We start from the raw sequence: 219,976 nt of genomic DNA, 5'->3' as shown, positions 1-219,976 counted from the left end.
GTTTTCGAGCCGTCGTCTTCTTTCTCTGTCGGGTAGTGCTCGACGTTCGCGTCGGGGACCTCCGCGGCTTCCAGGGCTGCACCGAACGCCGGCAACTGGGAGCGACAGTCCTTGCACCAGTCGCCGCCCCAGACTTTGAACACGAGGTCGTCGGCGTGTTCGGCGAGCGTGTCGACCGTGTCCTCGTAGCTCGCTGCGTCCCAGACAGGGTCCGGTTCCATCGTCGTGAGGTGTCCGTCCTCGGTCATGAGCGACCGTTGGCCGGCCACCGGCTTAATCGTCCGGTTTCGGACAGGCGTCGCGGCCCGACGGGCGACGAGTTACGCGTGCAGTCGCGCCCTGAGTTCCTCGATCAGCATGTGGCGGTGACAGCGTTTGTTCTCGCCCTCGAAACAGACGAGGACGACCGTCGTTCCGCCCTCGGCTGCCGTGACGAGGTCGTCGAGAGTTTCCTGGGCCGCAGACGAGTCGGCGAGGTGGTCTCGATACCGCTCGTCGAAGTCACACTCCTCCCAGGCGGCGTTGTGCGCGCCTTCGTCACACATTCCCTGCATCTTGAGGTCCTCGTGGCGCTGTTTGACCTCGTCGAGTAACTGCTCTGGCGGCCCCAGTTCCGGGCGGTTCTCGTCGACCGTCGCCCGGAACCAGCCGGGCGGCCGGCGGACGACGCCGACGACGCTGGCGTCGTCCTCGACCTCTACGAGCTCGTGCTGGAGTGCTGCGGCGTAGGTTTCTCTGATAGCCGCAGAGTTCCGAGCTTCGTCGGTGGTCATAGTCGTCAGTTGCGTCGCACGAGTCAAAAGAACGGGGGCGAACGTGGAACTCATGTCACCGTCGGAGGCACACGCTGCCGGAGACAGGGGGCACTTAACCGGGGCCGCCATATCCCGCCACAATGCACTCGTCTGTTCTCGAAACTATCGGCTCACCGCTGGTGCAGGTGCAGTCGCCGCCCGGCGCGACGGTCGCGGCGAAGATCGAATCGAAGAACCCCGGTGGGTCGGCGAAGGACCGGCCCGCCCTGGCGATGGTCGAAGCCGCAGAGCGCGAGGGACTGATCGAACCCGGCGACCACCTCGTCGAGCCCACGAGCGGGAACACCGGGATCGGGCTCTCGCTCGTCGCCGCGGCCAAAGGGTACGACATCACCATCGTGATGCCCGCCTCGAAGTCGGAGGAACGCCGAAACATCATGCAGGCCTACGGCGCCGACCTGGAACTCGTTGAGGGCGAAATGACGGACGCCCGGGAGCGCGCCGACCGGCTCGAAGCCGAGGAAGGTATGGTCCAGCTCCGTCAGTTCGAGAACGAGGCCAATCCCGAGGCCCACTACCGGACGACGGCCGAGGAGATCATCCAGCAGGTCGGCGACCGCGAACCCGACGCGTTCGTCGCCGGCGTCGGCACCGGCGGCACCATCACCGGCACCGGTCGCCGGCTGAAAGAGGCGTACCCCGACATGGAGGTCGTCGCCGTCGAACCCGAGACGAACGCCGTGCTCTCGACCGGCGAATCCGGCCCGGACGACTTCCAGGGCATGGGACCGGGCTTCGTCAGCGACATTCTCGACGTGGATCTGATCGACTCGGTCGAGACAGTCGGCATCGACGCGGCGGAAGCGGAGTGTCGCCGCCTCGCCCGCGAGGAGGGCATCCTCGTCGGGCAGTCCAGCGGCGGAACGAACCTGGTCGCCCGACGCGTCGCCGAGCGGCTTGCGGACCCCGACGCCGAGTGCCCGCCCTCGCCCACGGAGTCGAGTCCGCCGCCGGGCATCGTCATGGACGGCGCGGACCCGACCGATCCCGCCGGCGAAGCGTTCGCTGACTGCCCGCTCGTCGTGACGTTGTTCTGGGACTCAGGCGAACGCTACATGTCGACCGGGATGTTCGACGCCTGAAGCGCGTTGCCTCGCGTTGCTACCGCTGTTTCTCGCCACCGAACTCGGCTTCGGTGACGCGGACGGTGACAGTGTCTTCGACCTCCCGGAGGTCGTACTCGGGCAGGTCGCGGCCGGTCCGGGTGACGAACATCGGCTCGACCAACCGTGGGGGTTGGTCGGTCGCGGGTTGTGGGTCGTCGTCCTCGCTCGTCGGGTTCTCGGTCTCGTCCGGGTCGGCGACGCCGTAGATCTTGAGGAATCGCTGGGCTTCGTCGTCCTCGACCTCGTTGTCCCGGAGGGCTGCCGCGAGGTCGCGCGAGAGCCACTCCGTGTCGCTGACGCTCGGCTCCATGACGAACACGTCCTGGGCGAACCGAACGAGATACCAGTTCAGGTCGTTCAGAAGTGCGACGGCCGCGCCGAGACTCACCGTCTCGACGGCGACCGTGTTGTCGAACGGTTCACGCAGGTCGTAGGTGGCAAGTGCGTTCCGCGCCGTCTCCCGCGAGAGGAGTTCGTACCGGAGATTGGCCTCCGGCGTCCCGACGATACAGACCCGCGCCATGTGTCATCAGACAGAACGCCCGCGTATAGCGGTTTCGACTACGAGGATCGGCTGTAGTTGTGCCCAGCATCCGGCACGCGAAGCGTGCCGGTTCACTCCGCACGAGGCGAAGCCGAGTGCGGAGCGGTTTTTGTACTAAATTTTTGCAAAGGGGGTTCGCCGGAGGCGAATCCCCCTGCAGTAAAAATTTAGAAGGTCGACAGTTCGCCGTTGATCGCCCGTTCGGTGATGCTCGTCACGTCGGCGAGTTCGCGGTCGATGACGTCCTCGACGTCGTCAGCGATGTCCGAGACGGAGACGCCCTCTTCGGTGACGAGGTCCGCGTCGGCGACGTGGGGCTGATCGATGGGGCGACCGATCTGGCTCAGCAGACGGATCTGGAGCTCGCGGATGCCGTCGACCTCTTCGCCGACGGTCTCGGCGATGTCCGTCGAGAGCAGGTTGTAGATCTTCCCGATGTGGTTGATGGCGTTTTTCCCGCTCGTCGCTTCCATGCTCATCGGTCGGTTCGGGGTGATGAGACCGTTCGCGCGGTTGCCGCGGCCGACGGACCCGTCGTCGCCCTGCTCCGCGGAGGTGCCCGTCGTCGTCAGGTAGATGGCGCCCTCCTCGAAGTCGTCGGCGGTGTTGACGTGCACGTCGACGGACCGGTCGGTGTACTCCGTCGCCAGGTCGCTGACGTACTCGCGGACGCCGTCGACGGCGTCCTGATAGGCCAGCATGTCCGGGATGTGCTCGTCGATCATCGCGACGGCGACCGTCACGTCGATGTGGTCGTTCTCGCGCTTGCCCATCACCTTGATGTCGGGACCGACTTCGGGGTTGTCTTCGGCGTACTCGGTGTTGAGCTTGCGCTCGGTGTTGTAGACGATCTCTTCTGTCTCGGTCAGCGGCGCGTGCCCGACGCCGAAACTCGTGTCGTTGGCCATCGGCACCGCGCCGTCCTCGCCGAACACGTCCCTGAGGTCGCCGCTGCCTTCGCCGAGCTTGACGTCCACGACGATGTCTTTCCCGACGTCGAGCCGCGGCAACTCCTCGTTGATGTACTCGCGTGCGGCGTCGAGCGCGATCGTCTCCGCGGGGATCTTGGTTCCCTCGTACTCTTTCGTGGCGCGGCCGACGATGAGCAGGTAGATCGGTTCGAGCATCTCGCCGCCGCCGAACGCGGGCGCAGCGGTCCCGGCGACGAGTTGCGTCTCGTCGGTGTTGTAGTGGAGGGGCTTGCCGACGCGGTCGAGGTACGTCTGAGCGAGCGCGCGCGCGACGCTCTCGGCGACGCCGTCACAGATCGAGTCGGGATGGCCGATTCCCTTCCGCTCGACGATCTCTACTTCCTGGTCTTCGACTGCCAACCGGTTGGTCGGCTGGACGCGGATGTTCCGCTCGGTCATTATCACTCACCTTGGCAGGTGGGGATTCTATAACTTCCGGAAATTTACTCAGCAGGAGGATTACTCGCAGGCATTTCAGTCGCCGTCGGCCAGGAGCAAGCCGAGATACGAGGTCCGAATCTGCTCGTCCGGGTCGAGGTCGAGGTCCCGCAGGACGTCGAAGGCTCGGTCACGGCTCGCCGCCACTGCGTCGTCGGTCTCCGCGTGCGTTTCGACTTCGACGAACTCGCCCACGTCGTCGACGCGATCGAGGGTAATCGTGAACTCGCCGTGGCTAAAGCGCTCCCGTTCCTTCCGGACCGTCGCCGCGGGCGAGAACCCGAGCGCTTCCAGGATGGCGCGGACGTCGTCGCCGTTCGCGACGGCGGCCTCGACTTCTTCGCGGGTCTTGGATTCGGCGTCTACGAGCGGTCCCTTGTAGGTGAGGCGGGCGTTGGTCTCGTCGTCCTCGGTTTCGCGGCGGATGCGGAGCGCCTCGTCGGTTTCGACGAACTCGCGGTGGGGCGCGTCGAAGTAGGTGTCGACCTGCCTGACCGTGCCGATCGAGTCGGCCCCGAGTGTCGCCAGTTGGGAACGCACCTGCTCGTGGTCGGCCCGAACCTTGACCTCGACCTCGTACATACGGAGTAGATACGCTGGGCCGCACAAAAGCAGTCGGTTTCGTGCTGTTCGGGGCCGATCGCGGCACCTGTGGTCGCGAGGCCGCTGCTGACCTGAAACGTTGACCTTAAGAGTACAAGCCCAGACTGTCTCGGTATGAGTGACGAATCCGAGGCCGACGCGGCCGACCAGGCCGATGACGCCGACGCAGAGGAGACCCAAGAGGGGCTCCAGGAAGGAGACTTCATCGAACTCGACTACACTGCACGGACCGTGGACGAAGGCATGATCGTCGATACGACCGATCCCGAGGTCGCCGAAGAAGAAGGGATCGACGACGACGAGCGCACGTTCGAGCCCCGCACGCTCGTCCTCGGTGAGGGCTTCATCTTCGAGCAGGTCGAAGACGACATCATCGGCGGCGACGTCGGCCAGTCGGGCGACGTTCAGATTCCGGCTGCCGAAGCGTTCGGCGAGTTCGACGAGGACGACGTCCGCACCGTTAGCGCCAACAAGATCCCCGAGGACGACCGCTACCCTGGCGCGCAGGTCCAGATCGACCAGGAGCAGGGTCGCGTCGAAACCATCATCGGCGGCCGCGCACGCGTCGACTTCAACCACCCGCTCGCCGGTGAGGACATCGAGTACGACTACGAGGTCGTCGGCACCGTCGACGACCGCCTCGAGCAGGCACAGAGCCTCTTCGAGATGTACCTCGACATGGAGCTGGAGATGTGGTTCCAGACCGACACCGTCGAGGAAGAGGAAGTCGTCCAGCCCGACGAGGACGACGAGGACGCAGAACCCGAAACCGAGACCGTCGAGGTCGAGAAGGAGACGCTGTACATCGAGGCGAACCCGCAGCTGACGATGAACCAGCAGTGGATGTTCCAGAAACAGCAGATCTGCCAGCAGGTCACCGACCTACTCGGCATCGACCGCGTCATCATCCAGGAGATCATCGACGGCTCCGGGATGGGCATGGGCATGGGCGGCATGATGGGCGGCATGGGCGGCGCCGGCGGCGAGGACATCGAAGAAGCCCTCGAAGACGCCGACGTCGACGCCGACGAGATCGTCGAAGAGATCGAAGAAGCCGCAGACGAGTAACCCACTCCCACCCGTTTTCGACGCGCGTTCTCTCCTCTCAGTCGCATCTGGACGGTCGTTCGGTATCGCGAAGGTGTGGTAAAAGGTGACACAACCGTTATTCGCCTGCAGTCAGTATCTGCACGTATGCCGACGCCGACCGATCCTGCGCCCTGCAGCGGGGACGAGCAACTGTTCGAATGTCTCGCCTGTGGGAAACGACTCTGCAGTGCCGAGAAGATCACCTCGTGTCCCGGGTGCGGGGAGACGATGCAGAACCTCAGCACGCCGCGACCGGAGTAACCTCTCTCGTGGACGCCGAGCCAGCTACGCGATGTCCCGGGAGGTGTCGATCGACACCTCTTCGACGAGTTCGAGTTTGATGACGTCCGCCGGCGCCCGCCCACCGCGGAACTTCGGGATGGCCAGCTTGTTCTCGACGTCGTCGCCAGTCGTCGTGGTCTCCAGTTGGAACACCACGTCCGCGAAGTGCTCGGTCGCGTCCCGGAGGCGGGGAATGTTGTGACCGGTCAGACAGTGGAGGATGGCCAGGCTCCCCGTGTTGAAGATGTGGTTTTGCATGTCGTTCATGAAGTTGCGAAACCGGGACGGCGGCTCCTGGGTTTCGAGCACGTTGACCGGGTCGATGATGAGATTCGACGTTTCCGGGAGCGCGGAGACGAGCTTGCCAGCGTTGTCCAGCGGCGCCTCGCCGGGGATGTGTCGCACCGTCGGGTCGCCCGTCTCGGTCGGCGAGTTCCTGATGCTGTCCGAGACGGCCTCTTCAGAGCGGTCGAGCGAGAGGTACAGCGTTCCGCGCGTCGCGGTGAGTTCGTAGAGAAACAGCTCCGCCTGGCTCGCCGGGGAGGCACACAGCGCGACGATACTGCCGGCCGGAATCCCCCCATTCAGTTTCCGGTCGAGAACGTCGATCCCGGTCCGGAGCCGATTCTCCATGCCACTCGAAACCAAGCATATCCAGCAGATTAAATATTCCGTTTGAATAGTTTTCTTGCGGCCTTGCGGTACGCCGTACGAACGCGGTCCGTTCCCAGCGGACGGTCACTGACTGCCGGAACCCGCGCGATCACCGGGCAACCCAGGAGCGAACGGGCGGTTGGCTGTGAGAGTCGCACCCCGTCTGTAGGTCGCTCGACCGAGCGGTCGATGACCACCACGCCCACGGGGGCTGCGCCGAGCGTGCGCGCCATCGCCGCCGTCTTCGCCGTGTCGCGAAGCGTCTGCGGGTCGGGGCTCGTGACGAGCAGCGTCTCGTCGGCCGCTCGGAGCGGGCGGGCTGCGTCCCGAGCGACGCCAGCGGGACAGTCGATGAGGACTGGCCCGTCCCACTGACCGAGACGATCGAGTGCAGCAGGGACGCGCTCGGCCGAGATCCCTGCCGTCGGGACGACGGCGAGGTCTCGGTCTCCGACGGGAGTGCGTGCCACGGTGGCCGGTCGGTCGCCGTCCGCGAGCGCGGGGAGTCCCGGCGTCCGAGGCACGTCCGCGACGAAGTGGAGGTCGGGCATCTCGTGGTCGGCGTCCGCGACGAGCGGGGCGTGGCCGTCGTGAGCGAGCGCTCGCGCCAGGCCGACGGCCGTCGTCGTCTTTCCGCACCCTCCCTTCCCGCTAGCGATCGCAAGCATACTGTCGGGTGGTCGTCTCTTCGTACATGAACGTCAGCACGGTCGTCATACTGCCGGACAGAAAGTACCCGTCCGGGTTCTCAGGCGACCGGCGTATCGCGTCGCCTCACCCAGTGTACGCATGTCTCTCTTCACGAACTTCTGTCCGACAGTACAGCAGCAGGCACGCACGTGTCGAGAGATTCAAGGGTGTTCGCCTCGCGGTACCGGCTAATGCGGCACGACCACATCATCAGCGCCAAACAGCTCTCCAGGGAGGACATCGAGTCCGTACTGGACCGCGCTGCCGACATCGCCGAGGACCCCTCGGCCGTGGCCGACCGTCACGCCGGGAAACTCCTCGCGACGCTCTTCTTCGAGCCGAGCACGCGCACGAAGATGAGCTTCACCGCGGCCATGAAGCGCCTCGGCGGCGACATCGTCGACATGGGTCCGGTCGATCAGTCCAGCGTCAAGAAAGGCGAGAGCCTCGCCGACACCGTCCGCGTCGTCGAAGGGTACGCCGACGCCCTCGTGATGCGCCACCCCCTCGAAGGCTCGGCCAAGATGGCCAGCGACTTCGTCGACGTCCCGCTCATCAACGCCGGCGACGGCGCGGGTCAGCACCCGACGCAAACGCTGCTCGACCTCTACACCATCCGGGAGTCGGCCGGATTCGACGACCTCACGGTCGGCATCATGGGCGACCTGAAGTACGGCCGGACGGTCCACTCGCTGGCGCACGCCCTGACGACGTTCGACGCCACGCAGCACTTCATCAGTCCCGAGAGCCTCCAGCTCCCGCGGAGCGTCCGCTACGACCTCCACGAAACGGGCGCGTCGATGCGCGAACACACGGAACTCGACGAGGTGTTGCCGAGCCTCGACGTGCTCTACGTGACGCGCATCCAGCGCGAGCGGTTCCCGGACGAGAACGAGTACCGCGAGATCGCCGGCGAGTACCAGATCGACGCGGAGACGCTCGAAGCCGCCGACGACGACCTGGTCGTGATGCACCCGCTCCCGCGGGTCGACGAGATCGCGCCCGAGATCGACGAGACGAGCCACGCCCACTACTTCCAGCAGGCGCACAACGGCGTGCCGGTCCGGATGGCACTGCTCGATCTGATTCTGGAGGAGAACGCATGAGCGACACCGAAGAACTCCGCGTCAGCAAGATCACACAGGGTACCGTCATCGACCACATCACCGGCGGGCAGGCGCTGAACGTCCTCGCGATCCTCGGGATCGACGGCTCCCGCGGCGAGGAAGTCAGCGTCGGAATGAACGTCCCGAGCGACCGGCTCGGCCGGAAGGACATCGTCAAGGTCGAAGGCCGCGAACTGAGCCAGAACGAAGTCGACGTCCTCTCGCTGATCGCACCCGCGGCGACCATCAACATCGTCCGCGACTACGACGTGATCGAGAAGCATCGCGTCGAACGACCGGAGCAGGTCATCGGCGTGCTGGAGTGTCCCAACCGCAACTGCATCACGACGAAAGACGAACCGGTCGATTCGCACTTCGACGTGCTCGACGAGGGCGTCCGGTGTGCGTACTGTGACACCATCATTCGCGAGAACATCGCCGACCACATCCAGGTCGAGTAAGCCGCGACGATTTTTCGCCGCACAGCCCGTCGGCAATGACGCCGCTCACTCCGGCGGGTCGCCGTGTACGAGCCGAAGGGTGACGATCGAGCCGCGAGGCTGATTGCTCTCGATGGTCACGTCGCCGCCGAACGACTCGGTGATCCAGGAGACGACCCACAGACCCAGTCCGCTCCCGTGTTTGAGGGGCGTGATATCCTCGTCACCGTTGATGAGCCGTCGTTCGTAGTCCGGTATCCCCGGACCGTCGTCCGCGACGCGGATGGCGACCCAGTCTGCCGCCTCCGCGTCGTCGCTCGCAGCCGACCGCGGCGGGGCACAGTCCGTCTCGACCGACACCGTGACCGTCGGGTCCGGCCTGTCGCTGTGTTCCAGGGCGTTCTCGATCAGGTCGGCGAGCGCTCGCTGGAGCGTGCTATCACCAGTCACGCGCAGCTCCTCCGGGTGTTCCGCGCGGAGCGTGGCCTGTGGCGCGTCCGCCTGATACCGTTCGACGACGCGGTCGATGATCGGTGCTGCGTCGATCGTCGAGCGCTCCCGGTCGCTCTCCTCGCGCTCGATGGTGTTCTGCAACGTTCGGATCTCGTCGCCGATCCGGATCAGGTCTCTGGCCTTCCGTCTGATGCGCTCGACTGCGGACAGGAGTTCCCGGTCGTCCAGCCGATCGGCGAGCAGTTCGGCGTAGCCGATGATGACGTTCATGTCGTTGCGGAGGTTGTGCCGCAGGACGGTATCGAGGACGTCGAGCCGTCGTTTCCGTCGCTTTTGCTCGCTGATGTCGCGAAGTACGCCCGCCGTTCCCCGGTACCCCTCGTCGTACGGCAACAGTGCCATGTGGTTTTCGACGGGGATGGAGTGGCCGTCTCGCGTGATGACGTCCATCTCCACCATACCCTTCTCTCTGGGGGTGTCGGGAGAGAGGAGTTCCCGAATTAACTCGCGGGACTTCTCCAGATCGCGTTCGGTCATCCCGAGGTACACGCCCTTGTCCTGTGGATCGGGGAACTCGTACCCGACCAGGTCCTCCATCGCGTCGTTGACGAACTCGAACAGCCCGTCAGCGTCGGTCGCGTAGACGGGGTCGGGGATGGCGTTGATGATCGTTTCGTACTGTTCGAGTTCCTCGCGTCGCCGCTCTCGCTCCGTGACGTCCCGGATGACGCCGATCGCACCGCGATACTCCCCGTCGGCGGGTCGCAGCGTGGTACGCACCTCGAACACGCGTTCGTCGTCGGTTCCCGGGAACGCCCTGAACTCGAAGGTAGTCGTCTCCTTGTCTGTCTCCGGAGACAACAGTTCGGGCAATTCGTCGAGGTACGCCTCGACGACTTCTTCGTGGAAGACGCCGTCCGCGACGAGATCCGGGATCGACGTTCCGATCACGTCGGCCTTGCAGTCGTACCCGATCATCTCGGCCCCGGTTTCGTTCCCCCCGACGATTCGCGCGTCCTCGTCGAAGACGAACACCCCTTCGGGGACCGTTTCGACGATCGTCTCGAGTTGCTGGCGACTCCGCCGGGTCTCTCTGTCGGCTTCGAGGATCCCATCGATCCGAGTCACGATCTCCTCGACCGCCGGCGCCGCTGGGTCGACCGGGACGTAATCGTCGGCGTCCGCGGCGAACGCGTCGCTCGCGAGTCGCTCGGACCCGTCCGTGGCGAGCAGCACGAACGGGAGACTCGGATCCGTCTCTCGAACCTGCGCCAAGAGGTCGAGTCCCGCTCCGTCCGGCAGCTCCTGGGCAGCGACCACGCAGTCGATCGTCGAATCGGCGGCAAGGCGCTCCTGTGCCGCTCGTTTCGTGGCGACTACGTCTGCCTCGGCGGCCGCGGTGCCGTCGATCTCGTCGGCCAACTCTCGGAGGCGCGAACTGGCCACGACGAGAACGGTCGCTGCTTGGGGCACGTCCAAGAGAGAAAGAAATTGTGACTCAAATAATAACTGTGGCCGTTTCCAGCCTCGAAACCTGTCGTCAAACCGAACACAGTCGGCCAGCAAAAGTTGACGCCCCGGAACAATTATAGCCTGACGGCCCGATTTTTGGGACGCAATGTCGAAGAAGATCAAACTCGCCGCCGCCCTGGTCGCTATCGTCCTCGTTTACCGCCTGGCGCTCAAACGGTAATCGGGGCCTCCCGGTATCGCTCGTCAATCAGTGGGGTTCTTTCCCAATGCCTTTTCGTCCTGCCCGCGTACCCCGCGGTACATGTACGGCGTCGTCACGCGCAACGAGGAGGAGTTGGCCTGGCCGGAGTTCGAGCGGTCGTTCTACGAGGTCAAAGACGTCACCGGGCGGGCGGCCGAACCGGTGGCCGAGGGAATCAGCATGATCTCCTGTTTCGGTGACAACGCGGCTGCCGGAGCCAATCCCGACCTCATTCCGGTCAGCGACGAGGGCGATCTCGCGACCCGAGAGCGGCGCTACTTCGACTGGGCGTACGTCTGTCCCAATCACGAGGGGTACCGCGAGGGTCTGCTCGAGATCATCGAAGACGTCGCCGAGGTGACCGAGGACGTCCGACTCGACGACGTGGGATTCCCCCGCGAAGAGTACTGCCACTGCGACCGCTGCGAGGAGCGATTCGCCGAGAGCGACTTCGAGGACTGGCAGGAATGGCGCGCCCACGTCATCACCGAGTTCGTTCGCGAGGCTCGCGAGCGCGTGCCCGGCAAACTCTACCTGACGCTGTATCCGGACCCGTACCCCGGCCACGTCTACGAGCGCGCTGGCCTGGACGTCGACGCGCTCTCGGAGTCCGTCGACGAGTTCGTCGTCCCGCTGTACGACATGGCGTACTCGACGACCTACTGGCTCGAAATCCTGGCCAAGGGGTTCCAGTCAGCGCTGGACGACCCGTTCAGCATCGAACTCTACGCGGTGGACGTCGACATCGACAACCTGATCGACGCGGCCGAGGTCGTCGGGGAGTACGCCGAGACGGTGCTGTTCGGATACGACGCGAGCAACGCCCGTGCGACGCTCCGGCGGATGAACGCCGACGCGCGCGAGGGCAAAGAGTTCGGCGCCTGAATTGGACACCGGTCGCGCTCAACTCGACGAGAAGCGTCGTCGCCGCCACTCGCGGAGTTCGTCGCGATCGCGAGTGTCCTCGGGGAGGTCCTCGAACCAGCGAGCCTCTGAAATCTCGTCGTCCGGGTCGCACACTTCCAGGTCTGTCGTCTCGGCGCGTCCTTCGAACACCGGGAGGACGCCCCACGTGTTGTGACCGTCACCGTGGAACGAGACGCGCGCCAGGATCGCGAGTCCGTCGTACTCGACTTCGATGCCTGCTTCTTCCCTGAGCTCGCGGCGGGCGCCCTCCATGAGCGATTCGTCGCTGTGTACCTCCCCGCCGGGGACGACCCACTTGTCGACCCCTTCGTGGCGGACCAGCAACAGCTCGCCGGACGGCTGGTACACCAGCGTGTGTGCACCGTACGGCAACCCGTTTTCGCGGATGCGTTCGGCGAGCGTCCGGAAGCGCGACCGCGAGACGATCTGTGACCGCTCGTACTCGAGATACGTCGTGTACCGGCCCGAGAGCTGGTGATACGTGCGCTCGGCCTGCTGGTCCGCCTCGTCGGCCATGTACCAGAGGTTGTCGACGGCAGTCATCGTGGCCGCGACGTGGAACTGGCAGTCTGCGACCGGTCCCGAGAGCCGGGAAGGAAAGGCGTATAGATGATCATGAACGAATGTATGCGTCGTATCTGCAATAAGTCTTCGACACGGTGACTGGTGCTAACGAACTGCCAAATCGGACGGCAGACGCCCGTCTGACGTGAAATTATGTGGGTGGGGCAGTGAGTAACTGTCACGATGATGGGGGTATCGCGACGGCAGGATCGACGACCAGTCTCGGTGTCCGTTCGGGACGGGCGGTCTCGATGAGCGGCACCAGCAAACCAACGAGGGATGGCGACGCACCGACTGTCCCCGCGGAGGGAACCGTGCTGATACTCGCGCCCTCGATCGGGGGCACTGAGCGTGAGGCCTGTCTCGAGGCGCTCTCGCGACACCGATTCGGGGCGACGCGGGTGGTCCACGTGCTCTACATGGAGTCGGCCGTCGAGCGCTACAGACGCATCGAACGCCACTGCCACGAACACCCCGTTGAATCGGCCGTCATCGCCGTCGGGTCCGGCGGCGTGGTCGGGCAACGCGGTCCCGAACCGGACGGCGACTACTTCGTCGAGGCGCTGACGGACGCGGCAGACCTCACGGGCCTCGGCATGGCGCTCAACCAGGTTCTCTCCGAATGGGACGACCGGGAGACAGGGCTGGCGCTGTGTTTCGACTCGCTGTCGATCCTGTTGCAGTACGCGGAGTTCGAGCGCGTGTTCCGCTTTCTCCACACGCTCACGGGAACGCTCGCGGACGTGGGCGCGTCCGCTCACTTCCACCTGGACCCCGCTGCCCACGACGAGACCGAGATCGCGCAGTTGGCGCCGATATTCGACAGCATCGTCGACGTCGACGAGGACTGGACGCGTACTCGCTGACCGCTCGACGACTGAAGACCGCTCGCGCCGCGAATCAGTCCCTTTTTAGGCAATCGTGGGGTACCAAGGTGGTATGAGTTTCGAGGAAGACGACCGCGTCATTCTGCACGACGAGCACAGCGAGTACGACGGCGAGGAAGGCACCATCACGCAGGTGGTGGAGACGATGTTCGGCGACGAGAACTACATCGTCAACTTCGAGGACGGCCAGGAAGCCGGTCTCTCCGAAGACCAACTCGAAGCCGCCGAGGGCGACGACGAAGACAACGAGGAGTAACGCACGCAGATGCCGTCAGTCCCCTTCCACTACATCGACCTCCGCACGTTCTGCTATGCCACCGAGGACGAGAAGCGCGTCGAAGGGGCACTGCGCACGTTTCTCCCCGAGGACTTCGAGATCCAGCGAGCCACGTCTGAAGGCCACCACGGCGATCGGATCGTCGTCCTCTCGACCCGCGTCGAGCGCGCCGACGAGATGCGCCACGTCCTCGACCGCCTGAGCGACCTCGACACCGCGAGTCAACTCGCCGCCGAACTCGACGACCGGGTCGACGAGAACTGCTCGCTCTTTCTTCGCCTCGACAAACAGGCCGCCTTCAACGGCGACGTCCGCCTCGGTGAGGGACTTACCGTCCGCGCCAAGGTCGAAGCCTACCCCGCGACCAAAGAGGCCGCCGTCGAGAACGCCCGCGAGGCGCTCGAAGAGTTCATCGCCGACGAAGACGAGGCGAGCGACGACTCGGACGGCGACTGAGTCGTCGCGGGCCATTCGAAACGCCAAAGAGGCGGCCGCGGGCACCGATGAGGTATGTACGAGGCGGTTCACGCGCGGCCGGACGGGACGAGCACAGTCTCACGGCTGGCCCGAACCGCCAGCGAGTACGGCTTTTCGGGACTCGTCGTTCGCAACCACGGCGACAGTCGCCACGACGCCGACCTCGACCGCGTCCGCGACGCCTTCGACCTCGACATCGTGGACGCCGTCGAGGTGCGCGCCGAGGACCCGTCGCGAGCGAGCGGCTACGTCGGCAACTACCGGGCGGAGAAAGACCTGGTCTGCGTCCACGGCGGCAGCGAGCGGATCAACCGATTCGCCGTCGAACAGGCGGCGGTCGACGTCCTCGCCCACCCGATGGACGGCGGCGACTTCAATCACGTCCTCGCGAAGGAAGCGGCGCGCAACGGCGTCCGAATCGAGTTCTCGCTCCGGCGCGTCCTCCGCGTCGAGGGCGGTCGCCGTGTCCAGGCCGTCCAGGACCTCCGCAAACTGCGAGAACTCGTCGTTGCTTTCGACGTTCCGTACGTCGTCAGCGTGGACCCGCGCTCGCATCTGCACTTGCGAGCGCCGCGTGAACTCCGGGCTATCGGCGAGGCCATCGGATTCACCGCCGAGCAGATCGACGAGGGGCTCGCGGAGTGGGGGCGACTGGCCGACCGCAACCGCGACCGACAGTCCGACGCCTTCGTCGAACCGGGGGTCTGGCGCGGCGAACACGGCGAGCACGAAGAGCGGGACGACCGGAGCGGCGACTAACGAGCGGCTGTTACTTCTCTCGCCCGGCCTCGAATTCGATGTCGATCTGTTCGTTCCCGTCGCCGACCCGGTGGCTGGGGCTGTAGATGTTCTCCAGGGCCGTCCCAGCGTGGGAAACGAGCATCTCCAGGAGGGCTTTCGTCTCGTCCGTGATCTCCTGGCTGCCGCGGTTGAGCGCGACGATGGTGATCTGGCTGTGTTCCGTTTCGGCGACGCGGATCGTCAGCAGTGACTCGACGCCGTCGAGGGTTGCCGGCACGTCCTCGGTGTGGGTCACCACGGTCGCGAGCTCGGCGTCTCGGCCACGCATCGCCATCTCGGCGATGGTCTCGTCCGGGACGCCGACGATGGTGGCGTCGACGATCGTCGCCATCTCGCCCCGGCGTTCGACGAACGCGGTGTCGGTGATGTCGACGAGGGTCGCGACGGCCTCGATGCAGAGCGCGGACACTTCCTCGACGGTGGCACACTCGTTGAGCGCCCGGCCGTAGTTGTTCATGTCCGCCGCGCGGTTCGCGAACCCTTCGATGCGGTCGCGCTGGCGTTCCAGTTCCGCCAGGCGCGTTCTGCTTCGCGCGTCGTAGACGCCGACGAGGACGCCGGCGAGGATACCGACGGTGATGCTGTCGATTGCGATCGCGGGCGCGGACTCGAACACCGGAAAGGTGTCGAGCGCGACATTCATGCTCGTCAGCAAGAGCGCGGAGATCGCGGCGAATCCCACGGCGCCGCCCAGCGCCCACGCACCCACGATGGTCGTGTGCTCGTCGTCCGTCCCTCGCAGGACCCAGTACCCTGCGTACGTGATGGCCAGGGCCATCAGGACGAACGGGACCCCGTCGATCAGGAATCCGACCGTCGTCTGTGTCCGACTGGTCGCGTGGACCAGCTGTACGCCCGCCAAGAGAAGCCCACTGACCGCGATCGTCGCCCCCTGTGCCTGCCGTTGCATACTCCTGTCTGGTGTGGGTACGTATTTGACTTTGGGGGTGTTTCGCACCCCGGCTGGCCCGTGGTTCCGAGTCTTTCATTGGGGTGGCAGCCCAGCAACAGGGTATGAAACGGAGCCTGGACGAACACGCCGCTCGCTTCGACGAGGTCGCTGCCGACTACGACGAGGACCAGACCGAGGAGTACCGAGCCTGTGCTGGCCTGGTCGTCGACCACGCAGCGCCCGGTCCCGACGACGTGGTGCTCGACCTGGGGACCGGAACCGGGGCGATCGCCCTCGCCCTGGCCCCCGACGCCGGGCGTGTCATCGGCCGCGACATCAGCGAGGGGATGCTCGACCAGGCGCGCGGGAAAGCGGCCGACCAGGACCTCGACAACGTCGAATTCGGCGAGGGTCGGTTCCGCGACCCGAACCTGCCCGACGACGCCGACGTCGACGTCGTCGTCTCGAACTTCGCCATGCACCACCTGAGTGCCGACGAAAAGCGCGAGGCGATCGACGTCATCGCGGCGCTGGAACCGCGGCGATTCGTCCTCGGCGACGTGATGTTCTTCGGCGAGCCCGATCCGGACGAACCGTTCTACACGCCCGAGGTCGACGATCCGTCGACGGTGGGCGTGCTGGCCGACGCACTGACTGACGCCGGGTTCGCCCTGACGGCCGTCGAACGGATCCACGATCAGGTGGGCGTGCTCGTCGCCGAGCGGGCGCCCGGCGCCAATTCCGACGAGGAGCGATGAAGCACCTCCCGAAACACCTGCGGCCGCGCTGGCGGTATCTCGCGGTCGCCATCGAGAGCTGGCCCGACGTGACGCTCCGTCGGGGTGAGTTCCAGCGCCATCTGTGGTACGCCGCCCAGAACCTCTTCGGGGACGCGGTGAGTGCGGATCTGGACCTGACAGTGATCCGATTCGCGCTCAGCGACGGGGCCGGCTACGCCATCGTCCGGACCCGACGGGGCGAGGAGGACCGGGCGCGAGCGGCGGTGGCCTGTCTCCACGAGATCGACGGGCAGGAGCTGGGCGTGAGAGTGCGGGGCGTGAGCGGGACAGTACGTGCCTGTGAGGAAAAGTATATAGGAGCCGACCCGGAAAGCACCGACGAGAGAACAGTCACCTTCGAGGGCGACGAGCGGACTGCCGTCGTTCGGGACGGACGCTACGACGTGCAGGTCGACTCGGCGTTCGCGGGGGCGACGACACTCGATTTCGAGTAACTATGCAGGGACAATCACAACAGCAGGCCTACGACCGGGGGATCACCATCTTCTCCCCGGACGGTCGCCTCTATCAGGTCGAGTACGCCCGGGAGGCCGTCAAGCGCGGCACCGCCTCGATCGGCATCCGCGCCGAAGACGGTGTCGTCCTCGCGGTAGACAAGCGCATCCGGTCGCCGCTGATGGAGCGGTCGAGCGTCGAGAAGATCCACAAGGCCGACGACCACGTCGGCATCGCCAGTGCCGGCCACGTCGCCGACGCCCGCCAGCTCATCGACTTCGCCCGGCGACGCGCACAGGTCAACCAGCTACGCTACGAGGAGCCGATCGACGTCGAGTCGCTGACCAAGGAGATCACCGATCACATCCAGCAGTACACCCAGGTCGGCGGTGCGCGCCCGTTCGGCGTCGCGCTCATCATCGGCGGCATCAACAAGCACGGCGAACCGCGCCTGTTCGAGACCGATCCGTCCGGAACCCCCTACGAGTGGAAGGCGCTCGCCGTCGGTGCCGACCGGGGCGACATCCGGGAGTACCTCGAAGAACACTACCACGAGGACATCGATCTCGACGGGGCCGTGGGACTGGCGCTTCGCTCGCTGGGATCGGTCAACGAGAGCGGACTGCGGCCAGAAGGCGTCGGCCTCGCGACCGTCGACGTCGAGACCGAGCAGTTCCGCATGCTCACCGACGAGGAAGTCGAAGAGTACCTGGTCGACCTCGATCTACTCGCGTCCGAGGACGACGACCCGGACGAAGCCGACGAGACCGACGACGAGGAGTAACCTGCACTCTTCCTTTCTTCGTCCCGCCTTCCCAGCGGCTGCTATCCCCCGGACAGGGCGGGGACGAACGGTTCGGCCGGGAAACACCTTATATGCGTCCCGGTGTAACCCTCATCTATGATATCGCTTGACGAGGCAGTGACGGCCCGATTGGAGTCTCACGGGGAACGATTCGAGGTGTTGGTCGATCCGGACGCAGCGCTCGCGATCAAACGCGGGGAGTTCGACGACGACCTGGAGGACGTCATCGCCGCTGAGGACGTGTTCGAAGACGCGTCCCGGGGAGACCGTCCTGCGGAGACCGCCCTCGAAGAGGTGTTCGAGACGACCGATCCGATGGAGATCATCCCGGAAGTCATCAAGGAGGGTGAGATCCAGATCACGGCCGAGCAGCGCCGCGAGATGCAGGAACAGAAGCACAAGCAGCTCGTCAACCACATCACTCGCAACGCGGTCAACCCGCAGATGGACGACGCGCCACACCCGCCGGACCGCATCGAGTCGGCCCTGGAGGAGGCGGGGTTCAAAGTCGATCCGATGGAACCGGTCGAGAACCAGGTGGACGACGCCCTGGACGACCTGCGACCGATCATTCCGATTCGGTTCGACGAGATCACCGTCGCCGTCCAGGTCCCGCCGGACTACGCCGGGAAAGCCCAGTCGCGCATCCGGCAGTTCGGCGACCTGGAACGCGAAGAGTGGCAGGGAGACGGCTCCTGGGTGGGCGTCATTCGGTTCCCCGCCGGCATGCAAAACGAGTTCTACGACCTCGTCAACGAACACACCAGCGGGGAAGCCGAGACGCGCATCATCTCCGACGAGGACGAACTCTCGACGCGGTGAGTCGGCGCTCCTCTCTGTGGTCTGCTCCACTCCGGGTAGGAGAAATTTCTCGCAACCAGTTGCCTGTTTGAAAACTATTCTACGCTGTCACCGTGAGGATGGGCCTGCAACATGTCACGAAACAGTGGGTCGACCGGGTCGGCCGCGTGGAAGTACGTGGTCGTCGCGGTCGTCGCCGTCCTGGTCGGTGCGGTCGTGGCTCCGTACGCTGCGGGTCTCACCCGTGCTCTGAGCCAGAGTTCGCCGGATTCGGTCGCGGTCGTCTCCGTCGAGGGACCGATCACGACCAGTTCGGTGGATCGGGTCCGCGAGGACCTCCGCGAAGCACGACAGAACGGATCGATCGAGGCAGTCGTTCTCACGGTCAACAGCCCGGGTGGGTCGGTCGCCGCCAGTGAGTCGCTCTACCTGGCGGTCAACCGAACAGCCGCGCAGATGCCGGTCGTCGCCAGCGTCGAGGGGATCGGTGCGTCCGGCGGCTACTTCGGGATGCTGCCGGCAGACCGGATCTACGTCACGCCGGGTTCGATGGTGGGCAGCGTCGGCGTCATCGCCACGGTACCGAGCGGCGCCGGTTCGGCCGGCGCGATCACGTCCGGTCCCGACAAGGGGACCGGGTTCACCAAAGCGGAAGCGCTCGCACAGACCGAGACCCTCAGGAGCGAGTTCGTCGGAACGGTGATGGCTGAACGTGGGAAGAACCTGGAACTGACCCGCGAGGAAGTCTCCTACGCCAAGGTGTACATCGGTTCGCGCGCCGTCGAGAACGGGATCGCCGACCGGATCGGCGATCTGGACACGGCCGTCGCGCACGCGGCCGCCCGCGCGGATCTCGACGACTACGCGGTCGTCGAAAAGGAACCGCCGCAGCAACAGAGCCTCTCGCTGTTCGGACAGGCCCGAACCGACGGCAACACGACGGTCGTCGTCGAGGAAGAGCCGTTCGGCTACCGCGGCGTCGAGACCTACCGGTATCTCGCGCTCTACGGTAGCGTCGAGGGCCGGGAGGTGATCACCGATGAGTAAGTCCCGACTCGCTGGCGTGTTCGTTGCCATCGTCACGGTGATCGTCCTTCTCGGAGCCGTCGCGCCGCTGCTCGCATCGACCTCGGGGTCACAGGGTCGCACGGCGACCAACGCGAGCATCTTGGAGCCGAGTTCTCATCTCGTCGACGTTCCGGACCAGACGGGGAACGTCACCGTCGACGCCGGGGCCGAGTCGAAGGTCGTCGTCATCGATCGATCGCACGCGAACGGCTTCACGCGCGCCCAGATCCAGCCGTTCGTTCGGTCACTGGTCGAGGCGGGCCACGAGGTCCGCTTCCACGGCTCCGGGAAACAACAGCAGTTCCAGTCGAAGGGAATCAACCGCTCGCTCCGCGGTGCTGACGCGCTGGTCGTCATCGCCCCGCAGAAACCCTTCGCGTCCGGCGAGGTCAAGGGCGTCACCGATTTCGCCAATCGAGGGGGCCGGGTCCTCATGCTGGCCGAACCATCGCGGACCGAGGTCTCCGGGGGGCTCATGAGCGGGATCAGCGTCACGCAGGTCTCGACTGAACTCACGTCGATCGCTTCCCAGTTCGACGTGGCTGTCGGCACTGGCTACCTGTACAACATGCACGAGAACGCGAACAACTTCCAGCACGTGTACGCGACGCCTCCGAACGAGTCGCAGTCGATCGAGGGCGTCGAGCGGGCCGTGTTCCAGCGCGCGACGCCGGTCGCAGCGAACGGGTCGTCCGCCGAGGTGTTACTGACTGCGACGAACCGCACGCGTCTCTCGACGACCCGCGCGAACGAGCAGTACGGCGTCGCAGCGCGGAGCGGGAACGCCACCGTCATCGGTGACGCGACGTTCCTGAGTCCGTCAAACTACGCGACCGCGGACAACGAGGTGCTGATCGGACACGCGATCGAGTTCCTCGTCACCGGGAGCAAGACCGCAAAACAAGCGCCGACACAGACCGATAGAGGGCAGAACGTCACGCAGCGCTTCCCGCAACCGGGCAGCCGACAGACGCCGTAGAAACAGTCACTCGAATCGCCGCGTTATCCTTTTTTGAAGCCGACCAGGAAGCCGCCGGTGAACCCGGCGCTGACCGGCAGTGCCGCCAGGAGACTCATGATCCAGCCGGGCGCCTTGGCGGCCGTATCTGCGCTCTCGCTGGCGGCTCCGGTGATCGCACCCCAGTCGACGATCAGAATCCCCTTCGTTTCGAGGAACTTGAACAGCGCGAGCTCGAGACCGACGATGATCGCGATGATCTTGGCGATCTTCTTGGCTGCAAAGCCGATGACCGCGCCGACCACCGCGCCACCGCCGACTTCGAGCCCGATCTGCTGCGGTGTTATATCGACCATGTCACATCAGACATCTGATGACGCTGCGTTAAGGCTTTTGTGCCCGTCTGCCGCCCGTCTGACGGCTGTTCCGGGCGGTTCCGGGCCGTCCCAGGTACTCATCGCTGGTCTGTTGGGTCTCCATGCCGATGCTGGTCGTTCAGTTGCTGCTTCCCTACCAGTCCCGCGGGAATCGCAGGACGGCGGCCGTCCCTGTCTTTAAATAGGTCCGCGTCTTATCACGGACTAAGTGACGGAGACACAACCCCAGACTGAGCGAGCGGTCATCGCAAAGCGGGTGGACTCGGGCACGCCCGACACCGAGGAGGTTCGCGACCTGGCACGGGCGGCCGGGTACGAGATGGCGGGTGAGGTGACACAGACCCGGACAGAGGACCCGGCGCACCACATCGGCGAGGGGAAGGCGGAGACGCTCGCAGCGACGGTCGCTGCGACGGACGCCACGGTGGTCATTTTCGACAACCAGCTCGGTCCGTACCAGACGTACAACCTCGGCAACAAGCTTCCCGAGGACACGCGGATCATCGATCGGTTCCGGCTCATCCTGGAGATCTTCGGCCAGCGTGCCCAGACCCGGAAGGCACAGCTCCAGGTCGAACTCGCCGAACTCCGGTACGAACTCCCGCGGGCCGAAGCCAAGGCGAGTCTCGCCAAGCGCGACGAACGGCCGGGGTTCATGGGGCTCGGTGAGTACGACGAATCGCGCGAGCAGGACATCAAAAAACAGATCTCGAACATCCGGGACGAGCTCGCGAACATCGAGCAGACCGAGCAACACCGCCGCGAACAGCGCCGCGAGTCCGGCTTCGATCTCGTGGCGCTGGCGGGCTATACGAACGCCGGGAAGTCGACGCTCCTGCGCCGACTCGCCGAGGACCTGGACGTCGACGCCAACGAGGAACTCCATCCGGACCTCGATCCGACCGCCGAGAGCGAGGACCGACTGTTCACCACGCTCGGGACGACGACGCGCCGCGCCGAGATGGAGCGTCGCGACGTGCTCGTGACCGACACCGTCGGGTTCATCACGGACCTCCCGCACTGGCTGGTCGAGTCGTTCAAGTCCACGCTCGACGCGGTGTACCGTGCCGATCTGGTCCTGCTCGTCGTGGACGTGAGCGAACCGATCCAGGAGATTCGCGAGAAACTGGTCACCTGTCACGACACGCTCTACGAGCGCAACGAAGCGCCCATCGTCACCGTGTTGAACAAGATCGACACGGTCAGCGACGAGGAACTCCGTGAGAAGCGCGAAGCGCTGTCGGCGCTGGCGCCGAACCCGGTCGCCGTCAGCGCGAAAAGCGGCGCTAACGTCGAGGACCTCTGTTCGCGGATCGACCGCGAACTCCCGGCGCTCGAACGCGAGCGACTCGTCTTGCCGATGACCGACGACACGATGAGCCTCGTCTCCTGGATTCACGACCACGGCCACGTCGAAACTGTCGACTACGGCGACGAGGTCGTCATCGAGTTCGAGGCCCGGCCGGCCGTGGTCGAACGGTCCCGGTCGAAAGCAGGCGAGTTGGTTCCGGCAGAATCAGCGTAGTCGCTGCCCGTTTTCCGCCAGTTAGCGGACGTACTGCTGTGCAGCGATCCACAGGCCGACCACTATTGCGAGTACCCCGATCCCTCGGACGACCAGTTGCCACTTTCGTGGCGGGTCGCCGTCGGTGCCGTACTCACCGTGACGGCCGTCAGGGTATCGGCCCGCCGTGTGAATCTGGATGATCGCCTGTGGGTACGCGACGAAAAACACCCCGAGACCCACGCTCAGGACGGCCGCGAGCAGTTCGCGAAGCGCCATCAGTTACGCAGGCGTTCGATGCGCTTCTCTGTCGGGGGGTGCGTCGAGAACAGTTTGGCGATGCCCATGTCCTGTCCGAAGATACAGAGGGCGTTGACCTGTTCGTCGACGGCCGAATCGCGGGCGCGCTGGTTGCCCTGCGAGATTTTTTCGAGTGCGCGGGCCAGCGGGTCGCCGTTGCCGATGGTCCGACGGGCGTCGGCGTCGGCGACGTACTCGCGGTACCGCGAGATGGCCAGCACGAAGATCATCACGAACATCTGGACGATCTGGCCGACGACGATGGCCAGGATGAAGTCCGCGATGTCGTTGTCGCCGGTCAGCAGGACGACGTACTGAGCGACGATCGCGACGATCGAGGCGATTCCCTGGCCGAGCACCATCATCACCACGTCGCGGTTGGCGATGTGAGCGAGCTCGTGGGCGAGGACGCCGTCGAGTTCGTCTCTGTCGAGCAACTGCATCAGTTCCTCGGAGACGACGACGGTCCCGGCGCCTTTCCGACCGACGGCGAAGGCGTTGGGAACGCCCATCCGGGCGACCATCAGTCGCGGTTTGTCGATGCCCATCTCCTCGGACATACGCTCGACGGACCGGTGGACGTCTTGGAACCGGTCTTCCGGCATGTCTTCGGCACCGACGCTACGGAGGGCTGCCCATTTACCGACTTTGTACTGGAACCCGACGAGGACGACGCTCCCGATCAGGACGAGCGGGAGGACGCCGGTTCCGAACGCAGCCATCGCGACGAGGGCGGCGACGGCGTAGAAGAGGAACAACAGCGATCCGACGATCGCCATGCGGACTTTCAGTCCAATGTGTCGCATACCGAAATCATAGCGTCTCGAAAACTTATGCTTCGTGGTTCCGACACCGCGTACCCGAAACCGGTTACGGTTCCCCGTCACTCAAGCGCCAGTTTTTGCTTCTGGACGACGCGCACGTTGCGGATCGCCGTGTCCGGATACTGGCCGTCGGCGTCTTTTTCCGCTGCTTTCACCATGTCCCAGACCACGTTGAGCCCCGTCGTGACGCCCTCGAGCGCTTCCATCTCGCAGCCGGTCTTGCCGGTGGTCTCGACGGCGACGGTCAGCGTGACGTGGTCGTCGTCGAGTTCGAAGTCGGTGTCGACGTTCGTGATCGGAATCTGGTGACACATCGGAATCGTCTCCCAGGTGTGCTTGACGGCCTGGACCGCCCCGACGCGGGCCGTCGCCAGCACGTCGCCCTTCTCGATGCCGTCCTCGCGGATCGCCTCGATGGTCGATTCCTGGAGGTGGATCTCCCCGCGGGCCTCGGCGCGACGGGCCGTGTCGGGTTTGTCTCCGACGTCGACCATCTGGACGTTTCCGGACTCGTCGGTGTGGGTCAGGTCGTCGCTCGTCCCGTCAGGTCCCTCGTCGTCACCCATCGCTGTCACCCCAGAGCGCGGTCGGGATGGCGTTCAGGAGGTCCGCGGCCGTGAGGCCGAACCCCCTGTCTTCGACGACGAGGTCGCCAGCGCGACCGTTGGCGTACGCAGCGATCGCGCCCGCGTCGACGGGGTCCTGTGTACACAACAGGGCGCCCGCGACGCCCGCGAGCACGTCGCCGGTGCCGCCGACGGTCATTCCGGGGTTCCCCGTGCGGTTGACCCGCGTCGTCTCGCCGTCAGAGATGACGTCGTACGCGCCTTTCACCAGGAGCGTGTGACCGAGGTCGTCGGCGAACCCCGCGACGAGGTCGTCGCGCTCGCGCCAGTCCTCGTGGGTCTCCCCACCCATCTTCTGGAGTTCGCCCTGATGGGGCGTACAGAGCAGCGTCGCGTCGGTGTCCACGTCGGGGACGACCTGGAGCGCGTCTGCGTCGACGACGGCGCGCCCGTCGAACGCTTCGAGGAACTCCCCGACGGCCTCGAGCGTCCCGTTCGCGTTGCCGAGGCCCGGGCCGAACACCACGACGTCGTGTTCGACGGCCCGGTCGAGGAGCTGGTCCACGTGGTGGGGCTGGAGCATCTCCCCGGCGAACGACCGCATGATGATGCCCTCCTCGAAGCTCTGGACCTCCCTGGCGACCGACGCCGGACAGGCCACTCGAACCAGGTCCGCGCCGGCGCGGAACGCCGACTGGGCAGCGAGTGCCGGCGCACCGGTGTAGGGCCCGCCGCCGACGATCAGGACTTCGCCGTGGTCGCCCTTGTGGCTCTGCGGGTCACGCGAGAGCCGCAGGAGGTCGCCGCGTTCGACGAACAGCTCGGCGGCCGCGGGGATGCCGATGTCTGCGACCGTCACCTCGGCGTCGACGTCCTGCAGACCGGGTTTCGTCTCGTGGAACGTGACGACGTGATCGGCGTTGACGGCGACGCCAGCGGCCTCGCCGGTGTCCGCGTTGACGCCGGACGGCACGTCGACGGCGACGACCGTCGCGTCGGCGTCGTTGATTCGCTCGGCGGCCGTCGCCGCCGGTTCACGGAGCGCCCCCGTCACGCCGGTTCCGAGCATCGCGTCGACGACGACGTCCGGCGCCCCGACGTCGAGGTCGGCCGAGTCGCGGACCGCCTGGGCGTCGAGTTCGGCCCGCTGGAGCGCCTCCCAGTTCTCCCGGGCGATGTCGGTCGTGATGGTCTCGGGACGGCCCAGCAGGCGGACGCGCACGTCGTAGTCGGTGAGAAACCGTGCAGTGACGAACGCGTCGCCGCCGTTGTTCCCGCGGCCGGCGACGATCGTCACGTCGCTGCCGGGGTCGGCGACCTCGCGCACGACCTGCGCCACGGCGTTCCCGGACGACTCCATCAGCTGTTTCCGCGGCACCCCCAGCGCCGCGGCGTTCTCGTCGAGGACGGCCTGGTCCTGGATCAACATGCGCGAGCCTTCGACCGGCCGACCGTTAAGCCTGCGGGAGGTCAGTACTGGATCTCGAACCCGTCGATTCCCTCGTCGTCCTGGTACTCGACGTCGACGTCGTCGACGCGGGCTCGCGGACTCCCCTCGTGACACCACTCGACCAGCGCCTCGACGTCGTCCGCTGGCCCCTCGAAGACGGCCTCGACGCGACCGTCGTCCAGGTTGCGGACCCAGCCGTCGACCCCGTGTTCACGGGCGGTATCCCTGGTGTTCGCGCGGTAGTACACGCCCTGGACTTTCCCGGTGACGAACACGTGTGCGCGGACGCGATCTGCCATGCGTGGCGCTTCATCGCCACACCTGAAAAGGGTACGTGACTTCCCAACCGTCCCCGGTTATCCGTCACTCCCCGCCGTTGCGGAGGTAATGGAACACGTAGGTCTGTGCGTAGCCGGCGTATTTCCCGCCGAAGGCCTCTCGGATGGCACGCGAAGTCTCTTCATACGACCCCTGGTCACACTCGGGATAGTACTCCTCGATGGTGGTTCGAATCCAGGTGTCAAGGGGCACGGCTTCGAGGTATTCGAGCGAGAATAACAGGATGCAGTCGGCTACCTTGTCTCCGACGCCGACGAATCCGGTGAGAAACGATCTGGCCTCCTCGTACGGTCGGCCGCGCGCGTCCGCCGGGTCGAGCTCGTCCGTGGCGACGAGTTCGGCACTCCGCTGGACGTACGGCGCACGGTAACCGAGCCCTAACTCTCGGAGCTTTCCCTCCGTGGTCTCCGCCAGCGTCTCCGGCGTCGGGTAGGCGTGGTAACTGTTGCCGTCGAAGGTAATCTCTTGGCCGAACGTCTGACGGAGCGTTTCCTGCATGCGGTGGATGCGGGCGACCCGCATCTGTGCAGAACAGATGAAGGAGACGAGCGTGGGGAACGGCGGGTCCCGAACGAGACGCATTCCACCGTAGGTCTCGTAGGCGTCTCGGAGGAGTCGGTCGTCCGGGGTCTCGGCGACGATCTGCCCGAGGTCGTCGTCGAGGCGGAGGCGGTGCCGGAGACGGTCCGCTGCGTCGACGTGTGATTCCCATTCGAGGCGGCCATCGACTTGCCGGACGCGGAGGACTGCTGGGTCGTCGCGGGCCGGGTGGCGGACGGTCGTCCAGTACCACTCCGAGCCCCCGTAGGCGTCGGCTGTTTCGTAGGTCGTTCCGTCCTCGCGACTCCAGAGGTAGGACTGCCCGCTCTCGACGGTCGACTGGAGGTCGAACCCACCCGGAAGCGATCCGACGTCGATGACTCCCTGTTCCATCACGGGGAGGGATGGGATGGACCGGCTTGGGGGTTACGAGTCGACCTGCGCCGACGCCACCGCCGGCGGGCGATTCGAGACGGGCGAGCAGGCAGTCCGTAACCCGTACAGGCTAGCGATACCGGTTGAACGGACGCTAACCTTCTTACCACTGGCTAGCCAATCCGTGGGCATGAACTGCAGAGTTGTCGTGGAGGCCGCAGTTCCGGTGTACGACGTCGAGACGCCGGACGAAGCCGTCCGTATCGCCATCTCGAAAACGGGCGAGATGCTGAATCCCGACCTCAACTACGTCGAGATCAACATGGGGGAGCGGTCCTGCCCACACTGCGGGGAAGAGTTGGAACCGGCGTTCATCGCAGCCGACGAGAGTCTGGTCGCTCTGGAGCTGGAGATGACCGTGTTCAACGTCGAACGTGAGGAACACGCCGCTCGCATCGCCCGGAAAGAGATCGGCCAGCGCCTCGAAAACATCCCGCTCGACGTCCTCGAAATCGAACAGATCGAAGAGGAAGACGAGGACGCGAACGAGGATTCGACGACCGAGACGGCGGACGACGACGCCGTCAGCGAGGAGTCAGCTGGCGACGAGGTGCTTCCGGAGTTCGAGGAACTGATCGACAAGTAACGACTGGCCGGTTTTCACGACACGACTTTGCGAACTTCCCCCTGTCGGTGGGCTGTTCGTCACGCCCGACGGAGAGCCACCGCTGGCGTGTGAAAGATCGGTGGAGAGAAAGAGAGAGAACTCGAAGAGTGTGAGTGGAAGACAGCGAAAGAGTGCCGTTAGTCGGCGGCAGCAGGAACCTGTTCGGTCTTCTCTTCGGTCATCTCGGAATTGATGCCGTCGGCCAGCGCGAAGACGGCTTCCTTGTGGTCGTCCTTGGATTTGTGAATCGACGTCGGTCGGACGTTGATTCGGGCGTACTCGTCGTGCTCGACGGTGTTGCCTGTCTTCTCTTCGTAGTGGTTCTGTACCTGTGCAAGCAGGCCGTGGAGATGGATGAGTTCCTGCTTCTTCATGGTCATCCGAGCGTAACCACTCAAGGGTTATAGTATTACTCTGAGTCCCGTTAACATGGGTCCCTGCCAGAGAGCCGGCAATAATGGGGTTTTCAAGTGATTCGTGTTTCTCATCCAATAGCATACGAGTTGTTTCGTATCCGGTATAAGTGAAATCACACAGTCCGGCCCGGGACGGCGGCAGTGTGCACCCGCGGTTGAAAGTTTTTTGTCTCGCGCGCGGTTCAGTTACCGGTATGGACTACGAGGATCAACTCGACCGGGCGATGGAACACACCCCCGATATCGAGGGGAGCACGGATCGGTTCGACGTTCCTGACCCCGAAGTCCGTCAGGAAGGGAACGTCACGGTCTACGAGAACTTCCAGTCCACCACGAAACGTCTCGGTCGCGAAGACGATCACGTGATGAAGTTCCTCCAGAGCGAGCTCGGGACGAGCGGGCACATCGACGAGAGCGGTCGTGCGCGACTGACCGGTGAATTCGGCGAACGCCGCGTCCAGGAAGCGCTCGACGAATACGTCGAGGAGTTCGTCATCTGTCCGGAATGCGGACTCCCGGACACCAAGTTCGAGCGCGAACAGGGCGCGTTGTTGCTGCGCTGTGAAGCCTGTGGCGCGCTTTCGCCGACGAGCGGGTAAAAACGGGTTCAGTCCCCGATCACTGAAGGGATTTCAACGTCTCGAGGTCTCGGTCTGTCCGGGTGAACTCGGCGAGGCGGCGACTCGCGTGGCAGTTCGGACAGTGAAACGTTCGTTTGTGCGACGGGAGATCGTTCGGCGTCGACTCCCACCCTTTCGTACATTCCGGACAGAGCAGTCGGACGTATGCCTCCTTCATGCGTGCATTGTTCACAATCGGCAGGTAGAAAAAGCTTGTCAACAGTTCACAACCAACGATCCGGACCGGAGACAGTTCACGCGGAGACCTGTTTCGCTTCCAGGAGCTCCTTGTACCGGTTCCGGATGGTTACCTCGCTGATCGAGGCGACGTCGCTGACCTGGCTCTGGGTGACTTTCTCGTTGGCCAGCAACGCGGCGGCGTAGACGGCTGCGGCGGCGAGCCCGACGGGGCTCTTCCCGCTGAGCAGGCCAGCCTGACGGCCGTCCTCGAGGAGTTCGCGAGCGCCGCGTTCGACTTCGTCGGAGAGGTCCAGGTCCGACACGAACCGAGGGACGTAGCTCTCGGGGTCTGCCGGCTTGATCTCCAGGTTCAGTTCCCGGATGATGTACCGGTAGGTTCGAGTCATCTCCATGTCGTCGACGCGGGAGACGGCGATCATCTCGTCGATGCTGCGGGGGTTCCCCGACTGACGGGCCGCTGCGTACAGGGACGCGGTGGCGACGCCTTCGATGGACCGGCCCGGCAGCAGGTCCTCGTCGAGGGCGCGGCGGTAGATGACGCTCGCGGTCTCACGGACGGTCTCCGGAAGGCCGAGTGCCGAGGCCATGCGGTCGATCTCGCCGAGGGCCTGCTTGAGGTTGCGCTCCTTGGAGTTGCGGGTGCGGAACCGCTCGTTCCACGTACGCAGTCGCTGCATCTTCTGGCGCTGGCTGGAGCTGAGCGACCGTCCGTACGCGTCCTTGTCCTGCCAGCCGATGTTGGTCGAGAGCCCCTTGTCGTGCATCATGTTCGTCGTCGGTGAGCCGACGCGGGACTTCTCGTCTTTCTCGCTGCTGTTGAACGCGCGCCACTCCGGCCCGCGGTCGATCTCGTTTTCTTCGACGACCAGGCCGCACTCGCGGCACACGGTTTCGCCGTGTTCGCTGTCGGTTACGAGGTTCCCACCGCACTCGGGACATACCTGTTCGCTCGTCGATTCTCGCTCGGTCGTGGATTCGGTCGTCTCTCGGTTGCCGGTCTGTTCTGTCTCTGTGGTTCGGATTGTTGTGTCGCTCATGGGGGAATCGTGGCTTGCCGGCGGCGAAAGCGTAAAAAATCTACCGGCGTGCTGCTAACTCATAGTAAGCTCGAAAAGCATATAAACCTTTCGCTGAATGGAGTGGGTGGTAACACGGGCCATAACAGGCGCACAACCGCGCTATCGCCCGTGAGGCGGCCATCCGTGACCTGTCTGCTGAACGGTGAATAGGGGGGCCGAAGGGTGAAGCTACCTGACCCTGGATCGTACTCGCCCAGGCTGTGTCCCCAACGACGGAGAGATCGATCGACGTCGTTGTCCTGCAGGACGATCAGGTGATGGCGGACCTGCGTGGGCGCCAGGTCGAGAGCCTTCGCGAACTGACCGGCGTTCCGCGGACGGGTATCGACCGCCCGATCCTTTCGAGCACGGTATCTTCCGTCCCGCGTGCCCGGCAGCATACGGAATCCCCTCTATCCGCTGCGATAGATGCGACAAGCCAGGCTACGAGCACCGACCGCAGCAGTGCCGTCGGCTCCCTTCGTCGCCTGTTACCGGTTTCGGAGCACCGTCACCGCGATGGCGATGGCGACTGCGAGGACGGCGAGCGCTGACGGCAGCGGGTCCGCACTCCCGCCGAACTCCCAGTCGTACACGATGGAGCCGGCCACTGCGATCACAAAGAAGACTGCTCCGACGAGTTAGACAGTCCGGTTGTCGCTGTAACTGCCGGGCATACTGACGACTTCCCTCTCTGAACGTAAAAACCCGACAACACGGTTTCAGGGTCGGAAAGCACCCAACGCAGCTTGCGTGCGTCTAGACGGTAAAGAGGTGTCCCTCTGCGGGCACGTCGAACAACCCCAGCCGCGCCCCTGCGTCCAGCCACGCGTGTCCGTACGAGAACGAGGCGAGTGCGTTCACGAGATCGTCCTCGTCGCGGAAGTGACGGCCGTCCTCGAGGTAGGAGGCTGCCATTTCCTGATACTCGTCGGCTGCGTCGGCGAGCGGCGTGTCGGCCGGGACGGCAATCTCTGCCTCCGCCAGCGCCTCGGCGAGTAACCCCTCGTAGCGATCGGTCTTCTCTTCGAGATCAGCGGGCATGCTGGGGCATGAGTCCGGCGGGACCATTAGTCTCCCCATGGCGGCCGGGTCCGTTCGGCAACCGCCGAGACTCCCATCCTCTCACCGCCGTGAGTGTCAAGTCTTCCCGAACGGTATTGTGGGGCACGCGTATTTCTACACCGCCATAATGGGTTGTCAACACATGCCGGACTCCGAAAGTCGGGTTTAGTGGGTCCGATAGTAGCTACACCGCCTCGGCAGTTGTGTATTGTTAGGGCAATACTATTGTGCGAACTGCGCACAACAGCGCAGGGTTAATAGCCCGGCCGACAATACGATGAGATATGACTGCCGAGGTCGCCGAACATCGCAAACTCATCATCGCAGGTACAGGGATTTCCGGACTGACCGCAGCTATCTACGCCGCTCGTTCGAACAACGATCCGCTCGTTCTGGAGGGCGACGAACCGGGTGGGCAGCTGACGCTCACCACCGACGTCGCCAACTACCCGGGTTTCCCGGAAGGCATCAGCGGCCCGGACCTGGTCAACAACATGAAAGAGCAGGCCAAGCAGTTCGGGGCCGAGATCGACCACGGCATCATCGTCGACGTGGATGCGAGCGACCGGCCGTTCCGCGTCGAACTCAAGGACGGCACCGTCTACACCGCCGACGCCGTGATCGCCGCCTCTGGCGCCAGCGCACGGACGCTCGGCATTCCCGGCGAGGACGAACTCATGGGGTACGGCGTCTCGACCTGTGCGACCTGTGACGGGGCGTTCTTCCGCGACGAGGACATGCTCGTCGTCGGTGGCGGCGACGCCGCCATGGAGGAAGCGACGTTCCTGACGAAGTTCGCCGACACCGTCTACCTCGCCCACCGTCGCGAGGAGTTCCGCGCCGAGGACTACTGGATCGACCGCGTCCACGAGAAAGTCGAGGAGGGCGACATGGAGATCATGAAAAACACCGAGATGACCGAAATCCACGGGACCCCCGAAGACGGCGTCGATCACGTGACGCTCGTCCAAAACCCCGAGGGCCACCCGACGGAGAAACTCGACGACCCAGAGACCGAAGAGTTCGAGTTCGACGTCGGCGCGGTGTTCCTCGCCATCGGCCACACGCCGAACACGGAGTACCTCGAAGGGACGGGCGTCGAAATGGACGACGCCGGCTACCTCGTCACGCAGGGCGGTCGCGGCGGCGGACAGACGAAAACTGCCGTCGAAGGCATCTTCGGCGCTGGCGACGTGGTCGATCACCACTACCAGCAGGCGATCACGGCTGGCGGCATGGGCTCGAAGGCAGCGATCGACGCCGACGAGTACTTAGAAGAGCACGCGACGGCCGAGGCCGCCGAAGGTGCGACGGCAGACGCGGAAGCCGACGACTAAATTCCCTCCCCTCTGTTCGAGAGACGTTTGAACGGTTCGATCGACTGGTTACACGTCGACGTCTTCGTCAGGGGTCTGGCACGTTTCCACCCGGGTGTGAGTGCGTGCCGATTCGAGAAACAGATCCGTCACCCACAGCAGCGTCAGCGCGACCATCACGACCGTGAGCAGGTCGGTTGGAGACATGTTACGTTACCGTGGGCGAATCGGTAAATAGCTCGCTAGGAGAGCTATAGAGACGTATGGTGTAGAACAGGGCAGTCAATACCACATCATCACTGATTCGCGCCGTCACCGCACGGACGCGGACCCAACAGATGCTTTAGGGTGGTTCCCAAAGGGAGGGACATGGCAGACCAGGAGACGGTGACGCTCACGATCGAGGACGAGGACGGAACGGAAGACGAACTGACGGTCCCGACGGGCCTGCTCGACATGCTCCGCCAGGACGGCGAGACCGATCCCGAGGTCATCGGCGACATCGCGATGATCGGCCTGGCACAGCGCATCCACGGCGCGATCCACCACAGCCAGGGCGAACCCGCACAGGAAGTCAAAGACGCAGAGGAGATCACGCTCGACCTCTTCGAGCAGCGGTTCGGCCAGACCTTCGGCGAGATGACCGGCCACGACCACTAACGTCGACTCGCTGTTCGCCTTTTTCAGGGAACGTCCCACTGCAACAGCACGCCTTCGTCCAGTCGCTCGACCGCCTTCAGCGACAGCGCCGGGAAGTCCTCGGTGAACCCGTCGCCGTCTGCGAGCGTCGGGGCGTCCCGGCCGCCGATGATCTTCGGCCCGACGAACACGGAGCACTCGTCGACCAGGTCCGCGGCGAACAGCGAGAAGATGAGCTCGCCGCCGCCTTCGACCATGAGCTGGTCGATCCCGTCTGCTTCGAGCTGTTCGAAGGCGCTGGGCAGGTCCACCCTGTCGTCGCCGGCGGCGATGACCGTCGCTCCGGCGTCTTCCATCTCCTCCATGAAGTCCGTCGGTGCCGCTTCGCTGACGAGCAGATAGGTGGGGGCGGCGTCGTCGAGGATCGTCGCGTCCGGTGGCGTCCGAATCCGGGAGTCCGCGATCACTCGGGCTGGGTTCGACGGGTCGCCGTTCCCGACGCGGTCGGTTCGACGCTGTTCGCTGTCGAGCGTCAGTGACGGATCGTCTGCGAGGACTGTCCCGACACCGACCATCACGGCGTCGCTCGCGGCCCTGAGTTCGTCGACGCGGTCGAAATCCTCCGGCCCGCTGATCGCTATCTGTGTCCGCTCACGGGAGGAGATCTTCCCGTCCGCACTCATCGCTGCGTTGACGACGACTCGCATGTCGTCCGTGTTACTGGTCCGTCGATAACGCTCTTACGGTGGCATCGTCGTGGCGACGTTCTCTCACCGAGTGTGACTGACTCGCGGCCACGACAACATTTTACCACGGCCCCTCGAAAGCCACGATGATGGAGTTAGACGATCATGCCGAGGAGCTCGCCTCCGACCTCGGCGTAGACAAAGAGGAGGTCAAATCTGACCTGGAGAACCTGGTGTCGTACAGCGTTCCGATCGACGAGGCCAAACAGAGCCTCCGCCGGAAGTACGGCGACGGATCGAGCGGTGGCGGTGGCGCACCCAGCGCCGTCGACGTCGCCGACGTGTCCACCGAGGACTCCTCGGTCACCGTCACGGCGACGATCCTCACCGTCGGGAAGCGGCCGATCCACTACCGCGGCGAGGACCACGTCATCTTCGAGGGGCAACTCGCCGACGAGACCGGCAAAATCTCCTACACGGCCTGGGAGGACTTCGGTCTCCAGCCGGGCGAGACCGTCCAGATCGGGAACGCCAGCGTCCGCGAGTGGGAAGGCAACCCCGAACTGAACCTCGGGGAGAGCACGAACGTCGATCGCGTCGACGACGCCCTCGCCATCGACTACGACGTCGGCGGCGACGCCGCCCTGGCGGAACTCTCGCCGGGCGACCGCGGGGTCACGCTCGACGTCCAGATCGTCGAGTGCGAGTCGAAAGTCATCGACGGCCGCGACGGCGAGACCGAGATCCTCAGCGGGACCTTCGCCGACGAGACGGCGCGGCTCCCCTTTACCGACTGGGAACCGCGCCCCGAGATCGAGACCGGCGCGTCCGTCCACGTCGAGAACGCCTACGTCCGGGAGTTCCGCGGCGTCCCGTCCGTGAACGTCTCGGAGTTCTCGACGGTCTCGACCCTCGATCAGCCGGTCGAGGCGCGGAGCGAGCCCGAACAGCTCCCGATCAGGGACGCCGTCGAGCGCGGCGGCGCGTACGACGTGGCCCTCGTCGGAAACGTCATCTCGATTCGGGACGGGTCCGGGCTCATCGAGCGCTGTCCCCAGTGCGGTCGCGTCATCCAGAAGGGGCAGTGCCGGAGCCACGGCGAGGTCGACGGCGAGGACGACCTCCGCACGAAGGCCATCCTCGACGACGGCACGGGAACCGTGACGGCCGTCCTCGACGACGAACTCACGGCCCAGGTGTACGGCGGTAACCTGGCCGACGCGAAGGAACACGCCCGCGACGCGATGGACCAGTCCGTTGTGGCCGAGACGATCGCCGAGCGCATCGTCGGCCACGAGTACCGCGTCCGCGGCTCGCTGTCGGTCGACGAGTACGGGGCAAACCTCGACGCCACCGAGTTCGCTCGGAGCGAGGACGACCCCGCCGAGCGTGCCCGTGCGCTGCTCGCGGAGGTGGACGCATGAGCCAGTCCGACCAGGGCGGTGCAGGCCGCCGCGAAGTCGCGTACCGCCTGTTCGCCGCCGAGTACGAGGACGCGGACTTCTCCTACTCCGAGAGCGACGAGGAGCGCGCGCCCAACTACGTCGTGACGCCCACGGGCGCGCGCGTCAACCGCCTGTTCGTCGTCGGCGTCCTCACCGAGGTCGAGCAGGTCAACGAGGACGTGCTCCGGGGCCGCATCGTGGACCCGACGGGCGCGTTCGTCGTGTACGCCGGCCAGTACCAGCCCGACGAGATGGCGTTCCTCGAACGCGCCGAGCCGCCGATGTTCGTCTCGATCACCGGCAAGGCCCGGACGTTCCAGCCGGAGGACTCGGACACGGTGTACACCTCTGTGCGACCGGAGAGCATCAACCAGGTCGACGCCGAGACCCGGGACCGCTGGACCGTCACCACGGCCGAGCGGACGCTGGACCGCGTGTCGACGATGGCCGAGGCGCTCGCCCGCGCGGAACGCGGCGACGAACTGCGTGCCAGCCTGGTCGCCGCCGGCGTCGACGAGGGCCTCGCCTCGGGCACGGCGATGGCCATTGAACACTACGAGACGACCCCGAGTTACCTGCAGGCGCTCCAGAACGTGTCGCTCGACGCCGCTCGCGTGGTCGCAGGCGACCGCGACGAGGTCGAGTCCTTGACGATGGCACCGGACGCGAGTGGGAGCGCGACGCTCGCCGATCTGACAGACGTCGACGCCGTGTCGAGCCAGCCCGCGAGCGAAGCCGAGCCCTCGACGACGGACGCCGCTACTGCGACGACGCCGTCGGCCGACCGATCGCCGTCCACCACCGACGACACGAGTGAGCCGACGACGACCGAGCAGTCCACGGAGGAAGCGTCTGAATCGGCTACCGAGCGCAGCGAGCCTGACGCGACCCCGTCCGCTGACACGGGGACGCTCGACGAAAGTACGGGCGCGTCGACCACGGAACCGGAGCCGGCGGAGCCCGAGCCGGTCGAATCGGAGCCCGCCGAGACCGACGCCGTCGCGACCGAGTCCGACGCCGGGAGCGAACCGGAGCCGGCCGTCGAGACAGAGACTCCCGTCGAGACTGGTAGCGACGAGCAGTCCGACCCAGTCACAGAGACCGCGACCACCGACCAGCCGACTGCGAGCACCGGGGACGCAGTCGCGTCCGACGACGAGGACGACATCGGCGACTTCGAACCGGGCGAGTTCGAACTCGAAGACGACGAGCGCGAACGGATCGAAGAGGAGTTCGGCACGGACTTCTCGACCGGCACCGAAGTCGACGAACCGGGTGAAGCGGACATCGAGACGCCTGAACCGGAACCTGAACCCGAACCGGAGCCCGAACCGGAACCGGAGTCCGAACCGGAGCCCGAACCGACCGAGACCACCGAGACGGACGCGGCTGCCGCCGAGGATTCGGCCGGCGAAGCGCCCGCCGAGGACGTCGACCTTTCCGAGGCGGTCATGGACGCGATGCGAGACCTCAACGACGGCGACGGCGCGGACCGCGAGGAACTCGTCGCGAGCGTCGTCGAGCAGTACGGGGCGGACCCCGGCGACGTCGAGGGCGCGATCGAGGACGCGCTGATGGACGGACGCTGCTACGAGCCCGACGACGCGACGCTCAAGCCGATCTGATGGCCGTCGAACCCGTCCCTGGCGAGCCGGCGGCCGTCGCGGACCTGCCCGACGGGCGCGCGCTGGTGCTCGCTGATTTCCACGCCGGGCTAGAGGTCGGCCTTCGCTACGACGGCGTCGAAATCCGGAGTCGCGCCGACGAGCGCCGGGCCAGCGTCCTCGACCTGCTGGACCGAACTGGCGCGGACCGCCTCGTCTTCCTGGGCGATCTCCAACACGCCATCGGGGAACCCGACGCGGAGGAGAGCGACGAACTCCACCAGCTACTGGCGGCGACCACCGAGCGCGTCGACGTGACGATCGTCAAAGGCAACCACGACGGTGACATCGACACCGTGGTCGCGGAGGGGGACTTCGGCGTGGAGGTCACGCCGGGCCACGGCGTTCGACTGGGCGACGTCGGCTTCGCACACGGACACACCTGGCCGTCCCCCGACGTTCTGGCGGCAGAGGTCGTCTGCGTCGGTCACGAACACCCAAAGGTCAGACTCGAAGACGAGGTCGGCGGATCGCGCGCGGAGCGCGCGTGGCTGCGCGGCGGGCTCGATCCGGCCCCGTTCCGAGACCAGTTCGGCGACGACCTCGCGATCGACGGCGAACTCGTGGTGTTCCCCGGCTTCAACGATCTCCTCGGCGGCACGTGGGTCAACGTCGAGGGACAGGGGTTCCTCGCGCCGTTCCTCCCTGCCGGCCTGGCCGACGCACAGGCGTATCTGCTCGACGGGACCCGACTGGGCCCGTATCAGCAGGTCTGAGTCGGTCGCCCCCTCTCTCGATGCCGGTCGCGACCGACCCTGGCTGTGGCGTACAGTGGCACACTGTGGGTTCTGTTCACGATAGATCTGTCTTAGTAAATATGATACGGCGGCAAGGTGTCTGTGTGCGTGAATCCAATGGCTGTCTCCGTTCCCGTGCGCGACATCATGAGCACGACCGTCAGAACGACCGAACCGGGCGCGACCGCCCACGACGCGGCGACCATTCTCCGCGAGGCCGCGGTCGGGTCGGTCGTCGTCGCCGAGGCCAACGAACCGATCGGGATTCTCACCGAAACGGACGTGGTCGACGTGGTGCAGGCGAACGACGACCCCAACGCCGTCACGGTGCAGGCAGTCATGCGACCCGATCCGATTACTGTCGATCCGGACGCGACCGTTCGCGACGTGGCGTCGCTGATGCGCACGGACGGAGTGAAGCGGCTGCCGGTTGTTGAGGACGGCGACCTGGTCGGCGTCGTCACGACCACGGACGTGGCTGCGTTCTACCCACGGACCGCCAGAGCGGTCCAAGCGGACGGCGGCGCGACCGCGACGAGTCCGGGAACTCGTGGGACCGCGTATCACGCCGAAAACTGGGAGTTCTCCGACGACGGTGACCTCCCCGAGACGGTCGAGGTCGGCGAGACCTTCCGGTTCGAGAAGACGCTCTCGGAAGCCGACGTCGAGGCGTTCGCCCAGGCCAGCGGCGACACGAATCGGCTGCACCTCGACGAGGAGTTCGCTGCGAGGAGCCGCTTCGGTCGCCGGATCGCCCACGGCATGCTCGTCGCCGGCGTCATCAGCGCGACGCTCGCCCGACTCCCGGGGACGGTGATCTATCTCTCCCAGACGACGGATTTCGTCGGCCCGGTCGACATCGGGGAGCGGGTTCGGGCAGCCGTGACCGCCGTCGAAGCGCTGCGAAAAGACCGATGGCGCCTGGAGACGACCGTCCTCGATTCGGACGACGAACCCGTCGTCGAGGGTGAAGCCGTCGTCCTGGTCGACGAGTCCGCAAACGAGTAACGAGTGGGTGACACGGGCGGCCGCCCGGCGACTTCGGCTCGCGGGTAGTCCGCCCGAATAGGTGAAAACGGTGTGCTTAATCGGCTCAAACACGTACCCCGGCCGATGACTGACGGCGGGACGGCGGCAGCCTTCGCCGCGTTCGACGACGCGGTCCGCACGGCGCTTTCCGACCGCGGCTTCCAGACGCCCACTGAGCCACAGCGCCGCGCAATCCCGCCGCTCGTCGACGGTCGCGATGCACTCATCGTCGCGCCGACCGGCACCGGCAAGACCGAGACTGCGATGCTGCCCGTGTTCGATGCTCTCGAAGGCAGCGAGCGGTTCGGCATCGGTGCGCTGTACATCACGCCGTTGCGGGCGCTGAATCGGGACATGCGCGACCGGCTGGAGTGGTGGGGCGAGACGCTCGGGCTCGACGTGGACGTGCGCCACGGCGACACGACCGACTACCAGCGCCAGAAGCAGGCCGACGACCCGCCGGACGTGCTGGTCACGACCCCCGAGACGCTGCAGGCGATGCTCACCGGCAAAAAGCTGCGGCGGGCGCTGGAAGACGTCGAGCACGTCGTCGTCGACGAGGTGCACGAACTGGCCGCGTCCAAGCGCGGTGCCCAGTTGACGATCGGCCTCGAACGCCTCAGAGAACTCTCCGGTTCGTTCCAGCGCATCGGCCTCTCGGCGACCGTCGGCGACCCCGGGGAGGTCGGACGATTCCTCACCGGCGGTCGGGACTGCGAGATCGTCGAGGTGGACGTCGGGAGCGACCTCGACGTGACCGTCCGAGAGCCCGAGATCACGGACGCGGACGAGCGACTGGCGAACGAACTGATGACGAACGTGGACGTCGCCAGTCACGTCCGCGCGATCGACGAGATCGTCTCCGACCACGAGTCGACGCTCGTGTTCGTCAACACGCGCCAGACCGCCGAAGCGCTCGGCTCGCGGTTCAAGGAACTGGGCACGGACATCGAGGTCCACCACGGCTCGCTCTCGAAAGAGGCGCGGATCGAAGTCGAAGACCGGTTCAAGACGGGCGACCTCTCGGGGTTGCTGTGTACCTCGTCGATGGAACTGGGAATCGACGTCGGGAGCATCGACCACGTCGTCCAGTACCAGAGTCCGCGGCAGGTCTCGCGGCTCCTCCAGCGCGTCGGTCGCGCCGGCCACCGGCGCGACGAAGTCTCGTCGGGGACGGTCATCACGACCAGACCGGACGACACCTTCGAGGCGCTGGCCATCGCTCGCCAGGCCGTCGCGGGCGGCGTCGAACCGGCGAACATCCACCACGGCAGCCTCGACACCGTCGCCAACCAGATCGCGGGCCTGGTGATGGACTTCGGCGAAGTCGGCGCAATGCGGGCCTACCACATAGTCACCCGGGCCTACCCGTTCCGGAACCTCGACGAAGTGGAGTTCAAGCAGGTCACCCGGGAACTCGCCGACAACCGCGTGGTGTGGCTCAACGAGGACGACGACCTGCTCGAGAAGTGCCGGGGGACCTGGCAGTACTTCTATCACAACCTCTCGATGATCCCAGACGAGGCGACCTACGACGTGAAAGACATGGCCAGCGGTCGCCAGGTCGGGACCTTAGACGAGAAGTTCGTCGTCAACTTCGCCTCGCCCGGCGAAATATTCATCCAGCGCGGGGAGATGTGGCGGATCACCGAAGTCGACGAGGACGACGAGGAGGTGCTGGTCTCTCCCGTCGAGGATCCGGCGGGGGAAGTCCCGTCGTGGGTCGGCCAGGAGATCCCCGTCCCGTACGAGGTCGCACAGGAGGTCGGCGACATCCGAAAGGTCGCCGGCGCTCAGTTGACCGGGACGGGAGATACTGCTCCGGTCGCGCGTGACCTCGCCAAGCGGTATCCCGCGGACGAGCACACGATCAACGAGGCACTCGATCAACTCGACCGGCACGAGGCGGCGATGCCCACCGACGACGCGATCCTCGTCGAGTTCCACGGGCGGGAGGTCGTCCTCACGGCCCACTTCGGCCACACGATCAACGAGACGCTCGGGCGCGTCCTCTCGGCGTTGATCGGCCAGCGAACGGGGTCGTCGGTCGGCATGGAGGTCGATCCCTACCGGATCGAACTCGAAGTTCCCCAGGGAATTACGGTCAACGACGTCCTCGACACCATCCGGGAGACCGAGCCGGGACACATCGCCGGCATCATCGAACTCAGCCTCAAGAACGCCGACGCGCTGAAGTTCAAACTCGCACAGGTCGCCGCGAAGTTCGGCTCGCTCAAGGGCTGGCGGAAGGGGAGTTCCAGACGCTTCGGCCGCGATCGCTTACTGGACGCTCTCGAAGGCACGCCGGTGTACGACGAGGCGCTCCGGGAACTGCTCCACGAAGAACTCGCCGTCGAGGCGGCCAGCGACGTGCTCGCCCGCATCCAGGCCGGGGAAATCGAGATCGAGACGGTGGGCGAACGCACGCCGGTCGGTCTCGGTGGGCGGTCGTCGGGGAAGGAGTTGCTCGCACCGGAGAACGCCGACGCCTCCGTCATCCAGACCGTCCGGGAGCGCATCCAGAACGATCGCGTGATCCTCTTCTGTCTCCACTGTCGGGACTGGGAGCGCAAACAGGCCGTCGAGCGCGTCGCGGACCAACCCGAGTGTCCGCAGTGCGGGTCGACGCGCATCGCGGCGCTCAATCCCTGGGCCGACGAGGTCGTCACGGCCGTCAAGACCGAGGACAAGGACGAGGAACAGGAAAAGCAGACGCGCCGCGCGTACCAGTCGGCGAATCTCGTCCAGAGCCACGGCAAGCGAGCGGTCGTCGCACTGGCGGCGCGGGGCGTCGGCCCGCACAACGCTGCTCGAATCATCAGCAAGCTCAGAGAAGACGAAGACGAGTTCTATCGCGACATCCTGGCACAGGAACGGCAGTACGCGCGAACGCAGTCGTTCTGGGACTGACTCGCTATCCCGCTGTCGTCGTCTCGGTCGACGAACTGTCCTCACCCTCGTCGGTGCTGCCCGTGCCGGCGTCGCCGGTCTCCGCCTCGGCTGCGTACTTCGCACTCCAGCGGGCGTACTTGTCGGCGCGCTGGGCGTTGTAGCGGAACACGACGTCGGACTTGGTCGCGTCTTCGGGCACTTCGTACGGCAACTTCACCCGTTTGATCTCCCCGTCCGCCAGCGTCTGTTTCCCGTAGGCGGCGTCGGTAAACGGCGTTCGCGTGACCCCGTCCACCCGGGCTTTGTAGTTATAGGGATCTGCCATCCAGTCGGCCCCGCCGATACTTCGCAGTTTGACGGTCACGACTGCTAGTTTGCTTCCTCCCGGCGGGGTGTACGTCCGCTCTGAGGAGAATCCGGACACCGAGTAGGTGACTGAGTCTTTGATCTCGATGCTTTCGTACGTGATGTCGAAGCCGTCTGCCCTAAACGTTCCACCGAACGGGAGCTTCGGCCCGATGACGTCCACCTGCCAGCTGTTCTCTGGCGAGTCGAATCGAATGTCGGCTTTCCCCACCGAATTGAATGGTGGAAGCGTGATCTGAGCGGTTTTCGTCTTCCCAGGTTCGACGTACACCAACGCGTTCGTCACCGGCTTGTACTTGACGCTGTCTCCCGTTCTGACTTTGGCGGGTGCCTGATACACGCCCGGCTGGTCGCCGGTGTTCTTGACGGTGATCTCGAACTGGTACTTTTTGCTGACTTCCGCCTTGCTCGAGGCGTTGATCTTCGCGAGTGTGAAACTCGCTTTCTTTCCCTTGGGAGTCGAGACCGAAACTGACGGCGCCTGGTTCTTGTTGGCGCTGGAGCCACCGTCGTTCGAATTGCCACCCAGACAACCGGCCATTCCGGCCATCCCTACCCCCACCGACGTGAGAAGCGCTCGACGCTTCATGTACCACTAGTCAAGTTATGATCAATAATAGATGTTGTGTGTGGCACATATCCTGCGACCACCTGCAGAGCAAGCGGACAACGGCGCGACTGTCGACGCAGCGCCCGTGGCGTCGCCGACGAACTTTTCCTGCTGGTTTCCGACAGTCCCGGTATGGACGTCACTGTCGTCCAGGGGGACATCGCCGCACAGCAAGCCGACGCACTGGTGAACGCTGCGAACACCGGGCTCCGGATGGGATCGGGCGTGGCCGGTGCGCTCAGGAAGGCTGCCGGCGAGCAACTCAATGAAGAGGCGGTCTCGAAGGGACCAGTGGACCTCGGCGGCGTCGCCGTGACTGACGCGTACGACTTAGACGCCGAGTACGTCGTTCACGCCGCGGCGATGCCGCCCGGTGGCAAGGCTAGCGCCGACAGTATCCGCGATGCGACGCGAAACTCCCTGGCACGGGCCGACGATCTGGGCTGTGAGTCGCTGGTCGTCCCGGCCATTGGCACCGGCGTCGCCGGGTTCAGTCTCCGAGCGGGCGCCGAGATCATCTGCGAGGAGATCGCCGCTTTCGAGCCGGCTTCGCTCGACGACGTCCGGGTCATCGCCTACAGCGACGACGCCTACGAGACCATCCGGGACGTGGCCGCGGACGTCTCCGGATAAGCACTCGCCGAAGTTCCGGTCTGAATCCAGCGACGAAATCTGGGGAACGGGCAGGCGGTGGCTACTCGGTCACTCGTGGCCCGACACCGGAACCGGCTCGTAGGGTTCCTCGAGCCACTCGACGTCGCTTTCGGCGAGGTCGATGTCCAGTGCTTCGACGGCTTCCTCCAGGTGTTCGACGCTGGTCGTGCCGATGATGGGCGCGTCGACCCACTCCTTGTCGAGCACCCACGCGAGCGCGATCTGGGCCATCGACGCGTCGTACTCGGCGGCGAGTTCCTGGACGCGCTCGTTGACGGCCGGCCCGCCGCCTTCCATGTATGGGTGTTCGTAGAGGCGCTCTTCACTTTCGCCGCGCGCTGTGCTGTCGACCGCCTCGTGTGGTCGGGTGAGGTAGCCGCGGGCCAGCGGACTCCACGGCATGGTCCCGATCCCCTCTTGCTGGCAGAACGGGTACATCTCGCGTTCTTCCTCGCGGTACACGAGATTGTAGTGGTTCTGCATCGTCGCGAACCGATCGAGGCCGAGGCGGTCGCTGGTGTGGAGCGCGTCGGCGAACTGGTGGGTCCACATCGAACTCGCGCCGATATAACGGGTTTTCCCGCGTCGGACGGCGTCGTCGAGCGCCCGGAGCGTCTGTTCGATGGGCGTGTCGTAATCGTAGCGGTGGATCTGGTAGAGATCGACCGCGTCCATTCCCAGCCGGTCGAGACTGGCGTCCAGTTCCTGCTCGATGGTTTTCCGGGAGAGGCCCCCCGAGTTCGGATCGTCGTCGTCCATCTGGAAGTAGACCTTCGTGGCGACGACGCTCTCATCGCGGCGCCCCTCCAGAGCGTTCCCGATGATCCGCTCGGACTCGCCCTTCGAGTACATGTTGGCGGTGTCGAAGAAGTTGATCCCCAGGTCGATGGCCCGCTCGATGATGGGCTGGGACTCCTCCTCGTCGAGAACCCACTCGCGCCAGTCGGGGTCACCGAAGCTCATGCACCCGAGACAGAGTCTGCTGACCTCCATGCCGGTGTCGCCGAGTGTCGTGTACTCCATACCGGGCCTGTGGCCGGCCGGGAGAAAAAGCTAGCCCGTCGCAGCTACAGCGACTCCACGTCGACGCGCGTGACGAACGCCCGCGCGAGCGCGTAGAGCGCGACCGCGAACACGGCGTAGAGCGCGACGAGGGCGTAGGTCGTGGCAGTCGGGCTGTCGACGGCGAGTTTGGCGACCGTCGTCGCAGGATGCTCGGGGAGGAACACCGCCGAGCCGAACAGCCCGAGCACGCCGACGGAGTAGATCAACTGCGCGCTCTTCCGTTCGCCCATGACCAGCCCGAGCGTCACGCCGATGACCACCACCACGGTCGCGATCGCCGCGACGGTGACCAGGAGCAGCGGCACGTGCGAGACCGAAATGCCGTTCGCTCCGAGCAGGGCGATCCACAGTAGCGCCTGGAGTGGCGCGAGCGACGCCATCGCGACCGACTTCCCGTCGACGATGTCCGTCAACGTCACGGGGGAGACCCGCAGGAGTTCGAGGGTGCCGCGTTCGATCTCCTCGGTGATCGCGTCCACCGCCACGGAGCCGCTGATAAACGGTGGCAAGAACATCAGTAGCGGGATGAGGATCGTGTAGGTGAACCCGAAGTACGGGCTCGCCGGGACGTCGTCGGGGACCGGAACCGGTCGCTGGGTGAGATGAGTCACCCGCTGTTGGCGCTCCGACCGCTCGAACCGTTCGAGCACCTCGCGAATCTGCACGACGATGAGCGTCGTCCGCAGACTCCCCTTCGGTGCCGTCGCTGTCACGTTGATGCGACCGTCGGCCTCCCGATTCGCTACCATGAGGGCGTCGATCCGAGTGTCACGGATACCACCCGCCTCGAAGGCTTCGGCCGCGCGCTGCTGGCTGGGTAACTGCACGACTTCGACGCCGTCCATCTCCTCGGTGACGGCAACCAGGTCGTCGCTCGCGTTCCCGGCCACGCCGACGTTCACTTCGCCCGAAACCGAACTCGGATCGTACAGCGAGGTCAGCCCGACGACCAGGAACGACGAGAACGCCGCCACGAACAGCTGGATGAGCAGTGCGAGCACGATCGTCTTCTCTCGCGACAGCGACGCGAGGTCCCGGCGGGCGATGGCCGTCCGCGGGTCCGAGAGCAGGTCAGAAAGCGCCACTGGCACTCACCACCGTGAAGTTGTACCCGAAGTGAATCGCCATTGCAATCACCAGTGCAACCGCGTACGTCCGTCGGTTCCGACTCGCACCGACCGCCGAGATGGCGGCGGTCACGACGTGTAACAGCAAGGGCGCGAGCAGGAACGCGATGACGACCGGAATCGACGGCGCGCCTGCCCCCGTGCCGGTGGCCAGTGCCGCCTGGCCGACCAGGACCTGATCGGGAAGACTCACCAGCTGGGCCAGCAGCGTGAGCTTCTCCCCGACGAAAAAGCCCAGTCCGCTGAACGCGCCGGCGATCAGGGCCGGCGTCAGGCCCGCCTCGAACCGACTGTGCGCGTAGCCGGCGTAGACGTGGAGGCTCTTCGCGATTTCCTCGACGACGACGACGATGACGAGGATCGCCGGCACGGACAGCGCCTCCGGGATGGCGAACAGCATCGCGACGCCGATCAACTCGGTGACGAACACGAACGGCAGGAGGAGCGCGCTCACCGCCGCGACGCTCCACTTGCCGCGGATGCGGGCCGCCAGTGCGTCCAGCACTTTCAGCGGGATCGACCGCTGGGTGAACATGTCCTCCTCGCGGTAGATGCCCGCGCCGAGCGCGAACAACACGCCTGCGGTGAGCGTCGGCGGCAGCGTCGAGAACGCGAACTCGCTCAGGGTGACCGCCTGGCCCTGCAGGTTCCGGACGACGATGGTCAGCGGCGAGATGAGCGCGACCGCGCCCACGTCCGTGAAGATCGCCGGGACGAACGCGTACGTCGTCAGCGACACTGTGACGGTCACCGTCACGAAGGTGAGTTCCTTGAACGAGCGCGCGAACATCGCGCCGACGAACGTCGCCGCCAGGAACAACAGCGCGATGGGCGTGATCGCGAGCACCGACGTGCCGACCGACAGGGGCGAGACGTCGGGGAACTGCAAGCCCCCGGCGATGAGCGCCGCCATGGTGATCGCGGCCCCGAAGTAGGGCAGCGTCTTCCCCCCGATGATGTCGAACCGCGTAACCGGCGAGACGAGCAGGAGTTCGCCCCGGCGGTTCAGCCGCTCGGACAGCATCGTACTCCCGTAGGCCTGGATGATGAAGTTGAGCGGCAACACGAACAGGAACGCGAGGACGAGCGACTGGAACGGGAAGGGCGGCGAGATGTCCGCGGGGGTTCCCGAGGCGTTCCCGCCTGCCAGCGCGCCGGCGAGGCCGCCCACGTTGCCACCGCCACCGCCGGCGACCGTGTCGCCGTCACTTGCTTGCGGTGACTCGACACTCCCGTCGGCTCCAGCCTCCGTTCCGTCACCGCTCTGCTCGCCGTCTGCGCCACCGGTGTCCGAGCCGGTCTCCTCGTCGGTCTGGTCGGTGTCGTCGCCCGTCTCGGAACTGCCAGTTCTGCCGGGTGCGATGACGTCCTGGACCTGTTCGCGCTCGACGTACTGCAGCGTCACTGCCACCGGGAACGCGGCGGATCTGTTCGGCTCCTGGCGCATCTGCCGGTCGTTGTACTGTTTGACCGTCGATCTGAGTTCGGAAAGTGCGGCTTCTCCCTTGACTGACTCTGCCGGCTCGGGTGGCCCGAACTGCGGGACGAGCACGTCGATCTCCTCGTCTTCGAGCGCGTCTTCGCTCGGCTCGCGCGCGACGAACGTCGGATCGTCCGCGACGACCTGGTGGTAGGGACTCTCCTCCGAGACGCCGACCCGGTAGATGCCCCTGTCGAGGGCGATGCCCTGCGTGGCCGCGTACGGGGCGACGAGACCGGCCGCCAGGAGCGCGATCGCGGCGACGGCGATGGTCTTCCTGTCGACGCCGCCGGCGTTTTTCGTCACTTCCCAGCGGGCGATGCGGAGGACCTTCCGGAGCTTCACGTCTCGGCCTCCGACTCAGCCAGATCGAGAAACACCTCTTCGAGGCTCGATTCTTCGGTCCGGATGTCGACGACCGAGCCGCCCGCCGCCTGGGCAGCGTCGCGCGTCGCGTCCACCTCGTCCATGCTCTCGACGACCCGACGATAGCGGCCGTTGTCCTGGACGCTGTCCTGCACCTCGACCGTCGTGTAGACGTGGTACTCCGTCGTGCCGTGTTCCTCGCGGAGTTCGTCGAGCGCCCCCTGGGCGACGATCTCGCCCTGGTTCATGATTGCGACCCGGTCGCAGATGCTCTCGACGTGATAGAGGTTGTGCGCGCTGAACACGATCGTCTTGCCGTCCTGGCTCAGATCGCTCGTGAAGTCGATGACGTAGTTCGTCGTCAGCGGGTCCAGGCCGCTGGCTGGCTCGTCGTAGATGAGAACGTCCGGGTCGTTGATGAGCGACCGCGAGATGGCGACCTTCCGCTTCATCCCCTTGGACATGTCGCCGAGCTGGCGGTCGCGGTGTTGGAGGTCCAGTTCGTCGAGCGTGTCGTGGATGCGTTCTTCCGCGACGTGGTCCGGGACGTCGTAGAGGTCCGCGAAGAACTGCAGGTACGAGAGTGGCGTCATCTCCTCGTACAGCGGCGACTCTTCGGGGAGAAACCCGAGTCGGCGTCGCATCTCGCTGTCGCCGGCCTCGTAGCCCGCGACCCGTGCCGTGCCGTCGGTCGGCTCCAACAGTCCGGCGAGCATCTTCAGCGTCGTCGTCTTCCCGGCGCCGTTCGGACCGATGATACCGAACACCTCGCCGCTGTCGACGGTGAAACTACTCCCCTCGACCGCTGTGAACCCGCCGTACTCCTTGCGCAGGTCCCGGACCTCGATCATTCGGACCTGGCTTGGCAACCCGCCACCGTATAAGTTAGCACCCGATTATCAACGCTGGAAAGGCCAGCCCGAGCATCGCTCCGGCGTGCGCCGGAAACAGGAACGTGTCTGTGTGATGACGACTACAAAAGCCCTGCAGAAGCTAGGTGGCCGCTGCCCGTTCGTTCGCTTCCCTGGTGTCTCTGTGTTGCCTTCGCGGTTACTGTTTCGCGACGCGGACGTTCTCTACTTGGTGGATGTCGTCGCCGATCCCCTTGCCGTCGCAGTCCTCAGTGGGGCAGCGATAGTGCCACCCGTCCGTCGTAGCCGTTCGCTCTGCAAACCGTTCACCACACTCGTCACAGAACAGCTGCCCCTCCGTGCACGTGTCCTTGTGGAGGTCGAGTTCGAGTTCCGTGGCGAACGTGCGCTTGCAGTTCCTGCAGGTGTGAGCCATATTAGATACAATTCAAATCAACCCTTATATCTGCACCGGAACGTTCACAGGCGCTCTCCGGGGTAATCCGACCTGTTTACCACCCATAATCGGAACAAGTCGTACCGAACCACCAGGAAGCTACAACTTCCGTAGATTTCACGCTCGCGACGAACCCCTCGCCCTCGTCGGGACGGCGACGCCAGTCCCGTCGAACGTTTCATGACGCGAAGGGCTCTCAGAAACTGTCGGCAAAAGAGACGATTATGCCGAGTTATGCAGTTATTTCCTGTCGTATTGCCGTTGATAACGCGGTTTCATCACTCCTGTCGTGCGGGCTCCGCCGCCTGGCACCCGCTCGTGACTCCGCTCACTCGCCACCTGGGTTTCCAGCGGTCCCAGTGACGAAAATATATTCTCGGAATCGGGGGCAGTTACAGGATGTCTTCGATCTCGTCGGCGACTTCCTCGGGGGTGTCGCCGACGGTGACGCCGTTGTCTTCCAGTGCGTTGATCTTCGACTCGGCGGTTCCGGTGCCCGAGCCGGAGACGATCGCACCGGCGTGGCCCATCCGTTTGCCCGGCGGGGCGGTCCGGCCGGCGATGAAGCCGACGACCGGCGTGTCCATGTTCTCGCCGATGTACGCTGCGGCTTCCTCTTCGTCTTCGCCACCGATCTCACCGCACATGACGACGGCGTCGGTGTCGTCGTCGCCCTCGAACAGTTCGAGCGCGTCGATGAAGTCCGTCCCGATGATGGGGTCGCCGCCGATGCCGATGGCGGTGGTCTGGCCGAGACCGCGCTCGGTCAGGTTGTCGACGACCTGGTAGGTGAGCGTTCCCGAGCGGGAGACGAGGCCGACGTTCCCCTCGGAGAAGATGTTTCCGGGGAGGATGCCGAGCTTCGCGACGCCGGGCGTGATGACGCCCGGGCAGTTCGGACCGACGAGGTGCGTGTCGGTCTCGGAGAGACGCTTGTAGACGCGGCTCACGTCCTGCGTGGGAATGCCCTCGGTGATGGCGACGGCGAGGTCGATCGGGGCGTCCAGCGCCTCGAACAGCGCGTCGCCCGCGAACGCGGGCGGGACGAACACGACGGAAGCGTTGGCGTCCTCCTCGCGGACGGCCTGATCGACCGTGTCGTACACCGGGACGCCGGCGACCTCCTGGCCGCCACGACCGGGCACTGCGCCGGCCACGACGTTCGTCCCGTATTCGATCATCTGTTCGGTGTGGAACTTGCCTTCCCCACCGGTGATGCCCTGTACCACCACGCGCGTGTCCTCGTCGACTAGTACGCTCATTGGTTCACCTCCTCGGCGAGTTCGACAGTGTGCTGGACGGCGTCCTCCAGCGTCTTCTCGACCTCGACCAGATCCGTGTTCAGAATGTCCATCCCTTCCGCCGCGTTCGTCCCTGCCAGTCGGACGACGACGGGCTTGGGAATCTCGTCGAACTGCTCGAGTGCCTCGTTGATCCCCTTGGCGACCTCGTCACCGCGGGTGATCCCGCCGAAGATGTTGAAGACGACGGCGTCGACGTTCTCGTCGGAGAACACCATGTCCAGCGCGTTCGTGACGCGCTCTGCCTTCGCGCCGCCACCGATGTCGAGGAAGTTCGCCGGCTCGCCACCGTAGTAGTCCACGAGGTCCAGCGTCGTCATCACGAGCCCTGCACCGTTACCGATGATGCCGACGTTGCCTTCGAGGCGGACGTAGTCGAAGCCGTAGTCGTTGGCCTTGGCCTCGAGTTCGTCCTCCGCGGCCTCGTCCTGCATCTCCGCGAGGTCCGGATGGCGGAACAGTGCGTCCCCGTCGATGTTCATGACGGCGTCGGCTGCGATGACCTCGTCGTCGCTGGTGACCATCAGCGGGTTGATCTCGGCGTCGCTGCCGTCTTTCTCCGTCCACAGCTCGTACAGCGTCTGCAGGACGCTGGCGACGTCGCCAGCGACTTCCTGGTCCACGCCGGCGTTGTAGACCGCTTTGCGGGCCTGGAACGGATGCATGCCGAACGAGGGATCGATGTGCTCGCGTGCGATCGCGTCGGGGTCCTCGGCGGCGACCTCCTCGATGTTGACGCCGCCGCGCGTCGAGACCATTGCGACCGGCTGACCCTCGCCGCGGTCCATCGTCACACCCACGTAGAGTTCGTTCGTGAAGTCGACGGCTCCCTCGACCAGGACCTTGTCGACGTGGTAGCCCTTGAGGTCCATCCCGAGGATCTCGTCGGCTGCCTCTCGCGCTTCGTCTGCGTCGTCGACGAGCTTGATGCCCCCTGCTTTCCCACGGCCCCCGACCTGTACTTGCGCCTTGATTGCGACGGGATACCCGATCTCGTCGGCCGCGTCGACCGCCTCGTCGACGGTTTCGGCGAGTTGCGACGGCGGCGTCGGAATCCCGGCGTCGGCAAAGACCTGCTTGGCCTGATATTCGTGGAGCTTCATACGAGCGGAACCCGCGTCCGGTAAGCGCTTAAATCCCTGCATTCCTCCCCCACGTCGCCGCTATACTCCGCGACGCCGCCACTCTGGCCTTCCGCACGGCTCTTGTCCGTTACGCAGCTTCTATTCCGAGATCGTGTGTGATAATTTGACCCACGCCATCGATTCAAGAATGACATCACGACACATGCTGACATGCAACAATACCGCCTTCTCAGGCTGCCTATCTTCATTTTTGCACACACGTTTGCCGGAGAGTGTTGCGGGTCGATACTGGTTCGTCTCGTGGGTCGCTCGACCTCTCTCAGCTCTCGATCACATCTCGTCTTTCAGTTCCTCGTAGCTCGGGAGCGACCGCACGTCCCCCGACCGGTTGTACGCCGCTATGGCACTGTTGAGATTGGATTGCCGGTCCCCCGAATTGTGGTTTCGCCCGGCTCGACAGCTTTCGATCAGGTCGTCGGTCCCGCGTTTGAGCGCGCCCGCCGCGCCTCTGAGATCGCCGATCTGGTCCCCGAGCGAGTTCGGTTTCTTCACGCTACGGAGGTTCGTGGCCGAAATCTCGAATCCGTTGAGTGACGAGAGCAGTTCCCGCTGGGCATTGCGGAAGCTCTTCCCGACGTACAGGTCGACCCCGCCGGCGAACTGTTCGACGCCTCGCCTGAAGCGGTTCATCGGATCGTGGACCTCCTCGAACCCCGTGATTTCGGCGGAAAACTGCTCGACCTTGCTGCTGTAACTCGCGCTCGAGATTCCTTCCAACCGCGCGAAGTCGGACGCCGCCGTCTCCCTCGTGAACGTCTCTAACGTATCGGACGCCTGCGATCGTTTGAGTTCGAGTTTGCTCAGCGCGCTTCTCGCCGTGTGGAACTCCTCGTCGAAGATGCCGGTGAAGGCCCGGTCGAACTGCTCGTAGGCTTCGATTACGGCGACCTGACAGGCGACGAGTCTGTCGACTGCTTTCCCGGCAGTCCGCAGCGTCGTCACCGTCTGGTCGTCGACGTCGGGCGACTGTTTTGCCTCGTCGAGGGCGGTGTTCGCCTTCGAGATCTTCGCACGAACTTCCTTGGCATCGAACGCGGTCGTCGACGCGTCGACTTCCAGCACCGAACTGGCCCCGTCCACGGTAGCGTACGCGTCGAGGCTTTCGTTCAGGTACTGCGTTGCCGTCTCGAGCCGTTCTGCCCCCGTCGGCGTCGGTTCTGGCGTCTGTGTGCCCTCTGGATCGTCTCTGGGCTGCTCGCGTCGTTCCGTCTTCGTCTCGGTTTCCGTCTCGATGTTGATCTCGACCGAACTGTCCTCGACGGCCGCGTCGTCGCTGGCCGTCTCCGTCGCGACGGATTTTGGCTTGCGGTCGTTCCGGGCGAACCGCGTGCTATTTATGTTCGATCCGCCCTGGCCGCACCCGGCGGTGACGGTTGCTCCCACGAGTGCCAGTAGTCGGCGTCTAGATAGCCTGTGGTCAGTCATACCCCACTCCCCAGTGAGTATCGTATCAGGCTATTTTGATGACGCCCGTCATAATGGTTCCGGCACTGTCACCTCACGGTCCGTGGCGAGTCTGACAGACTGGACACCGTGGAAAGCCGAGTGCACTGTACTCGATCTCCGTCGAGCGTTCGCTCGCGCCGCAGTACGCACACCGGAAGTACGAGATCGAGCCGTCTCCGGTCGGTTCCCCACCACCAACTTGTGTATCGGTCGTTTGCATACTACGTCCCCGTATCCCACGAGAAGGTGCCTATCAGCTTAGTTAATGTGCCGATAAAATATGGTACGCTCACGTGTCCAGATCGTAGTCGGGATCTACTCTGCCGTTTGACCGTTCGGGGACCTGCGGTTAGCGGACCTGCGAGAGCCGTCGCTCGCGGTTCGTCTTGTAAACGAGATACCCCCCGCTGACGATGCCACCGAGGATAGCCAACATGACGAAGATAGACGAGCCGAACACCGTCACCCACCCTGCTACCGTCGGCGTGTAGCGGTACGCGAGGTTCAACACGAGGAAGACGGCCCCGAACCCGCCCAACGCGTATCCCAGCGTGAGTGGCTGGGGCCGCCAGACGAACAGGGCTCCGATCGCGCCGAGGATCAGCCCGAAGACGACGAGCGACTGGGAGCGACGGGTCTCCGACTGCATCACGCGCGGCGGCGTGAACGTCTCGATCGTGTAGTTCGTGCCGTTGTACTCGACCCGGTAGACTGAGCCGACGACGATGCCGCTCGTCGCGTTCGTTCTGGGTGCGACCCTGAACTCCGGCGGACGCTTTTCGTCTCCCTGGAACGTCGTCGTGTTGTTCGACGCAGCGTGCACAGTGCGGAAGAGTTCCTGGGCACGCGGCGAGAGTTGCTCGTACGTGTAGTTGGCGGTCGCTGTCCGGTTCTCGCTCTCGCCGAGGGTCACCGTACTCCGCGTCGCGGAGTAGTCGTAGACCAATCGGAGCGTGTAGTTCGTGCCGTTGTACGCGACTCTGTACCGCGATCGAGCCACGTCCCGGGTGTCGTTCGACGGTCTCGCGAACGTAAACTCCGGCGGGCGCGCCTCGTCGCCGCGGAACCGCGTCGAATTGTCCGGTGATTCGATCGCCTTCCGGACGACGTCCTGTGCGCGGGGCGAGAGTTCCTCGTACGTGTAGTTGGCAGTCGGAGTCCGGTCGTAGTAGTTCCCGACCTGGACCTCGTTGATCTCGTCTGGATGCTGAAAGATGTAGAGTGGATTCGCGACGAGCAGCGCTGCCAGGACGAGCAAGGCTCCCCCCAGAACCCGGTGATCATTCATCTCGTCAGGAAGAATTTCCGGCAAGCAGACGTAAACCTTTCGTGAAAACTACAGGCTTTTCGCTCGTTGCCAGACGACGATTTCTGTCGGGAGAGGCGTCCAAACGCCATTTTTCCAGTAGCAGGTCACCGTCACGTCAATGGCCCTGAGTGTCGATGCAAAGGGTTTAAATATAGCTGTGCTTTTTCTATATAAGAACGATGGTTCGTCCGAGTCGTCAGCGGGAGCGCGAGCAGGAACGAGCTGAAGAAGAAGAGAAAGGGGAGGATCAGGAGGTACGAAACTGTCCCGAATGTAATTCCGATAACCTGGTATCAAGCGCTGACGGTGGTGAAATCGTCTGTGATGACTGTGGCCTCGTCATCGAGGAAGAGAACATCGATCGGGGTCCCGAGTGGCGTGCGTTCAATCACAGCGAGCGTCAGAGCAAGTCGCGCGTCGGCGCACCGACGACACAGACGATGCACGACAAGGGGCTCACGACCCAGATCGACTGGAAGGACAAAGACGCCTACGGCCAGTCCCTGTCGTCGGAAAAGCGCAGTCAGATGCATCGACTCCGGAAGTGGCAGGAGCGGATCCGCACCAAAGACGCCGGCGAGCGCAACCTCCAGTTCGCGCTCTCCGAGATCGACCGGATGGCGTCCGCACTGGGCGTCCCGCGGTCTGTCCGCGAGGTCGCGTCGGTGATCTATCGCCGGGCGCTCAACGAGGACCTCATCCGCGGTCGCTCCATCGAGGGCGTCGCCACGAGCTGTCTGTACGCCGCCTGTCGCCAGGAAGGCATCCCGCGCAGCCTCGAAGAGGTCTCAGACGTCTCGCGCGTCGAGCAAAAGGAGATCGGCCGCACGTACCGCTACGTCGCCCAGGAGCTCAGCCTCAAGATGGAGCCGGTCGACCCCAAGCAGTACGTCCCGCGGTTCGCCTCCGACCTCGGACTCTCGGAAGAAGTCCAGTCGAAGGCGAACGAGATCATCGACGAGACGGCTGAGAAGGGGCTGCTCTCCGGGAAGTCCCCGACGGGCTACGCCGCGGCGGCCATCTACGCCGCCTCGCTGCTCTGCAACGAGAAGAAGACCCAGCGCGAAGTCGCTGACGTCGCGCAGGTGACCGAAGTCACCATTCGGAACCGCTACCAGGAACAGATCGAAGCCATCGGCGTCCGGTAACCCCCGGACTGTTTTCGCGGTCAGTCACCCACGGAAGCGCCAGCTGCCGCGTCGTCGGCCACCGCCAGCGTCGCCGCGATGGCCTGACCGTGCAGCGCGATGAGACCGAAGCCGACCTTGGCGACCACGTCGATGTAGGAGATGACGAGCGACTGGGTCTCCAGGTCCATGAGACCGACACCGCTCGGGGCGAGGACCCAGATGACGGGATACATCATCCACAGCACCGCGATGAAGTTGAGGAGCTTCCGGTAGAGCTCGGAGACGCTATCTGACCGGCGCTCCTGCACGCGTGCGTAGATCGGCCGATAGAGCAGCTGGAGCACTCGCACGAACGCCAGCCCGCCGGCGAGGAACAGCACCCACTTCAACGGCGGTGCCAGGTACGCACCGAGGAGACCCAGTGCGATGGTGAGCCCCTGCCAGACGGCGAGTTCGCCGAGTTGCCGCCGTCCCACCTCGGCCAGCAGTCCGAGGTAGACGACGTGCAGCGGCGTCGTCAGCAGCCAGTCGATGTACCGGGCGAGGTACACCGTGTGACCGTCGACCGCTTTGATCGTCCCGACGCCGACCGACATGAGCGCGTACGCCACTGCCGCGATGACGCCGACGACGATGAGGTGACTGCTCTCGCGATACTTCTCTCGGGGGACGTAGCGCATGGCCCACGCCATCGCCAGCGTCCCGAGGATCATTCCGACCGTGCCCAGTTGGAACCAGGTAGTGATGTTCGTCATTGTTAGTCGTCAGTAGTGGTCGTTCGCGCCTGTTCGGTCCCCGCTGCGTGCATCGCCTCGGCGTCGAACCGTTCGAGCAGGTTGGTGAGCTCTCTCGCACGCGCTCGAAGCGCCTCGGCGTTCTCGGAGACTTCCGTGATGGAGTCGGTCTGTTCGTCGGCGGCGTCCGCGACCGTGTTCGCCTCTGCGGAGGTCTGCTGACTGATCGCCGTCAGGTGGTCGATCACCTCCATCACCTCCTGGGCCGTCCGGGCCTGTTCTGCGGTCGCGTCGTCGATCTCCTGGATGGCCGTGTCCAACTCCTCGGTGTACTCGACGATGGTCTCCAGCGACTCGACCGTGTTCTCGACGGTCGCGACGCCGTCGGTGATGCGTTCCTGGGTCGTCTCCATCGTCGCCACCGTGTCACCGGCTTGGGCCTGCACGCGTTCGATCCGGCTCTCGATGTCGACGGCCGCCTCTTTGGTCTCTTCTGCGAGTTGCTTGACCTCGTCTGCGACGACGGCGAACCCGCTGCCGGCCTCGCCAGCGCGCGCCGCTTCGATGGAGGCGTTCAGCGCGAGCATGTTCGTCTGCTCGACGATGTCGGTGATGACCGAGACGATGTCGCCGATCTCGCTCAACTCCTCGTCGAGGCGGTTGATCTCACGGACCGTCGCGTCGGTTTCTTCCTCGATCGCGTTCATCCCCTCGATGGCGTCCTGGGCGGCCTCACGTCCCGTCTCACCCACCTGTGCTGCCTGGTGGGACGTGTCCGCGACCTCCTGGGCGGAGGAGGCGACTTCCTCGGCCGTCGCGGAGAGGTTCTCCATCTCTCCGGCGGCGTCCTGGAGCTCGTCGCTCTGTTCGGCGGCGCCGTCGTAGATTTCCCGGATCGACTGTCGCACCCGCTGGCTCGCCTCGTCGACCGTCTCGGCGCTGGCGCCGACCGCCTCGCTCGATTCGAGGACGTTCTCGGCGAACTCCTGGGTGTTCGCGATGGTCGCTTCGAGATCGGCGATCGCGTCGTTGATCGCCTGGGCGATGTCGGCCATCGCCTCGTTTTCGACGTTCGGGTCGGCGCGGGCGGTCAGATCGCCGTCTGCGACGGCCCCGAGCACGTCACCGTACTCCTGGGCTTTCTGCTGGAGTTGTTCGTTCATCTCGCGCGCCTCCTCGCGCTCGCGCTCGGCTTCCTGCTGGGCCTGTTCGGCCTCCTCCCGTGCGGACTCGGCGCTCTCGCGGGCGTCCTCTGCCTCCTGGATCTTCGAGCGCAGCGACGTGCGCATCCGGTCGAACGACTCGTAGAGCGAGCCGATCTCGTCGTCACGCGTCGACGTGAGGTCGACGGACAGGTCACCGCTGGCCATCGCCTCGGCGCGGTCCGAGAGGCGGCGCAGCGAGATCGCCGTCCCGCTGCCGATGGTCACGCCGATGAGGCCCAGGTTGATGACCGCGAGCAGGATGAGGCCGATGAGGTCGGAGTTGATCTGCTGACCCAGCGCGAACGCCTGCGCCCGCTCGGTCGTGACGATGACGTGCCAGTCGAGCGCGTCCATGCGGGCGACGCCTTCGACCCGAGCACCCTGCTCGCGGAACTGGCTCTCGCCGGGCGTGACGGACGGAACGTCGCTCCCGTACTGCGTGCCGACGACGCTCTGATTCGGGTGCGTGACGACCGATCCGTCCCCGTCGACGACGACGGTTTCGGCCCCCTCGACGGAACTCTGGAGCCGCTGGGTGTGCGCGGTGAGGTCGATCATGTAGACGATCGCTCGGTTCTCCTGCCCCGGAACCGGACTCAACACGGAGATCACGCGGTGGTCGGCAATGGGCACGCGGAACGGTTCGGTGACGGCCACGTCGGCAGGGCCGTCGAACGTGGGCGGGTTCCTGGCGAACGCCGCGCCCTGTTCTGCGGTGTCGACGTCGACGAAGCGCTCGTTCGAGGACGCCTCGATCGTCATCGACGAGGTGTTGAGGTAGTGGATCGCGACGACGTCCTGTGGCACTCTGTCGGACTCGACCATCGACGACAGTCGGCCACTGATCTCGGTCGGGTCCTCCGTCTGATACACGGAGAGGTCCGAGGTGGACTGCGTTTCCCGTTGGACCGCAGCCATCCACGTGTCCAGCTGCGCTGCACGCGTCTCTGACACCGTCTGGAGTTCCCCCTCGACGTCGTCCTGAAGGCTCGCCTGTGTCTGTTGACTGATGACGACACCGGAGGCGACGACGACGAGTATCGCCAGCGCCAGGGCGAATCCCAACCGTGCGGTGTACCGGCTTCGCACGGATTCTGGCAGCAGAGACAGTCTGTCGCGAGTCATGCGGGAGGGGTAGGACTACCCTTTGTAAAGCGTTCCCCAGCGATTTTCAGGGATGATAAACTTCGTGTCAACGGACTCTAACTCGCTACCGACGCCGAGCCCGCGAGAACATCTCACTTCATTCTGACGGGTCTGCGTTGCGATGTACTGACCGACAGTCTCCTCACCGGATTCAGTGCCTGAGTCCAACACAACGGTCTTAACGGGGGAGTGTCAACGATATTTGAACGCAGTGAAACATGGCAGCTGGATCAGACGACGAGTCGGGCTCGGTGCCGGTCCTCCGGGAGCTACTGTCTGATCCGTCGTCGGGACGCGAGAAGCTGCCCCAGTTGTTCGATCTCCTTGACGCCGCTGATCCGTCGGTGCGGGTGCAGGGCGCGTGGGCCGTCTGTCTCGTCGTCGAAGCCTGTCCGGACGCCGTCGACGCAGTCGCCAGGCGGCTCGCTACTCGGCTGGCCGGTGAGGAGAGTGACCGCGACGGGCAGTTCGAGGCCGAACTGGCCTTTGCGTACCTCCGGCATCGGTTCGAGGACAACGTGACCGAGACGCTGGAGACCGCCGCGAAAGAGTCAGCAGTCGAGGAGTTCCGGGAACACACGCAGGAGGATGCGGCCGGTTTCGCGCGGAGCGACTACGTCGGTCGCAGCAACGTGTTGTCTCGCGACGTGGGCCGAACGAAGATCCCCGAGCGAGACGAAAGCGACCCTCGGAACGTGTATCAGAACCGGCAGAACGACGCCGAGGAACCCGAAGGGATGAAAGACATCTCGGAGCTGCTGGACACGCAGGTGGGGGACCTGGACGAACAGCAGCGCTCGGCGGCCCAAGAGCGGCGCCAGCGGGATTCGGAACTCGAACGAGCGGCGTCGGATGCCGCCATCGAGGACGTCACCGCAGAGAGTCGCTTCGACGAACTCACCATCGTCGCACCGGGGATCGACGGGCGATACACGACGGTCTTCCGAACCAGAGCCGTCCACGGCAACTCGGAGGAGGGGATCGCGATCAACCTGTTTCGGGTCCCGGACGAGAACACCGAGCAGTTCGCCGCCGACGTGGCGACGAAACTCGAAAACTGGGCGGCCATCGCGGACAACGACGCCGTCGTCACGCTGTACGACTGGGCGATCGAGCCGTCGCCCTGGATGGCGACCGACTACACGGTCCAGACGCTGTACGACAAGATCGACATGAGTCTGGACGAGGCCCTCCGTGACGCGGTGCGACTGGCCAGCACGATTTCCTATGCCCACCAGCGAGGGGTCGTCCACGCGGGGATCGATCCGTACAACGTCGTGTACGCGGGCGGGTTCATGCGTCAACGCGACCGACTGCTCGTGAAGAACTTCGGGTTGATGGACGTGATGCGGCAGTACTTCGAACCGTCGACGTTACTGGATCCCCGTTACGCCGCACCCGAGTACTACGACCGGAGCTACGGCGAGATCGACAACGCGACCGACATCTACCATCTCGGGGCGGTCATCTACAAACTCCTGACGGGTCGGCCGCCGTTCGAGGGCAACTACAGCGAGGTCCGGACGGCGGTGCTGAGTTCTGCACCGCCCGTCCCGTCGGACCTGAATCCGGAAATCCCGGACGCACTCGACGACGTCATCAGAAAAGCAATGGCAAAACAGAAGCTGACTCGCTACGAGACTGTCACACAGCTGGTAACCGATCTCGAACGGGTGACTGACGAGTAATATGGTCGTACAGCCGCTCCAATCGGTGTTCGCCTCCGAACCGAACCTCGCGTTCATCTTCTTCATCGCGTTCAGTCTCATGCTGGCGCTCGGCGTTCGCTTCGGACTGTACGCGTACTGGAACATGCAAGCGACCGATCTGAACTCCCAGGCGGTGCTCTGGGAGTTCCTGCTGTTCGTGGGCTCGACCGCTGCGCTGTACGGCCTTCTGGGCGTGCTCGAGGCCGCGACGGCCGTCACCCAGATGTCAGTCGTCGCGACCCCGTATCGCGACGGCGTGTTTCTCGCGTTCCTGCTCCTGCTCGCGTTGACGATGCGCGAAATCTACGACAACGACGCGCTGACAAACGCGCCGGGCGATTCGGACGGAGGGTTCGAACACCGACGATCGGTCGAGATGGGCTTTGCCGTCGTCGTGGCTGGCTCCGTGTTCGGGAGCGGGATCGTCGGCAACCACGTCGTCCTCACGGCCATCGAGGGCGTGGCCGCCACCGTGTTCGCGTCCTACGGACTCATGTACGGTCGCGAACAGCTCAGCCGCTCGTCGGTCCAGGGAACGATGATCGACTCCCTCCTTCGCCACCTGTTGCCCGTCGTGGCGTTCGGGCTGCTCGTTCTCGTCGTCGACCTCACGATGCTCGTCGGCCTGAACGTCGTGATCGTTCGGCACATCCAGGTCGTCTTCGTCATCATGACTGCCACGACGCTGATGTCGGCGACGATCAAACTCCGGCAACACATCGCCTGGTTCTAACGCGTGGCGACGACGTCCGGGCCGAGCAGCCGTCTCCTCCTCGTAATCTTTTCCGATAACTGGCCGATGGATTTATGAGCATCCAGTTCTGACGACCTGATAGGCACAGGTTACTGTGCCACCCCCACCATCCCCCCACCCCCACCCCTTTCCTTCCTTTCGTCAGGTCGCGAGCGGCAGCGATCGGCAGTTCGAGTCGAGTCGTCAGTCCGGACAGACTTCGGGCCGGTCGACGATGACGCCGTCGGCGCCGGCGACGTCGAGCGCGTCGGCATCGTGACGCGAGGGGACGGTCCAGGCGTTGACGGCGATGCCGGCGTCGTGGGCACGGTCGACGAATTCGTCGACGCACAGTTGCCAGTGCGGGTGTAGTGCCGTACAGTCGAGGTCCCGTGCGACGTTCAGAATCCCCGCTTCGTCCTTTTCAGCCGAGAGATACGCGAGTCGGTCGGCGCCTGCCTCGCGGGCTTCTTCGAGGACGTCGACCGAGAACGACGAGATCAACACGTCGACGTCGGCGTCGGCGGCGGCCGCGAGTGCGTCGGCAGCCAACCCCGTCTCTTTGAGTTCCAGATTGAGTTCGCCCCCGGGCGGCACGGCGTCGAGGACTGCTTGGAGCGTCGGGACCCCTTCGCCGGAGCCGAGCACGTCGAGCGCGGCCAGCTCCCCCGCGTCGAAATCGGCGAGCGGCCCCGACTGTTCGGCGATGCGATCGACAGTCTCGTCGTGGGCGACGACGAGTTCCCCCGATCCACAGCGGCGCACGTCGACTTCCACCACGCCGACGTGATCGAAGGCGGATCGCACCGCTGCCACCGTGTTTTCCGGGTACGTCTCGGCGAACCCCCTGTGAGCGATACAGCGCACGATGTGGTATCTGCGTGGCCGGCCGAGAAAGTGTTTTTGCCCTGCCGGCTGGCCCTCCACATATGCGCGCAGTCCGCTATCACGAACACGGTGGTACTGACGTCCTGCAGGTGGACGAAATCGATCGACCGACCCCCGCTGGCGGCGACGTGCTCGTCGACGTTGCGGCTGCCGCGATCAATCCCGTCGACACGTACTTCCGGGAGGGGTCGTACGAACCGGCGACGCTCCCGATGATTCCTGGTTCGGACGTCGCGGGCACCGTCGCCGCCGTCGGTGAGGGCGTCACGGCGTTCGAGGAAGGCGACCGCGTGTTCGCAACCGGGCTGGGCAACGACCGGCAGGGGACCTGTGCGGAGTACGTCGCGGTGCCGACGGACTCGCTCGCGCGGCTCCCCGACTCGGTCGACTTCCGGACGGGCGCGGCGTCGGCGCTGGTCGGCGTCACCGCCTGGCAATCGCTGATCGCGGCGGGCGACCTCGAACCCGGCGCTCGGGCGCTCGTCCACGGTGGCAGCGGCGGGGTCGGTCACATGGCCGTCCAACTCGCCGACGCGACGGGCGCACGCGTCACGACCACTGCCTCACCGACGTACCACGACCGGCTTCGCGACCTCGGTGCCGACGACGTGTTCGATTACGGCCGCGACGACCTCGCCGACGCCATCGCAGCAGCCGGCCAGCCGGACGTCGTCCTGGACCATCGACTCGACGACTACCTCTCGCTCGACGCCGAGGTCGCCGCGTCCGGCGCGACGATCGCCGCCATCGGCAACGCCGATCTCCAGGCCTGTTTCGAGAACGTCCCGCGCTGTCGGGGGAAGGCGCTGACCGTCGAACACGTCTCCATGTTCAACACCCCCGACATGGGTGCGGTGCTCGACCGCCTCGCAGTGCTCATGGCCGACGGGAACCTCGATGCGGAGATCGCGCACACGTACGATCTCGACGGGATAGCCGAAGCTCACCGGGCGGTCCTCGAAGACAGCTACTTCGGGAAACTCGTCGTCGAACCCTGACTCTCCGGTTCCGGCCAGTGTTGTGACGCTCGATTGGTTTTTTCTTTCTTCGTGTGGAACCGAGTAACATGGCCGTCGAATTCGATTTCAGCGGGGAGACCGTCCTCGTGACGGGGGCAGGGGGCGCACTGGGTAGCGCAGTCATCGACGCGTTCGCGGCGGCGGGGGCGTCGGTCTGCGGGGCAGACGTCGTCGGGCCGGACAGCGAGGACTTCCTGGCCGACCCCGAGACGATGTGTTACCACCAGGCCGACTTCACTGACGAGGACGACGTCGAGGGCGTCGTCTCGGACGTGGTCGAGGAACACGGTGGCCTCGACTACCTGTGTAACGTCGCTGGCTCCTGGCGTGGCGGGAATCCCATCGACGAGACGCCCGTCGAGGACTTCGAGTTCATGCTCGACGTGAACCTGAAGACGATGTTCCTGGCCGCGAAACACGCGCTCCCGCACCTGCGCGACGCCGGCGGGGCCATCGTGTCTGTGTCAGCGCGCTCCTCGCTGGAAGGCGGCGAGGGCGACGGCCCGTATCGGGCGAGCAAAGCGGGCGTCCGACTGCTCACCGAGTCCATCGCCGCGGAGAACCGGGGGACGGTCAGAGCGAACGCGGTCATGCCGAGCGTCATCGACACGCCGATGAACCGGGAGATGATGCCCGACGCCGACTCCGAGACGTGGGTCGATCCCGCCGACATCGCCGAGACGATCGTGGCGCTGTGTTCCGACGCCACGAGCGTCACCAGCGGCGCCGCGATTCCGGTCTACGGTGAAGCGTGATTCGTGCGTGAAATTTGACTTATCTCGGTGTTATCTGTCCGATAATGTACGCACCTGTGCGTGAGGGGACGATAAACGTGAACTCTGCTCTTGTCGTTTCGCAGGTGTTATGATTCGAGCCCCGATACCGGTGGGGTGAGTATGTCTGACAGAGAAACCTGGGCGACGCGCGTTGGGTTCTTGGTCGCTGCCATCGGGAGTGCCGTCGGGCTCGGCAACCTCTGGCAGTTCCCGTTCAAGACCGCCAGCAACGGCGGAGCCGCGTTCGTCGTCTTCTACCTCATCGCCGTGTTGCTCATCGGCTTCCCGGCGATGCTCGCGGAGTTCGTGGTCGGTCGCAGAACGCATCGGAACGCGGTGGACGCCTTCACCGATCTGGGGCATCGCTCCTGGCGAATCATCGGTGCGCTCGGTATCTTCACCGGGTTCTGGATCCTATCGTACTACAACGTCGTCGGCGGCTGGGTCATCCGGTACATCGTCGGGAGCGCCCGCGGCGCGTACTTCGCAGACCCCGCGACCTACTTCGGGGCGGTCTCGGCCGGTCCCGAGGCAGTCCTCGCGCAGGCCCTGTTCCTGGGCATCGTCGTTGGAATCGTCGCCCTCGGTATCGAAGACGGCATCGAGAAGGCGACGAAACTGATGGTCCCCAGCATCGCGGTGCTGATGATCGCGCTCGCGATCTGGGCGACGACGCTCGACGGCGCGGGCGCGGGCTACAGCTACTTCCTCTCGCCGAACCTCGACGCGATCATGGCGAACGCCCTCGACGTCATTCCCTTCGCGGTCGGCCAGGCGTTCTTCACGCTCTCCCTGGGGATGGCGATCATGATCACCTACTCGTCGTACATCGGCGAGGACGACAACCTGCCCGTCGACGGTGGCGTCATCGTCGTCACCAACACGCTCATCGGCGTGCTCGCCGGCCTGATCGTCTTCCCGATCCTGTTTGCGAACAATATCGACCCTGCGCTGGAAGGTGGTCCGGGAGCGCTGTTCGTCGCGACCGCGTCCGGGTTCGGGTCGCTGCCGCTCGGTCGCGTCGTCGGCGTCGTGTTCTTCGGCATCGTCCTGATCGCAGCGCTCTCGTCGGCGATCAGCCTGCTCGAAGTCGTCGTCGCGTACGCCAACGACAACTACGCGATTTCCCGGCCGAAACTCGCGGCCGGCATCGGCGTCGGGCTGTTCCTGCTCGGCCTCCCGTCGGCCTTGGACACCGACTGGCTGACCTGGTTCGACACGTTCGCGTACAAACTGTTCCTGCCGCTGTCGGTGCTGTTCCTGGTCGTGTTCGTCGGCTGGGTGCTGGGCGGCGACGCGGTGGCCGAACTCCGCGAGGGTACCGGTGGGCTCGGCGCGTTCGGCCCGATCTGGCTGTGGACGCTCCGCATCGTCGTTCTCGTTGGCGTTCTGGGAACCCTGGCGCTCGGCGTCCAGACGCTGTTCCTGGGCGAGAACCCGGCGGCGTTCGCGCCCTTCTAACTCGTCTCGTCACTCTTATCGCCGTCCGGTGGAAGTTCCGATGATGACGAGAGCATCGTGGCGAAGTCGACTCGGATTCATCCTCGCTGCCGTCGGGAGCGCCGTCGGCCTCGGGAACGTCTGGCGGTTCCCCTGGCTGACGGCCGAGAACGGCGGCGGCGCGTTCCTCCTGTTGTATCTCCTCGTAATCGTCCTCGTCGGCGTGCCCGGTCTCCTGGGCGAGTTCGTGATCGGCCGGCGGAGCAACCGCAACCCCGTCGGGGCCTTCGAGCAACTCGGCGGCCGCCACTGGCGCGCGCTCGGCGGCGTCGCGCTCCTCGCGTCGGTCGTCGTCCTGTCCTTTTACTCGGTCGTCGGCGGCTGGATTCTGCGGTACACCGCCGGGAGCGTCACCGGCGCGTACTTCGGAGCCCCCCAGCAGTACTTCGCGGCCATCGACTACGGGTTCGGCGCGGTCGCGTTTCACGTGCTGTTCCTGGCGATCACGGCGGGCGTCGTCTACGCCGGCGTCGACCGCGGGATCGAACTCGCGACGAAAGTGATGGTGCCCGCGATCGTGCTCCTGCTCGGCGGGCTCGCCGCGTGGGCGGCGACGCTCCCGGGCGCCGGCGCTGCGTACGGGTTCTACCTCACGCTCGACGTGGCGTATCTCCGGGCGAACTTCCTGGACGTGTTGGCCGCGTCGGCGGGACAGGCGCTGTTCACCCTCTCGGTCGGCGCCGGCGTCATGCTGACCTACGCCTCGTACCTCGGCGAGGATCGCTCGCTCGCGGCCGACGGCACCATCATCGCCACGCTCAACACGGGCATCGGCGTGCTCGCGGGGCTGGTCATCTTCCCAGTCCTCTTTTCGCTCGGCGTCGCCCCGGGCTCGGGCGGACCGGGCGCGCTGTTCATCAGCCTCGCCGGTGCGTTCGCCGAGCTGCCGTACAGCCGGCTCGTCGGGACGGTCTTCTTCGGCGTCGTGGCGCTCGCTGCGCTGTCGTCGTCGATCAGCATCTTCGAGGTGTTGGTGGCCTATCTCGTCGACGAACACGAGGCCACCCGGTCGAACGCGACGGCCGTGGTCGCCGGACTCTTCCTCGTGACGGGGAGCGTCGCAGCGATGGTTCCCTCGCTGTTTACCCTGCTCGCGGACACGATCGCCAACCTGGCGCTCACGGCCGGCCTGCTCGGCTTCCTGCTGTTCGCCGGCTGGGTGCTCGGCAGTAAGGCGCTCGCGGAGTACGAGTCGGGCGCCGGGCCGCTGGCGCGCCTCGTCTCCGTTCCGTGGCTGTACGCCGTCGCGATCGTCCTGCCGCTGTTCCTGGCGTTCAGTCTCCTCTCGGGAATCGCCGCCGTGCTGGGCGTCACCCTCGGGTTCGAACTGCTCGCCGCCGCGGCGGTCGTCGGTGTCGCCGGCTGTATCGCGATCATTCGCGGCCCCACTGCGGTCCTGTAGGTCACTCGCCGACCGTCGCGAGCAGTTCTTCCCGGGCCGCAAGCAACGCACCGAGGTGTCCGTGTCCGTCGAATTCCGTGAGCGATGCGTGCGGGAGCGCCGACGCGAGCGCCCGGGCGCTGGCGACGTCGGTCAGGTGGTCGGCGGTGCCGTGCCAGAGTCGAACTGGTTGATGCACGTCGGTCACGTCGACCGGCCAGGGAGTCGCGATCCGCCGACAGTCCGCGACGGCACCGGCCGTCGTCTCGGCGAACGACTCGCGGAAGTCGGCTTTGACGACGGAGGCCACCTCCGCCGACACGTCGACGGGGCTCTCCTCGGCGGTGTACGTCCCGGCGATCGCGTCCGCCGACCGGCGTCCAGCGAGCGTCGCCTGGAACCTGAAGGCAGCGCCGAGGATCCGGGGGCTCCGCGTCGCGAGGAATCCCAGTACCCGGTGAATGCCGGGGCGATCCTCGACGAACGCCGGCGGTGTTTCGCCAGCGACGAGATCGACGCCGGTCACGCGCTCGGGCACGGTCGCAGCGGCCGCGAGTGCGAAGGGAGCGCCGGCCGAGAACCCTACGACTCCGACGGCATCGGCACCGACGGCAGAAAGGAGCGGGTCGAGAACCGAACTGAGGTCCGACAGGTCGAAGCGGTCCGGGAATTCGGACTGGCCGAAGCCAGGCCGATCCGGTGCGATGACTTGCACGTCCTGGCGGCGGGCGTGCTCGTCGAGCAGTTCGCCGAGCAACCGAGAGCCCGGCATCCCGTGGAAGAACACCAGCGGGTCGCCGTCCGGACTGCCGTACGTCTCGTAGACCAGTGTCGTGCCCGCCGTCGTCGTCACTGTCTTCGGCGACGACTCGGTGTCCCGGAACGGGGACGAGACCTGCGTTGCCATTGCCTGGCCGTACGTGTCGTACGTCGGTGACGATGGCCCCGATCCGTAACGGTCTTTTAAGTAGTAGGGGCGGCTGCGTCCGCTGTGAAACGAGCGTCGTTCGTCATCGATCGCGATCGGGAGGACGCCCACCCGCTCCACCGGGCAGTCATCGACACGGACGGGTTGTCGCGAGCGGCGGTCCTGCTGTGGGACGGGCGCCGGGCGACCCCGATCACGCTCTCGTGGTGTGACGCGCCGAAGTCGACGGTCGCCTCCGTCCTGGACGACCTGCCTCTCGTGAAGTCCCACGCGCTTTCGGCGGGGCGTGACGGGACGTACGCCTTCGTCTGGCAGCGGTCGTTCCAGCTCGAGCCGAGCCTCATGGCGCTCGTGAGCGACGCCGCGGCGCTGCCGATGGCGCCGGTCGTCTTCGACGCCGACGGGTCGGTCGCCATCACGCTCGTCGGCACCCACGCGGCACTGCGCGACCTGGTCGCCGAGTTCGGCGACCGGATCGACTACACGGTGACCGAACTGACAGACTACGACGGCTCTAGACCGGTCGCCGGACTCACGTCACGGCAACGCGACGCGCTGGCTGCGGCCGTCGCGGTGGGGTTCTACGACGTGCCGCGGACGGGGACGATCGCCGACGTGGCCGCCCGACTCGACTGTGCCGAGAGCACGGCGTCGGAACTCGTCAGAAAAGCGCAGGCGAGGGTAGTTCGCGCGTCGATCAGAAGAACAGCGCCGGGATCGTGTTCCGGAAGATGTTGACCGCGATGATGCCGAGCAGGCCGACGACGAACCAGTTGAAGCGTTCCTCGTCGATCTCCAGCCGACGGAGGTACGTGCCCAGGAGGAGCCCGACGACGGTCACGACGGCGATGACGCAGCCGAGCCACAGGCGGTAGGGCGTCATGAGGTCGGTCGCGGCCAGGACCGTCGTCCCACCGATGGTGACGGGCGAGTCGAGCGCCGTCATCGCGAGCATCTGGGCGATGCGGACGGTGAAGATCGTTCCCAGCACCATCGAGAGCCCGCCGATGTAGCGCTCGGCGTCGCGCTCGAACGTGTGGAAGTACGCCGGGAGCAGCGGCCCGAGGTTCGAGGCCGCGAGCAGGAACCCCTCCAGGAAGCCGGCGGTGCTCAGCGCGAGCGGGTTGTGGGCTTCCTCGACGGTCACGAAGTTCCGGATCACCTGAAAGAGGACGTACCCGAAGATGATGAGGCCGATGAGGAAGGGAACTGCCGGCCCGGCCTGGTACTGCGCCAGAAACGTGACGCCGACGACCGAGCCGACGACCGCGAGCGCGAGCAGCGTCCACTCCTCGCGGACGAACGCGAGTCCCGTGTCGGTCTCGCCGATCTGGAACATGTTGAGCATCCACGGCGGGATCGCCAGGACGACGACGGCCAGCGTCGGGTCGATGACCGTCGCGAAGATCGGCGTCGTGATGAGCGCGTAGCCGAACCCGATCATCCCCTTGACGACGCCGGCGAGCACCGCCACACCCACGAACAGCGCCAGCGTCGTCAGCCCCACGTCGGCCTGGATGCCGGCGGTAATCTGGTCGCTCCCCGGGTAGAAGACGATCGCTCCGAGCGCGACTGCGAGAGTCGCGATCGCCATCGTCACCTCTCGATACCGGAAGGCGGTCAGATGCTGTACGAACTGTCGTGCGTCGACGTGTGTTTCGTCCGTTGCCATGTGCGATCCGGGCGGTCCCCCACCCTGCCGTTGGAGAGACAAGGAACGCTCCCCGTATGGGTGACACTACTGCGGAGAAAGCTGCTCGCGTATCATGCAGCCACGCTGGCGGCGAGCGACTTGAAATCGGCTACTCGAGAGGACCTGGCGCCGGAATCGTCGTCGAAGACCGGTCACAGGTACCGGAGTCTGTTGCCGCATCCACGCTCCGTTCGGTGAGCTACCGGACGAAATACGGGTTCTCGTCGGCGACGAACCGGCCGAGATCGACTTCTCGGCGGTAATCGCTCTGCCGGAGGTGCTGAAGTGCCGAGACGAGTGCCTGCTGGTCCGCCGACGTCCAGTCCGTCGGATCCGTGATCGGATAGACCAGAAACCCGCTGCCGAGCACCTCCGTGGCGTGGAGTGAATCGAGGTCGACCGTCGGACTGCGTGCGGTGTAGTTCTCCAGCACGTATCGCGTCGGGCGTTCGCCGACCGGCAGGAGGACGTGGGCGGTGATGGCGCGCAGTTCCGCGTCGAACATCGGTTCGAGGCTGGCGTAGTCGTCGTCACTCGGCGCCGTCCCCTCGGGCGGAACGCACGCGTACAGGTACGAGAGGAAGGTTCGGTTCACAGTGGGCGGGGCGCCCGCGCGGTCGATGAGGCCGGCCGCGACCAGCGCCTCTTGCAGTCGTTCGCCCGCGGGACAGTCCGTGAACGGGACGCCGGAGTCGGCTCCACCGTGGACGCCGGGGTGATCACCGATGACGTGAAAGTGGGCGTTCGCGTCGCCGTACCCCGGAACGAACCGATCGCACGGGGGTTGCATCCCGAACGGGTTCGACGTTCTGTCGGTGACGTTTCGCACACCTGAGCCACGTCGTGAGGCGCAAAAAAGTGTTCGAGAGGCGCAATCAACCTGCGGCAATGTTTCCGTTCGCTGCCGACGTACGGCACAGTATGTCTCAACTGGTCGAATCCGAGACGAGCGACAGCCTGGTCAGCATCTGCCGGACGGCGCTCGGTGACAGCCTCCGGAGTGTCATCTACTTCACGCCCGACGACTTCGAGTTCCTGTACGTGCGACAGGACCTCGACACGGGCGAGGACGTCGAGTCCGTCAAAGCGTTCTTCGTCGACAGCGAGCGGCCGCTGTTCGAAGCCGGGCCGAAGTACACGGAACTGTCCACGGAACGTCAGGCCGAACCCGAGATCGGAGAGTACGAGTTCACGATCCGAATCTTCTCCGACGGCTACATCGTCCCGATCATCGTCGGGAACCGGGGCGTCCTCACGACGACTGACAGTCTCGATATCGACAGTTTCGAGGAGTTCGCCGTCGCGTTGCGGCGGCTGCTGACCGACCTGGACGAACCGACGAGTGACGGGTAGTCGCGAAAAGTATCAACTATTCTTGTAATTCTCCACCGAATCGATTAGTGCCAACACTTATTCGCGCAAAACCGTACATCCATCCGAGATGCCAGCCGACGACGAGGATATGGAAACGCGGCTGTCTGCTGGCGAGGTCATCGAGCCACCGACTTCGTTCGTCGAGCAGGCTAATGTCTCTCAACAGACTGTCTACGAGGAGTTCGCAACCGAGTGGCCCGAGTGCTGGGCGCGGGCTGGCGACCGGTTGGACTGGGAAACTGAGTACGAGCGCGTCCTCAACGGGGGTGATCCTCCGTACCGCTGGTTCGAAGGCGGCAGGCTCAACGCCTGCTACAACTGCCTCGACCGCCACCTCGGCGCTGGCCGGAAGAACAAGGTCGCGCTGAAGTGGGAGGGGCGGCTGGGCGAGTCGCGCTCGTACACCTACCTCGAACTGTACCGGGAAGTCAACGAGTTCGCCGCGGCACTGCGCGAACTGGGCGTCGAAGAGGACGACGTCGTCACGCTGTACATGCCGATGATCCCGGAGCTTCCCATCGCCATGCTGGCGTGTGCCCGCATCGGCGCGCCCCACTCCGTGGTGTTCGCCGGCTTCGCGGCCGACGCCCTCGCCATGCGGATGGACAGCTCCGGCTCACAGTACCTCGTCACCTGTGACGGGTACTACCGACGCGGCGCGCCCGTCCATCAGAAGAACAAGGCCGACAACGCCCGCATCAAACTGAACCACGACGTCGACGCGACGGTCGTCGTCGACCGCCTCGGCGACGACACGCCGCTCGACGCCAACGAGTACAGCTACCGCGATCTTTTGGCGGCCCACCGCGGCGCCGAGGTCGATCCGGTGCCCCGCGACGCCGACGACATGCTGTTTCTCATCTACACGTCCGGCACGACTGGCGAGCCGACGGGCGTGCGTCACACGACGGGCGGCTACCTCGCGCACGTACTCTGGACGAGCCACGCCGTCCTGGACATCAAGCCCGAGGACACCCACTGGTGCTCTGCCGACATCGGGTGGATCACCGGTCACTCCTACATCGTCTACGGCCCGCTCGCGCTCGGGACGACGACGATGCTGTACGAGGGCGCCCCGGACCACCCGGAGAAAGACCGGGTCTGGGAACTGATCGACCGCAACGCCGTCGACGTCTTCTACACCGCCCCGACGGCGATTCGGACGTTCATGAAGTGGGGCGAAGAGTACCCTCAGCAACACGACCTCTCCAGTCTGCGCCTGCTCGGGACGGTCGGAGAACCGATCAACCCGCGGGCCTGGAAGTGGTACTACAAACACATCGGCAACGAGTCCTGCCCAGTGGTCGACACGTGGTGGCAGACCGAAACCGGCGGGATGGTCGTTTCGACGGTGCCCGGCGTCGACGCCATGAAGCCCGGCTCTGCGGGCCGCCCACTGCCTGGAATCGGCGCGGAAGTCGTCGACGGCCAGGGTAACCCGGTCGAACCGGGCGAAGCCGGCTATCTGGTGCTGACGAAGCCGTGGCCCGGGATGCCACTGGCGATGGTCGAAGCGGAAGACTGGTTCGACTCGCGGCGGCCCTCTCGCCCGGCGCTCGACGATTTCGACTGGGCGTACTTCTCCGAAGACAGTGCGGCCGTCGACGAGGACGGCTACTTCACGCTGCTCGGACGCGTCGACGACGTCATCAACGTCGCTGGCCACCGGTTCGGCACGATGGAGATCGAAAGCGCCATCGCGAACGTCGAGGGCGTCGCCGAAGCCGCCGTCGTCAGCGGTCCACACGACCTGAAAGGTCAGGGCGTCTACGCCTACGTCTGTACGGCCGACGGCTACAGCGAGGCGGAACTCCGCGATCACATCGACGACGCCATCGAAACGGCGATCGGCCGCATCGCCGTACCGGACGCCGTCGTCTTCACCCCGGACCTCCCGAAGACTCGCTCGGGCAAAATCATGCGACGGCTGCTGGAATCGGTCGCTCGCGGGGAAGAACTCGGCGATATGAGCGCGCTCCGGAACCCGGAAGTCGTCGGCGAACTCGAATCTGCCGTCGAAGGCGAGAACTGAACCGAGCGGGCAGGTCCCGTCCGAGAAACCGAAATTTCGGTCATTTTTGAAAAGACGAAACGGCACCGTCGAGGAGCCAGTGCTTGACGAGCAGACCGTCGCTCGTCGACGAGTGGGGAAGATTTTTATTTCGTATTCTCGTAGATTTGCGAAACATGCGCGTGGAGGAGACTGCCGAGGGGACGCGAGTACACATCGAGGAGGACGAGTACCGCGGTCTCCGTCGCGCGACCGAGACGTACCGGGAGGAACTCATCCTGCGTCTCGGTGCAGAAGTGGGGCTGCGACCCAAGGAGATGACGCGCATTCGCCCGGACCACGTCACGACACACGAACACGAGGGGGTCGAGCATTACTTTCTCACGGTGCCGGAAGACGACGACGGGACGCGGATGGCGTACCTTCCGGAGGACGTCGAACACGACCTTCGGAAGTTCGGACGCGCGGAGAACGTGGCCGACGACGAGGAGTACGTGCCGGTGTCGGCTCGACGCGTCCAGATGCTGGTCTCGGAGGTGGCCGACCGCGCGGCCGACCGAACCGGAGAGGATCGGTTTCGAGACGTGTCTTCGCGCACGCTCCGCCGGTACTTCGCGCGCCGACTGCTCGTCGACGAGTGGGTCGATCCGCGAGTCGTGCAGTCCGTCGGCGGCTGGGAGCGCATCGAGAGCCTCGCGCCGTACCTCGACGACCCAAATCCCGACGACATGGCGGCGGCGTTCGAGCAGACGACCGTCACCGAGCGCGGCCCCTCGGCGAGTACAGACTCGGCGACAGAAGCCGCGGCGTCTCCCGAATCGCTCACGCGCTTCGACGCGATCGTCGACGGACTGCGAAACGTCGGCACGGGGCTGACGACGGCGTCGACCCGCGAGGAGGTCGAACGGACGACCTGTGAACAGCTGGTCGACGTCGAGTGCTACCAGTTCGCGTGGTTCGGACAGCGGGAGGGTGAGCGACTCCGCGTCACCGCAGCGGCGGGACTCGAGCGAGACGCGCTCGACGCGGTGGCCGCCGTCGAAGGGGCCGTCGAGTCGGCGCTCTCGGACGGCGACGTCCACGCGACGGCCGACGTTCAATCGGCTGCGGCGTTCGCGACCTGGCACGATCACGCCGACGGCGCGGCGGCCGTCATCCCGGTCACCGACGGCAACCGGACGTACGGCGTTCTCGGTATCGGAGCGGGAGCCTCCGACGACATCAGCGACCGCGAGCGGACGCTGTTGGCCGATCTCGGCCAGCGGGTCGGCCAGGCGATCACCGCGGCCGAACAGCGGAAGTTCCTGCTGGCGGACACGGCGATCGAGCTCGCCTTCGAGTGTGAGGACGAACGGTCGTTTTTCGCCGACGCGTCGGCGACCCACTCCTGTTCGCTCTCGCTCGAAGGCGTCGTCCCCGGGGAAGAGCAGTCGCTGTTGTACTTCGTCACGCTCGCGGACGCCCAACCGGGTCCCGTCGTCGAGTGGGCGCCCACGACGGCGGCCGTTTCTGACGCGCGTCTCGTCCGAGACTACGGGGACGAAGCCCTGCTCGAACTCGTCGTCGAAGGGCCGGAGTTCTCCAAGGCGTTGGTCGAGCGCGGGGCGGCGATCTCCGAGATGAGCGTTGCATCGGGAACCCAGGAAGTCGTCGGCGAAGTTCCGGCCGACACCGACGTGCGGTCCCTCGTTCGGGACATCACTGACGCGTTCCCCGACACGGATCTGCTGACGAAACGCGAGCGCGAGCGGCCGGCCGAATCGCTCCCGGCGTTCCGGTCTTCGTTGCGCGAGAATCTGACCGAAAAACAAGCAGCCGTCCTCCAGGCGGCGTACCACGCGGGGTACTTCGAGTGGCCCCGCGGCAGCACGGCCGAGGAACTCGCCGACGCCATCGGGATCACCTCACCGACCCTGCACAATCACCTCCGGCGCGCACAGCAGAAACTCCTCACCGCGTTCTTCGCCGAGGAACAGGGTCGTGCCGACGAGATGCCCTGGGCTGACGAGTAGCTACCAGTCGCTAACTGTTTAGTGAGTTCCCGAACCGACTGGCAAATCGACGGACGGAACGGCCGTTGTCCCGTTCGGATATGGTCTTCACAGTAAATATCGGCCGAGAGGAACTGTATTTTTGTTCTCAGAGGTTTGTTATTCTGTGTGACATTCTCATAAAACTGAACGTGAGTTCCTACAGGGTTGTAATAATTAGAACCGTGGCTTAACATGGTAGTTGTATTCAATCATGTTGAATCATGTCCAACCAAGGAGAGTCCGACGGTGAACTGGAAGCTCGCCTGCCGGAGGGAGAGTCGTTCTCCCCGCCGGAGTCGTTCGTCGAGCAAGCCAACGTAACGGACGAATCTATCTACGAGGAGTTCGAGGAGAACTGGCCCGAGTGTTGGGAGCGGGCTGCCGACCTCCTCGACTGGGAAGAATCGTACGACCAGGTACTGGACGACAGCGACGCTCCGTTCTACGAGTGGTTCGCAGATGGCAAGCTGAACGCGTCCGAGAACTGTCTCGACCGTCACGTCGAGGACGGGCGCGGCGACGAAGTCGCCATCGAGTGGGTCGGCGAGCCCACCGACGAGTCACGTACGTACACGTACGACGAACTCCTGCAGGAAGTCAACGAGTTCGCTGCAGCACTCAGAGAACAGGGGGTAGAGGAAGACGACGTCGTCACGATGTACATGCCGATGATCCCGGAGCTGCCCATCGCCATGCTGGCGTGCGCCCGCATCGGCGCGCCCCACTCCGTGGTGTTCGCCGGGTTCTCGGCCGACGCACTGGCGACGCGGATGAACGGTGCCGACTCGGAACACCTCGTCACCTGTGACGGGTACTACCGACGCGGTGACCCGCTCAACCACAAAGACAAGGCCGACGAGGGTCTCGACGGCGTCGACCACGACGTGACGACCGTCGTCGTCGACCGCCTCGGCGACGAACTCGACCACGAGCTCGGCGAGAACCAGCTCGACTACGACGACCTCGTCGCGGACCACGAGGGCGCAACAGTCGAGCCGGTCACGCGTGACGCGGAGGACATGCTGTTCCTGATGTACACGTCAGGGACCACGGGCCAGCCCAAAGGTGTCAAACACACTACGGCTGGCTACCTGTCCTACGCTGCTTGGACCAGCCACGCAGTGTTGGACATCAAGCCCGAGGACAACTACTGGTGCTCGGCGGACATTGGTTGGATCACTGGTCACTCCTACATCGTCTACGGCCCGCTCGCGCTCGGGACGACGACGGTCATGTACGAGGGCACGCCGGACTATCCGGACAAGGACCGGATGTGGCAGATCGTCGACGACTACGACGTGACTCAGCTGTACACTGCGCCCACCGCGATCCGGGCGTTCATGAAGTGGGGCGCGGAGTACCCCCAGCAGCACGACCTCTCCAGTCTGCGCCTGCTCGGGACGGTCGGGGAACCGATCAACCCGCGGGCCTGGAAGTGGTACTACAAACACATCGGCGACGAGTCCTGCCCGGTGGTCGACACCTGGTGGCAGACCGAAACCGGCGGCATGATGGTGACGACGCTGCCCGGCATCGCCGAGATGAAGCCCGGCTCTGCCGGCCCGCCGCTTCCCGGAATCAGCGCGGACGTCGTGGACATGAACGGCTCGCCCGTCGAGCCCGGTGAAGCCGGCTACCTCATCGTGAACAAGCCGTGGCCCGGCATGCTCCGGACGCTCTACAAGAACGACGAGCGCTTCATCAACGAGTACTGGGACGAGTACTCCAACCCGGACAAAGACGAGTGGGTCTACTTCCCAGAAGACGGCGCGAAGCTCGACGACGACGGCTACATCACCGTCCTCGGCCGCGTCGACGACGTCATCAACGTCTCCGGGCACCGCCTGGGCACGATGGAACTCGAATCGGCCATCGTCGGCGTCGAAGGCGTCGCCGAGGCCGCCGTCGTCGGCGGCGACCACGAGATCAAGGGCGAAGCCGTGTACGCGTACGTCATCACGGAGGACGGCGTCGAGGGAGGCGCGGACCTCCGCGAGCAGATCGTCGAGGGCGTCGAGGACGCTATCGGCCCGATCGCGCGACCGGAGGAGATCGTCTTCTCGCCGGAACTACCCAAAACGCGCTCGGGCAAGATCATGCGTCGGCTCCTCGAAGACATCGCGAACGGTGACGAACTCGGGAACACCAGCACGCTGCGCAACCCCGAAATCGTCGACGACATCGCAGGCAAGGTCGGAGAGGACTAACTGACACACCGTTTTTCGATCACCCACGATTTGGACAACGATACAACACACACGATACCATGACAGAGAAAAACTCACACGAATCGACCGACGACGCCGTAGTCGAGACCGACGGTGGCACGGTCACTGGGGCCGCCCAGCGCCACCGCAACACCGACTACCTGAACCGCGAAGTGAACCTGCTGAAACCCAGCACGTCGTTCATGCGCGACCACCTGAAGCTGGTCTGGGGAAGCTTCATCGTCTGGATCCTCACGACGTGGGGACCGGTTACGGCGACGTACCTCGCCCCGGGGGCGATGACCTCGACGACGTTCATGGGCTTCCCGCTGCACTACTTTATGGTGGCCTTCTTCGCGCCGACCAGTTCGCTCGTTCTGGCGGCCGTGTACGCCCGCCAGCGGGACAAACTGGACGAGAAGTACGGCATCGACACCTCGGCACCCGCCGAGTCCGCGAGCGGTGCCGACGAAGCAGCCGCAACTGACGGAGGGATGGACGAATGATGATGCTACCGCTCCAGGCGGAGGCGCTCGACATCTCGTTCAAGCCAGTCGGCGCGGCCATCGTCTTCCTGATGATGGCGTCGTTCCTGGCGATCGGCTACCTGTTCCGCGTCGCGGACACCGAAGGCATGTGGGTCGCCGGCCGTGGCATCGGGTACATCGAGAACGGCATGGCGATCGGTGCCAACTGGATGTCGGCCGCGTCGTACCTCGGGATGGCGGGGCTGATCGCCCTGTCGGGCTTCTACGGTCTGGCGTTCGTCGTCGGCTGGACGACGGGCTACTTCGTCCTGCTCATCTTCCTGGCCGCGCAGATGCGCCGGTTCGGGAAGTACACCGCGCCCGACTTCGTCGGGGACCGCTTCAACTCCTCGACCGCACGCGCGATCGCAGCCTTCACGACGATCCTCATTGCGTACGTCTACTCCGTCGGACAGGCCAGCGGTATGGGTCTGGTCGGCCAGTACGTCTTCGGCCTCGACTTCGTCCCGATGGTCATCGTGATGATGGCGATCACGGTCGGGTACCTCGCGCTCTCGGGCATGCTGGGCGCGACCAAAGGGATGGCCGTCCAGTACGTCATCCTCATCGTCGCGTTCCTTGCCGGCGTCTTCGCCGTGGGCTGGTACCACCAGGGCATGATCCTGCCCCAGATCCAGTACGGCGCGATGATCAGCGACCTGGCGACGCAGTTCTCGGAACCGTTCGCTAACGCGCCGTTCTACGTCTGGGTCGCGACCGCGTTCTCGCTCATCTTCGGGACCTGTGGGCTCCCGCACGTGCTCGTGCGGTTCTACACGGTCCAGAACGAGCGGACCGCTCGCTGGTCGACCGTCTCGGGGCTGTTCTTCATCATGCTCCTCTACTGGTCGGCCCCCGCGATGGCCGCGCTCGGCGTCGACCTCTTCGCGAACGTCAACAGCATCTCCCCCGCGACCGTGTTCGCCGGTCCCGAGGCAGGAGGCCTGTCCGGCGCGGAAGGTGACGTCATCGTCGTGCTCGCCGCGCAGATGGCGAACCTCCCGACCTGGCTGGTCGGCTTCGTCGCGGCCGGTGCGATGGCCGCAGCGATCGCGACCACGGCTGGCCTGTTCATCACGGCTTCCTCGGCAGTCGCACACGACATCTACACGGAACTGATCAACCCCGACGCGACCCAGCGCCAGCAGGTGCTCCTCGGTCGCGCGACAATCGTCGGCATCGGTGCGCTCGTGACGCTCACGGCGCTCGACCCGCCGGCCCTCATCGGTGAGCTGGTCGCACTGGCGTTCTCGCTCGCGGCCATCGTGCTGTTCCCGATGTTCTTCCTCGGTCTCTGGTGGGAGAACGCTAACCGACAGGGCGCCCTCACGGGCATGACGACCGGCCTCCTGATCTGGATCGCCGCCGTCGTCAACGACCTCATCATGCCGTTCAGCGAGGTCTACGCCGAGTTCGTCCCGGCGATCGGTGCGGCACTCATCGGCACGCCGGTTGTCTTCGCCGTCACGATCACGGTCTCGCTCGTGACCAGCGAACCGCCACAGCGGACCAAGAAGATGGTCCGGCAGTGTCACAGCCCGGAACCGATGGGCCAGCAGCAGACCGCGGAAGACGTCGTTTCCACCGACGGGGGCCAGACCCCCGCGGACGACTGAACAATGTACGAACACATCCTCGTTCCCACGGACGGGAGCAAAACGTCAGAACACGCTGTCGACCAGGCGATCGACATCGCCTCGAAGTACGACTCGACGGTCCACGTCCTGTACGTGGTCGACGTCGACGCCACCAGCTATTCGCTGGGGACCGAGCAAGTCGACCGCATCCGACAGGGTCACCTCGACGACATGCCTGAGGTGAAGGAAGACGCCGACAAGGCGACGGGTTACGTCGCCGAGAAGGCCGCCGAACACGGCCTCACTGTCGAGGAACACATCCGCGTCGGCGAACCCGCGCGTGCGATCCGCAAGTTCGTCGAGGACAGCGAGATCGACCTCGTCGTCATGGGGTCGCACGGTCGGTCGGGTCTCTCGCGGGTCATCCTCGGGAGCGTCACCGAGAAGGTCCTGCGACGGACCCGACTTCCCGTCCTCGTCGTGGACGTCCACGGCGACGAGGTCGAAGTGGAAGAAACGGCAGAAGAAGAGGAAGAGGAATAGCGCCGCATCCCTAACTTACGAGCATGACTGCACTCAGCCCACGACCGAACCGAGGTGATCGACGATGAGCATCGTCGATACGATCAGTAACCACGTTCGCGAGCATCGCTCGGGCATGGTGTCTGACCTCGTGTTCGCGCTCGTGTGGGTGACGATCGTTGAGTTGTTCTTCAACTTCGTCGACGGCCCGACGTGGGCGTACTACATGTTCATGCTCGCAGGCATCGTCGCCTACTTCGGCTTCTTCTGGTCGCTGGAGTTGGCGAAAGCGCAGCAGTAGCTGCCACTTCACCACTCTGTCCTGGCGGTCTCGACGTCCCTCGATCGGTGAGCCGCTGCTCTGTTCGTCACGCGCTCGCCGTTCGACTGGCGTGCCGACAGGCAGGTTCCGATGGCTCGGCCAGAACGCATCCGTTGTCCTCAGGTATGAGCTTCACCACGCTCGCGATCTGCCAGTCATTGCTGTGGATGCGGCTGCGGATCGAACTGAATCTGGCCGTCTAACGACAGTTGGAACTGGCCAAAAGATGCTGTCGCACTCGCGAAAAAGTGGGTACGTCACCGAGTACCGAGCGGTGCTGGCACGAAAAAGAGGAAGTCGTTGCCCGCTCGGAGGGAGGGTGGTTACAGGCCGATGTCGTTGTGACCGATGTCGACTTTCACCGAGTCGATGATCTTGATCTGTCCCTTGTAGTTGTCCAGGATCGTGTTGTCGTCGACTTTGAGGTCCTTGACCTTGTAGACGCTCAGTCCGTACTTCTTGTTCTTCCGAATGTCGTTCTTGATGATTTCCACCTCGACGCTCTCACCGACGCCGTCGACGTCGATGCCGTTCTTGCCGTTCTTCTTGATCTCGTTGTCTTTGACCTTCACGTTGTGGAGCTTGGGACCCATCTTGTTGGTCTCCAGCTCGAGTCCTTCTCCACCGTTCTTCTTGACGTGGTTGTTCTTGACGACGCTATCGTGGACGCCGTCGAGGTCGATGCCCTCTCCAGGGTTCTGGGGCAACTGGAGGTTCATCGAGGTTGTCTGCACTTTGCCGTTCTTCCGCACTTGGTTGTCTAGGACCTGGGTTTCACCGCCCTCGATGTCGATGCCGTCCCACGTGTTCTTGGCCACGTAGGATTCTTCGACTTCGCTCTCGTCGACGTTGTCCATCTCGATGCCTTCGTCACCGTTGTTCTTGACTCGGCTGTCGTAGACACCCACGAAGCTGGCGTCGTTCGCGTCGATGCCGTCGTCGATGTTGTCGTGCGTGTCAACGTTTTCGAGCGTGACGTGACCCGAGAGGATGCGGATGCCGTCGTCGAAGCCAGTCACCTCGACGTTCTCGATGGTGACCTCGTCGTCGTTGTCAGGGGTGTCGATGCGGATGCCGTCGTCACCATCTTGGGGCGTCCCATCATCGAACTGGATGAGGTTCCCCTGTCCGTCGAGGGTCACGTCGCCTGCCTCGATCGAGATACAGGGTTCATTGTCGTTTTGGTCATCAGTGAGAGTCCCATCGAGCACGTAGTGACCGGGCTCGTCGATGGTCGTACAATCGTCGATTACTTCAGGCTCTTCACCGGCCGCGACTGCGGGCATCGTCCCCATGGCCGCGAGCGCGACCAGGAGTGCCACAGCGACGGTCCTGTATGGGTGGTTGGATACCATACACCCAGTGATTCCATGGATTCTCGTATTGTAATCCCGCGGCTGAACTGTTGAAAACACCTCCGCTGGAAACCGGTAACAGTGGCTTAGTCCGCGAGATAGTTTCGACCGGCCCCACTCGATTTCCACCTGCTTGCCGGACGGTTAGACCACCCTCACGCTCGGGTAGCGAACTGATGACCGGCGGTGTAGATTCCTGAAACCGCTGCTTATCCCGATTTTCTCTCCCTAACTCGTAGGGGTTCCGTGCCCCAATCGAACGTTCAGTTATCGCTTCGTTGCGGGATTTCTCCCACCGGAACAGGCAATCTGAGTCTCATATCCGTAGCGATCAATCCGGGAACACTGCAGTCCGTGTCGGTCGTTGTTCGGTCAGTCGAAATCGGTGCTGTCATCGCTGTACCGGGCTTCTCGCTCTCGATACCCCGCCACGAACGTCGTGGGTCTCTCGAAGCAGACTCCCACGCCCGTCGTCGTCCCTCGGTGGCGGTCTCGGTTCGTCCGGGACGCGTTTCTCCGGACTGGTCCCCACAATCGCACAGAGACACACCACTGTTACAAGTGAAACTCCAGATGCGAATTTCGGTGAGAAGAACACACCACCGTTGCAAGTGAAGGTTGCGGGATGGGAATTCCTTCACTTGTAGCAGTGGTGTCCCGGGGCCCGGTGTGTTCGAGTGTTTTGGGAAATGTGGTGTGAACCGGCAGGTGGGACGAGCGGTTCGTCCGGTGGCCGTCGGCTCGCCGGTGCGCGACTTACCCGACGTTGTTCATCACCGCGATCTCGCGGATCGTTTCGATCTCGCGGTCGAGTCGGAGGACGTCGTCCATCGCGTCGATCGCACTCGTGAAGGGAACGTCGAGTTCGTAGCTGTAGTAGTTGCCGCGGGAGCCGCTCCGATTTTCCTCTGCAGAGAGGATGCCGAGCATCCGGAGGTCAGACAGGTGGTTGTGGACCGAGCGCTGCGCGAGCGTGTCCATCCCCGACGACTCGCACAGGCGCGTGTACTCCTGATAGATGTCGCTCGCTCGGCAGGGCGTCTCGTCCTTCGCGGCCTTCGAGATGACGGTCAGGAGCGCGAGTCGACCGTGAGCGGTGAGTTCGCGCATTCCCTCCTCGACGCGCTCCTGTTCCAGTTTCGAGCGGGCGTCGTCGACTTCGGCCTCGGTGATGGTGTCTGCGTCCCTGGTTTCGGCGAGTTCGCCCGCGAGGCGGAGGAGGTCAAGCGCCTGGCGGGCGCTCCCGCTGTCACGGGCGGCGACTGCAGCGCAGAGGCTGACGACGCCGGATTCACACCCCTCGTCGACGACCGCGACCTCCGCCCTCGATTCTAAGATGTTCTTGAGTTCGGTCGCATCGTAGGGCGGAAACTGCAGTTCGCGCTCACAGAGCGTGTCCTTGACCCGCGGGTCGAGCTGCTCGCGGAACTTGAAGTCGTTGCTGATGCCGATGAGGCCGACCTTCGCCTCGTCGAGATAGCCGTTCGAGCGTGCCCGCGGCAGTTCGTAGAGGAGTTCGTCTTTCTCTCCGATGGAGTCGACCTCGTCGAGGACGATGAGGATGGTGCCGCCGACCGCTTCGAGTTCCTCGTAGAGCTTCTTGAAGACGGTCTGCTGTGGGTACCCCGTCGAACTGATCTCGGCGCCCGTCGGCCGAAGCGTGTTGACCAACTCGACCGCAACCTGGTAGGAGGAGTTGAGCGTTTTGCAGTTGACCGAGATCACGGAGAGGGAGACGTCGTCGTACGCTTCGACGTCATCCTGCAGCACGTCGAGGAGATACTCGGTGACGGCGGTCTTCCCGACCCCGGTGTTACCGTAGATGAAGATGTTGTTCGGTTCCCAGCCGTCGACGATTGGCTGGAGCGCGTCCATGTACGCGTCGATCTCCTCGTCGCGCTCCTCGATCGAGTCCGGCTGGTAGGATTCTCCCAGCGCGTCCTTGTTCTTGAATATCCGACGCTTCCGCTCGAACCGAGGCATACCCTGGACCTGACGTAGCTGGCATATAAAACCACCCTTTCATCTGTTTCAAGTGAATCTCCAGTACCACACCACCGTTGCAGGTGAAGCGCGAAAGACGACGCTGTTACCGACCGACACACCATCCTTTCATCTAAAGTGCTGACATATCGTCCGCTGCTGGACGATTCCCGGGAGGGCAGTTCTGTTAGCTCCTCGGGGGGCGGTGGTCAAAAGCCTACGGTTCGCAGGTCAGTCGTGTCAATCCGGCGACGACGAGTTCGCACGTGCGTTCCTGTTTTCTTCGAGAGGGCCAGCTGGCGCCGGCCGAATTCGCGTCCAGGTGTCCCTCTCTCGGGCGGCTTCACTTGCAACAGTGGTGTGTGACTGGGCTGATCACTCCATTCTCTCGTCCGCGTCGGTCTCCATGGCCGCGTACCGGGCTTCTTGCTCTCGGTACCCCGCCGCGTCGACCACCTCCTCGAACTCCTCGAAGGAGACGCCCTCGACGCCCGCCGTGGTTCTCTCGGTCGCCAGCGTCTCGTAGGCGTCCTGCATGGCCTGCGTGGCCGCAAACAGCGCCGTCAGCGGATAGACTGCGATGTCGAATCCGATCGATTCGAGCTCGTCGGCGGGTAGAACCGGTGTCTTCCCGCCCTCGACCATATTGGCGAACGTCGGCACGTCGAAGGCGTTGGCGATGCGCTCCAGTTCCGCGCGGGACTCGGGCGCTTCGACGAAGACGACGTCTGCGCCCGCCTCAGCGTACGCGTGCCCACGCTGGATCGCCTCGTCGAGATCGAGCGGTTCGCGGGCGTCGGTGCGACCGACGATGACGAACTCGGAGTCACGTTCCGCGCGGACGTCGGCGGCCGCGCGGATGCGCCGGACGTGCTCTTCCTCGTCGACGACTCGTTTCTCGTCCATGTGCCCGCACTTCTTGGGCCAGGCCTGGTCTTCGAGGATGACGCCAGCGACGCCCGCGTCGACGCACTCGTGCATCGTTCGCCGGACGTTCAGGACCGACCCGTAGCCGGTGTCCATGTCCGCGACGAGCGGGACGTCGATGCTGCTGGTGAGGCTATCGACGCGATCGACGTTTTCGGCCATGGTCAACATCCCCATGTCGGGTACGCCGAGCGTCGTCGCTGCGATGCCGAAGCCGGAGGTGAACACGGCGTCGAACCCGGCCTGCTCGGCCAGTCGCGCCGAGAGTGCGTCGAACACGCCGGGGAGTGCGACGGTTCCGGGTCTATCGAGCAACGCGCGGAGCCGCGCCGCCGGTGTCTGGTCGTTCATGCAAGCCAGTCAGACACCACCGCAATAAGCGTTGATAGCGTGCCACCGTCCGGCCAGCGTTAAGTGCCTCAGGGTGGATAGCTCATAATTGAAAATGAACGTAGATCGCCGTCATAAACCTTTTTCGCACCTCTGTGTGTTCATCGCCCATGGACGGGTATCCGATCTCTGGATGTGATCTCGTATGACGATGGAAGATCGCGTCGAGGAACTCCGAGAGAAGAAACGCGAAGCGGAGCTGGGTGGCGGTGAGGATCGGATCGAAGCCCAGCACGACCGTGGGAAGATGACCGCGCGCGAGCGCATCGACTACTTCCTCGACGAGGGGACGTTCAACGAGGTCGACACGCTCCGCGAACACCGCTCGACCAACTTCAACATGGACGAGCGTGAGATGCCCGGCGACGGCGTCGTCACCGGCTACGGCGAGGTCGACGGCCGCAAGGTGTTCGTCTTCGCGCACGACTTCACCGTCATGGGCGGGTCGCTCGGCGAAGCGTTCGCCCAGAAGGTCTCGAAGATCATGGACAAGGCCATCGAGACCGGCTGTCCGATCATCGGCCTCAACGACTCTGCCGGCGCTCGTATCCAGGAGGGAATCGACTCGCTGGCGGGCTACGCGGACATCTTCCACCGCAATCAGCTCGCCTCCGGTGTCGTCCCCCAGATCTCGGCGATCATGGGTCCCTGCGCCGGCGGTGCGGTGTACTCGCCGGCCATCACCGACTTCATCTTCATGGTCCAGGACACCAGCCACATGTTCATCACCGGTCCGGACGTCATCGAGACGGTCACCGGTGAGGAAGTCGGCTTCGAGGAACTCGGCGGTGCGAAGACCCACGCGACCGAGAGCGGCGTCTCCCACTTCACGCGCGCCGCAGAGGAAGAAGCGCTGGACGACATCAAGTTCCTTCTCTCCTTCCTCCCGCAGAACAACGTCGAGGACCCGCCGCGAGTCGAGCCCTGGGACGACCCGGACCGCGAGCCGGACGACCTCATGGACATCGTGCCGGACCAGCCCCAGAAACCCTACGACATGCGCAACGTCATCGATCGGGTTCTCGACGAGAACTCCTTCTTCGAGGTCGCCGAGGAGTACGCCCGGAACCTCACGATGGGCTTCGCTCGGCTCGACGGGCACTCGGTCGGCGTCGTCGGCAACAACCCGCACGTCAACGCGGGCACGCTCGACATCGACGCGTCGGTCAAGGGCGCCCGATTCGTCCGGTTCTGTGACGCGTTTAACATCCCCATACTAACCTTCGTCGACGTGCCCGGCTTCATGCCAGGCACGGACCAGGAACACAATGGGATCATCAAGCACGGGGCGAAGCTCCTGTACGCGTACTCGGAGGCGACGGTGCCGCTGCTGACCGTCATCACGCGGAAAGCCTACGGTGGCGCCTACGACGTCATGGCCTCCAAGCACGTCGAAGCGGACGTGAACTACGCGTGGCCGACGGCCGAGATCGCCGTCATGGGCCCACAGGGTGCCGTCAACGTGCTCTACGACGACGAACTCGCCGACGCCGACGACGTGGAGGCACGTCGCCAGCAACTCATCGACGAGTACCGCGACACCTTCGCGAACCCCTACACCGCTGCGGAACGCGGCTTCGTCGACGACGTGCTCGAGCCACAGGAGACGCGCAAGCGGCTCATCAGCGACCTCGAGGTCCTGCGCTCGAAACGGAAAGACAACCCGGACCGCAAACACGGCAACATCCCGCTCTAATCATGGCAGCCGATACCGACGGCGAGGCGACGCCTGACGGACCGACGCCGGACCCGACGCTCGTCGAGGCGGTCGTCGAGGCCGTTCCGTCTGCGACGGCGGACCAGGCGGCCGCGATCGCCGTGGCGATCAGCGCGCACATGACCGATCGGCAACGGGCGGCAGCGGCCGCCGAATCCGAACCCGAACCCAGTTGGGACGGGAAGCAGTGGGCGTACGCCGGTCGCATCCAGCAGACGCTCAAGCGAGACGTCACTCGCGTTCCCCGCGGCACCCCGACCGACGAGTGGACCGCTGCAGGCCGCGCGGACCGACTGTAAGCACGCTGACCGGTCTGAAACCGGTTTTTTACAGTGCTACGCGTCACGGTTTTTGGATTGCAGGTGCGAATACTTTTTTAAGCCGACTCACGGTAACTCACCGTATGTTCGACAAAGTGCTCGTGGCGAATCGGGGAGAGATCGCCGTCCGGGTGATGCGCGCTTGTGAGGAGCTGGGCGTCGAAACAGTCGCTGTATACAGCGAAGCGGACAAACACGGCGGTCACGTCCGCTACGCCGACGAGGCGTACAACGTCGGGCCCGCGCGCGCGGCCGACTCGTATCTCGATCACGAGGCTATCATCGAGGCCGCGAAGAAAGCCGACGCCGACGCGATCCATCCCGGCTACGGGTTCCTCGCCGAGAACGCGGAGTTCGCGCGCAAGGTCGAGGACACCGAGGGGGTCACCTGGGTCGGTCCAGCTGGCGACTCCATGGAAGGCCTCGGCGAGAAGACCAAAGCCCGGAAGACGATGAGCGAGGCCGACGTCCCCATCGTCCCCGGGACGAAAGACCCCGTCACAGAACCCGAGGAAGTCCGCGAGTTCGGCGACGAACACGGCTATCCCATCGCCATCAAGGCCGAAGGGGGCGGCGGTGGCCGGGGGATGAAGATCGTCAACAGCGAAGACGAGATCGAAGACCAGCTCGAAAGCGCGAAACGCGAGGGCGAAGCCTACTTCGACAACGACTCCGTCTACCTGGAGCGCTTCCTCGAAGGGCCGCGCCACATCGAAGTGCAGATCATCGCCGACCACCACGGTAACGTTCGCCACCTGGGCGAGCGTGACTGCTCGCTCCAGCGTCGCCAGCAGAAGGTCATCGAGGAGGGGCCGAGCACCGCACTCAGCGACGAACTCCGCGAGAAGATCGGCGAAGCCGCACGCCGCGGTGTCAAGGCAGCCGACTACTACAACGCGGGGACCGTCGAGTTCCTCGTCGAGGACGACCGCGAGGAGGACACGGAACTCGGTCCGGACACGAACTTCTACTTCCTCGAAGTCAACACCCGTATTCAGGTCGAACACACCGTCTCCGAGGAGATTACCGGCATCGACATCGTGAAGTGGCAGCTCCGGGTCGCCGCCGGCGAGGAACTCGACTTCGAGCAGGAGGACGTCGAGATCGAGGGCCACGCGATGGAGTTCCGCATCAACGCCGAGAACGCGGCCAACGACTTCGCGCCGGCGACCGGCGGCGAACTCGACGTGTACGACCCGCCGGGCGGAATCGGCGTCCGGATGGACGACGCGCTCCGCCAGGGCGACGAACTCGTCACCGACTACGACTCGATGATCGCGAAGCTCATCGTGGCCGCCAGCGACCGCGAGGAGTGTATCCAGCGCTCGAAGCGTGCGCTCCGCGAGTACGACGTCGAGGGCATCCCCACGATCATTCCGTTCCACCGGCTGATGCTCAACGACGAAACGTTCGTCAAGGGGCTCCACCACACGAAGTACCTCGACGACGAACTCGACCCCGAGCGCATCGACGAGGCTCAGGAGAAGTGGGGCGCGAGCGACGACGAGGCAGCGAGCGCCGAGGACGACGAGGAGGTCGTCGAACGGGAGTTCACCGTCGAAGTCAACGGCAAGCGATTCCAGGTCGAACTCGAAGAACGCGGCGCCCCGCCGATCCCGACCAGTGCCGGGAACGGCGGCAGCGGCAACCAGCCCCAGCGGCCGTCCGGCGGGAACAGCGGCGGCGGTGGCGACGGCGGCAGCGCCCAGGCCGCGACGGCCGAAGGCGAGACGGTCACCGCCGAGATGCAGGGGACCATCCTCGAAGTCAACGTCGAGGAAGGCGACGAGGTGGGTTCGGGCGACGTGATCTGCGTGCTCGAAGCCATGAAGATGGAAAACGACATCGTCGCCCCCCGCGGCGGCGAAGTCGCCCAGGTCGCCATCTCCGAAGGTGAGAGCGTCGACATGGGCGACCTCCTGATCGTCATCGAGTAACGTCGCGACTCGTTTTCTGCCGGTCGACAGCATCACTTACCTGCAAGCCGCCCGAGGCTCCGCTATGCAGGAGACGCGCCATCGCGTCCTCGACGCACTGGCAGACGGCCCGGTTTCGGGCCCCGACCTCGCCGACCGGCTCGACATCTCGCGGGCTGCGGTCTGGAAGCACGTCGAGGCGCTTCGAGAGGACGGCTTCACCGTCGAGAGCGGCGACGACGGCTACGAACTGACGGCGGTTCCGGAGTTCGGCGGGCCGGCCGTCGAGTTCGGACTGGAAGCACCGTTTTCGGTCGAATATCACGACACGATTCCGAGTACGAACAGTCGTGCACGGGAGCTCGCTGCCGACGGCGAGTCAGACGTGGTCGTGCTCGCCGACGAACAGACCGGGGGCAGGGGACGCCTGGACCGCGAGTTCGCCTCGCCGAGCGGCGGCATCTGGCTCTCGATCCTGTTTCGTCCCGAGACGCCCCCGGCACAGACGCCGATCTTCACGCTGGCGGCGGCCGTCGCCGTGACCAGGGCAGCGCGGGAGGCTGGCGTCGACGCGGGGATCAAGTGGCCGAACGACGTTCTCGTCCCCGCGGAAACGAGAGCCCGTCAGACGGGGCCTGACGACGGCTTGGTTGACGGCGAGAAACTCGTCGGCATCCTCACGGAGATGGAAGGCGAGGCTGACCGCGTGTCGTGGGTGATCGTGGGAACGGGGATCAACGCCAACGTGGACACAACAGACCTGGTCCCCGAAGCGACGAGTCTCCGCGAACAGGTCGGAGACGTCGACCGCCGGGTGTTCACGCAGCGCGTCCTCGAGGAGTTCGACGCACTCCGTTCCAACCCGGATCAGATAGTACCTGCCTGGCGAGAGCTCTCGTCGACGCTCGGCCAACGAGTCCGCGTCGAGACGCCGGGCGGCGAGGTCGTCGGTGAGGCGGTCGACGTGGAGTTTCCGGGCTCGCTCATCGTCGACACCGACGAGGGGACGGTCCGGGTGACGGCCGGAGATTGCGAGCACCTGCGACCCGAGTGAACGTTCGGAACGAGCGACCCTGCTACCTGCCTTCGAGCGACAGGGGTGGCTCGGTCACTCTGACGGTCAGCACCGGCACGTCCGAGGTCCGGACCACGCGCTCGGCCACGCTACCCAGGAGTAGACGATCGAGGCCGCCGCGCCCGTGGGTTCCCATGACGACGAGATCACAGTCGTCGTCGCGGGCGTGGCTGACGATCTCAGCACTCGGCGACCCCTCCGCAACGATTCCTTCGACCTGCGCTCGGTCGCCGACGACCTGCTCGACCTCGTTGAGTGCTTCCTGTCCCTCCTCGTGAAGCAGGTCCGCGATCCCCTCCCAGGACGTCTCCATCGGGAGACTGGTGAAACTCGTCGAATCGACCACGTACAGGGCGTGAATCAGCGCGTCGTGTTCGGCGGCCAGGTCCGCCGCGTGGTCGATGACGCGGTTCATCCCCGCCGACCCGTCCGTCGGCAGGAGAATGCGCTTGTACATTGGTACCAACTAGCATAGTGGGCGCCGGGCGGCTTAACTGTTCCCCGGGGACCGCCGGCGATCAGGCCGACTTCTCCAGGACGACGTCCTTGACGTCGCTGACGCCCGCACGGCGGACGACCGCGCGAACGACGTTCTGTGCGCCGACGAGGTTGTGCGAGTCCCCGTCGAGGACCAGCAGCTTCGCGTCTCGACCCGGCTCGACGACGCCGCAGTTCAGGTCGGCGATCTTCGCACCGTGGTGGGTCGCCATCTTCAGGACCTCTCTGGCCGACACGTCGCCGAGTTTGGCGGTGAACTCCATCTCGCGGAACATCGAGGGGCTGTTTAGCATGACGTTGTCCGTCCCGAGCGCGACGGTGGTGTGCTCGGCGAGTTCGGCCACGTCCGGGAACCCGACGTTCGTCACGAGGTTCGACCGCGGACAGATCACGATGGGAACCTCGTTGTCGGCGACCCGCTCCAGGTGGAGCGGCTCGGTATTGACCATGTGGACGAGGAAGTCCGGGTCCAGGTCCAGCGCCGGGTTCACGTCGTGACTGTCGCGCTCGCCCGCGTGAATCCCGAACAGCTTGCCGGCGTCCCGCGTCGCGTTGCGCTCGCGACCGAACTCCCCGTCGCGGGCACCGCTCGCGCCGAACCCGTCGCTCGCTTCCATCGCGTCGACGGTCTCGCGGCCGAGGACGACCGGCTCGACGTCCAGCGGTGCGGCCGCATCTCGGATGGCGTCGACGCCCTCGACGCCGCCCTCGCGGAACTCGATGCAGGCCGCGGTGCCGCTCTGTTCCATGTACTCCAGCGAGTGACGCATCCCCGCGACCATCTCGTCGCGGCTCGCTGCGCGGAGCAACTGGTGTTTGAGGCCGTCCGGTGGCGCGACCAGTTCGTCCAGGTCGAGCCCCTCGCCGGCTTCCTTGGCAATGGAGTCCCCGATGTGGGTGTGGGCGTTGACGAACGCCGGGAGGATGACGTCGTTACTCCGCGCGGTCGTCTCTTCCAACGCGGTGATCTCGCCGTCCTCGACGACGACGCGCCCCTCGATCGGCTCGAACTCCGGCCCCCTGAGGACTGTGCCTTCCAGGATCATGGCTCCCCCTGGAAGTCGTCGAGCGTCGTGTGGAGGCCGGGGCGGGTCTCGTTGACGAGTGCGCCGTCGATGTCGAGGCCCAGCACGCGGCTGGCGGCGTGGCCGACGCGTTCGCTGACCGCCGCCGGGGCGTAGACGCCGAGTCGCCACTGGTCGTGCTGGACGGCTCGCAGCGCGCCCACCAGCGTGGACTGGTCGCCCAGCGGACGCACGTCGCCGTTGACGAGCACGCGGCTGGTCGACTCTTTGATCTCTGGCTTGCCGGGCACGTCGATGATGACTTCGGAAGGATCGACCTCTGCCTCGTCCGCGATGGCACGCTCGTCCTCGCGAATGCCCTCGTGGTCGCGTTCGAGGAGCGCCTCGGGCACGTCGGGCATCTCGGCCCAGACGGCCCGCTTGTAGAGGTCGCGGTACGTGAGCCGGCGGGCCATCTCCTGTGTCTCCCCGCAGGTCCGGAGGCTCACGATGAGGTCGTGGTCGTCCATCCGGCGCAGTTCCTCCGCGCTCGCGTCCGACGCTTCGAGCAGCCGCTCGCTCGCACGCCGGAGCATCGTCTTCGAGATGCGCGCGGTGTGGTGGCCGTAGACGGTCGGCGTCATCAGCGCCCGCGCCACCAGGAGGCTCTCGGCGGTCTGGACGTTGCCCTCCTGTAAGACGAGTTTACCGTCGACGAACTGCAGCGCGCGGACGAGCCGTTCGTGGTCGATGGTGCCGTAGGGGACGCCGGTGTGGTGGGCGTCGCGAACGAGGTAGTCCATGCGGTCGACGTCGAGTTCGCCGGAGACGAGCTGACCGAGCTTGCCGTCGCCGGCCACGAGGTCGGCGATCTGGTCGGGGTTGAGCCCGTGGTCGGCCAGGACGCGAGCGACGTCGCCCTTCTCCAAGAGTTCGTGGACGTCGTCGTGCCACTTCCCGGTGTGACGGTGGACGACGTCCTCGATGTTGTGGCTGAACGGCGCGTGGCCCACGTCGTGGAGGAGCGCGGCGGCGCGGACCCGTTCGGCCTGCTGGCCTTCGATGCCGAGGTGGCCGAGCGCCTCGTTAGCGAGATGATAGACGCCGAGGCTGTGCTCGAAGCGGGTGTGGTTCGCAGATGGATAGACGAGTGTGACGGTCCCGAGTTGGCGGACGTGCCGGAGCCGCTGGACGGTGGGGGTATCGACCAGGTCCTGGGCGACGCCCGTCACCTCGATGTGGTCGTGCACACTGTCCTTGATGCTCTTCATTGCGCCCGGCTTCGAACCGACGGTACAAAAGGCCCCGCACGTCCCTGACGACCATCTGGCACCTGCTGATTCGAGTCCGGTTCTTTCAAGCCGTCCCGCCGGATTCACCCCACTGATGAACCGACGCACTGTCGCACTACTCGTGCTCGCCGCGCTGACAGCACTGAGTGGGTGTGCCGGCTTTCTCGGCGCCGATTCGACCGAGACGCCGACGACCAACGCGACGGCCGGATCCGAGACCCCGGTCCACGATCTCCCGCTGAACAGTAGTACCGTGCTCGATGCGAACAGCGCTGCGCTGACCGACGCAGGGTCTTTCACCTACCACCAGAACGCGACTGTCAGACTGACTGGCAACGAGAGCGGCATCGTCAACTACAAGAACGTGACGGGGCCGACCAATTTGACGACCGACCGCATCTTCACCCACGAGCGGATCGCCCTCCAGCCGCGACGGGATACGTACGTCGACGGGAACGGAACGATGTATCAGCGCCTGTGGTCCTCGCAGGACACGGCGTACCGCGTCAAGGGCGGGGCCACGGCGAACGCGACTCCCTACCTCGAACCGCCGCTGCGGGGGCACCTCTCTGGACTGAACTTCTCGGCGGCCGGCACGTCGTCCGTCGACGGCGTGACTGTCGACACCTACACCGTGACCGATCTCAGCCAGGTCGACCGACAGACCCACGATACGAAGGTGTTCCCGGCGCAGAACCTCGGCTCGATCTCGGTGACTGTCGCGATCGATCGGCGGGGCATCGTTCGCTCGTTCGACTACCACGCCACGGGAACGAACGCGAACGGCGACGCGCTCAGTTACCACCTCTCACTCGGGTACACTGACGTGGGCTCGACGACCGTCGCGGAACCGGAGTGGCTGTCCGAGGCGCGCAACGCCACGGAATAACACCTCCGGTGACGAAAGCGTTTAGCCCGACGCTTCCAGAGCCAGGAGTATGGTGACGTTTCTCTCCGGTGGAACCGGGACGCCGAAACTCCTCCGGGGCGCCGACGACGTGTTCCCGCCAGCCGAGACGACCGTCGTCGGGAACACCGGCGACGACGTCGAACTCGGGGGGCTACTCGTCTGCCCCGACGTCGATACCGTCCTCTTTCTCGGCGGCGACGTCCTCGACCGCGAGACCTGGTGGGGGATCGCCGACGACCCGGCGACGACCACCGAGGAGCTCCACCGGCTCGCCGAGGCGGCCGGCCTGGAGAGCGGCCCGCGATACCTCCCCGAAGACCGCCAGACCGACGGCCGGCGGATCGCCCGGTGGCGGCGGTTCTCCGGCGTCGCGGAGTTCATGCACATCGGCGACCGCGACCGCGCGGTCCACCTCACGCGGACGAGCCTGCTCGACGAAGGTCACTCGCTCACCGAGGTCACGCGCACGCTCGCCGACGCCTTCGACGTACCCTGGACGCTCCTGCCGATGAGCGACGACCCCGTCGCGAGCATCGTCCACACGCCCGAGGGGCCGATGCACTTCCAGGAGTTCTGGGTCGGCCGCGGCGGCGAGCCGACTGTCGAGGACGTGGAGTTCCGGGGAGCTGCCGATGCGACTGCGACCGACGCCGTTCTGACCGCGCTCGAAGACCCGGTCGTCGTCGGCCCCTCGAATCCCGTCACGAGCATCGGGCCACTGCTCGCCGTGGACGGCATCGAAGACGCGCTCCGCGAGACGCCGGTCGTCGCCGTCTCGCCGTTCGTCGAGGACCAGGTCTTCTCCGGCCCCGCCGCGAAACTCATGGACGCCGTGGGCTACGACCCCTCGACGGCGGGCGTCGCTGACGCCTACGACTTCGCCGACGCGTTCGTCCTCGACGACGCGGACGGCACCGACCTCGACAGCCCGGTGGTGCGGACCGACACGACGCTCGACACCGAGGCCGACGCGGCGCGCGTCGCTCGCGCCACGAGGGACGCGCTGGAGGCAGTCCGATGACGCTCGACGTCCAGCCCCGCGTCGTCCTCGCGAGTCTCAGCGGCGAGTCCGACGCCGAGTGGGCCCGCGCCGGCGCGGACTACGCGGGGGCTGCTATCCTTGGCGGGATCGCCCTCGACGAACCCACCCGCGCGGCCGCCCGCGAACTCGTCGCCCGCGACCGCGAGGAGTTCTTGCCCGACGATCCCGTCGCGTTCATCGACCGCCAGCTCGCGACGGTGGCCGACGCGGACCTCCAGCCGGGATTCAACGTTCGGACGACCGCCCTCGACCCGCTCCGGGAGGCTGCCCAGGTGTGTCGCGAGCGGGGTGCGATCCTGGAGGTCAACGCGCACTGCCGGCAGGACGAGATGTGCGCAGCCGGCGCCGGCGAATCGCTGCTCCGGGACGCGGATCGTCTCTGTGAGCAGGTCCGGACGGCTGCCGACACCGGCGCGACGGTGAGCGTGAAGGTCCGGACCGAAGTCGACGGCGTGGACCTGCCCGAGACGGCACGACGGCTCGACGCTGCGGGCGCGGACGTGCTCCACGTCGACGCGATGGATTCGGAGGCAGTCGTCGCGGACGTGGTCGCGGCCACCGACTGCTTCGTCGTCGCCAACAACGAGGTCCGCGACCGCGAGAGCGTCCGCGAGTACCTGGAACACGGCGCCGACGCGGTCAGCGTCGGCCGGCCGAGCGACGATCCCGCCGTGCTCCGCCGAGTGCGGAACGCGACCACCGAGTGGTTCGCCGCGGAGGGCGAAGCGTGACCGACGACTCGGACGCGCCGGCGGCGCCGCCCGAGCGGACCGTCGTCCAGAACGCCGAACTCGCGCTCCTGCTGGAGGTGACCGGGACGCCGAAACCGGGCAACGTCGATCGCGCCCACGAGTACGACGACCTGCGGTTCGAGCACTTCGTGGTCGGCGCGGTCGGCGCGCGACCGGGACTCCGACTGGCCGCCGACGGCGAGCGACTGGGTCGCGCCTTCGAGCGCGCGGTCGCCGGGATGAGTCGACAGTCCGGGGGCAACACGCAGTTCGGGGCGCTCCTCGCGCTCGTTCCGCTCGTGCAAGCGGCCGCGACCGGTGACCTGACCCGCGAACGCGCTGGTGAAATCGCCGCTGCGACGACCGTCGACGACGCGGCGGACTTCTACCGAGCGTTCGAGCACGTGAGCGTCGCCGTCGACGACCCGCCCGATGGGCTCGAACCCCTGGACGTCCGTCGCGGCTCAGGAGCGGTGCCCGCCCTCAGGGAGCGACAACTGACGCTGTACGACGTCATGGAGCGGAGTGCGGAGGTGGACGGGATCGCCCGGGAGTGGACCGGCGAGTTCGAGCGGACCTTCCACGCGGCCGACCGCCTGCTCGCGCTGGACGGATCAGTGGCCGACCGGGCGGCGCGAGTTTTCCTCGAACTGCTCGCCGCGGAGCAGGACACGTTCGTCGCGATCCAGCACGATCGGGCGACCGCCGAGGAGGCAACGGAGCGGGCGTCCGCGGCCCTCGAGGGGGACACCGACCCGTGGACGCTGGCCGACGAGTTCGTCGCCGAAGACGTCAACCCCGGGACGACCGCAGACCTTACCGCCGCGGCGCTCTTCGTTGCACTCGAACGAGGACTCGACGTGTGACCGACGACGACAGACTCCGGATGACCGACGAGGGCGGGACGCTGGCCATCGGCGCCGGCGTGACAGTCGCCGTGCTGGGGTACGCAGTCGTCGCGCTGGCGACCGGCATCGAGCGCTCGGCGTCGCTGACGACCGTCCTCCGTCCGGGAGCGCTCGGACTGCTCGCCGGCGCGCTCGTCGCCGGGTGGCTCGACGGTGGTTCGCTCCGCCGGAGCGCCGACACCGGCTTCCGGGCCGTCTTCGTCGGGACGACGCTCGCGCAGGGCGCACTCTTCTTGCGCGCCGACGCGCCGGCGCACTTCCTGTTGCTGGGCCTGATGGGAACTGCAGTCGGCTACGCGCTGCCCGGTGCGTTGTTCGGTGCGCTCGGGAGTGCGCTCCGTCGCCGATTCGACCGCGATCCGGAGGCGAAGCTGGATGTCTGAGGACGAATCGGCGGCGTGGCCGGTCGCTCTCCGCGGCGTCACGGAGTCGGTCGTGACGACGCTGGGACCGAACGAGCTGTGGAACGTCGCGGCGCTGGGACTGCACGCGCCCGAGGACGGCGACCAGCGGGTCACGGCACGCACCTGGGGCCGAACCCGAACCTGGCGGAACTTCACGGAGCGCGGCGGTGGCTACGTCCAGTTTACCACCGATCCCCTGGATTTCGTCGAGGCCGCACTGACGACCCGCGAGGAAGCCGAGCCTGTCCTCGATAGCGCCGACGCCTGGGCGCGCGTCGAGGTGGACCGCCTGGACGAAGGGCGGCGAGGTGGCACCCAGTGGGTCGAGTGGGCGCTCAGCCCAACTGAGACGGCCGTCGAACACCGGACGGTGCCGACCACGAATCGTGGGTACTACGCCGTCGTCGAGGCGACCGTGGCGGCCTCGCGGCTGGACGTGCCGTCCTACGACCGCGAGACGCTGCTCGATCGGTTGGCGTACTTCGCGGAGGTCGTCGAGAAGTGCGGTGGGGAGCGAGAGCGAGCGGCGTTCGAACGGCTGCGGGAATCGGTCGATGCGGACCTCCCGTTCGACTGGTGAAATCCGAACCCTTTTTCACCGTCACCGGGAGAAACAAAGCACATGGCAATCAAACCCGCATACGTCAAGAAGACCGGGACGATTCTGATGGAGCGCTACCCCGACGCCTTCGGTCACGACTTCGAGCACAACAAGGACGTCGTCGAGGAACTGACCAACATCGAGTCCAAGGGCGTTCGCAACCGCATCGCCGGCTACATCACTCGCAAAGAAGGCGCGCAGATCCCGGCCTGAACCGACGAGGAATCTCTCTTCTTCGTTCTCCGACCCGCCGAGCGACGGGAACGTGTCACCCCACTGTACGGCGAACTCAGCACGTATCCAAACCGTTTTGCATGGGGGACACAGACTGACCGAGTACCAATGACAGTACGCGTAGGCGTTCTCGGCGCCACCGGCGCAGTCGGACAGCGACTCATCCAGATGATCGACCCGCACCCGGACTTCGAGCTCGCGGCCCTGACCGCGAGTTCGTCCAGCGCGGGCAAATCTTACCGCGAGGCGGCCAAGTGGCGCGTCGAAACCCCCATCCCGGACGACGTCGCCGAGATGACCGTCGTCGCAACGGACCCCGACGAGGTCCCCGACGACGTCGACCTCCTCTTTTCCTCGCTGCCGTCCAGCGTCGGCGAAGACGTCGAACCGGCGTTCGTGGAAGACGGGTACGTCATGTCCTCGAACTCCTCGAACTTCCGGACCGACGACGACATCCCGCTCACCATCCCGGAGGTCAACCCGGACCACCTCGGCCTCATCGAGGTCCAGCGCGACGAGCGCGGCTGGGACGGCGCCATGATCAAGAACCCGAACTGCTCGACCATCACGATGGTCCCGCCGCTGGCGGCGCTCGACGAGGCGTTCGGACTGACCGACGTGCGCGTCTCGACGCTCCAGGCCGTCTCCGGCGCGGGCTACGACGGCGTCACCTCGATGGAGATCATCGACAACGCCATCCCGCACATCGGCGGCGAGGAGCAGAAGATGGAGACCGAGAGCCAGAAGCTCCTGGGCGAGTTCGACGGCGCCGAGGTCCAGTGGCACGACGCCGACGTCGCCGCCTCCTGTAACCGCATCCCGACGCTGGACGGCCACCTGGAGAACGTCTGGGCCGACACCGAGGAAGACATCACGACCGAGGACGCCGCCGAAGCCATGCGCGAGTACGAGAGCATCGACCTCCCGACCTCGCCCGACCAGCTCATCCACGTCTTCGAGGAGCCCGACCGCCCGCAGCCGCGCCTCGACCGGATGCGCGACGACGGGATGCAGGTCTCGGTCGGTGGGTTCCGCGAGACGACCGACGGCGTGCAGTTCAACTGTCTCGCCCACAACACGATGCGCGGCGCGGCCGGCGCCAGCCTGCTGAACGGCGAACTGCTGCTCGAAGAAGGCTACCTCTGAACGCCGGGACGGTACTCCCACCTCGCTGTTGTCGTTCCTTTTCGAAGGTGCGTTGGCGCAGATCGACGTCCGCGTCCCCGATAAGCTGGAGATACTGAACTCCTGAGTTGCGTCTTACCTGCCGTGTGCGCACCGAAGGAATCATGACCGGTTCCGCGTCCGATCCGACGGTCGTCGATCAGCCTGTGGGCTCCTCGTCGGATAAGCCACGTCTATTGTCAGGGTACCGTAGCGCTTCCGTCACAGATGTGCGCTTCTATTTATCAGACTGGTCGTGGACGTGGTGAACCGATGTCGAGGAAATCGTACGCAGTTCTCCTGGCCGTCGTCGTCGTCGCGACGGTGGGTGGCATGTATTTTCTGAACCAGCAACCCGCGACGAACGCGACGGGGACCCCGGCCCGTGACCCCGTCGACGGCGTCCAGCAAGCGAACGGCTCGATCGACGACCGACAGCAGTCCGAGCGGAAAGCCGGAGCGAAGCAGTCGGGCAGCGGATTGGATGCTGCCGGTCGGCAGGCGAACGGGCAGTTCGCAGTGACGAACATCTCGGCGCCCGGGCAGTTGAAGATGGGTGACACGATCGCTGTCGAGGCCACGATCGCGAATCTCGGGCAAGAGCCGACGACCCGAACCGCCCAGTACATACTCGCCGGGGAGCGCTACCAGGAACGGGCGGTGACGCTCGATCCCGACGAGTCGACGACGATTCGGTTCGAGCAAAACACCATGGGCATCGGTCTCGAAACCGGCGGGTACTACACCGGCGTTCTGGTCGGCGCTCACGGGGACATGTCACCGGTAACGTTCTACAAAGGGTACGACGTCGACAACATCGATTATCCGGACACCGTGACTGCCGGCGAGGAGTTCGTCATCGACGCCGAGGTGAAAAACTACAACCAGTTCGACGACGAGCAGGTCCTCGAATACAGACTCGACGGGGACGTGTTGGCCCGCAAATCGCTCGCACTGGAGAGCGACGAGGAGGTGACGACGTCGCTTCGAATCGACACCGCCGGGGTCGAGCCGGGAACGTACGTCCACGGGATCACCGCGAACGGGAGCGGGTCCCACGGAACCATCACCGTTGAGTCCGGCAACGGGTGAGTCACGACTGAGACCCTTCGAAGTGGCCCGGCACTGCCGCGGGTCGGCTCGGCTGCGTCGACGCTCGCTGCTTACCGCCCGTCGAGGCGGAGCGCCCCGTCGGCGTCGAACTCGCCTGCGTCGCCGGTGTGCAACCAGCCGTCGTGGAGGCTCCGCTTCGTGGCCTGCTCGTCCAGGCACCCCGCCGTGACGTTCGGGCCGCGAACCAACACCGTTCCCTCCTCGGAGCGGGCGAGTTCGGTTCCGGGCATCGGCCGCCCGACGCTGTCGATCTGGAACGAGTCGCCGTGGTTCAGCGTCGCCACGCCCGCCGATTCGACCGGCCCGTACAGTTCGCTCACGGGGACGCCGAAGCCGCGGAAGAAGTACTGGAGGTGGTCGTCGAGGCTGCCGACGCTGGCGAGGGCGTACTCGAGATCCCCGAGGCCGACCGCCTCGCGGAGCGGACCGAACACCAGCCGCTTTGCGGCCGAGTACTTCAGCGGCGTCCCGCTCCCGTCCAGCATGCCGCGCCCGTAGGACGCGACCCGTCCCGCGAGTTTGCGCTTCATCCAGCCGAGATCGCCGATGCGGTCCTGGAACTCGCCGTAGAGTTCCTGGTAGACCTGGGGGGTTCCGATCAGGACGGTCGGTTGGATCTCGGTGAGTTCGCTCACCACGTCGTCGGTCCCCACGTACGCGACGCCACCGCCTGCCTCCCAGAGGTAGTACGTCGCGACGCGCTGGTAGACGTGGGCGAGCGGGAGGATACAGGTTCCCGTCGCCCCCGGGTCGAGTGGCAACGACTCGGTCAGGGATGCCACGGCCGTGAGGAGGTTGCGGTGCGTGAGCTCACACCCGGACTGTTCGTCGGTCTCTGCGGCGTCGTAGACGATCGTCGCAACGTCGTCGGCGTCGGCCTCGAACCCGGGCAGCGTCCGTGCCGCTGCAGTCGGCAGCTCCTCGATCTGGATCACCGAGTCGACGGCTTCCTCGACCGCGACTGGGGTCTCCGGATCGGAGACGAGTCCCGCGACGTCGGCCGCCTCGACGACGTCGACGGCCCGTTCCGGGTCGAACCACTGATAGAGCGGGACCGAGACGAGACCCGCCATCTGACAGGCCAGATCGACGACCGACCACTCGTACTGGCTGGCCGCCTGGACGGCGAGGCGATCGCCGGGCGCGAACCCCGCGTCGAGGAGCCCGGCGGCGACCGCTCGCGCTCGCTCGTCGAGGTCCGCGAAGGTCCGCTCGACGTACTGGCCGTCCCGGGGGAGGAGAGCTGCCGTTCGCTCCCCGTATCGCTCGACGAGTCCGTCGAACCAGGCCGCCATCGGCCCGTCCGGAATGGAGAGGTCGCCGCCCTGGTACACGTCGCCTGCGACCGTGACGTCGAACTCGGCGTCCGAGCGGTCCTCGTCACTCGCGTCGGTGGCGTCGTCCCTCGCGGTCCGTCGGTCGCGCTTCAACTGGCCGGGGCTGTACTCGTAGTCCTCGATCTCCTCGCGGTAGTACTCGCCGTAGCTCTGGTCGACGTCGCTGGCGCCGATGTGTGAGTCCAGCCAGTCGCGGACGAACTGGAGCACTTCCACCGTGATGTGCTCGCCGTTCTCGTGTTTCTCGCGGAGTTCGCTCACCCGGTCGGCGAACTCCTCGTGCATCTCCCGGTGGTTGTAGAAGCAGTCGGCACAGTCCATGGCGTAGCCACAATCCTGCATGAACTCTTCCTCGTCACCGAAGTGGTACTCGGTGTACCGTTCGAGTTCCCGGAGGATGTCGCCGACTTTCTCCTCTGAGTGTCCCTCGTCCATCGCCGTGTGCAGGTCGTTCAGCAGCCCGAACAGCCGCTTGTGCTGCTCGTCGAACCGGTCGATGTCCACGCTGTACCGTTCGTCGTCCCACTCGGCGAACGCGTCCTGCGACGAGAGACCCATGCGCGAACGTTCCGTCGGAGACACGAAAAGGAGGGGACGGCGTTCTCGGTTCGTGAAAATGCGGGTTCGCCCTCAGTCACTCCGAACCGACGCCGATCGTCCGGATGACGGCGGGCATCAGCAGTCCCTGGATCACCGTTCCGAAGATGGCGACCCCGAAGACAGTCGCCTGAATCTCGTCGCGGTACGGGAAGGCCGGCGGGAGCGACAACGCCAGTGCGACCGGGACGACGGTGTGGAACCCGCCCCACACCATGAGATGTTGCCAGGACCGCGTGACTGGACTCGAACTGACGCGGTTCGAGACGGCGACGAGCGGATACACCGTCAGGCCGCGGACGGCGACGACGAGCACGGCCGCACCGACGACGAGGTGCCAGTACCGGAGGAACTGGCTGGGTTCGACCTGCGAGCCGATGAGCAGGTACAGCAGCGTACTGGCCAGAAACGCCGTGAACTCCCAGCTGTACTCCACGAACGTCTCCTGGGCGTCGATGCCCCCCCGAGACGACTCGTGTGGGACCATCACGAGTCCTGCGCCGACGACGGCGAGCACGCCGCTGACGCCGAGGAGTTCCTCGGCGACGAGAAACCCGCCGTAGGCGACGATGACCGTGAGGAGAACGACGCCCGACCGGTCGGTGAGACGCCGCTCGACCGCGTGCCCGATCGTCCCGACGAGCAGTCCGAAGAGGACGCCCCCGCCGCCGACCACCAGCACTGTGATTCCGACCGTCGCCAGACCGGACGGCGTGGTCAACTGCGCGAACGCCTGCTGTGGCGTCGCAGACGCCTGGTGGGTCGTGAGGACCGTCGAGAAGATGGCGATGGCGACGCCGTCGTTGAGGAGACTCTCCCCTTCGACCATCACTGAGAGGTCGGTCGCGACGTCCTGTTCTTCGAACACCGACAGCACCGCGGCGGGGTCCGTCGGCAACACGATCGTCGCGAACAGGACCGCGATCAGCGGGGGGAACCCCCAGCCGAGCGTCCCGACGGCGGCGAGCAACCCGATGGCGATCGGGAGGCCGACGACAGTCAGCAGCAGGATCGGGACGATGTCCTCGGTCATGTCGCGGATCGAAATCCCCAGTGCGCCGTCGAAGACGATGGCCGGGACGAACCCGACGAGGATGACGTCGGAACTGAGGCGAATCCCCAGGGGAACGTCCGTGATCGAGATGCCGAGTCCGACCGCGACGAGCAGCCCGGTGTACGAGAGCTGCCCTGCCCAGTCGACGACCAGGCGCACGGCGAACGCGACCGCAAAGAGCACGACGACGTTCCGGAGAAACAACTCGATCTCGCTCATCGCGGACAGGCGTGCTTCGGTCGGGGTGTGAATGAATCTTCGTCGGCTATCCCGCCGCGAGCCGATGCAGGTGATTTAAGCGGCCGACCGTCTGACAGTCGCCCGCAATGGACATTCTGCACACCTGCATGAACGTCTCGGACGCGGACGAACTCGCCGACTGGTACGTCGACCAGCTCGACTTCGAGCGCTCCTGGGAGTTCACCAGCGAGGACGGCGAGACGCGCAACGTCTACGTGGCCGACGGCAACGGCGTCGAGATCCAGCTCTCGGACACCGAGGGCGACGACGAGTTCGACTTCGGCACCGGCTGGGACCACCTCGCCCTCAAGGTCGACGACGTCGACGCAGCCTTCGAAGAGATCGACAACCACGGCGTCGAGAAGGAGCCGGCCGACCAGCCCGCCGCCGGCGCTCGCACGGCGTTCATCAAGGACCCCGACGGCCACGTCGTCGAACTGATCGAACCGCTGGACGACTGAGTTCCCGTCGCCCCGTGCTGTTTTCTGGCGGTCGGCAGGGTCGGTCTGTCCCCCGATGCTCACGTGACTTGGTTCCGGAGTCCCTCGTACTCGCCGGTCTCGACGATGCGGTCCACGTTCTCTGCGACGACTGCTGCCAGTCGATCGTGATACGCCGGGGTAAAGCCGGCGTTGTGCGGCGTGATCTGGACGTTCTCGAACCCCCAGAGCGGGTGGTCCTCCGGGAGCGGTTCCGGGTCGGTCACGTCGAGCGCGGCACCGCGGATGCGGTTGTGACGGAGCGCCGAGACCAGCGCGTCGGTGTCGACGATCTCGCCACGGGCGACGTTGACGACGACGGCGTCGGTGGGGAGCGTCTGCAACGCCGTCTCGTCGATGAGGCCTCTCGTGTCGATCGTCAGTGGACAACAGAGGACGAGGTACTCCGAGCGCGCCAGCGCTTCGTGGATGTCGCCGTACCCGAGGACCTTGTCGGTCGGTCCACCTTTCTCCGGGGAGTGACGGACCCCGATCGTGTCGACGTCGAACCCGTCCAGACGGTCCACGATGGCCTGACCGATGGCACCGAGGCCGACGATGCCGACCGTGCTTCCGGCGAAGTCGCTGGTCGGATAGGAACGCCATTCTCGCCGTTGCTTCCGACGCCACCCCTCGTCGAGACGGCGGGCGAACGTGAGACAGTACCCCAGCACCTGTTCGGCTACGTTCGGGCCGTGGACTCCCGACGCGGTCGTCACGGCGACGTCGTGGTCCCGAAGCTCGTCGAGCGGGAGGTGCCCGTAGCCGGCGTATGCGCAGGCGAACAATCGCAGGTCTTCTGCGGCGTCCAGCATCGACGGGTCGATGTCCGACCCGGTCGCGACGTCGGCGGTCTCCAGGAGTGCTCGCGCTCGGTCGGGCGTTTTGGCGACGCGAACCTGGTGGTCGGGCAACTGCTCTCGCAGCGCCGCCGCGTACTCCCCGGGCGGGAGCCCGTGGAACTTCTCACCCAGTACCACGATCTCGAGGCTGTCCGTCACTGGTCGTTCCCCCCGGGGCGGCCCGTTCCGCTTTGCATGCCCGTGTCCGCGGCCCCCGTCGGCAAAAAGGTACGCCAGGCTGTCCGACATGTGACACCATCGCGGGGCACTGACCGAAACGGGCGCCGCCCTCGTTTGCAGTCGCTACCCGGAATGGCAGGACTTTAACACCAGCACTGCGGGGTATCGGTATGGAACAGGTGGACGTGGCCATCGTCGGCGGCGGCCCGGCCGGGTCGTCCGCGGCCCGGGAGGCTGCCGCCCAGGGTGCCGACACAGTCGTATTCGAGAAGGGCGTTCCGCGTGCTGATCGCGACGGACTCGGACCGGATTCGACCGACGCAGCCGGCATGCTCGATTACTGGGTGGACATCATGGACATTCGCCCCTCCGAGATCCCGGACGACATCATTCTCAGCAAACTCGACGGGGCCCAGTTCCTCGGGCCGAACGAGGACATCACCATCCGCAGCACCGGCGTCTCCGCTCGCTATCCCGACTTCGGCTTTGCCTTCCATCGCGCGAAGTTCGACGACTGGCTCCGCGAGCGCGCCGAGGACGCCGGGGCGGAGTTCCGCGTCGGCGTCAGCGTCACCGACGTCGAAACGGACATGACCGGCGGCCACTCGCATCGCGTCGCACTCGCGGATGGCGAGGACGTCGAGGCGACCTATCTCATCCTCGCGGACGGCCCGCAGCGGACCATCACGACGGGCGTTCTGGACCAGTTCATGCCCCACGACCACAGCGTCAGCGAGTACCTCGGGCCGCGACAGGCCAACCACATCGCCTATCAGGAACACCGTCGCGTGCCGGAGGAACTGTTCGACCCGGAACTCATCAAGTTCTGGTGGGGCGTCATGCCCGGGCACACGGCTTACCCGTGGATCTTCCCGAACGACGACAACGTCGCACGCATCGGGTTGACGATGCCCATCGGGATGGACATCGACGACTACGACGCGAGCGAGTGGGCCCTGCTGCGCGAGGACGACACCGAGATTCCCCGCGGACAGGTCTACATCGAGCGCTTGCTCGAACGCGAGTTCCCCGAATACGACCTCGACGACTTCCCGATCGTCGAAGAACGCGGGAAAGCGAAGGGGACCGAGACCTACCCGATCTCGTCGACGCGCCCCATCGAATCCCCCACGAAAGCCGGCATCGCCGTGACCGGCGGCGCCATGGGCGCGACTTCGGCGTTCCACGAGGGCGGCGACCACGTCGCGGTCCGGACCGGGAAGATCGCCGGCCAACTCGCCGGCCAGGGCCGACTCGACAAGTACAACGCCAAGTGGCGGTCCGCGATCGGCGAAGAGGTCCGCCGGAACGTCTCGCTGGCGGACATGGTCCGAGACTGGGGACCGGCCCAGTGGGATCGGACCTTCGGCGTCGTCAGCGACATGCTCGACGGCGGGCACTACCGCCCGACGAAGGCCGTCACCGCGGGCGCGACCGGCCTCAAACTGCTCGCCGAGTACAAGGGCCGGAAGTTCTTCCTGCGGTCGGGTCGGTTCTGCCAGCTGCGCGAAGACGACTACTTGGTCTAGCGCGATACCCTTTTCTCCCGCTGGTTACTACGACTTCGTGCGTGCCTTTAGTCCCCGCCCGAGCACACCCGCCAGGGCGCGATGACAGCGCGGAGAACCCGGGCGCGCGACATCCGATAGGACTGGTCGCACTCACGCGACTCGTTTCGGTCGCGCTGACGCGCGACCCGATCCACGCTCGCGGCTGACGCCGCTCGCGTGTTCGGAGACTCTGAAGAGTCTCCCACCCGGCACGAGGGTTTCCCGACTGAGACGGGCACACAGCCCTGGATGATGTCGGTCGTTAGTGTTCCGGGTGTACATTTTGCGTACGTTACTCGGGAGAGGTAGTGCCGACGCCGCTCGCACACAGGTTCCAAGAATCGGTGCCAGTTACTTGCGGGTCCGGAACACGTGTTCTTACTTCCAGGGGGTGCCGATCACCTCGGCCTGAATCCCGTGGCCGACGCGCAGTCGGCAGTCTGATTTCGGCGTGGCGATACAGGGCAGGACGTATCCGGCGTCCAGCGAGCGCGCTTTCAACGCCCGTGGTGTCTTCTGGTGGCACAGCTCGCCGTCGAGACGTTCTGCAGTGCAGGTGCCACAGGCCCCGTACAGGCAGCCGTACGGAACGGCAACGTCGGCCCGCTCCGCTGCGTCGACGACGGTTTCACCGCTCTCGACGCGAATCGTCTCGGTCCGCCCGTCCGACCAGACGAGTTCGACGAGGTGGGTTGGTTCCGTCGTGGCGGCCATTCATCGCCAGACGTCGCTCGTGCAGTCGCCGCCCGGCCAGCGGATCTCGTGCGCGCGTGCGGGTCCGCCCGGCGCGTCGCCGAAGTCGACGAGGAACTCCTCGTCTAGTTCCATCCGCCCCTCGTCGGGGTAGACGTCGGCTTTGAGCATCAGCGACCCCTCTTCGGCGATCTCCGGGAAGAACTGATTGTCCCACGACGAGAACAGCGACGTCGTCCAGTAGAGCCGCTTCCCGTCTCGGGACAACTGGAGCATCTGCGGTGCGCCGCGGATCTCCTCGCCCTGCACCGTCTGTCGGTCGCCGAAGAGACCGCCGGCCCACACCTGGTCGACCAGTCGCGGGTTGGCGGCGTCGCTCACGTCGTACATCCGCACGTCACCGTGGAGCCAGTTCGAGAAGAACAGGTACTGGTCGTCCAGCGAGAGCAGGATGTCCGTAATGAGCGGTGGGACCGGCATGTCCCAGTCTTCGTGTTCGCGCGGCTCCTCGTCGATGACGACGTCCCAGTCCCACGCCCCGTCGGTTGTTTCGTAGAAGCGGATGATGTTCGAAGACAGCGCCGCCCCGACGTACCCCTGGGTCTCCTCGGGGTTGTGGCTCATCCGCACTTCGAGCGGGATCTGGCCCTGCTCGCCGAATTCGAGCGTCTGTACGTGCTCGCGGTCGTCCCACGACCAGATGTGAATGCTATTGCCGTACTTGCCCTCCTCGACGTCTTCGAGGTCGAAGCCCGGATAGTACGTGTTCGGCGCGGCCCACTCACTGGAGACGAGAACGTCGTGGCGGGGCTGGTACCAGTAGTCGTAGTTCATCTCCACGTCGCCGCGGTCGGCCTCCCAGTGACCGTCGATACTGAAGTCCTCCTGATCTAACTGGAGGAATCCACCGGGGAGTTCGCCCTCCGCGTCGCCGAGCATGCTGATGACGACCTTGCCGCCCGGCACGCAGTGGACAGTGTGTGGTGCCGAGAGGTCGTGCTCGAACACGTCTTCGGGTTCGATGACTGTCACCATCTCTGGGTCGCGCGGGTCCTCGGCGTCGATGACGTGGATGCGCGAGGACCGCTGGCCGGGGACGACCAGATACTGTCGGGAGAGCCCTTCGGCGTGACAGGACGACGAACAGGCGTTCCAGCCGAAGTGGTGGAGTTCGTCGCCTTTGTTGGGCATCTCGATCACGGTGATGAGTTCGCTGTAGGTGTCCGAGGTGGGGTCGAGGTCGACGACGCCGACGAAGTCCGGACCGTCGTTCTCCATGCCGACCCGTGGTGCCATCACGTAGGCCGTCTTCTCCCGGCCGCTCTCGGTCCGCATCGCGGCCGGCGTCGGATACCCCGGCCCCTCGACTTCGTGGTGTTCGTGACCTCTGTGCTCTTCTGCCGGAGCTGGTTCGTCGGTGCTCATTGTGTTCACACTCCATTTTAACACAATTAATAATTATGTCGCATAAGGTACGGAATCGGGACAGAAAGTTGCCTGGTACGCCAGTGATAGTCACGCGCTCGTGGAACAGTTCGGTCGTGAGTCGCTTCGTATCCGGTTGCGTGTCGGTGTGATTTTGGAGACGCGGTACGACGTCGCCGGCGTCGCGTGGGTCGTGCGGCCGGTCCGGATTCGGAACAGGGTCCTCTGAGACAGGTGTTCCGAGCTGTACAGTTCGACTGGTGGCCCCGTCTCTCATGCCGTCCGCGAGAACACGATGAACAGCGCCAGGACCACGCCGGCCACGAAGGCAAGCGTCGAGTGTTTCGTCTCGTAGGACTGGCCCTCCGGGAGCAGGTGGGCCGCGGACACGTAGAGCAGCACGCCGGACACGAAGCCGAGCACGAGGCCCAGGTCGCTGTCCCCCAGTCTGCTCACCAGCGGATAGGCGACGAACGCTCCGATCGGCGTCGTCAGCGCGGCGACGAAAAACGCGTAGAGCGCCGCCCGCCGCTCCGTCACGTTCCCTTCGAGCAAGACCAGATACGTGATGACGCCTTCGGCGAACTCGTGGACGACCAGTCCGATGCCTGCCAGAATCCCGGTCAGCAGCGAGATGCTGAACGTGACGGTGTACACGACGCCGTCGACCAGGGAGTGAATCCCGATTCCTTCCGCGGCGGTCACCCCGAACGCGAGAGTTTTCTCCCCGGTCCGATACGTGATGACCTTGTTCGAGAAGAACATGAAGAGGAACCCGGCCAGGGCGCTGTAGCCGGCGTCGGGACTTTTCGCGATCGCGTTCGGGAACGCGAGCAGCAACGGCGTCGAGATGAGGACGCCCGCGGCGAAACACAGGAAATACGGGAGGTTCTGTTCTGCCCACGACCGGTAGCGGAAGATCGTGAAGATCCCCGCGCCGTTGACGACGGCGGCGACGAGCGCGAACCCCGCGATCCAGACGAACGTCGACGTTACAGTCACCATGTCCGAGTATTCACCAGATGAGCCAGGACGTGGAAGAACTGTCGCCCGTGCTTCCAGGCGATGCCTCGGGGCTTCTGTACCGAACGCGTCTCGGAGTGCACTTCGCCGATTCGCGCCCCGTTCGCCGCTGCCTCCAGCACGAGCGTCCCGCAGGTACAGGCCGTATCCAGTTCCAGGTCGACCGCCAGCGAGCGACGCAGCGCGCGAAATCCCGTCCCGGAGTCCGTCACGTCGACTCGGAGCCGTGCCAACCGATTGAGCAGTCGCTCCGAGGGCCGCGGAATGGTGGTCCTGGCCCCGAGAACGAGGTCTAACTCGTCGTTCGCGATCGGCGCGACGAGTCGCTCGACGTCCGCTGGCTGGTGCTCCCCGTCGGCGTCGAACGTGACGACGATCTCCGCTGAAGCTTCCCGGAAGCCGCGTTTCAGCGCGGCAATGTACCCTTTGTTCGTCGGTTGCTCGATCACCGTAGCGCCGGCGCTGCGGGCCGCTTCGGCGGTGGCGTCGCTCGACCCGTCGTCCACGACGAGGACGCTGTACCCGTACTCCTCGACGAGTTCGTCGACTGTCCGACCGATGCGTCCGGCCTCGTTGTACGCCGGCACGACGACGGTGAAGCCTGTCACACGCGAGAATTCGGGACAGACCGACAGGAAGGTGTTGGTCTCGTAGCCGCCCGGACACACGCTTTTGTGCGCCGACCGTAAAGCCAGAGTATGGACACGCGTGCGCTGGGTGCGACCGGTCAGGACAGCACGATCATGACCTTCGGTGCGATCGCGCTCGACTACCTCGAACAGGAGGGCGCGAACCAACTGGTCGAACTCGTGCTCGACCACGGCGTCAATCACTTCGACGTCGCCCCCATGTACGGCGACGCGGAGCTCAAACTCGGACCGAAACTCCGTCAGCACCGGGAGGATATCTTCCTCGGCTGTAAGACCCAGGAACGAGAGTACGACGGCGCGAAACGCAAACTGGAGCAGTCGCTGAATCGCCTCGGCGTCGACCAGATCGACCTCTACCAGGTCCACGGGCTCGAGTACGAGCACGAACTGGAGACCATCACGGGCGAGGGCGGCGCGCTCGAAGCCTTCCGCGATGCGCAGGACGACGGGCTGATCGACCACATCGGCCTGACCAGCCACGGGAACCCGCAACTCATTCTCGACGCCCTCGATCGGATCGACGATCTCGAAACGGTGATGTTCCCGATGAATCCGGTCGTCGTCGGGAAAGACGACGCGGAGTACGACTACGAGGCCGTCCTCGAACGCGCGAACGAACTGAACGTGGGCACGCTCGGCATCAAGGCGTTCGCGAAGGGGCCGTGGCCCTCGACCGACGACCTCCCCGAGGGCGACCGTCCGTACGCCAACTGGTACGAGCCCGTCGGTACGCCCGCCGAGATCAGCGATCGGTTCGACTTCGCGGCTGCACAGGGGCTGACGAGCGTCGTCAGTCCCGGCGATCCGAAACTCGTGGCGATGGTTCTGGACGCGGCCGAACGCTACGACGGGATGGACGAACCGGCTCAGCGGTCGCTCGTCGAGCAGGCACGACACGATCAGAGCCCGGTCCCTGAACAACTGCACCACTGACCGAGGACGGGAGTCTCGCGATGGACGTGCCGCTGACGGTGAAGTCGGCGCTGGAGGATCGACCGGTTTCGGGAGCGGTCTGCCTCGAAGCCGGGGCTGGCCACGGGAACGCGACGGCCGGCCTCCTCGACGCGGGTGCCAGTTGCGTCTACGCGGTGACGAACGACCGTGCCCACGCGACCGCGGTCCGGGAGCGTGTCGGCGGAGCGGACGCGGACCGAACCGCCGTGCTCGAAGCCGATTGCCGCACGCTCCCGCTCGCGAGCGATTCGGTCGATCTCGTCACCGCCCACGGACTGTTCAATCTTCTCTCCCCCGCCGAGCTCGGAGCGGTCGCGGCTGAGGTGACCCGCGTCGCGGCTCCCGGATGCCATCTCGTCGTCGACGACTACGAGCCGCTGCCAGCCGACGCAGCCGTCCGTGCCCTCTTCGCGCTGGCGAACGCCGCGACCGAGTTGGCCGACGGGCGACCTGCACTGACGTTCTATCCGGCTGCAGTGCTTCGACGGCTGTTTCGTGGCTACGGCTGGACGTTCGATCGGGAGCGGACGCTGCTGGAGCCGGTGCCGTGGACCGAGAGCCACGTCGCAGCACACGCGGACCTGGTCCGCGCCGCGGCGGCGGACCTGCCGACTGAACTCGGTGCGCAACTGACCGCGGAGGCCGATCGGATCGCGGAGACCATCGGCCAGGAATCGGTCGGAACGATGTACAGCGTCGCGTTGCGACTCCCGCCCGCCACCGACTAATCCGTCTGACCGACGCACACGTGACGGCCCGCAGTCGTGAACCGCTCGGACGAAAGCGGCTGCGTGACTCCAGTCCCGACTCGTTTCTCCCGGAAAACGGCTTACCGAAACCGGGTGTAAGATCGTCTTACCGGTGCTTTCGAGGCCGACGCGACTGCTCGTGGGTAGCCTTTCCGCTCGGTACTGTAACGCCGATGGCCGTCCGGACAGGGTCTACTGCCCTCGGTGGTTGCTTCTGTACGTGCGTCGTATCTACAGACGAGCTGTGACTAGTAGCTGGATGCTTCGTCTCTACTAACAGTAATCTTAAGCAAGGCATCGGGTAAGACGGCGTTACTCGATGGGAACCGCCACGGCAGAACTGGACATTCGACGCGAGTCACTGATCGCAGCGGCAGCGAACGTCGTTCTCATCGCGGTTCAGTTGGCGACACTCGGGTTGCTCACGCGGACGCTCGGGGCGGACGGCGTCGGCACGTACTTCTTTGCCCTCTCGGCTGCCATTCTTGCGATCATACCCTCCCGTGAACTCGGCGAGATCATGCGCAAACGCGTCAGTGAGATCGACTCGCCCAGCCACGAGTTCTTCGGGCTCGCACAGGCGGGAACGGTGCTCTACCTGCTCGTGTGCGTTCCCGTGCTGTCGCTGGCGACACCGGTGGTGACGGCGTGGACGCCGTTGACCGGCGAGACCGTCCTGGCGTTCGGGGTGTACGCGGCAGTGCTGACCCAGTCGGAGATGGCGACTCGACTCCTGGACGCGGTGGGGAAACCGGGTGCGTCGATGGTGTCGCAGACGGTTCGCGAGACGGTGTTCTTCGGCGGCGTCCTCGCACTCGTCTGGCTGGGCGGCGCGTCACCGCAAACGGTGTTGCTCCTCGGGGCCGGCGTCCGCCTCTCGGTGGCGCTCGGGACCTACTGGGTGGTCGGGCTCGTTCCGCGGCTCCCGTCCCGTGACTCCCTCGCCAGCGCCGTCGCGTTCGGGAAGTGGAGCGTCCCGACCGGAATCGCGAGTCACGTCTGGGGACAGGCGCCGACGCTCCTGCTCGGCGTCGTCCTCGGCGGGTCGTCGGTCGCGGTGTACGAGACCGCAAAGCGCGTGACGATGATCGGCGCGTACCTCGCGACCTGCATCACCGACCCGCTGCTGGTCAAGGTCAGCGCGATGCACTCCGCTGGCGAGGACGTCCTCTCTCACGTGGAACTCGCACTCGATTACACGCCGAGCGTCGCGCTCCTGACGCTGTTCCTGGTCGCACCGATCGCGCCCGAGATCATGTCCCTCGCAGCCGGGTCGGCGTACGCGACCGGCGGCGTCGTTCTCGTCGGCGTGGCGCTGACGCGGGTTCTCTGGGGATTGAAGCGACCGGTGTCGGCGGCTCTCCTCGGCGTCGGCCAGCCCCGGTACGTGTTCGGTCTGTTCGCCGGTCTGCTCACCGTCGGTGGTCCGGCTATCGTCCTCGGAGCGACGTACGGCGGTGTCGCGGGAGTCGTGTTCGTCCTCGTGGTGCTCGAACTGGGCGGTGTGCTCCTCGTCCAGGGCGTGGCACGTCTCGTGTTCGGCCGGTTCGTTCGCCCGACTACGCTGTCCCGACAGCTGGTGATCGCCGCGACTGCCGGCGCGTTCGTCTGGCTCGCCAGTCACTCCCTGGACCTCACGTCGCCGTCGACCCTCGCTGCCGTCCTCGCAGGTGCCGTCGTGCTCCACTACGGACTGTTTGCCCTCGCGAGCGACCGGTTCCGAGCCGGATCCGCGCGAACGGTCAGGGAACTGGGTCAGGCGCTCGCGACCGTGACTCCCGGGTGATCGGTCCCGGCGGTACGCGGCTGATCTGTGTGTTTTGAACCGCTGAGACGTCCGTGTTCGATTTCACCGGCGCTCTCCACTGGGGGAGAACGTAAACGGCGCAAACCCCAACGTGGACGGCATGCCTGGGACAGACGACCGGTGCGGGTTCGTTCCCGACGGCAGCGAAGTCGCGGACAAGGGTGTCACCTGTTGCTGGCGGCCCGTGTGGGCGGACCGGGAACACTGTATCTGGCACGCCTCGATCGGAGAGAAGTCGTGGGAACTGCTCGAACCACACGCGTCATCGCTGGGCGACCGTCTCGATGGTGCGAAACTTCGGGGTGCGAGCCTCTCCCGGACTGACCTGTTCGCAGGATGTACACTCATCGGGGCCGATTTCACGGGCGCGACGTGCATCGAGACGGACTTCTCGGGTGCGGACCTCAGATGGACGGAGTTCAACGACTGTAACTTGACCGGAGCGAACTACGCACACGCGACTCTCGAGGACACGACCTTCGTCCGTGCCGATCTTCGCGATGCGGATTTCAGACGGGCCCGTCTTTACCGGACGGTGTTCGCGGACGCCCACGTCAACTCCCAGACGGCGTTCGACAAGGAACTCGTCTACGAGACGCGGATGCGGAACGCGACGGACGCGGGGACGAAAACGGAACTCGGCGAAGCCGCTGCCTGGACGTATCGGCGGCTCGACCGCCTGCTCCGCCAGAACGCTGTTGCCAAGCGCCGCCACCGGTTCTACACGCGCGCCCACGACGTCCGTCGTCGACTCGCGTGGGTCAACGACAACTACCTGAAAGCGCTCAAACTCGAAGGATCACGGTGGGTGATGCGCTACGGCGTCAGCCCCTGGCGCGTCCTCGCTGTCTCGGGACTGCTCGTCCTCGTCTCGGCGTTCCTGTATCCGTTGACCGGTGGCATCCAGGAAACGGCCGGCCAAACCACGCTGACGTACACCATCGAAGAGCCGACGAGCCCGGTCCTGTGGCACGTCTCACGAACCTACGTGAAGAGCCTCTATTTCAGCGTGGTCACGTACGCAACGCTCGGGTACGGCGATATCCAACCCGTTGGCTTGTGGGCACGCTTCCTCGCGGGCCTCGAGACGATCTTGGGATCGCTCCTCATCGCGATCCTGGTGTTCGTGCTGACCCGGAGCGTCGAGTAGCAGCCGGTCGCCCGGAGAAAAGAAGGGGGCGTGGTCAGCCGAACAGTTCGCCGAGGCCTTCGCCCGACGCTTCCTCCTCGTCTTCCTCCTCTTCTTCGGGTTCTTCCTCTTGTTCGGCTTCGGCTTCCGGCTGTTCCTCGACGCTCGGCTCTTCCCCTGCGGTCGGGGCCCCAGCGGCGGGTGCGAACGCGGCCCCTTCGAGCGCTTCCTCGATGTCGACGTCTTCGAGCGCTGCGACGAGCGCTTTGACGCGCGATTCCTCGACGGCTGCGTCCGCCGCGTCGAGGACGTTCGTCAGGTTCTCCTCGTTGATCTCGGCGTCCGATTCGTGCAGGACGAGTGCTGCGTAGATGTACTCCATCGATACTCACCTGCCGGGCTGGCACCGGCAGTCGCTGACGAGTCCGGCGACCCCAGCCAGACTCGGTTCGAACGGTCGTCGGCCACGAGGATAGAAATTCTGATGGCAATGGCAACAGTTCCAGATTGCGGAACTGCTCGGCCAGTCTCCCAGTTCGTCCGAGCGGACATATCCAGCCAGTATGAAGCCTCGTTATGACGTTTTGGGCCGAACAACGGGTATGCGGCTGGTCCAGATTCTGATCCCCGAGGGACGGCGAGCGGCAGCCCTCGACGTGCTCGACGACGAGGGGATCGACTACGCCGTCTTCGACGAGACGGGTCGGGGTGAGTTCGAGGCCCTCGTGCAGTTTCCAGTCCCCGAGAGCGGCGTCGAACCCGTGCTCGAGCGCCTGGCCGACGCCGGGATCAGAGAGGAGTCCTACACCATCGTTCTCGCGACCGAAACCGTGGTCTCGACGCGGCTCCCGGCTCTCCAGGCGAAGTTCGCCGGGTTCCGGATTTCCCGCGAGGAACTCGTCGCCCGCGCGCTGGACATGGCCCCGGAGAACTCGACGTTCTTCGCCTTCATCGTCCTGAGTACCGCGATCGCAACGACCGGACTCTTGCTCAACTCGGCTGCGACCATCATCGGCGCGATGGTCGTCGCGCCACTGATGGGTCCGGCCATCTCGGCCAGCGTGGGAACGGTTCTCGACGACAGCACCCTGGCGTATCGCGGCGTGCTGTTGCAGATCACCGGGCTACTCGTGGCCATCGCGACGAGTGCGGTCATCGGTGCGATCGTCCAGGGAACGATCCTCGTCCCGCCGGGGCTCGACGTCGAGTCGATTCCGGAGGTCGCGGAACGGACGAGTCCGACGTTCCTCTCGTTGTTCCTGGCGCTGGGGTCGGGCATGGCCGGGGCGATCAGCGTCATCCGGAACGTCGGCTCTGCGCTGGTGGGGGTGGCAATCGCCGTCGCGCTGATTCCGCCCGCGGCGACGTCGGGCCTGGGGATCGCCTGGGGAGATCTCAACGTCGCTCTCGCTGCTGCTGTGCTGGTGCTCGTGAACCTCCTCGCCATCAACCTCTCCGCCCTCGTCCTGCTCTGGATCGCTGGCTATCGGCCCACAGAGGCCGCCCAGGCCGCCCGGGCGCGCTCATCGCTGCTCGTGCGGATCGCGGTCCTCGTGGTCGCCATCGGCGTCCTCTCGGTCGTGCTCGCGCTCGTTACGTACTCGTCGTTCCAGGTCGCGCTCTTCGAGAGCCAGACTACCGACGAACTGGAGACGTTCTTCCGTGAGGAGTTTCCACGGGAGTTGGATTTCATCGAAGCGAACGTCGAGTACGATCCGACAGACATCCTGCTGGGCAATCCTGCAGAAGTGAACGTTCTCGTCGGTCGGCCGGCGAACTACGAGCCACCGCCAAACATCGCTGACCGGGTCGATCGCCGGCTCACGCGAGCGACTGGACGGTCTGTCGTGGTTCGCGTCGGATTCGTCACCGAACAACGGACGGGCGAGGTGGACGTGATCGACAACTCGAACGCGTTGTCTACCGAACCGGCGTTCCCGACGACCGACACCCGTCGACTGGCGTCGTCGGACTGTCGATCCCGGATGACCGCATCACCCAGGACATTGACGAACTGTGACGAGACGCGTGTCGGATTGTTGACCACCGACGCCACTTCCGGTTGAGCGGAAAAATGCGGTGGCCGCCGCGCTTACTGCTGGGGCTGCTGGCCCTGCTGGATCTGTTGCCCCTGTTGCGCTCCCTGCTGGCCGAACGTCTGGACGCGATTCAACGCCTGCCCGACCGACTGAAGCACCTGCTGTGCGTGCGTCAGTGACTCCTGTACGTCGGGTTCGCTCGCGTACTGCTGGAGTTCCTGGATCCCCTGCTGGATGGTTTGCTGGGTGGCCTGTCCGATGGGCTGGGCGAACGGGGACTGTCGGAGAAGGAGCTTCTTCTCGAGGTGAGCGATCTCCGCAAGATCGTCGCTCCGGTTGGCGAGGCGCACCATGCCCTTCTCCGTCGCCCGGCTCGTGAGCCATTCGCACACCGACTCGAACCGTTCGAGGTCGGAAACTGCCTGCTGCACTTCCTGCGGGACCGACTGTTGGTACCGCTGGCCGACGAACTGGCCGACCTGCGACTGCTGGACGGCCTGCCCCCGCTGCGTCTGGGCCTGATAGGCGGGCTGTACCTGGGTCTGTGGCTGTTGCATTTGCTGTGACATCGTTCTGCAGCGCATTCCGGTCGGCCGGCCGATCACCGGCACCGCAATGCTGTTCGAGAACTCCAGCAGGGACGTAAAAACAGGCCCACACTGTTTCTTCACGGTCAGTGAGGGTTACCGATCTCGACACCAGAGTTCACTCCCCAGCAGGCGACCCTGGCCAGCGTGGCCCGCATTCCGCTTCATCCCGGTGCTCTCTGCTGAAAAATGAGTGGCCAGCGGAGTTCTCAGGTATCCCTTTCCCTACCACCTCCGCGGTCGTCGCTGCCAGTCCGATAACGTGGGGATACGACCGCTATCCGCAAGGTTCGCTGACTCCATCCGCCCCGAGTTCGAAAAAAGGTGTACTTTAGCGTCCAGCCGGCCGTCCTGCGGGCGCGGGCTTGCGGCCCTTGACCATCCCACCGAGCGCACCGCCGATCGCTCCGGGGATCGCGTAGAGGCCGAGGAACAGGAAGCCGACGAGGACGGTCGCGAGGCCAACGAGGCCGAAGAACAACGTCCCGAAGATCGCCATGAACGCGCCGACGATCAGGGCTCCCAGGGTGGTTCCGACGATGCCGTTGACGGCCCCGGTTCCGATGCCGTCGGCGGCGACGTACCCGGCCGCGAAGCCACCGATGATGCCGGTCAACGCCCAGCTCAGGGTGGGGATCGTGAGGTCAGTCATTGGAAGCGTAGTCCCGCCAACGACCCCGATGAGGAGTGTAACGACGAAGCCAGTTATCACTGCGCGCCAGTTGAGTTCTGCCATAACAGTATACTGTACGCTTCGCAGAAGCTTAAACCAGTTTGATGGATTTGCCGGAAGTTCCGGACGGAATGCAGCTGTTGCGACTTCTTTTTACATATCTTTGCGTCCGATGGTGTGATGTTGGGAGACTGTGGCAATCTCTCGCTTCACGAAGGAACTGTTCGGTTGTCGTCAGCGTCTGGCCGTTCAGCCCACGATGTTACTGACGACGATGGCGACGAAAAACAGGAGCACGACTTCGTTGACGATCCACGAGTTCTCGTTCATCCAGTCGCGCGCCGTCGGGAGGAACGCTGCCGCTCGCGCGCCGAACGTGAGCACGGCCAGTGCGGGGAGAGCGAGCAAGAAGAGCGTGAGCGCGACGAATCCGGCCGCGTCGAGCAGCGGCAGTCCCTCCGCCGCGAGAAACGAGCCGACGGCGACGGACGTAATCAGGTCGGTTGGAAACACACCCAACAACAGGAAGCCGAGTTTGAACGAGAACCGCGGGGTTGCGGACGTCAGCTTGCTCATCCAGGCAGGGGGTTCCGACTCGTCTCTCCCCAGATAGACGCGAACCATGGCGACGAGGAGCAAGGCGAGGACGACGAGACCGATGAGGTCACTGGATGCGCCCTGCTCCCTGGCCCCGTCGCTGACGAAGTAAGCCAGGGTGACGATCGCGGAGATCGAGAGCGCCGCGCCGGCGACGAAGGCGGCGGAGTTACGCCGCCAGCGCTCGGTCGTGGCGAGGAAGATGGCACTGAGAAGCTGTGGCCCAGCCACCATCACGATCGCCAGTGGAAGGACTTCCAGCAGGCCGACAAGACTCATCGTTCAGGGCCGTTGTCTCGATGTTCTCATAGTCGGACACCTACAGTCATCGGCTGATTCGAAAGCGTGCGCCCAGAACGGAATTGTTAGAAACCGATTATCGTAGTCTCCCGTCCACTACTCGCTCTCGGCTGCCCCGGACGACCTCGCAGTGAACCGCGGTGACCGGCGGTGCTGACGACTCGTGGTCTGTAACAGGACTGTTCGGTGAATTCTCCGAGCGACCGTACAGTTTCCTTAATCCTTCTCGTGTGATACCATTTCGCATGGTCGAAACCGATCCCACGATCCGGGACGTCCGCGTCTGGGCTGGTCGGCAGCATCTGGGGTGGTGGCTTCTCGGACTCGGCGTGGCCGCAGTCCTGGCGCTGGTCGTCGAGCAGTATCTGGCGTGGTTGGTGTTCGGACTGTTCGTCTACTACGTCGCCCGTCCGGTCAGCCGGTGGTTAGAGCAGTGGCTCACGCCGAGCCTCGCGGCAGCGGCGACGTTGCTCCTGCTGGTCGTCCCGGTGGTCGCGCTCCTTGCCGCGCTGCTGTTGGTCGCTCTCGGGCAATTGGTCGCCGTCCTGTCGAACGCACCAGTGCAAGAGATCCTCACACGACTCCCGTTTCAGATTCCGGACCTTCCGAACACGCCCGAAGAGGTCTACCAGACGACGCTCGTGTTGATTCGGGACCCGTCGGTGCAATCGGTCGTCGGATCGATCGGTGGTGTCGTGGGCACTGTCGGAGCGACGCTGTACAACGTGTTCATCGCGCTGTTGCTCGCCTTCTTCCTTCTCATCAGCGACCGCCCGCTCGCTTCGTGGTTCGAATCGAACGTCTTCGGGACGGAGAGTCTGGCGTCGAAGTACCTGACTGCTATCGACAGCGGCCTCAGATCCGTCTTCTTCGGCTATACGATGACCATCTTCGCCATCATGATCCTCACCTCGCTCATCTACACGCTGGCCAACGTCGTCGCACCCGGGCAGTTGCGCATCCCCTCGGCAGTGTTGCTGGGCGTCATCACTGGCGTGTTCACGCTCGTCCCGCTCGTGGGTCGCTCGATCGTGTACTTCCTCATCGCCGCCGTCATGGGCGTGCAGGCAGCCACGACCGATCCGAGGCTCCTCTGGTACCCGCTCGTCTTCCTCGCGGTGATGACCGTCGCGTTCGACAACGTCGTCCGAACGTACATCCGCCCGTACCTCTCCGGCAGGGATCTCAGCACCGGCCTGGTCATGTTCGCGTACCTGTTCGGCCCGCCGATGTTCGGCTGGTACGGCATCTTCCTCGGCCCGTTCCTGCTCGTCGTGATCGTGACGTTCGTTCGGATGATCCTGCCAGTGCTGGCCAATCCCGACCGGGAGCAGCCCCCGTCCCAGACCGGGCACACGCTGGACGAGTTTTACACGGTGAGCGACGCCGAAGAGAGCGCCCAAACCGAGTCGGAGCGCGGCGGCCCGGAACCCGGCTGAACGCGCGTCGGATCGACTGCACTGAAAAGAGCTGTTCGGGGACCGATCTCACGCACCGGCTTCCGCTGGCGCTTCGGCCCGGGCGACTGCCCGCTGCTTGCGGCCGTGCATGATCATCGAGAAGCCAGTCACCAGCAGGTCCACGCCGAAGAGGACGCCGACGGCCCACAGCGCGCTTGCGGGAAAGCCCGCCCAGAGCAGCGCCGCGAGCGCCAGCGAGATGGCGCCGCTGAGTCCGAGCCAGAGCCTGCTTCCGGCGCCGCCGGAAACAGCCCACACCAGTTCGACGATTCCCTCGGCGACGAAGAACGTGATGACGAGCAGCGTGAGCGTCGCGAGTCCGAGCACCGGGTTCGTCAGCACGGAGATGCCGGCGAAGCCGTAGACGACGCCCAACACGGCCTGCCAGACGACGCCTCGAACAGTGCCGGCCGAAAAGGCGGCCGCGACGTGGACGAGCGCACCCACGACGAGGACGCCACCGAGCAGCACGGAGAGTGCGAGCCCGGTGACGAAGGGCGCGAGCAGCGCGAGCAGACCGAGCAGTGCGAGGAGGATCCCGCCGACGATCCCGCCGCGAGCCCACTGTTCCCGCATCGTCTCCATTCCGGTGGCTGATGTTTCTGCTACCATTGGAACCACTAGGTGTAGCTGAGGGCTGCGAGCGTGGAAAAGGATATTCGACCATTGCCCAACTGTGGTAGACAGTCGCGTTCCCGATGGGTCAGGATACTGTCCTCGTAGCTGTCCGACGCCGACAGTCTCGATTCGGTTGCCGAAACACGATCGACTCACGGCGGAGGCTCGTCCAGTTCCCACCGTTCGATGACCTCGATGATCGGCTCTTCGTCACCGATGTGACCGACCGTCGTTTCGAGGCCGGTCGCCAGGAGCACGCGACACACGTCGGCTGCTGCGCCCGCCAACCGGAGGTCGATCCCTCGGTCGCGGCGGTCGTCGGCGAGGGTCGCGAGCGTCTCCCCAGCGGTCACGTCGACGGTCGGTAAGGAGGCCGGCGCACAACCCGGTCACCGGCGCGAGATTGAGTGGTGAGCGCGGCCGCGGCCACGCGGGAAAGGCCAGATTTCCCACGACAATCGAGTATATGGCCGACATTACAATCTGGGCGGCGAGCGAAGCGCCGGCACTTGTCGGCCGACTCCGGGTGGGTTGGCGTTCGCGAGACGCCCGGACGCAGATGCGAGAGCAACTGTGCCGCAACAGCGCAACCTGGTGTGGGCGGCACAGGCGTTCACGTCCACAGACAATGGCCCCGGACGCCCTGCTCGCCGTGTCGGTGATCGTCGCGTTCGCAGCCGTCTCGAAACTCATCGGGGACTGGTATCAGCTCCCGAGCGTCGTCTTCCTGCTCGGGTTCGGCGTCCTCCTCGGTCCGGAAGGCGTCGGGTTTCTCAGCGCGTCGCTCTCCAGCAGTGAACTCTCGGCTGTCGTCGGGTTCGCCGTCGCAGTCATCGTCTTCGAGGGCGCGTTCTCGCTCTCGCTGCACAGGATTCGGACCACGCCGAAACCGACGCTCTTGCTGGTGACGGTCGGCGCTGCGATCACCTTCCTCGGTCTCGGGCTCACGGTCCGGTTCGTACTCGGCCTGCAGTGGACGATCTCGCTGGTCATCTCCGCGCTGCTCGTCGCGACCGGCCCGACTGTTATCACGCCGATTCTCGAACAGATCACGGTCACCGAACGCGTTGCGAGTCTCCTCGAAGCCGAGGGGATCATCAACGACGTCTCGGCGTCCGTCCTGGGCTCCGCGCTCTTTACCGTGACGCTGCTCTCGAAACGCGCAGGACGGGTCGAAACCATCGTCACGGAGTTCGTCTCACAGGTCGGTGTCGGTATGCTCTTCGGCGTCGTCCTCGCTCTCGCGTCCAGTTACGTGCTCCGAGCGTACAGCAGGTCGCCGCAGGATTCACGCGTCGTCATCCTGGCAGTCGCGCTGCTGACGTACTCCCTCGCGACCCTGTTCGGCGACGAGTCGGGCGTCGTCGCGGTCGCCGTCGCGGGACTGGTGATGGGGAACCAACCCATTCCGTACCAGGCAGAGATCGCCCGGTTCGGCAGTGCCATCTCGACGATCGTGCTCGGAACTGTGTACATCGTCCTCGCTGCGCTCATTCGGTTCGAGGAGATTTTCGCACTCGGCCTGGGTGGCCTCGTCGTCGTCCTCGTCGCGATGTTCGTCGTCCGCCCGCTCAGCGTGTTCGTCTCGACGTACGACTCCGAGTTCTCGACGAACGAACGGGCCTTTATCTCGGCCATCGGCCCGCGGGGGATCATCCCGGCCGCGACGGCGACCCTGTTCTCGCTCCAGCTCGCTCGCGCAGGCGTGCCGAACGCCTCGAGCGTCGTGAGTCTCGTCTTCCTCGTCATTCTCGTGACGGTCGTCGTCGAAGCGGGCGGCGCACCCTTCCTCGCGAACGCATTCGGTATCATTCCCATGACCACACTCATCATCGGCGGCGGTGTGATCGGACGACAGCTCGCAGCCGAGATCGACGCCCGGGGCGGCAATCCCGTCATCGTCGAACGCGACGAGGCGACGGTGGCCGACCTCCGTGCCGCGGCGTACTCGGTCGTCCAGGGCGACGGAACGAACGCAGACGTGCTGGCGGAGGCGGGCGTCGAAAACGCGACGCGCGTCGTCGCGACGACCAGCGACGACGCGGTGAACATCCTCGCCTGCCAGACCGCACGCACGAAGTTCGGCGTCGAGTCGCTCGTCTCGCTGGCGAACGACCCGACGAAAGTCGAGTCCTTCGAGGACCTCGGCATCGCGACGTTGACGCCGTCGGCGGCGACTGTCGACGCCATCTCCGACCTCGTCACCCTCCCGAGTCTGTCCGCGTGGCGGGCGTCTACGCGTCGGCGGGAGCACCTCGCCGAGGGTGTCGTCTCCGAGACCGTCGACGGCACGCGCGTCGCCGACCTCGATCTCCCACCGGAGAGTATGCTGGTGCTTCTCCAGCGAGACGACGAGTTTCTGATCCCCTCCCCGGACGTCGTGCTGCAGGCGGGCGATCGCGTCACCGTCCTCGGACAGTCGGATGCAGTCGAGTCCGCGCTGACGCGACTCACTGCCTGACTTACGACGCGAGTCGGTCCGCGTCGCCCGCGAGGAACGCCGTGAGTGCCTCGTTGAACGCGTCGGGATTGTCCTGATTGACGAGGTGGCCGGCAGTGGGAATCTCGAGGACCGTGCCGTCGGTGACGGCCGACGCGATCCGGTGCCCTTGCTGTTTCACCAGAGACACCTCGTGATCGCCGTAGACCACGAGCGTCGGCGTCGAGACGTGTGACAGCTCCGGCGGTTCGTAGTCGTACAGCGCCCGGAAGATCTTCCGGAACTCCCCGCGCTGGACGTCGCTGACGGCGTCCTGCGCCCACGACTGCACCGTCGGGTCGACCGACAGCCACGGCCCGCCGTGCATCGGCCTGACCGAGGCGAGCAGTGACTGGAACGTCGCCGTCGGCCCGGCGAACGACGCCGACGCGGCGATCCACGGCAGCGGCGACACGAACGGTTTGAGATCGCTGGGGACGTCGACCGGCGGCATCGACTGAACTGGCCCCGCGACGACCGCGCGCTGGGCCTGATTGGGATGTCTGTCGAGGTACTCCTGAACGACCATCCCGCCGAGCGAGAGGCCACAGAGGACGGGCTGGTCCACGTCGAGGTGGGTGAGCAAGGCTTCGACGTCGTCGGTGAACAGTTCGACCGAGTAGCGGCGCTGGCCGGACTCCCCGGTTCGTCCGTGGCCGCGGAGGTCGACGGTGACGACCTCGTATTCTGGCGTGAAGCGGTTTACCTGCGATTGCCAGGCGTCCCCGTTCATCCAGCCACCGTGAAGAAAGACCAGCGGCGGTCCGTCCCCTGCGACTTCGTACCGGAGGTCGACGTCGTCCAGCGAGAGCGTTGGCATCGAACTCCGTACGGTCTGGAGCTACGTGAACGGTGGGATTGGATCACAACAGCACCGACAACTGTGCGCTCGAAGCGGCGCGAACGGTGCGTCTGCGGGAACGCTTTTCATCATCGGCTACGAACCCATGCGAAGATGGGTCGCGCAGGAACTGACTGGCCGACGCCCTCCGAGAACTTCCACTATCGAGGCTGTGAACAGGTGGGCCAGTGACTGACTTCGTCTTCTGGGGACTCGTGGCGCTGGCCACCGTGACGGGGTTGTTCACGGCCTGGACGCTCGGTGCGAACAGCAATTCGCCACCGTTCGCGCCAGCGATCGGGGCGAACGCCATCTCGACGATGCGCGCAGCGTTTCTCATCGGCATCCTCGCCGCACTGGGAGCGCTGACCCAGGGGGGAAGCATTTCCGAGACGGTCGGCGCCGGACTGATCAACGGCGTCGCCATCACCTCGCTGGCCGCGACGGCAGGCCTCCTGACCGCCACGGCGTTCATGGCGTTCGGCGTCTACTCGGGGTATCCGGTCCCGGCGGCGTTCGCCACGACGGGCGCGATGGTCGGCGTCGGCCTCTCCCTGGGCGGAACGCCAGCGTTCGACACCTACCAGCGGATCGTGACGTTCTGGGTCCTCGTCCCGCCCGTCTCCGGTGGCCTCGCCTACCTGACCGCAACGCTGTTGCGACGCGACGACATCCCCGAGACTGTCGGCGTCCCGCTGTTGGCAGCCATCGTGGGTGGCATCGTCGCCAACGTCGAACTGAGCGTCATTCCGTCGCCGCCCGGTGCGACGCAGGCGTCGCTCGCCGGCTTCCTCTCGCGACTCGTCGGTACCCCGACGGTCGGCGACATTCACGTGGGCGTCGTCCTCGTGACGGTTCTCGCGGCGGTGGTGAGTTTCGCGTTCATCCGAAAGCGAACCCGGGACTCGGTCGACCGTGGCGTCAAGACGTTCCTCGTCATCCTCGGCAGCGTCGTCGCCTTTTCCAGCGGCGGCAGCCAGGTCGGGCTGGCGACGGGGCCGCTGGAGAACCTCTACACGGCCGAACTCGGCCTGCCGGGGCTGGTGCTGCTCGCGGTCGGTGCCGCCGGCATTCTCGGCGGGGCGTGGATGGGTGCCCCACGACTCCTCCAGGCCACCTCTCGTGAGTACGCCCAGCTCGGCATCCGCCGGTCGATCGCGGCGCTCGTCCCGGGGTTCATCATCGCACAGGCCGCCATCGCGCTCGGCATCCCCATCTCGTTCAACAACATCATCATCTCGGGAGTCATCGGCGGCGGCCTCGCCGGCGGCTCGGCGGGCGTCTCCCGGCGAAAGATCGGCGTGACCCTCGCGTTCTGGCTCATCACCCTGGTCACGTCGGTCGCCATCGGATTCGGCGTCTACCGGGCCTTCTCGTCGGTGCTCGGCACCTAGCGGACGACGGTCACCGTGACGGGTGCTTTGCCGACCACGACCGTCGCAACAGTGCCCAGCAGGCGGCGGGCGAGTTCGTTGCGGTCGCCGCCGTGGCCGCCCATGACGACGTGGTCCACGTCCGAGTCTTCGACGAACGCCAGAATGGTTTCTGCCGGATCGCCGGTCTCCACGACGGTGTCGACGGTTCTGCCGGCCTCTGACGCCCGCTTCTTGGCGGTCTCGATGACGCTCTCCGCCCGTTCTCGTTCCCCTTCGCGCCGCTCTTCGCCCGTTTCGAGGACGCCCCCTTCGCTCATCGAACTGTCGAGCGGTGTCACGACGTTCAGGACCGTCACGCGACAGTCGAACGTGTCGAGTGCGTGTACCAGAGCGTCGTCCGCGAGGGGTGAGCCGTCCAGCGGGACGAGTACGTGCGAGGGTGCCATACTGGTAGTCAGGGGACGGAGCACAAGTATCCTTCCGGTCGATTGAGACCTTCGACACGTCCGTCCCGTCCGGTTCGCGATCGCCCGTGTGGTTATCCCATCGCAGGCCGTAGGGAAGCTAATGCTCCTCGATCCGCTGTCCATGCTGGAGGAGGAGGAAGACCCGGAGTTCTCTGCGGAGTTCCAGGAGACCATCGAACGGGCTGATTCGGGTACCCTCTGGGCGTTCATCGCGGCCGTCCTCCTCGCACAGGCCGGCCTCTTCGCCGTCAGTCTCGGCGCGATGCTGATCTGGTTCCGGAACCAGTGGACGCTCGGCGGCGGCCTGGTCGGCGGCGGCGCAGTGGCGCTGGCGCTCACGGTGGGGATCTACTGGTGGCATCGGACGCGTTCGACGGGCGTCAGTTGAGGACCGCGTTGACGAACGGAACGACGCCGTCCGCGAAAAGCGCCATCGACAGATCGGTCGCCTGGGCGGTCAACTGGCCGGCGAGTTCCAGACTGCTCAGTGCGGTGAACACCGGGAAGGTCGCGACGCTCACCGCTGCGGTGGTCGCCGGGATGTCGCCGCGCGCGTGGCTGACCGGCCTGTAGTGTGGGTTCGAGCGGTCTCGCTGGACCGTCCAGTGGTCGGGGTATTCGCGGATCTGGAGGTGATCGCCGGGCGTATTCTCCCTGTAAACGCGGGTGGCGCCCTTGTGGATCGACCACGGGAAGTTCGACAGGCGGAGGTCGACCGACTGGGGGAGCGTCGGTTCCGCGACCTTCGGGACCCGGATCGTGGCCCCGTAACCGAAGCCGCGGATCGCAGCGATCGCCTGTCCCCACGAGTTCAGCGTCACGTCTCCACCCATGGGGACCTGTAGAGGCGAATGAAGTATAAGAACACCGGCGGTCCGAACCCGGCTGACCGGGTGTCGAGCGCACCTACGTCAGTCGTCGCGGCGTTTCAGCCATTCGTCGAGGAGGTCGCGGATCGCTGCCTCGCGGTTGTCTCTGTGGTGGGCGAAGGCGAGCTTGTCGATTTCCTCGAGTTCGTCTTCGTCCAACTCGATTGTCACCTCGTCCATGTCGAGGAAATTCTCGGGCATCGGTGATACCGCCGTCCGAGGGACGTAAATAACTGAGTCAGACGTCCGTCTGGCGTGCGTAGGACGCCGTCCACGACGGGGAACTGACCCGCCCGGTCGTGCGTTTCGGGCGTCGGTATCCGGGTGACATTTAACCTCCCTGAGTACGAACCACTGGACAGTAGCTCCCCTGCATGGCAGAGACGTTCTACAGCGTCCTCGGCGTGGACCCCGAGGCAGACACGGAGACCATCCAAGCGGCCTACCGGGAACTGGTGAAAACCCACCACCCGGACGTCAGTGACGAGGACGACGCTGTCTCTCAGTTCAAGCGGATCACACAGGCTCGGGACATCCTCTGTGACGAATCCAGCCGCAAACAGTACGACCGCGTCGGCCACAACACCTACGTCCGCCGGTACATGGACGGCAACGCCTGGACCGTCGACCACACGACGGATCCCGGGACCACGACGAGCAGTACCACGTCAGGCAGCGGGGAAACCACGGGCAGCGACTGGACGACGGATCGAACGGACGCCACTACTGAGAGCGCCACCGGAACCGCAACCGGGAACAGTTCCCGCTCGCAGGGTGGCACTGGGCGGTCACAGCGGACGAACGAGTCGGGGACCGCACACGATTACGACCGCTATCGATCGAACTACTCGGCCGAGGAAACGTACCAGTCAGGCCAGTCACGGACGGCGTGGCAAGACCGGGCCTGGACCGACGACTTCGACTGGTCGCCCGACGACGGAACGGCGACAGACGGACCCGGCTCCGGCGGGACGGGGTCTCACGAGCAGGCGCAGGCTGACGGCTGGCAGGCTGCACAGGCTGCAGCGACTGGCTACCGACCGTCCGGTCGCGAGTCGGCGAGCGCGAACGCTGACTTCGGCGCGAGCACGGGCACCGTTCGACACACACTCCGGGAGGTTGGCCCCTGGCTGGTGTTTCACTTCGTGTTCCTCGTCAGCGCGTTCGTCACCATCCTGCTGCTGATAAGCTGGAAAGCGACGTTCATGACGGTCTTCATCTCGTTGATCGTGCTGGGCGGGTCAGTGTTCTTCTCCGTCCTCCACATGATCTCGCGGATCTACTCCTGACGAGCCGGTTATTCGACTTCGACCCCGTCCACGGCGGCCTGGGCCTCTCTGATCGAGACGTCGCTCGTTTCGTCCCAGTTTAACTCGTTGTAAAGCGTGCAGTTCTCACACTGGTCGGAGAAGACGTCACGCTCCGTCGTGACGTTGCGCGCGTCGCAGTACGCACAGTGCCATACCTTCGTCACACCCCAGACGAACTCTGATCCCATATCTTTTCGTGCCGTCTCGGCCAGCAAAATTCCCTGGCAGACGACCGTCTGACGTGAGCCACCGGCTTCAGCACGCTCGAAGTTTAACAACCAGGTCGTTTCTGTTAATTCCATCAAATTAATACAGTAATTTGTGGTGTTGTGTCACGGGGGATGTGAACATGGACATATCGAGACGTGCGTTTCTCAAGACGACAGCGGTAGGCACAGCAGCCACCTGCGGGGTGGGGACCGCCTCGGCGACCGCAGCGAGCCGCTACGACTCCTACTCCGGAGTCGTCCGCACGCGCGACCACTTCGACATCTCGTTTTGGGGAGACGTGTACCGAACAGACGGTCACTCTCGGACGGATTACGAGACAACGGGGACGATACCCGGGATGACGGACGATTCCGAACCGTCGGAACTCGTGGTGTTCGTCCACGGCTGGAAGCACGACGCGGTCGAGGCCCGCGCGAAGTTCCGGAAGGTGACCGAAGCGCTCCGGGGACAGGACGTGAGCGCGCCCGTGGTCGGCTACTCGTGGGATTCCGAGGGAGAGACGCTCCAGTGGTGGGACTTCGTCGAGATTGCCGACCTGAACGCCGACAAACTCGGGACGTTCGTCCGTGACTACCAGGCCGCCAGTCCCGGGACCGACGTTCGCGTGATCGCACACTCGCTCGGTGCCAAGACCGTCGTCGAGTGTCTGGAGTTCTTCATGGACCGCGGCTACGACACGTCGATCAGATCGGTCGATCTGCTGGGCGGCGCGGTCGACGACGACGAGGTAGCAACGGGTGGCGAGTACGGCCAGGCCATCGCCGATCACTGTGAACACTTCCGCAACTACTACAAAACGGACGACGAGACGCTCGAGACGGACTATCGTCTCGCGGAGTGGGACACCGCCGTCGGTCACCAGGGGATCGAGGGCGAGGCCCCGCACAACTACGAGGAGTACGACGTCACCTACGTGACCGGTCACGACGACTATCCCAAGCCCGAGAAGGGCTGTATCCCGGACGTCGTCGGGAACTGGCAGTAGGGTCGCAGTTCGACAACCGTTTTTTACTCGCCTGTGTACGGGTGTGCATGAACGTTCGGGCAATTTCGGACCTCGGTCCCAACGAGCGGGCCGCGCTCTTCGACCGGGACGCCGGCATCGAGGAGATCCGCGGCGACGTCCGCGAGATCGTCGACCGGGTTCGAACTGAAGGCGACGTAGCAGTGCGCGAGTTCTCCGAGGAGTTCGACGACGTGTCGGTCGGGAATATCGACGTGACCGACGCGGCCGAGCGCGCGGCCGAGGAACTCGACGACGACATTCGAACGGCCATCGAGACGGCCGCAGAGAACGTCCGGACGTTCCACGAACGCCAGGTTCCCGAGGACTGGCGCGAGTCGTTCGACGGCCGCGAACTCGGCCGTCGCTACCGCCCGGTCGAACGCGCCGGCGTGTACGTCCCCGGCGGCACCGCCGCGTATCCCTCCAGCGCTCTCATGGGCGTCATCCCGGCGACGGTCGCCGCCGGCGAACACGTCGTCGTCACGACGCCGCCGGCCGAGGAACTGAACGAGGTCACGCTCGCGGCGATCCACGTCGCGGGCGCCGACGCGGTGTATCAGGTCGGCGGCGCACAGGCGATCGGCGCGCTCGCCTACGGGACCGAAACGGTCGACCGCGTCCAGACCGTCGTCGGCCCGGGCAACCGCTGGGTGACCGCTGCCAAGGCCGAGGTCCGCGGCGACGTGGAGATCGACTTCCTGGCGGGGCCGAGCGAGATCGCGATTCTCGCCGACGAGACCGCCGACCCGGAACTCGTGGCCGCCGACGTGGTCGCCCAGGCCGAACACGACACGCACGCTTCCGTGGTGGCGGTCACCGACGACGAGGAAACTGCTGAGGCCGTCGCCGACGAGATCGACGCTCAGGTCGGCGACCGCGACCGCGAGGAGACGATTCGGGGCGCGCTGGACAACGATGCCAGCGGCGTGTTCCTGGCGCGGTCGATGAGCGAGGCGGTCCTCTTCACCGAGGAGTACGCCGCAGAACACCTCGCGATCGTCGCGGACGACGACGAGGACCTGCTCGATCGCATCGACAGCGCGGGGAGCGTCTTCCTCGGCCCGTACTCGCCCGTCGCGGCCGGCGACTACGCGAGCGGCCCGAACCACGTCCTGCCGACGGGCGGCGGCGCGCGACGGTACGGCGGACTCTCGGTGGACACCTTCATGCGCTCGACGACGGTCCAGCGACTCGGCCGCGACGCGCTCTCGGACCTCTCGGAGACGATCACGACGCTGGCAGAGGCCGAGGGGCTGGAAGGACACGCAGAGAGCGTCCGCAAACGGTTCGACGGCGAGTGATTACAGCGGGAGTTGCGAGAGGACGTCGTCGCTCTGGCCGTCGAGGTGGTCGAGTCGGGCCCCGAGCGCTTCCCGCATGAGGATGACGAGCGGGTTCGCGTGGCCCTCGCCGGTCAGCGCGCGTTCCGTGTAGACGCCGTCGTCTCTTCGCTCACCGAGTGTGCCGAGCATCACCGCCTCTCGATCGACCATCACCAGTCGTCCGAGCGTCTCGTGCGTCGGTGGCAGGTTCAGCCAGTTCAGTTGCGGTTCCCAGATGGTCACGCTCGGCGCTTCCTCGCGAACGAGGTCGCGAACCGCCTTCGTCTGAGACCCCAGATAGACGTCGACGCCGCGGTCCAGTGCGTCGTGAAGCTTCTCGAGACAGCCCGGTTCGAGGAGCCCGTCCGTCGTCAGCATCAGGAACAGTTCGTCCTCGGCCCGGTCGAACAGCTGCTGACCGCGGCCGACGACGTTCTCGCGGCCGCGGATGGTCCAGACGTCTGCGCTCTCGGGAACTACCGTTTTTGCAGTCTCCGTGGTCTCCGCATCGAACTCGGGGACGACGTCAAGCAGTGTGAGCGCTGTCTCGTCGTCTACCGGCAGCCCCTCGTAAGACACGCGCTCGGTAGCGCGGTCGTAGCTCACGACGCCGTGCCCGTCGAGCTTGGGCAGGTGCGTGTGCGTGAGTGCGACGACTGCGTCGGTCTCGCTCAGATCACTGTTTCTCGTGACCGTCTCGACGAGAGTCTGTACGGTCGCCACGCCGTCGGTTCGGAGCGTCTCGATGAGCGTTCGCCGAACCTCTGAAGCCAGTGCCTCGAAGGTGACGTCTTTGGCGTCGTCGTCGGCAGGCAGGTCGAGCGCGGCCGAGACGAGGGTGTTTCCGGAGAGCGCTGACGTGTCGGACGGGACGACCAGCCCCTCGTCGTCGACGTCGACCAGTTCGTTCTCTCGGAGTTTCGGGAGGTGTTTGTGATGGAGGCTCGTCAGGACTGTCCGTCGCTGTTCGGTCGTCACTTCGTGGAGCGCGGTGTCACGTTCTCGGCTGGCGACGATCGTCGCGAGGTCCTGTTTGGTGACGCCACCTGTCTGTTCACGCAGCGTAGCCAGGACTTTCCGCGTGCGTCGATTCGCGAGCAGGTCGAACGCGTCCGTCGCCGGCAGCGGCCGTCGGGCGGGACCTTGGACGGAGATCAGGTCAGTCATGTAGTGGTTACTCGGAGAGATGGCCGCATCACGGTGATGCCAAAAGGATTAGGGTCGCCTATGGAACAGCTTCCCCCGGACCGCTCGATTCGCCGGTCGCTGCGGTTGCTGCTCCTGGTTACGGCTCTCCTAGTTACGTCGCGTGGGGGACACTGTTCGCTCCTAGCCGAGTGCGACTTCGTGGCTGAAAACAGTTAACAGGCTTCGGGAGCTATGCTGTCGTATGAGCGAACGCACTGCGCCCCCGGAGACCGACACCGAGATCGAGGTCACGGAGGCTGCTGCCGAGGAGGCCATCCGCCTGCTCGACAGCGAGGACATGGACACGGACGTCGCCGGACTGCGACTGTTCGTCCAGCAAGGCGGTTGTGCCGGCCTCTCGTACGGGATGCGATTCGACTACGAACCGGAGGACGACGACACCGTCTTCGAGCATCACGGACTTCGGGTCTTCGTCGATCCCGCGAGTATGGAGTACATCGGCGGGAGCCGCCTGGACTTCGAGGACGGCCTGCAGGGCGAGGGGTTCAACGTCGAGAACCCCAACGTCGTCTCGGAGTGTGGCTGCGGCGAGAGCTTCCGAACGTAACGAAACTCCCTGCTCACTCCGCGAGCTCGAAGGCGACCTCGACCTCGGCCTGGTACTCCCGGTCGGGCGCGTTGGCGATTTCGACTCCCAGCTCGTCGACTTCGACCCAGTAGACGTTGTCGAGCGTCGACTCCGCCCTGTCGAGCGCGTCGTCCACCGCGCCGTCGAAACTGTCTCCGCTCGTCCCGATCAGCGTGATTTTCTTGAACACCATCGCGTGTGGTACTACTTGGCATAGTGTGTTAAATCCCACACCTGCATAGCCAACGGTCAGTCTCCACGTGCCGACCGCCTGGTCTCGACGTACTCGGACACTGCGCCGACGACGTCGGTGAGGTAGGCAGTTCCCCAGGTCGCCACGATCACCGCGCCGATGGTGTTGAAAATGAGATCGAGCATCGTGTCTTCGAGTCCGTGTTGCGCGAGGATCGGCGGCCCGCCGGCGAGTCTGGCGAGTTCGCCCAGCGAGAACTCGATGACCTCCCAGAAGACGCCGAAAGCGATGACGAACAGCAGGATGAACACGAACATGAACTTCGGCGGGAGCTCCACGTCCTCGTCGTGCAAGTCGAACGAGCGCGCGGTGGCGTACCCGACGGCCGCGACCACGGACGCCGAGAGGGCGTGGGTCACGTGGTCCCACCCGGGAATGGTGCGGTAGAAGCTCCCGGTGCCGGGCAGGCCGATGACCCCGAGCGCGTGGAGGAACACGGCGCTGGTGATCCACAGGGTCAGCGCCGGGTCCATCGGCACCTCGTAGTCGCGTTCGAGCACCGGCGGGAGCTGTGTGACCAGAATGCCGACCCCGGTGTTGACGATGATCCCGACGTGTAACTCGTAGAGGCCGACGAAGAAGATCCCGATCAGCGACACTTCCATCAGCCAGGTCAGGCGTTGCTGCCAGACGACCGGGACGCCGAGATAGTCGCGGACCCTCACGGGAGCCTCACCTCCTCAGGAACCCGCCGTTCCGGCTGGGCGAAGCGGCGGAAATAGAACACGAACACGACGCCCGCGAGGACGCCGGCGATCGTCGAGGCGACGAACTCCAGCATCAGCGCGCGCTCGGACGTGAGGAAGCCGGTTCCCAACACGAGGTCCGCGCCCCAGCGCACCACGGCCCAGATGCCGGCGGTCGCCATCGTCGCGATGACGACGAACAGGACGGCGAACCCGTCGCTCATCTCGACGGGCGTGAACGCGTTCAGATCGACGGCGACCAGGAGCGCGAGTGCGGCGACGGAGAGGTACGTGGCGATTCGTCCCGTCACCAGCGTGGTCGCGAACAGTCGTCCGATCGTCGGGAGCGTCGCGAGCAAGACGACTTCCCACGGGGGCATCGTCCAGACGTTGCGCACGCTCAGCGCGGGAAAGACGGCGATGAGGACGACCGCTGCCGTGAACACCGTCCACAGCAGGTCGGTCGCGAGACTGCCGACGCTGGCGACGCCGACGAGACCCACCAGTAGCCAACTGAGGATCGCGTTGTTACGGTGGTCCCTGACGATCCGTCCCAACCCGGCAGTGCCCATGCCGGTCGCTTTCGACTACGGACTTGAAATGCTATCGCATGCGGCCGTCAGAGAAGGAGGTAGGTGATCGTGTATCCCGTCACGGCCAGGGTCACGGCCGCCAGTCCGGTGACGAACGCCGTCGGAACGTCCGCGACCGCCACCGGTCGGGCGCGGGGCAAGAGCGCGACGCGATCGCGGACCCGCTGTCCGGCGGTGCCGAGGTGGCTGCTTCCCGACTCGACGACCGCGCGGTCGACGCCCACGGAGCCGACGACGCCGACGGTCAGGATGCTGAAGACGAACGGTGCGGACGCGTCGAGGGTGGGCGCGGGGAGCAACAGTGCGGCGCCCGCGTACCCGAGGCCGACTGCCGCTCTGGGCGACACGTAGTCGCGGACCCGCTCGTCGTGGAGCGTCACGTAGGCGAACGCCGCCAGCCAGAACGTCGCGAGTTCGACGACGAACGCGCCCACGAGATTGATCGTCGGATCGGGATGGAGCGCGACGCGTGCGGGAACGAGCGTCGCGTCGAGCGGGTACAGGAACGCCGGCGGCGAGCCGGTGAACAGGTCCCCGAAGGGATGACTCAAGAGCCCGACCAGTGCCACGCCGAACGCCGGCAGTGGGGCGATGTCGCGCCGTGCGGCCACAGTGGTGATCGCGAGACCGACGACTGCGAAGACGGCCATGATCGTCCCGGCGAGGCCACCGGTGACCACCGTTGCAGACCCGACGATCCCACCGAGCAGCGCGAGCGCGGCCACGCCGATCGCAACCGCCTGCCCCGACAGGCGTCGATCGACGCTACCCCCGTCTCGGTGCAGGGCAGCCGTCCAGAGGCCGAAGGCGGTCGCAGCGACGACGCCGACGACGAGCGAGTGGGTGACGACCCGGTGGACGACGTTCCCGGTCTGCCAGAACGCCTCCGCGGCCGCGAACGCGCCACTGGCACCGCCGAGCAACCCCACGGGCGCGTACACCATGTCGACGTCCGGGAGGGTCGCGAACCCGCCAGCCAGGACGGCCAGTGAGAGCGTCTGATCGCGAGTCAGTCCCCCACGACGCCCGACCAGCGCGACCAGGGCGAACGCGAGGAGGCCGTGGCCGATAAACATCAACCAGTTTTCGAGATCCGGACGCATAAGCTATTCGTGGTATCCGTTGTCGCTCGCCGTGGGGGCTGTTGTCTCGAACCACTTTTGGTGATGGCCAGCGCCAAATTGACACATGGAACGACCGAGGGTAGGGGAGTTAGCGCCGCCGGACCGGCTGTTGATGGGACCTGGTCCAAGCGAGGTGCATCCGCGCGTGCTCCGGGCAATGAGCACGCCGCTCGTCGGACACCTCGATCCGTCGTTCATCGACGTCATGGACGACGTGCAGGACCTGCTGCGATACGCGTTCCAGACCGAGAACCAGTGGACGATTCCGGTGAGCGGGACCGGATCGGCGTCGATGGAGGCTGCCATCGGCAACCTCACCGAACCTGGTGACACCGTGCTGGTGCCAGGGAACGGCTACTTCGGCGAGCGCATGGCCGCGATGGTCACGCGCGCCGGCGGGGACCCGGTGTTCGTGGAAGCTCCGTGGGGGGAGCCGCTCGACCCGGTCGCCGTCGAGGACGCGTTCACCGAGTACCGGCCGGACCTGTTCGCGTTCGTCCACGCCGAGACGAGCACGGGGGCGAAACAGCCGAACGTGCCCGAACTGACCGCGATCGCTCACGATCACGACGCACTCGTGATCGCGGACACGGTCACGTCGCTGGGCGGGGTCGAGTTGCGCGTCGACGAGTGGGGCATCGACGTGGCGTACGCTGGCCCGCAGAAGTGCCTCTCCTGTCCCCCGGGAGCCAGTCCGCTCACGCTGAACGACCGCGCGATGGCGAAGATCTGCACGCGCGACACGCCCGTCCGCTCGTGGTATCTCGACCTGTCGCTCCTCCAGGAGTACTGGGGGGACGAGCGCGCCTATCACCACACGGCCCCGATTACGAACGTCTACGCGCTCAGAGAGGCCCTCAGGCTGGTCGCCGAGGAAGGGATCGAGAACCGGTGGGAGCGCCACCGGCGCATGGCCGGCGCGCTGAAAGCCGGCGTCGAAGCCATGGGACTGGAACTCAACCCCGAGGACGACTGGTGGCTGCCGAGTCTCAACGCCGTGCGCCTGCCCGAGGGCGTGGACGACGACGCCGTCATCGCCTTCCTGCTCGAGGAGTACGGAATCGAAGTCGCCGGCGGACTCGGTGATCTCGCGGGCGACGTGCTCAGAATCGGCTGCATGGGCCACAGCGCCCGCCCGGGAAACGTCCTGACGCTGGTCGCGGCGCTGGGTGACGCGCTCGAAGCCCAAAACGCCGCCGTCGAGACGAGTGCAGGACTCGACGCGACCAGAACGCTCCTAGGCAGGTAGCGGCTGCGGGGCGTGGTACACTTCGTACTCGCCGTTTTCGTCGGTTCCGATGACCGCCCACTCGTAGCTGGGATCAGTACTGGTGAGGTGTTCGTGTACCTCGTCTGCCCGTTCGTGCCAGGTAACGAAACACCGAAGGGAGCCCGACTGTGGCGTCTCGGCCGGCCTGTCGACTGGAGTGACCTGGACGACGCGCCACTTCCGCTGTGCCCGAAGCTCTGTCCCGTCTGATTCAACCACGTATCCCAGGTCGGTAAAAATGGTCTCTGCCTTCTCGGCTAGTGACGTGGTAACGGTCGCCATCTGGGAACAGTTACCACCCCACGGGTCTTAAGCCTATCCTCCTGACAGTGAGTCTGAAAGACGGCGGAGCGGTCGCGAGAGCGTCACTCGTGGGCCGCGTCCCACTCGTCGGCTTTGCGGAGGTTTCGACAGCCGTTGCACTCGATGCGGCCCATCGCGTCCATCGCGGTGTCGAACGACTCGCAGTTGCTACAGAAGTATCCCCACTTTTCGTCGCGGCTGCTCGACGTGTAGACGACGTAGAAGGGACCTTTCGAACCGCGCTCGACCGCCTCGTGGTCGACGTAGAGCGTCTCTCCGTCCTGGGTCGTCCGTGCTTGCATGGGCACAGGTAAGAGACGGCGTCCTAAAGCCTTGGCTGTCCACGTCGGGGCCTGTGCGTGGTATTCACAGCCACGAGCGTCCGAAGGGGATTTGACTGCCGAACTCGTAGTGACCTGTCATGCCTGCCCGTCTCCTCCACTACTCTGATCTCGAAAACGGCTACGACGACCCGACGCGACTCGGGCGTCTGGCCGGTCTCGTCGCCGACCGGCGCTCCCCCGACACGGTGGTCGTCGGCACCGGCGACAACACGGCGCCCGGCGTCCTCTCTATGGTCGAAGAGGGGCGACAGGCGCTGGATTTCTTCGAAGCCGTCGACCCTGCGGCCGACACCTTCGGCAACCACGACTTCGACTACGGGCTCGACGCCATCCGCGAGATCGTCGCGGACTCCCCACAGACGTGGGTGAGCGCCAACGTCGAACTGGACGGCGACACCTTCGGCGAATCCGTCGGCGTGGTCCCCTCTACCGTCGTGAACGCCGACGGGGCTGCGGTGGGACTGGTCGGCGTCACGGAACCGAAGACGGCGTCGATGTGTCCGGGAGCGACCGACCTGACCTTCACCGACCCTGTCGCAGCAGTCTCGCGCGAAGCGGAGTCGCTCCGCGCGCAGGGGGTCGACGCCGTCGTCGTCCTCTCGCACCTCGGCGGTGACGACGACGAACTGGCGCGCGAGACCGACGTGGACGCGATCCTCGGCGGGCACGTTCACTCCGAACGCGTCGAGCGCGTCGACGACACGATCCTCACCCGCCCCGGCGCCAACGGGCACACCCTGCTGGAGATCGACCTCGAGGCCGGCACCGTGGACCGCCACGCCGTCCAGGACGGTCCAGTGGACCAGTCCGTCAGGACGGCGCTCGCAGCGCGGCGCGACGCGACGGGCCTCGACGAGGTCGTCGGCCACGTTTCGGACCCGTTGATCCGCGACCGCGACCGGAAAGGTCGCGGCGAGTGTCGCATCGGTAACTTCATCGCGGACGCCTATCGCTGGGCCGCCGACGCGGACGTGGGGCTCCAGAACTCCGGTGGCATCCGGGAGGGAGACCCGCTGCTCGGAGAGGTGACCGTCGCGGACCTGGTCAGCGTCGTCCCGTTCGACGAACCGGTGACCGTCGCCGAACTGACTGGGTCGGAACTGCGGCAACTCTGCCGACAGGCGGACGGCTGGCAGTTCTCGGCCTTGCCGGATCGCTGGCACGCGCACGTGAGCGGCCTCTCGATCCGCGAAGACGACAGCGGCCAGATCACGGCCACGATCGACGGCGGACCGATCGCCGACGACGAGACCTACACCCTCGCGACCTCGGACTACCTGTTCCACACGGACCACGAGTTTCCGGTGCTCGACGGGCACCACCGGGTCGAGTCGCTGGACACACAGTACGAGATCCTGGCGGCGTACGCCCGTCAACGAGGAATCGACCCGGAGATCGAAGGCCGGATCGTCCGTGCTGCCCACGAGACGTCCGACCAGCGAGTCGGCGAACCGATCGATTGAGCCGATCTGTTGGGCTGTCGAACTGTGGAAATCGACCGCAAGCCGCTACCTGAAGGGAAAAACTTGACACGCCCCGGCAGCGTCACCACGACCGATGACACAGGTCGTCGTGCCAGTGCGGTACCCGCTCTCTCCCCACTCGAAAGCCACGCTCTCGCGGGCGCTCGACGTCGCCGACGAGCACGCTGCCGATCTGACGGTACTGCACGTGAATCTCTTTCACAGCAGTCAACGCGTCTCTCGGACGGAGCTGAAACGCGCCGTCGAATCGGAGTTCGGCCACATTCCTCACGCCCGATACGTCGTCAGGTCGGGGCTGCTCGTCGAGGAGACGATCCTCGAAGAGGTCGCCCAGCAGCAGGCCGACATCGTCGTCATCGGCGAGAAGCAGGCGAGTCGCTGGCGCCGGATGATCCGTCGTCTCGTCGACGACCCCGACATCGAGCAGTTCCTGCAGAACGAGATCGACGCCCAGATCATCACGGCGTCGGTGTCGTGACCGACTCGCTACGTCGGATCACTGTCCGTCTCCTTTCTGCCCGCCGTTCGTTCCCAACCGGTCCGTCGGAACGGTGGCGGTTTCGTCGCCCGTCCCGTCCATCCTGACGCCCATGTGACCGCTGGTTTCGTCGAAGACGTGGTGCTGGTGCGGATACGGGATCTCGACGTCCGCGTCGTCCAGTCGTTCCCAGACGTTCGTCTGCACCGCTGACTTGATCGCGGGCAGTTTGTACGGGTCCGTCACCCAGTACATTAAGCGAAGGTGGACGCCGTGGTCGCCGAACGTATCGATGTAACACTTCGGCGCGGCCGGATACCGCGCGCTGCCGATCCGGATGTCCGGGCCGCCTTCGATGACGCCGTCCACGTCGCGCGCGGCCTTCTCCATGAGCGTCCGGGCTTCGGCGAGGTCGCCCTCGTACGTGACGCCCATCTCGAGTTCGAGCCGCATTCGGGCGTCCTCTGCCGAGTAGTTGACGACGTCTCGGGACCTGATTTCGCCGTTCGGGATGACCAGGAACGTGTTCTGGAGGGTGAATATCTTCGTGTAGCGCAGCGTGATGTCGTCCACGAAGCCTCGCTGACCTGTATCGGTGATCTCGACCATGTCGCCGATCTCGTAGGGCTGGTCTGCCAGCAGGAACACGCCGCTGATGATGCTGCCGACGATGGGTGCGAGCACGACACCGAGCACAGCCGTGAACACCGTGACGGAGAGGGCGATATTGCCGAGGTTGAGCCCGTAAATGCGCATGATCGTCAACAGCGCGAAGAGGAACACCGAGCCGCGGATTCCGCGCAGCACGGTCCGAGTGATACTCGGCCGCCTGAACCGCCGGGCGACGCGCCTGCCGACCAGTTTGATGATGAACCGCGAGACTGCCCACGCGATCACCAGCACCAGCACGGTCGCGATCAGGTCGGCGGCCCACCCCGGCAACTGGAACGGGAGCCACTGGAAATTCGAGAGCGTATCGCTCGCGTCGCTGGACGGGACGTTCCCCGCCTGCAACGGGAGCGGTGCAACTTCGCTGACCTGCGGCTCCGTCATCACTTAACAGGTTCACTCGAGGCACGTCTAAATAGGTTGTGCAACCACCGCTTCACCCTGACCATCACCACCTACCTGGCGGTAAGTATCGCTTACCAACGGAACTCCGCTCGTAAATACTCCCCGGGATATCAGGCAGGACAAATAGTTTACAAACGCCGATCTCTGCGTGAGAATGTTTGTGTATGTGGTCACGTACTGCGATTATACTGCGGCTATGGGGTGTATACCCTCCGATATGTATACAATTTAAGCAAAACGCCGACAGGTCTTTTGCGCTCGGGTTCCTCCCTTCGAACGATGACTTCCCCCGATGGCCGCCAGGTCCGGTCCCCGCGAACGAGGGACGAGCATGCACCGCCCCCGAGAACGCGTAAGGCGGTCCTGTTCTGCCCGGACTGCGAGTACGAGGACCTCGTCGACGGGAACTGGGAGGAGCGCGACGACCGTACCGATCGCGTCAGAGAACTCGTCTGTCCGCAGTGTGACGCCGTGGTGACTGGTCGGCCACTCCCCGAGGACAGGGAGGCACCGCTCGACTACGACGATCCGGGTCGGGACGAGCAGTTCGACCCCTGGCGACGGCTCTGGGCGTCGACGCTCCGGTTCTGGGTCAAATTGCCGCCGAACGCGGACAGTCTCCGCCGCGCGAACTGACTGGAGTCACCCGTCAGTACTGTTGCTTGCCTTCGTCGGTGACGACCGAGTCGAGTAGTCGCGTCGGCGTCGCGTCGTAGGCCGGGTTCTCGACGGCGAATCCCTCTGCGGGTTCGCGCATCACTTCGCTCGGCGAGCGAATCTCGTTCTCGAAAGCGAACCCGCCCTCGATGATTTTCGCGCCCGAGCCGATGACCGTCATCGGGACGCCGACGTCGTCGGCCGTCGCTGCGATCGGGTAGGTGCCGATCCGGTTGTACAGCGTGTCCTCGACGATGCAACTCATGCCGGTGACGACGCGGTCACACTCCGGGAGGAAGTGACCTGCGGCGCTGTCGACCAGGAGGTGTGCGTCGATCCGATCGATGCCAGACAGCACGCGGGCCGTCTTCCGGCCGAGATATCGCGGCCGCGCCTCGGTGACGTACACGTCCAGATGCGTTCCCGACTGGGCAGCCCGTTCCAGCGCCTCCAGCACTGTCGAGGAGTAATCGTGGGTCAGCACCGTCATCCCGTCCTCGAACAGTTCCGCGCCGTGTTCGGCTGCCCGGCTCTTCCCGCGCTCGATGGTGTCGACGACCTCCGCGATGGTGTCGGCCAGGACGTCCTGTGCTGCGTCGACGGAGTCGACGTCGGCCTCGTCCACGGTGTCGACGATCTCCAGCATGGCGTTCTGGAGTGAGGCGTGGGACGGGTTCGCCCGTCGGAGAGCGCTGGCGTTGCGCTCTAGCGTCCGCTGGAACTCCTCGACTGTCGGGTAGTCGCCGTCGGTGAACTGCCGGAGCGCGTCGGCGGCTTTGACGGCCACGACCGACGAGGAGTGGGTCTGCATCTGCTCGATCTCCTCGACCGTCTCGTCTATCATACCCCCACGGTCGGTGCCTCACGGGAAGTACCTTCTGGACGCACAGACGGCTTCCGGCGGGCGTTGCCGGGTCCTGGGATGCCACAGTCTCCCACGGTGCACTGAAGCCGCTCGCATCCCTACGGTTCGCATGGTCGAAGTGACGTATCACTGCCCGTACTGCGGGGCCGTCACCGGCGTCGAGCGCGAGGGCTATCTCGACGACAAGTGCGTGACCCGCGAACCCCTGGCTGGCTGGGAGTACGCGCCCACGACCGGCGACGTGGAAGCGGCCGACGGCATCGAGTTCGTCTGTCTCGGCAACGCCGGTTCGGGGCAGGCAGTGGGAGCGGGCGGCGCGAACGATCCGGACCCGGAGCGCGACGGCTGTGGCCGAACGTTCTATCTGAGTTTTCTGAAGTACGAGGACGGAACCCCCGTCGATCACCGGACGCCGGACGTCGATCGCCCGCGGTTCGATTTCAGCCCCTGACGCCGCCACCGGCGGAGCGGATTGCGGATCGGGCGATACGGTTGGCTGACCGTCGATCGCTCAGCAGCCGGGGCGGTTACTGGTCCCGGGGACTCTGTTGCTGAGTCCGTTGTTCCTGCTCTTGCTGGCCCACTCGATTTGCTTCCTGGTGTGGCTGTCTCGCCTGCCCCGGTTGCTGTTGACCCTGGCCTCGCTGCTGTGGCGGGACTGTCTGTCGCGTCCCCATCGGCTGCTGTTGGACTCCCTGGGTGGACTGTCGCTGCATGGCCCGCTGCCGAGACTGTTCGATCTGGCCGATGAGCTCCTCCGTGAGGACGTACTGGAACTGGTTGTGTGGGAGGTATCCGATGGTTTTCTCGCGCTCCTGATCCTCGAAGAGGACGACGCCGCTGTCTACCACTTTCAGTCCGCCGATGTCGATCTGTGTACCGTCGTTCAGGACGACTCTCATTGCGTTCGTGCCTCCACACAGAGGTCTAAAGGCGTTATTTCGAGCGGGCTACGTGTCAGTCCATAGCCGTGACGGGCCCGGGTTCCCTGCCCGATCCGGTCAGCTCGGGAGTGAGTCACCCTGGGCTCGGATCGCACGGTCTGCGTACCAGAGTATCGAGAAGTCCTGGGGACTCGGAAGGGCACAGGCGAGCCACCCGATCACGGCTGCGGTCCCGACGAGATTCCCGCTCGCAACGGGGTCCGGAAGCACTCCGGCGAGCATGAGGACGACGGGAACGGACATGCAAAGCGGCATCATCGCGGCGATACGTAGCGACCACGGCGCACTGCCCTGACGGACTCCCAGCGGCCTGACGGACGCCAGCGCCCCGAACAGTCCGTGATAGGTCTCGCCGTCGGCAGTTGCCGGCAACCAGGAGAGTTCGTACGGGACGCCGAACGCCCGGAGCGCGAGCGCGTGTGACCCCTCGTGAACGACGGTCCCGAGAGCGACTGTCACGACCAGAGTGACGCCCGCTGCGACCAGTTCGACGGAACTCATACACCACCCGACATGCTTGGAGAGTCGCTTTGCTGTGTGCGTATCAATCCTCTGGTTCCTCGGGGCCGTTCCGGAACCCTGGATATGCAGGCCGTGGACTCTCCCCCGTCCGGGGCGGAGCGTGACGTGGTCATGTCCGCCAACAGGGCCACCGCACAGCTCGTCAGACGGGTTCGTCCCACTCCCGAAACGACTCCCCAGAACGGGGTGCGATAAGCATGGCGCTGCTCGAACTCGCCATCGGTTTCTTCATCCTGGCGCTCGTCGCTGGCGTCCTCGGCGCCGGCGGCGTCGCCGGCTTGTCGATGGACATCGCGAAGTGGCTCGTCGTCGCCTTCGTCGTCCTGGCGATCCTCTCGCTGGTGTGGCCCGGCTAGCCCCCAGGGCGCCTACCTGTTCGCACCGCCCCGTTTGCGGATCGACTCGATCCGTTCCCGCGGGTACCATCGCGTCTCTCCCGACTGCTCCACTTCGACCCACCCGGGATAGATCGTCACTGACACCTGCTGGAGTTGCTCCCCGTTCGTGAACGTCACCGCGACGTTGGACTGTTTCTTGAGAGACTTGGACATCTGAATCCCCACCGTTCCGTTCGACCCGGTCGGACGTAAATCAGCGGGCGAGCAGTCGGAATTGATCTCCCATTGGGGGCTGTCGGTTAGATGACACGTATCGTTCACTCTGCTCGCTGTAACTTCACTGCGAACACCGCACCTTCGGGAGGTCCGTCGCTCGACTGGGCGTTGCTGGCAGTCGCTGACTGGTTGGTTTCGCACTCCTGGGTCGTGCGGTCTTCGACCCACACGTCCCCACCGTAGGTATCGACGAGCGTGTGAACGAGATAGAGGCCGATGCCGGTCCCATCGCTCTCCAATCCTTTCTTCCCCTTCCCGAAGATCTCTGTTTTCCGGTCGTCGGGGACGCCCGGACCGTTGTCGGCGATGCGGACGACGACGGTGTCGTCGTCCGCTGTCACACGCACGGAAATCTCGGCAGTGGGAGCGTCGTTGTGCTGGACGGCGTTTTTCAGGATGTTTCGGAACACGGAGTCGAGCATCTCCGTTGCCCGGACGCGCACGGCTGGAATCGGGTCTGCGACGGTGATCGCCACGTCGTCGTACGTCGACCGGATCGTCTCGAGTTGGGATTCGAGCGCCGGACGCAACGGAACCGGCGAGGGTTCGGTCTCGGCCTGGAGCATCACCTCGGCGAGGTCGCGCGCCGTCTTCGTCAGGCCGACTGCGTTGCGTGCGCTCTCGAGCGCCGTCTCGACGTGCGACCGTCCTTCGTCGTCGACGAGGTCCCGCAGCAGTTCCACGTACGAGAGCACTAACTGTAGGTCGTTGCGGATGTCGTGGCGCACCACCTGGTTGAGGACTTCGAGATTGTCCCGCTGCGTTTTGAGTCGCCGTTCCAACTCCTTTTGCTCGGTAACGTCGCTGTTGATCGCGACGAATCGCTCGATCTCGCCGCCCTCGTCGAAGATCGGCGCGATCGTCTGGTCGACGACGAACTGCTCGCCGTCTTTCCGCTCGTTGACGATCTCGGCGTGCCAGATCTCGCCGTTCTTGATCGTCGTCCACAACTGCTCGTAGAACGACTCGTCGTGCTCTCCGGACTTGAGAATCCGGGGATTAGTTCCCAGTGCCTCGGTCTCGGTGTAGCCGGTTATCTCCTCGAACGCCGGATTGACGTACTCGATTCGACCGTCAGTGTCGGTGATGACGATGGAGTGACCGGCGTGCTCGACCGCCTCTTTGTATCCACGGAGGTCACGCTCGCGCTGGACGCGGTCGAGCGCCGCCGTCGCGTTCGCACACAGGGCGTCGACCAAGAGCCGATCCCGATCGGTGAAGTCGTCGGGTTCGGTCGAGGAGACGAGGACGACCCCGTGGCCATCCAGCGGAACGATGAGCTCACTCCGGAACGGCGTGTCAGAATTGTAGCGGTCCGAGGTGGCCCACAAATCGCTGAACTCTTGTGTGGTGTCGTCAGTAAACACGTCCCAGGCGAGGCTATCGGAGCCTAGCGTCGGCGGTTCGCCGATGTCGGTCTCGATGTCACCGCTCCAGGCGACTGGAACGAGCGCCTGCGAACTGGCCTCGTATAAGTGCACGCCGACTCGCGACATGCCGAGTATCTGCTCGCCGGTCGTCACGACCTGCTCGGCGATCTCCGTGTCAGTCGTACTCGTCATCAACGCTCGGATGGCGTACTGTAGCGCTTCCATCCGCCGCTCGTGGGATTTGCGCTCGGAGATGTCTTTTCCCACTGCCATCGCGGCGACGATCTCGCCGTCGGGCCCAGTGACGGGTGCAGTAGAGATACTGACGTCGACCAGGCTGTCGTCTTTCCGCTGGCGTTTCGTTTCGCGTCCCGTGACCTCGTTCCCTCCGAGTACGTCCTTGATCGTCGATTCGTACGCGTCCCGCTTCACTTCCGGGACGGCGGGGTTGGGCTCACCGAGCGCTTCCTCGGCCGTCCAGCCGAAGATCTCTTCGGCAGCAGGGTTCCAGTGTGTCACGGTCAGCGACCGATCGACGACGACTATCGCATCGGGCGACGCCGTGACGACTGTCTCCCAGTTCTTGAGAGTGTCCGTCTGATGCGATTTCATGCCGATTGATCACGTTCCTCAACGCGGTTCTTGTCAGAACTGAACGTGATCATGCTACTCCTCGATAGAGTGATCCCGTTGATATATCTATCTGTTACCTACTGGTGAGGTCCTCGAAAGGGCGCGAGTATTTGCGGGACGGTCTGCCGGTCTGATTTAGCCTTTGATGTTACAGACCGGATAGGTACGAGCGACCTTGTCCCCGATACCGAGCGCGTCCGAGACGCGGACGACCTCGTCGACGTCCTTGTAGACGCCGGGCGCTTCCTCGGCGACGGTCGCGCCGGAGTTGGCCTTGACGTAGATCTGGTTCTGCGCGCGCAATTCGTCGCGGACGTCCTCGCCCCAGAACTCGTTTTTCGCCTGCGTTCGGGACATGAGCCGTCCCGCGCCGTGAGCGGTCGAGCCGAACGTCTCCGACAGGGAGTTCTCGCCGCCCCGAAGGACGTAGCTCCCAGCCCCCATGCTGCCCGGGATGATGATGGGCTGACCCACGTCGTTGTACGCTTCTGGGACCTCCTCGCGGCCGGCCGGGAACGCTCGCGTCGCGCCCTTCCGGTGGACGAACAGTTCGCGTTCCTCGCCGTTTTCGACGGTATGAACCTCCTTTTTCGCGATGTTGTGGGCCACGTCGTACAGGAGGTGCATGTCCATCTCCTCCCAGGAGCGGTCGAAGACGCGCTCGAACACCTGGCGGGTTCGGTGCATGATGAGCTGGCGGTTGACCCACGCGAAGTTGATCGCCGCGCACATCGCCTCGTAGTAGTCCTCGGCGAGCTGTGAGCCGGCGGGAGCCGCGGCCAGTTCCTTGTCCGGGAGCTGGTTCAGCAGGCCCTGGTGAGCCTGCTCGATGTCCCGGAGGTAATCCGTACAGACCTGGTGTCCCAGGCCGCGCGAGCCGCAGTGGATGAGAACGACGATCTGGTCCTCCTCGAGGCCGAACGCGTCGGCCACGTCGTCGCGGTAGACGTCGGTGACCCGCTGGACTTCCAGGAAGTGGTTGCCGCTGCCGAGACTGCCGACCTGGTTTTTCCCGCGGTCCTTGGCTTTCTTCGAGATCTTGTCGGCGTTCGCCTCCGGTCGGTACCCCTCGTCTTCGCAGTGGGCCAGGTCGTCTTCGACGGCCCAGCCTGCGTCGAGCGCCCACTTCATCCCGCGCTCCAGAATCTCCTCGACGGTGTCCATCCCCGTCTCGACGACGCCGCCGCCACCGAGACCTGACGGAATGTTTTCGAAGAGGTTGTTCACCAGTTCCTCTTCCCGGCCCTGGAGGTCGCTGTACGTCAGATTCGTCCGCATCATCCGGACGCCACAATTTATATCATATCCGACAGCTCCGGGCGAGATACAGCCGTCTTCGGCGTCGATGCCGGCGACCCCACCGACGGGGAAGCCGTAGCCCTGGTGGCCGTCGGGCATGCAGATGGCGTGCTTACGGACGCCGGGCAGGTGTGCGGAGTTTTTCAGCTGCTGGAGGGTCTTGTCTTCCTCGATCTCTTCGAGGAGCGCTTCGCTGGCGAGTACGCGCGCCGGGGCGCGCATCCCGCCCTCCTGGGGAATCTCCCAGACGTAGTCCCGTACCTTCTCGAGGGTGATTCCGTCGGCATCGTAGGTGGTCATGGCTAGACCTGCGACAGGGACGGCGGAATATATTTCGACTGCATTCGCTCCGGTGACGTGTCTCCGGCCGATCAGACGTCGAAGACGACGTACGCCCGCCACCCCGATTCGGTCTCGGAGAGGTCCATCTCGGAGTACGTGACCGCTTTGATCTCCCTGGCGACGATTTCCGACAGCGGAACGCCCCGGGCAGTCGCCTCACAGACCCATTCGTCGCCGTCCCGGCTCACCGTCGCGTCGTTTGCCACGGGCAGGACGCTCCGGACGTCGCGTTCGTAGATGAGGTCGTCGAGGTAGTCGAACAGCAGCGCCTCCCGGTTCTCGGCGGTGACGGTCAGCGAGAACCGCTCTCCGGTGTCGGGAACGTCGTCACACATCGCGGCGGCCAGACCGTCGCCGACGGCGGCGAAGACGGCGTCGAGGTCGGAACCCGTCGCCTCGACGGCGACGTCGGCAGTGTGCTCGCGCAGATCGAAGCTCATTCTGTCGGGGATTCGTCGCCGGTCCCCTTCTCTGTGTTCTTCCTGTTCGTTGCGCTCGCGAGTTCGTCCGGCACCTCCTCGCCGTTGTCTTCGATGGCGACCCCGCTGGTGACGATGGCGCGAATCCCCTCGCTGACCGTCATGTCGACGTCGGTGACGCGGTCCTCGTCGACGCTGATGACGTGACCGCCCATCACGGGATTGGGGGCGAGCGGGAGGAACAGGGTCACCATCTCGTCGTGGCCAGTGGCGTCTTCGATCGTCTCCGGCGTGTCCGCCGTCAGGAAGGCGACGGTGTAGGACCCCTCGCTGGGAAACTCGACGAGTTTGACCTCCTGAAAGCTGTCCGTGTCGCTGTCCAGCAGGAGCTGACTCATCTCGTTGAAACTCGTGTAGAGGGAGCCGATGCCGGGGATACCGGCCATCATGCGGTCGAAGTTGTCCTCGATGGACCCTTCCTGTGGTTGGCGGTCAGCGACGAGTCCGACGACCAGGATGACGACCAGCAGCACCAGGAGGACGACGCCTTTGACGGCGAGTTCGGGCACGCCGGACGTGCTGAGGGTCGATTCGACCACGGCCACCAGGGGATTGAGCGTCCCCGAGACGAAGTCGACGGCGAACCCGAGAACGATCAGCGTCACGATGAGCGGGACTGTCACGGCGAGCCCTGTGACCATCGCACTCCGCGCTCGTTCCTTGAGGGCCTCCCCGTTCGAACCCGACTTGGTAGTGGCTCCCTGCATCGGTATAACTGTGCGGACGGGTCGGGAGCGAAAAGGGATTGTGGACGCCGCAGACCGCCCGGTTTCTCGTGGGTTGCTTACCGCCGCCGGTGGAATTATAGTCTCGTATCTGCTTAGTCAGCCGTAGTGAGCGCCAGTATCGAGAGCCGCGTCGTCGAGTCGGGTGCTGACGACTACGTCGACGAGGCGTGGGGCCTCAAAGAGCAGATCAGACGGGAGGAAGGCGTCCTCCGTCAGCGACGCGGCTTCTTCAAAGACGCCTATCGCCGCTCGACGGTCTACTGTTACGTCGAGAGCGGCCCGAAGGCCCCTGAGCGCCTCGTCGGCTTCGCAGCGGTCCGTCGGGACGGCTACATCCTCTTTCTCGCCGTCAGCCCCGACCACCGCGGCGAAGGGTTCGGCGAGCAACTCATCGCTCAGGTCGCGGACAACCACTCCTCGGTGACGTGTCACGCCCGAACGACCAACGAGCCGGCCATCGGCTTCTACAGACATCTCGGCTTCGAGGTCAAGCGCACCATCGAGAACTACTACGAAGACGGCGGCGACGCCTACTATCTCAAACTCGGCGCCAGCAGCGGCATCACCGAATGCCTGTCGCGGTTGCTGAGCTGAGGCGGTCGGCTCCCACTGGTCGGGAAGAGACACAGCACCTTTTGGTCGGTCGCTCGTCCAGTCGAGTATGTACGACACCATCCTGGTCCCCACCGACGGGAGCGACCTCGCCGACCGCGCGCTCGAACACGCGATCGCCGCGGCCAAACAGGCCGACGCGACCGTCCATCTGCTGTACGTCGTCGACATGCGCGTCGCGCAGTCCGCGCCGGGACTGGCGATCGACGAGATCCGCCAGACGCTCGGGGACGAAGGCGAGAAGGTGACGAACGCCCTCGAGCGGACGGTGGCCGACGCCGACCTCGACGTCGTCACGACCGTGCGAGAGGGCGTCCCCGACGACGAGATCCTGGCCTACGCCGACGAGGCGGACGCCGACCTCATCGTCATGGGCACACACGGCAAGAGTCAGCGCGAGCGGATTCTGGTCGGCAGCGTCACCGACAGAGTCAACCACGCGGCCGAGATTCCCGTGCTGACGGTTCCCGGGAAGGACCAGTCGTAGGGTCGCGCCCACGACTTATCGGGCGCCAGACGTGAACTCCGCCTCGAACCGACTGACGTGCTCGTCGGTGCCGGCGACGATGACGCCGTCGCCCTCCACGAACGTGAACGCCGCCGGATCGAACTCGGTGATCACGTCGTCTTCGCGCTCGACTGCGACGACGGTACAGCCGGTCTGTCCCCTGACGTCGGCTTCCTGGAGCGTCCGGCCGGCCAGAGCACCGGCGGCGAAGCGGACCACCTCTATCTGTTTGTCGTAGGCGAGCACCTCCTCGTCCTCGAAGATCGTCGACGCCATCATGCGGCCGCTGATGGTCGCCAGCGACTGGACGTAGTCGGCCCCGGCGCGGTACAGCTTCTCGACGTCCGCTTGCTCGTTGGCGCGGACGACGATCTCGATGTCCGGGTTCAGGTCGCGTGCAATCAGCGTCGCGAAGATCGATTCGGTGTCGTCGCCGAGCGCCACGAGCAGCGCTGATGCGTGCTCGATCCCGGCCTCCCGGAGCACGTCCGGCTCGCGTGCGTCCCCGATCACGTCCACGTTCGATTTCGATTCCCTGTCGAGGACGGTCAGCTGCGAGTTCGTCTCGGAGAGCGCGTCGTACGCGGCCGTCCCGGACTCCCCGTAGCCGGCGATGACGACTTGCTGTGGGGAGAACTGGCGAACCGTCGAGGCGGTGGCCTCCCGAAGTTCCTCGATCCGTTCGGGTTTGCCGGCGACAAGCAGCGTCGTCTCCGCGTCGAGTTCGGCCGTGCGGTCGACCGGACTCTCGAAGGTCCCGCCGAACCAGGCGCCGATGACGTTCACCCCGTAGCGTTCGTGGATTCGCGCGTCCGCGAACTCCTCGTCGCAGAGATCGCTCCCGCGCTGGACGCTCAACTCGGCCAACTCGAAGTCGTCTCCGATTTCGATGCCTTCCTCGACGGCCGTCGTCACGGCCGTGGGGATCTGTCGCGCCAGACTCTCACCGAGGAGTTGCCGCGGCGAGAGCACGTCGTCCGCGCCGGCGACGCTGTGGTACTGCGCCAGCGATCCGTCCTCGACGAGCGTCACCACCCGGACGTCCGGGTTGGCCTCCCGCGCCGAGAGGACGATGCTGGCGGTCGTGTCGTCGGCCGCGTCCGCTACGACCGCTTTGGCCCGACCGATGCCGGCGCTGTCGAGGACGGTCGTCGATTCGGGATCGCCGTACACGACGTTGCGGTCCTGGTCGCGCAGGTCGTGTGCCGTCTCCTCGTCCGGTTCGACGAGCACGTACTCCTGGCTGCGTGAGTCCAGTTCAGCGATGAACGCCTCGGTCCGCGCCGTGGAGGTGCAGATGATGACGTGATCGGTGACGTCCGGCGCGGCTCGTGGCAAGCGCGGCGTCAGCGCCCGGCGGAGCCAGGGAACGGCGAACACGTCGACCGCAGTGAGAATCAGTCCGATGCCAGCCAACTGCATGACGATGACGAGGACGTTCATCTGGAGACTCTGCCAGGGTGCGTCCTCGCCGTAGCCGGTGGTCGTGAACGTCTGCATCACGACTTCCAGTGACCGATACACCGGCTGCGTCTGGTCTTCCCAGGTCGCCATTCCGACGTTGTACAGCGCCGTGAACACCACCGTCGTGACCGCGACCAGCCCGAGATAGAACGCCGTCCGCTGTGTCCGCCTGCGCATGTCTCACCTGGCACCCGCCACGTAGTTTAACCCGCTGTCTCCATCGCGACTCGAATCGCGCGGGTCCGTCCCGTGCGTCGCTTTTTGATTCTCACGTGTTGGGAGAGAATAAACCCCTTTTTGTATGAGCGACTTCACTCTCCGACCATGTACGAGCGAATCCTGATTCCGACCGACGGCAGCACTGGTACCGCACACGTCGCGATGCAGGCGATCGACCTCGCAGAGCAGTACGGCAGCACCCTGCACGTCCTCAACGTCGTCGACACGGACGTCGGGTCGATGCTCTCGGACATCCAGGAGACGGCAGAGGAACTCGAACAGCAGGGCCAGCGGGCGGTCGAACGCGTCGAGACGATGGCGGAGATCCACGGCGTCGACGCCGAGACGGACGTCGTCCAGGGCGACCCGGCGGATCAGATCCTGGAGTACGCCGACGAGATCGACGCCGACGCGATCGTCGCCGGGACCCACGGCCGGTCGGGCGTCAAGCGCCAACTCATCGGCAGCGTCGCCGAGCGTCTGGTCCGCCACGCTAACTGCCCGGTGATGACGATCCGCCTCCCCGAGGACGACGTCACCGTCGAGGACGACGAGCACGCGCGGAAACTGGCCCAGGAGGCCATCGAAGGCGAGAACTACGACGCCACGATCACCGGCGTCGATCATCAGGTGAGCGTCTGGGTCATCGACGCCGACACTGAAGACGGTTCGCTCGTCGTCTACCTCGACCCCGTCACCCAGCGGACCAGCATCGTCGAACGGAACTAACCGGGCTCTCGGTGGACGTTCGCCATTTTGGAATTTTTGCACAATACTGGATTGCGTTGCCTAATTCTCCACGTTAAGTTCGATTTGGTTCCAGGATTGTGGAAATGTGCGTGCTTATTTATATAGTCTTCACTCGAAGTCACACGTGTAGAGGTGACCGAACATGTCCACACGTAAATTAGAGGCCGACCTGTTAGGCCGTGAAACGAACTTCGAGTACTCCGAGCACTGGATCGGGTACGCGCTGCTGGGACTCCGGCTCGTCATGGGCTGGACGTTCTTCTACGCAGGCATCACGAAAGTGCTCGATCCGGAGTGGTCCGCCGCTGGAATGCTGCTGCACGGGATTCCAGAGGGGAACCCCTTCGTCAGCGTGTGGACCACCATGGCAAACGAGTGGCTCTGGCTGATCGACCCGCTCAACGCGTGGGGCCTGACGCTGGTCGGGCTGTGCCTGCTGCTCGGCGGACTCGTCCGGTGGGCCGCCATCTGGGGCGCCGTGATGATGGTGTTCTACTGGGCGGCGGCCCTGCCGCTCGCACACGGCATCGTCATCGACGACCACATCGTGTACGCGATGTTGCTGTTCGGCCTCGGCGCGTTCGGTGCCGGCCGGATCCTCGGTGTGGACGCGTACCTCGAAGCGACCGACCTCGTCGAGCGGTTCCCGAAGCTCCGGCTGTTCCTGGGCTGATACCCCGGAACACCGAGCATCGGTGATTCCCTTCCTCGCCGTCACCGACACCCGCAGAGCGGCGCCTCCGTCAGCGGACCGATCGGAGGCTCGGATACTCAGACCGTTGGTTCGCCCACGGTCGTCGCGTCGTTCGTCTCGAACAACCCGTCGAAGACTTTTCGCTCTGCGGTCCGGAGGTGCTGGAGGAACGTCGACTGAGAGATGTCCATCATCTCGGCGACGTCGTCGCCGCTGCTCTCCCGGGGCCAGGCGAAAAAGCCCGCGTCGTGTGCCGTCCGCAACGCCTCCTGCTGGCGGTCGGTGAGGCCATCGGGGAGCGGACCCGCCTCGTCGTCGCTCGCGGTCTGTGGCTGTTCGCGCTCACGTCTGGCGACCAGTTCGATGCCGGGACGGCCGTCCCGGAGTGCGTCGAGGAGCGTCCGCGGTTCGCCGTCGCTCGGGAGGTCGACGCAGAGTCGTCCCTCGCCCGGGGTGACCGAAAACGAGCGCACAGCCGTGCCGTACTCTGCGACCGCCGAGACGACGGCCGTCTCGTCGACGACGAAGCGGACGATACAGCCGTCGTCGTGGTCGCGAATCACCTGGGCAGTTGTCACGTGCTCGGCGGTCTCGACGTACGCCGTCACGTCGGCCGCGCTGGCACCGGTGACGCTGAAGTACTCCACCTGCTCGCCGGCGTCGGTCGTGATTCGCTTGAGTTCGAGTTCGCAGTCCAGGGCGGCTGCCAGACGAACGAGCGGATCGTCGGTTTCGGTGACGCGGAACTCCAGTTCCGTCACGTCGTCGGTGACGAGCGCGCGTTTGCTCTGGACGGCGTTGAGCGCGTAACCGATCGTCTCGCCGAGTTCGGCCAGGACCTCGCCCTCGATGGCTGCGAAGGCGTCGCGGTCCGCGGCGTGCACGACGAGCGTGCCGTAGGTGACGCCCCGGTGGGTGAGCGGGATCGCGGCGACGGCGTTCGTCCCGCACTGCCGACAGCGTTCGTGCCACCCGTCGGCCGTCTCGTCGACCGCCGCGAGGATCGCCGTCGAGTCGTGACTCGCGCGGTCGACCGGCGTCATCCCGTCGGCGTCGTTGAACGCTTCGACGACCGACTCGATCTCCGCGGAGCTGACGCCCGCCTGCGTCCGGACGCCCAGGCTCCCGTTGACCAGGTTGACCGAACTGAGCCACGCGAACGAGAACGGCGGCCGCGCGAAACACTCACAGACCGCCGCTTCGATCTCCTCGCGCGTCGTGGCTTCGACGAGCCGCTGGTTGACGTCCCTGAGGATCTCGTTCGTGTTGTTCAACAGCGTGAGCTGTTCGTTCTGCTCTTCGATGCGCAACTGCCGTTCCTTTCGCTCGGTCACGTCGGTGTCGACGGCGACGAACCGCTCGACCTCGCCCTGGTCGTCCGTGATCGGCGCGATGGTCATGTCGACCCAGCACCGATCGCCGCTTTTCCGCTCGTTGATGATCTCGCCGTCCCAGACGTTGCCCGAGGTGATCTCGCCCCACATCCGCTCGTAGAACGCCTCGTCGTGTTCGCCCGACTTCCAGAGCCGTGGATTCGCCCCGATCACTTCGTCGGGCTCGTAACCGGTCACCTGCTCGATCGCGGGATTGGCGTAGGTGATCGTGCCGTCCGGGTCGGTCAGGAAAATCGCGTGGCCGGCGTGCTCGACGGCCTTCCGAAAGCTCCGTAACTGCTCGTTAACGTCTCGGAGCGACGATTTGATTCGCGCTTCCTCGTCGATGAACTGGCTGAGATAGTACACTGTCAACAGCGCGAGGACGCTGACGACGAGTCCCGGCACTTCCGAGAGCCCGGTGCTCGTCACCGTCAGGCCCGTCCACAACTGCCGCGTGGCCATCAGCGCGAGCATGGCCGTCAGGAACAGGAATCGCCGGTCTCGACTCCGTGATAGCAACAGGACCGAGTATCCGACCCCGACGAGCCGTATCAAGACGGACAGGGCCAGCACGCCGTTCACGGCGGGACACCTCCCTGGAGTGTCGCCGCGTCGTGGAGTGTAAACGAGAGGAACATGTTCTTGTCTTGGTCGATCTCCTTTAAAAACCTGAACACGGATTCCAAGAGATTGGGAGTCCCGTGCGAGCGGTCCGATTTCCGGCGGCCAAACTATATTGGCATCGGGCCCTGGGGGATAATCCCGGCGGATTCGCGGCCCAAAGAGTATGGGTAGTACCCTCTCCGGTGAGGGGTCTGTACGTTTAGGTGTATGATGTCGAGACCGTCACCGGCACGCCACGTGTCACGAACCCCGAGGTGGTCGCGATGAGTAGCCAGGATGCGATGCCGGGCGTTCCGGACACCCCCGGCCGTGCGCAACTCGATTCCATGGTCGACGACGAGCGCGCGGACCCGCGTGCGGAACTCGACGAGACTGACTTCTCGACGGAGCTCGGCGTCGCGATGGCCGAGGACGCCAAGGCAGTCTCGCGCGGCGAGCTCTCCAGCGAGGCGTACTGGAAACGATACGACGGCCTCGCCGCCGAGGAGTTCGGCGACGACTACCGCGACACGCCGAACCCGGCCGTCGACCACGGGATGGACCAGACGATCGACGAGGGGACGGCAGAGTCTCTCGCCTGTTCGGTCGGCTCGATGAGTACCGTCGCCGAGGCGCTCGACGACACGCAGGCGTCGGCATCGTCCTCGAAGAGCGGCGATGCCGACGATCCCCGCTGGGGGATGGTCATCGACCTCCAGAAGTGCGTCGGCTGTGACTCCTGTTCGGTCGCCTGCAAGGCCGAAAACCGGACGCCGCCGGGCGTCTCGTACAACGTCGTCATGGAGGAAGAACACGGGGAGTTCCCGAACGTCCAGCGGACGAACCTGCCCCGTCCCTGCATGCAGTGTGAGAACCCGCCCTGCGTGCAGGTCTGTCCGGTCAGCGCGACGTACAAGATGGAAAACGGCGTCGTGAACATCGACTACGACCGGTGTATCGGCTGTCGATACTGCATGATCTCGTGCCCGTACGGCGCGCGGTACTTCGACTTCGGCGAGAACTACGACGACGAGGTCGACGGCTCCGGCGAGGTCACGAGTCCCGAGTACGGCGTCGACCGCGGCGAGCGCGAACGCAAGAAGTCGCCGGTCGGCAACGTCCGGAAGTGCAACTTCTGTCATCACCGGCTCAATCGCGGCGAGGAGCCGTCCTGCGTCGAGACCTGCGTCGGCGACGCCCGCAACATGGGCGACCTGAACGACCCGGACAGCGAAGTGGCAGAGATGGCGTCCTCCTCGCGCGCGATGCAGCTCAAAGAGGAGGAAGGCACCGATCCGAACGTGTACTACCTGGAGTGATCCCAATGGCAACCGAATCATCATCACGGTTCGAGTTCGACCCCGGGTTCAACGACAGTCGCCTGCGGGTCGCGTGGTACGCCCTGCTCGCCGTCCTGCTGCTGGTCGGCGCGTACGCGATGTGGCTGCGGATCAAACAGGGCATGCAGAGTACCAACCTCACGAGCATCACCCCGTGGGGCGCGTGGGTGGCCTTCTACATCTACTTCGTGGGCCTCTCGGCGGGCGCGTTCCTCGTGAGCACGCTCGCGAACGTCTTCGAGATGACCGGCATGCACAAGGTCGACCGCGACGCCCTGTTCGCCGCGATCATCAGCATGGTGGTCGCGCTCCTGTTCGTCTGGACCGACCTCGGCCGGATGGACCGGATGTGGCACCCGTTCGCCTGGCGCCAGCTCACCTCGCCGCTGATGTGGGAGGTCCACGCCTACGTCGCCTACATCACGGTCCTGTGCCTGGAGCTGTACTTCTCGATGCGGATCGACCTCGCGCGGGTCGCCAAGAACGGGTCGGGCCTGCGTGCGATGGTCTCCCGGCTGCTCTCGTTCGGTCGGCTCGACACCAGCGAGGAGTCCGCGGCCCGGGACCAGACCTGGCTCAAGCGGTTCGGGATGCTCGGCATCCCGCTGGCCATCTTCATGGTCCACGGCGGGACCGGCGTGTTGTTCGCCGTCTCGAAGGCCCGTCCCTACTGGAACAGCGGGCTGTTCCCGGTGATCTTCATCATCTCCGCGGTGGTCAGCGGGACGGCGCTCGTCATGGCGCTGTACGTCCTGCGGACCAAGCTGTTCACCGACCGGGACCTCGACCTGGACCTGCTGGAGCGGCTGGCGAAGCTGCTGGCGGCGTTCATCGTGACGGACTTCGCGCTCACGGCCATCGACGCGCTCATCGCGCTGAACAGCCTCCACCCCACGGAGGTCGAGACCTGGCTGACGGTGCTGTTCGGCCCGATGGCGTGGTCGTTCTGGGGTATCATGGTCGGCCTGGGCTGGGTGGTGCCGCTGGTGCTCGTGTCCCGCAGCGAGTGGCGGCGCACGCCCTGGCTGATGGTGCTGGCCGGACTGAGCGTCGTTCTCGGGATCATCGGCGTCCGGTTCAACATCGTCGTCCCGCCGCTGATCCTGCCCGTGATGCACCAGCTCCCGCACGGATCGTACTTCCCGAGCGCCGTGGAGTGGCTCACCAGCATCGGCATGATGGCCGTCGGACTGCTGCTCTACACGCTCGGTGCAGAACTGCTGCCGCTGACTCCCCTCGAATCAGGTGATCACCAATGAGTACTGACAACGTTGACAGCGCGACTGACGAGGCGTCCGACGAGGCGTCGGCGACCCGCCGCGAGTTCGTCAAGGCCGTCGGCGGCGTCACCGCCGTCGCCAGCGCCGGCGGTGCCGCGTCCGAACTCAGCCTGGACGCGCTCTGGCGCGACGAGCCGCACTACGTCGGCACCGACTACGGCGAGTACGACGCCAGCGACGTGATCCACACCACCTGCGGACAGTGCAACACGTTCTGTCCGATCAAGGTGCGCATCGCCGACGAGAGCACCGAGAGCGCCCAGTACAGCTCGCTCGTCCGCAAGCTCGCCGGGAACCCCTACTCGTTCCTGAACACGCAGCCGTTCGCGCAGGTGCCATACGGGAGCGATCCCGAACAGGTCGCGACGGGCGACCTGGAGGGGACCGGCGACGTGGACTCGTCGCGCTGGTCGCTCTCCGGCGGCCGGATGTGCCTGAAAGGACAGGCCGGCATTCAGACCGCCTTCGACTCCTACCGCGTCCGCAAGCCCCTCAAGCGGGCCGGCCCGCGTGGGAGCGGCCAGTGGAAGACCGTCTCCTGGGAGCAGGCCATCGACGAGATCGTCAACGGCGCCGACGACCTCGGCCACCCCGGTCTCAAGAACATGTGGGGGTACGCGCCCCAGGACCAGGTGATGAGCGACTGGGAGGCCGTCCAGAACGGGGAGATGGAGAAGGCCGCCTTCGACGACAAGTACGACGACGTCCTCATCGACACGGATCACCCAGACCTGGGACCGAAGGCGAACCAGGTCGTCGACGTGGGCGGGTTCCGGCGGAACTTCATCAGGACGCGCCTCTGGAAGCAGGGACTGGGTTCGGTCAACAGCTTCCACCACGCCGGCACCTGCGGGTTCTCCAGCGTGATGGGGAACGTCCGCTCGTACGCGGGCGGCCCGAAGAAACGCCAGTACCCCGACGTCGAGAACTGCAAGTACCTCCTCGTCTGGGGGACCAACCCGATGGTCGCCAACAAGGGGCCGACCTGGCTCGCGCCGAAACTCACCAACGCGATCCAGGACGGCATGCGGATGGACGTCGTCGACCCGCGCCTCTCGAAGACCGCCGAGAAGGCCGAGAAGTGGGTCCCGGTCGATCCCGGCTCGGACGCCGCGCTCGCGCTCGGGATGGCCCGCTGGATCATCGAGCACGAACGGTACGACCGCGAGTACCTCACTAACCCGAGCCAGTCCGCCGCCGAAACCGACGACGAACCGACGTGGAACGACGCCACGCACCTCGTGCTCGTCGACGAGGAGAAACAGCCCAAGGCCCGCGCCGGCGACCTCGGGCTGTCGGGCGACGGCTTCGTCGTCGTGGACGCGACGACCGGGCAACTGACGCCGGCCAGCGAGGCGAGCGCCGGTACTCTCAACGTCGACATGACGGTCGACGGTACGCGGGTCCGCTCGGTGTGGTCGCTCTACCGCGAGCGCGTCTTCGAGCACACCCTCGAAGAGTACGCCGACATGGCCGGCCTCGATCCCGAGGACATCGCGGACGTCGCAGACGAGTTCACCAGCCACGGCAAGCGGGCGGCCATCATGGCCTACCGCGGCCCCGCGAAACACGCGAACGGGTTCCACAACCAGCGCGCGATCGCGACGCTCCAGCACCTCATCGGGAACTACGACTGGAAGGGCGGCCAGATCACGCCCTACGCGGGCTACGATTCGATGAGCGGCCGGTACAACCTCGGGAACGTCCCCGACGGCTACAGTCCGTGGGGCATCCCGCTGCTCCGCGGCGGCGTCAACTACGAGGACACGTCGCTGTTCGAGCGCGACGACGGCTATCCCGCCAAGCGGCCGTGGTTCCCCGTCGCACCGCCCCAGGCAACTCAGGAACTGTACGGTAGCGCCGCCGACGAGTATCCCTACGGCGTGAACGCGCTGTTCATCCGTCCGTACTCGAACAACCACGTGATGGCCGTCGCCGGCGGCGACCAGATCCCGCCCATCCTCGACGACACGGACACCATTCCGCTGATCGTCGCTTCCGACACCGTCCTCGGGGAGACGAGCGAGCACGCCGACTACGTCCTGCCCGAACCCACCTACCTCGAACGATGGGAGAACTTCGGGACCTACCCGAACAAGCGGCTGGCCGACGAGAAGATCAGCCAGCCCGCGGTGAAAGTGGTCCCGAACGCCAGACCGTTCGAGGACGTCCTCATCGACATGTGGAAGGAGATGGACCTGCCCGGCGTCGGCGAGAACGCCATCGTCGACAACCAGGGCAACTCCTGGCCGCTCCACCAGGCCGAGGACTTCTACCTCAAGCTCGTGGCGAACATCGCCTACGCCCGTGATCCGGTCCAGCCGGCCGACGACGAAGAGCTGGCGGTGTTCAAGCAGGCCCACGAGAAGGGGCTGGGCAACCACTTCGACCTCGGCCGCTGGAAGCAGGCCGTCCGGAACGACGAGTGGCGCCGCGTCGTGACGGTGCTCAATCGCGGCGGACGCTTCGAGGAGCCGGTCGACGACTACGAGTCGGCCTTCGAAGAGCACGGCTACGACTACGACTACGCCGACCGCTACGGCGACCGCTCGAACGCCTACGACGGCGACCACATGCAGTACAAGTTCGGCGGTCGCACCGACTTCTACAGCGAGGTCGTCCCGAACGGCAAACACTCCTACACGGGCGAGCGGTTCGACCCGCTGCCGAAGGTCGAGGACGTGGTCCACTACAACGGCGACGTGCAGGTTCCGATCGTCAGCGACGGGTCGCCCGACCGGCCGCTCAAACTCATCAACTGGAAGCCCCGAACCCAGGGAATGCACCGGACGACGAACTCCCCGTGGCTGCGCGAGACGCGGCCGGAGAACCCGGTCTGGATCAACTCCGCGGACGCCGACGAGCGCGGCATCGAGAACGGCGACGACATCACCATCGACGCCGGCCGCAAAACCGTCGAAGCGACCGCGATGGTGACCGACGGTATCCGGCCCGGCGTCGTCGGCGCGATGTGGGGCTGGGGCCGCTCCGGCGACGGCGCGACCGACTACTCCGTCGACGGCGAGACCAAGTCGGCCGTCGAAGCCGACGGGCACACGCCTTACGAGTTCGACACGCCGATGGAGGACGAAGCGGGCCTCGCCGGCAGCCGCGACGCCGGCTTCGCCATCAACCACGTCCAGCCGCTCGACAGCGAACTTGGTGACACCGGCTTGAGCGACCCCATCGGTGGCAGCAACGCCCAGTACGACGCTTACGTCGACATCCAGAAACGGACGTGATCCATGATGGCAAACGCATCCACCGTCGAGCCGGTCGCACTGCTCCAGGCCCGCGCCCACGTCTACGACCTGCTGTCGGCGGCGTTCGACGGGGACGTGGCGGTTTTAGCGAAGGCCATGGAGGACGACGTGTTCGCCCGCCTGGCGGACACCTTGCCGACGGAGATAGACACCGACGCGCTGACGGCAGCGACGGTCGACACCGAGGCGCTCGCGTACGGCTACGACAACCTGTTCGAGGTGCCCGGGCCGAACTTCGTCCCGCCGTTCGCGTCCGCACACCGTTCCGACCCGAGCGAGCAGTTCGAGTCGGACTCCCCGTACCACGAGGAGGGCGCTGCCGGAGAACTCCTCGGCGACCCCGCCGCGGAGATCGCCGAGCTGTACGCGCGGGTCGACTTCCACCCGGAGCGCGGCGAGGGGATTCCCGATCACCTCGCCGCCGAACTCGAGTTCATGTACGCACTCGTGACTCAGGAAGCCCACCTGCGGGCAGACGGCGACGACCACGACGAGGAGGTCGCGGCGCTCCGCGATCTCCAGCGGAACGCGCTGACTCAGCTCGGGTGGCTGGACGACCTCGACGAGGCGGTCGGCGACCGCGATACGGTCGAAGGCGTGTTCGCCGCCCTCGTCCGGTTCACCCGCGTGTTCTGCGCGTGGGACGCGCGAGACGGCGTCGAATTCGACTGCTGAACGGCGGCGCCCGGTTTCCTCGCTCGCATCTCGCGAAACTTACGTATCGACTCACCGAACAGGAACGCAAGTGCTATTGTCTGGGGGTTGCCATCCCAGTGGTAGCATGGAGGAGCGAACACGGGCGTATCTTCGCGGGCGGTTCGGTGACTACTATCGCCGAACGGAGCTGACCCCGCCGCCGGACGCCAACGAGCGCGAATGGGGGTACATCCCCTGGACGCAGAGTCCGGGGACGACGATGGTCCGACACAAGTCACTGCTCGACCTGGGCGACCTGTCGTCGTTCCTCGAACGCGAGCGCCCGCGCCACGTCTACTTCTCGGCCGGCCGCTACGACGCGCCCGGCGCGAGTTCCATGAGCGAGAAGGGCTGGCGCTCCTCGGATCTGGTCTTCGACCTCGACGCCGACCACCTGCCCTCGGTCACGCTGGGCGAGGACTCCTACGGCGAGATGTTGGCCAAATGCAAGGACGCGCTGGGTCGGCTGCTCGACTTCCTCGAACGGGATTTCGGCTTCGACGACATGACAATCGTCTTCTCGGGCGGTCGCGGGTATCACGTCCACGTCCGCGACGCCGGGATCCAGCACCTCGAACGCGACGCGCGACGCGAGATCGTCGACTACGTCCGCGGGATCGGCCTGGAGTTCGACGCGCTCGTCGACGAAGAAGCGGTCGGCGGCGAGGTCGGCCGGAAGAGTCCCGCACACAACGAGTATCTCCCGACCGACGGCGGCTGGGGAGCGCGGATACACGAGCGGCTGCTCGCCGAGTTCGAGGAGATCCGCGACCTCGAGGAATCTGACGCAGTCGAGCAACTCCAGCAGTACGACGGCGTCGGCGAGAAGAAAGCGCGCGCCGCCTGGAACATCGCGCGCAATCGGTTCGTCGAGATCGAACGCGGAAACCTCTCTGCGCATCCGGTCGTCAAGAGTTTCGCCGAGCGGTACCTGTCCGACGTCATCGCCGAGGACAGCGCCCCCATCGACGAACCGGTGTCGACGGACACCAATCGTCTGATCCGGATGCCCGGCACCATCCACGGCGGGAGCGGCCTGGCGGTTCGCCGCATCGACCGCGACGCGCTGTCAGCGTTCGATCCCCTGACCGACGCCGTCCCTGAGACGTTCCAGAACCACGACATCACGGTGGAAGTGACGGAGGGCGGGGACGTCGAGCTCGGGGGCGATAGTTTTACACTTCCGGAGGGAGAGCATACCGTCCCAGAGCACGTGGGCGTGTTCCTGATGGCACGGGGCCGCGCCGAGAAGGGACAAGAGTGACACGGAGAACCGCATGAACCTGGACGAGCTGCAATCGATTCGAGACCGCGAGCGCCAGAGCGACAGCCTCCAGCAGCTGCGCGACACCTTCTACGCGGACGCGGGCGAGTTCGTCCAGCAACTGCGCGACGAGCGGGAACAGGCCGCCGCGCGCGCAGACGATCCGTTCGACGCGCCCGAGGTCAACCGCCTCACCGACGACATCAAAACGGCCGAGCAGACGGTCGAGGCGATCTACGAGCGCCGCGTCGGCAAACTCGTCAAGATGGCCTCCTTCGCCGCCGCGGACATGCCCACGGAAGACGAGGGACTCACCGCCGAAGAGCGAGAGCTGTTCGATCAGCTCGTCGCCGCGATCGAACAGAACCGCAACCAGGTGTTCGCGATCCTCGACGGTGAGGACGCCGAGTCCCAGACGGACGTCGACCCGATGGACGCGATCGGGACCGACCCGACGCCGGACGCTGGCGAGTCTGCGCCGTCCGACGGGGTCGACGCCGCAGATCTGATGAGCGGGACCGACGCTTCGCCGGCAGCGACTGAGGCCGACCCGTCGACACCGGCCTCAGACTCCCCGTCAGAACCACGGGGCAGTGACCAGCGGTCGCCGACGGCAGCCGACGCTCCGGGATCGGACGCGGGGGGTGACCGCCCGACGCCCGAGGCCGAGGCTGAGGCTGAGGCTGTGACCGACGCTGGCCAGTCGGAGTCGACGGCCGAGGCGCCGTCGCAGGTCCCGCCAGACGAGCCGCCGGGACAGCCCACCGAGCCGGAGGTCCGCGCCAATGACGCGGACGAGAGCGGGACAGCGGCCGGCACACCGGCACAGACGGATTCGAGTGCCGACGAACCGGACGCCGAGCGTCGGTCGGACGGCGGGGCACCCACGATCGATCGGACGACTGTCCGCATCACGCGAGACGTCGGCGAGATATTCGGCGTCGACGAGCGCGAGTACGACCTGTCGTCGGAGGACGTCGTGACGCTGCCGGCGACGAACGCCGAACCGCTGGTCGAGCGCGACGCCGCCGAGCGACTCGAATAACGCCCGGGAACAATTGATTGATACTGCTGGCCGCGGTTGTCGGGAGCAAATGCCCGCTGCCATCGAGACCGACTCGCTGACGAAGTCCTACGGAGACACGACCGCTCTGGCGGGGCTCGACGTCTCGATTCCGCGGGGCGAGGTCTACGGCTTCCTCGGCCCCAACGGCGCGGGCAAGACGACCACGATGCGGATTCTGACCACGCTCACCACGCCCAGCGGCGGCGACGCCTGGGTGATGGGCGAGCACGTGACCGATCGCGACGCGGTCGTCGAACACGTCGGCTACCTCCCCGAAACGCCGCCCGTCTACGACGAACTGACCGCTCGCGAACAGCTCACCTACCTCGCGGACCTTCGAGACCTCGACGCCGCCCAGCGAGACCGCATCGACCCGCTGCTGGAACGCTTCGGCCTGGCCGACGCCGCGAACGACCCCATCAGGACGTACTCGAAGGGGATGCGGCAGAAGGCGGCGCTGGCGGGGACCGTCCTGCAGGACCCGGACGTGATCTTTCTCGACGAGCCGACGAGCGGGCTGGACCCGCGGGCTGCTCGGACGGTTCGTGACCTCGTCGCCGACCTCGCCGACGAGGGTCGGACGGTCTTTCTCTCGACGCACATCCTCCCGGTCGTCGAGGAACTGGCGGACACGGTGGGGATGCTCGCGAACGGGCGTCTCGTCGCGGAGGGCGCGCCAGCGGACCTCAAACGCCGCGCCGAGGCCAGTGCGGAAGCCGGCCTGACCGGAAGCGATTCGGCTTCCGACCCCACGGAACGAACGCTCGAAGACGTCTTCCTGTCGGTCACCGAAGACCACGCCTGGCACGGAAAGTCGGCCGAATCGGAGGGCTGACGGATGGCCGGAGGGCTCGGGACCGACGTTCGGCACGCCGTCCGAATCGCCGAGGTCGAGGTCCGTCGGTCGGTCCGATCGATTCTGGCCAGTCGTCGGCAACTGCTCGGACTCACGCTCATGCTGCTGGCGTTCACACCGGCAGGCTACGTTATGCTCACCGGGAGCTACGCGGCCGGTGTGCGGTTCGCCGACGGAACGGCCCTCCCGGTCGTCACCTACGCCCGCGCCCAGGTGACGGCCTGGCTCGGGTCGATGACGCTCCTGTTCGGGCTGCGGATGCTCGAACGCGCCGGAGACGTCGATCACGCGGACTTGCTGTTGACGACGGTGCGGCCGCGGGCCGTCGTCACGGGCCTGTTCCTCGCCGAGTACGTGCGCGTCCTGGCCGTCGTCCTGACGCCGCTGCTCCTGTTCGTCACTGCCTTCGCCGTCGGGGCGGAGGCGCTGGGTCTCGTTCCCGTCGTGGCGGTCGGCATGGTGCCGATCCTGGCGGCCGCGCTCACAGGCGGATTCGCGGTGGCGTACGTCGCCAGACTCGGCTTTCGACGACTCGGCAGGGGCGACGTGTCCAAGCGTGGCCTGGGGCTGATCGTCATGGTCGGCATCGTCTTCGGTATCAACTTCTACGTGCCCGAGGACCCGTCCCGACTGCTCTCTCTGCTGGCTCCCCTGAGCGCGGTGCCGGTCGGCCCGTACGCCGACCTGTTGCTCGTCACTGCGCCGTTTTCCGTGTCGGTCGGCGTCGAATCCCTCGTCGCCGCAGTGCTCATCCTGGGGGCAACGCCGGTCTTGCTGGGGGCGACCTGGCGACTCGCACCTGTCGTCTGGTTCGGAGACGCACCGGCAACGAATCAGTCCGACGAGGGGGACGAGTCGACGAGGTTCGATCGGTCGGGCGCGCCGGCAGTGCTCGACGCTCGGCGAACCACGCGACTGGTCTGGTGGCAGTGGCTGCGGGGGCTTCGAGCCCCCTCGCAGTTCGTCCACATGCTGTATTTCCTGTTCATGGGTTTTCCGGTGTTGCAGTTGACAGTCGAACACCCGCGGTCGCCCGTGCTGCCGATGTTCGTCGCCGTCATCGGCGCGTTCCTGGCCGGCGGCTCGTTCGGACTGAACCCGCTCGGCATCGAAGGGTCGATGCTCCCGGCCATCGTCACGACGCCGTCGCCGGGACGCGCGATCGTTCGGGCGCGCATCCTTGCTGGAACGCTGGCCTGGCTCCCGGTCACGCTCCTGCTGATCGTTGGTTTCGGCGCGTTCAGTCGACTCCAGGGCATCGACGTGCTGTTCGTCGCAGCGATCGCCGTCGCGCTGACCTGGCTCAGCTGCACCCTGGCGCTGGCACTCGGTGCCGCTGCGCCGCGGTTCGAGAACGTCCGGGCGTTCGGCGGCGTCGAGGCCCCGACGCCGACGACCGTCGCACTGCTCGGGCACTCGTTTCTGACCGTCGTCTTCGCTGCGCTCGGGTTCGCAGCTGTGTTCGTCCCCGACGTGTACGACCGACCACCGTTGACGGGGACGACCGAACTGCTCGCGCAACTCGGCGGGCTCGCGTTCTGGGCGGTGAGCGCCACGCTGATCGGGGGGATCTGCTATCGCTACGCGGTCAGGCGCGTGAACACGTTCACCTACGAGTGACCGCCGGCCGCGGTACGTTGATTGGGGTCGACGGCAATGAAGGCGTATGGACGGGATGGCGGGGAGCGAATCCACGTCGGGGACCGCTGTTCAGCTGACCGACGTCAGTCGGACCTACCAGCGCGGCGAGCCGGTGCACGCGCTCGCCGACGTCTCGCTCACGCTGGCTCACGGCTCGTACGCGGCCGTGATGGGTCCGAGCGGGTCGGGGAAGAGTACCCTGCTCAACTGCATCGGCTGTCTGGACACGCCCGATACCGGGACGATCCGGATCAACGACCGCGAGGTGACGACGCTCAGCGACCGCGCTCGGGCACGCGTCCGGGGGCAGGAGGTCGGCTTCGTCTTCCAGACGTTCAACCTCATGCCGCGGCTGACCGCCCTGGAGAACGTCGCCCTCCCGCTGGTGTTCCAGGACGTCGACCGGGACTCCCGTCTCTCGCGGGCCCGTGAACTGCTCACCAGCGTCGGGTTGGCCGACCGGACCGACCACCTGCCGTCGGAACTCAGCGGTGGCCAGCGCCAGCGGGTCGCCATCGCTCGCGCACTCGCGACCGATCCGGCGATCCTGTTGGCCGACGAGCCGACGGGCAACATCGACACCGAGACGGGAGCGACGATCATGGGCATGTTCGACGACCTGCGTGACGCGGGCCACACGATCCTGTTGGTGACCCACGAGCGGGACGTCGCCGAACACGCCGAGCGGATCGTCCACCTCAGAGACGGCGGCATCGAGCGGATCGAGGAACTCGACGGACGGGAGCCATCCAACGGTGAACCAGGGGACCGAACGGAGGGTGCCTGATGGACGTCGGCGAGAGCCTCCGGATGAGCGTGCGGACGATTCGCGGCCACAAACTCCGAAGCGTGCTGACGACGCTCGGCATCGTCATCGGGATCGCTGCCGTCATCACGTTCGTCACGCTCGGCGTCAGTCTCAAGGCCGAGATCGTGGGCGAGTTCAGCGAATCGGGTGCCAACAGCATCTTCCTGCTCCCCGCGCCGAGCGGCGAGGGCGGCGGCTTCGGCTTCGGTGCGCAGGCGGTGTTCACGGAGCACGATCTCGCCCAGCTCAGGGCCGCCGAGGGCGTCCGTGCGGTGGTTCCGGTTGGCTCGATCCCCGTGTCGGCCGTCGGCCGCGATAACGAGTCCGTCGCGACGAGCGACATGACTGCCACCTCGCCGGCGCAGTTCGACGGCGCGGAGTTCGCGGCGGGCGGACCGTTCACCGAGCGCCGTCCCGGACTCGTCGTCAACCGCGAGGCCGCTCGGCAGTTCCCCGGGAACCTGTCGGTCGGCGACGAGGTGACGGTGACTCACCGGAACGGGTCGCAGTTCGACATCGCTGTCGTCGGGATTCTGGCGAACGACACGTCCGTGTCCGGGTTCGGCGGCTTCGGCTCGGGACCGTCCTTCTACCTCCCGACGGAGTACTACGATCAGGTCGTCGAGAGTCCCTCGACCGGCGAGTCACAGCGCGTGTACCCCCAGGTGACGGTCGTCGCCGAGAACCCCGGTGAGATCGCGACCGTGAAAGACCGCGTCCAGCGCTCGCTCGCGTCCTCGGACGCCGCCCAGCTCGTGCCGCAGGGCTACGAGATCAGTGCCCGGACGAACGAAGACATCGTCGAGCGCATCGGAAACGTCGTCGACCGGCTCACCCAGTTCGTCACCGGCATCGCCGTCATCTCCCTGCTTGTCGGGGCCATCGGCATCGCGAACATCATGTTGGTCTCCGTCCGCGAGCGCACCAGAGAGATCGGCATCATGAAAGCCGTCGGGGCGACCAACCGGGACGTCCTCCAGTTGTTCCTGGTCGAAGCCACGCTGCTGGGTTTACTGGGCGCGCTCGTCGGCACGCCGCTGGGCGTCCTCGGCGGGTACATCGTCACGCAGTACGCTGACCTGCCGCTGACGCTCGCCTACCAGTGGTTCGCGCTCGCGATCGGCATCGGCGTCCTCGTGGGAATCGTCGCCGGCCTCTACCCGGCCTGGAGCGCCGCCAGGGTCGACCCGATCGACGCGCTTCGCTACGAATAGTACCTTTTTTCTCGTCGGGTTTCCTCGGGCGCTCTTCGAGCACCCTGCGGGAACCACTCCTCGAAAAAATCTACGCTAAAAAAGGCTGCCGGCTCACTTCGTTCGCCGGCAGTGAACCGTGCGCCTCCGGCGCACGGATGCCTTCCGCGACCGTTGTTCAGTGTGTGCCAGTATCGTGCTGCTGATTATATCAAACGCAACACATCAACGCAGTATCGTGCTGCATACAGCGCGCTTAGTCAGCACGACGGATTCCAGCCAGAATGAAGAGAAAGGGTATAGCACAGCACGTTATGACCCAGTAAATATACGACAATCAATCTGCAATACAGATTATGGGGATAGCACACACGGACAAGACTCCCCTCTCCAAGGGCGAGATACGGAGACTTCTTATTGCTGCTGTTGGCACCCCGCTTGCCTATCTCTTGTACCAATTCATGCTCAGAAGTGTGCAGGGCTATACCCAACTCGTTACGCTCCCGCAACTCACACCGACCCTGTTTCTGGGATTTCTTGTGCTTGGTGTTACCGGGGCTCTCGCTCTGCTCACGTGGAATCTGGGCTTTCGGATTGCACCGATCGCTGCATTCGGCGCAGTGTTGAGCGTCCCATGGCTCTATTTTGGACCACCGATCAATCTGGGGTATTCCACGCTTCCGTTCGGTACATTGTCGCTGGTGATTGGTGTTGAGGGCACGATTCGTTTCCGAGAGCGAACTCCAGAGATAGTCACGGACAAGACCGGGTGGATCGCAGTCGGGGCAGGCCTGCTTCACTTTGCCCTTGGCTTCGGGCTACAGGTGGCCACACGACAGTTGTTCTGGCTCGATAATTCGTTCCCGAGTGTGCTTCTAATGGGGTTCATCTACGTCGTTTCTGGAATCGCGCTGGTTGTAGCCGGTGCGCTCCCTGTTATTCTGTGGCGTCGCTATCGATTGGTGACGCCAGCGGTGGCTACAGTAAGTTGGTTCACGTGGGGCCTCTATGGTATCTGGGTTCGTTGGAACGCCCTTCCGTTGAGTGAATTCACCGGGATCGGATGGGGAAACTTCACGCCACATCCGGATTATCTGTTGAAATGGACCGGATTGATGATTGTATTGCTGGCAGGAGTTGGTGCCGAGTTAGTGCTGCGAGAAATCAGTCGGTTTGTCCGGAATTAGACCGATCGCGAGTTTTGCCCCCACAGTGAGCGACTGATTCAGGGATCACGGACAAAACAAGCGAGTGACCAGTGCTGAACTCACCCTCTATATCCAGCATACATTACCTGACAGATATCATGTAGATGCTGGATTACTGTGGTACAGCGTCCATCTTTGACTATCACGCCAGCATCCGCGCGCCTCCGGCGCGCGGTTCACTGCCGGCGAACGAAGTGAGCCGGCAGCCTTTTTTAGCGTAGATTTTTTCGAGGAGTGGTTCCCGCAGGGTGCTCGAAGAGCGCCCGAGGAAACCCGACGAGAAAAAAGGTACTATTGGAACGTCCGGCCGATGGTCTCTTCTTCCTGCTCGACGCCAGCGCCGCGGCGGTCGAACCGTTCTTCGATCTCGTCGTAGCGTTCCCGGGTCTCTTCGGTGACGCTCGGGCCGACCTCGTCGAGCGCGTTCTCGAAGTGCTCCATGGTCACGCGGACGTTGCCCACGCTCTCGCCGACTTCCTCCGGCGAGACGCTGTTGATGAACTCACGCGATGCGGCCATGGAGGCCTCGCGGGCCAGCGCCTCGACGTCGGCGCCGACGAAGCCGTCGGTCTCGCGGGCCAGTTTGTCCAGGTCCACGTCGTCGGCCAGCGGCTTGTCACGCGTGTGGACCTCGAGGATGGCGCGGCGCGCCTCCTCGTCGGGCACCGGCACGTGGACGTGGCGGTCCAGGCGACCGGGGCGCAGCAGCGCCGAGTCGATGAGGTCCGGGCGGTTCGAGGTCGCGATGACCACGACGTCCTCCAGCGACTCGATGCCGTCGAGTTCAGTCAGCAGCTGGCTGACGACTCGCTCGCCGACGCCGGAGTCGGTTGCGTTGCGGCCGCGTTCGCCCGCGATGGAGTCGATCTCGTCGAAGAACACCACGGTGGGTGCGTTCGAGCGAGCCTTCTCGAACACCTCGCGGACGCCCTTCTCGCTTTCGCCGACGTACTTGTTCAGCAGCTCCGGCCCCTTCACGGAGATGAAGTTGCTCTGGGCCTCGTTAGCGACGGCCTTCGCGAGCAGGGTCTTCCCCGTGCCCGGCGGGCCGTACATGAGGACGCCCTTGGGCGACTCCATGTCCATGGTCTCGAACACCTCGGGGTACTCCAGGGGCCACTGGATGGTCTCCCGGAGGCGTTCCTTGGTGTCCTCGAGGCCGCCGACGTCGTTCCAGGTGATGTCGGGCACCTCGACGAACACTTCGCGGAGCGCGGAGGGTTCGATGCCCTTCAGCGCGTCCTTGAAGTCGCCCTCCGAGACCTGCAGTCGCTCCAGTACCTCGGCGTCGATCTCGTCGGATTCGAGGTCGAGTTCCGGACGGATGCGCCGGAGCGCGTTCATCGCCGACTCCTTGGCCAGCGATTCCAGGTCTGCGCCGACGAACCCGTGGGTGTTTTCGGCGTACTCTTCGAGGTCGATGTCGTCGGAGATGGGCATCCCGCGGGTGTGGACCTGCAGGATCTCCTTGCGGCCCTCCTTGTCCGGGACGCCGATCTCGATCTCGCGGTCGAAGCGGCCACCACGGCGGAGTGCCGGGTCGATGGCGTCGACGCGGTTGGTCGCCCCGATGACGACGACTTCGTTGCGCGACTCCAGGCCGTCCATCAGGCTGAGGAGTTGCGCGACGACGCGGCGTTCGACGTCGCCGGAGGTCTCACCGCGTTTTGGCGCGATGGAGTCGATCTCGTCGATGAAGACGATCGCCGGCGCGTTTTCCTCGGCCTCCTCGAACACTTCGCGGAGTTGCTCCTCGGATTCCCCGTAGTACTTCGACATGATCTCGGGACCCGAGATGTTCGTGAAGTACGCGTCGATCTCGTTGGCGACGGCCTTGGCCATCAGGGTCTTCCCCGTGCCCGGCGGGCCGTGCAGGAGGACGCCCTTCGGCGGCTCGATGCCGAGCTGCTGGAACAGCTCGGGGTGGCGCATCGGCAACTCGATCATCTCGCGAACCTGTTCGAGCTCGTCGTCGAGTCCGCCGATGTCCTCGTAGGTCACGCTCGGCGTCTCGCGCCCGCCGCCGGCACCGGCCTCGCCGGTGATCTGCTCGGCGGGTTTCTCGCTGACCTCGATGTCGGTCGAGTCGGTCACGACGACCGTCCCGCCGGGGTTTGTCTCGGCGATCTTCAGCGGAATCTGCTGGCCGGACATCGACGAGAGCGGGCCGAGCCCCAGCGAGAACGGGACGGTCTGCCCCTGCGTGACGGCCTGCCCGGAGAGCTTGTTCCGGATGTGGGGGCCGACGTTCCCGCGAACGCGGAGGTTCTGCGGGAGAGCGACGGTCACCGACTTCGCCGGCTGGACGTCGGCGTCCTCGACGGTGACGGTGTCGTCGATCCCGACGTCGGCCTCCTGGCGCAGCTGGCCGTCGATCCGGATGACGTCGCGGCCCTCGTCTTCGGGGTAGCCGGGCCAGACCCGCGCCACGGCCTTTCCCCCGTTCTTGCCGTCGATGACGATGTAATCGCCGTTCTCCAGGCCCATCTCGGACATGGCGGCCCGGTCGACGGCGGCGAGCCCGCGACCCGCGTCCTTCTGTTTGAGTGGCTTGACGGTGAGTTTCATGCCTTCACCTCGACAGTGAGCACGCCGTTTTTCATAAACACTTGCGCGCTTTCGTCGTCGTCCTCGCTCACGGGGAGCTCGAACTCGTACTGCTCGTCGTCGTCGGTCACGATGATGACCGTGTCACCGACCACGTCGACGCTGGCCTCGCGACCGACGCCCACGTCGGCAGCGAACACCGCCGATCCGTCGTCATACTGCATCCGGCTCACCGGCCCTTCCGACTCGATGAACTGCTCTCTTCCATTCATACTAACTCCAAGTTAGCACCTCTACTATTTAAATCTTGTGCCGACAAACCACCAGACGGCGTCGGGGGGCGAAACTAGCGGCTGAAATGCAGTTCGAGCGCACGTCGATGGAAACTTCGTCGTGAGGGTTTATCAGCGTCAGGGTGCAATCGGTCGTATGCAGACGGTCAGCCACGACGGTCGGGAGACGGCGTATCGGCGGACTGATTTCGGCCACGACGCCCCGCCCGTGCTGTTCGTCCACGGGAGCGGTGGGACGCACGAGGTCTGGACTGGCCAGTACGGTCGTCGCGAGAACGAGTATCCCGCCGTCGCACTGGACCTGAGCGGCCACGGCGACTCCGCGGACGTCGACACCGCGCCCGGCTACGAGACGCTCGACGCCTACGTGGCCGACGTGCGCGCGGTCGTGCGCGAGACCGGCGCCGAGTTACTCGTCGGCAATTCGCTGGGCGGCGCCGTCGTCCTCCAGACAGTCCTCGAATCCGACGTCGACCCTGCCGGAATCGTGCTCGCGGGGACCGGGGCGAAGCTCACCGTCCACCCCGACGTCAGGGAGTGGCTGGCCGAGGACTTCGAGCGAGCGATCGAGTTCCTCCACGGCGACGACATGCTCTTTCACGACCCGGACCCCGCTCACGTCGAACGCTCAAAGACGTCAATGCGCGACGTCGGCCGCGCCGTCACGGAACGCGACTTCCGCTCCTGCCACGAGTTCGACGTCCGGGATCGCCTCGACGAGGTCGACGTGCCCGCGCTGGCGCTGGTCGGCGAGTACGATTCGCTCACGCCCGTCGAGTATCACGAGTATCTCGCTGAGAACATTCCCGACGCGGACTTCGTCGAAATCGCCAACGCGGCCCATCTCGCGATGGTCGAACAGCCAGAAGCGTTCACCGGCGCGATCAGCATGTTCTGCCAGCGACTCTGAAACGGCCAGTCGGCTGCCAGGAACGCCCACCATTTCGGTCTGGCTCGCTGGTCTGACTCAGTACAGTTCGTCCAGATCGTCCTCGTAGTGGCTGTGCTCTTCGGCGGGGAAATCGCCGGATTCGACGGCGTCGTTGTATTTTTCGACGGCGCCTGCCATCTCGCTGCGCACGTCGCCGAACTGTTCAGAGAACGGCGGCTCCCAGTCGCTTAGCCCCACGACGTCGTTGATGACGAGCACCTGGCCGTCACACCCGGGGCCGGCGCCGATGCCGATGGTCGGGATGTCGAGCGCGTCGGTCACCTTTTCTGCGAGGTTCGCGGGGACGTGTTCCAGTACGAGCGAGAACGCGCCGGCCTCCTCGTGTCTGTTCGCAAGGTCGATGATTCGGCGGGCCGCCTCCGGCGTCGTTCCCTGACGGGTGTACCCGCCAAGTTCGTTGACTTTCTGGGGCGTGAGCCCGAGGTGGGCCATGACCGGGATGCCGAGTTCGGTCAGTCGCTCGGTGAGTTCGACGGTTCGCTTGCTGCTCTCGATTTTGACTGCATCCGCGCCCTCCTCTTTGAGCATCCGGCCGCAGTGCTCGATGCTCTCGCTCTGGTCCACGCCGAACGAGAGAAACGGCATGTCGGCGACGACGAGCGCGTCTTCGGTTCCGCGGACCACCGCACCGGTACGACTCGCGATCTCGTCGACGGTCACGGGCAGCGTCGACTCGTAGCCCATGTCTGCGTTGCCCACGCTGTCGCCGACAAGGATCACGTCCGTCCCGGCGGCGTCGACGATGCTCGCGGTCACGGCGTCGTACGCCGTCAACATCGTGATCGACTGCTCGCCGGCCATCTCGCGTATCTCTGTGACAGAGGGCATACCCAACCTCTCGCGCCCCTGGGTCGTAAACGTGTCCGATTATCGATTCCAAGCGACGGGTGGCAACCAATAGACGCTTATTCGGGCCGGTCCCAGGCGCAAGCGTGCCAACGCGCGTCGACGATCCCGCCGAGCCAACCGACCCCGACACCGTCGACTACGGTTGGGTCATGCAAGTGACGTTCGTCGTGACCATCATCGTCGGCGCGCCGATCGTCGCCGTGCTCTCGGCGGGCGTGCAGCTCCCGACCTGGGAAGCGCGCGTCAGTTTCGCCGTCCGAGTCGGCGCGATCGTCTGGCTCTGCACTGCCGTCGCCGTCTTCGCCTACGCGCGCCGCTCGAACTGATCAGAACTGTGCCTGCCACTTCGACTGGTAAATGAAGGCCGTGCCAGCGTTCTCCGCGGTGTGGTAATCCCGGCGCGAGTCACCGATGAAAAGAGTCCGTTCCGGCGCAGCGCCCAGCGCGTCGATCGTCGCCAGCAGCGGTTCCGGATCGGGTTTCTCCGTGTCGACCGAGTCCCGGCCGACGATCTGGCCGACGGCGCTGTCGAGTCCGTAGGTCTCCAGGGCGATCCGACACGCGGCTTCACTGTTCAGCGAGCAGACCCCGACCGGGCGTTCGTGCGGCAACGCCTCGGCGAGCGGCAGTTTTTCCGCGGTGCGTGCGCCCTCGCGTTCGAACTCGGTGATCGTCTCCTCGACCTTCCGTCGATAGCCCGTCTCCTCGGACAGTTCGAGCATCGTCCAGAGGTCGGCACCGTCGACGTCGACGCCGCGCGCTCGCAACACGGCCGCCACGTTCTGCGTCACCTCGTCCCAGTCCACGTCGAGCGACACGAGCGTCCCGTCTAAGTCGTAGACGTACGCGTCGTACTCGTCCTGCCTTGTCACGAACTGCGGTACGACCGGCCGATAGATATGTGCTTCGGGGTCGGTAGCGGTCGTCCACGACGATTCTCACTGACCCTGCTTGGGTGCCGTTCCTGCCTAGCATTCAAGTACGAAACCGAGACCATCTGCGCACGTGCGCTGACCGTCACCGCAGGTCGGTTTGCAGTCGTGCGACACGCCGGCCTGCGGAGCCGCCCGTGTCGCCTGTTCGCCACCTACTCTGCGGTCTCTCGGAGAAACGTCACGATTTCGTCGGCCGGTGCTCCCAGGCCGCCACCCTGGGCGACCGTCGGCCCGCCGCCGCCGCCACCGCCGAAATCCGCCGTGACGTCGTCGACCACGTCACCCGCATCGACCTCGCCGGCCGTCGCGACCGCGAGGTACTGCCCGTCCTCGCTGACCAGCGCGACGACGTCCGCTCCGTCGCCCACGGCGTCTTGTGCCCGGTCGGCGAGTCCGTTCGCATCGAGGCCCGGAACTGCACCGACCACCCACCTGCGCCCCGCTTTCTCGACGGCGTCCTCTTGGAGCGCGGCGAGTCTCGTTTCCACCAGTTCGTCGCGGAGCGCGTCGAGCTCCGCGCGCGTCTCTTCGCGGTCGGCCTGAAGGCGCTCGACCGCGTCCGGGAGGTCGGCCACGCTGGTGTCGAGTTTCCGTGCGCTCGCCAGTGCGGCTTCGTGGTCGTCGGCGCGCCGCTCGATCGCTGCCGGACCGACCGCGAACTCCACTCGCGTCAACCCTTCCCCGGGATTGGACCTGTCGAGCACGGCGACCGGTCCGATCTCGCTGGTATTCTCGACGTGTGTACCGCCGCAGGCGGCGACGTCCCAGTCTTCGATCGTGACGACGCGAACCGAATCGCTCTCGAGTCCCTCTTCGGTCTTCGTGTTGAACGCGATCTCGTCGTCGGCCAGGGCCGTCTCGCGGTCGCGCTCCTCCCAGGTGACCTGTCGGCTGTCCCAGACGACGCGGTTGACGAGCCGTTCGAGTTCGACCAGCGTCGCGTCGTCGACGTCCGTGGTCGTGGTGAGGTCGACGCGCACGCGATCTTCGGTGATGCCGAACCCGCCGTACCCCAGGTCGTCGAGTAACCGTCTCCCAGCCCCGTAGAGGGCGTGACTCGCCGTGTGCGCTCGCATGCAGTAGGTGCGGAACTCGTCGTCGACGACTCCGTCGACGGCGTCACCGACCGAGAAGTCGGGTTCGCGTGCCAGTTCGTGGAGTACTTCCCCGTCACGTGACTGCACGGCGACGACGTCGATGCCGTCGAGCGTCCCGCGATCTGCGGGTTGGCCGCCGCCCTCGGGATAGAAGTAGGTCGTATCGAGGACGACGTGGGTACTGTCGAGTCGATCGACTGTCGCGGAGAATTGTCGGATGTAGGGTTCGTCTGGGCCGCGTGAGTGCATACTGCTGCCCGACGACTGGGGGTGGTAAAAAGCTCAGGCCGACTCGGAGAGTTCGACGTCGAGTCGGTCTTCGAGTTTCGCGACGACGGAGCCGCCGACGCCAGCCTGGGTCGCGCGGCCCTGCTCGACTGCCAGCAGGTCGGCTTCGTCGATGTCGAGTTCCTCGGCCAGCTCGGCGAGTTGGAGGCCGGCGTCCTGGCGCGCCTCCGTGAGCTGTTTCCCGTAGCCGGAGACGAGATACGGGAGCTGATCGTCCTCGTAGTTGGTGCCGTCCTCCTCCCAGTGTTTGGAGTCGGCTTTCCGAGCGTCGTCGATGCGGGCCGCGTTCTGTGCGGCGCGCCGCTTGCGGTCCTGGTCGCTCCGCTCGCCGTCGTCGCTCCCGGAGCCGCCCCTGCTATCGGTCTCGCCGTGTTGCGCACACTCGGCGCAGACCTCCAGGGTGGCACCGGCGACGTTGGCCGTGCGGAGGTCGTCGTCCTCCGCGCCACAGAGTTCGCAGTTCCCACCGGCACTACCGCCCGCCCCGCCGGTCGAATATTTGGCCATGTCCCCGGTAGTAGCTTCCCCGTATTTGAAAGGTCCGTTTCCGACAGCCGTCTCGTCGATGGCAAACGAAAGCCCTTTTAACTAACCGCGGATACGAATGCAATGCAGACAGACGCAGCGTGCGTGGGTAGCCAAGCCAGGCCAACGGCGCAGCGTTGAGGGCGCTGTCCCGTAGGGGTCCGCCGGTTCAAATCCGGTCCCACGCACTGCAAAGTGCAGGTGAGGTCCTACAGGACATCACCCACGCAAAATCTTACTGACGAACCAAACTAGGTAGCGACAGCGCGGGCGCTGTCCCGTAGGGGTCCGCCGGTGAGCAATCGGCGCTGCCGATTGCGAGCCCTGGAAGACGCGCGCAACGTAGTGAGCACGTCTTCCTCTGGTTCAAATCCGGTCCCACGCACTGCAAAGTGCAGGTGAGGTCCTACAGGACATCACCCACGCAAAATCTTACTGACGAACCAAACTACGTAGCGACAGCGCGGGCGCCGTCCCGTCGGGGTCCGCCGGTGAGTCGCGCTCACTCGACGCGGCCGACCGCGCTCCGTCGAGCACAAGACGTTTAGCCGAACCTGTTGCAGATACCGATACGACGGAGCGTTACCTGTTTCAAATGGGCTCAGCATCGGCAGTCTCGGGTCGCGGTCGTGAGTGGCTCGCGCGTCGGTTCGCGATCGACGTGCGGGCGCTCGCCGCGTTTCGCATCCTGCTCGGCGCGATCCTGCTCAGTGACCTCGCGCTCCGCGCCCGCAACCTGCGGTGGTTCTACACGGACGCCGGCGTCCTCCCGCGGTCCGTTCTCCGCGCGACGTTTCCCGGCTATCAGTACGTTTCGGTGCACGCGCTCTCGGGCGCGTTCTGGGTGCAGGTCCTCCTGTTTCTGCTGGCCGGCGTCGCTGCGCTCGCGCTGCTCGCGGGGTTTCAGACGCGGATCGCGACGGTGATCTCGCTGCTGTTCCTGCTGTCGCTGCAGGCGCGCAACCCTCTCGTTCTCAACGCCGGTGACGTCCTCCTGCGCCGGCTGCTCTTCTGGAGCGTGTTTCTCCCGCTGGGAGCCGAGTGGTCGCTCGACCGGTCGCAGACGGCGTCACGCGAGCGCGTCGTCTCCGTCGCGTCGGCCGCGTTGCTCCTGCAGGTCGTGACGCTCTACGCGGTCAACGCCGCCCTCAAGCTTCGCGCGTCGCCGTGGCGCGACGGGACGGCGGTCAGATACGCGTTCAGCCTGGAGCAGTTCCTCGTCCTGTTCGGTGACGTGCTGGCCGACTTCCCCGTCGTGTTGATGGCCGCCACCTGGGGTTGGCTCGCACTGCTGGCGTGTTCCGTCCTACTCGTCGCGTTGACCGGCCGGTCCAGAGCGGCGTTCGTCGGCCTGTTCGTCGCGGCCCATCTGGGGATGTTGCTGACGTTGAAACTCGGGCTGTTCCCGGTGATCTGTCTCGCCGCCCTCCTCCCGTTTCTCCCGACGGCGATCTGGGACGCCGTCGAGCGACGAGCGCCAGCGCTCTCGATGGACCGGCTGCGTCGACGCGAGACGACCCCGCTCGAACGGCGGCTTCCCGACGCCCTTCCCTCGCTGGGGAGGCAGCTCGGAATGGGAATCGTCGCGGTCCTCCTGGCGGGGATGCTCGCGTTCAACGCGGTCTCCGTCGCCCACGTCGACGCGGCTGGCGTCGACGCCAGCACGATCGCGGAGCACCAACACTGGTCGATGTTCGCACCCTCGCCGCCCAAAACCGACGGGTGGTTCGTCGTTCCCGGCACACTCACAAACGGGAGCCGCGTCGACGTGCTTACCCAGTCACCCGTCCGCTGGGCGAAGCCGCCCGACGTCTCCCGTCGATACCCCACGGCGAGATGGCGGAAGTATCTCGCCAGAGTCGAGTCGGGCGAAGCGAACCGCCGGGCATTCGCCCGTTCTCTGTGCCGACGCTGGCAGCGACAGCACGCGCGTCCACTCGACGCTGTCTCGGTGTATTACGTCGCACAACCGACCAGACTCACCGGACCAGAACCCACGCGGACGCGACGACTACTGACCTACGAGTGCGAAAACGAAACGGCAGCGACGTCGGGCGGCGCTACTGAATTTTAGAGGAGAATTCGGGCGCTACGTTCACCGTTCGCCGTCGGCGTCCCCGTTCGGGCCGGGGATGTCGTGACTGTCGTCTGACCCGGCCATCTCTTCGCTGACTCTGACGCGGCCGGACACCTCGGCGAAGTCCTCTTCCAGTTCGGACAGGTCGACGCCCACCTGTTCGCGCCGGTCCGCGAGTCGCTCCTCGATCTGGGTGTACTCCTCGCTGGCTTCGAGTTCTGCGCTGGATTTCTCCTCTTCCAGCGTCGTCTTCTTCGAGACGAGTGCCAGGAACCGGCGGAAATCGTCGTCGTATGTGGCCCGTTCCAGCATCTCTTCGACGACGTCGTTGAGTTCGTTGCGCTCGATGGGCTTGACCAGATACTCGTCGAAGCCCATGTCGATGATGTCGAAGTCCGGATCGACCGCAGTGAGCATGACGACCCGACAGTCCAACTGTCGTGCCTGAATCTCCTCCAGAACGGCGTCCCCAGACACTTCCGGCATCCGCCGATCGAGTAACACCACGTCGACGTCCGGGCCCAGTTCGTCGAGCGCTTCTTTGCCGTTGTATGCGGTCCGAACAGAGTACTCGTCGGAGAGGAACGCCGTATACGTGTTCGCGATTGCCCTGTTGTCGTCCACGACGAGTACAACCGGCGATTCACTGCTCATGTGTCCACCACGACTAATTGCGTCTCACCCGACGGCGCCACCACTGTATCGCGGACCATTCTTACACGCACCTTTGACCGTAAGTCAAGAAATAGATTGTGGGAACTACATAACATGAAATCCGTTCGTGACCACTTCGAATCTCTCGACTCGTCTCCCCTGGTTTTCCAGCCACGTGCCCGTTCTCGCCGTCCTTGTTTTCAAAATAGAAAATTACGGAGATATATTTATTACGCAGTTCCCGCAACGGACACATGCTGGCACAGCGGTGCCACATTGACTCCCCATACCCACCCCAACTTCCCCACCCACCCCCCATCTCTCCTACTTTCGCTCACGTCGGTGAGCCGCTGGTCTCGCCTCGACGATGTATCGAACCGTGGGGGTTTATTCAGCCCCGTCCCAACCGGGCGCCATGGAAGACACGCGGTTGTCGCGCCGGCGCTTTCTCGCCGCTGCTGGAGTGACCGCCGGACTCGCCGGCTGTAACGCACCCTCTTCTGACAGTTCGAACTCGGGTGCCAGTCCCAACCAACAATCAGAGCTGATCAACTCGACGCCGCAGTCGCAATCGGTCTACACCGACGTATACCGCCGGACCATCGACTCTGTGGTCCGCATCCGCGTGTACACCGAGAGCGGCCGCACGGGACAGGGCTCGGGGTTCGTCTACGACGACAGCCACATCGTGACGAACCAGCACGTCGTCGACGGTGCCGCGTCGGTCGAAGTGCGGTTCACCGACGGCTCCTGGCGCACGGCGACAGTCGTCGGTACCGACGTCTACAGCGACCTCGCGGTCCTCTCGATCGCGAACGTGCCCGAGATCGCGACGCCACTGACGCTCATCGAGGGAGAAGTCGCCACCGGCCAGGAAGTCGTTGCCATCGGGAACCCCTTCGGCCTCTCGGGCTCGGTGTCGGCCGGCATCGTCAGCGGCGTCGACCGGACGCTTCCGGCCGCGAACAACTTCACGATCCCCGACGCCATCCAGACCGACGCCGCGGTCAATCCCGGGAACAGCGGCGGGCCGCTTGTAACACTGGACGGCAAGGTCGCTGGCGTTATCAACTCCGGCGGCGCGGACAACATCGGGTTCGCCATCTCCGCGGCGCTGATGCGACGGGTCGTCCCGGCGCTCATCGAGACCGGCGCCTACGAGCACTCTTACATGGGCGTGCGGCTCATGAACGTCACACCGCGCGTCGCCGAGACCAACGATCTCGACACCGCCCAGGGCGTCTACATGGACGAGGTCGTCGACGACGGACCGGCGGACGGCGTGCTCCAGGGGTCGACCGACCAGCGCGTCGTCGACGGCGTACGCGTCCCCGTCGGCGGCGACGTCGTCGTGAGCCTGGGTGGGGAGTCCATCCTGTCACAGCAGGCGCTCTCGACGTATCTCGCGCTCGCGACCAGCCCCGGCGACACCATCCCCGTCGGCGTCATCCGCGACGGGACCGAAACGACCGTGGACCTCACGCTGGGGACTCGCCCCGCTCCCTGACCGCTGCTCTCGGCGCGGAGAGTAAGGTCCATGCACGTGGGGTCCGTTCGCTCCGGTATGCAACTACAGGCGCGGGACCGCGTTCCCGAGTTGACCGGATTGCTGACTGTCGTGTCGCTCGCGCTGGTGTTCGGTGCTGTGCTCGGCGCGATCCCCACGCGGCACCTCCCGCAGGCGCCCGACTGGTTCCTCGCGGCGATCCCACACGTGAACGCCGTCGTCAGCGTCTTCGCCATCGGGACGATTTTCGTGGGCTGGCGTGCGATCCGCGCGGGGAACGTCACGCGTCACCGGAACGCGATGATCGCTTCGCTCGTCCTGTTCGTCGTGTTCCTCGTCCTGTATCTCTACAGGGTCGCGCTGGAAGGACCGACCTCGTTTCCGGGACCTGCGGTGCTCGAGCAGTTCGTCTACTTCCCGATCCTCGCGATTCACGTCCTGCTCGCCATCGTCTGCATCCCGCTCCTGTACTACGTCCTCCTCCTGGCGCTGACGCGTCCGGTGGACGACGTCGGCGCGACGCGCCACCCGACGATCGGACGCGTCGCCGCCTCCCTGTGGCTCGTCTCCTTCTTCCTCGGAACCGTCGTTTACGCGCTCCTCTACGTGGTGTTCTGACACCACCGCCACTCAGTGTGAGGAAGCTGGACCACCTCGGTCGAATCGATGACCGACCGGTCCGGTTCCGACCGCAACCCGCTCGCCCCGTACTCCCCCTGTGACCTCCCGCCCGGCGTCGGTGGCGATACCGATCCGCGTCTCGGCACCTCCGTCCTGCTCGCAGTGATGGTACGCGTGGTGCTCGCGGTGCTGGTGCCCCTGCTCGGCGTGTTGTGACGAAAAAACGGACCGCTCAGTCGTCGGCTGTCGTGGGCGCGTCGATCGACGGCCGCTCGACGTCCCGATCTTTCTCCTCGCCCTGGATGTCGTAAGGGTACTCGCCGGTGACGCAGCCGAGACAGAGGTCGGCGCGCGATTTCGACAGCGACTCCGCGATCGCGTCGATGGAGAGATACGAGAGCGAGTCCGCACCGATTTCGTCGCGGATGTCCTCGACGGAGCGGTCGGCCGCGATGAGTTCCTCGCGGGAGGCCATGTCGATCCCCATGTAACAGGGGGCGATGATCGGCGGTGCGCCGATGCGGACGTGGACTTCCTCGGCGCCAGCGTCTCGCAAGAGCTGCACGAGCTGGTTCGAGGTGGTCCCGCGGACGATGGAGTCGTCGATGAGCGTCACGGTCTTGCCCTCGACCGTCGATTTGATCGGGTTGAGCTTCAGGCGGACCGCGCGCTCGCGTTCGTCCTGGGTGGGCATGATGAACGTCCGGCCGACGTACCGGTTTTTCATCAGGCCTTCCGCGAACTCGACGCCATCGGCGTCGGAGTCTTCGTTTGCAGCTTCGGCGTACCCCGACGCGAACGCGCGTCCGGAGTCCGGAACCGGCATCACGACGTCCGAGTCGATGCCGTTTTCCTCCCAGAGCTGCCGGCCGAGTTCGCGCCGCACCTCGTAGACGAGTTCGTCGTCGATGACCGAGTCAGGCCGCGCGAAGTAGACGTGCTCGAAGAAGCAGTGCGCGGTGTTCTCGTTCTCGACGAGCTGGTACGTGTCGTACCCGGTGCCGTCGGCGTGGAGGACGACGAGCTCGCCGGGTTTCACGTCCCGGATGAGCTCCCCGTCGAGCGTGTCGATGGCCGCGCTCTCGGACGCGAGGACGTAGCCGTCCTCGAGCTCGCCGATACAGAGCGGGCGGTTGCCCTGCGGGTCGCGCACGCCCATCACCGTGTCGTCGTGCATGATGGTCAGCGAGTACGACCCGTGGATGCGAGCCATCGTGTGCTTGACCGCTCGGACCAGGTCCTCTTCGAGGAGGTTGCGCGCGAGGTCGTGCGCGATGACTTCCGTGTCACCGTCGGACGTAAACGCGTGCCCGAGGCCGGCCAGTTGATCGCGGATCTCGCCGGCGTTGACCAGGTTCCCGTTGTGGCTCAGACCGAGCGAGCCGCTCTTGAAGGAAACCGAGAACGGCTGGGCGCAACTGCAGTCGAGACTGCCGGCGGTCGGGTACCGGACGTGGCCGATCCCCTGCGATCCGTTCAGCGCCTGCAGGTCGCCCTGTTCGAAGGCGTCACCGACGAGTCCCATCTCCACGTGGGAGTGTTGCTGGAACCCGTCGTGCGTGACGATCCCTGCCGACTCCTGGCCGCGGTGCTGGAGGGCGTAGAGAGAGTAGTACAGCGGGCGGGCGGCGCTCCGGTCCTCCAACGAGATCCCGACAACGCCGCACTTCTCGTGCATTTATTCGCCGGCCTTCTCCTGCCAGGCGTAGTCTCGGCGTTTCGCAGATTTGCCGAACCCGCAGGATGAACAGACCTTCTTTCGGGAGTGGTATGATTTCTCGCCACAGCGGCGGCACTTCACGTGTGTCGTCTTGTTCTTTTTCCCCTGGCTCGGGGTTCCTGCACCAGTCATGGGTTAATCGAGACGACGTTATCGCCGCGTATAATCGTTGTGTCTTCGTCCGCCTCGATGACCAGGTTCATGTGCTGGTCGTACCCCGTGAGCTCTCCTTCGAACATTTCGCCGCCTTTCAGTTGTACTGTGACGATCTCCCCGAGGGAGTCCTCCAGTATATCCAGTGGTCGTCCGCTCATAGGGCAACGGGGTGCCGACGTACCCATAAACGTACCGCTCCATCATCCACGTCGCGTCCGCCCCCGAGAACGGTGTTTGGGGCCGCTGTTCGTTGAATTTCCCACGCCGCCCGTTGATTAAACGCTGGTCCGGTACGGGGTAAACTCGCCTGCCCGCTCGACGAAGGCTCCTGCGAGATCGATCGTCGCCGTCAGATCGTCGGCGTCGACGACCTCCGTGGGCGTGTGCATGTACCGGGTCGGAATGCCGACGTTCACCGAGGGAATCCCGCCGCGCTGGACGAACAGCGAGTTCGCGTCCGTCAGCGTGGTGTTGCTCCCGGCTTCGAGCTGCACGTCGATCTCCTCGTCGCTGGCGACCGTCCGCAACGCGTCGACCAGCACCGGATGGTCCGGCTGGCCCCGCCTGACCGACGGGCCGCCGCCCAGGTCTACGTCGATCTTCTTCTTCCCCGGGAGGGCCGGCGTGTCCGTCGCGTGGGTCACGTCCACCACGACTGCTGCGTCCGGTTCCAGGTCGAACCCGACCATCTGCGCCCCGTTGCCGCCGACCTCCTCCTGGACCGTGCTGACCGCGTACACCGTCGCGTCCACGTCGGCCTCGACGGCCCGCCGAAGCGTCTCTGCGGCGGTCCAGACGCCCACGCGGTTGTCCATGGCTCGCCCGGTGAGCCGCGAGCCGTGGAGGTCCTCGACCGTCGAGGACACGGTGATCGGGTCGCCCACGTCCACCAGTTCGGTCGCCTCGTCGCGGTCTTCCGCGCCGACGTCGACGTACTGCTCGGTGATGTCGGCGACCTCGTCCTCGTCTTTCTTCCGGAGGTGGATTGCAGTCTGGCCGATGACGCCCTGGACCGGCCCGTCGCTGGCGTGGACCGTGACGTGCTGGCCGCGCGAGACGGTCTTGTCGGTGCCGCCGACCCGGGAGAGGTGGAGGAACCCGTCGTCGTCGATTCGGCGCACGACGAAGCCGATCTCGTCTGCGTGGCCGGTGACCGCGATCTCCGGCCCGCCGCTCCCCTCGTGGACCGCGACCGCGTTCCCGTAGGCGTCGGTCCGGACCTCGTCGGCGAACGCCTCGACGTAGTCGACCCAGACGCGCTGGCCGGCGGCCTCGAACCCCGTGGGTGACGGCGTTTCCAGCAACTCGAACAGGAACTCGCGCTGTCGATCGTCCATACCGCCCATGGCGTGGGCACGATTATCAACCCGACGCCTTCGGGGCCGAAACCGACAGACTGCCGACGCGCCCAAACGATAAGAACGGGCGCGTGGATGTACTGCTATGGTCGACGTGACCCTGGTCGAACTCCACCTCGAGGACGCATCGTTCACCGCCAAGGCCCCCTTCAGTAGCGGGCGGGGTGAGGACCGGGAGAGCCACGAGAACACCACCGAGGTGCCGATCGGCGAGGGTGAGGGCGGCGGCCCGAGCAAACTCATGCTGGCGGTCATGGGTCTCGGCGTGGTCGGGGCGCTGGGGTGGTGGCTCAGGCGCGGACGAATGCCCGAACTCGACGAGGAGATCGAAGTCGCTCCCTGACCACAAACTGCGGGAGGGGGAAGACATTTCACCACCGGGACCCAGGATCGCCCATGGGTCTATTTCGTAGTGTGCAGGCTGTAACAGGAGCGTCGGGGGACGGTCCGGTCGACTGGGACGCCGTCGGCGAGGCGGCCAAAGCCTCGACCGATCCCGGTTCGCTCGCGCTCGCTGACGGCGTCCGCGAGGGGTACGCCGCCGACGTTCGGGACGCCAGAGCGCGCGTCCGCGAGGTCGCTGCCGTCGAGTTCGACGTCCCCGACACCGTCGAGATTCAGAACCGACACCACTGGATCGACGCCAACATCGACACCTTCAGGCGAGTGATGGACCCCCTCGGCGAACAGGTCGGCATGCTGCCGGGCATCGCCAGGGTCGCCAACACCGCCTCGATGTCTGTCGCGCTCTCTTTCCTCGCGGAGAACGTCCTCGGCCAGTACGATCCGCTCTTGCTTGCCGAGGGGACCGACGACCACGCGCTGTATTTCGTCCATCCCAACATCGGGCGGGTTTCGACCATGCTCGACGTCTCTGAACCCCGTTTCCGTCGCTGGATCGCCTTCCACGAGGTCGCTCACGCCGCCGAGTTCGGCGCCGCTCCGTGGCTCTCGGACAAACTCGAAGCCGATCTCGAAACCGCGATCTCGGAACTCGCCGACGGCCACATCGACCGCGAGTCGCTGACGGCGCTCGACACGACCATGACCTCCGTCGAGGGGTACGCCGAACTCATCATGGATCGGGCGTTCGACGACGAGTACGCCGACCTCCGGGAGAAACTCGACGAGCGCCGCCGCGGGCGCGGCCCGATCGCGAAACTGATCCGCCGGCTGCTCGGCCTCGGCATGAAACGCCGCCAGTACGAGCGCGGCAAGCACTTCTTCGAGACGGTCGCGGACGAACGCGGCATCGAAGGCGCCAGCAAGGTCTGGGAACGCGAAGCGTACCTCCCGACTGAAGAGGAACTGGACAATCCCGCCGTCTGGCTCGACCGCGTGTAGCTACCTCTTCTATCGTCGGCCGCGACGTTGCGTGAGGCCGGACGTGTCCGGGAACACGTACCAGATGACCAGGCCACCGAACACCAGACCGCCAGCGACGGCGGCGAGGAACATCGTCGGCGACGGGTCTCCCTGGAGGGACACGAGCCCCGCCGAAAGCCCCACGAGCGCGGTAAAGAACAGTTTGACTTTCTTGGTCGCCGAGTCGCGTTCTTCGTCGGAGATCGGTCCGACCATCAGATCGACCCCGCGGTGCTGACGTGCATACCGACGAACTGCCAGTCGACCGCCTCGCGATTCGTTGCGTCGGCGACGGGCGCGCCGTCCTCGTCGCGGGCTTCGAGCGTCCCGCTCCAGCGGGTTTCGAACTCGAAGCGGATCTGCCTGTTCGTGTCCGTCCACGCCATGGACACGTCGTCGCTGAACCAGGCGTGACACGACCGCTCGGTGACGCGGAGATCGCGACTGTCGACGGTCCAGTCGGTCGTCGTTTCCGTCTGCTCGCGGAGGCCGGTCGCGATCTCGTGGGCGCCCACCAGGCGCTCGGAGATCCCGAACTTGACGATCTCGTCGTCGGTTTCTCCGTCCGCAAAAAAGGGCGCGAGCGAGTCGCCGGTGCGGAGGGCGTCGTAGTACTCGCGGATGGTTGCCGCGGCGTTCATATGGGGCCAGAGCCGCCGATGGGACTTACCGCTGTGGATTCTCGGTGCCCGTGACGGGCCGTCGGGGTCACTGGAAGCCGCGGTCGACGCTCTCGTCGATGACGTCGTCGAGTTCCTTGTCGAGGAGTTCTTCGGCCTCCTCGAACGTGGTCGAGAGATCCTCGATCGTGTCGGGCCGGTCGTAGAGGTCGATGTCGGCCGGGCCGAACGCGGGGCTGTCCAGCGTCTCCATTACGTCGTCGAACAGCGCGTCCGGCGTCGTCGGCGCGTCGGCGTGGGCCTGGAGCACTTCCGAGAGCTCGTTCACCGTGTCCTCCGCGTCGTCTTCTTCGATCGGTCGCTGGACGCCGAACCGGCCCGCGTCCTTCTCGGGAAACAGCGGATCCAGCTCGTCGTCGATCTTGCGGGCGACCTGCGCGCCGACGCCGTTCACCTCGAACGGGTTCTTCGCGTACGTCTTGAGCTGGAAGACGCCGGCGCTGGGATGGCCGACGTAGAGGTCCTCACCGATCCCGTTCGCCCGGTCGCCGCCGACAGCTCGCCAGCCGCTCGGCTCGGCGTTGCTCTCGACGACCTCTTCGAGGATGTCCTGCCAGTCTCTGACGCGCATGCTGCCCGCAAGTTGGTGCTACCGACCGAAGAACGTATCGGAACCGGACGTGTCGCGGTCGGCGTTTCCGGCCCCGACCGCCGCTCACTGCGCCGGTTCGAGGGCGCCGTTCTCACGATAGACGCGATCCAGCACCCCTCCTGGCACGCTACCCCCGTCGGTGTCGACGGCCGCGTCGGCCTCGACGCGATACCAGCCGTACAGGTCTCCGTCAGTGCCGCGAATCGTCACCTCGAGCACCGACGCGTTCCACCCGCCGTTCGCCTGCTGTCCGTAGGTCTCCGTGAGCGTCGCCAGCGTGGCTGCCAGCGCGTCGTCGCTCGTCTCGGTTTCGAGCGTCAGGAAGGCCGTCTCCCCTCGCTCGTCGAAGTCGGCCACTGTCGCGTCCGCGTCGGTAGCAAGAGCGTCTCGGAACGAAACCCGCATCGCGTCCGTCCCAGTCTCGCCGCCCTCGTCGGTTCGGTTCGCCGTCGCGTTCCGGATTCGAGCGGCCAGGTCGGTGGCCTCGATCGCGCCCGTGGCGGTCTGGCGGCCCCAGTAGGCCGGCATCCGGAAGCTCGTGACTGGAGTGCCGTTTTCGTCGACGGCGACTGCCGCCATGGCGCTGGCGTTCCACGTCTCAGCCGACGACCAGGTGTCGTTCACCGCGCTCCCGTAGGCGAGGCCGAGGAAGAACGCTGCCTGCTCCCGCCGTTCGGACCCGTTTACCGCCTCGTATCGCACGTGGACGCTCCCGTTGCGCGTCTGGACGGATTCGACGCCCAGGTTGCGGCCGCGGATGACGTCCAGGAACGACCGCGGCTGGTCCGTCTCGTTGACTGACGGACCGAACGGTGTCGCCGTGTCCGTCGCCGTGATCGCGTCCGTCTCGACGCGGTCGTCCACCGGCGGGTCCGTGTACGTCGGCGTCCCACTGTCCCCACTGCAGCCTGCGAGCACGCACAGCAGTGCGAGGCCACAGGCTGCGACCGTTGACGATTGCATGCCGGGAGGTTGCCAGCGAACCGCTAAAAACTGTTGGCTCGATGTCGGTTACGCTGCGACGAAGTCACTTGTACAGGACGACAAGGAAGGCGAGTGCGGCCCCGAGGAAGACGACGAGTCCTTCCAGCGGGAGGCCGGTGACGCCGAGGCGCCAGATCAGCTCCGTGAGCGCGACGAAGACGGCGCCGGTCAGCACCGTCGCACCGATGTGAGTGAGTTCCACGCTACTGGTCGCTGCTTGTTGGCCGACCTGATCGCCCAGCGTGATGGCGTGTCTCGCCGCGTCCCACGAGGCGACGACGCCCGCCGTCGCGAGCAACAGCGCGAGCCGTCCGCTGTCGTAGGCGACGCCGCTGTTCAGCACGGCGATGAACACGAGGCCGGCTCCGGCGGTGGCGAGCGCGGTCTCCCAGCCACGTCGGAGCGGCAAGAGCGCGACCGCGAGGACTGCCACGCCGGCCAGTCCCGGATACAGCTCCGCTGCGGCGATGCTGTCGAGGTCTGTGGTGAAGACGAACGCGAGGCCGGCGACGACCAGGCCGAGCCCGCAGACGCTAATCAGGGCGGTTGCGACCCGGTCGTTCCAGTTCCCGTGCGTCGCGAATCCCACCACCAGCAATCCGAAGACCGTCACTGCGATCGGCAACGCGTGGGCCGTGCCGGCGACGAGGAGGACGCTGCCGGCCGCGATGAGGACGGCGACCGCGCTGGCGAGCGTCGTCGGCCGGTGAACCATCGCCGAACTCGATGGGGGTTCTGCCTGCGACATCACGACCACCGTTGTTTTGCGCCCATGAGCGCGCGGGCCAGCGACGTGTCGGTGTCCCAGTCCACGATCGAGACGCCGCCGCGGCGGAGGGCGTAGAGCCGGTTTCGACGCTCGACCGTCGCGATCCGATCGCCGGGCGATTCGCCGGTCGTCACGTCCGGACTCACGACGGTGACGGGACGGCCAGCGCCGGCCAGTTCCATGGCCACGTCCACGACGAAGCCGTCTGCGAGTGGGCTCACGAACACGATCTGGGTCTCGCGGTCCAGGCGTTTCCGGAGTTCCCTGATCTGGTTCATTGCACGGTCGTCGTCGGGTTCCGGGTCGTCCGGTGGCTGGGGTGAGAGCGTCGGGTGCGTCAAGAGCAGTTGACGAGCCCGATGTTCGTGGTCGGTGCCGCGGTCCGGCGGGAGCCAACAGAACTCCCTGCCGATCGCTGCCAGCCCCGCTCGTTCGTCGACGTCCCAGACTGCGTCCAGCAGCTCCTGTGCGGCTGCGACCCCGTGAGAGACCGCGTGCGGGCCTCCGTCGTGACCCCGGTACGAACTCGCTCGCGCGTCGATACAGACGACGACGTTGACCGCTCGTTCCTGGCGATACTCGACGGTCGCGAGCGTCCCGGTTCTGGCGTAGTGTTTCCAGTCGATGCGGCTGGGGTTGTCACCGGCTCGATACTCCCTGGTGCGTGCGAACTCGATGCCGTCCCCGTTGCCGGTGGTCAGGATCCGGCCGGGGAGCTGTTCCTGGCTCTCGGTCACCGGCGGGTCGGGGAGGTTCCGACGGCACTCGATCTCCTGGGTCTCCGCTTCGACGGTCGTCTCGACTTCTGTGCGGCCGCTCACGTCCCGGGCGATCGCGGTCGCCGCCCGGAACTGATGGGTGCCGTGTTCCGCAATGACGTCGTAGGAGAACGTCGTCGAGGCGCCCGGCGCGAGCACGGCTGCGTGTCGCGCACTCCCGTCCGTGACGGACAGCAATGCCGGTACGCCGTCGACCAGTCGCAGGTCGGTCAGTCGCTCGTCGCCCTCGTTGGTCACGGTGACGGTGACGGTCACGTCCTCACCTGGCGAGGGACTCGCCTCGCTCACCCGCCGTTCGAGCGCCAACTCGACGGGCGGTGACTGGAGCAGTCTGGGATAGATCGCGTATCCCACGCCCAGACAGGCCACGAGCAGGATGTACGGGCGCTTCAGGAGGAGGCCGATCGACCCCGCGACGAGGGCGACGGCGACCACGCCTCGCCAGTGGTTCGTCCGCCGAACGGTCGTCATCGGTCACCTCCCTGCTCGTCGCGTTCGAGAATGGCCGTCACGGCCCGAGCGGTCCGGTCCTGGAACCGGGACCCGCGCGGGAGCGCGTCGCGGAGCCGCTGTGCGAGCGGCGCCGGCCCCTCGTCGGCCAGGAAGGCGGCTGCGGCCTGGTCGTCCGTCCATTCGCCCGCGGAGACGGCGGCCCTGGCGGCAGCGGACGAGCAGCCGTCGACTCGTCGCACCGTTTCGATCGCCGTCTGGCGCAGGCGATCCCGAACCGTCGCTCGCGACCGCCCGGTGACGTGTTCGTACGGATGGAGTCCCTGTTCGACGACGTGGTCGATCTGGGCGCCCAGCGGGACCCCGGTCGGCACCGATTCGGCGGTCGGCGGCGTCGCCTGCTCGAAGCCGTACAGCGACCGCGCCAGGATCACCAGCAGGGCGAGAAACAGCGCGACCAGCCCGAACCCGGCGATCACCAGGTAGTCGTGACCGAGCTGGTCGACGAGCCAGTCGACCGAGACGAGGTTCGCGATCCCCCGGACGAGCAGCATGGCGATGCCGAGCACGAACAGGAGCCCACCGACGAGCAACGGGCCGCGACGGTGCGCGGTCATACTCCCCCCTCCGACGGATCGAGTTGGAGTCGCTGGCAGACCTGCGAGACGCGCTGCCGGCGGTCGTCCGTCACCGGTCGTTGCCCGTATCTCACTTCCTCGAACGTGCGGGTGAGTTTCCGGACGGCGTCCGGGTCCATCCCGGCGTTAGCCGCCGCGCTGGCGCACTCTTCGGTCGTTCGCGCCCGTCGGTCCTCGACGTCCAGGCTCCGCATCATCGCGTCCCACGCGTCGAAGACGACGTTCGCGTCCGACGGGGGACTCGGCTCCCACCTGGGCTCGGTGGCAGCGGTCTCGCTGTCAGTGTCCGACGAGAAGAACAGTCCGAACAGGCGGTCGCGGTAGCGGTAGGCGAGTGCGAGCAGCAACCCCACCACCAGGAGACCGACGACGAGCGGGAGGACGCTCGCGGAATTCGACTCGGTTTCCGTGGCCGAACTCGACGACGAGGAGTCGCCGGAACCACCGCCCGACCCGCCTCCGGCGATCGTCTGTGACCCGTTCCCTTTGACGAGCGTCTTTCCGTCCTCGTTTTGTCCCCGCTGGTCGCCCGGGGCGCCTTCGTTACCGGACGACGGTTTCACCCCGCGGTTCTCGGGCTGGTTCGCTCGGTTGTTCTCCTGGCCCGTCCCGCTCCCGTTGTCGTCAGACCCTCCGTTCTGGGCGTCGGGGTCGTCGGGGAGGTTCGGGTCTCGTTTCTTCGTCTCGATCTCTTGCTGGAAATCAGAAACGTCGCTGCTTTCGATGGGGAGGTACTGGTAGTTGAGATCGACAGCCTCGGATGGGTCGGACGACAGCGTCGAAGAGAGCGTCGTCGCTGCAACACCCACGGCGAAGAAACAGGCCATCGCGACCGCGATCGAGGTGAGTTGGTGGCGATTCATAGCAGTGGGGTACTCGTGACACCGGATACACCCCTGGAACGTGCATTGTTATCCACAGCATACACAGCTTTCCGGCCCGTTGGGCGGTGATTGGGCCATTTTGTCGCTGTGACATTGGCATCCGGATTCCCCGGAGGCTGTGTGTCTCCTTCGGAGAAAGCCGTCTCTATTCGGGCCGATCGATGGCAGCTTCCGACCGGGAGGGGAGCGTTTTTGTCCGTCGGACTGCTGCCTCCCTGCGTGCAGCTCCGCGGTCCAGTCGTCGCCGTCGACGAGCCCCGAACAGTCCAGACCAGCAACGGCCAGAGCGACCTCGCCGAGGTGACAGTTCGCCCCGACGACGGCCGGGCCGACCCCGTCACCGTCACGCTCTGGGGAAAGTGGACCGAAACCGCCGACGTCCTCGCTCCGGGGATGGAACTCCTGGTGATCGACGCCCAGGAGAAGGAGTTCAAAGGCGAGATCCAGTACTCGACGGGCCGCGATTCGATGGTCGTCGTCGAACCGGACTTCCTGGTCGACGTGACCGACATTCGGTCGTGGGTGCAGTGCCCGCGCATGTACTATCTGAACAAGCTCGCCGGCCTGCCGCTGGCCTACCCCGTCGTCAAAGGGACCATCGTCCACGAGGTGTTCGGCGATCTCCTCCGCGGACGGGACCTCGACGAGTCCGTCGACGAGCGCGTCGCCGAAGCGGGGCTGGAACTTGGCCTGCTGGACCGCGACGCGGCGAGCGTCGCCGAGGAGGTCCGTCAGAACGCCAGCGCGATCGAGGGCTGGCTGAACCAGGGGACGCTCACTGAGGAGGACCAGTGGCGAAGCGAGCAGACGCTGGTCAGCGAGACCTACGGGCTCAAGGGCCGCGCCGACGCCGTCCGTCGCGGGTCCCCGGTCGAACTCAAGACCGGCAAGAACACCAACCGAGAGCCGCGATTCCAGGACAAGGTGCAGGCGGCCTGCTACGCGCTGATGCTGGGCGAAGGCGAGGCCCACGCCACAGAGCAGGCGACCCACGCGAGCGCGGCGCCGGACACGGGGACGCTCCTCTACACCAAGAACGCGGCCGTCGAGCGGACCGAGGAGACCGGCGACCTCTCGCCGGCGAAGGACTTCTCGATCGGCCCCGGCTTCCTCAAGTACGTCGTCCGGACCCGCAACGAGATCGCCGCGATGGAGGCCGACATGAGCGTCCCGACCGGGTACGAGGCCGACGCGAAGTGCGAGTACTGCTTCGAGCAGGACACCTGCATGGCGGTATCGGGCCGGCTCGAACAGGAGTCGAAAGCCGGGCAGGTCGGCCGGGCGATCCCCGACGAGGAACAGGACTACTTCAAGCGGTTCTACCGCGCCATCGAGACCGAGCGCCGCGCGGTCCACCGCGAGTACGCCAAACTCTGGCGACAGAACGCCGACGAGCGCGCCGAGGACGACCGGGCGCTCATCGGGCTGGAACCGCTCGACGAGCGCGAACTCGACGGCGGTCGCTGGGAGCTCCGCGCTGCCGGCACGGGCGCGGTCTCGAAGATTCGCGAGGGCGACGTGGTGCTCGCCAGCGACGGCCACCCGATCCGCGGGAAGGCGGAACTCGCCCGGGTCAAGCAACTCGGCGAGGAGATCGTCGTCACGACCGACGAACCGCTGGACCTCCGCCGGCTCGACGTGTACCCCTCCGAGATCGGCGTCGATCGGATGCTCACGGCGCTCCACGACGCCCTGCTGAAACAGCCGGCCGAACAGAAAGACGTCCTCTTCGACCGTCGCGACCCCGAGTTCCGCGCGGACGACACCACGTACATCGATAACAACGAGGCCCAGAACGAGGCGGTGTCCCTGGCGGTCCGCGCCGAGGACTTCGCGCTCGTCCACGGACCGCCAGGGACGGGCAAGACGTACACGCTGGCGCGGACGGTCCGTGCGCTCGTCGAGCAGGGCGAGCGCGTGCTGCTGACTGCGTTCACCAACAGAGCAGTCGACAACGCGCTCGAAGCCCTCCGCGAGCAGGGGTTCGACGACTTCCTCCGGGTCGGGACCGAAACCGGCGTCCACCAGGACATGCAGGAGTTCCGGCTGAAAGAGCGCGGGGACCCGTCCGCGATTTCGACCGAGCTCCGCGAGGCGTCCGTCGTGGCGGCGACGACGGCGTCCTGCGGCTCGACGGTGATGCGGGAACAGGAGTTCGACGTCGCGATCGTCGACGAGGCCGGACAGATCACCGAACCCGGTGCGCTGGCGGCCATCAATCTCGCCGAGCGGTTCGTTCTCGTCGGGGACCACCAGCAACTCCCGCCGGTGGTCCAGGCCGAAGACGAGATGGACGGCGACGACACGGCCGACCTCGGATCGTCGCTGTTCGAGCGCCTCATCGAGGCCCATCCCGAAGCCTCGGTGATGCTGGACCGCCAGTATCGGATGGCCCAGCGCATCCAGGCGTTCGCCTCGCGGGAGTTCTACGACGGGCAGTTGCGGCCAGCGACGGGCGAGGTCGCCGCTCAGCGGCTCACCGACCTCCCTGGAGTGTCCCTGGACGCCCTCCCGGCACACCTTCAGGACTCGGTCGCGTTCGTCGATCCGGACGGCCGAGCGCGCGGGAACACCAACCCCGATGAGGCCGACGCCGTGGTCGAGACGATCGAGTCGTTCCGGGCGGCTGGCGTCGAAGCGGACGAGATCGGCGTCATCGCACCCTACCGCGCCCAGGTCGCTGAGATCAACAAGCGCGCACCCGACGGCGTGACCGTCGACACGGTGGACCGATTCCAGGGCTCCTCGAAAGAGGTCATCGTCGTCTCCTTCGTCGCGACGGGGTCCCTCGACGGCCCGATCTTCGAGGACTACCGGCGCATCAACGTCGCGCTCACCAGGGCCAAGAAGTCGCTCGTTTTGGTCGGAGACGCCGACGCCCTCTCGACCGATTCGGTCTACGGACGGATGGTCGAGTGGGCGCGGTAATCGTGGGTTCGTGGGAATTATCATCCCTGCGAGAGAAGCGCGACCGAATGGTCCCAATCGCCTCCCCCTCCAGACGCGTCGGTATCGCGGTGCTCGTGATCGCGCTCTTTCTCGTCGGCGTCACGCACCCGTCGGTGAACGACCTCCCCGGGTTCTCCGATCACACGGGACCGACGGAGATCCACATCGCTGAGTTCGATCGACTCGACTCTGGCTGTGCGGCTAACGTCAGTAGCTACCGAGGTGGGTCCTGGAACGGAAGCGACTACAGCAAGGTCGCGTTCGTCCGAACCGACGACCCCAACGCGAACCTCTCGGCGTGGGTCGAGCGGACCTCGCCGGCTGGCGTCGATTTGAGCACGTTCCGCGTCCACGTCGAGTCAGACTCCGACAGTGCGAGGAACGACTCGTGCGAGACGGGCGTCCTCTACGGGCTCTCGGTGAACACCAGCGGTGGGTCGCCCGCAGGGATCCTTGCCGACGCCCACGGACACCGGATTCTCTGGATGCACAACGGGGAGTACGCCGGCTGTTCCGCCAGTTACACGAGTCCGCTCGACGCAGAGTGTTCTCGGTTCAGGGAATTGCCCCAGCGCACCTGGGCGAACGCGACTGACGAAGTGGACCGTTAGCTACTCCCTCTGGCCCCTCACACAGCCACGTATGAGTTTCACGCTCCCGCTCGGGGACGGGACCATCGACATTTCGCTCCCTGACTGTGACGTGACGATCGCGGAGCCACGGGGAGGTGAGGCCGTGGACGTTCGTGCGGCCGCCGAAGACGCGGTCGCGGACCCTCACGGGCCGTCCCTGGCACAGATCGCCGATCCCGACGACCTCGTGACCATCGTCGTCACCGACGTGACGCGCGCGACGCCCGACGACGTCCTCCTGGACGTGCTGCTATCGGAACTCGAACGCACCGGCGTCCCGCGCGAGCAGGTCACCGTCCTGCTCGGACTCGGGCTCCATCGGCCGATGACCGACGTGGAAATCGAAACCGCGCTCGGTGAGCACGCGGACCTGGCGCGGAATCACGACCCCGAAGAGACGGTTACGGTCGGAACAGTCGACGACTGCCCGATCGAGGTTCACGAGCGCGTCGCGGACGCGGACCTGGTGCTCTCGACCGGCATGGTCGAACCACATCAGTACGCAGGGTTCTCGGGGGGAGCGAAGACGGTCGTGATCGGGGCAGGCGGGCCGTCGCTCATCCGGCACACCCACGGACCGGACATGCTGGCCGAACCGGGTGTGCGTCTCGGTCGCGTCGAGGACAACCCCTTCCGCGAGACGGTCGACCGCGCCGGCGACCTCGCGGGACTGGACTTCTGTCTCAACGTAACCCACGGGCCGGCGGGAATTCTCGCTGCTAGCGCGGGCGAGCCCCGTTCGGTCGTCAACGACCTCGCAGCGACTGGTAAGGAGGCCCTATCGGTCGCAGTACGCGACGAATACGACGCCGTGGTCGCGGGGGTCGGCGCGCCGAAAGACGCCAACCTCTATCAGACGACGCGGGCGGCGACCTACGTCATTTTGGGTGACCGTACCCCCCTTCGCGACGGCGGAAAGGTGGTGATTCCGGCCGCGCTGCCGGAGGGTGCGGGCGACGGGAGCGGAGAGCAGCGGTTCTACGAGTGGTTGAGTGAGGCAGAGAGTCCGGATCGGCTCTACGAGAAAATGCGAGCGGGGTACGAACCCGGAGCACAGCGGGCGTTCGTCGTCGCGCGGGCGCTGCGCGAGTACGACGTGTTCGTCACCGACAGCGACCATTCCGACGTGGTCGAGGAGTGTTTGCTGTCCGCGGCACCGGCGGTCGGCGACGCGATCGATCCAGGGAGTGACGTCCTCGTCGTGCCCGACGCGCTGAACACACTCCTTACCGGGTAAGAGAAGGCAGTTTCTGGTTCCCGTGGGGTGCGCTTCTAAACCTGTTCGTCGAGCGGCACCGCACAGTCCGCGTGGAGCCACGCCGCTTCGTTTTCGGAGTCGTAGATCACGACGGTTCCATCGGGGGCCTCCTCGACGAGGTACCGGCCCGAATCCTGTTGTCCTTGCATCGATAGAGGGTAGAAGACCCTGCCTATAAGAGTTTAATCGGGGATTTCGCAACACATCGGTGCGGTGAGAATGGAATAACCAGGCCCAAACTGCCAGACGGTACCGGGGCGGTCCGGACGATACGCCGGACTCCGTGAGTAGGTTGACGATTCGTCCGCAAAGAAGCGGTGTCGGGGCTCAGGCAGACGTGCCGTTGCCGCGGATGTTGTGTCGAATCCGGCTGTCGATCTCCGCCTTCAGTTCTTCGCGCTCGTGTTTCGTGGCGACGCGACCGTGGACCAGCTCTAGGAGATCGAGGGAGCCGAGCAGGTCGCGCGCCTCCTCTCGAGTAAGCCCGAACTGTTGCTGGATGTGGTACAGCGTGTCGGCCGTTCGAACTGCCTCCTTGAGTTCTGCAAAGGTGACGTCGGCCGGGGCAGTCACTTGCTCCGGAAGGGTCTCTGCGAGCGGTGCGCTCTCGGGAATCGTCGGCTCGTCGTCTGTCTCGGCTTCGTCGGCGGACTGATCGTCGTCGCTGGCTTCAGTGTCTTCGTCGTCTGAGTCTCGTTTCTCGACGGCGTTTTCGGGGGGCTGCTCGTCGGATTCCCGGTCGTCAGCATCCTCAACAGCGGCGTGTGTAGTTTGTGACGCCCGGGCTGATTCCGAATCGGTCGTCGATTCGGGTTCAGCGGCCGCTTCGACGTCGTCCTCGCCATCGGCAGCGTGCTCGTTCGCTTCCCCGTCACCGGAGGGGTCGTGGATTCCGTGCTGGATCATGTGCCGCCGGATTGTCTGGGCGGACACGTCCACGTCGAGCGCTTCACGCATCGCCGGGAACGAGTCGTGTGCCTCGTACACCTCTTCGAGCGCTTCCGGGTCCCTGTACGCTGGGGTCGCCGTCGACGAGTCGTCACCGCTCTGTTCGCGCAGGTGGATCTTCGTGCGGTGTATCTTCATCCCGGGTTCGCTTTCGAACGTCGCGTCGCAGCCCGGTTCCGGACAGACCACCGCGCCGTCGTCGGACTGCTCTGTCGCGGGTTCGACCTCGACAGCCCGTGACTGGGCGTCGTCTCCCGCACGTTCGTCCTCCGCCTTCCCCGACGGTGAGCGCTGGCTGTCGGACGAGTGCTGTGTCGCGCCCGACGTTGGCTCTGGCGGGTTCGTTTCGGTAGCCTCGGACACGATGCCCGAAATCGCTGCCTGATCGTCCTGTTCTCGGTCCGCGGACGCACGCTCGCTCCCCTCCGCGTGCTCACCGCCGACGCCCTCTAAGGCGATGGCTAGGTCGAGCGTAACGTGTACTTTCCCGTCCGAAACCACAGGTCTATCTGTCGGCATCGCCGCGTCCCGAACCTCGACGTCTTCCGCCTCGACCCCGTCGACGACCGCTGCGATCCGACGGAGTGCGTTACTTACTGACATATTTACCACCTTCGTTAAGCGCAGTATAACTGATTGCCGAATATGAACTTCACGGCTGTTTTGAGCCGTTTATCGGTGTCTCGCGTTTTATTCGTTGCCCGCTACTCACAGAAAAACGAATTGCGGGTCGCTGGTAGCGTGAAACTTCGTCGATTGTCGAATACAGAATATGTCGACTGTTAGAGTCGCGGTTCGGTCGGATCGACGTCGTCGATCTCGGTCAGGACGCGTTCGTGGAACTCCTGGAGGACCTGGCTCTCGTCTTCGGCGAGGACGACGTCGGAGGCCATGAGCGTCGCCAGGCCGAACGAGCGGGGCGTCGGCGAGTCGACCCGCTGTGAGACGACCGAGAGGTCGCCGTTCTGAACCGCAGTCAGGACGGCCTCGATCCCGCTGACGTTGAGTTTGTCCTCGATGATCTCCCGATAGGTCTCCTCGATCACCGCGAAGTTCGGCAAGTCCTGGGCGAAGCCGAGAAGCATCTCGCTCGACACCTGCTGTTGGCTGGCGGACTTCTCGTAGCCCTTGTAGCGTTTGAGGATCATCAGCGCCCGCGTGGCGTTGATCCGGAAGTACCGCTTGAGCAGATCGGTGTCGTCGAGGCTAGCTCGGAGATCCTCGCGGACCGACGCCGGATCGATGTCACGGACGATGCCGGTCAGGTCGACTTTTCGGTTGAGCGGCATCGAGAGCGTGAAGCCGTGATCCGCGACCGCGACGGTGACGTTCGCGTTCGCGGCCTGCGCGACGCGGTAGGCCAGCAGTCGCGAGAACCCGTCGTTGAACCGGCGGCCGTAGTTCGAGTGCACGTAGTAGCGTCGTTCGTACTCGTCGCGGTCCATCTCCACTTCGATGACGAGTCGCGCGTCCGTACTGACGCTCTCCTGACCGGCGTACCTGACCTGTTCGTCGAACATCCTGGCGATGGCCCGGACGCTGTCGTCGTCCAGCGGGAACTCCCGCAGCCACATCCTGACCTCCGGTGGTCCGCCGTGTTCCAGCCGCTCCAACAACTCCTGTTGGAACGTGAGGATCTCTTTGCCGAGGTCGTACGAGAGCGGCAGCCGCTCCGAGAACCACGAGGGGACCGTCGGCCGAGCGCTCGTCCGGTTCACGTACACCTTCGAGCCGCGTCGGTAGGCGTACTCGAAGTGGTTCCCCCCGAGCACGAACACGTCGCCCGACTCCAGCGTATCGAGATACTCCTCGTCGAGGTTGCCGACCCACTGGTCGTCCGACTTGGTGAACACGTCGCACGTAAACGAGTCCGGAATCGTCCCGATGTTCGTCATGTAGATGACGCGTGCCAACCGCCCGCGCTTGCCGATGAGGTCTTCTCCGACGGGGAACTCCTCGTAGTGGTGCTCGCCGTCCGGAGGGTCGTTGGTGTCCCGCCAGACCTTCGCGTACACGTGTTTGTCCTCCATCCCGTCGTAGTCGGCCGTGAGATACGCCATGAGCTGCTCGAACTCGTCGTCGGAGTAGGTCCGGTACGGGTACGCACGCCGGAGGATGGCCTTGATCTCCCGTTCGGGCCGGACTTCGTTGATGGCCATTCCGTAGACGTGCTGAGCAGCCACGTCCTGGGCGTTCTCGGGCACGAACACGCGGTCGACGAACCCCTCCTCGGCCTTCTTGCACATCACCGCGCACTCGACGAGTTCGTCTCGGTCGAGCGCGACGATGCGACCGGTGACCGTCTCGCCCAGTTGGTGTCCCGCCCGCCCGACCCGCTGGAGCAGCGACGCGACGGACTTCGGCGACCCGACCTGGACCACGAGGTCGATGTGGGGCATGTCGATTCCCAGTTCCAGGCTCGTCGAGGTCGTCACCACGTCGACGTCTCCGGATTTCAGCGCTTCCTCGATGCGCTGGCGCTCGTCCTTCGAGAGGCTGCCGTGGTGACAGCCGGAGTTCGTCTCGTCGTACTCGTCGTATTTCTCGCGGAGGTTGTGGAGGACGCGTTCCGCGCCCGAACGCGTGTTGGTGAACACCAGCGTGTTCGTGTGTGACTGGATCTGTTCGTGGAGTTGCCGGTAGAACCGGTCTGTGACCACGTCCTGGGGCGTGTTGATGAGGTCGTCCGTCGGACAGGTGAGTTCGACGTCGAACTCGCGGACGAACCGCGTGTCCACGAGCTCGAACTCCCTGGAGGGCCCACCGGGCTCTGCCTGCCCGACCAGGAACTCCCCCATCGTCTCCAGGGGTTCGACCGTGGCCGAACAGCCGATCCGGGTCGGTGAATCGTCGGTCATCGCTTCGAGTCGCTCCAGCGAGACCGAGAGGTGCGTCCCGCGCTTGTTCTCGGCGAGGCTGTGGATCTCGTCGACGATGATCCACTCGACCGTCTCGAGTTTCTGCTTGAACTTCGGCGAGTTGAGGAGGATCGCGAGCGTCTCCGGCGTCGTGTTGAGGATGTGCGGCGTCTCGTCTAGCATCCGCTGGCGCTCGCTGTCGCTGGTATCACCGTGGCGGATGGCGTGTCTGATCTCGACATCCTCGTCACGTGCTGCGAGTTTGTCGCTGATACCCTCCAGCGGCACCTCCAAATTCCGGTGGATGTCGTTGGCCAGGGATTTGAGCGGCGAGATGTACAGACAGTAAACGCTGTTGTCCAGGCCCTCGGCCCGGTCGCGACGGAACAGTTCGTTGATGATGCCGCAGAAACCCGCCTGGGTCTTTCCAGAGCCCGTGGGCGCACAGATGAGTGCGTTCGTCCCGCGGTGAATGAGCGGGATCGCCTCTTTCTGGGGCGGCGTGAAGTAGCCGCCGTTCTGGGGCACGTAGTCGCCGAACTGCTCGACCCACCACTCCTGGACCGGTGGCTCTAACAGCTCCAGCACGTCGGCGTCGTCGATGTCGACCGCCGCGGCGTCGTAGCCTACCGACTGCTCGGCCAGCAGCTCGCGTCCTCCCATCCACGGGCCCGTACGGGCGGCGTGGTAAAGTCCGTTGGGAACGCACGGTGAAAGTGAAACTGGACGCCAGCACGCGTGCGACCGACGAAGCCAGTTTGAAGTTCGCGGCCGTCTGCCTCCCTGTATGCGACTCACCTTTCTCGGAACCGGGACCGCCATGCCGACCGGGGAGCGGTTCCAGACCGGACTGCTCGTCGAGGATGGCTCGGACCGACTCCTCGTCGACTGCGGGAGCGGCGTCCTCCACGCGCTCCAGCGCACTGACGTGGGCTACGAGGGCGTCGGCACCGTTCTGTTGACGCATCACCACCTCGACCACGTCTCGGACCTCATGGTCCTCATCAAGGCTCGATGGCTGGCTGGCGAGGACTCGCTCACGATCGCCGGTCCGCCCGGGACGCCCGAACTGGTCGAAGACCTGCTCGACGTGCACGACTACATGCGCGACCGCATCGACCTCGATCTCCGAACCGTCGATCCCGAGGCCGGCCAGTTCGAGATCGCCGGGTTCACGGCCGAGGCGACGGAGACTCGACACTCTGTCCAGTGTTTCGCCTATCGGCTCACGCCTGTCGCCGGAGGCGGTGATCCCGAGTCGAGCCCGCCGACGCTCGGGTTCTCTGGTGACACCGAAGCGTTCGCGGATCTCGTCGAGTTCTTCGACGAAACGGCTGTCCTCGTGCACGACTGCTCGTTCCCCGACGAGGTCGACGTTTCGAACCATCCGACGCCGTCGACGCTCGGACAGGCATTCGCAGACGCTGACGCCGACGTTGGCCGAGTGTATCTCACCCACCTCTACCCACACACGGACGGCAAACACGAGGAAATGCTCGATTCACTGTCCGAGCACTACGACGGCGACGCCCGGTTCGCACGAGACGGGCTGACGCTGGACATCGAATGAACTACTAGCTAGTCAATAGCAGTTTCCGTTTGTGCATGTTTGTCACAATACAGCTATCAAGGTTGATAACAGGGCCGACGATATTAAAAAAGGAGGGTGTTTCTGGTTTGATACTATGGCCAAGCAGGAGTTCCGACAGCGGACCGAAACAAACGGAGAGGTGTCAGTAACAGATGAGATCAGACGTGGGGTAAATGGCAGCGCGCTGGCAGGCGATATCGGCCTCGACGCCGAGGAGATCGAGTGGCGCAAGGCGTTCACCGGATTCGACGAGGAGACGGCCGCGCAACTGGAATCGATGTCGGGGTTGTTCGACGGCATCGCCGAGGACCTTGTCGACGAGTTCTACGATCACCTGACCGACTTCGAGCGCACGGTCGACATTTTCAACAGTTCGAGCAAGGGGATCGAGCAACTCAAACAGACCCAGCGGGAGTATCTCACGGAACTCGGCAGCGGTGAGTACGGCGAGCAGTACTTCGAGAAGCGCGCTCGAATCGGCAAACTCCACGACCTCCTCGACCTCGGTCCGCGGGTCTATCTCGGCGCCTATTCTATCTACTATCGCGGGTTGATGGACGCGATCGCCGAGGACGCCGTCGAGTCGGCCGTCTCGGAGTACAGCGACGACGCGACCGACGAGGACATCGTCGAGGAAGCCGTCGAGGACGCCGTCGGCCAGGTGCGAGACCAGATGCTCGCCGCCACGAAACTCCTGAACCTCGACCAGCAGGTCGCGATGGACACGTACATCGACTCGTACAACAAGCAGGCAGAAGCCGAGGCCCAGCGACGCAAGGAGGTGTCCCGCCAGGTCGAATCCGCAGTTCAGGAGCCGATCCAGGAACTCGACACGACCGCCAACCAGGTGGCGACCGAGACCCAGCGTATCGACGGGCTCACGACTGACCAGTCCGAGAACATGGAGACCATCGCGAACGAGGTCGCGGACATGAGCGCGACCATCGAGGAGCTGGCCTCGACTGCCGACGAGGTCGAATCGACCAGCAAGGAGGCGGAACAACTCGCCGAAACCGGGCAGGAGTCGGCAGACGAGGCGATCGACGTCATGGAGACCGTCCGAGAGTCGGCCGCAACCGTCGCCGAGGACGTCGATCAGCTCCAGGACCGCGTCGACGAGATCGACGACATCGTCGACGTCATCGACGACATCGCCGAGCAGACGAACATCCTCGCGTTGAACGCCTCTATCGAAGCAGCCAGGGCCGGCCAGGAGGGTGAGGGCTTCGCCGTGGTCGCAAACGAGGTGAAGTCACTCGCCGAGCAGTCACAGACGCAGGCGAGCGAAATCGAACAGATGGTCGATCAGATCCAGGCCGACACCGACGAAACCGTCGAGAGCCTGGCCGAAACGAACGACCGCGTCGAGCAGGGAATCGGTCGCGTCCGGGATGCGATGGCCGACTTCGAGGAGATCACGCAGGCGGTCACTGAAACCACGCAGGGAATCCGGGAGGTCGCCGACGCCACCGACGAGCAGGCTGCGAGCGCCGAGGAGATCGCCAGTATGCTCGACGACGCCGTCGATAAAGCTCGCGAGGTCTCGGATGCCGTCGACGAGATCGCTGCAGCGACTGAACAACAATCGGAGAGCATGCGAAACATCGACGAGTCCGTGACGAGACTGACTGCGGACGACTAAATCTCGGGCGTACCTGGCGACTCAGACGCGTTCGAGCGTGATGTGGAAGTCGGCGCCGCCGTGGTCCCCGTTTGTGACCATGATGTCGCCACCGTACGATTCGGTGAGTGCCTTGACGAATCCGAGTCCGAACCCGGTGCCGTCGCTCTCCGGGCCTTTGGCACCCATCTCGAACAGTCTGTCGGCGATACTGTCGGGAATGCCGGACCCGTCGTCGGCGATGCTGACGATCACCTGTTCTCCGCTGGCCTCGAGCACGCCGACTCGGACGTGCACTTCGCCGTCGTTGTGGACCGCCGCGTTCGTGATGACGTTCGTGAACACCGAATCGAGGAGGTCACCGCCGTACACGCGGTAGTCGAACGCCTCGGGATCGTACTCGATCGTCAGCGTCTCGTACTGATTTCGCGCGTCTTCGACGACGTCCGTCATGGTCGCTTCCAGCGAGCGAGGCGTCGGCTCGTCCTGTTGTTCGAGGGTGTTGACGAGGTCACCGACCCGCTGAATGAGGTCCGCCGAACTCCGGGCCGTTCGGTTGATGCGCTCGGCGTAGTCTCGGGCCTCGCCGTCGACCTGACTGGCGACTTCCTCCGCGAAGGCCGCGACGACCTGGAGGTCGTTCCCCAGGTCGTGACGCAACAGGCGGTCGTACATCTCGACCATCTCCTTGCGCTTTTCTAAGTCCTGTCGCGCGCGTTCGAGACGCTCTCGTGACCGGATGTTACTGATCGCCGTCGCTGCGTGCGAGGCCAGTATCTCCAGCGGTCGAACCACTGCGTCGCCGAACCCGGTGTCCTCTACGCTTCGAGTCACGATGATCGCGACCACGTCGTCCACGATCGTCGCCGGAACTGCGAGCGTCGATCCGACTGTCGCTTCGCCCTCCCCGGCCTCCTCTCCCGTGACGACGACTGTCTCCCGGCTCTCGTAAGCCTCGTAGGCCACCTCGCCCGGTGCGTCTCCCTGTGAGACCTCGGGATAGGTGCTGTGGACCACTCGCAGGTCCCCGTCACGAGCCTCGATGAACGTCGTGTACGGGAACTCGAAGAGCAACGACATCGCCTCCAGACTCAGTGACACGACCTCTTCGACGGACTCGCAGTTGTTCAGCGCCTGTCCGTACTTGTTGAGGTCTGCCACCTGCCGTGCGAAATCTGGTTGCTCTTCGAAAGACATCGGAAATCTGCTAACTATGGACACATCGGGATACCGGGTGAAAACGGTTCCGGCGAGCACAATTGCAGAAACCCTCCACAGCGGGTTGATATTTCCACCACCTGGCTCGCGGGCACGTCGCACTCCTGTGTTTCACTCGAGTCGGTACCGGAGTATCGCAGCGACCTCGCCGAGGTTCGCCAGTTGCAAGCCGGGGTCGAACTCGCTCGAAAACACTGTCACGTCGCCGCCCTGTTGCTCGGTCTGCTCGATGATCTCGTCGACGTCGACGTCCCAGTCTCCCTCACCGCGTTCGCGCCGGAGCGCCTCGTCGAGCACCAGCAGCGTATCGATCGCGCCGAACTCCGCGGCCTTCGCGACCTGTTCAGGGCCGTACGCGGCTTTCTCGCCCTTGCCGATCTCGGTCATCAGCTCGTCGATCAGATCCGCCTCCTCGGCGATCCGGGTCTCGGCCTGCACTTCCTCGACCGCGCCGCGTTTCAGTACCTCGTGGACGCCCCTGTCCCCGACGCCGCTGGTGTCGACGGTCGTGATCTTCTCGTGCAGGTCCGGTGCCTCGTCCTGAATGTACTTCAGGCAATCCTGTTTGGTGAACCCCGGGCCTGCGAGGATGATCGCTTCCACGTCCATCCTGGCGAGCACGTCTGTCAACTCCGAGAACAGCTCCTCGCGGGGTTGTGCGTACTCCCCTTTCCCGGTCGTTGACGTGATGCTCGCCCGCTCTTCGGTGCCGTACTGGGCGACGGTGTGGACGTGCGCCTGTCCCTCTTCGACGGTGGCGATGGCGACGTCGACGTTGTCGGCTGCTTCGACGGCTTCCTGCAAGCGTTCGAGCTGGTCGGACTTCCAGCGTTTCTCGACTTCTAGTTCGTCGCGCTCTTCGACGTTGAGCGTGTGGTGGTGGCCGAGTTGATCCTCCCGAGAGCAGTCGACGATCTCCCCACCGACGCGGAGTCGGTTGGCGAAGCGCGCGAACTCCACGTCGTCCACTTCGATCGTGACGTACATGTGTTCGCGTTCGCCACCCGTGTCCCGCATCTGGTCGTCGTTGCGCTGGATGCGGCGCGTGGTGTCCCCCGAGACGTGGTCACCGGGTTCGAGAATGTACGTGAGATGCCAGAGGTCGTCGAGGGTTTCGGGTACCAGCGTGATCTTCTCCTTGCCCCCTTCGACCTGCACCCGGTCGGCGATGCGCATGTCCCGTCGTCGGACCCTGTCCGGTAAGTGCCCTCCGATATCGGCCACGCGCTCGACGATCCGACGACGGGTCCGTGCACTGTTCGCACGCCCCGCCTTCCGACCTATCGACGGCTACGTTCGCGTATATAGACGCGGACCGGAATCTCCTTGCTTCGCCTCCACTCTCCGTGCGTATGAAAGTCGCATTCGTGTGTGTCCAGAACGCCGGCCGGAGCCAGATGGCGACGGCGTTCGCCCGCCGGGAACGCCAGCGACGCGGCGTCGAAGACGCCATCGACGTCCTCACCGGCGGTACGCAACCTGCCGATCACGTCCACGACGAAGTCGTCGAGGTCATGCAAGAGCTGGACGTCGATCTCTCCGATCGAACGCCCCGAGACGTCACGCCTGAGGAACTGCAAGCCGCCGATATCGTGATCACCATGGGTTGTTCTGCACAAGACGTCTGTCCCGCGACCTGGAACGGAGACAACCGCGACTGGGACCTGGACGATCCCCACGGACAGCCGGTCGAAACAGTCCGTGAGATCCGCGACGAGATCCGCACCCGCGTCCGTGCTCTGTTCGACGAACTCGACGCGGACCAGTCGAAAGAAAACTAACGTGTCGATCGCCGTTCGGACAGAACGTGCGCGGGACCGGATTTGAACCACGCGAACGGCTCACTACCGTTCGCCGTTCTCTACTTCAAATCCGCTGGCGATTGTGCTGCTCACGGATCGTTCGCAGCAACAATGCGCGGGACCGGATTTGAACCGGGTGAAACCTCACTTCGTTCGGTTTCCAGGGTTCAAATCCTCTCACTCATTTGCGGCTCACGAATTGTTCGCCGCAAAATGCGCGGGACCGGATTTGAACCGGCGGACCCCTACGGGACAGCGTCCTAAGCGCTGCGCCTTTGGCCTAGCTCGGCAACCCGCGCGCATCCCCCACTTTCCCCTTCCCCTTTATAAAAGTCACGAGGGACACCGGCTGCTCGGATGCCACCACGGCGCACGCTTCTCACACCTGTTTGCGAACTATCTTATATCGCCAATCGAAATCTTCGCCGAGTATGGAGGAGTTCTACGGGAAGGTCCCGCGCACCCGCCGGGGGTGGTACGACTGGATCGATACCAACTGGTTCCTGGTGTTGCTCGGCGGTGCGACCGTTTTCCTGACGCTCGCGACGATCTACCAGTTTTCCCAACACCCGTTCTACGTCAACAAGGACTCGGCACTGTTCCAACACGCCGGCTGGTACATCGGTCAGGGGGCGGAGCTGTACGTCGACATCTGGGACCTCAAACCGCCCCTGATCTACGCCGTCACGACGGTGCTCGCCGTTCTCTCGTTCGGGAACATGGAACTGCTCCATCTCCTGAGCGTCGCCGTCGCCGTCGCAACGATCGTCGGCGGGGTCACGCTGGTCGGCGTCATCACCCACCGGCTGACGAACGACGGGTTCGCGAGCGTCGTCGCCGGCGCGTCGACGTTCGTCGTCACGTCGACGTACATGTTCCCGTTCGCCGGCATTCGACCGAAGTACTTCGCTTTCCTCTGTGGCGCCACAGCGCTCCTCATGGCCATCGACGACCGACCGTTTCTCAGCGGCGTCGCGGCCGCCATGGGTGCCGGCTTCTGGCAAATGGGCGGCCTCCTCGCCTTTCTCGTCGTCGGAATGGCCCTCCAGCGCAGTGGCTGGCGGGCGGCTGGACGAACCGTCGCCGGCGGCGTCACCGTGGCGACGCTGACTGTCCTCCCGTTCGTCCTCACCGGCAACGCGATTCCGCTGTTCGTGGAAGTCGTCCTGGCACCGATCTACGGCGTCATCCGCTACACGATTCCCGGGCGACTCCTCCGGACCGTGATCGAGCTCGGCCCCGGCGTCGCCCTCATCCCACTGGGGGTCTACGGGTGGGGTCGGGCAGCCGTGGCAGATTACGATGAATACTGGTGGGTGGCCGTCGGCGGCGGGCTGTACCTGCTCCAGGTCTTCCTCGAGTTTCAGGGCGCTATCGAGATGATTCTCGTACTCATGTTCCTCGCACTGGGCGTCGGCGTCCTCGTTGCAGAGACGTCGACCCCGTCGCGGCAGTCGCTCGTGGCTGTCTGTATCCTCCTGCTCGTCGCGACGAGTTTTCACTGGAACGAGGCAGCGACCACGCCGTTCAAGGACGCCGTCGAGGAGGAGTACGAGGACTGGGACGTCGCGAACTACGAGTCGCTCCCGGAAGATCCCGACGGCTGGCCGTCCATGCAGACCATCTACTGGGAGAAACGGCAACCCGAATACTGCCACTACCGACTGGGGCACAAACAGAAGTACTTCGAACAGGAGACCGGTGGCACGCTCGTCAAGGAAACCTGTGGTCAGTGGCCCTACGACGAGCCGGCGGGAGAGTGGTTCCTCGGCGGGCTGTCGCCGGTCTGATCCCCGCGCCCGTTTTCAGTCCTGTCGCTCCCGGATCGCCTCGGCGAGGGCGTCCGGGTCGGTACCCGCGCGCTCGATGGCTTCTATCTCGTCGCCCACCGCGATCACCCCCGATTCGACCACGCGTGCACAGATTCCGCCGCGTCCCTCTGTCAGCGACCGCGCGACCCCCTCCTCGGCTGCGACTTCTTCGACGTGTGCACAGGGCGGACGCGGTCGCGTCCCCTCGAACAGCGCGTCCCCGATCCGGAACCGCACGTCCAGTAGCTCGTGGACGTCTACGCTACGCGTGACGACGTTCCGGCGGTGACGGCCGTCCCGGAGGTCGATCCCGGCGTCCTCTTTGATCGTCTCGATGGCCTCAGCCTCGATGAGCGTCACCTCGCACTCGTCGAACCCGGAGTAGTAGCCAGTGCCGCGCGCGTAGCGGTCTCCGTCGAGTCCGCGCGCCTCGATGGCCTCGATGCGTTCGACTGCCTCCATCGGTGCCGAGCCTTCGTCCGTGATCCAGAGTCCCTGTACGCTGCCGGGCATGCCCGCCTCTAGCCTCGCGGCGTCGATAAGGGTTCCCGAGCGATCCCGGGGAGCGTTTAAATCGGCGGGCGTGCTATCAGGTCGTGTGTATCGCGCCAGCGACGAGGTAGAGAACGAACAGTGGCTCGCCGACATCAACGAGGTTGCCGACCGCCTCGACCTCGCCGAGGAAGCACGGTCACGGGCCGCTGACCTCTTTCTCTCGACGGTGCCAGAGACTGACCGCTCGAAGCGCGCGTCACTGGCGGCCAGCGTCTACGTCGGAGCGCTGATCGCCGGAGACCGCCGCTCGCAGGGCGACGTGGCCGACGCTGCGGGCGTCTCTCGGCTCTCGGTGCAACAGCGATGGAAAGACCTCATCGAACAAGCGGGTCTCGACGCACCCGATTGGTAACTACGTCTCGGGGTGTTTCGGGCGTCCCTCGCGGTCGGGCGTCAGATTTCCGTGTTCGTCGATTTCGCCTTTGACGATGCGGGTGCTCGAGATGATCTCGTCGTCTTCGGCGTACACGTGGTCGACGACTTCGATCTCCAGCGGGTCGTGGCCGCGTTCGCGACGGATTTCGTTGATGCGACGGCCACCGGTTTCCGTCTCGGGGGAGACGATGAGCGCGTCGAACTGTTCCTCGGTGGCGATACCGGTCGGCTCAGTCAGCTTCCGGATCTCGTACTCGCGGTCGTGTGGCGCCGAGTACTCGGTGAGTTCGGCGTCGAGATCGCGCTTCCGTTCCTCGTAGGGGCGGACGTAGCGGTCTTCGTTTCGAGTCTTCGGCGCGAGTTCGTCGCTCGTGAGTCCGACCGTGACGTTCCCCAGTTCGAACGCACGCTCGAACAACGCACGGTGTCCGTCGTGCACGGGATCGAACGTCCCGCCCAGCGCGACCTTCATATCTCCGGGCATTGTCCCCTCATGGCTTAGTGGCTTCGGATTGGTCGACTGACTGGTGGGCGATCCGTCCGTCGCGTATCCCAACTGTGACGATCACGCTTGATCGGCCGATTCCTCGTCCACTGTGATCGTTACTGGTTCCGACGTAGCGTCGGCCGTCTCACCCTCGTCGGTGTCTTCACACAGGTGCTCGTCCAGATTGAACACGGTGTTCAGTTCCGACTGCACGTCGCCGACGATGGTCGTCACGAGTTCGCTCGGTGGCATGGCAGTGTACTCGTAGGGATTGTTGCCAGCGCCGCCACTCTCGCGCTTGCGGCGTTCGACCTTCGATTCCTCGTGGAGCTCCGCCAGCGCTTCGCGGACCGTGCTCGGGTACAGTCCCGTACCGTCGGCGATCTCGTCGCTCGTGCTGTGTGGGTTCTGGCGGAGGAACACGTAGATGCGCGCCCGCGTCTCCGTGTCGAGTATCCACGCGAGCAGATCGACGATGCCGTCGTCGAACCGTTCGACTGCCCTGTCTGCCTCTTCTTCGAGACGGTCACGTACCCCCTCGGCGTCCGTCTCACTGGAAACGTCTCCCCCCGCTGTCGGTTCGTCTGGTTCTGTTGGCCCGTCGTCTGTAGACATGAGTCCTCTCTATGACGACAGAACGCAACAGCCGGGTAAAAATCCTTGGCTACAGCCGGAGGCTCTCGCACAGCGCGTCCATACCCTCCTCGTCGCGGAGTCGACGCTGCTTCTGTGCGCCGCTTTCGGCCTCGTAGAGCCGCTTGATTCCGTCGACGCCCAGCCGGTCGCACTCGGTGTCGACGAGCTGTCCTAGCGGAACCGACTCGGTGAGGTCCCGCGAGAGCAGTTCCGCGTCGTGGCCGTGACGCAGTGCACGCCACTTGTGTTCGTCGAGGGGTTCGCGTCGGTGTTTCCGGCCGGTTTCGCCGTCCTCGTAACGTTCGGCCAGGTCCGTGACGAGCGCGTGCGTGTATTCGACGAACGCCATCACGCGGTCGGGGTCGGCCTGGCCGTCGGGCGTGCGCACTTCGACGGTGCCCAGTTCCGAATGTGGGCGCACGTCGTACCAGAGTTCGCCGCGGTCGTCGATCGACCCAGTTTCGATCATCATGCGCTCGAACTCGTCGAACTCGTCGTAGGAGTCGAACGCCGTCGGGACGCCGGTGTTGGGGAGCGCCTCGAAAATTTTCGCACGGGCGGACTGGAGGCCGGTGTCGAATCCGTTCCAGTACGGCGAGTTCGCCGACAGCGCCAGCATGATCGGCAGGTACCACCGGAGTTCGTTCGCGATCCAGACGGCCTTGTCCGCGTCGTCGACGCCGACGTGGATGTGCAATCCAGCGGTCGTGTTGCGATGTTGTGGATACTGAATGCGGTCGAGTTGCGCGCGATAGCGGGGTTTCTCGGCGTGCTCGAGTTCCCGCCACTTCGCCGCGGGGTGGAGCCCTGCCGCGGCGATGCCGTAGCCGTGGGTTTCGGCGTGGTCGACCAGGGCATTCCGAACGGCGTTCAGTTGTTCGCGCGCGCTCGTCAGATCACCGGCGTCGATGGTCGGCGTCTGCGTCTCGATGACGCACTTGAACAGTTCGTGGTCCAGGCGGCCCTCGAGAATCTCGGGCGGCTCCGTTTCGTAGACGAGTTCGTCAGTTCCCGACGTCGGTCGGCCCGCGTCGTCGACGACGTAAAACTCCTCCTCGATGCCCAGCGTGCCCATTCGGGTGAAGTTCTCGGCCGAACCCCTCTCGTCCATCGGAACGTGGTTGGACTGTCCTCGGCTAAAACGTTCTGCATGAGACGCGAGATGCGAGACGCGACCGAAGGGAGCGTCTCGAAACGTGCGAGCGGGGAGGAACGACCCGTGAGCAAGCGGCGGGAAAGACCGAAGTGAGCGTCTCGGTACGTGCGAACTGGGAGGAACGACCCGTGAGCGGCGAGAGACGAGCGAAGCGAGTCTCTCGGAGATGCCGAACGGGGAGGAACGACCCGTGAGCAGCGAGATCCGTTACCGCGGTCGGGCGACGACGCCGAGGTGGTCGGCGTGGTACGGCTCCAGTCGCTCACGTTCGAGAATCTCGTACTCGCTTTCGAGGTCGGCGACGACCGCGTCGAACACGTCCTCGGGGTCGGCGGTCACGTCCTCGCTCCGGGCCTTGACGGCTGCGAGCAGTCGCCCGTCGTCGGCGAGGAACTGGCGGTTCGCGAGGGCCACGTCAGCCTGTCCGCGGGTGGCGACGTCCTGCACGATGACGTCGACCGGTTCGACGACGTGGGCGTAGGTCTCGGGCTTGCGAGCGTCTTTCAGCAGCGGGAACAGTCGGTCGCGACTCTCCGCAGCGTCCAGCAGGTCGCGGATCGGCCGGGCTGCGAACTCGACGGCGTACGTCGGACCGGCGAAGTCCGCGACGTGGCTCACCGTCGTCCCGGCGGCCGCGCCCAGGTACAGAACCGTCTCTCCGCCGACGAGTCCGGTGTCCATCCCGAGTTCGAGCATCGCACCGAGTTTCGACCGGTGGGCGTCCCAGCGCCGCCACCCGTCCTGGGTGGGTTCGCCGTACACCGGTTCGCCTCGCGTCGCCAGCCCGTCTTCGCCGTCGATTGCGCGTCGCTCGACGCCTGCCGGGAGATCACTCATCGTCCTCACCTCGGGCCTGGATGGTTTCGATTCGGTCGTCGAGTTCGGCCTGCAGGTCCGGCCGCCGGTCGCCGCTGTAGTGGTCGATCCGCGCGGCGATGCTGAGTTTCCCGGCGAGTGCCCGCGCCGCAGAGCCGCGCTCCTCGCGTCGGGTTCCGCGGACCGCGTCGTGCGTGTAGATGATCCCGTGTTTGGGCGACGGCGCGGTGCCGCGGAGGTGGGCGAACAGCGCGTCCTCGGCGCCGAGCACCTGGACCGTGCCGCTGGGTTTCTTCGCCAGGGATTCGAGCCCGCCAGCGAGCGAGATGAGGCGCGCGGCGAGCACTGGGCCCGCGAGCATCGAGAGGTTCGGCGCGACGTCCGGCGCCGTCGTCTCGACGTAGGCCTGGAGGTCGTCGGCTTCGTCGGCCAGCCCGACGACGCGGCGCGCGAGCGAGACGACCTGGCGATCCGCAGCAGCGTCGGGCTCCTGAGCGGCGAGTTCGCGGGCGTACGAGACGCCGGCCCCAGCGTCCTCGTCTAAGCTGCCGGCCCATTCGCTGAGCCGTTCGGCGAGTTCGTTCGCCTGTTCGCGGCAGTCGTCCATCGCGCGGACGGCGTGGACGAGTTGGCGGTCGGCCGCGCGTTCGCGCTCACCGGCGGCTTCGCGGGCGGCGGCTATCGTCACCTCGTGGAGCCGGTCGTAGTATTCGTCTTGGTCACCGGCGTAATCGTCCTCGACGGCGACGGCCGGCCAGTCGGCCGGCGCGTCGGCGCGTCCCTCGCGAATGCGGGCGACGGCGCCCGCGCGGTCCTCGGGGTCGAGTCCCGCGAACCATCCCTCGTCAGTCATGTCCGCCGGTAGCGCCCCCACGTCGGTAAAGCTTCGCGATTGCCAACGGAACCATCACGTACTTGGGTCGCTCCGTCGTTTTTGTAGGGTATGACGAGTGCCGACCTCGATGCGGTCGACCCGTTTCACCGGTTCGTGTTACTTGCTATCATCGACCTCAGGAACCGGGAGGACACGCCGGTTCACTCGTTCGACGTGACGGGGGTCTGTGAAGACCTCATCGACGAGTACGAGGCGCTCGAAACGATGATTCCAGGTGGGGTGACTCGACAGCGCGTCATCAAGGCGCTGACGACACTCGAAGAGGCCGACCTGCTCGGGAAAGAACGGAAAGAGTCCCCGACCGGCAAAGGCCGGCCGGCCTACTCGCTGGCCATCGACGAACCGGCCATCCTCGATCGACTCGGCGACGACGAACGGTTCGAACCTGCCGTCGAAGGCATCCGGTACTGAACCCCCGGAAGGACCGCGACCGTCGTCCGCGTTCGCCCGACTGCTTACTCCGACGTCACGGACCTGACCGCTGGGTCGGATTGCGCTCTTTCCCCGTCACCGCTCGGTCTGCTCGCCGCTTCGTCCGCCTGGCAAACTGTTACGCTGACCTAATGTTGATGTGCCTCCTGATGGTACGCTTCCCCATGTCACCTTGGCCGCGCCCGACGATCGTCGCTCGGTTTCGAAACCCCGAGTACACTGGTGAGAACCGATGTCTCCCCTGTACAGCGACGAACCTCGTCATCGCGGTCGTCGTGAGCGCGCTCCTCGGATACGTCACGCTCGAGGTCGATGCAGGGCGCGGTGTCGCGTGGGGAGTAACTGGCGGTAGTTTCCTCGTGAGCGTGGCGGCCATCTCCCTCCGGGGCTATCTCGTCCCGGGAACGCCGGCGCTGACCAAGCGCTACTTTCCGGCGTTGGTCCTCGACCTGTTCGGGAAGGGCGAAGCCGAGGGAGTGGCCGCCGAGCCGGTGGACGCGTCCGTCGACGTCGAGGCAGTGCTGTTGGACACACACGCCATCGAGCCCAGGCCACACGGCGATCTCGGACTGACAGACGAATTCGAGACGGCGCTGTTCGAGCAGATCGAGACGGAACGGGCAAACGACACCGGGCGGGAGGCACTCGGTGCGATCGTCGGCGTCGACGCCGAGACGCTCGAGTTCGAGAGTTTCGGTGACGGGGCCTTCGTCGCCGTCAGCGGCAGTGGTCAGGTCGGGCGCTGGGAGTCACGCGCCGCGTTCCTGGCCGACGCTGCCGCCGGCCGACTCCTTCCCGACCGCTACGACGGCTGGGAGGACGCGGACCCGGCCGCTCGGGGCGCGATACTCGGTGGCCTTCGTCTCTTCCTCGAACGCTGTCCGGCCTGTGACGGCTCGGTCCGGTTCGGCCAGGAGGTCGTCGAGTCGTGCTGTCGCACCCACGATGTCGTCGCGGTGACCTGTGAGGACTGCGATGCACGCCTCTTCGAGGTCGAAGTGACGGAAGGGATGCTCGCTGACGAGCCGGAACCGGCGGTTTGAGGTCGCCTGTGGCCGCAATCGCACGATTCCATCAGTGGAAATCGCGGTAACGTTTAACCGCCAGCCCCTCCCGTGTGAGGGCATGCACGTCGCCGTAGTCGGAGCCGGGACGATGGGAACCGGCATCGCCCACGTCTGTGCGGCCGCTGGCCACGAGGTGAGCGTTCGCGACCTCGAACCGAACCTCGTGATGGACGCCATCGACACGATCAGCACGCGCCTCGGAACGAGCGCCGACCGTGGCGAACTCTCCCAGCGCGAGGTCGACGAGGCACTCGACGCCCTCGACGGCACGACCGGTCTGTCGTCGGCCGTTGCCGGTGCCGACCTCGTCATCGAAGCCATCCCCGAGGACCTCGATGCCAAGCGCGAGGTGTTCGCCGACGTGGAAGATCACGTCGGCGAGGACGCCGTCATCGCGACGACCACGTCGTCGTTGTCGGTCAGCGCCATCGCCGCGGGGCTGAAGGATCCCGAACGTGCCGTCGGGCTCCACTTTTTCGAGCCGCCCAACGGGATGGCGCTCGTCGAGGTCGCCCTCGCCGACCAGACCAGCGACGAAACTGCCGCGTTCGCCGAGGAGTTCGTCGATGAACTCGGCAAGACGCCGGTCGTCGTCACGGACACGGCGGGCTTTGCGTCGTCGCGACTCGAACTGGCGCTGGCCGTCGAAGCGATGCGGCTGGTCGAGCAGGACGTCGCGAGCGTCTCCGACGTCGACGCGGCGATGGAACTCGGCCACGACCACCCGGTTGGCCCCCTCGAACTCACCGACCGGGTCGGCCTCGACGTCAGGCTCGACGTCCTCGAACACCTCCACGACGAACTCGGCGATCGGTTCGAACCGCCGGCGATCCTCCGGGAGAAAGTCGAGAACGGCAACACAGGGAAGAAAGTCGGTCGCGGCTTCTACGTCTGGGAAGGCGGCGACCCGACCGACGTGGCCGACGACGAGGACTACGACATCGAGGACGTCATCTGACGGATGTCCGGGAACCAGGGGGCGTCCGAAATTGACGCGGACGGCCGTCGTGATGCCCCCGACGACACGCCGACGCTGGGGGACCTGCTCGACGAACTCGACGCGCTCCACGACACCGTCGACAGTCCTGCGGAACGGGATCGCGTCGAAGAGCTCATCGAGACGGTTCACGACGTCGAAGAGCCGGCCGTGTTCGGCCGCCTCGTCGTCGGGTTCGACCGTGCGGACGCAGCAGAGGCTCTGCTCGGGTCGGTGTTGTTCGGCATCCCGATGGTCGTCGAGGGCGGCACGCTCGAAGTGGGGGCGTTCGTCGCGACCCATCCGCTTTCGCTCGTCGGCACGCTCGTGGTGGCACTGGGGCTGACGATCGGGATCCTCTACGTGGCCGAGTTCCAGGACGTCCGCGTGTACAAGCCGCTGTTCGGCGTGCTCCCGCGGCGACTCGTCGGCGTGGTCACGATCGCATTCCTGACTGCACTGGGACTGATGACGATCTGGGGTCGCGTCGACTGGGCCGAGCCCTGGCTCGCAATCAGCCAGATCTCGGTCGCGTTCGTCCCGATGGTCATCGGCGCCGCGCTCGGGGACATCCTACCTGGATAGCACGGCTGACGCCGCGGACTCCCCGTCGCGTGGGTGCGGAGCATTCATTAAGGGTTATATGTCGCGGTATCTTCCCCCCTGGTATGAGTGAAGGTCAGCAAAAGCGTAAACAGAAGTGTATCTCCTGCGGGATTAACATCTCGGGGACCAACGCTGCAGCGTTCAAGTGCCCGGACTGTGGCCAGCAGATCTACCGCTGTGCGAAGTGCCGCAAGCAGAGCAACCTCTACAAGTGCCCCGACTGCGGGTTCACCGGTCCCTAACTGAAATCGCAACCCCAATCAACTCTCATCCACATCAGCACCCATGGGAAAAGTCGCAGCCAAGATCAAGGTAATGCCGCAGAGCCCGGACGTGGACCTCGACGCGCTTCAGGAGCGCCTCGAACAGTCCCTGCCCGAAGGAGCCAAAATCAACGGATTCGAGCGTGACGACGTCGCGTTCGGTCTCGTTGCTCTCTTCCCGACCGTCGTCGTCCCCGACGGCGAAGGCGGCACCGAGGCCGTCGAGGAAGGGTTCGAGAACACCGACGGCGTCGAGAGCGTCTCCGTCGATTCGGTCGGCCGCCTGTAAGCAGCCGACACCTTTCTGCTGTCATCCACGACCGTCGACCTGCGGGTGCGGTCGTCGCCGTCCGTTACTGGTGTACGATAGCCGTCGCGAGTGGGATCGTCGCGATGAGCGATCCTGCCGCCAGGAAGCCTGACACTAGCAGCATCGCGAGGTTCATCGTCGAGAGCACCCCCACCGCGATGACCTTTTCACCGGGGGTCATCATCGTCGTAGCAGTCCGTACTCGGCCACAAGATATAAACCACCCCGAGCGTTTTCAGCGTGAGAAAAACAGCCCGCGTTCGCGAGACGAACGGTAGTGGCCGTACGGTCGACGGGCCAGTTGCCCGCATTTGTCGGCACCGTCGGTGTGGCGAACTGCGAAGTGGTCGCTCGGGAAGTTCGATGTGGCCGGTGGCCGGTCGGGAACGCACGTTTTATAAGCCCGTCCCGACAACCGATGCGCACGAATGCCCAACTCGCACGGACCGTTCAAGAAGACGCGTCACAAGCTGAAGAACAAACCCCGCGAGCGAGGGACGTCGCCGCCTCAGCGATCGGTCGAGCAGTTCGACGACGGTCAGAAGGTGCACCTCCGCATCGACCCGAGCATCAACGAAGGTCGGTTCCACCCGCGGTTTAACGGCCACACCGGCACGGTCATCGGGACCCAGGGCCAGGCGTACAAGGTCGAGATCGACGACCAGGGCAAGGACAAGACGATCATCACTCGCCCTGCTCACCTCAAGGCCCAGGAATGACGATCTTCAAGGAGAAGCTCGGGGAGGAGTATCTCACCCTCGCCGAAACGAAGGACATCCTCGCCGATCTCGAGCGCGAGCGAGCGGCCGACGAGGACCGGGAGATGCGCTACGAACTCGCCCGGGCCATCGAACACGTCAACCGCTTTGCGACGCTCACGCCGGAGGAGTCCCAGGAGTTCGTCGACGAACTGCTCGAACTGGAGAAAGTCGACGAACCGACCGCCTACAAGATCGCGAACACCCTCCCGCAGGATCGCGACGAACTGCGAGCGATCTACGCACAGGAACGGTTCTCCCTGTCGGGCGACGAACTCGACGCCGTTCTCGACGTCGTCGCGAAGTACGCCTAATCGCAACCCGGCACTCGGCTGGGGCTTTTATGTAGCCCGTCGTCGTATGAAAATCCATGAGCAACTCCGAGAGCGGCGAGCCTGATTCACAAACTGGGGACGTGACAGGTGTCGTCCTGGACTTCTTGCCACACGGCCGTGCCGAGGACGACCGGCCGCAGTACGAAAAGCCGCCGCTCGCGTTCGTTCTCACCGAAGACGAGTTCCGCCTCCTCGAACTGGAACTCGAGGACGATCCGGACGTGCAGATCGGCGACCGCATCGACGTGGGGCGCGGCGCCGACACGCCCATCGTCAGTCGTCGCGACGTCGAGTACGACGACCTGCCGAGTGGTGCTCGCTCGGAGATCGATTACGTCGTCGAGGAGATCGTCGCCCGCAACGAAGAGCGGTTCACCGACTTCTACAACGACGCCCAGCCCATCACTCTTCGGCTCCACCAGCTAAATCTCCTGCCGGGGATCGGCAAGAAACTGCGCAACAACATCCTCGACGAACGCGACCAGCGACCGTTCCAGAGCTTCTCAGACCTGGAATCACGAGTCAGCGGGCTCCACAACCCACAGGAGGTCCTCGTCGAGCGCATCCTCGAAGAACTTCGCGAGGACGATCTGAAGTACCGGACGTTCGTTCGCGAGGACGAGCAAGACTGACAGCCTTTTGTTCGCGGAGGGGAATCCTCCCGGTATGACTGGCGGCTCGCAGGACGACGAGACAGGACGCGAGCGACGCGACCCGGACGCGCTCATCGCTCGCGCCGGCGTGCGCGGCGACCCCGATCAGGACCAGCACTTCCTGGTCGACGACCGCGTGCTCGACCGGTTGCCAAGCTACGCCACCGACGCCGGGTTCGACACCGGTCACGTGCTCGAAATCGGGGCCGGGACCGGCGCGCTCACTGACCGGCTGCTCGCCGTCGCGGACGAAGTCACCGCCGTCGAACGCGACCCGACCCTCGCGGCCTTCCTCCGCGAGGAGTTCGCTGACGACGTCGACGCTGGTCGACTCACCGTGATCGAAGGCGACGCCCTCGACGTCGAGCTGCCCGAGTTCACGTGCTCGGTGTCGAACCTTCCGTACGGGGCGTCGAGCGAGATCATCTTCCAGCTGTTGCCCCACGAGCGACCGCTCCTGGTCATGGTCCAGAAGGAGTTCGGCGAACGAATGGCTGCCGAGGCCGGGACCGACGACTACGGGCGGCTCTCGGTGACGGCGGGTCACTACGCCGACGTCGAGGTCGTCGAGCCGGTTCCGAAGGAAGCGTTCTCCCCGCCGCCGGCCGTCCAGAGCGCGCTCGTCCGGGCGACGCCGCGCGATCCCGAGTACACGGTGCCGGACGACGAGTTCTTCCTCGAGTTCGTGACGGCGGTGTTCACGCAGCGGCGCAAGACGATGCGGAACGCAGTTCGCAACACGGCGCACATTTCGGGCCTGGACGATCCCGACGCCGTGGTGGACGCTGCCGACGAGGAACTCATGGGAATGCGAGCCGGCAACGTGACGCCCGCGCAGTTCGCCGCCCTGGCGGAGTTGGCGTGGGAGGTCGGCGAGCCGACATGACTCTCCTGCGGTCGGTCGCCGCTCCACTCCTCCAGGCGGGGTGGGTTCAGTCTCTCGCCTCGACGGGAGACGAGCAGCTCCTGGCCAGTCTGGTCGTCGTGGCGGGGTTCGTCCTCGTGTTGTTCCTGATTCGAGCGCTGGGACCCCGGCTGAAAGAGCGCTATCCGGCAGACGACGTCGAAGCGGTCCAGGCGGTCCTGGTGACCCTCGCGGCCGCTGCGACGAGTTGGTTCCTCGTCGTCGTCTGGCGGATCGTCGACGAGGTGTTCGCCAGTCTGGCCGTCATCCGCGTCGGCCCACGTCAGGGAGCGCTCGCGTTGGTGGGCGTTCTCACACTCATCATCGCCTACACGCTGACTCGCGTCACCAGGGGCGTCCTCGAAGACCGCGGCGGTGACGTCATCACGGCCCATCGGCGAGAGGTCATCCATCACTTCCTGCAACTCGCCATCTACATCGTGGCGTCGACGTTCGTTCTCTCGCTGGCCGGCGTCAATCCGGCGAACCTGCTGGTCGGTGCCGGGGCCATCGGTCTCGTCGTCGGTCTGGCCGCCCGCCAGACGCTCGGCGCGATCCTCGCCGGCATCGTCTTGCTGTTTGCCCGCCCGCTCGAGGTGGGCGACTGGGTCGTCGTCGACGACAACGAGGGGATCGTCGTCGACGTGACGCTGTTCAATACAGAGCTGCGGACCTGGGACGACGAACACGTCATGATTCCCAACGACGAGGTCGCTTCGAGTTCTATCGTCAACCGCTCGCGTTCGGGCCGGCTGCGCGTGTCCTTCAAGATCGGGGTCGATTACGAGGCAGACGTCACTCGGGCGGCCGCTGTCGCAGAGGGAGCGATGAACGAGTGCGACGTCTCCCCGCTGCTCTCGAAACCGTCGCCCAGCGTCGTCGGCCGGGGGTTCGGTGACTCGGCCGTCCTCCTTGAATGTCGGTTCTGGATCTCGGACCCGAGCGCACGGCGGAAGTGGCGCACACAGACTGCCGTTATCCGGGCCGTCAAGGAGGCGTTCGACGAAGAAGGCATCAAGATCCCGTATCCGCAGCGCGAACTCACGGCCCGCGATGAGGGCGACGGGTTCAGACTCGCCGGCGACCGTCAGCCGACGGCACCGGCCGCGAACACGGACGGTGACCAGCAGTGACGGACCTGGCAGAGCGCAGAGAGCCCGACCTCGTGTATCAACCGGCCGAAGACTCTCGGTTGCTCGGCGACGCGACGCGCGAGTTCGTCGACGAGGGCGACGTGGTGCTCGACGTCGGGACTGGCTCCGGCTGGGTCGCAAGCGTTGCCGCCGAGGAAGGTGCG

At 65.4% G+C, this 219,976-nt stretch carries 233 protein-coding genes and 2 tRNA genes (2 of these 235 only partly in view); 121 read left to right on the top strand and 114 right to left on the bottom strand.

What is annotated here, in order from left to right:
• Positions 1-248 carry the 5' portion of a TlpA family protein disulfide reductase gene (locus ACFR9U_RS18850; protein WP_247378691.1) on the bottom strand. It extends 160 nt beyond the left edge of the window, so 248 of the gene's 408 nt are visible here — the first part of the coding sequence; it begins with the start codon at positions 246-248; its stop codon lies off the left edge, out of view.
• A 72-nt stretch (positions 249-320) separates the two neighbouring features.
• Positions 321-773, bottom strand: coding sequence for a DUF488 domain-containing protein (locus ACFR9U_RS18845; RefSeq protein ID WP_247378690.1), 453 nt, complete (start codon positions 771-773; stop codon positions 321-323).
• Between the two features lie 122 nt (positions 774-895).
• On the opposite strand from ACFR9U_RS18845, the gene ACFR9U_RS18840 reads away from it, so the two are divergent.
• Positions 896-1,897: a PLP-dependent cysteine synthase family protein gene (locus ACFR9U_RS18840; protein ID WP_247378689.1), complete on the top strand. Its 1,002-nt coding sequence runs from the start codon at positions 896-898 to the stop codon at positions 1,895-1,897.
• A gap of 19 nt (positions 1,898-1,916) precedes the next feature.
• Here the strand turns inward: ACFR9U_RS18840 and ACFR9U_RS18835 are convergent, their stop codons facing one another.
• The 3 genes from ACFR9U_RS18835 to cyaB form a co-directional block, all read right to left on the bottom strand.
• A complete protein-coding gene (locus ACFR9U_RS18835; RefSeq protein ID WP_247378688.1) occupies positions 1,917-2,444 on the bottom strand; it encodes a DUF5804 family protein in 528 nt (175 codons plus the stop codon).
• 188 nt (positions 2,445-2,632) lie between these two features.
• Complete coding sequence (locus tag ACFR9U_RS18830; RefSeq protein WP_247378687.1) at positions 2,633-3,835, bottom strand: methionine adenosyltransferase; 1,203 nt, start codon at positions 3,833-3,835, stop codon at positions 2,633-2,635.
• Positions 3,836-3,910: 75 nt separating this feature from the next.
• The gene (gene cyaB, locus ACFR9U_RS18825) at positions 3,911-4,456 is read right to left on the bottom strand and encodes a class IV adenylate cyclase (protein WP_247378686.1); all 546 of its coding nucleotides are present in this window, start codon (positions 4,454-4,456) and stop codon (positions 3,911-3,913) included.
• Between the two features lie 135 nt (positions 4,457-4,591).
• Between cyaB and ACFR9U_RS18820 the strand changes: the two genes are divergently transcribed.
• Positions 4,592-5,545, top strand: coding sequence for an FKBP-type peptidyl-prolyl cis-trans isomerase (locus ACFR9U_RS18820; RefSeq protein WP_247378685.1), 954 nt, complete (start codon positions 4,592-4,594; stop codon positions 5,543-5,545).
• Between the two features lie 126 nt (positions 5,546-5,671).
• Positions 5,672-5,827, top strand: a complete 156-nt coding sequence (locus tag ACFR9U_RS18815; RefSeq protein WP_247378684.1) for a rubrerythrin-like domain-containing protein — start codon at positions 5,672-5,674, stop codon at positions 5,825-5,827.
• Positions 5,828-5,851: 24 nt separating this feature from the next.
• Here ACFR9U_RS18815 and ACFR9U_RS18810 read toward each other — a convergent pair whose 3' ends face one another.
• Positions 5,852-6,481 carry an RAD55 family ATPase gene (locus tag ACFR9U_RS18810; protein WP_247378683.1) on the bottom strand — a complete coding sequence of 210 codons (630 nt, stop codon included), beginning with the start codon at positions 6,479-6,481 and terminating at the stop codon, positions 5,852-5,854.
• Between the two features lie 29 nt (positions 6,482-6,510).
• Complete coding sequence (locus ACFR9U_RS18805) at positions 6,511-7,170, bottom strand: nucleotide-binding protein (protein ID WP_247378682.1); 660 nt, start codon at positions 7,168-7,170, stop codon at positions 6,511-6,513.
• Between the two features lie 213 nt (positions 7,171-7,383).
• On the opposite strand from ACFR9U_RS18805, the gene pyrB reads away from it, so the two are divergent.
• Together pyrB and pyrI are read left to right on the top strand one after the other, a co-directional pair.
• Positions 7,384-8,298: an aspartate carbamoyltransferase gene (gene pyrB / locus ACFR9U_RS18800; RefSeq protein WP_247378681.1), complete on the top strand. Its 915-nt coding sequence runs from the start codon at positions 7,384-7,386 to the stop codon at positions 8,296-8,298.
• Positions 8,295-8,759, top strand: coding sequence for an aspartate carbamoyltransferase regulatory subunit (gene pyrI / locus ACFR9U_RS18795; RefSeq protein WP_247378680.1), 465 nt, complete (start codon positions 8,295-8,297; stop codon positions 8,757-8,759). Before pyrB ends, pyrI begins: the two co-directional genes overlap by 4 nt.
• 45 nt (positions 8,760-8,804) lie before the next feature.
• Here the strand turns inward: pyrI and ACFR9U_RS18790 are convergent, their stop codons facing one another.
• The gene (locus tag ACFR9U_RS18790) at positions 8,805-10,664 is read right to left on the bottom strand and encodes a PAS domain S-box protein (RefSeq protein WP_247379037.1); all 1,860 of its coding nucleotides are present in this window, start codon (positions 10,662-10,664) and stop codon (positions 8,805-8,807) included.
• A gap of 301 nt (positions 10,665-10,965) precedes the next feature.
• On the opposite strand from ACFR9U_RS18790, the gene ACFR9U_RS18785 reads away from it, so the two are divergent.
• A complete protein-coding gene (locus ACFR9U_RS18785) occupies positions 10,966-11,790 on the top strand; it encodes a hypothetical protein (protein WP_247378679.1) in 825 nt (274 codons plus the stop codon).
• A gap of 18 nt (positions 11,791-11,808) precedes the next feature.
• Here ACFR9U_RS18785 and ACFR9U_RS18780 read toward each other — a convergent pair whose 3' ends face one another.
• Complete coding sequence (locus tag ACFR9U_RS18780; RefSeq protein WP_247378678.1) at positions 11,809-12,375, bottom strand: NUDIX hydrolase; 567 nt, start codon at positions 12,373-12,375, stop codon at positions 11,809-11,811.
• A gap of 272 nt (positions 12,376-12,647) precedes the next feature.
• Between ACFR9U_RS18780 and ACFR9U_RS18775 the strand changes: the two genes are divergently transcribed.
• The 4 genes from ACFR9U_RS18775 (at position 12,648) to ACFR9U_RS18760 (ending at position 14,796) form a co-directional block, all read left to right on the top strand.
• Positions 12,648-13,262 (top strand): DUF835 domain-containing protein, encoded by a 615-nt coding sequence (locus ACFR9U_RS18775; protein ID WP_247378677.1) that lies wholly within the window; start codon positions 12,648-12,650, stop codon positions 13,260-13,262.
• Positions 13,263-13,335: 73 nt separating this feature from the next.
• A complete protein-coding gene (locus tag ACFR9U_RS18770; protein ID WP_247378676.1) occupies positions 13,336-13,539 on the top strand; it encodes a DUF1918 domain-containing protein in 204 nt (67 codons plus the stop codon).
• Positions 13,540-13,548: 9 nt separating this feature from the next.
• Positions 13,549-14,016: an RNA-binding protein gene (locus ACFR9U_RS18765; RefSeq protein ID WP_247378675.1), complete on the top strand. Its 468-nt coding sequence runs from the start codon at positions 13,549-13,551 to the stop codon at positions 14,014-14,016.
• 54 nt (positions 14,017-14,070) lie between these two features.
• Entirely contained in the window at positions 14,071-14,796 is a 726-nt protein-coding gene (locus ACFR9U_RS18760; RefSeq protein WP_247378674.1) for an RNase P subunit p30 family protein, read from the top strand.
• A gap of 10 nt (positions 14,797-14,806) precedes the next feature.
• Here the strand turns inward: ACFR9U_RS18760 and ACFR9U_RS18755 are convergent, their stop codons facing one another.
• Positions 14,807-15,748 carry a hypothetical protein gene (locus ACFR9U_RS18755; protein ID WP_247378673.1) on the bottom strand — a complete coding sequence of 314 codons (942 nt, stop codon included), beginning with the start codon at positions 15,746-15,748 and terminating at the stop codon, positions 14,807-14,809.
• Positions 15,749-15,852: 104 nt separating this feature from the next.
• On the opposite strand from ACFR9U_RS18755, the gene ACFR9U_RS18750 reads away from it, so the two are divergent.
• The 6 genes from ACFR9U_RS18750 (at position 15,853) to ACFR9U_RS18725 (ending at position 20,618) form a co-directional block, all read left to right on the top strand.
• A complete protein-coding gene (locus ACFR9U_RS18750; protein ID WP_247378672.1) occupies positions 15,853-16,488 on the top strand; it encodes a class I SAM-dependent methyltransferase in 636 nt (211 codons plus the stop codon).
• Complete coding sequence (locus tag ACFR9U_RS18745) at positions 16,485-16,964, top strand: Rpp14/Pop5 family protein (RefSeq protein ID WP_247378671.1); 480 nt, start codon at positions 16,485-16,487, stop codon at positions 16,962-16,964. The genes ACFR9U_RS18750 and ACFR9U_RS18745 overlap by 4 nt, the downstream gene beginning before the upstream one ends.
• 2 nt (positions 16,965-16,966) lie before the next feature.
• Positions 16,967-17,749, top strand: coding sequence for an archaeal proteasome endopeptidase complex subunit alpha (gene psmA, locus ACFR9U_RS18740; RefSeq protein ID WP_247378670.1), 783 nt, complete (start codon positions 16,967-16,969; stop codon positions 17,747-17,749).
• A 117-nt stretch (positions 17,750-17,866) separates the two neighbouring features.
• On the top strand, positions 17,867-18,592 hold the full coding sequence (locus ACFR9U_RS18735; RefSeq protein WP_247378669.1) for a ribosome assembly factor SBDS: 726 nt from the start codon (positions 17,867-17,869) through the stop codon (positions 18,590-18,592).
• Positions 18,593-18,703: 111 nt separating this feature from the next.
• On the top strand, positions 18,704-19,618 hold the full coding sequence (locus ACFR9U_RS18730) for a S49 family peptidase (protein ID WP_247378668.1): 915 nt from the start codon (positions 18,704-18,706) through the stop codon (positions 19,616-19,618).
• On the top strand, positions 19,611-20,618 hold the full coding sequence (locus tag ACFR9U_RS18725; RefSeq protein WP_247378667.1) for a GldG family protein: 1,008 nt from the start codon (positions 19,611-19,613) through the stop codon (positions 20,616-20,618). Before ACFR9U_RS18730 ends, ACFR9U_RS18725 begins: the two co-directional genes overlap by 8 nt.
• A gap of 23 nt (positions 20,619-20,641) precedes the next feature.
• Here ACFR9U_RS18725 and ACFR9U_RS18720 read toward each other — a convergent pair whose 3' ends face one another.
• Positions 20,642-20,953 carry an FUN14 domain-containing protein gene (locus ACFR9U_RS18720; RefSeq protein ID WP_247378666.1) on the bottom strand — a complete coding sequence of 104 codons (312 nt, stop codon included), beginning with the start codon at positions 20,951-20,953 and terminating at the stop codon, positions 20,642-20,644.
• A gap of 229 nt (positions 20,954-21,182) precedes the next feature.
• Here ACFR9U_RS18720 and hflX point away from each other — a divergent pair, with 229 nt between their 5' ends.
• Positions 21,183-22,499, top strand: coding sequence for a GTPase HflX (gene hflX / locus ACFR9U_RS18715; protein ID WP_247378665.1), 1,317 nt, complete (start codon positions 21,183-21,185; stop codon positions 22,497-22,499).
• 21 nt (positions 22,500-22,520) lie between these two features.
• On the opposite strand, the gene ACFR9U_RS18710 is transcribed toward hflX, so the two are convergent.
• The 6 genes from ACFR9U_RS18710 to ACFR9U_RS18685 all read right to left on the bottom strand — a co-directional run bounded on the left by ACFR9U_RS18710 (position 22,521) and on the right by ACFR9U_RS18685 (position 26,890).
• Complete coding sequence (locus ACFR9U_RS18710) at positions 22,521-22,757, bottom strand: DUF6199 family natural product biosynthesis protein (protein WP_247378664.1); 237 nt, start codon at positions 22,755-22,757, stop codon at positions 22,521-22,523.
• A complete protein-coding gene (locus ACFR9U_RS18705; RefSeq protein ID WP_345893382.1) occupies positions 22,757-23,557 on the bottom strand; it encodes a M48 family metallopeptidase in 801 nt (266 codons plus the stop codon). The genes ACFR9U_RS18710 and ACFR9U_RS18705 overlap by 1 nt, the downstream gene beginning before the upstream one ends.
• A 104-nt stretch (positions 23,558-23,661) precedes the next feature.
• A complete protein-coding gene (gene moaC, locus ACFR9U_RS18700) occupies positions 23,662-24,168 on the bottom strand; it encodes a cyclic pyranopterin monophosphate synthase MoaC (RefSeq protein ID WP_247378662.1) in 507 nt (168 codons plus the stop codon).
• Complete coding sequence (locus ACFR9U_RS18695) at positions 24,161-25,597, bottom strand: NAD(P)H-hydrate dehydratase (RefSeq protein ID WP_247378661.1); 1,437 nt, start codon at positions 25,595-25,597, stop codon at positions 24,161-24,163. The genes moaC and ACFR9U_RS18695 overlap by 8 nt, the downstream gene beginning before the upstream one ends.
• Positions 25,598-25,638: 41 nt before the next feature.
• The gene (locus ACFR9U_RS18690; RefSeq protein ID WP_247378660.1) at positions 25,639-25,917 is read right to left on the bottom strand and encodes an acylphosphatase; all 279 of its coding nucleotides are present in this window, start codon (positions 25,915-25,917) and stop codon (positions 25,639-25,641) included.
• A 64-nt stretch (positions 25,918-25,981) separates the two neighbouring features.
• The gene (locus ACFR9U_RS18685) at positions 25,982-26,890 is read right to left on the bottom strand and encodes a DNA-3-methyladenine glycosylase family protein (protein WP_247378659.1); all 909 of its coding nucleotides are present in this window, start codon (positions 26,888-26,890) and stop codon (positions 25,982-25,984) included.
• Between the two features lie 172 nt (positions 26,891-27,062).
• Between ACFR9U_RS18685 and ACFR9U_RS18680 the strand changes: the two genes are divergently transcribed.
• Positions 27,063-27,518 (top strand): DUF555 domain-containing protein, encoded by a 456-nt coding sequence (locus ACFR9U_RS18680; RefSeq protein ID WP_247378658.1) that lies wholly within the window; start codon positions 27,063-27,065, stop codon positions 27,516-27,518.
• A 158-nt stretch (positions 27,519-27,676) separates the two neighbouring features.
• Here the strand turns inward: ACFR9U_RS18680 and ACFR9U_RS18675 are convergent, their stop codons facing one another.
• Positions 27,677-27,913, bottom strand: coding sequence for a UPF0058 family protein (locus tag ACFR9U_RS18675; RefSeq protein ID WP_247378657.1), 237 nt, complete (start codon positions 27,911-27,913; stop codon positions 27,677-27,679).
• A gap of 236 nt (positions 27,914-28,149) precedes the next feature.
• Here ACFR9U_RS18675 and ACFR9U_RS18670 point away from each other — a divergent pair, with 236 nt between their 5' ends.
• The gene (locus ACFR9U_RS18670) at positions 28,150-28,554 is read left to right on the top strand and encodes a translation initiation factor IF-2 subunit beta (protein ID WP_247378656.1); all 405 of its coding nucleotides are present in this window, start codon (positions 28,150-28,152) and stop codon (positions 28,552-28,554) included.
• A gap of 19 nt (positions 28,555-28,573) precedes the next feature.
• Here the strand turns inward: ACFR9U_RS18670 and ACFR9U_RS18665 are convergent, their stop codons facing one another.
• The 4 genes from ACFR9U_RS18665 to ACFR9U_RS18650 form a co-directional block, all read right to left on the bottom strand.
• A complete protein-coding gene (locus tag ACFR9U_RS18665) occupies positions 28,574-28,753 on the bottom strand; it encodes a DUF7836 family putative zinc-binding protein (RefSeq protein ID WP_247378655.1) in 180 nt (59 codons plus the stop codon).
• Positions 28,754-28,829: 76 nt separating this feature from the next.
• A complete protein-coding gene (locus ACFR9U_RS18660) occupies positions 28,830-29,813 on the bottom strand; it encodes a transcription initiation factor IIB (protein ID WP_247378654.1) in 984 nt (327 codons plus the stop codon).
• A gap of 512 nt (positions 29,814-30,325) precedes the next feature.
• Positions 30,326-30,454 (bottom strand): hypothetical protein, encoded by a 129-nt coding sequence (locus ACFR9U_RS18655; RefSeq protein ID WP_282594305.1) that lies wholly within the window; start codon positions 30,452-30,454, stop codon positions 30,326-30,328.
• Between the two features lie 139 nt (positions 30,455-30,593).
• The gene (locus tag ACFR9U_RS18650) at positions 30,594-30,878 is read right to left on the bottom strand and encodes a DUF357 domain-containing protein (RefSeq protein ID WP_247378653.1); all 285 of its coding nucleotides are present in this window, start codon (positions 30,876-30,878) and stop codon (positions 30,594-30,596) included.
• Between the two features lie 305 nt (positions 30,879-31,183).
• Between ACFR9U_RS18650 and ACFR9U_RS18645 the strand changes: the two genes are divergently transcribed.
• Entirely contained in the window at positions 31,184-32,236 is a 1,053-nt protein-coding gene (locus tag ACFR9U_RS18645) for an NAD(P)/FAD-dependent oxidoreductase (RefSeq protein ID WP_247378652.1), read from the top strand.
• A gap of 48 nt (positions 32,237-32,284) precedes the next feature.
• Here the strand turns inward: ACFR9U_RS18645 and ACFR9U_RS18640 are convergent, their stop codons facing one another.
• Positions 32,285-32,422: a hypothetical protein gene (locus ACFR9U_RS18640; RefSeq protein WP_247378651.1), complete on the bottom strand. Its 138-nt coding sequence runs from the start codon at positions 32,420-32,422 to the stop codon at positions 32,285-32,287.
• Positions 32,423-32,584: 162 nt separating this feature from the next.
• Here ACFR9U_RS18640 and ACFR9U_RS18635 point away from each other — a divergent pair, with 162 nt between their 5' ends.
• Positions 32,585-32,875, top strand: a complete 291-nt coding sequence (locus tag ACFR9U_RS18635) for a DUF7545 family protein (protein ID WP_247378650.1) — start codon at positions 32,585-32,587, stop codon at positions 32,873-32,875.
• Between the two features lie 23 nt (positions 32,876-32,898).
• Here the strand turns inward: ACFR9U_RS18635 and ACFR9U_RS18630 are convergent, their stop codons facing one another.
• Positions 32,899-33,561 (bottom strand): 2,5-diamino-6-(ribosylamino)-4(3H)-pyrimidinone 5'-phosphate reductase, encoded by a 663-nt coding sequence (locus ACFR9U_RS18630; protein WP_247378649.1) that lies wholly within the window; start codon positions 33,559-33,561, stop codon positions 32,899-32,901.
• 128 nt (positions 33,562-33,689) lie between these two features.
• Between ACFR9U_RS18630 and ACFR9U_RS18625 the strand changes: the two genes are divergently transcribed.
• The 5 genes from ACFR9U_RS18625 to ACFR9U_RS18605 all read left to right on the top strand — a co-directional run bounded on the left by ACFR9U_RS18625 (position 33,690) and on the right by ACFR9U_RS18605 (position 41,325).
• Complete coding sequence (locus ACFR9U_RS18625) at positions 33,690-34,964, top strand: Single-stranded DNA binding protein (protein ID WP_247378648.1); 1,275 nt, start codon at positions 33,690-33,692, stop codon at positions 34,962-34,964.
• Positions 34,961-36,610: an RPA family protein gene (locus ACFR9U_RS18620; RefSeq protein ID WP_247378647.1), complete on the top strand. Its 1,650-nt coding sequence runs from the start codon at positions 34,961-34,963 to the stop codon at positions 36,608-36,610. Before ACFR9U_RS18625 ends, ACFR9U_RS18620 begins: the two co-directional genes overlap by 4 nt.
• Positions 36,610-37,365: a metallophosphoesterase gene (locus ACFR9U_RS18615; protein ID WP_247378646.1), complete on the top strand. Its 756-nt coding sequence runs from the start codon at positions 36,610-36,612 to the stop codon at positions 37,363-37,365. Before ACFR9U_RS18620 ends, ACFR9U_RS18615 begins: the two co-directional genes overlap by 1 nt.
• 138 nt (positions 37,366-37,503) lie before the next feature.
• Complete coding sequence (locus ACFR9U_RS18610) at positions 37,504-38,394, top strand: CBS domain-containing protein (RefSeq protein WP_247378645.1); 891 nt, start codon at positions 37,504-37,506, stop codon at positions 38,392-38,394.
• 105 nt (positions 38,395-38,499) lie between these two features.
• Complete coding sequence (locus ACFR9U_RS18605; protein ID WP_247378644.1) at positions 38,500-41,325, top strand: DEAD/DEAH box helicase; 2,826 nt, start codon at positions 38,500-38,502, stop codon at positions 41,323-41,325.
• A gap of 4 nt (positions 41,326-41,329) precedes the next feature.
• Here ACFR9U_RS18605 and ACFR9U_RS18600 read toward each other — a convergent pair whose 3' ends face one another.
• Positions 41,330-42,262 carry a hypothetical protein gene (locus ACFR9U_RS18600; RefSeq protein ID WP_247378643.1) on the bottom strand — a complete coding sequence of 311 codons (933 nt, stop codon included), beginning with the start codon at positions 42,260-42,262 and terminating at the stop codon, positions 41,330-41,332.
• A gap of 153 nt (positions 42,263-42,415) precedes the next feature.
• On the opposite strand from ACFR9U_RS18600, the gene ACFR9U_RS18595 reads away from it, so the two are divergent.
• Positions 42,416-42,916: a macro domain-containing protein gene (locus tag ACFR9U_RS18595; RefSeq protein ID WP_247378642.1), complete on the top strand. Its 501-nt coding sequence runs from the start codon at positions 42,416-42,418 to the stop codon at positions 42,914-42,916.
• Between the two features lie 69 nt (positions 42,917-42,985).
• Here the strand turns inward: ACFR9U_RS18595 and ACFR9U_RS18590 are convergent, their stop codons facing one another.
• From ACFR9U_RS18590 to ACFR9U_RS18550, 9 genes are all read right to left on the bottom strand, one after another.
• Positions 42,986-43,960 carry an aldo/keto reductase gene (locus ACFR9U_RS18590; protein ID WP_247378641.1) on the bottom strand — a complete coding sequence of 325 codons (975 nt, stop codon included), beginning with the start codon at positions 43,958-43,960 and terminating at the stop codon, positions 42,986-42,988.
• Between the two features lie 44 nt (positions 43,961-44,004).
• Positions 44,005-45,087 (bottom strand): ABC transporter permease, encoded by a 1,083-nt coding sequence (locus ACFR9U_RS18585; protein ID WP_247378640.1) that lies wholly within the window; start codon positions 45,085-45,087, stop codon positions 44,005-44,007.
• Positions 45,074-46,954, bottom strand: a complete 1,881-nt coding sequence (locus ACFR9U_RS18580) for an ABC transporter permease family protein (protein ID WP_247378639.1) — start codon at positions 46,952-46,954, stop codon at positions 45,074-45,076. Before ACFR9U_RS18580 ends, ACFR9U_RS18585 begins: the two co-directional genes overlap by 14 nt.
• Positions 46,951-47,826, bottom strand: a complete 876-nt coding sequence (locus ACFR9U_RS18575) for an ABC transporter ATP-binding protein (protein ID WP_247378638.1) — start codon at positions 47,824-47,826, stop codon at positions 46,951-46,953. The genes ACFR9U_RS18580 and ACFR9U_RS18575 overlap by 4 nt, the downstream gene beginning before the upstream one ends.
• Positions 47,827-48,025: 199 nt before the next feature.
• On the bottom strand, positions 48,026-48,262 hold the full coding sequence (locus ACFR9U_RS18570) for an HVO_2901 family zinc finger protein (protein ID WP_247378637.1): 237 nt from the start codon (positions 48,260-48,262) through the stop codon (positions 48,026-48,028).
• Positions 48,263-48,675: 413 nt separating this feature from the next.
• Complete coding sequence (gene sucD / locus ACFR9U_RS18565) at positions 48,676-49,545, bottom strand: succinate--CoA ligase subunit alpha (protein ID WP_247378636.1); 870 nt, start codon at positions 49,543-49,545, stop codon at positions 48,676-48,678.
• A complete protein-coding gene (gene sucC, locus ACFR9U_RS18560; protein WP_247378635.1) occupies positions 49,542-50,687 on the bottom strand; it encodes an ADP-forming succinate--CoA ligase subunit beta in 1,146 nt (381 codons plus the stop codon). Before sucC ends, sucD begins: the two co-directional genes overlap by 4 nt.
• 312 nt (positions 50,688-50,999) lie before the next feature.
• Positions 51,000-52,154 (bottom strand): hypothetical protein, encoded by a 1,155-nt coding sequence (locus ACFR9U_RS18555; protein ID WP_247378634.1) that lies wholly within the window; start codon positions 52,152-52,154, stop codon positions 51,000-51,002.
• A gap of 370 nt (positions 52,155-52,524) precedes the next feature.
• On the bottom strand, positions 52,525-53,463 hold the full coding sequence (locus ACFR9U_RS18550; RefSeq protein ID WP_247378633.1) for a DUF7979 domain-containing protein: 939 nt from the start codon (positions 53,461-53,463) through the stop codon (positions 52,525-52,527).
• A gap of 200 nt (positions 53,464-53,663) precedes the next feature.
• Here ACFR9U_RS18550 and ACFR9U_RS18545 point away from each other — a divergent pair, with 200 nt between their 5' ends.
• Positions 53,664-54,632 (top strand): transcription initiation factor IIB, encoded by a 969-nt coding sequence (locus tag ACFR9U_RS18545; protein ID WP_247378632.1) that lies wholly within the window; start codon positions 53,664-53,666, stop codon positions 54,630-54,632.
• Between the two features lie 20 nt (positions 54,633-54,652).
• Here the strand turns inward: ACFR9U_RS18545 and ACFR9U_RS18540 are convergent, their stop codons facing one another.
• Complete coding sequence (locus ACFR9U_RS18540) at positions 54,653-55,369, bottom strand: bacteriorhodopsin (protein ID WP_247378631.1); 717 nt, start codon at positions 55,367-55,369, stop codon at positions 54,653-54,655.
• A gap of 2 nt (positions 55,370-55,371) precedes the next feature.
• Complete coding sequence (locus ACFR9U_RS18535) at positions 55,372-57,678, bottom strand: methyl-accepting chemotaxis protein (protein ID WP_247378630.1); 2,307 nt, start codon at positions 57,676-57,678, stop codon at positions 55,372-55,374.
• Between the two features lie 239 nt (positions 57,679-57,917).
• Here ACFR9U_RS18535 and ACFR9U_RS18530 point away from each other — a divergent pair, with 239 nt between their 5' ends.
• Together ACFR9U_RS18530 and ACFR9U_RS18525 are read left to right on the top strand one after the other, a co-directional pair.
• The gene (locus tag ACFR9U_RS18530; protein ID WP_247378629.1) at positions 57,918-59,387 is read left to right on the top strand and encodes a protein kinase domain-containing protein; all 1,470 of its coding nucleotides are present in this window, start codon (positions 57,918-57,920) and stop codon (positions 59,385-59,387) included.
• Between the two features lies 1 nt (position 59,388).
• The gene (locus ACFR9U_RS18525) at positions 59,389-60,141 is read left to right on the top strand and encodes a hypothetical protein (protein ID WP_247378628.1); all 753 of its coding nucleotides are present in this window, start codon (positions 59,389-59,391) and stop codon (positions 60,139-60,141) included.
• Positions 60,142-60,345: 204 nt separating this feature from the next.
• Here ACFR9U_RS18525 and ACFR9U_RS18520 read toward each other — a convergent pair whose 3' ends face one another.
• The gene (locus ACFR9U_RS18520; RefSeq protein WP_379814915.1) at positions 60,346-61,008 is read right to left on the bottom strand and encodes a glycerophosphodiester phosphodiesterase; all 663 of its coding nucleotides are present in this window, start codon (positions 61,006-61,008) and stop codon (positions 60,346-60,348) included.
• 62 nt (positions 61,009-61,070) lie between these two features.
• On the opposite strand from ACFR9U_RS18520, the gene ACFR9U_RS18515 reads away from it, so the two are divergent.
• The 4 genes from ACFR9U_RS18515 (at position 61,071) to ACFR9U_RS18500 (ending at position 65,726) form a co-directional block, all read left to right on the top strand.
• A complete protein-coding gene (locus ACFR9U_RS18515; protein WP_247378626.1) occupies positions 61,071-62,027 on the top strand; it encodes an NADPH:quinone reductase in 957 nt (318 codons plus the stop codon).
• 68 nt (positions 62,028-62,095) lie between these two features.
• The gene (locus ACFR9U_RS18510) at positions 62,096-62,803 is read left to right on the top strand and encodes an SDR family oxidoreductase (RefSeq protein WP_247378625.1); all 708 of its coding nucleotides are present in this window, start codon (positions 62,096-62,098) and stop codon (positions 62,801-62,803) included.
• Positions 62,804-62,944: 141 nt separating this feature from the next.
• Entirely contained in the window at positions 62,945-64,285 is a 1,341-nt protein-coding gene (locus ACFR9U_RS18505; protein ID WP_247378624.1) for a sodium-dependent transporter, read from the top strand.
• Positions 64,286-64,328: 43 nt separating this feature from the next.
• Positions 64,329-65,726 carry a sodium-dependent transporter gene (locus tag ACFR9U_RS18500; protein ID WP_247378623.1) on the top strand — a complete coding sequence of 466 codons (1,398 nt, stop codon included), beginning with the start codon at positions 64,329-64,331 and terminating at the stop codon, positions 65,724-65,726.
• Between the two features lies 1 nt (position 65,727).
• Here ACFR9U_RS18500 and ACFR9U_RS18495 read toward each other — a convergent pair whose 3' ends face one another.
• Entirely contained in the window at positions 65,728-66,612 is an 885-nt protein-coding gene (locus ACFR9U_RS18495) for an alpha/beta fold hydrolase (RefSeq protein WP_247378622.1), read from the bottom strand.
• Between the two features lie 84 nt (positions 66,613-66,696).
• On the opposite strand from ACFR9U_RS18495, the gene ACFR9U_RS18490 reads away from it, so the two are divergent.
• Positions 66,697-67,371, top strand: coding sequence for a helix-turn-helix domain-containing protein (locus ACFR9U_RS18490; protein WP_247378621.1), 675 nt, complete (start codon positions 66,697-66,699; stop codon positions 67,369-67,371).
• Here the strand turns inward: ACFR9U_RS18490 and ACFR9U_RS18485 are convergent.
• Positions 67,331-68,305: a TSUP family transporter gene (locus tag ACFR9U_RS18485; RefSeq protein WP_247378620.1), complete on the bottom strand. Its 975-nt coding sequence runs from the start codon at positions 68,303-68,305 to the stop codon at positions 67,331-67,333. The genes ACFR9U_RS18490 and ACFR9U_RS18485 overlap by 41 nt on opposite strands.
• 220 nt (positions 68,306-68,525) lie before the next feature.
• Entirely contained in the window at positions 68,526-69,155 is a 630-nt protein-coding gene (locus ACFR9U_RS18480) for a uracil-DNA glycosylase family protein (RefSeq protein WP_247378619.1), read from the bottom strand.
• Positions 69,156-69,247: 92 nt separating this feature from the next.
• Between ACFR9U_RS18480 and ACFR9U_RS18475 the strand changes: the two genes are divergently transcribed.
• From ACFR9U_RS18475 to ACFR9U_RS18440, 8 genes are all read left to right on the top strand, one after another.
• On the top strand, positions 69,248-69,679 hold the full coding sequence (locus ACFR9U_RS18475) for a DUF7522 family protein (protein ID WP_247378618.1): 432 nt from the start codon (positions 69,248-69,250) through the stop codon (positions 69,677-69,679).
• Positions 69,680-69,767: 88 nt separating this feature from the next.
• Complete coding sequence (gene acs / locus ACFR9U_RS18470) at positions 69,768-71,732, top strand: acetate--CoA ligase (RefSeq protein ID WP_247378617.1); 1,965 nt, start codon at positions 69,768-69,770, stop codon at positions 71,730-71,732.
• A gap of 155 nt (positions 71,733-71,887) precedes the next feature.
• Complete coding sequence (locus ACFR9U_RS18465; RefSeq protein WP_247378616.1) at positions 71,888-73,723, top strand: bacterio-opsin activator domain-containing protein; 1,836 nt, start codon at positions 71,888-71,890, stop codon at positions 73,721-73,723.
• 242 nt (positions 73,724-73,965) lie between these two features.
• Positions 73,966-75,951: an acetate--CoA ligase gene (gene acs / locus ACFR9U_RS18460; protein ID WP_247378615.1), complete on the top strand. Its 1,986-nt coding sequence runs from the start codon at positions 73,966-73,968 to the stop codon at positions 75,949-75,951.
• Positions 75,952-76,010: 59 nt separating this feature from the next.
• Positions 76,011-76,457 (top strand): DUF4212 domain-containing protein, encoded by a 447-nt coding sequence (locus ACFR9U_RS18455; RefSeq protein ID WP_247378614.1) that lies wholly within the window; start codon positions 76,011-76,013, stop codon positions 76,455-76,457.
• Entirely contained in the window at positions 76,457-78,094 is a 1,638-nt protein-coding gene (locus ACFR9U_RS18450) for a VC_2705 family sodium/solute symporter (protein WP_247379035.1), read from the top strand. Before ACFR9U_RS18455 ends, ACFR9U_RS18450 begins: the two co-directional genes overlap by 1 nt.
• 3 nt (positions 78,095-78,097) lie before the next feature.
• Entirely contained in the window at positions 78,098-78,598 is a 501-nt protein-coding gene (locus ACFR9U_RS18445) for a universal stress protein (RefSeq protein WP_247378613.1), read from the top strand.
• Positions 78,599-78,662: 64 nt separating this feature from the next.
• Complete coding sequence (locus ACFR9U_RS18440) at positions 78,663-78,878, top strand: hypothetical protein (protein ID WP_247378612.1); 216 nt, start codon at positions 78,663-78,665, stop codon at positions 78,876-78,878.
• A gap of 344 nt (positions 78,879-79,222) precedes the next feature.
• On the opposite strand, the gene ACFR9U_RS18435 is transcribed toward ACFR9U_RS18440, so the two are convergent.
• The 3 genes from ACFR9U_RS18435 to ACFR9U_RS18425 all read right to left on the bottom strand — a co-directional run bounded on the left by ACFR9U_RS18435 (position 79,223) and on the right by ACFR9U_RS18425 (position 83,515).
• Positions 79,223-80,221, bottom strand: coding sequence for a right-handed parallel beta-helix repeat-containing protein (locus ACFR9U_RS18435; RefSeq protein WP_247378611.1), 999 nt, complete (start codon positions 80,219-80,221; stop codon positions 79,223-79,225).
• Between the two features lie 789 nt (positions 80,222-81,010).
• Positions 81,011-82,237 (bottom strand): orc1/cdc6 family replication initiation protein, encoded by a 1,227-nt coding sequence (locus tag ACFR9U_RS18430; protein WP_247378610.1) that lies wholly within the window; start codon positions 82,235-82,237, stop codon positions 81,011-81,013.
• A 375-nt stretch (positions 82,238-82,612) separates the two neighbouring features.
• Positions 82,613-83,515, bottom strand: a complete 903-nt coding sequence (locus ACFR9U_RS18425) for an isocitrate lyase/PEP mutase family protein (protein WP_247378609.1) — start codon at positions 83,513-83,515, stop codon at positions 82,613-82,615.
• 184 nt (positions 83,516-83,699) lie between these two features.
• Between ACFR9U_RS18425 and ACFR9U_RS18420 the strand changes: the two genes are divergently transcribed.
• The 4 genes from ACFR9U_RS18420 to ACFR9U_RS18405 all read left to right on the top strand — a co-directional run bounded on the left by ACFR9U_RS18420 (position 83,700) and on the right by ACFR9U_RS18405 (position 88,561).
• Positions 83,700-85,250: an acyl-CoA carboxylase subunit beta gene (locus tag ACFR9U_RS18420; protein WP_247378608.1), complete on the top strand. Its 1,551-nt coding sequence runs from the start codon at positions 83,700-83,702 to the stop codon at positions 85,248-85,250.
• Positions 85,251-85,252: 2 nt separating this feature from the next.
• On the top strand, positions 85,253-85,570 hold the full coding sequence (locus ACFR9U_RS18415; protein WP_247378607.1) for an acc operon protein: 318 nt from the start codon (positions 85,253-85,255) through the stop codon (positions 85,568-85,570).
• Between the two features lie 104 nt (positions 85,571-85,674).
• On the top strand, positions 85,675-87,528 hold the full coding sequence (locus ACFR9U_RS18410) for an acetyl-CoA carboxylase biotin carboxylase subunit (protein ID WP_247378606.1): 1,854 nt from the start codon (positions 85,675-85,677) through the stop codon (positions 87,526-87,528).
• Positions 87,529-87,592: 64 nt separating this feature from the next.
• Entirely contained in the window at positions 87,593-88,561 is a 969-nt protein-coding gene (locus ACFR9U_RS18405; RefSeq protein ID WP_247378605.1) for a biotin--[acetyl-CoA-carboxylase] ligase, read from the top strand.
• A 22-nt stretch (positions 88,562-88,583) separates the two neighbouring features.
• On the opposite strand, the gene ACFR9U_RS18400 is transcribed toward ACFR9U_RS18405, so the two are convergent.
• The 3 genes from ACFR9U_RS18400 to ACFR9U_RS18390 form a co-directional block, all read right to left on the bottom strand.
• On the bottom strand, positions 88,584-89,039 hold the full coding sequence (locus ACFR9U_RS18400) for a universal stress protein (protein WP_247379033.1): 456 nt from the start codon (positions 89,037-89,039) through the stop codon (positions 88,584-88,586).
• A 61-nt stretch (positions 89,040-89,100) separates the two neighbouring features.
• Entirely contained in the window at positions 89,101-90,126 is a 1,026-nt protein-coding gene (locus ACFR9U_RS18395; protein WP_247378604.1) for an amidohydrolase family protein, read from the bottom strand.
• Complete coding sequence (locus ACFR9U_RS18390; protein ID WP_247378603.1) at positions 90,123-91,355, bottom strand: HD domain-containing protein; 1,233 nt, start codon at positions 91,353-91,355, stop codon at positions 90,123-90,125. Before ACFR9U_RS18390 ends, ACFR9U_RS18395 begins: the two co-directional genes overlap by 4 nt.
• A 115-nt stretch (positions 91,356-91,470) precedes the next feature.
• Here ACFR9U_RS18390 and ACFR9U_RS18385 point away from each other — a divergent pair, with 115 nt between their 5' ends.
• From ACFR9U_RS18385 to ACFR9U_RS18345, 9 genes are all read left to right on the top strand, one after another.
• Entirely contained in the window at positions 91,471-92,265 is a 795-nt protein-coding gene (locus ACFR9U_RS18385) for a DUF7537 family lipoprotein (RefSeq protein WP_247378602.1), read from the top strand.
• 49 nt (positions 92,266-92,314) lie between these two features.
• Positions 92,315-93,307 (top strand): 2-phospho-L-lactate transferase, encoded by a 993-nt coding sequence (gene cofD, locus ACFR9U_RS18380; RefSeq protein WP_247378601.1) that lies wholly within the window; start codon positions 92,315-92,317, stop codon positions 93,305-93,307.
• Positions 93,304-94,059: a tRNA-dihydrouridine synthase gene (locus tag ACFR9U_RS18375; RefSeq protein WP_247378600.1), complete on the top strand. Its 756-nt coding sequence runs from the start codon at positions 93,304-93,306 to the stop codon at positions 94,057-94,059. The genes cofD and ACFR9U_RS18375 overlap by 4 nt, the downstream gene beginning before the upstream one ends.
• Positions 94,056-94,925, top strand: coding sequence for a triphosphoribosyl-dephospho-CoA synthase (locus ACFR9U_RS18370; RefSeq protein WP_247378599.1), 870 nt, complete (start codon positions 94,056-94,058; stop codon positions 94,923-94,925). Before ACFR9U_RS18375 ends, ACFR9U_RS18370 begins: the two co-directional genes overlap by 4 nt.
• The gene (locus ACFR9U_RS18365; RefSeq protein WP_247378598.1) at positions 94,922-95,350 is read left to right on the top strand and encodes a hypothetical protein; all 429 of its coding nucleotides are present in this window, start codon (positions 94,922-94,924) and stop codon (positions 95,348-95,350) included. The genes ACFR9U_RS18370 and ACFR9U_RS18365 overlap by 4 nt, the downstream gene beginning before the upstream one ends.
• The gene (locus ACFR9U_RS18360) at positions 95,343-95,951 is read left to right on the top strand and encodes a DUF447 domain-containing protein (protein WP_247378597.1); all 609 of its coding nucleotides are present in this window, start codon (positions 95,343-95,345) and stop codon (positions 95,949-95,951) included. The genes ACFR9U_RS18365 and ACFR9U_RS18360 overlap by 8 nt, the downstream gene beginning before the upstream one ends.
• A 42-nt stretch (positions 95,952-95,993) precedes the next feature.
• Complete coding sequence (locus tag ACFR9U_RS18355; protein WP_247378596.1) at positions 95,994-96,185, top strand: 30S ribosomal protein S17e; 192 nt, start codon at positions 95,994-95,996, stop codon at positions 96,183-96,185.
• A gap of 129 nt (positions 96,186-96,314) precedes the next feature.
• Complete coding sequence (gene asd / locus ACFR9U_RS18350; RefSeq protein WP_247378595.1) at positions 96,315-97,352, top strand: aspartate-semialdehyde dehydrogenase; 1,038 nt, start codon at positions 96,315-96,317, stop codon at positions 97,350-97,352.
• A gap of 291 nt (positions 97,353-97,643) precedes the next feature.
• Positions 97,644-98,462: a hypothetical protein gene (locus tag ACFR9U_RS18345; RefSeq protein WP_247378594.1), complete on the top strand. Its 819-nt coding sequence runs from the start codon at positions 97,644-97,646 to the stop codon at positions 98,460-98,462.
• A gap of 71 nt (positions 98,463-98,533) precedes the next feature.
• Here the strand turns inward: ACFR9U_RS18345 and ACFR9U_RS18340 are convergent, their stop codons facing one another.
• Together ACFR9U_RS18340 and ACFR9U_RS18335 are read right to left on the bottom strand one after the other, a co-directional pair.
• The gene (locus ACFR9U_RS18340; protein ID WP_247378593.1) at positions 98,534-100,378 is read right to left on the bottom strand and encodes a bacteriohemerythrin; all 1,845 of its coding nucleotides are present in this window, start codon (positions 100,376-100,378) and stop codon (positions 98,534-98,536) included.
• Between the two features lie 76 nt (positions 100,379-100,454).
• Positions 100,455-101,690: a cation:proton antiporter gene (locus ACFR9U_RS18335; RefSeq protein WP_247378592.1), complete on the bottom strand. Its 1,236-nt coding sequence runs from the start codon at positions 101,688-101,690 to the stop codon at positions 100,455-100,457.
• Positions 101,691-101,797: 107 nt separating this feature from the next.
• On the opposite strand from ACFR9U_RS18335, the gene ACFR9U_RS18330 reads away from it, so the two are divergent.
• Positions 101,798-102,172 (top strand): VOC family protein, encoded by a 375-nt coding sequence (locus ACFR9U_RS18330; protein WP_247378591.1) that lies wholly within the window; start codon positions 101,798-101,800, stop codon positions 102,170-102,172.
• A 59-nt stretch (positions 102,173-102,231) separates the two neighbouring features.
• On the opposite strand, the gene ACFR9U_RS18325 is transcribed toward ACFR9U_RS18330, so the two are convergent.
• Entirely contained in the window at positions 102,232-103,191 is a 960-nt protein-coding gene (locus ACFR9U_RS18325) for a D-2-hydroxyacid dehydrogenase (protein ID WP_247378590.1), read from the bottom strand.
• 191 nt (positions 103,192-103,382) lie between these two features.
• Between ACFR9U_RS18325 and ACFR9U_RS18320 the strand changes: the two genes are divergently transcribed.
• A complete protein-coding gene (locus ACFR9U_RS18320; protein WP_247378589.1) occupies positions 103,383-104,741 on the top strand; it encodes an NAD(P)/FAD-dependent oxidoreductase in 1,359 nt (452 codons plus the stop codon).
• 399 nt (positions 104,742-105,140) lie between these two features.
• Here ACFR9U_RS18320 and ACFR9U_RS18315 read toward each other — a convergent pair whose 3' ends face one another.
• The 4 genes from ACFR9U_RS18315 to ACFR9U_RS18300 form a co-directional block, all read right to left on the bottom strand.
• On the bottom strand, positions 105,141-105,476 hold the full coding sequence (locus tag ACFR9U_RS18315) for a 2Fe-2S iron-sulfur cluster-binding protein (protein WP_247378588.1): 336 nt from the start codon (positions 105,474-105,476) through the stop codon (positions 105,141-105,143).
• Positions 105,477-106,880 carry a selenium-binding family protein gene (locus ACFR9U_RS18310; protein ID WP_247378587.1) on the bottom strand — a complete coding sequence of 468 codons (1,404 nt, stop codon included), beginning with the start codon at positions 106,878-106,880 and terminating at the stop codon, positions 105,477-105,479.
• A gap of 273 nt (positions 106,881-107,153) precedes the next feature.
• Entirely contained in the window at positions 107,154-107,885 is a 732-nt protein-coding gene (locus ACFR9U_RS18305; protein ID WP_247378586.1) for a ZIP family metal transporter, read from the bottom strand.
• On the bottom strand, positions 107,879-108,511 hold the full coding sequence (locus ACFR9U_RS18300; protein WP_247378585.1) for a glycosyltransferase family 2 protein: 633 nt from the start codon (positions 108,509-108,511) through the stop codon (positions 107,879-107,881). Before ACFR9U_RS18300 ends, ACFR9U_RS18305 begins: the two co-directional genes overlap by 7 nt.
• A 90-nt stretch (positions 108,512-108,601) precedes the next feature.
• Between ACFR9U_RS18300 and ACFR9U_RS18295 the strand changes: the two genes are divergently transcribed.
• The 4 genes from ACFR9U_RS18295 to ACFR9U_RS18280 all read left to right on the top strand — a co-directional run bounded on the left by ACFR9U_RS18295 (position 108,602) and on the right by ACFR9U_RS18280 (position 113,213).
• Complete coding sequence (locus ACFR9U_RS18295) at positions 108,602-109,486, top strand: aldo/keto reductase (protein ID WP_247378584.1); 885 nt, start codon at positions 108,602-108,604, stop codon at positions 109,484-109,486.
• Between the two features lie 20 nt (positions 109,487-109,506).
• Positions 109,507-110,235, top strand: coding sequence for a class I SAM-dependent methyltransferase (locus ACFR9U_RS18290; protein ID WP_247378583.1), 729 nt, complete (start codon positions 109,507-109,509; stop codon positions 110,233-110,235).
• Between the two features lie 340 nt (positions 110,236-110,575).
• The gene (locus ACFR9U_RS18285) at positions 110,576-112,042 is read left to right on the top strand and encodes an oligosaccharide flippase family protein (protein WP_247378582.1); all 1,467 of its coding nucleotides are present in this window, start codon (positions 110,576-110,578) and stop codon (positions 112,040-112,042) included.
• A 121-nt stretch (positions 112,043-112,163) separates the two neighbouring features.
• Positions 112,164-113,213, top strand: a complete 1,050-nt coding sequence (locus ACFR9U_RS18280; protein WP_247378581.1) for a pentapeptide repeat-containing protein — start codon at positions 112,164-112,166, stop codon at positions 113,211-113,213.
• 34 nt (positions 113,214-113,247) lie between these two features.
• Here the strand turns inward: ACFR9U_RS18280 and rpl12p are convergent, their stop codons facing one another.
• Positions 113,248-113,574: a 50S ribosomal protein P1 gene (gene rpl12p, locus ACFR9U_RS18275; protein ID WP_247378580.1), complete on the bottom strand. Its 327-nt coding sequence runs from the start codon at positions 113,572-113,574 to the stop codon at positions 113,248-113,250.
• Positions 113,575-113,794: 220 nt separating this feature from the next.
• Between rpl12p and ACFR9U_RS18270 the strand changes: the two genes are divergently transcribed.
• Positions 113,795-115,258, top strand: coding sequence for a TIGR00341 family protein (locus tag ACFR9U_RS18270; RefSeq protein WP_247378579.1), 1,464 nt, complete (start codon positions 113,795-113,797; stop codon positions 115,256-115,258).
• 26 nt (positions 115,259-115,284) lie between these two features.
• Here the strand turns inward: ACFR9U_RS18270 and ACFR9U_RS18265 are convergent, their stop codons facing one another.
• From ACFR9U_RS18265 to ACFR9U_RS18255, 3 genes are all read right to left on the bottom strand, one after another.
• Complete coding sequence (locus ACFR9U_RS18265; RefSeq protein ID WP_247378578.1) at positions 115,285-115,788, bottom strand: hypothetical protein; 504 nt, start codon at positions 115,786-115,788, stop codon at positions 115,285-115,287.
• Between the two features lie 361 nt (positions 115,789-116,149).
• Positions 116,150-116,554, bottom strand: coding sequence for a DUF5518 domain-containing protein (locus ACFR9U_RS18260; RefSeq protein WP_247378577.1), 405 nt, complete (start codon positions 116,552-116,554; stop codon positions 116,150-116,152).
• A 186-nt stretch (positions 116,555-116,740) separates the two neighbouring features.
• Positions 116,741-117,367: a GAP family protein gene (locus ACFR9U_RS18255; RefSeq protein WP_247378576.1), complete on the bottom strand. Its 627-nt coding sequence runs from the start codon at positions 117,365-117,367 to the stop codon at positions 116,741-116,743.
• 266 nt (positions 117,368-117,633) lie between these two features.
• Here ACFR9U_RS18255 and ACFR9U_RS18250 point away from each other — a divergent pair, with 266 nt between their 5' ends.
• Positions 117,634-118,827, top strand: a complete 1,194-nt coding sequence (locus ACFR9U_RS18250; protein WP_247378575.1) for an AI-2E family transporter — start codon at positions 117,634-117,636, stop codon at positions 118,825-118,827.
• Between the two features lie 48 nt (positions 118,828-118,875).
• On the opposite strand, the gene ACFR9U_RS18245 is transcribed toward ACFR9U_RS18250, so the two are convergent.
• Positions 118,876-119,460 carry an HdeD family acid-resistance protein gene (locus ACFR9U_RS18245; RefSeq protein ID WP_379814898.1) on the bottom strand — a complete coding sequence of 195 codons (585 nt, stop codon included), beginning with the start codon at positions 119,458-119,460 and terminating at the stop codon, positions 118,876-118,878.
• Positions 119,461-119,618: 158 nt separating this feature from the next.
• On the bottom strand, positions 119,619-119,819 hold the full coding sequence (locus ACFR9U_RS18240; RefSeq protein ID WP_247378573.1) for an STAS domain-containing protein: 201 nt from the start codon (positions 119,817-119,819) through the stop codon (positions 119,619-119,621).
• Between the two features lie 275 nt (positions 119,820-120,094).
• On the opposite strand from ACFR9U_RS18240, the gene ACFR9U_RS18235 reads away from it, so the two are divergent.
• Positions 120,095-121,927 carry a cation:proton antiporter domain-containing protein gene (locus ACFR9U_RS18235; protein WP_247378572.1) on the top strand — a complete coding sequence of 611 codons (1,833 nt, stop codon included), beginning with the start codon at positions 120,095-120,097 and terminating at the stop codon, positions 121,925-121,927.
• A 1-nt stretch (position 121,928) separates the two neighbouring features.
• Here the strand turns inward: ACFR9U_RS18235 and ACFR9U_RS18230 are convergent, their stop codons facing one another.
• A complete protein-coding gene (locus tag ACFR9U_RS18230) occupies positions 121,929-122,765 on the bottom strand; it encodes an alpha/beta fold hydrolase (RefSeq protein ID WP_247378571.1) in 837 nt (278 codons plus the stop codon).
• A gap of 209 nt (positions 122,766-122,974) precedes the next feature.
• Between ACFR9U_RS18230 and ACFR9U_RS18225 the strand changes: the two genes are divergently transcribed.
• Positions 122,975-124,180 carry an inorganic phosphate transporter gene (locus tag ACFR9U_RS18225; protein WP_247378570.1) on the top strand — a complete coding sequence of 402 codons (1,206 nt, stop codon included), beginning with the start codon at positions 122,975-122,977 and terminating at the stop codon, positions 124,178-124,180.
• Here ACFR9U_RS18225 and ACFR9U_RS18220 read toward each other — a convergent pair.
• Positions 124,177-124,608 carry a universal stress protein gene (locus tag ACFR9U_RS18220; protein ID WP_247378569.1) on the bottom strand — a complete coding sequence of 144 codons (432 nt, stop codon included), beginning with the start codon at positions 124,606-124,608 and terminating at the stop codon, positions 124,177-124,179. The genes ACFR9U_RS18225 and ACFR9U_RS18220 overlap by 4 nt on opposite strands.
• A gap of 121 nt (positions 124,609-124,729) precedes the next feature.
• On the opposite strand from ACFR9U_RS18220, the gene ACFR9U_RS18215 reads away from it, so the two are divergent.
• Complete coding sequence (locus ACFR9U_RS18215) at positions 124,730-125,017, top strand: DUF7322 domain-containing protein (protein ID WP_247378568.1); 288 nt, start codon at positions 124,730-124,732, stop codon at positions 125,015-125,017.
• Here ACFR9U_RS18215 and ACFR9U_RS18210 read toward each other — a convergent pair.
• Both ACFR9U_RS18210 and ACFR9U_RS18205 read right to left on the bottom strand, forming a co-directional pair.
• Positions 125,010-125,462, bottom strand: coding sequence for a hypothetical protein (locus ACFR9U_RS18210; RefSeq protein WP_247378567.1), 453 nt, complete (start codon positions 125,460-125,462; stop codon positions 125,010-125,012). The two genes, ACFR9U_RS18215 and ACFR9U_RS18210, sit on opposite strands and share 8 nt — an antisense overlap.
• Positions 125,463-125,540: 78 nt before the next feature.
• A complete protein-coding gene (locus ACFR9U_RS18205; RefSeq protein WP_247378566.1) occupies positions 125,541-125,699 on the bottom strand; it encodes a ribbon-helix-helix protein, CopG family in 159 nt (52 codons plus the stop codon).
• A 173-nt stretch (positions 125,700-125,872) separates the two neighbouring features.
• Here ACFR9U_RS18205 and ACFR9U_RS18200 point away from each other — a divergent pair, with 173 nt between their 5' ends.
• On the top strand, positions 125,873-126,787 hold the full coding sequence (locus ACFR9U_RS18200) for a J domain-containing protein (RefSeq protein ID WP_247378565.1): 915 nt from the start codon (positions 125,873-125,875) through the stop codon (positions 126,785-126,787).
• Between the two features lie 8 nt (positions 126,788-126,795).
• Here the strand turns inward: ACFR9U_RS18200 and ACFR9U_RS18195 are convergent, their stop codons facing one another.
• Complete coding sequence (locus tag ACFR9U_RS18195) at positions 126,796-126,996, bottom strand: hypothetical protein (protein WP_247378564.1); 201 nt, start codon at positions 126,994-126,996, stop codon at positions 126,796-126,798.
• A 161-nt stretch (positions 126,997-127,157) separates the two neighbouring features.
• Here ACFR9U_RS18195 and ACFR9U_RS18190 point away from each other — a divergent pair, with 161 nt between their 5' ends.
• On the top strand, positions 127,158-128,024 hold the full coding sequence (locus tag ACFR9U_RS18190) for a DUF726 domain-containing protein (protein ID WP_379814892.1): 867 nt from the start codon (positions 127,158-127,160) through the stop codon (positions 128,022-128,024).
• A 47-nt stretch (positions 128,025-128,071) separates the two neighbouring features.
• On the top strand, positions 128,072-129,346 hold the full coding sequence (gene hisD, locus ACFR9U_RS18185) for a histidinol dehydrogenase (RefSeq protein ID WP_379814890.1): 1,275 nt from the start codon (positions 128,072-128,074) through the stop codon (positions 129,344-129,346).
• On the opposite strand, the gene ACFR9U_RS18180 is transcribed toward hisD, so the two are convergent.
• Complete coding sequence (locus tag ACFR9U_RS18180; protein ID WP_247378561.1) at positions 129,347-130,534, bottom strand: DUF7344 domain-containing protein; 1,188 nt, start codon at positions 130,532-130,534, stop codon at positions 129,347-129,349.
• A 223-nt stretch (positions 130,535-130,757) separates the two neighbouring features.
• Between ACFR9U_RS18180 and ACFR9U_RS18175 the strand changes: the two genes are divergently transcribed.
• On the top strand, positions 130,758-131,123 hold the full coding sequence (locus ACFR9U_RS18175; protein ID WP_247378560.1) for a HesB/IscA family protein: 366 nt from the start codon (positions 130,758-130,760) through the stop codon (positions 131,121-131,123).
• Positions 131,124-131,136: 13 nt separating this feature from the next.
• Here ACFR9U_RS18175 and ACFR9U_RS18170 read toward each other — a convergent pair whose 3' ends face one another.
• Genes ACFR9U_RS18170 through ACFR9U_RS18155 form a run of 4 tightly spaced genes read right to left on the bottom strand, consistent with a single transcriptional unit; the run spans position 131,137 to position 133,752 of the window.
• Entirely contained in the window at positions 131,137-131,337 is a 201-nt protein-coding gene (locus tag ACFR9U_RS18170) for a dodecin (RefSeq protein ID WP_247378559.1), read from the bottom strand.
• Positions 131,338-131,393: 56 nt separating this feature from the next.
• Entirely contained in the window at positions 131,394-132,062 is a 669-nt protein-coding gene (locus tag ACFR9U_RS18165) for a DUF2238 domain-containing protein (protein ID WP_247378558.1), read from the bottom strand.
• Complete coding sequence (locus tag ACFR9U_RS18160) at positions 132,059-132,655, bottom strand: hypothetical protein (protein ID WP_247378557.1); 597 nt, start codon at positions 132,653-132,655, stop codon at positions 132,059-132,061. Before ACFR9U_RS18160 ends, ACFR9U_RS18165 begins: the two co-directional genes overlap by 4 nt.
• A 47-nt stretch (positions 132,656-132,702) precedes the next feature.
• On the bottom strand, positions 132,703-133,752 hold the full coding sequence (locus ACFR9U_RS18155) for a metal-dependent hydrolase (protein WP_247378556.1): 1,050 nt from the start codon (positions 133,750-133,752) through the stop codon (positions 132,703-132,705).
• A gap of 112 nt (positions 133,753-133,864) precedes the next feature.
• Here ACFR9U_RS18155 and ACFR9U_RS18150 point away from each other — a divergent pair, with 112 nt between their 5' ends.
• Positions 133,865-135,049 (top strand): pyridoxal-phosphate-dependent aminotransferase family protein, encoded by a 1,185-nt coding sequence (locus ACFR9U_RS18150; RefSeq protein WP_247378555.1) that lies wholly within the window; start codon positions 133,865-133,867, stop codon positions 135,047-135,049.
• Here the strand turns inward: ACFR9U_RS18150 and ACFR9U_RS18145 are convergent.
• Together ACFR9U_RS18145 and ACFR9U_RS18140 are read right to left on the bottom strand one after the other, a co-directional pair.
• Positions 135,038-135,352 (bottom strand): DUF7116 family protein, encoded by a 315-nt coding sequence (locus tag ACFR9U_RS18145; protein ID WP_247378554.1) that lies wholly within the window; start codon positions 135,350-135,352, stop codon positions 135,038-135,040. The two genes, ACFR9U_RS18150 and ACFR9U_RS18145, sit on opposite strands and share 12 nt — an antisense overlap.
• An 83-nt stretch (positions 135,353-135,435) precedes the next feature.
• Positions 135,436-135,675: a DUF5816 domain-containing protein gene (locus ACFR9U_RS18140; RefSeq protein WP_247378553.1), complete on the bottom strand. Its 240-nt coding sequence runs from the start codon at positions 135,673-135,675 to the stop codon at positions 135,436-135,438.
• Between the two features lie 119 nt (positions 135,676-135,794).
• On the opposite strand from ACFR9U_RS18140, the gene ACFR9U_RS18135 reads away from it, so the two are divergent.
• Together ACFR9U_RS18135 and ACFR9U_RS18130 are read left to right on the top strand one after the other, a co-directional pair.
• Positions 135,795-137,180, top strand: coding sequence for a bifunctional metallophosphatase/5'-nucleotidase (locus ACFR9U_RS18135; protein ID WP_247378552.1), 1,386 nt, complete (start codon positions 135,795-135,797; stop codon positions 137,178-137,180).
• 94 nt (positions 137,181-137,274) lie between these two features.
• A complete protein-coding gene (locus tag ACFR9U_RS18130; RefSeq protein WP_247378551.1) occupies positions 137,275-137,679 on the top strand; it encodes a universal stress protein in 405 nt (134 codons plus the stop codon).
• An 18-nt stretch (positions 137,680-137,697) separates the two neighbouring features.
• On the opposite strand, the gene ACFR9U_RS18125 is transcribed toward ACFR9U_RS18130, so the two are convergent.
• Positions 137,698-138,732 carry a mechanosensitive ion channel family protein gene (locus tag ACFR9U_RS18125; protein WP_247378550.1) on the bottom strand — a complete coding sequence of 345 codons (1,035 nt, stop codon included), beginning with the start codon at positions 138,730-138,732 and terminating at the stop codon, positions 137,698-137,700.
• Between the two features lie 300 nt (positions 138,733-139,032).
• On the opposite strand from ACFR9U_RS18125, the gene ACFR9U_RS18120 reads away from it, so the two are divergent.
• On the top strand, positions 139,033-139,389 hold the full coding sequence (locus ACFR9U_RS18120; protein WP_247378549.1) for a DUF8106 domain-containing protein: 357 nt from the start codon (positions 139,033-139,035) through the stop codon (positions 139,387-139,389).
• A 13-nt stretch (positions 139,390-139,402) separates the two neighbouring features.
• Here the strand turns inward: ACFR9U_RS18120 and ACFR9U_RS18115 are convergent, their stop codons facing one another.
• On the bottom strand, positions 139,403-140,254 hold the full coding sequence (locus ACFR9U_RS18115) for an eIF2B alpha/beta/delta subunit family protein (RefSeq protein ID WP_247378548.1): 852 nt from the start codon (positions 140,252-140,254) through the stop codon (positions 139,403-139,405).
• 130 nt (positions 140,255-140,384) lie between these two features.
• Here ACFR9U_RS18115 and ACFR9U_RS18110 point away from each other — a divergent pair, with 130 nt between their 5' ends.
• On the top strand, positions 140,385-140,726 hold the full coding sequence (locus ACFR9U_RS18110) for a hypothetical protein (protein ID WP_247378547.1): 342 nt from the start codon (positions 140,385-140,387) through the stop codon (positions 140,724-140,726).
• A 76-nt stretch (positions 140,727-140,802) separates the two neighbouring features.
• Here the strand turns inward: ACFR9U_RS18110 and ACFR9U_RS18105 are convergent, their stop codons facing one another.
• Entirely contained in the window at positions 140,803-141,177 is a 375-nt protein-coding gene (locus ACFR9U_RS18105; protein ID WP_247378546.1) for a hypothetical protein, read from the bottom strand.
• Positions 141,178-141,276: 99 nt separating this feature from the next.
• Complete coding sequence (locus ACFR9U_RS18100) at positions 141,277-141,720, bottom strand: hypothetical protein (protein ID WP_247378545.1); 444 nt, start codon at positions 141,718-141,720, stop codon at positions 141,277-141,279.
• A 224-nt stretch (positions 141,721-141,944) separates the two neighbouring features.
• On the opposite strand from ACFR9U_RS18100, the gene ACFR9U_RS18095 reads away from it, so the two are divergent.
• Positions 141,945-142,097, top strand: coding sequence for a DUF1328 family protein (locus ACFR9U_RS18095; RefSeq protein ID WP_345893379.1), 153 nt, complete (start codon positions 141,945-141,947; stop codon positions 142,095-142,097).
• Between the two features lie 12 nt (positions 142,098-142,109).
• On the opposite strand, the gene ACFR9U_RS18090 is transcribed toward ACFR9U_RS18095, so the two are convergent.
• From ACFR9U_RS18090 to ACFR9U_RS18070, 5 genes are all read right to left on the bottom strand, one after another.
• A complete protein-coding gene (locus ACFR9U_RS18090; protein ID WP_247378543.1) occupies positions 142,110-142,292 on the bottom strand; it encodes a hypothetical protein in 183 nt (60 codons plus the stop codon).
• 104 nt (positions 142,293-142,396) lie between these two features.
• A complete protein-coding gene (locus tag ACFR9U_RS18085) occupies positions 142,397-144,337 on the bottom strand; it encodes a PAS domain S-box protein (protein ID WP_247378542.1) in 1,941 nt (646 codons plus the stop codon).
• A 156-nt stretch (positions 144,338-144,493) separates the two neighbouring features.
• On the bottom strand, positions 144,494-145,957 hold the full coding sequence (locus tag ACFR9U_RS18080) for an RtcB family protein (protein ID WP_247378541.1): 1,464 nt from the start codon (positions 145,955-145,957) through the stop codon (positions 144,494-144,496).
• Positions 145,958-146,028: 71 nt separating this feature from the next.
• Complete coding sequence (locus ACFR9U_RS18075) at positions 146,029-146,439, bottom strand: archease (protein ID WP_247378540.1); 411 nt, start codon at positions 146,437-146,439, stop codon at positions 146,029-146,031.
• Positions 146,436-147,185 (bottom strand): DUF502 domain-containing protein, encoded by a 750-nt coding sequence (locus ACFR9U_RS18070; RefSeq protein WP_247378539.1) that lies wholly within the window; start codon positions 147,183-147,185, stop codon positions 146,436-146,438. The genes ACFR9U_RS18075 and ACFR9U_RS18070 overlap by 4 nt, the downstream gene beginning before the upstream one ends.
• 126 nt (positions 147,186-147,311) lie before the next feature.
• Here ACFR9U_RS18070 and ACFR9U_RS18065 point away from each other — a divergent pair, with 126 nt between their 5' ends.
• Positions 147,312-147,800: a GNAT family N-acetyltransferase gene (locus tag ACFR9U_RS18065; RefSeq protein ID WP_247378538.1), complete on the top strand. Its 489-nt coding sequence runs from the start codon at positions 147,312-147,314 to the stop codon at positions 147,798-147,800.
• Positions 147,801-147,867: 67 nt separating this feature from the next.
• A complete protein-coding gene (locus ACFR9U_RS18060) occupies positions 147,868-148,305 on the top strand; it encodes a universal stress protein (RefSeq protein WP_247378537.1) in 438 nt (145 codons plus the stop codon).
• 15 nt (positions 148,306-148,320) lie between these two features.
• On the opposite strand, the gene ACFR9U_RS18055 is transcribed toward ACFR9U_RS18060, so the two are convergent.
• Entirely contained in the window at positions 148,321-149,967 is a 1,647-nt protein-coding gene (locus ACFR9U_RS18055) for a potassium channel family protein (RefSeq protein WP_247378536.1), read from the bottom strand.
• A gap of 147 nt (positions 149,968-150,114) precedes the next feature.
• Between ACFR9U_RS18055 and ACFR9U_RS18050 the strand changes: the two genes are divergently transcribed.
• Both ACFR9U_RS18050 and ACFR9U_RS18045 read left to right on the top strand, forming a co-directional pair.
• Positions 150,115-150,738: a universal stress protein gene (locus ACFR9U_RS18050; RefSeq protein ID WP_247378535.1), complete on the top strand. Its 624-nt coding sequence runs from the start codon at positions 150,115-150,117 to the stop codon at positions 150,736-150,738.
• Between the two features lie 163 nt (positions 150,739-150,901).
• A complete protein-coding gene (locus ACFR9U_RS18045; RefSeq protein WP_247378534.1) occupies positions 150,902-151,432 on the top strand; it encodes a DoxX family membrane protein in 531 nt (176 codons plus the stop codon).
• A gap of 98 nt (positions 151,433-151,530) precedes the next feature.
• Here the strand turns inward: ACFR9U_RS18045 and ACFR9U_RS18040 are convergent, their stop codons facing one another.
• Positions 151,531-153,411: a bacterio-opsin activator domain-containing protein gene (locus ACFR9U_RS18040; RefSeq protein WP_247378533.1), complete on the bottom strand. Its 1,881-nt coding sequence runs from the start codon at positions 153,409-153,411 to the stop codon at positions 151,531-151,533.
• A 305-nt stretch (positions 153,412-153,716) separates the two neighbouring features.
• On the opposite strand from ACFR9U_RS18040, the gene ACFR9U_RS18035 reads away from it, so the two are divergent.
• From ACFR9U_RS18035 to ACFR9U_RS17985, 11 genes are all read left to right on the top strand, one after another.
• Complete coding sequence (locus ACFR9U_RS18035) at positions 153,717-154,751, top strand: 4Fe-4S dicluster domain-containing protein (RefSeq protein ID WP_247378532.1); 1,035 nt, start codon at positions 153,717-153,719, stop codon at positions 154,749-154,751.
• A 5-nt stretch (positions 154,752-154,756) separates the two neighbouring features.
• Complete coding sequence (nrfD, locus tag ACFR9U_RS18030; RefSeq protein WP_247378531.1) at positions 154,757-156,031, top strand: NrfD/PsrC family molybdoenzyme membrane anchor subunit; 1,275 nt, start codon at positions 154,757-154,759, stop codon at positions 156,029-156,031.
• Positions 156,028-159,294: a molybdopterin-dependent oxidoreductase gene (locus ACFR9U_RS18025; RefSeq protein WP_247378530.1), complete on the top strand. Its 3,267-nt coding sequence runs from the start codon at positions 156,028-156,030 to the stop codon at positions 159,292-159,294. Before nrfD ends, ACFR9U_RS18025 begins: the two co-directional genes overlap by 4 nt.
• A gap of 6 nt (positions 159,295-159,300) precedes the next feature.
• Positions 159,301-159,990, top strand: coding sequence for a TorD/DmsD family molecular chaperone (locus ACFR9U_RS18020; RefSeq protein ID WP_247378529.1), 690 nt, complete (start codon positions 159,301-159,303; stop codon positions 159,988-159,990).
• Between the two features lie 106 nt (positions 159,991-160,096).
• Positions 160,097-161,275, top strand: coding sequence for a DNA primase small subunit PriS (gene priS / locus ACFR9U_RS18015; protein ID WP_247378528.1), 1,179 nt, complete (start codon positions 160,097-160,099; stop codon positions 161,273-161,275).
• A gap of 13 nt (positions 161,276-161,288) precedes the next feature.
• Entirely contained in the window at positions 161,289-162,320 is a 1,032-nt protein-coding gene (locus ACFR9U_RS18010; protein WP_247378527.1) for a DNA replication complex subunit Gins51, read from the top strand.
• A 49-nt stretch (positions 162,321-162,369) separates the two neighbouring features.
• On the top strand, positions 162,370-163,176 hold the full coding sequence (locus tag ACFR9U_RS18005; protein ID WP_247378526.1) for an ABC transporter ATP-binding protein: 807 nt from the start codon (positions 162,370-162,372) through the stop codon (positions 163,174-163,176).
• A gap of 3 nt (positions 163,177-163,179) precedes the next feature.
• Positions 163,180-164,817: a hypothetical protein gene (locus ACFR9U_RS18000; RefSeq protein ID WP_247378525.1), complete on the top strand. Its 1,638-nt coding sequence runs from the start codon at positions 163,180-163,182 to the stop codon at positions 164,815-164,817.
• A gap of 46 nt (positions 164,818-164,863) precedes the next feature.
• On the top strand, positions 164,864-165,625 hold the full coding sequence (locus ACFR9U_RS17995) for an ABC transporter ATP-binding protein (RefSeq protein WP_345893371.1): 762 nt from the start codon (positions 164,864-164,866) through the stop codon (positions 165,623-165,625).
• Positions 165,625-166,860, top strand: a complete 1,236-nt coding sequence (locus ACFR9U_RS17990) for an ABC transporter permease (protein WP_247378524.1) — start codon at positions 165,625-165,627, stop codon at positions 166,858-166,860. The genes ACFR9U_RS17995 and ACFR9U_RS17990 overlap by 1 nt, the downstream gene beginning before the upstream one ends.
• Positions 166,861-167,195: 335 nt before the next feature.
• Positions 167,196-168,026, top strand: a complete 831-nt coding sequence (locus ACFR9U_RS17985) for a hypothetical protein (protein WP_247378523.1) — start codon at positions 167,196-167,198, stop codon at positions 168,024-168,026.
• A 312-nt stretch (positions 168,027-168,338) separates the two neighbouring features.
• Here the strand turns inward: ACFR9U_RS17985 and ACFR9U_RS17980 are convergent, their stop codons facing one another.
• Positions 168,339-170,615: a CDC48 family AAA ATPase gene (locus tag ACFR9U_RS17980; RefSeq protein ID WP_247378522.1), complete on the bottom strand. Its 2,277-nt coding sequence runs from the start codon at positions 170,613-170,615 to the stop codon at positions 168,339-168,341.
• Positions 170,612-170,866, bottom strand: coding sequence for a DUF7127 family protein (locus ACFR9U_RS17975; protein WP_247378521.1), 255 nt, complete (start codon positions 170,864-170,866; stop codon positions 170,612-170,614). The genes ACFR9U_RS17980 and ACFR9U_RS17975 overlap by 4 nt, the downstream gene beginning before the upstream one ends.
• A 157-nt stretch (positions 170,867-171,023) precedes the next feature.
• Here ACFR9U_RS17975 and ACFR9U_RS17970 point away from each other — a divergent pair, with 157 nt between their 5' ends.
• Positions 171,024-171,797 carry an alpha/beta fold hydrolase gene (locus ACFR9U_RS17970; RefSeq protein ID WP_247378520.1) on the top strand — a complete coding sequence of 258 codons (774 nt, stop codon included), beginning with the start codon at positions 171,024-171,026 and terminating at the stop codon, positions 171,795-171,797.
• A gap of 57 nt (positions 171,798-171,854) precedes the next feature.
• Here the strand turns inward: ACFR9U_RS17970 and panB are convergent, their stop codons facing one another.
• Positions 171,855-172,667: a 3-methyl-2-oxobutanoate hydroxymethyltransferase gene (gene panB / locus ACFR9U_RS17965; protein WP_247378519.1), complete on the bottom strand. Its 813-nt coding sequence runs from the start codon at positions 172,665-172,667 to the stop codon at positions 171,855-171,857.
• 170 nt (positions 172,668-172,837) lie between these two features.
• Between panB and ACFR9U_RS17960 the strand changes: the two genes are divergently transcribed.
• A complete protein-coding gene (locus ACFR9U_RS17960; protein WP_247379029.1) occupies positions 172,838-173,014 on the top strand; it encodes a DUF5822 domain-containing protein in 177 nt (58 codons plus the stop codon).
• Here the strand turns inward: ACFR9U_RS17960 and ACFR9U_RS17955 are convergent, their stop codons facing one another.
• From ACFR9U_RS17955 to ACFR9U_RS17945, 3 genes are all read right to left on the bottom strand, one after another.
• Positions 173,015-173,560 (bottom strand): HAD family hydrolase, encoded by a 546-nt coding sequence (locus tag ACFR9U_RS17955; RefSeq protein ID WP_247378518.1) that lies wholly within the window; start codon positions 173,558-173,560, stop codon positions 173,015-173,017. It lies immediately after the preceding gene.
• Between the two features lie 215 nt (positions 173,561-173,775).
• A complete protein-coding gene (locus ACFR9U_RS17950; RefSeq protein ID WP_247378517.1) occupies positions 173,776-174,969 on the bottom strand; it encodes an alanyl-tRNA editing protein in 1,194 nt (397 codons plus the stop codon).
• 33 nt (positions 174,970-175,002) lie between these two features.
• On the bottom strand, positions 175,003-175,515 hold the full coding sequence (locus tag ACFR9U_RS17945; RefSeq protein WP_247378516.1) for a helix-turn-helix domain-containing protein: 513 nt from the start codon (positions 175,513-175,515) through the stop codon (positions 175,003-175,005).
• Between the two features lie 121 nt (positions 175,516-175,636).
• On the opposite strand from ACFR9U_RS17945, the gene ACFR9U_RS17940 reads away from it, so the two are divergent.
• Positions 175,637-175,721, top strand: a tRNA-Leu gene (locus tag ACFR9U_RS17940).
• Positions 175,722-176,128: 407 nt separating this feature from the next.
• Entirely contained in the window at positions 176,129-177,607 is a 1,479-nt protein-coding gene (locus ACFR9U_RS17935) for an HTTM domain-containing protein (protein ID WP_247378515.1), read from the top strand.
• A 21-nt stretch (positions 177,608-177,628) separates the two neighbouring features.
• On the opposite strand, the gene ACFR9U_RS17930 is transcribed toward ACFR9U_RS17935, so the two are convergent.
• The gene (locus ACFR9U_RS17930) at positions 177,629-178,264 is read right to left on the bottom strand and encodes a response regulator (RefSeq protein ID WP_247378514.1); all 636 of its coding nucleotides are present in this window, start codon (positions 178,262-178,264) and stop codon (positions 177,629-177,631) included.
• A gap of 415 nt (positions 178,265-178,679) precedes the next feature.
• Here ACFR9U_RS17930 and ACFR9U_RS17925 point away from each other — a divergent pair, with 415 nt between their 5' ends.
• From ACFR9U_RS17925 to ACFR9U_RS17915, 3 genes are read left to right on the top strand one after another with little or no spacing between them, the layout of a single operon-like run.
• Positions 178,680-179,771: a S1C family serine protease gene (locus tag ACFR9U_RS17925; RefSeq protein ID WP_247378513.1), complete on the top strand. Its 1,092-nt coding sequence runs from the start codon at positions 178,680-178,682 to the stop codon at positions 179,769-179,771.
• Between the two features lie 57 nt (positions 179,772-179,828).
• Positions 179,829-180,389, top strand: coding sequence for a DUF420 domain-containing protein (locus tag ACFR9U_RS17920; protein WP_247378512.1), 561 nt, complete (start codon positions 179,829-179,831; stop codon positions 180,387-180,389).
• Between the two features lie 48 nt (positions 180,390-180,437).
• Positions 180,438-180,608 (top strand): hypothetical protein, encoded by a 171-nt coding sequence (locus ACFR9U_RS17915; RefSeq protein ID WP_247378511.1) that lies wholly within the window; start codon positions 180,438-180,440, stop codon positions 180,606-180,608.
• Positions 180,609-180,624: 16 nt separating this feature from the next.
• On the opposite strand, the gene purF is transcribed toward ACFR9U_RS17915, so the two are convergent.
• From purF to ACFR9U_RS17895, 4 genes are all read right to left on the bottom strand, one after another.
• The gene (gene purF, locus ACFR9U_RS17910) at positions 180,625-182,070 is read right to left on the bottom strand and encodes an amidophosphoribosyltransferase (RefSeq protein ID WP_247378510.1); all 1,446 of its coding nucleotides are present in this window, start codon (positions 182,068-182,070) and stop codon (positions 180,625-180,627) included.
• Positions 182,071-182,244 (bottom strand): 50S ribosomal protein L37e, encoded by a 174-nt coding sequence (locus ACFR9U_RS17905; protein WP_247378509.1) that lies wholly within the window; start codon positions 182,242-182,244, stop codon positions 182,071-182,073.
• A complete protein-coding gene (locus ACFR9U_RS17900) occupies positions 182,241-182,426 on the bottom strand; it encodes an LSM domain-containing protein (RefSeq protein ID WP_247378508.1) in 186 nt (61 codons plus the stop codon). The genes ACFR9U_RS17905 and ACFR9U_RS17900 overlap by 4 nt, the downstream gene beginning before the upstream one ends.
• Positions 182,427-182,543: 117 nt before the next feature.
• On the bottom strand, positions 182,544-183,605 hold the full coding sequence (locus ACFR9U_RS17895) for a zinc-binding metallopeptidase family protein (protein WP_247378507.1): 1,062 nt from the start codon (positions 183,603-183,605) through the stop codon (positions 182,544-182,546).
• A 106-nt stretch (positions 183,606-183,711) separates the two neighbouring features.
• Between ACFR9U_RS17895 and ACFR9U_RS17890 the strand changes: the two genes are divergently transcribed.
• Both ACFR9U_RS17890 and ACFR9U_RS17885 read left to right on the top strand, forming a co-directional pair.
• Positions 183,712-183,969: a hypothetical protein gene (locus ACFR9U_RS17890; protein WP_247378506.1), complete on the top strand. Its 258-nt coding sequence runs from the start codon at positions 183,712-183,714 to the stop codon at positions 183,967-183,969.
• Between the two features lie 53 nt (positions 183,970-184,022).
• The gene (locus ACFR9U_RS17885) at positions 184,023-184,970 is read left to right on the top strand and encodes a zinc-dependent metalloprotease (protein ID WP_247378505.1); all 948 of its coding nucleotides are present in this window, start codon (positions 184,023-184,025) and stop codon (positions 184,968-184,970) included.
• Positions 184,971-184,979: 9 nt separating this feature from the next.
• Here ACFR9U_RS17885 and ACFR9U_RS17880 read toward each other — a convergent pair whose 3' ends face one another.
• The 8 genes from ACFR9U_RS17880 to ACFR9U_RS17845 all read right to left on the bottom strand — a co-directional run bounded on the left by ACFR9U_RS17880 (position 184,980) and on the right by ACFR9U_RS17845 (position 190,746).
• The gene (locus ACFR9U_RS17880; RefSeq protein WP_247378504.1) at positions 184,980-185,207 is read right to left on the bottom strand and encodes a hypothetical protein; all 228 of its coding nucleotides are present in this window, start codon (positions 185,205-185,207) and stop codon (positions 184,980-184,982) included.
• Positions 185,207-185,632 (bottom strand): nuclear transport factor 2 family protein, encoded by a 426-nt coding sequence (locus ACFR9U_RS17875; protein WP_247378503.1) that lies wholly within the window; start codon positions 185,630-185,632, stop codon positions 185,207-185,209. The genes ACFR9U_RS17880 and ACFR9U_RS17875 overlap by 1 nt, the downstream gene beginning before the upstream one ends.
• Before the next feature lie 67 nt (positions 185,633-185,699).
• Positions 185,700-186,242 (bottom strand): hypothetical protein, encoded by a 543-nt coding sequence (locus tag ACFR9U_RS17870; RefSeq protein ID WP_247378502.1) that lies wholly within the window; start codon positions 186,240-186,242, stop codon positions 185,700-185,702.
• 84 nt (positions 186,243-186,326) lie between these two features.
• Positions 186,327-187,226, bottom strand: a complete 900-nt coding sequence (locus ACFR9U_RS17865) for a DUF8159 domain-containing protein (protein WP_247378501.1) — start codon at positions 187,224-187,226, stop codon at positions 186,327-186,329.
• Between the two features lie 64 nt (positions 187,227-187,290).
• Positions 187,291-187,995: a DUF7519 family protein gene (locus ACFR9U_RS17860; RefSeq protein WP_247378500.1), complete on the bottom strand. Its 705-nt coding sequence runs from the start codon at positions 187,993-187,995 to the stop codon at positions 187,291-187,293.
• Positions 187,995-189,266 carry a DUF58 domain-containing protein gene (locus ACFR9U_RS17855; RefSeq protein WP_247378499.1) on the bottom strand — a complete coding sequence of 424 codons (1,272 nt, stop codon included), beginning with the start codon at positions 189,264-189,266 and terminating at the stop codon, positions 187,995-187,997. Before ACFR9U_RS17855 ends, ACFR9U_RS17860 begins: the two co-directional genes overlap by 1 nt.
• Positions 189,263-189,862 (bottom strand): DUF7269 family protein, encoded by a 600-nt coding sequence (locus ACFR9U_RS17850; protein WP_247378498.1) that lies wholly within the window; start codon positions 189,860-189,862, stop codon positions 189,263-189,265. The genes ACFR9U_RS17855 and ACFR9U_RS17850 overlap by 4 nt, the downstream gene beginning before the upstream one ends.
• Positions 189,859-190,746, bottom strand: a complete 888-nt coding sequence (locus ACFR9U_RS17845) for a DUF4129 domain-containing protein (RefSeq protein WP_247378497.1) — start codon at positions 190,744-190,746, stop codon at positions 189,859-189,861. The genes ACFR9U_RS17850 and ACFR9U_RS17845 overlap by 4 nt, the downstream gene beginning before the upstream one ends.
• Positions 190,747-190,986: 240 nt before the next feature.
• On the opposite strand from ACFR9U_RS17845, the gene ACFR9U_RS17840 reads away from it, so the two are divergent.
• The 3 genes from ACFR9U_RS17840 to ACFR9U_RS17830 are packed head-to-tail and all read left to right on the top strand — an operon-like array spanning position 190,987 to position 195,585.
• On the top strand, positions 190,987-193,695 hold the full coding sequence (locus ACFR9U_RS17840) for an AAA domain-containing protein (protein WP_247378496.1): 2,709 nt from the start codon (positions 190,987-190,989) through the stop codon (positions 193,693-193,695).
• A gap of 47 nt (positions 193,696-193,742) precedes the next feature.
• A complete protein-coding gene (locus tag ACFR9U_RS17835; protein ID WP_247378495.1) occupies positions 193,743-194,327 on the top strand; it encodes a hypothetical protein in 585 nt (194 codons plus the stop codon).
• Between the two features lie 31 nt (positions 194,328-194,358).
• A complete protein-coding gene (locus ACFR9U_RS17830) occupies positions 194,359-195,585 on the top strand; it encodes a lactate racemase domain-containing protein (protein WP_247378494.1) in 1,227 nt (408 codons plus the stop codon).
• Between the two features lie 35 nt (positions 195,586-195,620).
• On the opposite strand, the gene ACFR9U_RS17825 is transcribed toward ACFR9U_RS17830, so the two are convergent.
• From ACFR9U_RS17825 to ACFR9U_RS17815, 3 genes are all read right to left on the bottom strand, one after another.
• Positions 195,621-195,755 carry a DUF7331 family protein gene (locus tag ACFR9U_RS17825; protein WP_282594303.1) on the bottom strand — a complete coding sequence of 45 codons (135 nt, stop codon included), beginning with the start codon at positions 195,753-195,755 and terminating at the stop codon, positions 195,621-195,623.
• A 178-nt stretch (positions 195,756-195,933) separates the two neighbouring features.
• Positions 195,934-197,157, bottom strand: a complete 1,224-nt coding sequence (locus ACFR9U_RS17820; protein WP_247378493.1) for a DUF8073 domain-containing protein — start codon at positions 197,155-197,157, stop codon at positions 195,934-195,936.
• A gap of 179 nt (positions 197,158-197,336) precedes the next feature.
• Complete coding sequence (locus ACFR9U_RS17815; RefSeq protein WP_247378492.1) at positions 197,337-200,075, bottom strand: ATP-dependent helicase; 2,739 nt, start codon at positions 200,073-200,075, stop codon at positions 197,337-197,339.
• 124 nt (positions 200,076-200,199) lie between these two features.
• On the opposite strand from ACFR9U_RS17815, the gene ACFR9U_RS17810 reads away from it, so the two are divergent.
• Together ACFR9U_RS17810 and ACFR9U_RS17805 are read left to right on the top strand one after the other, a co-directional pair.
• Positions 200,200-200,982 (top strand): MBL fold metallo-hydrolase, encoded by a 783-nt coding sequence (locus ACFR9U_RS17810; RefSeq protein WP_247378491.1) that lies wholly within the window; start codon positions 200,200-200,202, stop codon positions 200,980-200,982.
• Between the two features lie 115 nt (positions 200,983-201,097).
• Entirely contained in the window at positions 201,098-202,645 is a 1,548-nt protein-coding gene (locus ACFR9U_RS17805) for a globin-coupled sensor protein (RefSeq protein WP_247378490.1), read from the top strand.
• 21 nt (positions 202,646-202,666) lie between these two features.
• Here ACFR9U_RS17805 and ACFR9U_RS17800 read toward each other — a convergent pair whose 3' ends face one another.
• A complete protein-coding gene (locus ACFR9U_RS17800; protein WP_247378489.1) occupies positions 202,667-203,821 on the bottom strand; it encodes a sensor histidine kinase in 1,155 nt (384 codons plus the stop codon).
• A 132-nt stretch (positions 203,822-203,953) separates the two neighbouring features.
• Positions 203,954-205,018 carry an mRNA surveillance protein pelota gene (locus tag ACFR9U_RS17795; RefSeq protein WP_247378488.1) on the bottom strand — a complete coding sequence of 355 codons (1,065 nt, stop codon included), beginning with the start codon at positions 205,016-205,018 and terminating at the stop codon, positions 203,954-203,956.
• A gap of 176 nt (positions 205,019-205,194) precedes the next feature.
• Here ACFR9U_RS17795 and ACFR9U_RS17790 point away from each other — a divergent pair, with 176 nt between their 5' ends.
• Positions 205,195-205,623 carry an arsenate-mycothiol transferase ArsC gene (locus ACFR9U_RS17790; RefSeq protein WP_247378487.1) on the top strand — a complete coding sequence of 143 codons (429 nt, stop codon included), beginning with the start codon at positions 205,195-205,197 and terminating at the stop codon, positions 205,621-205,623.
• A gap of 235 nt (positions 205,624-205,858) precedes the next feature.
• On the opposite strand, the gene ACFR9U_RS17785 is transcribed toward ACFR9U_RS17790, so the two are convergent.
• A tRNA-Leu gene (locus tag ACFR9U_RS17785) sits at positions 205,859-205,943 on the bottom strand.
• Positions 205,944-206,075: 132 nt separating this feature from the next.
• Between ACFR9U_RS17785 and ACFR9U_RS17780 the strand changes: the two genes are divergently transcribed.
• Positions 206,076-207,434: a DolP-mannose mannosyltransferase gene (locus tag ACFR9U_RS17780; protein WP_247378486.1), complete on the top strand. Its 1,359-nt coding sequence runs from the start codon at positions 206,076-206,078 to the stop codon at positions 207,432-207,434.
• A gap of 15 nt (positions 207,435-207,449) precedes the next feature.
• Here ACFR9U_RS17780 and ACFR9U_RS17775 read toward each other — a convergent pair whose 3' ends face one another.
• The gene (locus ACFR9U_RS17775) at positions 207,450-207,968 is read right to left on the bottom strand and encodes an MOSC domain-containing protein (protein ID WP_247378485.1); all 519 of its coding nucleotides are present in this window, start codon (positions 207,966-207,968) and stop codon (positions 207,450-207,452) included.
• An 85-nt stretch (positions 207,969-208,053) separates the two neighbouring features.
• Here ACFR9U_RS17775 and ACFR9U_RS17770 point away from each other — a divergent pair, with 85 nt between their 5' ends.
• Complete coding sequence (locus ACFR9U_RS17770; RefSeq protein WP_247378484.1) at positions 208,054-208,362, top strand: transcription initiation factor IIB family protein; 309 nt, start codon at positions 208,054-208,056, stop codon at positions 208,360-208,362.
• Here ACFR9U_RS17770 and ACFR9U_RS17765 read toward each other — a convergent pair whose 3' ends face one another.
• The 5 genes from ACFR9U_RS17765 to ACFR9U_RS17745 form a co-directional block, all read right to left on the bottom strand.
• On the bottom strand, positions 208,363-208,857 hold the full coding sequence (locus tag ACFR9U_RS17765; RefSeq protein WP_247378483.1) for a phosphopantetheine adenylyltransferase: 495 nt from the start codon (positions 208,855-208,857) through the stop codon (positions 208,363-208,365).
• Positions 208,858-208,950: 93 nt separating this feature from the next.
• Complete coding sequence (locus ACFR9U_RS17760) at positions 208,951-209,487, bottom strand: winged helix-turn-helix domain-containing protein (RefSeq protein WP_247378482.1); 537 nt, start codon at positions 209,485-209,487, stop codon at positions 208,951-208,953.
• Positions 209,488-209,536: 49 nt separating this feature from the next.
• Positions 209,537-210,619 (bottom strand): glutamate--cysteine ligase, encoded by a 1,083-nt coding sequence (locus ACFR9U_RS17755; RefSeq protein ID WP_247378481.1) that lies wholly within the window; start codon positions 210,617-210,619, stop codon positions 209,537-209,539.
• 252 nt (positions 210,620-210,871) lie between these two features.
• Positions 210,872-211,501: a fibrillarin-like rRNA/tRNA 2'-O-methyltransferase gene (locus ACFR9U_RS17750; RefSeq protein WP_247378480.1), complete on the bottom strand. Its 630-nt coding sequence runs from the start codon at positions 211,499-211,501 to the stop codon at positions 210,872-210,874.
• The gene (locus tag ACFR9U_RS17745; protein WP_247378479.1) at positions 211,494-212,333 is read right to left on the bottom strand and encodes an NOP5/NOP56 family protein; all 840 of its coding nucleotides are present in this window, start codon (positions 212,331-212,333) and stop codon (positions 211,494-211,496) included. Before ACFR9U_RS17745 ends, ACFR9U_RS17750 begins: the two co-directional genes overlap by 8 nt.
• 90 nt (positions 212,334-212,423) lie before the next feature.
• Between ACFR9U_RS17745 and ACFR9U_RS17740 the strand changes: the two genes are divergently transcribed.
• The 6 genes from ACFR9U_RS17740 to ACFR9U_RS17715 all read left to right on the top strand — a co-directional run bounded on the left by ACFR9U_RS17740 (position 212,424) and on the right by ACFR9U_RS17715 (position 216,008).
• Positions 212,424-212,786 carry a hypothetical protein gene (locus ACFR9U_RS17740; protein ID WP_247378478.1) on the top strand — a complete coding sequence of 121 codons (363 nt, stop codon included), beginning with the start codon at positions 212,424-212,426 and terminating at the stop codon, positions 212,784-212,786.
• A 185-nt stretch (positions 212,787-212,971) separates the two neighbouring features.
• Positions 212,972-213,850, top strand: coding sequence for a DUF8054 domain-containing protein (locus tag ACFR9U_RS17735; protein WP_247378477.1), 879 nt, complete (start codon positions 212,972-212,974; stop codon positions 213,848-213,850).
• Positions 213,851-213,932: 82 nt separating this feature from the next.
• Positions 213,933-214,832, top strand: a complete 900-nt coding sequence (locus tag ACFR9U_RS17730; RefSeq protein ID WP_247378476.1) for a 3-hydroxyacyl-CoA dehydrogenase family protein — start codon at positions 213,933-213,935, stop codon at positions 214,830-214,832.
• Between the two features lie 3 nt (positions 214,833-214,835).
• Positions 214,836-215,435 (top strand): DUF2391 domain-containing protein, encoded by a 600-nt coding sequence (locus ACFR9U_RS17725; protein ID WP_247378475.1) that lies wholly within the window; start codon positions 214,836-214,838, stop codon positions 215,433-215,435.
• Between the two features lie 83 nt (positions 215,436-215,518).
• Complete coding sequence (locus ACFR9U_RS17720; RefSeq protein ID WP_247378474.1) at positions 215,519-215,698, top strand: HVO_2753 family zinc finger protein; 180 nt, start codon at positions 215,519-215,521, stop codon at positions 215,696-215,698.
• Between the two features lie 43 nt (positions 215,699-215,741).
• On the top strand, positions 215,742-216,008 hold the full coding sequence (locus ACFR9U_RS17715; RefSeq protein ID WP_247378473.1) for an elongation factor 1-beta: 267 nt from the start codon (positions 215,742-215,744) through the stop codon (positions 216,006-216,008).
• A 64-nt stretch (positions 216,009-216,072) separates the two neighbouring features.
• On the opposite strand, the gene ACFR9U_RS17710 is transcribed toward ACFR9U_RS17715, so the two are convergent.
• On the bottom strand, positions 216,073-216,210 hold the full coding sequence (locus ACFR9U_RS17710; protein WP_247378472.1) for a hypothetical protein: 138 nt from the start codon (positions 216,208-216,210) through the stop codon (positions 216,073-216,075).
• A gap of 247 nt (positions 216,211-216,457) precedes the next feature.
• Between ACFR9U_RS17710 and ACFR9U_RS17705 the strand changes: the two genes are divergently transcribed.
• The 6 genes in view from ACFR9U_RS17705 to ACFR9U_RS17680 are tightly spaced (at most 56 nt apart) and all read left to right on the top strand, a layout consistent with a single transcriptional unit that may run on beyond the window.
• Positions 216,458-216,748 carry a 50S ribosomal protein L21e gene (locus ACFR9U_RS17705; RefSeq protein WP_247378471.1) on the top strand — a complete coding sequence of 97 codons (291 nt, stop codon included), beginning with the start codon at positions 216,458-216,460 and terminating at the stop codon, positions 216,746-216,748.
• A complete protein-coding gene (locus ACFR9U_RS17700; protein WP_247378470.1) occupies positions 216,745-217,101 on the top strand; it encodes an RNA polymerase Rpb4 family protein in 357 nt (118 codons plus the stop codon). Before ACFR9U_RS17705 ends, ACFR9U_RS17700 begins: the two co-directional genes overlap by 4 nt.
• Before the next feature lie 56 nt (positions 217,102-217,157).
• The gene (locus ACFR9U_RS17695) at positions 217,158-217,754 is read left to right on the top strand and encodes a DUF655 domain-containing protein (protein WP_247378469.1); all 597 of its coding nucleotides are present in this window, start codon (positions 217,158-217,160) and stop codon (positions 217,752-217,754) included.
• Between the two features lie 34 nt (positions 217,755-217,788).
• A complete protein-coding gene (locus tag ACFR9U_RS17690; RefSeq protein ID WP_247378468.1) occupies positions 217,789-218,661 on the top strand; it encodes a 16S ribosomal RNA methyltransferase A in 873 nt (290 codons plus the stop codon).
• Positions 218,658-219,812 (top strand): mechanosensitive ion channel family protein, encoded by a 1,155-nt coding sequence (locus ACFR9U_RS17685; RefSeq protein ID WP_247378467.1) that lies wholly within the window; start codon positions 218,658-218,660, stop codon positions 219,810-219,812. Before ACFR9U_RS17690 ends, ACFR9U_RS17685 begins: the two co-directional genes overlap by 4 nt.
• Positions 219,809-219,976, top strand: partial view of a HemK2/MTQ2 family protein methyltransferase gene (locus tag ACFR9U_RS17680; RefSeq protein WP_247378466.1) — the beginning only. The gene runs 420 nt beyond the window's last position; the window shows 168 of its 588 coding nt (coding positions 1-168); it begins with the start codon at positions 219,809-219,811; its stop codon lies off the right edge, out of view. Before ACFR9U_RS17685 ends, ACFR9U_RS17680 begins: the two co-directional genes overlap by 4 nt.

It is taken from the genome of Halorientalis brevis, assembly GCF_042678165.1.
Taxonomy (GTDB): domain Archaea; phylum Halobacteriota; class Halobacteria; order Halobacteriales; family Haloarculaceae; genus Halorientalis; species Halorientalis brevis.
The sequence above is the reverse complement of the archived record's forward strand: the minus strand, read 5'-3'. Positions and strand labels throughout refer to the sequence as shown.

Coding starts and splice junctions, on each gene's coding strand:
- ACFR9U_RS18080 (WP_247378541.1), bottom strand. CDS start 145,957: ATGACCACCTACGATGCCGACGGAATCACCCTCGAGAAGGTACGGGAC.
- ACFR9U_RS17855 (WP_247378499.1), bottom strand. CDS start 189,266: ATGACGACCGTTCGGCGGACGAACCACTGGCGAGGCGTGGTCGCCGTC.
- ACFR9U_RS18340 (WP_247378593.1), bottom strand. CDS start 100,378: ATGGGTCTCTCGTCGCAGGACGCGTTCGCCGAGTGGGACGACGAACGG.
- ACFR9U_RS18245 (WP_379814898.1), bottom strand. CDS start 119,460: ATGGTAGCAGAAACATCAGCCACCGGAATGGAGACGATGCGGGAACAG.
- ACFR9U_RS18060 (WP_247378537.1), top strand. CDS start 147,868: ATGTACGACACCATCCTGGTCCCCACCGACGGGAGCGACCTCGCCGAC.
- ACFR9U_RS18335 (WP_247378592.1), bottom strand. CDS start 101,690: ATGAGCGAGATCGAGTTGTTTCTCCGGAACGTCGTCGTGCTCTTTGCG.
- ACFR9U_RS17690 (WP_247378468.1), top strand. CDS start 217,789: ATGACTGGCGGCTCGCAGGACGACGAGACAGGACGCGAGCGACGCGAC.
- ACFR9U_RS18215 (WP_247378568.1), top strand. CDS start 124,730: ATGCTCCTCGATCCGCTGTCCATGCTGGAGGAGGAGGAAGACCCGGAG.
- ACFR9U_RS18090 (WP_247378543.1), bottom strand. CDS start 142,292: ATGTCCAAGTCTCTCAAGAAACAGTCCAACGTCGCGGTGACGTTCACG.
- ACFR9U_RS18475 (WP_247378618.1), top strand. CDS start 69,248: ATGTCTCAACTGGTCGAATCCGAGACGAGCGACAGCCTGGTCAGCATC.
- rpl12p (WP_247378580.1), bottom strand. CDS start 113,574: ATGGAGTACATCTACGCAGCACTCGTCCTGCACGAATCGGACGCCGAG.
- ACFR9U_RS18190 (WP_379814892.1), top strand. CDS start 127,158: ATGGACATATCGAGACGTGCGTTTCTCAAGACGACAGCGGTAGGCACA.
- ACFR9U_RS18555 (WP_247378634.1), bottom strand. CDS start 52,154: ATGACTGACCACAGGCTATCTAGACGCCGACTACTGGCACTCGTGGGA.
- ACFR9U_RS17760 (WP_247378482.1), bottom strand. CDS start 209,487: ATGTCTACAGACGACGGGCCAACAGAACCAGACGAACCGACAGCGGGG.
- ACFR9U_RS18400 (WP_247379033.1), bottom strand. CDS start 89,039: ATGTACAAGCGCATTCTCCTGCCGACGGACGGGTCGGCGGGGATGAAC.
- ACFR9U_RS18420 (WP_247378608.1), top strand. CDS start 83,700: ATGACGATGGAAGATCGCGTCGAGGAACTCCGAGAGAAGAAACGCGAA.
- ACFR9U_RS17735 (WP_247378477.1), top strand. CDS start 212,972: ATGTCACCTTGGCCGCGCCCGACGATCGTCGCTCGGTTTCGAAACCCC.
- panB (WP_247378519.1), bottom strand. CDS start 172,667: ATGCCCTCTGTCACAGAGATACGCGAGATGGCCGGCGAGCAGTCGATC.
- ACFR9U_RS17775 (WP_247378485.1), bottom strand. CDS start 207,968: ATGCCCGGCAGCGTACAGGGACTCTGGATCACGGACGAAGGCTCGGCA.
- ACFR9U_RS18265 (WP_247378578.1), bottom strand. CDS start 115,788: ATGCAACAGCCACAGACCCAGGTACAGCCCGCCTATCAGGCCCAGACG.
- ACFR9U_RS18210 (WP_247378567.1), bottom strand. CDS start 125,462: ATGGGTGGAGACGTGACGCTGAACTCGTGGGGACAGGCGATCGCTGCG.
- ACFR9U_RS18130 (WP_247378551.1), top strand. CDS start 137,275: ATGACACAGGTCGTCGTGCCAGTGCGGTACCCGCTCTCTCCCCACTCG.
- ACFR9U_RS18725 (WP_247378667.1), top strand. CDS start 19,611: ATGAGTAAGTCCCGACTCGCTGGCGTGTTCGTTGCCATCGTCACGGTG.
- ACFR9U_RS18160 (WP_247378557.1), bottom strand. CDS start 132,655: ATGGGCACTGCCGGGTTGGGACGGATCGTCAGGGACCACCGTAACAAC.
- ACFR9U_RS18230 (WP_247378571.1), bottom strand. CDS start 122,765: ATGCCAACGCTCTCGCTGGACGACGTCGACCTCCGGTACGAAGTCGCA.
- ACFR9U_RS18070 (WP_247378539.1), bottom strand. CDS start 147,185: ATGCAGGGAGCCACTACCAAGTCGGGTTCGAACGGGGAGGCCCTCAAG.
- ACFR9U_RS18355 (WP_247378596.1), top strand. CDS start 95,994: ATGGCAATCAAACCCGCATACGTCAAGAAGACCGGGACGATTCTGATG.
- ACFR9U_RS18235 (WP_247378572.1), top strand. CDS start 120,095: ATGGCCCCGGACGCCCTGCTCGCCGTGTCGGTGATCGTCGCGTTCGCA.
- ACFR9U_RS18705 (WP_345893382.1), bottom strand. CDS start 23,557: ATGGCGATCGTCGGATCGCTGTTGTTCCTCTTCTACGCCGTCGCCGCC.
- ACFR9U_RS18805 (WP_247378682.1), bottom strand. CDS start 7,170: ATGCTTGCGATCGCTAGCGGGAAGGGAGGGTGCGGAAAGACGACGACG.
- ACFR9U_RS18395 (WP_247378604.1), bottom strand. CDS start 90,126: ATGATCCTGGAAGGCACAGTCCTCAGGGGGCCGGAGTTCGAGCCGATC.
- ACFR9U_RS17695 (WP_247378469.1), top strand. CDS start 217,158: ATGAGCAACTCCGAGAGCGGCGAGCCTGATTCACAAACTGGGGACGTG.
- ACFR9U_RS18650 (WP_247378653.1), bottom strand. CDS start 30,878: ATGCCCGCTGATCTCGAAGAGAAGACCGATCGCTACGAGGGGTTACTC.
- ACFR9U_RS18765 (WP_247378675.1), top strand. CDS start 13,549: ATGCCGTCAGTCCCCTTCCACTACATCGACCTCCGCACGTTCTGCTAT.
- ACFR9U_RS18345 (WP_247378594.1), top strand. CDS start 97,644: ATGTCGAGGAAATCGTACGCAGTTCTCCTGGCCGTCGTCGTCGTCGCG.
- ACFR9U_RS18055 (WP_247378536.1), bottom strand. CDS start 149,967: ATGCGCAGGCGGACACAGCGGACGGCGTTCTATCTCGGGCTGGTCGCG.
- ACFR9U_RS17745 (WP_247378479.1), bottom strand. CDS start 212,333: ATGACTGACGAGGGATGGTTCGCGGGACTCGACCCCGAGGACCGCGCG.
- ACFR9U_RS18570 (WP_247378637.1), bottom strand. CDS start 48,262: ATGGCTCACACCTGCAGGAACTGCAAGCGCACGTTCGCCACGGAACTC.
- ACFR9U_RS18665 (WP_247378655.1), bottom strand. CDS start 28,753: ATGAAGGAGGCATACGTCCGACTGCTCTGTCCGGAATGTACGAAAGGG.
- ACFR9U_RS18685 (WP_247378659.1), bottom strand. CDS start 26,890: ATGGAACAGGGAGTCATCGACGTCGGATCGCTTCCGGGTGGGTTCGAC.
- ACFR9U_RS18410 (WP_247378606.1), top strand. CDS start 85,675: ATGTTCGACAAAGTGCTCGTGGCGAATCGGGGAGAGATCGCCGTCCGG.
- sucD (WP_247378636.1), bottom strand. CDS start 49,545: ATGAGCGTACTAGTCGACGAGGACACGCGCGTGGTGGTACAGGGCATC.
- cofD (WP_247378601.1), top strand. CDS start 92,315: ATGGTGACGTTTCTCTCCGGTGGAACCGGGACGCCGAAACTCCTCCGG.
- ACFR9U_RS18690 (WP_247378660.1), bottom strand. CDS start 25,917: ATGGCAGATCGCGTCCGCGCACACGTGTTCGTCACCGGGAAAGTCCAG.
- ACFR9U_RS18180 (WP_247378561.1), bottom strand. CDS start 130,534: ATGACTGACCTGATCTCCGTCCAAGGTCCCGCCCGACGGCCGCTGCCG.
- ACFR9U_RS17995 (WP_345893371.1), top strand. CDS start 164,864: ATGGACGGGATGGCGGGGAGCGAATCCACGTCGGGGACCGCTGTTCAG.
- ACFR9U_RS18535 (WP_247378630.1), bottom strand. CDS start 57,678: ATGACTCGCGACAGACTGTCTCTGCTGCCAGAATCCGTGCGAAGCCGG.
- ACFR9U_RS18720 (WP_247378666.1), bottom strand. CDS start 20,953: ATGGTCGATATAACACCGCAGCAGATCGGGCTCGAAGTCGGCGGTGGC.
- ACFR9U_RS18200 (WP_247378565.1), top strand. CDS start 125,873: ATGGCAGAGACGTTCTACAGCGTCCTCGGCGTGGACCCCGAGGCAGAC.
- pyrB (WP_247378681.1), top strand. CDS start 7,384: ATGCGGCACGACCACATCATCAGCGCCAAACAGCTCTCCAGGGAGGAC.
- ACFR9U_RS18195 (WP_247378564.1), bottom strand. CDS start 126,996: ATGGGATCAGAGTTCGTCTGGGGTGTGACGAAGGTATGGCACTGTGCG.
- ACFR9U_RS18775 (WP_247378677.1), top strand. CDS start 12,648: ATGAGCGGCACCAGCAAACCAACGAGGGATGGCGACGCACCGACTGTC.
- ACFR9U_RS18115 (WP_247378548.1), bottom strand. CDS start 140,254: ATGATAGACGAGACGGTCGAGGAGATCGAGCAGATGCAGACCCACTCC.
- ACFR9U_RS18020 (WP_247378529.1), top strand. CDS start 159,301: ATGGCAAACGCATCCACCGTCGAGCCGGTCGCACTGCTCCAGGCCCGC.
- ACFR9U_RS18595 (WP_247378642.1), top strand. CDS start 42,416: ATGGACGTCACTGTCGTCCAGGGGGACATCGCCGCACAGCAAGCCGAC.
- ACFR9U_RS18525 (WP_247378628.1), top strand. CDS start 59,389: ATGGTCGTACAGCCGCTCCAATCGGTGTTCGCCTCCGAACCGAACCTC.
- ACFR9U_RS18310 (WP_247378587.1), bottom strand. CDS start 106,880: ATGAGCACCGACGAACCAGCTCCGGCAGAAGAGCACAGAGGTCACGAA.
- ACFR9U_RS18250 (WP_247378575.1), top strand. CDS start 117,634: ATGGTCGAAACCGATCCCACGATCCGGGACGTCCGCGTCTGGGCTGGT.
- moaC (WP_247378662.1), bottom strand. CDS start 24,168: ATGGGTGACGACGAGGGACCTGACGGGACGAGCGACGACCTGACCCAC.
- ACFR9U_RS17915 (WP_247378511.1), top strand. CDS start 180,438: ATGACCGACCGGTCCGGTTCCGACCGCAACCCGCTCGCCCCGTACTCC.
- ACFR9U_RS17725 (WP_247378475.1), top strand. CDS start 214,836: ATGTCCGGGAACCAGGGGGCGTCCGAAATTGACGCGGACGGCCGTCGT.
- ACFR9U_RS17810 (WP_247378491.1), top strand. CDS start 200,200: ATGCGACTCACCTTTCTCGGAACCGGGACCGCCATGCCGACCGGGGAG.
- ACFR9U_RS18085 (WP_247378542.1), bottom strand. CDS start 144,337: ATGAAATCGCATCAGACGGACACTCTCAAGAACTGGGAGACAGTCGTC.
- ACFR9U_RS18830 (WP_247378687.1), bottom strand. CDS start 3,835: ATGACCGAGCGGAACATCCGCGTCCAGCCGACCAACCGGTTGGCAGTC.
- ACFR9U_RS17715 (WP_247378473.1), top strand. CDS start 215,742: ATGGGAAAAGTCGCAGCCAAGATCAAGGTAATGCCGCAGAGCCCGGAC.
- ACFR9U_RS17850 (WP_247378498.1), bottom strand. CDS start 189,862: ATGACCGCGCACCGTCGCGGCCCGTTGCTCGTCGGTGGGCTCCTGTTC.
- cyaB (WP_247378686.1), bottom strand. CDS start 4,456: ATGTACGAGGTCGAGGTCAAGGTTCGGGCCGACCACGAGCAGGTGCGT.
- ACFR9U_RS18450 (WP_247379035.1), top strand. CDS start 76,457: ATGATGCTACCGCTCCAGGCGGAGGCGCTCGACATCTCGTTCAAGCCA.
- ACFR9U_RS17935 (WP_247378515.1), top strand. CDS start 176,129: ATGGGCTCAGCATCGGCAGTCTCGGGTCGCGGTCGTGAGTGGCTCGCG.
- ACFR9U_RS18500 (WP_247378623.1), top strand. CDS start 64,329: ATGACGAGAGCATCGTGGCGAAGTCGACTCGGATTCATCCTCGCTGCC.
- ACFR9U_RS18205 (WP_247378566.1), bottom strand. CDS start 125,699: ATGCCCGAGAATTTCCTCGACATGGACGAGGTGACAATCGAGTTGGAC.
- sucC (WP_247378635.1), bottom strand. CDS start 50,687: ATGAAGCTCCACGAATATCAGGCCAAGCAGGTCTTTGCCGACGCCGGG.
- ACFR9U_RS18360 (WP_247378597.1), top strand. CDS start 95,343: ATGTCTGAGGACGAATCGGCGGCGTGGCCGGTCGCTCTCCGCGGCGTC.
- ACFR9U_RS17895 (WP_247378507.1), bottom strand. CDS start 183,605: ATGGACGATCGACAGCGCGAGTTCCTGTTCGAGTTGCTGGAAACGCCG.
- ACFR9U_RS18530 (WP_247378629.1), top strand. CDS start 57,918: ATGGCAGCTGGATCAGACGACGAGTCGGGCTCGGTGCCGGTCCTCCGG.
- ACFR9U_RS18295 (WP_247378584.1), top strand. CDS start 108,602: ATGGACACGCGTGCGCTGGGTGCGACCGGTCAGGACAGCACGATCATG.
- ACFR9U_RS18140 (WP_247378553.1), bottom strand. CDS start 135,675: ATGCAAGCACGGACGACCCAGGACGGAGAGACGCTCTACGTCGACCAC.
- ACFR9U_RS18770 (WP_247378676.1), top strand. CDS start 13,336: ATGAGTTTCGAGGAAGACGACCGCGTCATTCTGCACGACGAGCACAGC.
- ACFR9U_RS17720 (WP_247378474.1), top strand. CDS start 215,519: ATGAGTGAAGGTCAGCAAAAGCGTAAACAGAAGTGTATCTCCTGCGGG.
- ACFR9U_RS18390 (WP_247378603.1), bottom strand. CDS start 91,355: ATGAAGAGCATCAAGGACAGTGTGCACGACCACATCGAGGTGACGGGC.
- ACFR9U_RS18820 (WP_247378685.1), top strand. CDS start 4,592: ATGAGTGACGAATCCGAGGCCGACGCGGCCGACCAGGCCGATGACGCC.
- ACFR9U_RS18670 (WP_247378656.1), top strand. CDS start 28,150: ATGGACTACGAGGATCAACTCGACCGGGCGATGGAACACACCCCCGAT.
- ACFR9U_RS18540 (WP_247378631.1), bottom strand. CDS start 55,369: ATGACGAACATCACTACCTGGTTCCAACTGGGCACGGTCGGAATGATC.
- ACFR9U_RS18660 (WP_247378654.1), bottom strand. CDS start 29,813: ATGAGCGACACAACAATCCGAACCACAGAGACAGAACAGACCGGCAAC.
- ACFR9U_RS18280 (WP_247378581.1), top strand. CDS start 112,164: ATGCCTGGGACAGACGACCGGTGCGGGTTCGTTCCCGACGGCAGCGAA.
- nrfD (WP_247378531.1), top strand. CDS start 154,757: ATGGCAACCGAATCATCATCACGGTTCGAGTTCGACCCCGGGTTCAAC.
- ACFR9U_RS17870 (WP_247378502.1), bottom strand. CDS start 186,242: ATGCGCGTCAGAGACTGGCAGGACATCCTCGAAGAGGTCGTCGAGAGC.
- ACFR9U_RS17880 (WP_247378504.1), bottom strand. CDS start 185,207: ATGGTCGGACCGATCTCCGACGAAGAACGCGACTCGGCGACCAAGAAA.
- ACFR9U_RS18485 (WP_247378620.1), bottom strand. CDS start 68,305: ATGGCAACGGACGAAACACACGTCGACGCACGACAGTTCGTACAGCAT.
- ACFR9U_RS18375 (WP_247378600.1), top strand. CDS start 93,304: ATGACGCTCGACGTCCAGCCCCGCGTCGTCCTCGCGAGTCTCAGCGGC.
- ACFR9U_RS18290 (WP_247378583.1), top strand. CDS start 109,507: ATGGACGTGCCGCTGACGGTGAAGTCGGCGCTGGAGGATCGACCGGTT.
- ACFR9U_RS18735 (WP_247378669.1), top strand. CDS start 17,867: ATGATATCGCTTGACGAGGCAGTGACGGCCCGATTGGAGTCTCACGGG.
- ACFR9U_RS17960 (WP_247379029.1), top strand. CDS start 172,838: ATGCAAGTGACGTTCGTCGTGACCATCATCGTCGGCGCGCCGATCGTC.
- ACFR9U_RS18695 (WP_247378661.1), bottom strand. CDS start 25,597: ATGTTGATCCAGGACCAGGCCGTCCTCGACGAGAACGCCGCGGCGCTG.
- ACFR9U_RS18780 (WP_247378678.1), bottom strand. CDS start 12,375: ATGACTGCCGTCGACAACCTCTGGTACATGGCCGACGAGGCGGACCAG.
- ACFR9U_RS18270 (WP_247378579.1), top strand. CDS start 113,795: ATGCGGCTGGTCCAGATTCTGATCCCCGAGGGACGGCGAGCGGCAGCC.
- ACFR9U_RS18625 (WP_247378648.1), top strand. CDS start 33,690: ATGGAGTTAGACGATCATGCCGAGGAGCTCGCCTCCGACCTCGGCGTA.
- pyrI (WP_247378680.1), top strand. CDS start 8,295: ATGAGCGACACCGAAGAACTCCGCGTCAGCAAGATCACACAGGGTACC.
- ACFR9U_RS18255 (WP_247378576.1), bottom strand. CDS start 117,367: ATGAGTCTTGTCGGCCTGCTGGAAGTCCTTCCACTGGCGATCGTGATG.
- ACFR9U_RS17705 (WP_247378471.1), top strand. CDS start 216,458: ATGCCCAACTCGCACGGACCGTTCAAGAAGACGCGTCACAAGCTGAAG.
- ACFR9U_RS18645 (WP_247378652.1), top strand. CDS start 31,184: ATGACTGCCGAGGTCGCCGAACATCGCAAACTCATCATCGCAGGTACA.
- ACFR9U_RS18605 (WP_247378644.1), top strand. CDS start 38,500: ATGACTGACGGCGGGACGGCGGCAGCCTTCGCCGCGTTCGACGACGCG.
- ACFR9U_RS18155 (WP_247378556.1), bottom strand. CDS start 133,752: ATGTTTATCGGCCACGGCCTCCTCGCGTTCGCCCTGGTCGCGCTGGTC.
- ACFR9U_RS18730 (WP_247378668.1), top strand. CDS start 18,704: ATGTCACGAAACAGTGGGTCGACCGGGTCGGCCGCGTGGAAGTACGTG.
- ACFR9U_RS18260 (WP_247378577.1), bottom strand. CDS start 116,554: ATGGCAGAACTCAACTGGCGCGCAGTGATAACTGGCTTCGTCGTTACA.
- ACFR9U_RS18305 (WP_247378586.1), bottom strand. CDS start 107,885: ATGGTGACTGTAACGTCGACGTTCGTCTGGATCGCGGGGTTCGCGCTC.
- ACFR9U_RS18495 (WP_247378622.1), bottom strand. CDS start 66,612: ATGGCAACGCAGGTCTCGTCCCCGTTCCGGGACACCGAGTCGTCGCCG.
- ACFR9U_RS18745 (WP_247378671.1), top strand. CDS start 16,485: ATGAAGCACCTCCCGAAACACCTGCGGCCGCGCTGGCGGTATCTCGCG.
- ACFR9U_RS17875 (WP_247378503.1), bottom strand. CDS start 185,632: ATGAACGCCGCGGCAACCATCCGCGAGTACTACGACGCCCTCCGCACC.
- ACFR9U_RS18175 (WP_247378560.1), top strand. CDS start 130,758: ATGAGCGAACGCACTGCGCCCCCGGAGACCGACACCGAGATCGAGGTC.
- ACFR9U_RS18440 (WP_247378612.1), top strand. CDS start 78,663: ATGAGCATCGTCGATACGATCAGTAACCACGTTCGCGAGCATCGCTCG.
- ACFR9U_RS18675 (WP_247378657.1), bottom strand. CDS start 27,913: ATGAAGAAGCAGGAACTCATCCATCTCCACGGCCTGCTTGCACAGGTA.
- ACFR9U_RS17990 (WP_247378524.1), top strand. CDS start 165,625: ATGGACGTCGGCGAGAGCCTCCGGATGAGCGTGCGGACGATTCGCGGC.
- ACFR9U_RS18330 (WP_247378591.1), top strand. CDS start 101,798: ATGGACATTCTGCACACCTGCATGAACGTCTCGGACGCGGACGAACTC.
- ACFR9U_RS18620 (WP_247378647.1), top strand. CDS start 34,961: ATGAGCCAGTCCGACCAGGGCGGTGCAGGCCGCCGCGAAGTCGCGTAC.
- ACFR9U_RS17900 (WP_247378508.1), bottom strand. CDS start 182,426: ATGAGCGGACGACCACTGGATATACTGGAGGACTCCCTCGGGGAGATC.
- ACFR9U_RS17830 (WP_247378494.1), top strand. CDS start 194,359: ATGAGTTTCACGCTCCCGCTCGGGGACGGGACCATCGACATTTCGCTC.
- ACFR9U_RS17890 (WP_247378506.1), top strand. CDS start 183,712: ATGGTCGACGTGACCCTGGTCGAACTCCACCTCGAGGACGCATCGTTC.
- ACFR9U_RS18760 (WP_247378674.1), top strand. CDS start 14,071: ATGTACGAGGCGGTTCACGCGCGGCCGGACGGGACGAGCACAGTCTCA.
- ACFR9U_RS17975 (WP_247378521.1), bottom strand. CDS start 170,866: ATGAATGGAAGAGAGCAGTTCATCGAGTCGGAAGGGCCGGTGAGCCGG.
- ACFR9U_RS18125 (WP_247378550.1), bottom strand. CDS start 138,732: ATGACGGAGCCGCAGGTCAGCGAAGTTGCACCGCTCCCGTTGCAGGCG.
- ACFR9U_RS18405 (WP_247378605.1), top strand. CDS start 87,593: ATGCAGGAGACGCGCCATCGCGTCCTCGACGCACTGGCAGACGGCCCG.
- ACFR9U_RS18815 (WP_247378684.1), top strand. CDS start 5,672: ATGCCGACGCCGACCGATCCTGCGCCCTGCAGCGGGGACGAGCAACTG.
- ACFR9U_RS18320 (WP_247378589.1), top strand. CDS start 103,383: ATGGAACAGGTGGACGTGGCCATCGTCGGCGGCGGCCCGGCCGGGTCG.
- ACFR9U_RS18835 (WP_247378688.1), bottom strand. CDS start 2,444: ATGGCGCGGGTCTGTATCGTCGGGACGCCGGAGGCCAATCTCCGGTAC.
- ACFR9U_RS18785 (WP_247378679.1), top strand. CDS start 10,966: ATGTACGGCGTCGTCACGCGCAACGAGGAGGAGTTGGCCTGGCCGGAG.
- ACFR9U_RS18000 (WP_247378525.1), top strand. CDS start 163,180: ATGGCCGGAGGGCTCGGGACCGACGTTCGGCACGCCGTCCGAATCGCC.
- ACFR9U_RS17860 (WP_247378500.1), bottom strand. CDS start 187,995: ATGTCGCAGGCAGAACCCCCATCGAGTTCGGCGATGGTTCACCGGCCG.
- ACFR9U_RS18170 (WP_247378559.1), bottom strand. CDS start 131,337: ATGGTGTTCAAGAAAATCACGCTGATCGGGACGAGCGGAGACAGTTTC.
- ACFR9U_RS17930 (WP_247378514.1), bottom strand. CDS start 178,264: ATGAGCAGTGAATCGCCGGTTGTACTCGTCGTGGACGACAACAGGGCA.
- ACFR9U_RS18755 (WP_247378673.1), bottom strand. CDS start 15,748: ATGCAACGGCAGGCACAGGGGGCGACGATCGCGGTCAGTGGGCTTCTC.
- ACFR9U_RS17845 (WP_247378497.1), bottom strand. CDS start 190,746: ATGAATCGCCACCAACTCACCTCGATCGCGGTCGCGATGGCCTGTTTC.
- ACFR9U_RS17865 (WP_247378501.1), bottom strand. CDS start 187,226: ATGCAATCGTCAACGGTCGCAGCCTGTGGCCTCGCACTGCTGTGCGTG.
- purF (WP_247378510.1), bottom strand. CDS start 182,070: ATGCACGAGAAGTGCGGCGTTGTCGGGATCTCGTTGGAGGACCGGAGC.
- ACFR9U_RS18315 (WP_247378588.1), bottom strand. CDS start 105,476: ATGGCCGCCACGACGGAACCAACCCACCTCGTCGAACTCGTCTGGTCG.
- ACFR9U_RS17920 (WP_247378512.1), top strand. CDS start 179,829: ATGCAACTACAGGCGCGGGACCGCGTTCCCGAGTTGACCGGATTGCTG.
- ACFR9U_RS17820 (WP_247378493.1), bottom strand. CDS start 197,157: ATGTCAGTAAGTAACGCACTCCGTCGGATCGCAGCGGTCGTCGACGGG.
- ACFR9U_RS18750 (WP_247378672.1), top strand. CDS start 15,853: ATGAAACGGAGCCTGGACGAACACGCCGCTCGCTTCGACGAGGTCGCT.
- ACFR9U_RS18455 (WP_247378614.1), top strand. CDS start 76,011: ATGACAGAGAAAAACTCACACGAATCGACCGACGACGCCGTAGTCGAG.
- ACFR9U_RS17835 (WP_247378495.1), top strand. CDS start 193,743: ATGGTCCCAATCGCCTCCCCCTCCAGACGCGTCGGTATCGCGGTGCTC.
- ACFR9U_RS18415 (WP_247378607.1), top strand. CDS start 85,253: ATGGCAGCCGATACCGACGGCGAGGCGACGCCTGACGGACCGACGCCG.
- ACFR9U_RS17700 (WP_247378470.1), top strand. CDS start 216,745: ATGACGATCTTCAAGGAGAAGCTCGGGGAGGAGTATCTCACCCTCGCC.
- ACFR9U_RS18630 (WP_247378649.1), bottom strand. CDS start 33,561: ATGCGAGTCGTCGTCAACGCAGCGATGAGTGCGGACGGGAAGATCTCC.
- ACFR9U_RS18465 (WP_247378616.1), top strand. CDS start 71,888: ATGCGCGTGGAGGAGACTGCCGAGGGGACGCGAGTACACATCGAGGAG.
- ACFR9U_RS17805 (WP_247378490.1), top strand. CDS start 201,098: ATGGCCAAGCAGGAGTTCCGACAGCGGACCGAAACAAACGGAGAGGTG.
- ACFR9U_RS18545 (WP_247378632.1), top strand. CDS start 53,664: ATGGTTCGTCCGAGTCGTCAGCGGGAGCGCGAGCAGGAACGAGCTGAA.
- ACFR9U_RS18005 (WP_247378526.1), top strand. CDS start 162,370: ATGCCCGCTGCCATCGAGACCGACTCGCTGACGAAGTCCTACGGAGAC.
- ACFR9U_RS18100 (WP_247378545.1), bottom strand. CDS start 141,720: ATGAGTTCCGTCGAACTGGTCGCAGCGGGCGTCACTCTGGTCGTGACA.
- ACFR9U_RS18610 (WP_247378645.1), top strand. CDS start 37,504: ATGGCTGTCTCCGTTCCCGTGCGCGACATCATGAGCACGACCGTCAGA.
- ACFR9U_RS18110 (WP_247378547.1), top strand. CDS start 140,385: ATGGTCGAAGTGACGTATCACTGCCCGTACTGCGGGGCCGTCACCGGC.
- ACFR9U_RS18425 (WP_247378609.1), bottom strand. CDS start 83,515: ATGAACGACCAGACACCGGCGGCGCGGCTCCGCGCGTTGCTCGATAGA.
- ACFR9U_RS18045 (WP_247378534.1), top strand. CDS start 150,902: ATGTCCACACGTAAATTAGAGGCCGACCTGTTAGGCCGTGAAACGAAC.
- ACFR9U_RS18575 (WP_247378638.1), bottom strand. CDS start 47,826: ATGATCGAGGTCCGGGACCTGCGCAAGGAGTACGGCGGGTTCACAGCG.
- acs (WP_247378615.1), top strand. CDS start 73,966: ATGTCCAACCAAGGAGAGTCCGACGGTGAACTGGAAGCTCGCCTGCCG.
- ACFR9U_RS18010 (WP_247378527.1), top strand. CDS start 161,289: ATGAACCTGGACGAGCTGCAATCGATTCGAGACCGCGAGCGCCAGAGC.
- ACFR9U_RS18285 (WP_247378582.1), top strand. CDS start 110,576: ATGGGAACCGCCACGGCAGAACTGGACATTCGACGCGAGTCACTGATC.
- ACFR9U_RS17970 (WP_247378520.1), top strand. CDS start 171,024: ATGCAGACGGTCAGCCACGACGGTCGGGAGACGGCGTATCGGCGGACT.
- ACFR9U_RS18640 (WP_247378651.1), bottom strand. CDS start 32,422: ATGTCTCCAACCGACCTGCTCACGGTCGTGATGGTCGCGCTGACGCTG.
- ACFR9U_RS18075 (WP_247378540.1), bottom strand. CDS start 146,439: ATGAGCTTCGATCTGCGCGAGCACACTGCCGACGTCGCCGTCGAGGCG.
- ACFR9U_RS17945 (WP_247378516.1), bottom strand. CDS start 175,515: ATGGCCAAATATTCGACCGGCGGGGCGGGCGGTAGTGCCGGTGGGAAC.
- priS (WP_247378528.1), top strand. CDS start 160,097: ATGGAGGAGCGAACACGGGCGTATCTTCGCGGGCGGTTCGGTGACTAC.
- ACFR9U_RS18120 (WP_247378549.1), top strand. CDS start 139,033: ATGACTTCCCCCGATGGCCGCCAGGTCCGGTCCCCGCGAACGAGGGAC.
- ACFR9U_RS18615 (WP_247378646.1), top strand. CDS start 36,610: ATGGCCGTCGAACCCGTCCCTGGCGAGCCGGCGGCCGTCGCGGACCTG.
- ACFR9U_RS18385 (WP_247378602.1), top strand. CDS start 91,471: ATGAACCGACGCACTGTCGCACTACTCGTGCTCGCCGCGCTGACAGCA.
- ACFR9U_RS17710 (WP_247378472.1), bottom strand. CDS start 216,210: ATGACCCCCGGTGAAAAGGTCATCGCGGTGGGGGTGCTCTCGACGATG.
- ACFR9U_RS18025 (WP_247378530.1), top strand. CDS start 156,028: ATGAGTACTGACAACGTTGACAGCGCGACTGACGAGGCGTCCGACGAG.
- ACFR9U_RS18150 (WP_247378555.1), top strand. CDS start 133,865: ATGGAACGACCGAGGGTAGGGGAGTTAGCGCCGCCGGACCGGCTGTTG.
- ACFR9U_RS17750 (WP_247378480.1), bottom strand. CDS start 211,501: ATGAGTGATCTCCCGGCAGGCGTCGAGCGACGCGCAATCGACGGCGAA.
- ACFR9U_RS17800 (WP_247378489.1), bottom strand. CDS start 203,821: ATGTCTTTCGAAGAGCAACCAGATTTCGCACGGCAGGTGGCAGACCTC.
- ACFR9U_RS17730 (WP_247378476.1), top strand. CDS start 213,933: ATGCACGTCGCCGTAGTCGGAGCCGGGACGATGGGAACCGGCATCGCC.
- ACFR9U_RS18105 (WP_247378546.1), bottom strand. CDS start 141,177: ATGAGAGTCGTCCTGAACGACGGTACACAGATCGACATCGGCGGACTG.
- ACFR9U_RS18515 (WP_247378626.1), top strand. CDS start 61,071: ATGCGCGCAGTCCGCTATCACGAACACGGTGGTACTGACGTCCTGCAG.
- ACFR9U_RS17885 (WP_247378505.1), top strand. CDS start 184,023: ATGGGTCTATTTCGTAGTGTGCAGGCTGTAACAGGAGCGTCGGGGGAC.
- ACFR9U_RS18220 (WP_247378569.1), bottom strand. CDS start 124,608: ATGGCACCCTCGCACGTACTCGTCCCGCTGGACGGCTCACCCCTCGCG.
- ACFR9U_RS18145 (WP_247378554.1), bottom strand. CDS start 135,352: ATGGCGACCGTTACCACGTCACTAGCCGAGAAGGCAGAGACCATTTTT.
- psmA (WP_247378670.1), top strand. CDS start 16,967: ATGCAGGGACAATCACAACAGCAGGCCTACGACCGGGGGATCACCATC.
- ACFR9U_RS18600 (WP_247378643.1), bottom strand. CDS start 42,262: ATGAAGCGTCGAGCGCTTCTCACGTCGGTGGGGGTAGGGATGGCCGGA.
- ACFR9U_RS17950 (WP_247378517.1), bottom strand. CDS start 174,969: ATGCACTCACGCGGCCCAGACGAACCCTACATCCGACAATTCTCCGCG.
- ACFR9U_RS17980 (WP_247378522.1), bottom strand. CDS start 170,615: ATGAAACTCACCGTCAAGCCACTCAAACAGAAGGACGCGGGTCGCGGG.
- ACFR9U_RS18430 (WP_247378610.1), bottom strand. CDS start 82,237: ATGCCTCGGTTCGAGCGGAAGCGTCGGATATTCAAGAACAAGGACGCG.
- ACFR9U_RS17755 (WP_247378481.1), bottom strand. CDS start 210,619: ATGGACGAGAGGGGTTCGGCCGAGAACTTCACCCGAATGGGCACGCTG.
- ACFR9U_RS18035 (WP_247378532.1), top strand. CDS start 153,717: ATGAGTAGCCAGGATGCGATGCCGGGCGTTCCGGACACCCCCGGCCGT.
- ACFR9U_RS18550 (WP_247378633.1), bottom strand. CDS start 53,463: ATGAATGATCACCGGGTTCTGGGGGGAGCCTTGCTCGTCCTGGCAGCG.
- ACFR9U_RS18445 (WP_247378613.1), top strand. CDS start 78,098: ATGTACGAACACATCCTCGTTCCCACGGACGGGAGCAAAACGTCAGAA.
- ACFR9U_RS18510 (WP_247378625.1), top strand. CDS start 62,096: ATGGCCGTCGAATTCGATTTCAGCGGGGAGACCGTCCTCGTGACGGGG.
- ACFR9U_RS17985 (WP_247378523.1), top strand. CDS start 167,196: ATGGGGATAGCACACACGGACAAGACTCCCCTCTCCAAGGGCGAGATA.
- ACFR9U_RS17780 (WP_247378486.1), top strand. CDS start 206,076: ATGGAGGAGTTCTACGGGAAGGTCCCGCGCACCCGCCGGGGGTGGTAC.
- asd (WP_247378595.1), top strand. CDS start 96,315: ATGACAGTACGCGTAGGCGTTCTCGGCGCCACCGGCGCAGTCGGACAG.
- ACFR9U_RS17790 (WP_247378487.1), top strand. CDS start 205,195: ATGAAAGTCGCATTCGTGTGTGTCCAGAACGCCGGCCGGAGCCAGATG.
- acs (WP_247378617.1), top strand. CDS start 69,768: ATGCCAGCCGACGACGAGGATATGGAAACGCGGCTGTCTGCTGGCGAG.
- ACFR9U_RS18845 (WP_247378690.1), bottom strand. CDS start 773: ATGACCACCGACGAAGCTCGGAACTCTGCGGCTATCAGAGAAACCTAC.
- ACFR9U_RS18505 (WP_247378624.1), top strand. CDS start 62,945: ATGTCTGACAGAGAAACCTGGGCGACGCGCGTTGGGTTCTTGGTCGCT.
- ACFR9U_RS17740 (WP_247378478.1), top strand. CDS start 212,424: ATGACGAGTGCCGACCTCGATGCGGTCGACCCGTTTCACCGGTTCGTG.
- ACFR9U_RS17795 (WP_247378488.1), bottom strand. CDS start 205,018: ATGCGCATCGCCGACCGGGTGCAGGTCGAAGGGGGCAAGGAGAAGATC.
- ACFR9U_RS18050 (WP_247378535.1), top strand. CDS start 150,115: ATGTACGAGCGAATCCTGATTCCGACCGACGGCAGCACTGGTACCGCA.
- ACFR9U_RS18590 (WP_247378641.1), bottom strand. CDS start 43,960: ATGGAGTACACGACACTCGGCGACACCGGCATGGAGGTCAGCAGACTC.
- ACFR9U_RS18710 (WP_247378664.1), bottom strand. CDS start 22,757: ATGGCGCTTCGCGAACTGCTCGCGGCCGTCCTGAGCGTGGGTCTCGGG.
- ACFR9U_RS17685 (WP_247378467.1), top strand. CDS start 218,658: ATGACTCTCCTGCGGTCGGTCGCCGCTCCACTCCTCCAGGCGGGGTGG.
- ACFR9U_RS18635 (WP_247378650.1), top strand. CDS start 32,585: ATGGCAGACCAGGAGACGGTGACGCTCACGATCGAGGACGAGGACGGA.
- ACFR9U_RS18135 (WP_247378552.1), top strand. CDS start 135,795: ATGCCTGCCCGTCTCCTCCACTACTCTGATCTCGAAAACGGCTACGAC.
- ACFR9U_RS18810 (WP_247378683.1), bottom strand. CDS start 6,481: ATGGAGAATCGGCTCCGGACCGGGATCGACGTTCTCGACCGGAAACTG.
- ACFR9U_RS18840 (WP_247378689.1), top strand. CDS start 896: ATGCACTCGTCTGTTCTCGAAACTATCGGCTCACCGCTGGTGCAGGTG.
- ACFR9U_RS17815 (WP_247378492.1), bottom strand. CDS start 200,075: ATGGGAGGACGCGAGCTGCTGGCCGAGCAGTCGGTAGGCTACGACGCC.
- ACFR9U_RS17925 (WP_247378513.1), top strand. CDS start 178,680: ATGGAAGACACGCGGTTGTCGCGCCGGCGCTTTCTCGCCGCTGCTGGA.
- ACFR9U_RS17905 (WP_247378509.1), bottom strand. CDS start 182,244: ATGACTGGTGCAGGAACCCCGAGCCAGGGGAAAAAGAACAAGACGACA.
- ACFR9U_RS17765 (WP_247378483.1), bottom strand. CDS start 208,857: ATGAAGGTCGCGCTGGGCGGGACGTTCGATCCCGTGCACGACGGACAC.
- hisD (WP_379814890.1), top strand. CDS start 128,072: ATGAACGTTCGGGCAATTTCGGACCTCGGTCCCAACGAGCGGGCCGCG.
- ACFR9U_RS17825 (WP_282594303.1), bottom strand. CDS start 195,755: ATGCAAGGACAACAGGATTCGGGCCGGTACCTCGTCGAGGAGGCCCCC.
- ACFR9U_RS18680 (WP_247378658.1), top strand. CDS start 27,063: ATGAACTGCAGAGTTGTCGTGGAGGCCGCAGTTCCGGTGTACGACGTC.